Genomic DNA, 230,686 nt, shown 5'->3' with positions numbered 1-230,686 from the left:
TACCATCATCTCCTATTTCAATTTTTGCATTACTTCTTTCACACACACTGCGTATATTTTTCCCCTTAGAACCTATAGCAGCAGAAATTTTGTCTTTATCTATGTAAAATGATAACATCCTTGGTGCATGGTCTTTGACATCATCACTGTGTTCTGAAATCACTGCATTCATTTTTTCTAAAATATGTAATCTTCCAGCTTTTGCCTGTTCTAAAGATTTTTCAACAATTTCAAAGCTTATACCAGAAATTTTCATGTCCATTTGTAGCGCCGTAACCCCTTCACTAGTTCCTGCTACTTTAAAGTCCATATCACCAAGATAATCTTCATCACCAAGTATATCGGAAAGTATTACATACTCGTCTTTATCTTTGATGAGACCCATAGCAATTCCAGCAACAGGGGCCTTTATTGGCACACCCGTATCCATTAAAGCAAGAGAAGTCCCACAAACTGTTGCCATAGAAGAAGAACCATCAGACTCCAAAATTTCGGACACTACTCTTATTGTATAAGGAAATTCAGACTTATCGGGTAAAACAGGATGAATTGCTTTCCAAGCAAGTTTGCCATGACCGATTTCTCTTCTTCCTGGTGCACGCGCAGCAGAAGTTTCTCCAACAGCAAATGAGGGAAAGTTATAATGCAACATGAAATGCTCACGTCTATCCCCTTCAATATCATCCACAATTTGCTCATCTTGAGTGGTGCCAAGAGCAGTAACAACCAGTGCCTGAGTATTGCCTCTTGTAAATAGTGCAGAACCGTGAGTTTTGGACAGAATATCAACTTCAACTTCTATCTGACGTATCTCATCATGCTTACGACCGTCTATCCTTACACTTTTCTTCCTAATTATTTCACGTACTAAAGATCTTTCAAAGTTTTTTACTGCATACGTAATTAACTTTTCGTCTTTTCCGGTTTCTTTAAGAGTATTCAATATATTCTCTCTGATCGCTTCTAGAGCTTGAACTCGCTCTTGTTTTACTGTTTGCGAATATGCTTTTTCAAAATCTTTACCGTATTTTTCGAGCTCTTGTGTTATATCTGATGCATCAATAGGGGCAAAGCTCTCAGGTTTATTGCCAATTGTATCAGCAAACTCTTTTATGAGCTTAATGACAGGCTTAAGGTGTTCATGGCCAAATTTTATTGCATTAAAAACATTTTCTTCAGAGAGCTCTTTCACTTCTGATTCAACCATTAAAATTGAATTTTCATCACCAGACAAAAACAGATCCAAGCTGCTTGCTTTCATCTCTTGAACAGAAGGGTTGAGTATATAGTTATTATTTTCATCACAACCAACCATCACTCCAGCTATAGTAAAGTGAAAGGGAACACCAGAAATTGCAAGAGCTGCAACAGCACCAATCAATGCTGGCACTTCAGGAGGATTGACTGTATCATAAGTTAATAGATTGCACACCACACTAATTTCATCATGAAATCCTTCTGGGAATAGTGGTCTTATACTTCTATCTATTACTCTTGAGATTAAAGTTTCTCTATCAGATGGCTTGCCTTCTCTTTTAAAAAACCCGCCAGGGATCTTACCCATGGCATAGCTTTTTGCGATAAACTGCACATTTAAAGGTAGGAAATCAACGCTTTCTTCCTTCTTTTTACGTACAACAGTTACTAAAACATAAGTATCACCGTAATTTACAACTACTGAACCATGAGCTTGGCGTGCTATTTTTCCTGTTTCTAAAGATAAGGCACGACCACCCCACTCTATAGATTTTTTTATAATTTTAAACATATTAAATTCCTCGATTATTTTCTAATGCCTAACTTCTCTATTAATTCCTGATAGGCTTCATTACCAAATTTACGCTTTATATAATTTAAGTGCTTGCGTCTTCTACCTATCAATATAAGTAAACCACGCTTAGAGTGATGGTCATGCTTGTGCACTTTAAAATGCTCAGTTAAGTTACTGATCCTCTCGGTCAAAATTGCACATTGTACAAAAGATGAGCCTGTATCATCTTCTTTAATTGCATATATATTTATCAAACTCTTTTTCTTTTCGGATGTTATCGACATCTAAACCTCATTTTAAATATTAAAAACACGAATAGGTTTCACACAACCATAAATAAAACTGCAGATTGCAATAGGTACACTACCCACCACCGTACAACAAATATCATGATTCTTTAAATTACGCAAGTTATTTAATACAACTTCCTGACCTTTTCTGATTTTCCCCGCATCTTCTAGGGAAATTTCAACTTTGAACATCGATTTTAAAGCCGATTCAATGGGGATGACGAAACTTTTTGTATTACTCCCTGTCACTCCATCATCTTCTGTCATCCCACCCCCCTCTGTCATCCAAGTAGCTGACACTGGGATGGCTTTGTTGCATCGCTCTTCGGATAGTAGGTAACGCACAATAAATTTATGAAGCTATCTCAAATTTAGCCATACCAATATCAGTGAACTTATTGAGCAAATAGCATTTAACAAGTAGTTCCTTCTCTCTATTTGTCTCAGATTTATTCCTAAAACTAAACCCGAATGTTTGTTTCAGTTGCGAGAAAAAACTTTCTATATAAGATCTTTTTCCATAACTCATCTCTTTTTTCCACTTCTTTATACCATCTTCATCATATGACTTTATGAGCTTGACTGCAGAATTTCTCTCAGCCATATAGTCTAACTTTGGATGCTCTGCTGCGTTGTTTTTCGGAGGAATTTTCGTTTTTATACCATATTGATTACACAGCTTATAGAGCTTTTCTCTGTCATATGCCCTATCTGCATATAGTACTTTTATGACATACTGAAAATCGACTTCTTTTAGCAAATCACAAGCTCCATAGTGATCAGCCGTTACTGTATTTTACAGCTATGGCTTTTTTGTTGTTTATATTCAACATTACGTGCAATTTTCTCGTTTGCTCATAGCCACGATATTTTCTGTCAGTGCTATTTTCCTTGCTGTGTGTTGTTGTATATACTAATTCCTGTACTGTCTATAGCAATTTCGATATCTTCTATATTATTTTCTGCAATCATTTATCTTAATATTAAGTTTCTTTTGATGCTTGTGAATAGCTGCAAATCTCTTCCTATTTGTTGCAAATACCCTTTTATAAACCCGACTGTTTGTCTTAAACCAATTCTAAAGAAACTGACGATTATATGCACCAAAATCACAACTTTATCACTATAAATATAGTTGCCGCCCTGCATTTTTGGACAATTCTCGTACCAATTTTCTATGGCGTCATTGATATAACAAAAAATGCTTCCTCTTTCTTGGAGAAATTTGTTATATTCATGGCAGTTACTGACTCTCATTTTTTGTGGCATATTTTTTCTTCAACAGTTAAATGGCTATTTATAATGAATTTTGTCAGTAACTGCCAGTTCTTTTCGCTTGAGCGATGCAACAAAGCCCACTGGGATCCAGTTTCACCTTGTGATGGTGTCATGAAAGTAGCTGACACTGGTTTCCATCCAAGACGGTGTCATTCCTTACTATTACCCACAAATATAAATGGACTAAAAAGTAAAATATTACAATATTAAAGTTTGCAAATATTGAGGGTGTAAAATGGCAAGTAAAAGTAGTGAATGGGCTAAAAATGAATTTGGAGATAAAAGGTTAACTGAGCGATTAGTAAAGATTGCTGATATGTTTGACAAAATTACCTGAAAGTTAGATTAATCAAGCATGTGAAAGTTGGTCAGAAGCAAAAACAGCATAACGTTTTTTTCAAAATGAGAATGTAAAAGAAAGTGATATTTTAGCTACACATATTAATAAGACGGTTGAGAGAACAAAAGCTCACAAGAGGGTTCTTGTCATTCAAGATACCAGTTACATTGTATATAATAACCATAAAAAAACAAGCGGATTAGCAAATTTGTCCAGTTATGATACTGCAAAAGGTATTATAATGCATACAGCTCTTGCCGTTAGTATAGAAGGTTTGGTACTAGGGATACTAGATCAAAAAGTTTATTCAAGACCTGAAGAAACTGAGAACCTTAAAAAAAAGAGCGATCGCATTGAAGATAAAGAAAGCGTAAAGTGGTTGGAAACTTTAAGAAAAACAAATAATATTATTGATCCAACTCAAACTGAGACTATAACTGTATGCGATAGAGAAGCAGATATATATGACTTTTTTGAGCTTGCACATAATCTTAATTCGGCAGTGCTAGTTAGAGCATGCAGAGATAGAGCAGTAAATAGAAAATCTCGATATCCTGAAAAAGGTGAGCAGAAGTTATGGGCATTTATTAAATCCTCTCATTGTGCAGGTACGGTAGAAGTTGAAGTTCCTGTAAAAGATAATAAGCCAAAAAGAACAGCACGTTTGGAAGTTAGATTTGGAAAGTTTATGATGAATCCATCTAAGAATAATATTAGGCATAAGACGGAAGAACTACCTAAATTACCACTTTATGCAGTTTATGTTGTTGAGAAAACTCCCCTTCCCTTAAAAAAAACCGCTAGAATGGATGCTATTAACGAATCTTTCAGTTAATACTTTCGATGAAGCTGTTGAAAAAATTAGTTGGTATCAACTATGTTTTTTAAAAATTTTTTTATTTGTGTAATTTTGCAAATTATATGGGCAATAAAAACCCGTTTGTCATAGAAATAGAATTTTATATCAAACAGCTACCACAGCAATTTCTGCTTAAGCTAATGAATATGTGCTTTAAGTCTGTGTGGACGCACATATTCATTAGCCAATTTCAGTTACCGTTGTGAAGATTTTTAAGTATGCAAATTAATTGCTTCTTTAAGTCTTGTATTAGCAATTACTATAATTTTACGCATTAGGGCTGTTATAGCCACCATCTTCTTCTTACCACTTTCAACAAGCTTAGAATAAAAGGCGCCAAGTATAGATTTTGACCTTGTAGCAGCCATAGCGGCTGTAAAGAGCTTTGAACGAACGTTACTTCTACCACCTGTAATCCTTCGGTAACCAACAGCTTTACCACTTTCTTTTGGATGCGGTGCAACTCCGGCAAGACTTGCTACTTCTTTTCTATTTAAGTAACCAAGCTCTGGCATTAAACACAAAAAATCTTGTGATAACTTTTCCAGGAACTGTTTTAAGAATTTTTTGGCGTTGTTGTAATTCGCGGCTTTCATCAATAATCTTTTGTATAGTATCATTGAGTTCGTTTATTTGACTATCGAAAAACTCAATGGTCTTTTGACAGCTTTCTTTTATATGATCATTTTCCGGTGCTTCAAGTCTGCATTTTTCTTGAGTTCTCATTTGCGTAATATCATCACGACGTTGACAAAGTGCAGCCAAAGTTGATTGTTCTGTAGAGGTAGGTACAAATAGAGAGATAGTTCTATGGCGTTCAAATCCATATTGAGCAAGAGCTCTTGCATCTAGACTTTGCTAAAGTTCCGTGAGATAAAATAAAGCTTTTTACTTTACGAGTATTAGCTCGATGCACGGCAATATTTTTGTCGGTAAGAAAATGTGATAAGCCAAGCTCATATTTCCCTGTATTTTCTAAAGTCACTAAAGCATTAGGTAGAATATCTGAAAACTCTTGAAATAATTGTTGCCAACCAGAAGCATTATTATCAAATTCGACAGCATTCTTCTGTTTGTGAATTGCAACGATATTTTTAAATTTTCCGATGTCAATGCCAATAAAATTTTGATAAGATGTAACCATAATAAACCTCGATAGTTTTAGTTAATTTAAGATTGTAAACGGGTGCATATATATGTCCCAAGCAACTATTCAAACGTATCGAGAGATAGGGCTAGCGTACCTTGATACCAACGGTTGTAATACCAATTTCCTTTCGGTCGCGCACGCCCGCTATTCCTAGTGAGCAGGGTTATCTTTCTCTCTTATCTCTTTTATATCACGTTTTTAACTTACAATTGCCTTAGATGGAAAATAGAGATATTACATAAAATTTTAAATCCGGTCTCAAAGTTGAAGAATGTAGGCTTGGAATAGCAGAAAGACTAATGAGATATCTAACAGTTATGAGTATTATTGCTTGGAGGATCTTCTTTATTACATCAATTGCAAGAGCTAACCCAACATTACCATGTACTACCTTATTAGCTGAAGAAGAATGGAAAGTTTTATACGTTAAAATACACAGAAAACCATGTCCAAGTGTAGTTCCCAACATAAAAGAAGCTGTTTCATGAACTTGGAGGCCATTTAGCAAGAAAAAATGACCCAAAACCAGGACCAATTACTCTTTGGAAAGGATATAAACGTCTCTTTGATTTAGCAGAAGGATGGCGACTTGCTCACGAACTTTATATTTGTGGGTAATAGTAAGATTTGATATGCTGCCAACACTTATGTTCAAATTAAAAATGTCATTTATGATACTAGCCACTTCACGCTTTGAGTTTTTGTAAAATTCGCTGAGTGCTGCAATTATAGACTTAACCCTTGGACCAAATGTATCTGGCGTAACACCTTCTGGTAACTTGCTACTTTTTCTTTTTCTGCATCTCCAACAACGACCATGTTCCAATTACTACATAAGGCCTAATTTCCGGAAGATCAACTTTTTGGTGAACATAAGGTTTTTCCCATATTACAAGCTCTCCTCCGCATTCGCAAATATTAGGCAACTCTATTTTTACTACTTTATCCGCTTCCATTGTGGCATGAAAATTTCCTTTATGCCCAACCTGATCGCCAACATTCCTTTCGCTTTTTGGCTTGTCCTTTTTTATTTTGTATAGCTCTTTTGAGCTGGGCAGGGATGAGTTTTTTGAATTTAAACCGAGCCTTTCCTTTAATTCAGCGTTCTCTATCTTTAAAGCTTTATTTTCTGCTTTTAAGTTTTCTATCTCTGCTTTCAGTTTTTCTATTTTTTGCTGTAAATTTTTGCAAAGTTCTCAAAGGTTTACCACATTACCTCACTTTTGCTCTATGATTATCTTTATTATCTTGCTTTGTCTACCTTATTCTACCACTCCGCTGAACGGATACAATTTACTAAACAGAAAAAAAGGCAAAAGAAACCCTAGGGTAGCTAGTTATTCACTATCCATTTTTTAAGTTGGCGTTTTTTAATGTTTTAAATAGCGCATTTCAGCTTATATTAGGTAAAAACCTAGAAATTTTATAAAGAAATAAGGTGCACATAGTGCAAAAAATTAAGCATGATTTACGCCAAATACATTAAGTTTTTTGTCATTAATCCACTGCAGAGATTGCGAAGATAAATAAATAGCTTCAGTGTTATAATAAGGGGGCTGGCGAAGCTTGTCAAGGAAGTTTTTATGATTTATCTAACGAACTTTACACTTGCTAAAGTTGTACCATCTTGGTAACTTTAACTGAAAGAAGTTATTTTTTATCCAATATGAAAAAAGCCTTTATATTCACATCCTTAATAGCAATTATATTGATAGTTATTACTTATTTATACAGAAACGACGGAACTAATGACTCACAAGTGGTAAATGTTTATTCATCGCGCAAAGAAGAATTAGTACGTACTTTGTTTGATGAATTCACGAAAAATACAGGTATTAAAGTACGTTACATCATTGATGATTATTCTCAGCTACTTTCACGAATGGAAAACGGTGGTGAAGCTGACTTATTTTTGACTGCTGATGCAATCAACTTAATTCTAGCAAAAAAAAGAGGACTTTTATCTCAAGTAGATTCAGAGGTTTTAAAAAGTGTTATACCTGCAAGATTTAGAGACAGTGAAGATTATTGGTTTGGTCTTACAAAAAGAGCTAGGATATTGGTTTACAATAAAGAGTCAGTAGACCCTAAGGACTTAAGTACTTATGAAGATTTAGCAAATGAAAAATGGAAAGGAAAAATATTAGTGCGTTCTTCTACAAGTCCATATAACAGATCGTTAATTGCTTTTATGATTGCAAATAATGGTTTTGAAAAGACGAAAGAATGGGTAAGCGGAATTGTGAGCAATATGGCAAGAAAACCAAGTGGTGGTGATACTGATCAAATTTACGCCGTAGCAGCGGGTGAGGGAGATGTTGCAATAGTAAACAGCTACTACTTTGCGAGAATTCTTTCATCAGAAAATAAAAAGAATGTTGCAGACAAGCTAGGGGCTTTTTTTCCTAATCGCAACGATCACGGTGTAATGGTAAACATCAGTGGTGCAGCAGTAACAAAAAACGCAAAAAACAGGGAAAATGCTATAGTCTTATTGGAATTTTTAGTAAGCAAGCAGGCTCAAGAGTTATACGCTAAAAAAAACCAAGAATATCCTATTATTGAAGGCGTTGAAACTTCCGATATACTAAAATCTTGGGGAAATTATTCACAAAGTGATTTGCCTCTAAGTGAACTTGAGAAGCATCTTTTTGAGGCTGTTATGATAGCGGATGAGTGTAAGTGGAAGTAATCCCCAGCGCCACTAAACATTGGGATGAAAGATTTATGCTAATATACCTTACTCTTGACTCGCTGAACTTTTTCTTCCTTCTAACTTAATTTTGACTTTACTATCTTTTTCCGTTCTTTCACCAAAACAATTGCTGCACAAGAAGTCTATTGAAAAAAGGTAATAAGAAAGTAGAATAGGTTCAAGTAGTTGAAAAGGAAACTATGAACAAGAGAAGGAATTTGTTAAACATCTCAGACCTTACAGTCGATGATGTAGAAAATATAACTAAGTTGGCCAACCAGTACCTTAAAAAAGAAGTTGCAAATAGTCATATCTTGGAAAATAAGACAGTAATAAATTTATTCTTTGAAGATTCAACGCGTACACTTGCGTCTTTTGAAATAGCAGCAAAAAGCCTTGGAGCAAATGTTGTAACTTTGCCAATAAGATCTTCTTCTATTAACAAGGGAGAAGATCTAAAAGACATGATCAAAACATTAAATGCAATGAATCCTGATTACATAATAATCAGGCATAAAAGTAGTGGTATCATTAATACACTGGCAAAGTATGTTAACTGCTCGCTAATCAATGCAGGCGATGGAAGTAGTGAACATCCAACTCAAGCTCTTGCAGACTATCTTGTAATCAGCAATCACAAAAAGCAAATAAAGGACCTCAAAGTTGTGATATGTGGAGATATTCTGCACAGTAGAGTTGCAAGATCAAATATAAGATTGCTAAAAATGTTTGGAGCAGAGATAAACTTGGTCGCACCACCAACTTTGATTTGTAAGCATTTTCCTGAAGTAGATTCAGTCCATTATTCATTAATTGAAGGTATAAAGGATGCTGACGTAATTATGCTTTTGAGATTGCAGAAAGAGCGCATGAATAATAGTTCTTCAGAGAAAGAATATTTTTATTTGTATGGACTTGATTCACAAAAGCTATCATACGCAAAACCAGATGCGATTGTTATGCACCCAGGGCCAATAAACAGAGGGATTGAGATTAGCAGCGATGTAGCAGATTGTGTTATTTTACAGCAAGTAGAATTTGGATTGGCAATACGTAAGGCAGTGTTGCACTATTATAGGCCTTGCTAATATTAAAAGATGCTACACAACTAATGCAAAAAGGGGGGGCATGAAATGACAAGGCTTGTAAATGGTTTGAGAATGGCCATTAAGATGTTAAGGCCGAGGATATGGTGTGGAAGTTTTTACGAAAGCCTGAAGTCAATCAACAACCTTGCAGAACGGCAAATTAGACGGCTATCGTAAAAACAGCTTTTTCACCTGGTCGGAACATGGAGAAAGATTTGTGGAAAGAATGTTGTCGATATTTTTGACATCACGTCTCAATGGCCAAAATCCCTTCCAAAAGTTACGACTGCTTAGTTCTTTATTCATTCTCACAATCCGTGAACGGTTACAACCTAGATTCCAGTGGGCTTTGTTGCATCGCTAGCTATGATGGATTAAAGATAAAAAAGATAGCGAATATCAGTAGCTTATTATTCTGGTATTTATAACAAGAACGGTCAATGAATACCTAAATTTGAGTAAAAGAAATTTCACTACCATTTACCAATCCGGCTAAAATTCAAGAATTTCAATGCTTTAGCTATTTTCAATAGAATTAAATTTATTAATATAAATAACAAATTACTATTCTTAAATTTGATCAGATTGATTGCAAAAAAACAAGATTTTCAATAGGTTGCTTATAATCCTAACTATAGTTAGCCTTTCATAAGTAGCGATGCAACAAAGCCATTCCAGTGTCAGCTACTTTCATAACACCATATTACCTTAACAAAAGCAAATGTTCGTACAGATGTGCATCAGCTACTTTCATCTGCCACCTGCAAATTGCAATGTTCGTACAGTTATGTGTCACGCTACTTGGATGACACCGTTGAAAGAAATGAACCGCCTTTTCAAAATTGTTTTGAATAGAGGAATAACATTCACAAGTAAAATTTCATATTACCATTTTTTAATTTATGTATTATAATAAGCTTAATCTATAAGAAAAACAAAGTTGGAAAAGTTGGAAGAACTAAGCAAAAACTGGGTGATAAGAACGGGAAGATTTTTATCTTCATTGTTTTTTTTACTGTTGATTGCGCTATCAATACGTAGTTTTTTATTCGAGCCATTTCATATACCTTCTGGTTCAATGAAAAGCACCCTACTTGAAGGGGATTACATTTTTACTAGTAAATATTCATACGGTTACAGTAAACACTCCTTTCCATTTTCTCCAAACATTTTTAGCGGCAGGATTTTTTATACCCCTCCAAAGCGTGGCGACATAGTAGTTTTCAAACCCACAAGAAATGACAGCATCAGGTTTGTTAAGCGAGTAATAGGAACACCAGGTGACAAAGTGCAAATGATAGAGGGAGAATTATACCTAAATGATCAGAAAGTAGAGCGAAGGCAAATTGAAAGTTTTTTTGATTATGAGTCAAATCGTAACATACCAAGATATATAGAAACGCTTTTAAGTGTCAAGGAACATGAGATTTTGGTAGATGACATTTCTAATAAGCTATCATATAACACTCCGGTTTATTATGTACCTAACGATCAATTTTTCGTTATGGGAGACAATAGAAATAATTCTTTAGATAGTAGGTTTCCTGAAGTTGGTTTTGTACCAATGGAAAATATCATTGGGCGTGTAAGCATAGTTGGTTTATCATTTAAATTAGGAAAGGTCGATTGGTTACCATTTAATTTCAGGTTACCTGTTGCTTTGAGATTAAATAGGGTATTGCACAAGGTTGTGTAAGCTTTTTCTACCTATTTGTTAATTCACACAACTCTAAAGAAGAATTTTCTAACTCGGCGATAGTGTTGTTAATTTCATTCAAGTCATTGCCTTGTAAAGCGTTTTTTGCATTTTGTAATAGGTTTTTCAACTTTTGATCAGTGGAAAGGTTATTATTGTTTTCAACCAAGTGTATGAGTTTATTTCCATTAATTTTAGCACCTGCAAGGGAACGAGCCTTCATATCTTCGTCAAAACTGTTTATTGACTGGTTAACCATATTTTGAACATCAGCTTCACTCAAGCCAAAACTTGAATTTACTTTAACTGTCTGCTCAATTCCAGTAGTTTTTTCTCTTGCAGTAACAGTCAAGATTCCGTCAACGTTAACTGTAAATTCTATTTCAACTCTTGCAGAACCTGCAGGCAGTGGCGGTATACCTTTTAGTTCAAACTGCGCTAGAGATTTGTTATCCTCTATCATTTCACGTTCTCCCTGACAAACATGAATTTTCATTGCTGTTTGCCCATCAATATAAGTTGTAAACTCTTTTGTTTCTGAAACTGGCAGTGGCGTATTTCTTGGTATGATTTTTTCAACTATGCCTCCCATAGTTTCTATGCCAAGTGATAGAGGTAAAACATCCAGGAGAATATTCCTATCTTTTGAGCTCGAAGTTAAATCATGAGCCTGCAGAGCTGCCCCAATGGCAACTGCTTTATCTGGATCCACGTCATTTAGTACTTTATTTCCAAAGAGTTTGACTAGTGAATTTTGAACCAATGGTGTTCTAGTTGCACCACCAACTAAAATTACTCCTTTTATATCATCAATTTTAAGATCTATATCACTTATAGTACGAGTGACTATATTGATAGTCTTATTGACCAAAGAACTGATTGCCTGCTCGAATTCTTCTCTGGTAATTTCGCACTCAAATGGCTTGCCGTTAACATTAAATTCGAAGATACCTATAGTGTGATTGCTTAGGTACTCTTTCACAGAGCGTGATTCGATAAGTAAGGAATTTAGTTGCTTAGCCGTCTTTTCTCTATACTTATCAATCACAATTGAACTCAGCAAATGATCAAAATCATCACCGCCGAGTTTGGTATCACCACCAACTGCAAGAACTTGAAACACTCCTTGATGCAATTTCAATATCGAAATATCAAATGTTCCACCACCAAGGTCATAAACTGCATATATTCCACTGTTATTGTTCTTTTCAATGGAGTAAGAAAGCGCTGCAGCGGTTGGCTCGTTAACGAGGCGAAGAACTTCTATGCCAGCTAATTTTGCTGCATATTTAGTTGCGTTACGTGCTGAATCGTCAAAGTAAGCTGGCACAGTAATTACTGCTTTTTTTACTTCCAGCCCCTTAGACTTTTTTACCCTCTCACATAAAGCTTTTAATATCTCAGCAGAAATCTCAACAGGAGTAAGATACTTTTCCTCCGAACATTTTACTCTAATAACTTTTTCACTTTCGTTATCTATTTCAAAATAAACACCCATCTTGTTCAAATCTTTAACACTTTTACCCATTAAACGTTTTATTGAGTGGATTGCATTTGAGCCAACATCATAGCCAGTTTTCAATGTATTATTTTCACATGAAATGATAGAAGGTAATAGCTCTCTTCCCTGTTCATCTTTAAATATCTCCACGTTGCCAGCTTTATTTACCATAGCAATTAAAGAGTTGGTAGTGCCAAGATCTATACCAAAAACTACTTCATTTGAATTTGGTTCAGAAATTTGAATTGGTTGCATTTTTCTTCATCTCCTCAAATGACTTGTATAAATATTTCAATCTTAAGACTTGTGTAGCAGCTCTATCAAAATTCTTTACAGCAAAAGTGTTAATTAGATTTTTAATGCAACCTTTTATTTTTTCATCGATCATCCTACTTGCAAATTGTAGATCGTCGCAGTCTAGTAAGTACTCTCTTATTTCCATTGATTCACTTAATATTTCAGAATTTAAGTGGTCCTTTTGGCTTTTCACATTAAAAAAATCCAGCAAATGCTCAGCACGTTTTAGCGGTGACTTTAGTATCTGATAAGCTCTGTTAATATTTTCCATGTTTTGGGACTGTCTTTCATTTATATCAGTCCTGCTTAGCTCAATATATTTTTTCTCTAACTCATCAAAGCTGATATTGAAAGTTGGTTCAATTTCAAACAATGCAAAATAGTTGCTAGACATGAAAACTCTTTCCACAACCACATTTTCCTTTCTCATTAGGATTTTTGAAAACAAAACCCGATGAAAATTTTTCTTCTACATAATCCATTTCAGAGCCAAGAATAAACATGACGGATTTTGGGTCGATCAACACTTTAACTTTTTGGCCATCACTACAGTTTTCTTCAATTACCGACTCTAAAGGACGAGTATCATATGCATATTCAATATCATATTTTAAACCAGAACATCCTTTTTGCTTAATTAGCACTCTTATTCCTATTGCTTCTTCCGGTTTCTCAAGGTTAGTATGCTTCTTTTGGTCCAATAAATACCTTATCCTTTCTACTGCTTCCGCAGTTATAGTGATAAGTTTTTTATTCTTTTTTACAGTTTCACCTCCGCCTACTTCTTGATATTCACCCATGTTCGTAGCTTCTTAATTCTTTTGTTTACTTTGATAGTCATGAATAGCAGCCTTTATAGCATCTTCAGCAAGTACCGAACAGTGTATCTTCACTGGAGGTAAAGACAACTCTTCCACTATTTGAGTATTCTTTATCTGTGTAACGTCACTGATGGTTCTTCCCTTTATCATCTCTGTTAACAAGGAACTTGAAGCAATGGCAGAACCACAACCAAAAGTTTTAAATTTTGCATCTTCAATAACACCTTTGTCATTGACCTTTATCTGCAATTTCATTACATCACCGCACGATGGTGCACCAACTAGGCCAGTACCAACATTTGGATCATTTTTATCCAGAGAGCCAACATTCCTTGGATTTTCGTAATGATCTAAAATTTTCTCATTGTAACTCATAAAATTACCTGTGAACCGCTATTCTACATTATAACATATTTAGGTTAAAAACTAAAGTAAAATACACTCAAAAAGTGTAATTTTTGTAAGGTAAAATTGTAGTTTTTGAGTGCATTTTACTTTACAAATTCGCGTAGTGCATGTCATTCTTTATATTGTAATTAAGTTTATAATTTAAAAAGGAGTATCCCTTGAGTTTGTTTAGTAACCTTTATCAGGGCCTGTTAAAAACTTCTTCTCGCTTTAGCGACGGGGTGAAAAGTATTTTTTCTGGCAAAAAAAAATTAGATCAGTCGCTTTTAGATGAATTAGAAGAATTGCTAATTAGCATGGATATTGGTCATAAAACTTCCAAGTTGATTATCGATAGGCTCACAAGCATCAAATTTGACAAGGAAGTTGAGTATAATACCATCACACAGCAGCTAATGAGCGAAATAGAATCGATATTGAACCCTGCTGTGCAACCGCTAATTTTAAACAAAAAACCACATATAATAATGGTATGCGGAGTAAATGGTAACGGTAAAACCACGACTATAGGTAAGCTCGCATATAAATATAAGGAAATGGGAAAATCCGTTATGCTTGTTGCATGCGACACATTTAGAGCTGCTGCTAGTGAACAATTAAACATTTGGGCAGAACGTTCTGATTGCTTGATTGTTACTGGAGAGTACGGTAGCGACTCTGCAAGTGTGGCATATAGAGCTGTAAGTCAAGCTATAAAAGATAACGTTGATGTTGTTCTAATTGACACAGCAGGAAGGCTGCAAAATAATGTGAACCTTATGGAGGAGTTATCAAAAATATATAGAACGATAAAGAAATTGGATGACACTGCCCCTCATGACGTTATTTTAGTTCTTGACGCAACTACCGGCCAAAATGCTTATAGCCAATTAGAAGCATTTAGCAAAATGGTTAATGTTACCGGGCTAATCGTAACAAAGTTAGATGGCACTGCTAAGGGCGGAGTGGTAATTGGACTTGCAGAAGCTTATAAGATAAAGTTACATGCTATAGGAATTGGCGAAAATATAGAGGACTTAAGGGAGTTTACTAGCAAAGAATTTGCTGAAGCGTTATTTAATTGTAATTAAAGACTTCTCTTAATTCCCTTACGTGACCAAGCTTGATTATTTCAATATCATGAGAAGAATAGTTACCATTTTTAGGCATAATTGCTTTTTTGAATCCTAACTTTTGTGCTTCTTTTAGTCTGAGATCAGCATGCGAGATGTTCCTAATTTCTCCTGAAAGTGCAACTTCACCGCAGATTATTGAAGAAGTTGGCAGCGGTAAATTTACTATACTTGAAATAAGGGAAGCAGCAACAGCAAGATCAGCCGATGGTTCCTGTATTTTGAGTCCCCCTGCAATGTTTAGGTATACCTCTTTATCATGCAAAAACATTTTGCAACGAGCATTTAGCACCGCGATGATCATAGCCAATCTATTAATATCCCACCCAACTACTGCCCTTCTTGGGGTTGCCATATTAGTCCCTGCTATTAATGCTTGCACTTCCATTAAAATTGGTCTTGAACCTTCAATTCCTGCAAATACGGCGCTGCCAACTACTTCTCTGTCATGGGCCATCAGAAACAATGATGATGGATTATCAACAGGCACAAGTCCTGCTTCAGACATCTCAAAAACACCAATTTCATTTGCAGGGCCAAATCTATTTTTAATAGTACGCAAAATGCGATATTGATTGCTATTTTCACCTTCAAAATATAATACCGTATCCACCATATGCTCCAGAGTTTTGGGTCCAGCTATTTGTCCATCCTTAGTTATATGACCAACTATTAAAAGAGAAACACCATATTGTTTCGCAAGAATAGTTAATTCATGTGCGCAAGTACGAACCTGAGTTACAGTTCCTGGTGCCGATGTAATTCTGCTATCATACATTGTTTGTATAGAGTCAATTACTAAGAATTTAATACTTTTGTTTTCCTTTATTGTTGCTACTACATCAGTTAAAGACACTGTAGATAAAAGCTTAATTTTAGGTTCATTTATCTTAAGACGCTTTGCTCTGAGACTCACCTGCTCTAAAGACTCCTCGCCGGATACATAAAGACATTCAAAAGAGGAAAGTTGCACAACATTAGCTGCAATTCTAAGCAAAAGGGTGGATTTTCCAATACCAGGTTCGCCACCAATTAAAATGCTAGCACCTTGAACGATACCCCCACCAAAAACTCTATCTAATTCTTCTATTCCTGTTAAAAAACGACTTGGAGTGATAATTTCGCTACCCGATAACGTCTTTATTAAAATTGGTGCAGATATACTTCTTTTGCCCGTTTTTACTGCTATTTCCTCAACAATTGTATCCCAATTGTCACATGCGATGCACTTCCCTACCCACCTACCAGTGCTGTGACCACAGGATTGACATACATATACAGTTTTCATCAAAGCCAAAATTATTTTGTTGTAATTGTAATAAAAATTAGCTGAATATGCGAAGTAAATCTATAGCTAACCCAAGAAAGGGTTCCCTATGTCATACCGCGATTCATTCGCGGTATCTCTAGATCCCGCTAACAAGTAGCGGGATGACGAGCTTATCGTCACGCCGCCGCGAACCGTCATACCGCGATTCATTCGCGGTATCTCAAAGCATAGATCCCGCTAACACGTAGCGGGATGACGGTTGTCGTTTAGCTACAAACGTTAAGAAATTTACCAAATGAAAAAAAAGGCAAAAGAAGCCCTGGGGTTATTATCCGCTTTAAAATATTGGCGTTTTTTATGTTTTAAACGCTTGACAAGCAAGATTAAGCTGCTTTTAATTGCAACTAACTTACGCTGCAAATGTTTAAGAAGTTTACTAAGCAGAAAAAAAGACAAAGAATCCCCGAGTTAGCTAGTCTTTTACTATCTCTGTCGAGTATTGGCATTTTTTGATGTCTTGTAACGCTTTATAAGCGCGTTCAGCTTATTTAGATAAAAATCTAGATGTAGATGAAGTTTTGTAAAGACATACAGTATCTATGTACTGCAAAAAATTAAACATAAGACGCCGATACATTAAGTAATCCTTACCTTTTAATCTGCAGATTGGCGAAAGCAAATACAATAGCTTCACTATCATGATAAGGGCGCTGGCGAAGGGTGTCAAGTAAGTTTTTTGTTTCTATTCCCAATGTTATATGGTTATGTAAGAAGTCTAATAGCAAATTTTTAAGTTCCTCTTTAACTCTTTAACCAGCGGGCTCGCATGAGGAGAGGAGAGTAAAGGTCCTCTTCCATAGATATCTTCACACTTTTTTCTTCTTCTGTAGTTGGCGGACGAGTAAGAAAGTGAATCTTTGGTGCGCCACTAATTATTGCCATTGGTGTTTGCTCCGCCCCTTCTCCCATAACTAAAACAGCAGACGTTGCCAGCGCATCAAGAAGATTGACTTGTGTTACTTGCAGTGGTTGATCATAAAGATCTGGCTTGCCTATATAGGAATAAAATGGTTCAAATCCACACCAACCAAGAGCAACGCCCGTAACCCCAAGGCGCATAGGTGTTATGTTACTATCTGTAATCAAAATACCAAGATGTTTTATGCAGTGTTTTGTCTTGAGATAGTTCCATATTGATAGAGCTGTTTTCTGAACATCCTTTGGGTATAAAATATACATTTCATTACCATTTGATTCATCAATACCAGCAGATGGAATTAAGATATTGTCTTTGATTGTTAAATAGATGCCGTAAGAATTATGGTCTACATCAACAATTGCATCAGCTTCTCTTTTGATTAGCTCTTCTTTAGAACAAGCAGTTTTGCAAACCACTTGTTTTTGACAAATAGAAATGATTTTTGATGTGATAGCAAGAACAACTTCCTCTCTTAGCAACTCTGAAACATAGCGATCAAGAACCTGCTCTAATACTTCTCCACATTCAATGCGGTGGGTATAAATTGCTTCAACATGCATATTAACGTGTCAGCTTGCATATAGTATAATCTTTCGTTTTGGTGAGAATAGTTTTATGCCATCCATCAAGAAGTGTTAAGTTGAAATATACATCACCTTTATAGGGTTTGTAAATTTCTGTTATGATAAATTCTGAGATTAGATCATACTCCAAAAAAAGATGCGCTATTTGTGCTCCACCAATCATGAAGACTTTAGAATTACTTTGGATTGACAAAAACTCTTGCATAGAAGAAATAATAGTGCATTTTACTCCTCTGTTAAAACAAGAATTTAATTTGTCACGAGAAAAAACAACAGGGATACGATTCCCTAATATGTCTTGAGGCATAGTTTCAAATGTCTTTCTCCCCATAACAATAACTTGTTTTTCAGTCACCTGACGAAAATGATCTAACTCACTTGGATAATGCCAGGGCAATCCATTATTTATTCCAATTACCCCCTTGGGATCAACAGCCATAATTCCGATAACTATCATCCCTGTAAAGCAGCTTGAGCTACAAAAAATCGCATGTGATCACGCACATTATGCACTCGAAGGAAATCAACCTTGTTGTGTAATACAGATGATGTAGCAATTGTTTCTAAATCTCGGTTAAAGACAGGTTCTGTAGAAAAAGAAGAAATAAATGACTTTCTAGAATGGCCAACCAGAACTTTGCAGCCAAAATTTTGTAACGTTTCTATACTGCGTAAAATCTGGATATTCTGGTACATAGATTTGCCAAAACCAATACCAGGATCAATAATGATCGAGCTTTGATCAAAACCTAGAGCTAGTAATCTATTAATGTTCCTTTCTGCCCAATTATTTATGGTATCAATTGGATCAATGTCACTTGGGATAATGTTGTCACTATGTGGTGGTATGGAGAGTGAATGCATAATAACGATACTACATCCACTGCTAGCAATCGCTTTTAAGGTATTATCATCTAGATCTCCCTTCTGATCGTTTACCCAGGCAATGTTGTAGTGCTCCAAAACATTCAAAATAACATCTGGCCAGAAACTATCAATGCTGACTTTAATGTCACCAACTTTCATATACTGATTGAGATTATCAAGCACTGGTTTTAAGCGTGCATATTCTGCTTTTGGAGTTTGTATTGAGGAGCCAGGTCTTGTTGATTGAGCACCAAGTTCAACTATGCTTGCACCATCTGATAACAGCCGCAGTGCCTGCTTGGTTGCTTGATCTGCATCATAATAAAGACCACCATCTGAAAATGAATCAGGAGTAATATTGACAATACCTACAAGCTCTGGTGAAAGCGTAAAACTCCTTAAAAAGCAATCCTTAATGTTAGGGTTAACAGTACCAAACGTTTTGTTAACTACTGCCATAGGGTTCAGCATTGTCATCAAGTGAAGCAAAAATGGTCTGTTTATCAATTCTGGGTGAGGAATCTTAAGGTAGGGTGTATCAAGTGTCAGGTCATCCCATAACAAAATATCCAAATCAATAACGCGAGGTGCCCATTTTTCATAGACCTGCAGACGGCCAATGTCACATTCAATTTGTTTAAGGCCCTTTAACAGCTCTTCAGGAGAAGAAGAACAACTTCCATACACAACCATATTTAGAAATGGCCTGTCCCACCCAGGTGAAGCATCATTTGGTAAAATAGCCTTAGTTTCCAGAATAATTGAAGATTTTAAATTTTTAAAATAGCGCTCCTGCAGTAACTGAGCAGCCTTTTGTAAATGGGAAAAGCGATTTCCTATATTTGAGCCAACAGAAATGTAAATCATTCTTGCAACGCATTACGATAAGTAAAGAAAACACCTCCATGCACACTGGGGACAGGTGGTGCAACTTTGTGAATAGTTACGCCTATAGAAGAAATAATAAGCTTTTTTTGCATCACAAGGTTATTAATGGTCCTGTATATATCATGAGTTAAATGCTCGATTAAGTTGAATTGCTTGCTTTGAACGAGAGATTGAATACTCTGAACTACCTCCAAGTAGCATATAGTATCCTCAAGCCGGTCAGTTGTAAGTCCTAAAGGGGGGGATTTAAAGGTAAAATCAATATTAACACTAACTAATTGAGAATGATACTTCTCTTCTGCACTATAGCCTAAATGAACCCAAAGCCGTAAGTCAGATATAAGAAGATTACATGCAAACATTGCATTCCAACATCACTGAGTTTAAGCTACTTACAACTACTAACACACGCTAGCATTCATCATTCCATCAAGAAAACCCCACAAGAGCCTTGCTCCCTTTTGAGCACCCTGCATAACTTTATCTTGCTCTTTTTCATCTAGATCTTCAATAAGATTTGCACATTCCTCAGAATGCCATTCATCAGCATGCATATGGACCGTAAAAAATTGAAGAGAACGCTCATCACTTATTGAATAGTGTTTTTTTAAACCTTCAATTTTAGACTTGGAAACCTCTGGAGTTTGACGTTCGTAAGCGTACAAGGCTCCAAGACCTGCTGCAAAACCTGATCTTACAATGTCAAAGTAACCATCAATTAATTCTTGTGTCTCCTTAATCTGTGCACTTTCACAAAGATCAGATCGCGCAACGCCAAGCCCTTCAGCAAAACGTTTCCATAACTCTGGATGATTTTCATCACCTTGTTCCTCTTCTATTAAATTACCAAGTAAAACCTGTCGCATTTTTAGATCTGGGCACAGAAAATGTATACCACTGATGTAACGAGGAAACGCAGCAACATGGTGATAATATTCTTTAGCATAGGTTTGTAAAGCTTGCAAGCTTAAGCTTCCTGTATTCCATGATTGGTAGAATGGATGATTTAGTAAGTGCAATTCATCTAACTTGTTATTTAGAGACTTAGTAAATTCCATCATTTCCCCCATTACATTAATATATAGTTCATATACTATAGTTTTCTCATTGTTACGATCATGCTAACAATGGTGGGATTGGTAGGACTCGAACCTACGGCCAATTCGTTATGAGCGAACTGCTCTAACCGACTGAGCTACAATCCCTTTTATCAATATTTATAATACACACAAAAGCAAATTTGTCTATTAGCTTATTTCACTATCAACCCAACTTAGCAGATCATTTGTTGCACCAATTTTGCGTGCAATTTCCTTACCATCTTGAAATATAATCAAAGTAGGTATAGATTGAACCCCATACTTACTTGGCACTTCAGTCCCTTCATCTATGTCGAACTTGCAGATCTTAATCTTGCCTTTTCTGTCTTTAGCCAACTGTTCAATACGCGGCATTAGACTTTTACATGGCCCACACCATTCTGCCCAAAAATCTACCAGAACAAACCCTTTATAGTCAGTGACTTCAGATTTGAAATTTTGATCATTTACCGGTGTAATATCATCACTCATAAAATACCTAAACTTAAAACGATTGCTTGTAAAATATAGCGTATCTATTAGCAGTTAATCAACTAAATTCTTACCGCAGAGCTTGAAAAATTGCCCTAAAGTGTTTTGCACAAACAAAAAACTTCTATTACATCTGGTGGTTAAAGATATCCACGTTTTCCCAACCCATTAAGTCTAATTCAATACGAGTAGGAAGAAATTCAAAGCACTTTTGGGCCAATTCTTTTCTATTTTCACGCTCCAGCATTAAGTCTAGCTTTTCCTTTATCCTGTGGAGATACAAAACATCAGATGCAGCATAACTTTTTTGTTTGTCTGTTAAATTTTCATTTCCCCAATCAGAAGATTGCTGCTGCTTATTTAGTTTGGTATCAAGCAGCTCTAAGCACAACTCTTTTAAGCTATGATTATCTGTGTAAGTGCGAACTAAACGTGAAGCTATCTTTGTGCAATAGCACGGAAGTGCCCAAGTTTCCAAGTAATAACGTATTATGCTCACATCAAATCGCGCGAAGTGAAATATTTTAGTTATATTTTTATCCTCTAATATTTTTCTTAAATTTGGCGCTGTATAATCGTTCTTGAGTTGAACTAAGTGAGCGTTGCCATCATTAAAAGAGAGCTGCACAAGGCATAATCTATCTCTGCTATGAAGTAGCCCCATTGCCTCGGTATCAACAGCTATAGACCTTATATCATCTGGTATTGAACTAGCTGGCAAGTCGTCTTTATATAAAAATATTCCCATAAAATTAATACATTTTTTGGCACAATTGAAAACCTATGATAATCAAAAATGAGTCTTAAGTATACGAAAAGATCATAGAAGGAACCACGCAAATTTATGGGCTCTCACATTTTTCGTGTACACGGGGTTTACAAATCGCTGTATATGCCTATAATTAAGTAAATTTAGGTTAATTTAATTGCGGGAGTAGCTCAGTTGGTAGAGCGCAACCTTGCCAAGGTTGAGGTCGAGGGTTCGAACCCCTTCTCCCGCTCTTTGCTTTCAAAATCATTTCGTCAAAAATCCCTTGACAAACTCCGCCAGCGCCCTTATCATGATAGTGAAGCTATTGTATTTGCTTTCGCCAATCTGCAGATTAAAAGGTAAGGATTACTTAATGTATCGGCGTCTTATGTTCAATTTTTTGCAGTATATAGATACTGTATGTCTTTACAAAACTTCATCTACATCTAGATTTTTATCTAAATAAGCTGAACGCGCTTATAAAGCGTTACAAGACATCAAAAAATGCCAATACTCGACAGAGATAGTAAAAGACTAGCTAACTCGGGGATTCTTTGTCTTTTTTTCTGCTTAGTAAATTTCTTAAACGTTTGCAGCATAAGTTAGTTGCAATTAAAAGCAGCTGAACTTCGCTTGTCAAGCGTTTAAAACATAAAAAACGCCAATATTTTAAAGCGGATAATAACCACGGGGCTTCTTTTGCCTTTTTTTTCATTTGGTAAATTTCTTAATGTTTGTGGCTGAACGACAACCGTCATCCCGCTACTTGTTAGCGGGATCTCTTGTTAGCGGATGAGATACCGCGAATGAATCGCGGTATGACGTAGGACTGCTGTCATTCCAGCGCGTGACGCTGGAATCCAGTTCTTATTACCTGGTGTAAAGTTAAGTTTCCTGGATCCCAGTGTCTGGGCACTGGGATGACAAGAAAGGAGCACTGGGATGACAAGAAAGAGGCTACTTGGATAACAGAAGAAGGAGGCTACTTGGACAACACCCTGACAACCATCATCCCGCTACGTGTTAGCGGGATCTGGAAATACCGCGGCGGTATGACGTAGGACTGCTGTCATTCCAGTCTGGAATCCAAAAAAGGATGATGTCATCCCAGTGCTTGACACTGGGATCCAGCTTCTGTGCAACCTCATCAAAAACATTCATTTAGTATAAACTTTCCATGCTAGTTTGCTTGCTTACAAGCAAACTTTCCTGGATCCCAGTGGGCTTTGTTGCATCGCTCAAGTGAAAAGAACTGGCAGTTACTGACAAAATTCATTATAAATAGCCATTTAACTGTTGAAGAAAAAATATGCCACAAAAAATGAGAGTCAGTAACTGCCATGAATATAACAAATTTCTCCAAGAAAGAGGAAGCATTTTTTGTTATATCAATGACGCCATAGAAAATTGGTACGAGAATTGTCCAAAAATGCAGGGCGGCAACTATATTTATAGTGATAAAGTTGTGATTTTGGTGCATATAATCGTCAGTTTCTTTAGAATTGGTTTAAGACAAACAGTCGGGTTTATAAAAGGGTATTTGCAACAAATAGGAAGAGATTTGCAGCTATTCACAAGCATCAAAAGAAACTTAATATTAAGATAAATGATTGCAGAATTGATAAAAATATAGCTCTTTCCATAAAAGTCCGGATGTGATAGGATAAGGGTAGATGATGATAAGGAGGTTGAATGCCAGCAGCATATAGTTATGATTTAAGAAAAAAAGCAATGGAAGCGCTAGACGAAGGAGAAAGCAGAGAAACAGTGGCAGCAAGATTTAAGATTGGACGAACTACTTTATGGGAGTGGCAGCAAAGAAGAAAAGAAACAGGAGACTTTCAATCAAAAAAACTTGGAAATGGGGGTTACAATCACAAAATTACCGACTGGGATACCTTTGCCAAATTTGCCAGAGAACACGGAGGAAAGACTCTATCGGAAATGGCTAAACTTTGGAACAACGTTAGTATCCAAACGATCTATCGAGCCCTTAAAAAAATTGGATTTACGCGCAAAAAAAGACATATGGATACAAGGAAAGAAACGAAGAAAAACGTGCTGAATTTTTGAAAATTATAGCGACAAAAGAACCTAAAAACTTAGTGTATATAGATGAGTCTGGCATTGATAACACCGAACTACGGATATTGCCAGAAAGGACAGCGGTTTTATGCCTTAAAATCTGGAAAGAAAACTCAACGAATCAGTATGGTTGCAGCCTTAAGTGGAAGAAAGATAGTTGTTCCGTTAACCTTTGAAGGCCACTGTAATATGGATGTTTTTAATGGATGGTTTGAGCAATTTTTGACACCGATCTTGGAACCTGGACAGACTGACCTTACCCAGAAAAAGTGGAGAGAAAGAAAGGAGTTTTTTCGGGTAAAATAAAATTTTGGAGGATTAGAAATGGCAAGAGAATATACGGCAGAATTCAAATTGGAAGCTGTTAAACTGGCAAATGAACAAAGAAAGGCAGGTCAAACAATTACAAAAATAGCAAAGGATTTAGGAATAAAGGGTGGTTTATTAGGAAAATGGATAAAGAAACACAACGAAAAAAAGTCGGCAGCAGATGCATTTCCAGGTAGAGGTAACATGGCTCCTTACGACAAAGAGAGGTTTGATTTACAAAGAGAGTTAGCAAGAGTAACAAGGGAAAGAGACATTTAAAAAAAAGCCCTGGCCAGTCAAAAAGAGTAAAATATTTTTTTATATAGTAACTGCTATAAAGTACAGGAATTATGTAGGATTTTCTGCTAGTGGCTACTATAAGTGGACCACAAGAAAAATAAGCAGTAGAGAATCAGCAAATAAAGAGCTACTCGCAGCTATTCAAAAAATATATCAAGTTTCTAAATGTAGATATGGAGCTCCTAAAATTCATGCTGAATTGAAGGCTTTGGGTAAAAGTTGCAACTTAAAAACAGTGCAAAGTATTATGCAGAAAAATGGTATTCAGGCTATATTGAGAAGAAAATTTAAAATTAAGAAACAACAAACGGACAGTAGCTCCCAATATATTAGACCAAAACTTTATTGTCGATCAACCAAATAAAGTATGGGATTACTTATATAAAAACCAAAGAAGGATGGCTATATTTGGCAACAATAATCGATCTATATTCACGCATGGTAGTTAATGAGCAGTTCAATAAATAAACAATTGGTTATGGACTCTTTATTAATGGACGTTAACAAGCGTAAACCTGCCAAAAATCTACTATTACATAGTGATCAAGGTTCACAATATACTTCGCAAGGTTATCAATATCTCTTATCCATAAAAAACATAGATGAGTTATAAAGGTTGTTGTTACGACAATTCTGTTGTGGAAAGCTTCTTCAGTTCTCTAAAAAGGGAGTTACCAATAGACACCTCTCGGCACTCTAAACAGCATATCAAAACTGCTATATTTGAATATATAGAAATTTTTTATAACAAACAACGTCACTATTAACTATTGCATTCCTGAGCATTTTGATTCATCATTCTCTTTGTGAAAAACATTCCAAACTTTCTCTCCACTTTTTCTGGGTAAGGTCAGTCAGCTACTTGGATGACAGGGGAGGGAGGTGCTACCCTGACAATCGTCATCCCGCTACGTGTTAGCGGGATCTAGAGATACCGCGAATGAATCGCGGTATGACGGTCTGCAGCGGTATGACGTAGGGCTGCACTAGCTATATCATGCATTTTATTAACCGACACTATAAACAATATCCTTACAATTATGAGATTGAACCACAACTTGCTCAAGCGTTAAGCTGCTGCGTTTAGCGTCTTTACTGTGATTTTCCCCAAGAACATTTGTTCTTTCTCGTTTTATTTCCTCAATGAATTTCCCATTAACATCTTTAGGATCAATCTCTTCTTCAGAATATATAAGGTTAGTGCAATTTGTTTTTCTATAATAATGCACGCCAAGACATATAATTGATAATGCAAGTATACCAGAACCTATAAGTAATGATAATCCTATGTTATTAGTCAAAGGGTTTTGGTAAAATTTTTGTACACCATTAACACCATGTGTTGCAAGTAGCCCTAGAGGAAACGCTATATTTGCAGCAACTACACCAGTAAATAATGCAGTAAATATTGGTCTGTCGTTAATTACTGATTTTATTTTATTAGTTCTAGTAATTACTTTTTCGTCAATGTTAGTGAAGCCTTGTTTAGCTTCCCAAGCATTAAGTACAAAATTTGAATGAGTGCCATTGCTATATTCCAGTCTTACAGATTTTATAGCTTTATCTTTTGGCTGGTGCTCCAACACCTCAGCTAAAATTTTATCCGCATCTTTTTTTTGAATGGAATGTTCTTCAGTATCTATAAATTGCCTTGTTGCAAAAAATATTGGACCAATTGCAAGCAATGCAGCAAGTGCGATAACTGGTATAGTGATATATTTTGGGCTGTTTGTAAAAAATGCAATAAATTTTGCTTTATCTTGTAAATATAATAAAGCTGCAGATATACTGAGTATAATAGCACTTGCAGTAAAAATTATAAAGCCCTTCTGCTGCATGGAATACTTTGCTCTTGGCAAGAATCTGTTTGTTTTTTTATTTGTTGTGCCACCTACATCAGAATTTAGTGACAAAGATTCTTCAGAGTCATCTGTCTTATATGATGGTGGAGAAGTTGAAGGTACATTGCTAAGTTTGTTACTTGATTCTCTGCTTAACCGTGTTAATGTTTTATCAAGATCATCAGGATCATCAAATACTGTCTCTTGAGAAGGGGATCTGCTTAGAGTTGAATTTTGTGGCACGTCAACATGAGTTTCTTCACCTTTTGTTTCTTCTAGGGAAGGAGGTGATACTTGAGTCTCAAGAGTTAACGGATCTCTTGAATTAGCATTGCTGTTTTTTTTCTCTTTAAATTCTTCCTCTAACAAAGCTTCTAAAGCTGTATTTTCATCATTTTTTTTCGGAGTACTTGTCCTAAGTGCTGGTATTGGTAAAATTCCTGGTGTTATCTCGCCATCTTCACTTATTGATGTGGAAGAAATTAATGTTACTGTTTGTTCTTCATTTACTGGTCCAGGCATATTCACTCCAAAATTAATTACTATGCTGCATTGATTACGCTATAGTTATTAAGATATAGTAAATACCAATTTACGGATAATTATTAGTATAGAAATTGTCTATCAAAGATTCTTTCATTCAGAGGGTAATCTTTGTCAAAAAGCAAAGTTATTGTGTTTTCGTGGTCTTTTTGTATTTTTATCTGTGATATATTATGAAACTCCTTGTAATCTGATACTACAAGTGCTGGACGGTTTTTTGTGTCGTTAATGTCAATTTGTACGATTGTATCGTTTGATATTAACGCTCCATTCCAATGCCTTGGGTAATAGCTATTGATAGAAGTGAGTGCAAGTAAATTTGAATTTAGCGGCAAGATTGGGCCACCGGCAGAGAAGTTGTATGCAGTGCTGCCTGTGGGGGTAGATAATATTACTCCGTCCCCTCTAAATTTTTCTACTTTTAGCTTATCATTAATAGTAATATTCATCTCTACTATTTGGTTCGCTTTTCTAAAAACGTATACTTCGTTTACTGCTATGTAATGATATCTCTTGCCACTTGTGTCTGTTGCTTCCATTTTTAGCAAAGTTAACTGAGTTGAAGTTGCATGCTCTATATGATCAATTAAATCTTCACTGCAGCTAAAGCATTTATTCATCAAAAACCCAACATTGCCAGTGTTTATCCCATACACATGCATGTTTTTATTTTCTATGACGTAATTGTGCAAAGTGCGTAGCATAAAGCCATCACCGCCAACAACTATCAATAGATCGATTTCGGACTTATTTTCTTCTGTTATATTGATAAAATTAAGTTTCTTTAATAGTTTAGATACTTCCTGCGATTTTGGTGATGGAGAAGCAACATAGCCTATATTTTTGTATTTATGCATGCTTCAGTAAACTCTCTAAAACTTAAAGAGGAGGAGAATTAGAAAATGCTTCCATATTTATCGTTAAACTTAGCTAATTTGCTAGTTTTACTTGCTAAACCGCTTGTCAAACTTCCAGTCCATGCAGGGTGAGTAAGAGGATCTCTATCAAGTTTTACCCTATCTCCCTCCTTTCCATAAGTGGAACGAGTTTCAAACTCTTGACCGTCTGTCATAACTATAATAATTTTATGATAATTCATTGTTGTTTATAAACTTTTAGTCAGCTAATATTCTAGTGAACTTAATTCACTAAGTCAATCATTATTCTAAAATATTGACAAAAAATAAATAAAGTAGTATATTTAATAAGGAATAAATAATAACTATCATGATTTTTGCTTTCCCCGGTCAGGGCTCTCAGTTTGTAGGAATGGGAAAGAGCTTATATAGTGAGTTTTCTGTTGCAAGACAAGTATTTAATGAAGTAGATAGCATATTGGATGGAAAGCTGTCTCATTTAATCTTCAACGGTCCTATTGAAGAATTAACCATTACAGAAAACGCTCAGCCAGCTATAATGGCAGTATCAATTGCAATGCTACGTGTTATGGAGCATGTGTTTGGCAAATCTCTTTTCACTGATCACAATGTTAAATATGTTTGTGGGCATTCAGTTGGCGAATATACAGCGCTGTGTGCTGCAGGAGCGTTAACGCTTGAGTCTGCAATCAAGCTGCTGAAAGTTCGCAGCGAAGCAATGCATGAAGCTTCACTGAAATGTAAAGGCGGAATGGTTGCGTTGCTTGGAGCAGAGATAAATGAAGTGGAAGATATATTGAAATCAGTTCAAATTGACGGAATTTGTGAAATTGCAAACGATAACGGTGGCGGACAAGTGGTTATAAGTGGCACTAGAGAAGCTCTTGAAATGTTACCCGATTTATTCAAAAACTCGAGTGTGAGGAAACTAATTAAATTACAGGTTAGTGGGCCTTTTCATTCATCTCTTATGAAACCTGCTGATGAAAAAGTTTTGGAGTTTTTGAAGGGTATTAAAATAACCCGTCCTATAGTTCCTTTGATATCAAATGTTACAGCTAAAGAGGAGAGTGATCCCAAAGTTATAAAAACTTTACTCGCCAAGCAAGTTGTAAGCAGAGTGAAATGGAGAGAAATGGTTTTGTATATGTCAAGCCGTGGCATTAACAAATTTGTTGAAATTGGCCCTAATAAAGTTTTATCTAATTTGGTCAAAAGAATTGACCAATCTATCAGTACAAAAAATATAGATAGTATTGGTGATATTGACAGCTTCTTTAATGAATCATTAGTACTAACAGCGAAAAATTTAAAAGTTGGATTAAGTTAAAACACATCTATTTGATGTCATTCCGGTGCATAACGCTGCCTAGCTGGAATGACAGAGGGTAATGCAAGAAATCAACGAACTGCCTGTCATTTCGTTTGGTTTTTTAATTCCAAGTAGCTGTAAAATAGTAGGGGCAATGTCAGATAACCTTCCGTCTCTTAGTTTTAGATTATCGCAAGACACAATAAATGGCACTTTATTTAGAGTGTGTGCTGTATGAGGTGTATTATTTTCTTCATCGAACATACATTCCACGTTACCATGGTCTGCAGTAACAATTAATGCGGTGTTGCTTGACTTTTTAACAGCATTCAGCACTTTCGCAAGACAATCATCTACAGCTAGCACAGCTTTCTCGGCTGCTTTTATATTACCTGTATGCCCTACCATATCAGGATTAGCGTAATTTACAACTATCAGTGCGAATTCTTGGGAGTGAATTTTTTCTACAAGCTTTTCTGTGAGCTCGAAGGCTGACATTTCGGGCTGCAAATCGTAAGTTTGAACTTTTGGTGAGGGAATGAGTATTCTTTCTTCACCAGAGAAAGGTTCTTCTTTTCCACAATTGAAAAAGAAAGTCACATGAGCGTATTTCTCGGTTTCGGCGATACGTAATTGTCGTAATTTATTGTCTTCTATTGTTTGTCCTAGAGTATCAGCGAAAGAAGTAGGAGGAAAAATATAAGGAATTTTGAGATCTTCTTTATACTTCATCATACTTAAAATTGAAGAGAATTTTGCTACCTTAGCGTAATCTGTTTTGCCAAGCAAAATACTTGCTAATTGTATCATTCGATCAGCACGAAAGTTAGCCAACAGCACTCCATCTTCTGGTTTTATACCTTGATAATCACCTATTACTGCGGGCCTGATAAACTCATCAGTTATGTTATTTTGATAGTTATTCTCAATCAACGATACTGCATTATCATGACAAGGTGCCTTTGCAAATGCGATAGCCTCATAAGCTTCGATTGTTCTCTTCCACCTGTTGTCACGGTCCATAGCATAGTAACGCCCAGAAACAGTAGCAATTCTTGTGTCATTTCCCTTTATACTCTTTGTAAATTCTTGAATGCATTTTTTTCCTGAATTTGGCAATGTGTCTCTGCCATCTAAAAATGCATGTATCACCACTTTTATTCCATGCTGTGATATTTTATTTGCTAAAGTTGAAATATGCTTTTGATGCGAATGAACACCACCATCGGACACCAATCCCATTATATGGCATACTCCGTTCTTACTTTTTAGATCATTAATAAAACTTTGTAGATTTACATTGTTTTCTATTGTTCCAATCTCTTGATTAATGCGCTGAAGGCTTTGTATTACCACTCTACCACTGCCAATATTCATATGGCCAACTTCTGAGTTACCTATTTGACCACCAGGTAACCCCACATCAGCTCCACAGGCGGATAAACTGCATTTTGGATAATTAGAGCTAATATATTGCCAACAGGGTGGATTTGCGTTGCTGATAGCGTTGTATTTATTATTCTCTATTCCATTTCCCCAGCCATCTAGTATACATAAAACCACTGATTTAATGTTCATATAAAATCAACACTAGAATTTCACAGAGAAGAGCTCCCCGGGCCGGATTCGAACCAGCGACCAATTGGTTAACAGCCAACTGCTCTACCACTGAGCTACCGAGGAATAAACCGTTTTTAATTTACCATGTTGAACGTTGGTTGTAAACGTTTTTTGTGTAGACTTTAAGTCCAACTGACCCATAGAAACAAAAAAACTTACTTGACAAACTCCGCCAGCCCTCTTATCATGAGACTGAAGCTATTGTATTTGCTTTCGCCAATCTGCAGATTAAAAGGTAAGGATTACTTAATGTATCGGCGTCTTATGTTCAATTTTTTGCAGTATATAGATACTGTATGTCTTTACAAAACTTCATCTACATCTAGATTTTTATCTAAATAAGCTGAACGCGCTTATAAAGCGTTACAAGACATCAAAAAATGCCAATACTCGACAGAGATAGTAAAAGACTAGCTAACTCGGGGATTCTTTGTCTTTTTTTCTGCTTAGTAAATTTCTTAAACATTTGCAGCGTAAGTTAGTTGCAATTAAAAGCGGCTGAATCTCGCTTGTCAAGCGTTTAAAACATAAAAAACGCCAATATTTTAAAGCGGATAATAACCTCAGGGCTTCTTTTGCCTTTTTTTTCATTTAGTAAATTTCTTAAACATTTATAGCTAAACGACAACCGTCATCCAGCTGCTTGTTAGCGGCTGAGATACCGCGAATGAATCGCGGTATGACGGTTCGCAGAGGCATGACGGTTCGTGGCAGCACGATAAGCTCGTTATCCCGCTACGTGTTAGCGGGATCTCTTGTTAGCGCCGCGGCGGTATATTTGTCATCCCGCTAGCGGGATCTATGTTGAGAGATACCGTGAATGAATCGCGGTATGACGGTTTGTGGCGGTATGACGATAAGACACAAAGCCTAATGGAAAAAACTGCGAACGCCAGTGAAAAACATAGCAATTTTATTTTCATTTGCAGCTTTTATCACATCTTGATCTTTCAGCGAGCCGCCGGGCTGAATTATAGCTGTAATCTCATGTTTTGCACTTTCTACTATGCTATCTGGGAATGGAAAAAATGCATCTGAAGCAAGCACTGCACCTTTACATTTTTCACCTGCTTTTTTCACTGCAATGTTCACACTATCTATTCTGCTTGTTTGCCCTGCACCGATGCCAATAGCACAACCATCTTTTGCTATAACTATTGCGTTGGATTTCACATGCTTACATATTTTCCAGGCAAAAATAAGATCTTTTTTTTCTTTGTCTGTTGCAGTGCATTCTGTTACTTGTTCTGCTTTTATTGTGTGGTCATTATTTTCTTGCACCAAAAACCCACCAACAACATTTTTAGTTTGGTATTTCACATTTTGTTGAAAAGATTTATGAATAATCACTCTTAAATTTTTCTTTCTTTGTAAAATTTTTAGTGCCTCATTGTTTACCGATGGTGCTATCACTACTTCCAAAAATATCTCGTTTAATTTTTCTGCTAGCTTTAAATCTATCTCCCGGTTTAAGGCAACTATACCACCAAAACTGCTTACTTCATCGCACGATAGAGCTTTTTCATATGCCTCCAAAGCATTATTACCAATAGCAGCGCCACATGGGTTATTATGCTTGATTATCACTGCTGCAGGTTCTTCGAATTCAGAAGTTATGTTAAGTGCGGATTCTATATCTACTATATTATTATAACTCAACTCTTTTCCATGTAGTTTTTCCAACGGATATTCTGTAAATTGATTACTATAAAATGCAGCTTTTTGATGGGGATTTTCACCATACCTGAGTTCTTGTACTTTATGCCCGTATAGAGCAAAAAACTCTGGTAACTCATTATTTTTACTCTGGGATAAAAACCAACTGTGAATATTAGAATCGTAGTGTGCAGTGAGAGCAAATGCTTTGGTTGCTAAGTGTTTTCTATATTCCAATGTTGTTTTATTGTTATTTTCTATCATCTCAGCTTTCAGTGCTTCATAGTCTTGAATGCTAGAAATAACTGAAGTAAAACGAAAGTTTTTTGCTGCAGCTCTAATTAACGCCACTCCGCCGATATCAATTTGTTCTATAATTTGCTCTTCATTTGAGCCGCTACTTACTGTCTCCCAAAATGGGTATAGGTTAGTTATAAGCAGTTCTATTGGCTCAATACCTAGATTTTGTATTTCCGTTTTGTGTTTTTCTCTATTGCAAAGTATGCCTCCATGAATTTTAGGGTGTAAAGTTTTTACTCTACCACCCAGTATCTCTGGAAATTGTGTGTAATCTGAGACCTCTTGTGTTTTTATTCCTGCACTAGATAGCACTTTATAAGTATTGCCCGTTGAAAGAATTTCTATTTGTTGCTGCGTTAAAAACGATGCAAGATCAATTATATTCGTTTTATCGTATACTGATATTAAAGCTCTTTTTATTTTCATTTTTATATGGAAAGTTTTTTAAGATTATATCTAAGAAAAGGAAATTTAGCTATTACATTTCTACACTAATTTAAAGCAGCCTATTCTATAAATTTTTTTACCATGCTTGATTTCAAGCCACGAATAAAATCTTCAATACTGCAAGGATTTCTCCCTTCCATTTGTACAACTTTAGGAATTAAAGTGCCACCTTTTAAACTTATGTGCATATTATCGTTAACAATCTTACCTTGTTCTGAAGCGAGAGCTTCAAAGTCAGCATCAAGTATCCTGATACGTTTATTTTCTATCTTAATGAATGCTTTTGGGTAAAACGCTTTAACTTTTCTATAAGCAACTTCACAAGCATCACTTGCATAAATTTTATAGTCTTCCACTTTGTCAGCGTAACATGCATCGTTATCGTTCTGTTTTAAGGGAAGCTGTTTTTCAATTTCGTTTAGCACTTTCAGCAGTAAATCACTGCCTAGCTTAGATAATTTATCATGCAATGTCTTGTAATTATCGTTCTTTTCGATAAGAAATTTTTCCTGTTTTAAAATAGTGCCGGAATCTAATCCTTCATCCAATTGCATAATGCTAACCCCGGTTTCTTGATCTCCTGCTAAAATTGTGTGCTGTATCGGGGCTGCACCACGCCACCTTGGTAGTAATGAAGGATGAATATTAATACAACCATATTTAGGAATATTCAAAATTTCTCTTGGAAGTATCAATCCATACGCGGCAACAACCGCAACGTCTGGCTTGAAATTTCTAAATTTTTCTTGCTCTGCCGAGAACTTTAGAGAGATAGGAGTACATACCTCTATGTTACTTTCTTCAGCGATAACATGTACTGGAGATTTCGTTGGCTTCTGTCCACGCCCCGAAGGTTTTGGAGCCTTGGTGTATACTGCCACCACTTCGCTCTTTGATTTCAGTAACAAGCTCAGAGAATTAACAGCAAATCCTGGTGATCCCATGAAAATAATTCTCATGGTGTTTTTGCTTTAAGAATTCTCCGCTAATTTACCACTTACAGTTTCTACTAATTTGGCAAAATCATCCTTATAATTAACTGCCATCTCAGCAAGAATTTTTCTATTTAAATCAATGCCGGCAAGTGTAAGACCATGCATAAACCTACCATAAGTAAGCCCATGCTCTCTTGCTGCTGCATTAATACGTATTATCCATAAGCTACGGAAATCACGTTTACGGGTTCTTCTGTCTCTGTAAGCATATTGCAGTGCTTTTTCAACTCTTTGTAATGCAATTCTATAACAGCTTTTTGCACGCCCTCTATAACCCTTTGCCAGTTTCAATATTTTTTTATGACGAGCGTGAGTAGTGACTCCACGTTTTACCCGAGCCATTTTATTTTACCTCCATTTTGTTAAATACCGTAAGGCATATGAAGCTTAACTATACGCGAGTCAGATTTACCAAGAATCGTTGTACCGCGCTGATTACGAATATTAGATTTACTTCTCTTTACCATGCCATGCCTTTTGCCTGACTGAGTAGAAATAACTTTACCCTTAGCTGTAAGGTGAAAGCGCTTTTTCACAGAAGATTTGGTTTTTAATTTTATTTTCTTCATATTCCAAATAAATTTACAAGCACTACTATTGAGTTCTTTAATAGTAATTAAGCATTAGTATAAATAATTTTATTAAAGAATCAAATTAAAATTGTATATTAAAGGAGTTTAAAAGTAATTACGCCCAATATGTGTGTTATACCTTCTTTATTCCCAAGTGGCAACAATACTTGCCTCATTTTAACACTTTCACTTTCTTCCTCTTCATTGATCGGGCATTTACTCTCTATTACAGTATCAAGTTTATCAATAACTGCATCTATTTTATATAGTCGCAAAAATGGTGCATCAATTGCATACTTATTATCAATGCGCGTCTTTTTCTCAAAACCATAGAATTCAACAGCCTTTTCTCCTGCATTTTCACAAATATAACCTTGATCCTTGACTTCAATGACAAAACAATGCTGCCATGATTCCATTATTTCTGCAGTGTCTATTTCATGCCTTTCTGGCCAATCTCTGTCTGATCCTTTTATGTCATTCCAGTGTTGAGTCACCACATTTGCTATTCTTTTTTCTTTGCCTACATAAATTTCCATTCCAATTTCCACATATAAAACACAGATATGAGGTAAATTTATCGTGAATATATTGATTTTTTCTTACCACAAGGTGCATGTCACTAGAAGTTCTGAGATCTAGAGAGTGGTATTGATTTTATTTCCATTACAACTTATTATTTATAGATAACCTCAATAAAAACGATGAAGCTAAACGAAATCAGAGAAAGATTTATAAAATTTTTTGTAAATAATGACCACGAGCAGGTTTCTTCTTCTCCTTTGATTCCAGAACATGACCCAACGCTCATGTTCACAAATGCTGGTATGGTGCAGTTTAAAAATATTTTTACTGGTGCTCAAAAAACTGAAATGAAACGTGCTGTCTCAAGTCAAAAGTGCCTAAGAGCAGGCGGTAAACACAATGATCTGGAAAATGTTGGCTATACAACTCGGCATCACACATTTTTTGAAATGCTCGGAAATTTTAGCTTCGGTGATTACTTTAAGGAAACTGCGATAGAATTTGCGTGGGAATTTATCACTAAAGAGTTATCTCTTGATAAAAACAGACTATCCATAACCGTCTACCATACTGATGATGAGGCGTACGAGATTTGGCGTAAGATAAGTGGCTTTTCAAGTGATAAAATCATAAGAATTACAACGGATGATAACTTTTGGAGTATGGGAAGCACTGGTCCGTGCGGTCCATGTTCTGAAATTTTTTATGACCATGGGAGTCCTAATTTACAAGAGGGCGATAGAATTGTTGAAATCTGGAATCTGGTATTCATGGAGTTTAACAAAGATGAAGAAGGTAATTTACACAAATTGCCAAAAAAATGCATCGATACTGGAATGGGCCTTGAAAGAATAGCGGCTGTTATGCAAAACGTCCATGATAACTATGATATTGATCTATTTTCTGCTCTGATAAGTAAATCACAAGAGTACTGTGGAAGAACGGAAAATAAAATAGCGCATAAGATCATAGCAGATCATCTTCGCGCGGCTGCATTTCTCATCGCAGAAGGAGTGCTTCCTGGAAATGAGGGCAGGAATTACGTATTACGCAGATTAATTAGGAGAGCCACACGTTATATTCACCTGCTTGGATATAATGATTCCCTACTCCATCGTATTTTTCCAGTGTTGATAGATAGCACGAGTTCGGCTTATATGGGAGCTGAATTAGTCAGAGCTAAAAGCTTAATAGAAACGACGTTAAAATCAGAGGAAGAAAACTTTAAAGACACTTTGATGAAAGGTATCAATCTCCTGGAGAAATTCACTACAGATTTAAAATCGGGCGATACTTTGCCTGGAGAATCAGCGTTTAAGCTATATGACACCTACGGATTTCCTTTGGATATTACACTTGATATTTTAAAAGAGAAAAAAATAAATTTTGACCAGAAGGGTTTTGATGATGCAATGGGAGAACAAAAAGAGAGAGCACGTGCTAAATGGGCTGGATCTGGTGAAAAATCTGTTGAGCAAGTATGGTTTGATTTGATCAATAAATTTGGCAAAACAAAATTTGTTGGTTATGAGTTCAATGAAGTAAGTGATGCGAAAATACTAGCTATAGTTTCCTCTAAAAATGAAGTAATTGATTCTGCAAAGGAGGGAGAAAAGATAACCATTATACTTGATAAAACACCTTTTTATGGCGAGTCAGGTGGACAAGTGGGAGATACTGGCAGTCTGATCAAATCTGATAGAAGTATTATTATAGTCGAGAATACCAATAAGGTTAATGACCTATATTTGCACAGATGCATAGTTAAGTTCGGTTCAATTTGTAAAGGTAACACAGTTGCAGCAAGCATTGACAAGGAAAGAAGGCAAACCTTAAGAAGAAATCATTCAGCTACACATCTTCTGCACTTTACACTCAGAAAAATTCTAGGTGATCATGTCACTCAAAAAGGTTCCCTAGTTGCACCAGATAGACTGAGATTCGACTTCAGCCATAACACTCAAATGACTCAAGATCAGTTGTTTTGGGTAGAGGATATGGTAAACTCTCTAATCAGAGAAAATCTTTCCGCATCTACAAAAATTCAAAGCATGAATCAGGCAATAGACGAAGGAGCTATGGCGTTATTCGGTGAAAAATATGGCAACCAAGTAAGAGTAGTGAAGATTGGAGATTCAAGGGAACTGTGTGGTGGCACACACGTTGAACATACTGGAGAAATTGGTTTGTTTAAGATAGTAACAGAGAGTTCTGTTGCTTTTGGAGTGAGGAGAATTGAAGCTTTAACTGGTCAGGAAGCAATCAATTATGTACGTGATAATGAAATTAACTTAAAAAAAGTTGCAGAATTCGTAAAAGCGCCAGTGAGTGAAATAACAAGCAGATTAAGTATTTTAAGTCAAGAACACAAAAAATCCGAAACCAAAATAAAAAACCTATATAAAAAGCTTGTGAGTGCAGAGAATATAAAAAGCACCGAAATAAATGGAATAAATTTTATAAGCCACACTTTCACTGATATTCCAGCAAATGTAATAAGAGAGTTTGTTTTGCAGCAACAAAAACCAAAAACGGTAATAGCTTTTACGGCAACAGAAAAAGATAAAACAGTCTTGATTATTAAAGTAAGTAAAGACTTAATCAATAAGATTAGCGCAAAAGAACTAATATCCATAGCAGTTAAAAAGAACTGTGGTGGGAATGCTGAACTTGCACAAACAGGCTGTGATAGCAATAAAATAGATGATGCCATTACAGCCATTTATAGCAAAATAACAGCTTCTAAGCACTCTACGTCATACCACCACGAACCGTCATACCGCCGCGGCGCTAACAAGCAGCGGGATACTTAACCATCGTCTACACCGTCATACCGCGATTCATTCGCGGTATCTCTTAGCCGCTAACAAGAGATCCCGCTAACAAGCAGCGGGATGACGAATTACTATGCCGCCGCGAACCGTCATACCGTTGCAAACCGTCATACCGCGATTCATTCGCGGTATCTCTTAGCATAGATCCCGCTAACAGGTAGCGGGATGACGGTTGTCAGGCTAGCTGTCATCCAAGTAGCTCGACTACTTGGATCCAGGAAAAAGAATGGTGTCATGAAAGTAGCTGACACTGATTCCTTTATGATGGTGTCATCCCAGTGCCCAGACACTGGGATCCAGGAAACTTAATTGCAAGTAATGCATTGGATTTGGTGAGTATGGGTTTTGCGTTATAGAATGAAGCACTTTTGGTGAATTTATAAAGAAAGCTGGATCCCAGTGTCAAGCACTGGGATGACAAGGTATAAACCTTATCTTCATGCCGCCGCGAACCGTCATACCGCGATTCATTCGCGGTATCTCAGCCGCTAACAAGAGATCCCGCTAACAAGTAGCGGGATGACGGTTGTCGTTCAGCCACAAACATTAAGAAATTTACCAAATGAAAAAAAAGGCAAAAGAAGCCCCGTGGTTATTATCCGCTTTAAAATATTGGCGTTTTTTATGTTTTAAACGCTTGACAAGCGAAATTCAGCTGCTTTTAATTGCAACTAACTTACGCTGCAAACGTTTAAGAAATTTACCAAGCAGAAAAAAAGACAAAGAATCCCCGAGTTAGCTAGTCTTTTACTATCTCTGTCGAGTATTGGCATTTTTTGATGTCTTGTAACGCTTTATAAGCGCGTTCAGCTTATTTAGATAAAAATCTAGATGTAGATGAAGTTTTGTAAAGACATACAGTATCTATATACTGCAAAAAATTGAACATAAGACGCCGATACATTAAGTAATCCTTACCTTTTAATCTGCAGATTGGCGAAAGCAAATACAATAGCTTCAGTTTCATGATAAGGGGGCTAGCGGAGTTTGTCAAGGAATTCTTATTAAAACTAAAGAGCTCAAATGAAAGGAGGTAAACTCTAAAGTATACATTTAGTAGCGCTTTCTATGAGAGAAATCGTATTACCTATTCCGTAAAGCTTTATGAAAGATCCCATTCTTGGACCGGTTTTTTGGCCAAGTAACGTTTCATATAATAGCTGAAACCAGTCACGTAAGTTGGTGTAATCATATTTTTTTCCAATAGAAAATACCTGAGATTGAATTTCTTCAGCAGTAGCAGTTGTAGATAGAGAATGTAAAGTGTCCTTCAAATCTAGTAACGCTGCTTTTTCTTTTTCATTTGGAGTTTTATATGATTTTGTTGGCTTGATAAAATCGTGATAATACTTTACTGCAAAGTCTGAAAGTCTATCAAGCATTTTATTATTTTCTGGTGTAACGTTTGGTGCATAAGAGGATATAAAACCCCATAGGATCTCTTTGTTTTCAGCATTACAAGCTGCTGCTAGGTTTAAAAGTAGTGAGAAATTTATGCCTGAAGTTTCTATACTGGGAACATTGCCCTGGTGAATGTGCCAAGCAGGATTATTTATATCCTTTTCTTTGTTCTCATGATAACGCTTTACAAATTCTAAATATTCATCAGTTGATTTTGGTATCACATCAAAATATAAACGTTTAGCTTTTTTAGGACTCTGAAAAATGTACAATGCTAAGCTCTCTGTTGGTGCGTAAGTTAGCCACTCTTCAATTGAAATGCCATTTCCTTTTGATTTTGATATTTTCTTTCCTTCTTTATCAAGGAAAAGCTCGTAGCAAAACAGAAGTGGTGGCTTTTCTCCAAGTATTTCACATATTTGACTTGAAAGCACAGCAGATGGAGTTAAATCTTTTCCGTGAGCTTCGTAATTTACTCCAAATGCGGCCCACCTCATTCCCCAATCAGGTTTCCATTGCAGTTTACATTTTCCTTTTGTCACTGGAACTTCTATTTTTTCCCCGTTTGGGTCTTCATATGTGATTGTTCCTTTCTCTGTATTTGTTTCAATTACTGGAACTTGTAAAACTTGAGAAGTTTTTGGGCATATTGGCAAGAATGGACTATAAGTCTGCTGTCTTTCTTCCCGAAATGATGGAAGCATTACGTCCATCACTTTATCATAATTTTTCAGTAAGAGTAAAAGTTTTTCATCGTAAACGCCAGATTTATAACACTCTGTTGCACTCCTGAACTCGTATTCAAATTCAAACATATCAAGAAATTTACACAACAATGAATTCATATGATGACCATAACTCTGATGAGTGCCAAATGGATCAGGTATCATAGTCAATGGTTTATTTAAGTGCTCTCTTAGCATCTCTTGATTTGGCACATTATCTGGTATTTTTCGCAAACCATCCATATCATCTGAAACTGCAATGATTTTGGTTTTTATACCAGGAGCTATTTTTTTTAATGCATTTACAATAACTGTAGTGCGGAAAACCTCTCCAAAGGTTCCTATGTGGGGTAAACCAGAGGGTCCATAACCAGTTTCAAATATTATTTCTTTTTTATTAGGAAACTCTTGCAATATTTTTTCTGCTTCTTGAAATGGCCAATTTGTCATTATCGGGATTAAATAATGTATCTTAACTTAAAGTGCTACTAGTTTCAATGGATTTTTAATATAATGATATAGTATTAGTGTTAGAGCTATTATTAGAAGGTTAAAGATATGTCCACAGGTAGTATACAAACAGATCAATTATTTAAAGGTCTTACAAGACCTGCAATGCTCTTTGGTGTGAGTTATATGTTTGCAATATTAAACGTCCTGATTTGCATGCTAATTTTCATTAATTCAAATGATTTAAGAGTGATTCTCTTAATGTTACCAGGTATACATGGACTTGGTTATATAGCTTCTGCAAAAGAACCGTTGTTTATTGAATTATTTATGGTAAAATTGGGAAAGTGCTCGAAATGTTTAAATCGTTTTTACCATGGAGCCAATTCTTATGATATTGCTTAACGTTGTGTGATGCTGAGGTTTAGGGCTATTCAATCAAAGAATAAATCTACTCTGAACAGGGAAGTTCACGCTGCTGAATTTATTCCTTATTCTTGCTATTGGAATAGCACAACCTTGATGACAAAAGAAAATTGGTTGGTTAAGGTTATAAAATTAAGTGGTTTTGCATTTGAAACTGCCGATGACGAGGATTTAGTCATACAGAACAACATCAGGAATCAGATGCTAAGAAGCATTTCATCTCCGGCATTTAGTTTGTATTTTCATACTATCAGACGTAAGAAAAATATTTTTTCTGATGAATTTGCAAGTCAAGGTTTGCCGAATTTTTTCGCTAATCACGTAAATCTAAAATGGAGAGAAAAACACGCAACAAGGCAATCATTTATTAATGACCTATACATTACGATTATCCGTAGAGCGGACACAAAAGGAGTAGAATTTTTGTCACATCTACTAAAAAAATTCGGACATGTAACTTCAAAACATGCTTGGGAAAGTGATATACGTGCCACGTATGAAGATTTAGAGGAAACGACAAATCGTGTAGTGACAAGCCTTAGAAATTATTCGCCTAAAATTCTTGGAGTAAAAGAAACTCCAGATGGTTTGTTCTGCGAAATAATGGAGTTTCTATCTAGAATCGTAAATTGTGGATTCGTTACAAATACGCTTTTTCCGCTAAGAACTGAAATATCAAGGTACTTACCAGTACATAGGTTATTCTTTGGCCGTAAGATGATACAGGTTGTGACTCATAATGAGAGTAAATATGCTGGAATAATTAGTATCAAAGAATATGGAAATCATACTTCTGCAGGAATGCTTGATTCGTTTTTACAACTTCCTTACGAGTTTATAATTACGCAATCTTTTCAATTTATAAACAGGCAAATGGCGATTGGAAAAATGCAGATACAGCAAAATCGAATGATACAGTCTGCAGATAAAGCTATTTCTCAAATAGCAGAAATTTCTCAAGCGCTTGATGACGCAATGAGTGGTAAGATTGCGTTTGGTCAACATCACCTGACTATTTTATGTATAGAAAAAAGTCCTAAATCATTGGATAACGCTCTGTCGTTGGTAGAATCAGAGCTTTCTAATTGCGGTGTTTACCCTATACGTGAGAGAGTTAACCTTGAACCAGCATTTTGGGCGCAAATTCCTGGTAATTTCGATTATATAGTGAGAAAAGCTACAATAAGTAGTCTTAATTTGGCTGGATTTGCATCTCAACATAATTATCCTACTGGTAATAAATTCAATAACCACTGGGGAGATGCCGTTACAGTTTTTGACACGACATCTGGTACTCCATTTTTTTTCAACTTTCATATAAGGGATGTTGGACACACTATGATAATTGGCCCAACTGGTGCTGGTAAAACTGTTTTAATGAATTTCCTGTGTGCCCAAGCGATGAAGTTTTCTCCAAGGATATTCTTTTTTGATAAAGATCGCGGTGCAGAGATTTTCTTAAGAGCACTTAGTGGTATCTATACTGTAATAGAACCAAGAACTAAAACAAATTTTAATCCTTTACAACTTGATGATACCTCTGATAATAGAACATTTTTAATGGAGTGGATAAAGTCTTTAATTTCGGTATATAATGATAAATTTACTTCAGAAGATATTGCACGAATTAATGATGCAATTGAAGGAAATTTTAAATTAAGAAAAGAAGACAGATTCTTGAGAAACCTCGTACCGTTTTTAGGGCTTGCAGGTCCTGATACTCTAGCTGGGGCAATATCTATGTGGCATGATAATGGTTCTCATGCTGCAATATTTGACAATAAAGAAGATTTGCTAGATTTTTCACGAGCAAGAGTATTTGGTTTTGAGATGGCTAGCTTGCTCAAAGATCCTGTTGCTCTTGGACCGGTCTTGATTTATTTATTTCATAGGATTAGTATATCTCTTGATGGCACTCCATCTATTATCGTTCTTGATGAGGCATGGGCGTTAATAGATAATCCAGTTTTTGCACCCAAGATAAAAGACTGGTTGAAGGTACTGAGAAAACTAAATGCTTTTGTGATTTTTGCTACTCAGAGTGTTGAGGATGCAAGTAAAAGTACTATTAGCGATACGCTTGTACAACAAACAGCGACACAGATTTTTTTACCAAATCTGAAAGCTACTAGTGTCTATCGGGATGTTTTTATGTTAACTGAACGTGAATATATATTAATTAAGCACACAGATCCGAGTACTAGATTCTTTTTGGTGAAACAAGGAGTCAATGCTGTAGTAGCTAGAATAGACTTAAAAGGCCTGGATGATATAATCAACGTATTATCCGGACGTGCAGAAAGTGTTCTATTGTTACACGATATATTAAATGAAGTTGGGGACAACCCAAAAGTATGGTTGCCTATATTTTATCAGAAGGTAAAAAATGTTTAAGACTAAGCTGTCATTGCTATTAATTGCGATATTTTTACTAAATATAGACTTTTTACTCTCATATCCAGTGCTTGCAGATGGAGTAAGTGGTACTGACAAGACAGAATTTGTTAGCAGATTTAATTCCACTGGCAGTTTTAGTCGTGCCTCTAATCCTGATTGTGGAGCGTTTAAAACAGCTGCAGCACTTGCTGGAATAGCGATTGCTGTTGGCGCAATATTTACTGGCATTGTTTTGATCGTTTCTTCTGCTGGTTTGTTTACCGCTCTTGTTATTGTTGGAATGATAGCTGCAATTGTTGGAGTCTGGAAAGCGATAGGAGGGCTTGTTGTTTGTGAACATAGTTTTGTTAAACACCCAGTTGCACGTGATCATGATGGAAAATACAAAAATTTTAAATTAGAAGACACAGGTTATAGTGGCTGCACCAATGAAAATTACCAAACAGAAGAGGAATATTTTTCTTGTTTGCAAAATAAAGCTCGGGAAGACGTGAACAAAAAAGATTATGACGGGAAAAGAGCAGAAAAAGAAGCCTTAAATTCTAACGTTCAGGAGAGTACAGAGAGTTATTACTGGCCAAAAAATGGTGTGCAATACAGTGAATATATAGAAGTATGTCATCGAAACCCTTTAACTTTTGGTAATCTTTTTAATAAGGTAGACTTTAATTCCAGAGGAAAACCTGGATACATAGACTTTGATGTCAGGGAGAAAGACACTGGATACGTAGATGGGTCATGGTCCTCGAAGGTTGATGGTGGTCTGGAATGTAGAGTTCTCAAAGCAGGACAGAGCGAACCCATACATGGAGCTACATTCAAAGCAGTGAGAAAAACGGGCAGATTATGTGTGGAGTTAGCCAGTGTTAGCATGCTTGGTATCGAAATGACTCCTTGGCCGCAAGGGGTTGATATGGGGTGCACGGAATTGCCACCTGACCCACTTGCTCCTATGTGTGAAAAATCTGTGATGATATTCAAAAATAAAGATGGTACAGGAGAGGAAAAAGTTCCTATTGGTAATAATGATGACTATAAAACTATTATCAGATCTAAAGAAAAAAGACTCAACGGACAAGGGGGGAAAATTTTTGTAGGTTATGATAATGCTGGCTGTTTTAGCTCGTATGTTTCTGAAGCTTGTTATAACCAGGCAGGGAGTAAATCATTAGCTCCTATTCCCGTAACTTCTATGATAGTGCAATGCATTAAGGAATCGTTAGATAATTTAGTTGCAGGTAAAGGTGCACCAAATGGTGAGAGTTTTATATCTGTAGCACAGAAAAGGCTGAAAAACACTGTAACTGCTGTTTTAGTTTTAGCTTTAATACTGTTCTCTATAAAAGCCATGTCTGGTGGAGTTCAGAGGCCTCAAGAAATGTATATGTTGATCATAAAATTCGCTTTAGTGATTTACTTCACAACAGGCAGTACCATGTCTCATTATTATGGAGAATTAACTCGTCTCTCAAATGGTTTGTCAGAGATAGTGCTAAAAGCATCATCTGAAAGTAAAGGCATATGTAATTATAAAGCAGGTACAGATTATGAATATACTCGTGCAGGAAAGAGGGTATCTTACAGTTATCTTGCATCTTGGGATAGGCTTGATTGTAGAATTTTATTTTATTTAGGTGCCCCTTTAGATGGAATTGGTGGCAAAATTGGTACTGGAGGTGTTGCAACGTTAGCAGTCTTGCTTGGTGCTGCTCCTGTCTTATTAGTTGCAGGTTCGGTAATCGGTATTATTTTTGCTGGTGGACAAATTTTAGTAGCTCTTGTCTGTATATTTATGGCCGTTCTGATGATGATGGTTATTTTGTGGCTGTGCTATGTATTTATTTTATCTCTAGTTGCTTTAAGTGTAATCATCATTTTATCACCTTTGTTCATTCCTATGGTTTTATTCCAACACACCAAAGGATATTTTGAAGGCTGGGTGAAAGAGTTGATTACCTATAGCTTATACCCGGTTATCCTTTTTGCGTTTTTGTCCTTTATGTTCATAGCATGTGATAAAATCTATTTTAAAAATTTAAATTTTGAACTGGACGAGTCATATAAAAATGAACAACCGGACAAGTCATATGAAAAGAAACAAGCAGAAATCTCATATAGTAAGAAAAAACAGTGGTTTAAATTGAAAGATGGGGAATGTGATAAAAATGAAACTACTCTTGCATGTATGATGCAAAATTATAGCTTTAAAAAGAGCAGCATACTTGGTCTATTCGACTTTACATACATGGAGTTTGGCAGCTCTCTCATCGGAGAATTATTAAAATTGTGTTTAGTATTATTCCTCTTTTACCACTTTTTAAACATTCTTCCTGGCATGGCTGCTGAACTTGCTGGTAACCATAGAGCAGCACTTGGCTCAGGTCAGACACCTGGACAAATAGTGGGCAAAGCTTTATCTGCTGCCAAAGCTGCTGCTGGGGGTGTTGCTGGAGTTGCTGGTGCTGCTGCTAAGAAGTTGAGTGGTGGAGACAAGAGTAAATCTCGAGGTTCTGGTTCTAGTAGCTCCGAGAGTGTTAACAAAAGCACTGAATGAGTTGGATTTATGCTAAAATTTTTGCTGATAATACCGTTTTTTTTTCTGTCAGGCTGCGGGGAACATCACTGTATTAAGCCAGAAAATTTATCAGGTTTGCGTGAAAAACTAGATATAGTGTCAACAGAGCAGAAATGGGTTGATTCTGGTGTTAATATCTCAGATAGAATAAGAGTAACAGAGATTGATATAGTGCCTAGTAAGGTTAATTTTTGTCCTAAGCAGTATGCAGATTTTGCAATTGGGCCTGGGAGAAATGACGTTGCATTACCATTTGCACTTAAAAAAGGCGATACGATAAGCTTTAGTGTGATTGGAAGTAAAGTGTGTAAAGATAAAGAGAGTGAGACAAAAATCAGGTATTTGAAAATCGACGAAAAGTGTAGCGAGCAAGAAACGGAACATTTTGCACATGTTTTAAATCAAGAGAAATGCCAAGGTGGCAAGGATGGGATATGTCCTAATAAATATATAATAGGCGATGCGCAATGGTTGAGTGGAAGAGAGTACTGGTTTTCGAAGTTAGATCAAGATGAAAGAAAAAAGGAAATTGAAAATATTATTAACTCTATAAAACAAGGAGAGAATATAGATTGCAGTAAGCTTTCAGAGAGCAGTGCAAGTAAGATAGATACGCACATTTTAAATTCACTCTGTAGACGTATATGTAAATTTTCTTCTGGTCGTAGAGGCGAGGATTGCGTGTATATTGAATATAATAATATAGAAATTGAGCTATTCAATGCTTTAAATTCTAGTGGTGAATCTGTTGTTGCTGAAATTATTAGTAACGTATTAAAGGGAAAACAGGTAAAAACTGACATTACATTTCTAAAAGTTGGTATGGATAATGAAACTCTTGAACACATTCCAGGTGGTGGTTTATGTACTAGTTGTGATCATAAGATGGAGAATGACCATCAAATACCAAGTTTAACTTTTAGTCTATGTAGCAGAAATGACAAGAGCTGCTACAATACAAATGACAAAGGCGGGTTCAACATAAGAGTAACGAAGAACCATAGTCTGGAAAATAGCTTGTATATAAGTGTTTCCGATAAATTCCCTGAGCATAAGCCTGGTGAAAATCAAGCGGATATATTTGTAGATATCAGCAAAGTTCATGACATGGAAAACTTGAAAGGAAAATTAAAAGACAAAACAGGCACCATATATTACGGAATAAGAGACCATGGCTGCGATTACAAAAATGAAGGTCAATTTAGTATTAACCTAACAACTAAAGAGCCACCTACAAAAACTTTTAGTGCAATATATAATTTCTTTGATGAAAAAGTGAAAACTGCATTTTTCGGCTCTAATTATAAAGACCCTAACGCAATTCACTCTGATACTAGTCCTGTAAAGTCTCTTTACGAAAGTTTTATAAAATCAAGCAGAACAAATACCATTAGATCTACTATAATATCACTATTAGTACTATATATAATCTTATATACTCTTTATTACTTTTTTGGATTAACTCATATTTCTATATATGAGTTTTTAATTATATGCGTAAAGATAGGAATCATCGCCCAGCTATTGCAGGATAATAGCTGGGACTTTTTTTATAACAACGCATTCTCTATATTTATTAACACTCCAAAACAACTAATAGAAATAGCAAATTTTAGAGGCACTACTTCAAATGTTTTTGAGTTTCTTGATTTGCCGCTCAATAGGTTCTTGTCATCGCATTCAGTATTGTTAATAGTATCTCTTATATTTTCTGGCCCTTTGGGCATTGTATCTTTTTGCTTGGTGATTTGGGGTTTAATCACAGTGAGCTTATCTATTTTTAATGCCTTATTTTCTTTTATTACATCTATAGCAATAGTTGCGTTATTGCTTTCTTTAGCACCTATTTTTATTATTTGTCTTTTATTTGCGTATACTAGGCAGATGTTTCACAACTGGGTTAAAAATTTAGCAAGATTTGCGATTCATCCAGTAGTGCTTTTAATTTTTATATCACTGATAAGCCAGGTTATGGATTATATTGTGTATTCAGTATTTGATTTTGAGGTCTGCTCTACATGTATACTTAATATTAACTTAAAGATTTTTAACCCTTGTATTTTTTATGGTTATGCTTCCAAATATACACCTAATATTACCGCTATGATGGCTTTTGTTATTTTGGGACACGCTATGAAAGCTTTAGTTGAAGCTTCTTCGACAATATCTGACTCGTTGTTTGGTGCTTATGTAGCAAGCGAACCTGGAAGACAGTATCAACAAAGCTTAATGGGAACAGTAGGGTTAGATGAACAAAGCGTTCAAAGAAGAGAAAGAGGAGGTGCTTCTCAACAGTCAGGTACGTCAAGACCTCAAATACCACAAGGGACTCAAAGGTCAACGCCTCAGATACCACCACCAGGAAGACAGCAATGATAAGTAAAAGATCACTATTGTTGATACTGTGTCTTGCAATCACTGGTTGTAACATGGATTGTGTCGAACCTGGGTTGCAGAGCAGAAACACTAGTGTTAACGTGGATGTTCCAGTTCATAAAGCTGGTGAAGAAGTTAAAATTCATTGGGTTGATTCTGGTCAAGTAATTAGTAAGGGTGAGGAAATCAAATTCACCCTCGATGGATCAGTAAATTTTTGCCCTTTTAAAGAAGACAAAAATCCAAGGAAAGTACTTGTGCCAGCTAGCTTTTGTGCTGATGGCTCAGAACCAAATTATAGTAAAGCTGCAAATATTAACGATGTGCCTAATAATTATGGCGTTGATGAAAAAGGCGTAAATAAAAACGAATTGTGCGGTGGTAAAGGATTTGGCAGCAATAGACGTTATGTAGACACTGGAATTAAAGTAAATCCTGGTGATAAGTTAAGCTTTAGCTTAGTTCCCAGAAAAATAACAATTGATTATGACAATCCAGGAGGGAAAGGTATCAGCTTTGATGACAATTGTTATAGAGCTGAAGAAGGAGGTGAAAAAGTGTCAGAAAGTGAAATATTGAATGTTAGCAAGCAAGAGGGAGAGGAATTTTTTTGTGAGGGCAAGGATGGAAAGAGAAATAAAATAAAATTTTTACCTCTTGATAAAACAAAAGCAAAGGAAAGCAAAGTGCTAGTTGGCAATGGGTACACTCCATATGATAATAAGGTACATTTTAATAAAGGTTATGTTAAAAACAACGAACCATGGATACATGGCTCGCTGTTCGATTTACGCCGAGCTAAAATAGGATTGAATGAGTTATGTGATGGAAAAAACTGTAGTTTGGATGAGAAAAAAAAGTACAGTTCTTATGAGCTTAATTGTTACTATCAGAATATATGCTATACTAGAAAAGGTATATGGAGCTATGATTCAGGTCGAGCAGGAGAACGGAACTGTGTCTCCTCTATAAGGTATAAGAAGTACGATAAAGGAAATAAATGTGATATGTATTCTTATCTAGAAAAAATGGAAGGGAATGTTAAAGCAGGTAGTTTTACTGAAGATGATAAATCTTGGGCTGAGGCTCTTGTTGCAAAAATTGGTGATCTTGGTGATCAAGATACTGATAAAGGTATGCAATGTCTTCCAGATAATGAAGTAGGTGCAAGAAAGGATAATGTGTGTTCGCAAATTAGTGACAATTTCGAGGATTTTTCTCTGAAATTAAATAGTGACTATGCAGTAAATGACAATGTAAAATATGGTAGTAGTGTGATGCTTGCTATAGCAGATTATGGTTACTATGGAGCTAATAGGGGCGGGTACCATGTTAAAGTGACTAGATCGTGTGAATATATCAATGGTGAAAAACTGTATGTGTATTTGGGTGATAACCCGCCAGGGGATCCATCTGCTCCAAAGACTAATGATTTCAAAAAAGTAGAGCACTTAGATAAAACAAAGGATAAGGTATATTATATAATAGATGGAGGTCTTTTAACAGATGAATGCAAAGACAAAAAACCTATAACAGATGAATGCAAACCTAAGAAGATATATTTCGGCATCAATGTAAGCAACGTAGAGAAAGATGACATTACGGACAAAAATGGCAAATATTACGAAAACAATAAGTATAGTGTAACTTTATTTGTCAAAAGAAAAATTAATGATTTTATTTCATCGAATGTAAACGGGGTATTTAAATTTATAAAAGAAGAAGTAATTGGGGACAGCGTTAAAGATTCATACAAAGGATATGCAAGAGGTCTTCTTCAGGGGGTAAGAGCTTTACTTACTCTATACGTTATATTTACTGTCATTGGCTATATGCTTGGAACAATACAGCTAAGTAAATTTGATTTCATTGTAAGAATGTTCAAGATAGCATTTATAGCTTTTGCCTTTAGCGATAGAAGCTGGGAACTTTTTGGTACAACTTTATCCAGACTTTTTATAGATGGTAGCACTTATTTGGTTGATAGCTTTTCTGGCTATATAGGGGAAGGGGGGAGAAAATTTGCATTCTTAGACTTGACAGCAGGAGTATTATTCACAGCAGAAACTTGGTTAAAGTTTTTATCATTGATGCTCTCTGGTCCTTTTGGCTTTATTGCATTTTTGGCAATACTCTACGCTACTTTTATGTTCTTAAAATGCATTATTAGCGCTACGTTTAAATATGTAATATCTACTGTTCTAGTGGCGTTTTTACTGTCATTAACACCTTTATTTATCGTATTTATTCTATTTCAAAAGACTAAACCCTTGTTTGATAATTGGATAAAAACGTTGGCTCATGTTTCATTAGAACCAGTCATTTTATTTTCATTTTTATCTCTTTTAAATCAGTTGATGTATTCAGTTTTATATAACCTCACAAATTTTTCTGCATGCTATCAATGTTTAATTAGCGTAAATTTCTTATCGTATGATCTGTGCTTGATGAAATCAATACTGCCTCTTGGATACAGTCCTGGCACTAGCGTTGATGTTGCACTCAGTACCGGAGAAAGGGCTGGTGGACACTTTGCAGCATTACCTATAGACCTAATCCAGGCGTTTATATACCTCATTATTGCCGGTGCAATGGAAGCTTTTGTTTCTATATCGGAAACTATGGTACAAACACTATTTAGCTCTGGTTATGGAGTTACTGGCGGTGTTGGTACAGTTGCTAAGAGCGCATCGCAAGCTATGCTGTCAACCGTTGGCCTTGATGATAAGACCCAAAGTATGATACAGAGTATCAAGCAGAAAATGAGTAAAGATCGGGGAAAAATTGAGGCTAAATTACCTAACACGCCAAAGCAACCAGACAAAAAAGAAGATTCTAAAGGAAGTTCTGATAAAACAACGAGTGATAGACCTAAAACATTAAAACAATCAGATCAGCAAAAAAATTCTGATGAAACAATAAGAAGTGATCCTAGTGCTAAAGCTAAAAACAAGGAAGAAAATGGAGAGGAGTAAGATATAAATGATATTATGGAGTAACTAATTAAAAAGATATTTTAAGTAAAGTTTTAGAAATTTATTCTGTATTTGGAAAAAGTTTAGATATGCAATCACGTTTAGGCAAATGTTGGTTTAGGGTATTACTTCTTGCAGCTTATGTGCTGATCACAGGTTGTAGTAAAAACGATATGCCTTTTCCAAGGTGTATATCTGCTGACTATTTTGGTCCTAAACCTATTGCAGTAAGCGCTCATTTTTCAAGCGACCACGATGCGTTTATTCCAGGAGATGGAGAAGTTATTGATCCTGAAACTGGCGAAATTAATTATGGTTTTCACCATAACCAAGTGGTGAAGTGGGAGGATACCGGACTCGAAACCAATGGAGATAGTTTAAAAGTGCGAGTTAATGGTGCATGGACATCTTGGAGTAATAATAACAAGAAGGAATCTAAAAAAGGCAGTTATACCTTACAAAGCTTGGAGCAGTTAAAATATGCAACTAAATTTGAAGGTAAACAAAGTGATAATAGTTTACCTAATTTTCACTTAGTTTGTAATGATTATAAACCTAGCATACAAAAATTTTCAAGTAAGCCTAATGCAAGTTGCACTGTAAATTGCAAGTGCATTAATGAAGATGATAGTGCAAATACAGTATCACGTGGTGCTCCATGTTGGTTTACCAACGGTCATGGTGCTTATCTTTTGTTTCAAACGGGGAAAGATGATCCTAACGAAAATCTAAAGTTAATGCGCGATCCTCAATATCCTACTGTACATCTAGGTTATAACTCCACAGCAGAGGGCGACAATGGATTTTTTACTTTAGACAGAGATAACACTAAATTAAAGGACAGAAATTGTAATGAGTTGAAGTTAAAAAAGGGATGGAAAATATATGTAAAAATATTAGATAGATATTACTTAGATAATGTAGGTGGCTACTCTTTTGAGTTCTTAAGTGGAGTGCAGCAGCCAAGTAGTTTTGGGTTTTTTGATTACATTTATAACTATCTAAAATGTGTATTATTGATTAACGAAAATTGCAAAGAACATTTTAATAGCAATGATCCTGCAGTTGCACAAGCTATGTTCGAAAATATAGCTGAAAAAAGTACGAGCTTTCACAATTTTGTTCTTTCCTTGCTTGTTCTATTTGTAATGATTTCATCGCTTCTTTATCTTTTTGGCATGATACGAGAAACTAAGCATGATATGCTCATCAGAATGATGAAAATCACTCTAGTAATAGTGCTTATATCTCCTGGAAGTTTTAGATTTTTCTATGATCATTTTCTTGTTTTATTCGTTAAAGGTCTTGAACAATTGATAAGTGTAATTACTAACTTTGCTCCCAACATGAACACCGGAAGTATTGCTCAAGGAGATGAAGCTAAGTTGTTTAGCTTCATGGAGGACATGTTCAATAAATTTTTTGCTTATTCTGTTTGGAAAAAGTTTGCAGCGTTTTTACATTACCAAATGTGGGCAAGCCTTCTTATGATACCGGCAATTTTCATAGGGATTGTACTATACTTCTTGTTGTGCTTGTATGCTTACATAATATTTCTCTCTGGCTTTATGGGTATAGCTTTTCTTATAGCTATCATGCCACTGTTTCTAATTTCTATTTTATTTTCACCGCTGAAAAGTCTATTTGAAGGTTGGATAAAATTCTGCATCAGTTTTTGTTTACAATCGATTATGATATTTACTCTCTTGTCATTGTTGGCTTCAATGATAATGAACACCTTTTATAGACAACTAGGTTTTACTGTATGCTACAATAAATGGTTCGAGGTAAAGTTATGTGCTCCAAAATGGGTGTTTGGCGGTTTTTGTATCGTTGATAAGCAGTACTTTGGTTGGACCCCAGGGCAAATTTTTGTACCTTACACTCTTGGAGAAGCTTCTTCTCTTAACATAGATAAAAGTATAGAAGGTATAGAAAAGATAAGCAGAGAAGGTGGTACAATAAAATTTACTGGTGGTGCTCGATATATCCCGCTTCCACCAGATTACCCTAAAGATAAAAATGGTGAACATATAAAAGGGTTTCGTTATATAGATTATCCTTTCTTTAATCCAATTCCTGGAACTAAAGATAATCCAGCAGACCACTATATTGCAGAAAGTGATATGGTAGTTAGTAATGGCTGTAGTGAAAAAGATCTAGTGCGCTTAACAAATAGTTTATCTCATGCATCAGAGAGGGCTGACATTATATTACTGATCAACAATATAGAGAAAAGGATAGGTGATGTTAGTGAAATAATAAAACGCTACTGTCAAGATATAAATAAATGCAATAGTTATAGGGAAATAATTAATGAAATAAGATCTTTAGTGCGGAGTGCGGTAGAAAAACAAGGTTGTAGAATACTGAAACTTCATGATTTATATAAGGATCCCAACAGTGAATACTGTCAGAAATGTAAAGATTGTGAGGATTGCAAAAATTATCAAGAAAATAGCGATTACCAAAGGGTGCAAGACATACAGAGAGGTTATTTAATCAATGCAGGGGAAATCTTTATACTATTCTTGCTTTCATTTTTAATGTTCTCCTTACGCACGTTCGTACAACAAATGGGCTCAAGTATCGCTGGTGGTGGATTCAGCGTTTACAATATATCTAGTATGTATCAGGCATCGCCTTTGACTGGCATAATGGAAGGATTCAAACAGCAGTGGCAAAATTTTGCTGGTAGAGGACTTGAGTCTTTAGGCAGTTGGGCTACTCATTTACCGGATAGATTAGCCGGAGGTGCAGCTAATCTGCTGGGGAGAGTACCAAGAGTTGGAGGAGTGCTGAAATACGCTATTGATGTGCCACGTAAATTTGTAGGTGCTACTATTGAAGCAACGAAGTTTGCAACATCGCCTGAAAATGATGTTGATAAGCTCGAGGAAAAAATTTACAGGGCATTTGGAGTTGATAAGGAAGATATTACACACAGAAGGATCGGTAAATATTTAGATTATTATAAAGGATACGTAGGATCACATTTGGGCTATACAATAGAAGATGCTATGAAGTTTACTTGGGAGCATGGTCTTGACTCTATAGGAAAGCATGGCTATGATCATAACCTACTCTATAGAGCAAAAGAATATAGGCGAGATTTCTTAGAGAAGCTTCATGATTACACTATCGGCCGTAAGAGAGAACCAGAAAAAGACAATCCTGATCAATCAAATAAGGTAGAACGAGAGTTAGGCACGGAACTAGTAAGAGATAACCATGATCAGCCACTAGAAGAAGGCGACCCTCTTCGACTACGAGGGGGAGGTCAGCCAGATAAGGTAGTACGAGAACTAAGCACAGAACAAGAAGACAAGCCTAATCAACTACAGCATGATCAGCCAACAGAAGAAGATAAGCCTGATCAATCAAATGAAGTGACACGAAATTTAGGCACGGAACCAAAAGGTTCAGATGAAATTGATGATTTTGGATCTGCTTTTGAAGGTATGGAAAAACGTGCTGAAAGAGAAGGCAGAAGAAATCAAGATAAAGTTTACAACCTCTCACCACTTTTTGAAATGAACACTCCAGAAGCTGTAGAAAAACGTGCTGAAAGAGCTAGAAGAAAAGAAGAAAGAGATCGAAAAGACGAAGTTTATAATCTTAAGCCTTTATTTAAAGAACCAAAAAATCCAGAAGAGTACGTTAAGGCACTTTTTGAAATGAATACCCAGGAAGCTATAAAAAAACGTGCTGAAAGAGAGGAAAAAAGAAATCGAGAAGACAGTAAAAGGAAATTACCGGAACCAATGAGGAAACCAGATGCAAAAGGAGATGAGAAGAGGATTGAAGATGAAGACTAATAAAAATTTCAAAGGCCTTGATTATTATAAATTGCAGCAAGACAAAGATGGCAACATAAAGTTAAATGACTACGACGACATTTTAAATGCGCGTAGGGCAAGGGTAGACTTGTTGCGGGATAACACATCACTTGACAAGGATGTCAATTTTGCTAAATTGAATAAAGCTTTGAGTGAGAAATTTGTAGATAATCATAGTTTATTGTCTGAATTTGATAAGGAAGACAAAGAGATTGTACAAGAAAGGATTAAGGTGTTTAGTATTTTAGAAAGTCTTGAAGACCTTAAAAGCGTGAAAAGTGAAGATCTGTTAGAGGTTAGCTTACTGCTGTCAGATCTTAGCTTCATAGAGAGAAATGTTGTACTAAATACCGATCAGAATTCTGATCTAGCAGGATTTAAAAACCTATTTATTGAAAAAAAAGCATCTGGTGAAGAGTATAGTGAAGAAGAATGTAGAGGCTTTCTTGATAATATAGATAAAATCAATACTATAATTAAGTTAGAGTTAGAAAGCAGAATTGAAGGGCTAAATCATGATGAAAAAAATGATCATGATGATTTACAAGATGAGATTGGTCAAGCAATTAATGCAGCAGGCAAATCAGAAAAAGATAACTGATGAGTCTTGTGTTTGTGTTTTTCTTACAAGCGACTCGATAGCTTCTCTCTATTAAACTGCTAAAGCCATATTGACATTAATCATATAGTATAAATAATTAATTATTTTGGAGCTTATTTAATATGCTACGCATCATTGCAGGCAAATATCGCGGAAGAAAAATAACTACAGGTAAGCATTTAGCTGCACGACCAACTATGAGTATTGTTCGAGAAGCAATATTTAGTATACTTTCCTCAAGAAAACCTATTTATAACTTGAATGTACTTGATTTGTTCTGCGGAAGTGGCTCTTTTTCATTTGAAGCGCTTTCTCGCGGCGCTAAACATGCATTCATGGTGGATTCAGATTATTACAATTTGCAACTGCCTAAAAAAACAGCAGAAGATTTTGGAATTACGGACAATGTTACGCTAATTTGCTGCAGTGCTAACTGCTTACCAAAACCTATTTCAAAATGCGACATAGTTTTTATAGACCCACCTTACAATAGCAATCTAGTTGAATCAACGTTGAATGGACTAGCTAACTCAGGCTGGTTAAGTGATGATGCATTGATAATTCTAGAGATTAGGAAAAACGAAGGTTTTGAGTGCAATAAAGACTTTAGTATAATCTTGGAACGTATTTACGGTATAGCAAGAATAATTTTTCTTTCTCTATCAACTTAAACTTGCATATACTTTTCATTGATGAGTTCCAGTTCTATTTTCGTCAAGTTTCCGGAGAAATTACTTATTCTGTACTGCCCTAGATCAAAATTTTTATTAAATTCAGAGTCTATTAAATATTCATGTGCTTCTTCAATAAATTTATTTTCTTTTTCTTCGTAACTGGTGTATTTTGTTGTACCATTATTATCCTCACAATAAACTAAATGTTCTTTATGATCAGCATGAATATTTTTATTTTCACAAACCTTTTCAGGATCGTGCTCAAGTACTTTTCTACCAACAATCAATAGCTTATAAGAAATTTCCTATGATTCCTTTTAAGCGAGTTTTGAATTTTTGAAATGTCATGACATTGTTGATACGGTTATCAAGAAACGATAAAGTATCCACAAAATCTTCTGAATAATCATTGATAAAAAAAAGTATCGTACTTAAGTACACTCCAGCTAATATTGCTCTTTTTGTATAGTAGTTAAAATCTGTTGATTGGTCATGAATGCCATACCAAATCGCACTAATAGTTCTGTATAAAAGTTTACTAGAAAAATATGTATTTTTTGGTGATACGGAGAATGATAAAACATTTTTTAAAAGTTCTCTATAATTCGGTAGCTTAGCATAGTTTGAAAGGTGTATTTGAATAGCTAACTTTACTCGCTCTCGCACTTTCATATCTTCTAAATTAGAATTTCTTAATTCAGCTTCCATTGAGCTATTTAAGTCCTCTGCTATGTGCTCCAAAGCGCTATATATTCCATTCTGAAATTTGCAAAAGCTATTAGCTAGATTAAGGTCAGTGCACACCTTTAATAGGGTTTCATCGCTTATCCCTTCAAATGGAATAACCCTAATTAGCTTATCTATTATTAACTTTTGTTCCACGCAACATCATACTAAACAGCATGTGTGATTGTACCTGAGATTTTCAAACATTCTACAAAATGCTTCACCACGTTCCTCGAAATTTTTCCATTGATCAAAAGAAGCACACGCGGGAGAAAGTAATATTGTTACTTCTTCTGCGCTATTTAAGGCCTCTTCAAAAGCCAATCTGAATGCATCTTCTAGATTGCAACATTTAACATAATCTACTTTATTCTCCATAACATTTGCAAAAGCTTCGGTTGATTCTCCAATAAGAAAAGCTTTTCTAACCCTTGTAAAATGCTTGCTTAATGATTCTATTCCACCTTTTTTGCTTCTTCCACCAGCGATCCAATTTATGTTTTCATAAGATAAGATCGCCTTTTCGCTCGATTTTGCATTAGTTGCTTTGCTATCGTTCACGAAAAACACATTTCTTATTTTGCCAAGCAGTTCATTCCTATGCCTCAGTCCTGAAAAGGACTTGATTCCATTGATAATAGTGTTGCTATCTACTCCAAGTACCTTACATACGGCATATGTGGCTGCTATGTTTTCTGCGTTGGATATTAGGTTTATTTTCACGTCGCTTACTGATAAGCTATGATTCTCTAGTTTTAACGAGATCTTCTGGATCCCAGTGCCCCTTTTGTCATCCAAGTAGCTGACACTGGGATCCAGATAATTTCGATCTATACCAGTAATCTGTTCACTATAATCAAGCAAATTGTTACCTGCCAATGATATTAGATCTCTTGCACCACCCTCTGTCATCTGAGTAGTTGGCAATGGTTTTTCTTTTCTGGATTCCAGCGTCACGCGCTGGAATGACATCGGGGAATATGTTACTGAGATTGGAATTTTGTCTCCAGTGAATTTGTTGAATATATCAGCAGTAATCTCATTGTCACATCCTATTACGGCAACCTCACTACCGTTTATCAGTTTTAATTTAGTTGCTATGTAGTTCTCCATACTTCCATGCCTATCTATGTGATCTGGTGTAATATTGAGCAGTGCTGAAATGTCCACGTTAATTTCATTCATCAACTCCAATTGAAAAGAGGAGAGTTCGATTACATAAATTTCTGCATCTCTTTCTAGATCCAAAACAGGAACGCCTAAATTTCCACCAATAGCTACTTTTTTCCCTGCAGATTTTAATATGTGCCCTATTAGTGATGTAGTGGTTGATTTACCATTTGTTCCTGTGACGCCTATTACCTTCTGGTTCGTAGTTTTAGCTTCAAGAAATAGCTCAATGTCTGATTTTATTTTGCAATCAAATCTCCTTGCAAGTTTTACTATCCAATGTGGCTCTGTTGGCACTCCAGGGCTTAAAACCAATGCACTGATCTCATGCCAATTGTATTCCTTGGGATGAATAAAATTACATTTTTTATACATCATTTTTGCATTTGCTATTTGCTCTTCATGATCATCCCATGCATATATTCTTGCACCACTCTTTGTTAGAGCGTTAATGGCGGATAAACCAGTTTTACCAAGACCAAAAACCGCGACGTTTTGATTTTTGTATTTGTTTAGTTGCACTGCTAGATAACTTATGCGAACCATTTTATAAAGATATCGTACAAATTACAACAGACTTCTTTCGTAGGTTACAACTGTCATTCAATAGAAACAAAAAACTTACTTGACAAACTCCGCCAGCGCCCTTATCATGAAACTGAAGCTATTGTATTTGCTTTCGCCAATCTGCAGATTAAAAGGTAAGGATTACTTAATGTATCGGCGTCTTATGTTCAATTTTTTGCAGTATATAGATACTGTATGTCTTTACAAAACTTCATCTACATCTAGATTTTTATCTAAATAAGCTGAACGCGCTTATAAAGCGTTACAAGACATCAAAAAATGCCAATACTCGACAGAGATAGTAAAAGACTAGCTAACTCGGGGATTCTTTGTCTTTTTTTCTGCTTAGTAAATTTCTTAAACATTTGCAGCGTAGGTTAGTTGCAATTAAAAGCAACTGAATTTCGCTTGTCAAGCGTTTAAAACATAAAAAACGCTAATATTTTAAAGCAGATAATAACCACGGGGCTTCTTTTGCCTTTTTTTTCGCTTAGTAAATTTCTTAACGTTTGTAGCTAAACAACAACCTTCATCCCGCTACTTGTTAGCGGGATCTCTTGTTAGCGGCTGAGATACCGCGAATGAATCGCGGTATGACGGTTCGTGGCGGTATAGCAGTTCGTCATCCCGCTACGTGTTAGCGGGATCTAGAGATACCGCGGCGGTATGACGTAGAGCTCGCGTTAGCTATACTTTTATGCTTACTAACTTAATAAAATTCCTGGATCCCAGTGTCTGGGCACTGGGATGACAATAAGAAGGCACTAGGATGACAAGAAGAGGCACTGCCGTCTTGGATGGAAACCAGTGTCAGCTACTTGCATAACACCCTTTTTTCTGGAAACCAGTGTCGGCTACTTGGATAACAAAAAATAGGCACTGGAATTGTAAAGAGTTTGCAAATATTAGTTATTACCTGTAGGATATAGAGAAATTAGTAAGGATTTTAATAGGAATAATATGCCATCTGTTACTTTTATTTTACCTGATGGGAGTAAGAAAAGCTATGAAGCTGCAGAGGGAGAAACTCTGCTCAATTTAGCCCACAGAAGTGATCCAGATCTGCTTGAAGGTGCATGTGAAGGTTCTCTTGCTTGCTCTACATGCCATGTAATTGTTGATCCAAAGTTTTATAATGCTGTAGAAATACATAACCCTATATCTGATGAGGAAAATGATATGTTAGACCTAGCTTTCGGCTTAACAGAGACATCAAGACTTGGGTGCCAAATAAAAATCACAAAAGATATCGACGGCTTGTGTGTAACCATACCAAGGGGTACAAGAAATATATCATTGGATAAACAGGGGAGTGATTAGCTATGCGTAAGATTTTTATCTATATTATCATCTCTTTACTTTTGTTTATTCCTGTAGCGTATAGTGGTTTTTGGTATTTTTCTGCATGTAAGGTAAAAAATCTTTTAGCTGAAACAATACTATACATTAACGACGAAAAATTTGATATTTCACATGATTTTAGTGGATTTCCTTCTAACCTAATTTTTCGTGTGACAAACCCAAAATTTTCCAATGAGCAATTAACCATCTCATCTGATGCTTTATTGATAAAAAATAGATTGTTTGATAAATCAGTATATATCTACATACCAAGCAATGAAGTCAATATTGCTGTTCATGGTGATGAGAAAAAGAATATAAAATGCCACACAAACGATAGCAGCCACTTTGTTGTTAGACTAAACGATTTACCATCTTCATTGCGATTCAACAAAAATAGTACCGTGATAGACTATATAGATACACTTCGTTACGAAGATTATGGATTAAAATGTGATGTTTTAGAAAATCAGCAAAGTGTTATAACTGAAGTGAATGATAAAAGCAATTATATTCAATTTCACCTCGATAAAGAACTGAGTGGAAATGCTAAGCTAGGATTTGATTTGTATACTTATCGGTATAAAAATACTGCAAGTCCTGAAAGTTACCTTAGTATCGACATTAAATTTGATTATGAATTTGTAAACGACATCTCGGCTTCCAGAATTAATTTCAATATAGAGAAATTTTTGATTCAAAGTAATAATTTTTCTTTTGCTGCAGATGGTGGGGTAAACAATTACAACTTAGTTACATATTCATTTAAAGACAAAATCAACGTGGCTATATCAAATTATAAAGAATTAATCTCGTTTATGATTGGTGACTCAAAAACTTCAGATGCGTTCGAAAAATTAGTACCTTCCTTATCAGAAAAAACAACTGATAATGGCATTCAATTTTCAATAAAGTACGATGATGATGTAGGGTCAAGCTTTATTGGAAAGTTATCCATCACTGATTTTATGAACCAACTCAGTAAAATAATCCAATTAACCAAGAATGAGAATAGTAATTAGCTTACTTTTCATATTGATATTCCACTCAGGCGTAAACGCTTTTACTCTGGATAATAAACTCAGAGATAAAAGCATGGAAAAACGAGCAACCAGTTTATTTGAAATAATAAGGTGTCCAATATGTTCTGGCGAATCATTGTCTGAATCTGGATCTCAGATCGCGTATGATATGCGAGAAGCAATTCGTAAAAAAATCAATGATGGATACACTGATGAAGAGATAATCTCAGAGTTAAAAAATTCTTACGGCAATTCAATTATAATCGTACCACCTAGCACTTACATTTTGTGGTTTATTCCACTTACAACTCTGCTTATTGGGTGTTTTTTAATACAAAGATACATCAATACAACCACTTAAACCTTTTATATATAGCTAAAGTGACTTAGGTTCTCTAATTGCACATAAGTCAACAATAATTTTCACACAAATCAAAACAGCATATCTTCTCCATAATCCTTGGTAATTTTACATAAGTGAAAAGTAGCATATGGTTCTCTCCGCGGTCTGAGATGACAATAAATTTGTCAAGCCGCATTATACTTGTTAGGCGGAAGTGGACGGCAACATGTTTACCACGAAGTCTAACTAAGTTCTTGCTTGTCCCTTCCATCGGCATTGCTATCTTTATTTTCAATAAAATTATTGTCCTATGCTCTTTTGATGTTTATTGATAATAAAATTCTGTTTTATCAACCAACATCCTATGCATAATTACAGCTAATTTTCTTGCTACTGCTACAATTGCTTTTTTCATTCCTTTTTTCTTCGCAACCCCAGTTTTTTAATTTAAATGTCCTCTTGGTAACTGTAAGCATTGTTTGTGCAGCTTCATATAACATACTTCTACATTCCGCTGGTCCCATCTTTGATATGCTGCCATGCCGATCAACTTTTCCAGAAGAATATTGCCTTGGTGTCAACCCTATATACCCCAGTTGCGGATTAGCCAACGAAGTAAAGCTTAGAAATGCAGCGGCTGCATGGAATATGAAACAAGCGTAGAAAAAATGTGTACCAAAAAATTTATCGGTGATCTGTGGCGAGTATGCTCAATCTCAAATTTGTTTTTCAGAGAGCCAAAAACTGTCTCAATAATCGATCTTTTTCTTAACAAAATCTTCTCATTTAGCACCATTAATGAGTTTTTCATACCCTTTTTATACTGGTTACAAGCTTTAACCCTCTATCGAATAATTCGTGAAAAAGATCTTTTTTGATATATCCTTTATCTCTAAACAATAATCCAGTCAATTTCTGAGTTAAATTTGGCACAGGTATCAACGTTGCCTTTTGTCACCGTAACCCCTTGAATTTCGCCAGTTTCGTTGATTACTAGATGTACCGAAAAACCACCCATAAGTAGTCTTTCCAATCTTTGCCAACCCTTTGAAAACTTTGTTTCTCGAGGTCCTTTTTGGATGGCAAACAGCGATAGATTATGTACGAAATCCCTGTCACTTTTGACTGTTCGCAAAACCATTGCATTAAGAGCGCTAAATACCATAAAACCTGCGATTTTAGCCTGATAAACCTACTATAGGATGGCAATTTTGGAAACGCTGATTCGTATAATAATTTCAAATAATGCACATAGAAAATTTTAAAATTGTCGCACTTGATATAGCAATATTATGGTAAAAATCTCTGAATGCGTAATCTCTGGCGTCCTGGTTGGTTTTTTGCCACTTGGTAGAAGTTTTTCTGCAAAATTTTCATCGACTGTATTGCAAAAATCATCGACTATACAAAAGATTTCTGTTACTTTCTCTTTCATTGGTAACCTCCTATTTTAGGAATGAATATCAAATACCTCGGAGTTTACCCTATTTCCTTACCTTTTCTATTTTTTCTAATTTACAACTGGGGTTAGCAGTGCTGTGAGAATGGTTGAAAGCGCAAAAGAAAACCTCTCGGAAGTTAAAAATATACTGGTCGATGCAGGTTATACAGGAGAAAATTTTGCAACTCAAATAAAAACGATTATTGGAGCAACTGTAGAAGTAATAAAACGAAGTGAATTACATTCCTTTGCTGTATTGCCACAAAGATGGGTTGTAGAGCGATCTTTCGCTTGGTTAGAAAAATGCAGACGATTGTGGAAAAATTGCGAGCGAAAACTTAACACTAGCCTACAAATGGTCGTTCTTTCCTTCATTTCTCTTCTATTGAGAAGATTTTAAACAGGTTCTAAATCTTTATTTTAAAAATGTCATATTGACCACCGGTACCTGAAAATACTATTCCAATTGATCAGAGCTATCCATTTCCTTAATTTTTGTAACGTTGTCATAGGAGTACTATAATTTAGTATCAACTATGTTTTATTGTTTTTGCATCTAAAAAAATTTAGCTTATTCAAGCAGCATTTTGCCTTTTTTTGGATGTAGGGATTTTTTAGGAATTGTCTTCTTGAATTCTATGGTATTTTGTTTAACATTGAAACAAGATTCCAGTGTCAGCTACTTGCATGACATTGTTGGTTAATGTTTTATGGCTTTACGATAGCTATACAACTTATCTTAAAAGCAATATAGTGTTCACTATGCAATGAATCAAAGATAGTAAGTAAAGTCTATGAAATTTCAAATCACTACACATTTTCAACCTGCTGGAGATCAACCGCAGGCAATCGATAGTTTAATTGCGGGGCTAAATAGCAATAAAAGAGACCAAGTTTTGCTTGGAGTTACTGGTTCTGGGAAAACTTTTACTATGGCAAATGTTATTGCAAGGACAAACAGGCCTGCATTAATTATGGCACACAATAAAACTTTAGCAGCACAGCTTTATGAGGAAATGAAAGGATTGTTTCCCCATAATGCTGTTGAATACTTCATTTCTTATTATGATTATTATCAACCTGAAGCCTATTTACCACAAACTGATACTTATATCGAAAAAGATTCTGCAATTAACGAAAGAATTGAGATGCTGCGTTATTCCACCGTCTGCTCCCTTTTGGAGCGCAGGGATACGATCGTAGTTGCCAGTGTTTCCTGCATATACGGTCTTGGTTCGCCTGAGAGCTACCGCAGCATGATCATACCGCTTAGTGTTGGAAATAAAATTCGTATTAATGATTTCCTGAGCAACTTAACTGATCTTCAATACAAGCGCTCTGATGCCAGGTTTGAGAGAGGATATTTCAGAGTGCGCGGCGATATTGTTGATATATTTCCTTCCCATTATGAAAATAAAGCTTGGCGTTTATCGTTATTTGGCGATGAAATAGAAGAAATTTCTGAAGTTGATGCTATAACGGGCAATGTTACCAAAGGCGTAAATAAAATCACCATTTTTCCAAATAGCTATTACATAACCCCGCGTGAGGCTTTGTTGCAGGCAATTGAACTAGTCAAAAAAGAGCTGCATGAACGCTTGGATTATTACTACTCGCAAAACAAGATTGTTGAAGCAAAGCGCCTCGAGCAACGCACTAATTTTGATATCGAAATGATGAGAACAACAGGAATATGTAAAGGTATTGAAAATTATTCGCGTTATCTCTATGGAATGGAAGCTGGGGATCCACCACCTACTTTGTTTGAATATTTACCTAAAGACGTAATTTTATTTGTTGATGAGAGTCATGTCACCGTTCCTCAGGTTGGTGCGATGTACAGTGGTAATGAGGCGCGTAAAAAGAAATTGATTGACTATGGCTTCAGGCTCCCTTCCGCTTTTGATAATCGTCCATTAAAATTTGAAGAGTGGGAGGGAGTTAGGCCGCAGACTGTTTACATTTCAGCCACTCCCGGAAAGTATGAGTTGGCAAAGACCAGTAATGTATTTATAGAGCAAGTTATCCGTCCAACAGGGCTTACGGACCCAATCTGCATTGTAAAACCAATAGAGAGTCAAATTGATGATGTAATTCATGAGGCACAAGTGACAATAGGGAAGGGATTTTGTGTTTTAATCACTACATTGACGAAAAAAATGGCTGAAAATTTAGCTGAATATATGAGTGAAATGAATATGAGAGTGAGTTATTTGCATTCTGATATTGCTGCGCTGGAGAGAATAGAAATTATATACAAATTGAGATCTAAAGAAATCGATGTTTTAGTAGGTGTTAACTTGCTGAGGGAAGGTCTTGATATTCCAGAGTGTGGGTTGGTTGCAATTTTGGATGCTGATAAAGAAGGATTTTTGCGATCGGAAACTTCATTAATTCAAACGATTGGTCGTGCTGCGCGTAATGCTGAAGGTAGAGTAATTTTGTATGCAGATAAAATCACTGGTTCTCTGGACCGTGCATTAAGAGAGACCGAAAGAAGAAGAAAAAAACAAGAAGAACATAATATATTGCACAATATTGTCCCAAAGACTATAATAAAACCTATATCAAACACCTTACAGGAGAGGGCAATAGCAGAACCGAAAGTAAATACTAATAAGGATGATTTGAGAAAGCAAATGATAGAGCATGCTGAAAATTTAGAATTTGAAGAAGCAGCAAGAATAAAAAAATTATTGTAAGGTTAAATAACACATGATGTAATGTGCATAGTATAAAAATGTAAATAATTTTATTGATATCTTTATATTAATACTTTTTAAACATTTAGTACCGCGCAATATCTGCAATGGATGAGAAAAACTAACACCAGTGCCTTTAGGGTCAGGGACTTTGCCCTAACCCTAATAAAACGCTTAGGTGGCTGAGAGCGGTGGATTAGATCAATTGCTTCTAAATTTTTTTATGGGAGAGTGCTGCTCGGCCTTAGTGGCATACAGGTCTGTGGATATTGTCAATTCTTCCATTCCCATACTCAACTCTAGAGTACGTTTTGGCGATCCTCCTCTAGTATTCTCACAATCCATAGACTCATAACCACTTGTTGTTGCCTCAGCTTTAGAGCTTACGTTTTCAGCATCAGTCGCCTCCGCTGAAGAGATACCGCTGTCTTTATTATCTTCGGACTTCATCTTTTCAGCTTTTGACGTACCTTTAGCAGGCCATTGCTCTTTCCTAAACGACTCTACTTCCGAACCATCATAATCACGGTTAATCCAGTATCCACCTTTGTCTTTTGTAATTGAAATATATTCTAATACGCTTTCATCGGGATAACAGGTTTTAATTGCTTTTTTAGGGGATAACCCATGTTCTTGCACCTGAAAATTTACCCATTTGTCCTTTTCAGATTTCACTGCCTTTTCGACGATGTTAATGTCGATATCTTTTATTTCTACTTTTCCCTCATGCTCCCGACTAAAAAGTTCTTTTAAGTTAAGTAAGGCACCACGACTTATATTAGCAACAACTGTTGTTTCTTGGTTTTTCTCACAATTAGAAAGAAATTGAAATTGAAACTCATTGAGATCATAGGCTTCTTCCTTATTGACACGATACTCTTCTTTCGTTTTATCTATTATCTCCTCTAAATACTCTTTTACATCAACACTATCATCAATTAAACTAGCAATCTTCCCATTTTTTACAATAAAGTTAGTATGAGGAGGATCCAAAGCATAATTATTTAAGTTAAACCAATAAAGCAATGCTTTAAACAACTTTTCTTCTTCCTTTTCCTTAGTAACTTGCTGTTTTTTAGGTTCCTCATTAGAAACTTCAGGATTTAAGAATGTTGAATCATCCCATGCTATAGGAGAAGAAATCGATGATGATCTACTCAAAGATAGCTGTGATTGATCACCAGTGGATTGACTTGAATCTATTTCCCCCGGCACCAACTGAAACAGCCCCCCCTTTTCCTTCCTCTCTTTCTGATCCTTGCCTGGGAGGCCTCTCTAACCCTTCACCACGACTTCGCTTGGGAAACTCCTGTGTCGGTGATGACAATTCAGTTAAGCCAGAACTTGGACCACCACTTGAAGAACCAGAATCCTTAAGTTGTGGAGGTGAATCACCAAGACCACTATCTCTGTCTCCTCTAGATTCAAAAAACCTAGCTCCAGTTTGTTCAAGCGGTGTTCTTGGTGGCTCTGCATGTGTAGGAGAATTGAGTGGAGAAGTTACCGTTGAGGAGGATCGACTCGAGCTACGTCTCTTAAAATTCTCAAGATCAACTGCAAATTCAAAACGTCCGTTTATTTGATTATATGCAATTGGAGACCCCATAATTTTAGGAAGTAACTGAGCAATCTGCTTATTAGAGAAAGCATAAACTGGCTCTTTACAATTAGCAAATTGTGGATTTGCAGTTTTGCCTCTAATATCACTTATACAATGAAAACCATTAAATATTCCTCCATTAATCTTTGATGCATCCCTAGAACTTAAAGATTTCAACTGACCATTCTCTTCTATAAAAGGTATAAGAGCAAAACTATGCCCATTCTTTATTTTGTTTTTGTTTGTAAAGTCATCATAATCATACCCGTCAACAAACTTTCCTGTCGCTTTAAGAATTAGTTCACTCAAAACATTTTTACAATTTTCAACTTTAGACTCTACGCTGCCTGGAGTTCTAAAATCAAGCGCTACTCGCCCTTTAACATATTCTGTTACACTCCTGACTACCTTATCACTCACATTTTTAATGTATAACATACCATCTTTATATTCATAAAAGTCTGAACTCTTAAGACCACACGCCTCTAATCTTGAGTTAAATTCACTGATATAAAGACTCTTCAATAGCTCAAAAATCCTCGAATTATACCTTTTTTCGAGGTACTCGTTGCTAAAAGCTATACAGTATAGATAAGGACTACCTATCGCTCCTGTTCCAACAGTTCCATTGACCCATTCATATGCTTGTTCCTTCGTTATTCCTACTAATTCTTGTAGAAGTGCAGCCACTTTAGATCTCACAGCCCCCTCAAACTCATTAGCAAAATGAACCTTCAAGTTACGAATTACTCCATTATCTGTAGAATCTGCAAGCTTTACTTTCACTATGCCATTACCTAAATCCTCTTTATCAGGATTAGCATCTAGAACAAATGGAAAATAGTTTAAGTTATAATATTCACTTGCTACCTCAGTTCCATCACTGTAGTGCTGCTTTATTATCTCCTCTCCTATTCTTCGCAGATATTCTTTTGTATTAGTACCACTAGCAAATAAACCAACAATCTTTTTACCTTCTACAGTAAAATTAGTATTGACCTTATCAATACCATAATTATTTAAGTTAAATGCGTTAACTAGCTCTTTTGTAGAATTACCCATAACTCCCCATACTAAAATTGTGATGAAACAACATTACTTACTTTTACCTTTACTACTGCCAGCACTAGTAGAGCTACTACTCTCCATTTGCGAGCCAGGCTTGCTACTTTCACGTCTCTGTCTTTCACGTGCCTCAAGCATTACCGGATTAGAACCGCTATACTTTTCATACCTGCTGCTTGGAGTAAACCCTTTATCGCTATCTTTTTTATCATTATTACTATACATATTGACCCCTAAGTAAAAATATTATGTAACCAGTATACTAAAAATAAATTGTAGTGCAAGCACTTTTTTTATATTTTTTAGTATAAATTTTATTCGTCATTTTTATACTCCTGGATTCCAGCGTCACGCACTGGAATGACATGGTGAGGCGTCATCCAAGTAGCTGACGCTGGTTTCCATCCAAGAGGGTGTCATCCCAGTGCCCAGACACTGGGATCTAACTACCTTCACGATTATGTCTTTCCTACTGATTGACCTTCTACACATTTCTCAACTTTTACATCATTAGTCAATCCTCTTGGTGATTGAGCATCATTCACAGAACCTTCATTCTCAGCACCATTCCAAACACCTATTTTAAAATTGGCAAGTTCTTTTGCAAGTTCGGTGTAAAGGTTATCCGCTTCTTTCTTATTAACATTACCATTCAGACGGCTTGCTGCATAACTAGCAGACTCGTTTTTCTTCCCATTATCAAGCTTGTTTCCTTGTCCATTAGTGGGTGGCGTGGTTCCTCTTCCATTAACACTAGTATTCGCATCCCTTTCTCGGAAACCAATATTCTTTATTTTATTAAAATTAATTTTTATCCCACTTGCCACAGGCTTCTTGTCTGGAAGTTTCGGTGGACACACCTCTTTCTTCGGTTCAGGCTTCGCTTTTTTCTCTTCATTCACTTTTTCTGGTTTTTGTGAATTTTCATGATATTTTCTTTCAAGCTCAGCAAGACGCAATAGATGTTTCAAAGGATCTGACGCAATTTCAAGTTCTGGTTTGCTCAGAACAACCGGTCTTACAAATCCTGGTGAAATTTCAAAAAGGAAAACTGGCACTTTAGGTTTTTCTCTTTCATCCACTTTCATTTCTACGTTTTCGCAAACTTCTTTAGTTGCTTCTAATGATGTTTTTTCTGCTTTTTTATCTTCTTTTTCTGTAGATGCCTCTACCGCAGCCGCCAACTCAACTCCAAACATCTCTGCGAACATTGTAACAATCCATCCGAAAACGGCCATTTGTAACCTGAGTTTCAGATCTTGCAATGCAGTTAATCTTTCTAACGCCCTTGCAAACTCTTCTTCTGATAACTCACCACTGCCTAATTTTTCCTGCAATTCTTTTATCTCTTTGTCCAACTTCTGATTGAAACTTAAATCGCGTGCAAAAATCTTCTTGATTAACTCCTTAAGCTTATCACGCAAAAACTTCATTATCGCAGCAATCAGGTTTTTTTCTTTCTTCTCCTTGAGCATTTGGTAGATTTTCGGATCATCTACATCTACTTCAAAAAGGTTGAAGAGAGATTCAAAGAAATTCCAGAAATCTCCGAGTACTCTTCCTTTTTCACCAGTGAAGTAATCCTCATCATCACCTTCTCCGATATGTAGCTCTGCTTGAGATGATGTTTCATCGATACAACTAGAAGCCTGACGCTCACACTCGAGCCTCCTGAGCAAATCTTGTCTGGTAAGCTCCTCTATGGCTGCTTTTAGTTCATTTAGCTTCTGCTCTGCAGAGAAATCTTGCTCCCTGATTTTTCCTTGGAAGATTGAGCTACCGTTTCCGTTATTATCTGAAAAATTTTCCATTATTTTTGCCTCCTCAATAAAATTACTGCCTTTGTTGTTACCTGAAAAGCTTTCCACCATTTTTACTTCCTTCATAAAACTTAATAATTTAATTCTACAGTACTAAATATTTAAGAACTATTAATGTAAAGATGTCAATAAAATTATTTACATTTTTACACTATATATATATATTATATCATGTGCTATTTAACCTTTCAATAATATTTTTTATTTTTACTGCTTCTTCAAACTCTAGTATGCGCTTTTCTTAAATTATCCTTATTAATATTTGCTTTTGCCTCTATCCCACTTTTTCTTGTAAAGTATTTGATATAGATTTTATTATACTCTTTGGCATAACATTTGCAACATACTTTATCTATAAATGGAAATTATTATACTTGCAGCTAGACACAATTTGAAATAATTTACACTATAAAGTTAAGGAACGAGATCCCAGATACAAGTGTCTGGGCACTGGGATGACAGGAGGGGGGGTTGGAATGACACCAGTATGGTTATTAATTGAATAAATAACCTCCTTATTTTCAGAAATCATTGGCAAACAAATGTGATGCCATATGTTTTTTGGCTTAGATAAGAGGTGCCCAGTTAAGTCTTCCAGGTGGAGCCTATGCATCACAAGCACAATTACTCCTTTTTTTCTATCGTTGAGTCTCGTTACTAAAGTCTGATCGAACCAGTTTGTGGCACGTTTTCTAAATGTTTCACTCAAAGCTTGAGCAGGGTTAAGCGGATGATCATCCACAATAATAGAGTCACCACCTTCACCGGTTAATGTTCCTCCAACTGATGTTGCGATTCTGTATCCTCTCTGCACTGTTTGGAATTTATATTTAGTGTTCTGGTCTTTGGATAGTTCTACCTCTGGAAATAGTTCTTTATACCAATCAGATTGCATTATGCACCTGGTATCAAGCGAATGTTTTTCACTAAGCAACTTAGAATAACTTGCAACTATTATTCTTGCAGTTGCCCAGTATCCATGCGGGCCACGCAACACTCATACATATGGACTTCATTGAACGCGGAGGCATATTGAATATTATGCGCCTTACTTCGCCAGCATTCGCTGCTTCCAGCCTTTCTGCTATGACTTTTATGTACTGATAATCATTATACTCACATCCCGGCACCACTGTTTGAAAGCACAGTTCAATGAATTTTAGAAAATTTATATTATCCATATGTGTATTTTAGTGAATGGAATGTAGACTTTAATAGTTTTGATTTGTCTTGTAAGATTGAGGTGTTACAGTGACAGGCTTACAATGCTGCTAATTTAGTAAATAACCTACGAGTGCTATTTCTTCAACTTTATCGAAGTAAAGAATTGATTTCCATTGCGGTAAATGAGCAACATTATTGAATCTTTACCGTTTTTCTTTACTGCTGAATCAACTTGTTTTTGAAAATCATTAGTATTTTCTATATCGGTTCCATCTAATTGGATAATAATGTCTCCTTTTTTAATACCACGCAACGTGGCATTACTGTTACTATCTACATTGGTAACTATCACACCTTTTGTAGGTACATTATTTTTACTTTCTTTTGATTCTTTTGGCAGATTTGAAACAGTTAAACCGGTTACATAATCAGATGTTGATTTATTTTCTTCTTGATTGTTATCTTGGCCATCATTTGTAGATTCTCCGATCACAACTTTAATATTAACCTCTTTGCTCTTTCTAAGTAACTTAACTTGCACTTTTTTCTCAGGTCCAGCTCTTGAAACCATTTGAGGTAATTGTGTCATTCTATCGATTTTTTTACCGTCAAATTCTAATAATATATCACCTACTTTAATCCCACCTTTTTCTGCAGGACTATCCTTTACTATACTTGCAACCAATGCGCCTTTTATATCTTTTAAACCCAAGGACTCAGCAAATTCTTTCGTTATAGGCTGAACTTGCACACCAAGCCAACCATGTTTTATTTTTTTGCCACTTTTTAATGTGTCAATAATTGACATAGCTAAATTAGATGGTATGGCAAAACCTATACCCACGTTGCCGCCAGACTCAGATGGAGAATAGATAGCAGTATTAATACCTATAACTTTTCCATTTAAATCAAATAACGGTCCTCCAGAATTACCCCTATTAATTGCAGCATCAGTTTGAATAAATTCATTCATAGTGCCAATACTAATGTCCCTGGACCTTGCAGATATAATTCCTGTGCTTACAGAGCCACCCAAACCAAATGGGTTACCTATTGCCATAACCGTATCACCAACCCTTGCTTTATCAGAATCACCAAATGCAACAGAAGAAAGATCTTTATCAGAATTAATCTTAAGCACAGCAAGATCAGTTCTTGCATCATAGCCTAAAACTTCTGCTTTGAAATAAGTATTATCGTTCATAGTAACTGTGATATCTTTGGCGTTTTTAATAACGTGATAATTGGTTACTATAGTTCCACCTTTATCTATAATAAACCCAGAACCAAGCAACACCACCTCTTTGTTAACACTAGGGCCCCTATCCATAAAAAACTGATCAAAATGCTCAAAAAACTCTCTAAAATCATCAAAAAAATTATTTCCTGGCATAGATGGAACTCTAGTTCTGCTGTTATTTTCTTGTTTGATGATTTGTTCGCTTGAAATATTTACAACCGCAGGAATGAGTTCTTCCACTAAATCGGCAAGTCCTTGATTACAGTTGCATGCAGTAGTGCTAGCATCAACGACCTTTTTTGCATTCCAATCAAACATATTAGCATACGAAGAAAACGCAATTAGAAAATATGCAAATATAGATAAAATAAATGCCTTACTTTTCATAGACTATTTCCACCCCTTATTTAAAATATCTAAAAAGTTATTGTTTGGTGAAAGTACAAATTTAGTATTATTTTCGGCAAATGATTTACTGTAAGCGCTCATAGAGCGATAAAAGTTAAAGAACTCTTCATCGACCTTAAATGCCTCATTATAAATTCTAGTTGCTTCAGCATAACCACGGCCCCTTATTTCGTACGATTCTTTTACTGCACTGGAGATAATTTCCCTTTTTAATTTATCAGCTTTTGATCTAACTTCCTGCCCAGCTTGCTCTCCTTCTGCTCTAATTTCTTTTGCTTCTTTTTCCCTTTCAGTTTGCATACGGCGAAATATTGCAGAACTATTTTCTTCTGGTAAGTCTGCTCTCTTAATTCTTACATCTATTATTTCTATGCCAAATTTTTCAGCTTCAGAATAAACTCCACGCTGAATCAATTGCATAACCTCTGATCTTTTTTCATTCAACAAGCTAATCAACGAAAATCTGCCTATATTTTCTCTTATGTGTGCTTCTATAACCGGATATAATCTTCTAACCAGACCTGATTCATTCCTCACAGCCTGGTAAAAAGTAACAGGATTTGTTATTTTATATTTTGCATACGCATCTACTATAATACGTTTTTGATCCGCTGTTATCACTTCCCTTGGGATCTTATCAGGACTTAAATCTAAAACTCTTTTATCAAGAAACTCTACACTATTTATGAATGGCAACTTAAAATATAAGCCACTTTCCCTAACATCCCTTACAACTTTACCGAGTTGTATAACTATCGCTTGCTTTGTTTCTTGCACAACAAATATTGAATTAAATAAAACAATCAATAAAACAACAAATACAGAAACAAAAACAATTTTAATATTACTACTCATGGTTATTTTCCTAAATTTGTAAGAGGTAAATAAGAAAACATACCTTTCAGATCATCAGTTACAACAACTTTGTCTACCTTACTGAAAATATTTTCCATAGTTTCAAGATAAATACGATTCTTAACGAGAGAAGGATTCTGTCTATATTCCTCATAAAGAGATAAAAAGCGATTTGCATTACCTTTTGCTTCATTTATTATTTCATTTTCATATGCTTGTGCATCTAATTTTATCTTTATCGCTTCACCCTTTGCTCGAGGTATAATATCATTATTATAAGCATATGCTTCGTTTATAGTACGCTCTTTGTCTGCACGAGCACTTTGTACATCTCTAAACGAACTGATTACTTTTTCTGGTGGATCAATTTTTTTCATTTGAACAGATAAAATCTCTATACCCATTTGGTATCCATCAAGAATCTGCTGCAATAGAATTCTAGTATCTCTAGAAATTTCTGGTCTGCCTTGACCAAGTGCAAAAGAGATCGTATTTTTACCTATTATTTCTCTCATGGCACTTTCAGCAGCATTTTTAACACTGAAACCGGGTTTGTAATCCCGCACTTTGAATAAATAGTCCTTAGCATCTCTAACGCGCCACTGAACCTCGAAGTTAACGTTGACTATATTTTCATCTCCAGTTAGCATCACGCCTTCACCGCGATCTGTATCTCGCCCATAAGAACTACTTACCCCAATTTCTTCACGATTTACTTCCTTAACGTTCACTTTAAAAACCTTGCCAATAGGGTAGGGGAAGTGATAACGCAAACCAGGTGTTTCTGTATTAGAATATTTACCAAAGGTAAGTTCTATACTTTCTTCACTAGGATGGACAATATAAAAGCCAGTGCAAGCATAGAACAGCAAAATAATGAAAATGATGAAATAAGGTTTTTTGCCCCTGTTTCTGGTTAATCCATTAAGAAAGAACCTTATATCAGATACAGCTTTACTTAAAATATCTTCATTATTAGGAGTTTTGTTCCCTACCGGTTTCTTTCCCAGATTCCAAGGATTATTATCATCAAACATAATGATTGATTCTATAATTAATACGCTAATATTACTTCTTTAATAAGAAAATGCAAACATAAATTGCTATTTTATTTACAAATTAATCATCAGGATGGAAAACATGATCGTACACTTCCTTTTCTCTATGTAATATGGTCGACTCTATGGAATTTTCTGGCTTTTTTTTGAATTCTTTGTTGTCACTCTTTAAGTGCACTACGTCTTTGTGAAAATGGGAATTATACCTAAATAGTAAAGCTATTATTATTAAAGTTATAACAGCCAAAAAGATGAGTGTTCTTTTTCTATACTTCATAAATGCTGCAGCTTCTTGACCTAATTTTCTATGTTACCACAAAACACGTCAAGCGAAATTATTTGAAGACAAATAAATACTGGCAATCAATTTAACACTAACTTAAGAATCAAGGAATACAATTATAATATATTTAATTAATAGTGAGGTTTAAAATGTTACATAATGAAAAAAATTCAAATTCTGTTGGAACTCAACAAAACCAACCAGAAGATAGTTTTGATTTGAATAAAACGATGCAAAATCTACCAAATTCAGATATTGCTAATGATCACAAGAAGCTAAAAGAAAGAATGACTGACCTGTTAAAAGGAGATACAGAATTCTCTAAGATGAAACAAGGAGATAAGATTCTTGTAGTAAGTACAGCAAGTGGATTATTTACGGCAGTACTACCACTTTTGGCAGTTGGTGCAACACTTGCTATACCGGGTGCTATAGTTGGTCTTGCTTTATATTTCGCTGTAAAAGTCGCTGTAAAAGCAGTTCAATCTGGATATAAAGGGCTCAAGTGGTCAGCAGAAAAAACAGTTGATGGGGCGAAATATACTGCTGGGAAAGTTAAGGACGCATCAACATACGCTGCCGGAAAAGTTAGAGATGGTGCTATGCATGTTAAAGATAAGGTGAAAGAAGGTTATGAACATTCAGTAGATTCACTGAAAAAAGGCGCTAGTTTTGTAGGCGAAGGAGTGGCAAATAAGTTCCATAAGGCATCTGGTGAGACGGACTATTTAGATAAGGTAAAAAGGTTTACTCCAGATGCAATTAAGAAATCTGACGAAATAAGAAATGATATGAAAGCAATTTTTGCTGATAAAGGAAATAATTCTGGGTTAGTGAAAAATATACTTTCTGGAATATCGTCAGAAATTGATTTAAAAATGGCAGAGAAGGCAAAATCAGGGGAGATTGAACATACTTCTGGATGGCAAGTACAGAAAGAATTCATTAATAATTTAAATGAAAAAAGCTTGCATAACTTGTTAACACAAAGGTCATTACCTAAAGGTAGTTATTTCATCGACAGTGTTTTCTCTGAACATCACGATGAAATTAAGAAGGTTATTAAAGAATGTAGAGAAAATCATTTGTACTCAAGCGTAAGCAATATGTTTGACAGAGCAGAGAAAAAAGCTAACAGGCCTTCTGTCAAAAGTTTAACTAGGTCTGTGTCATCATCATTCTCTTCACTGGGAAGAAAAGGCTCTGAACAATCTAACAGCTTGTCAAAAAGCAATTCACTAAATTCTATAGGAACTGAAAGTACTGCTACTGTCTCTGATTCAGATTCTCAGAACTTTGCAACAGTCCGTAGAAGCAATTCATCTAGTAGCTTAACTCCTAAGCTTACTCCAGTTGCTCCACCAGAACTACCTAGAAGCGCCTCATTGACTAACTTAAATGGACAAAGTTCTTTCAGTGAAGATGTTCTCAGTGATCCTATTGTGGAGCAAAACCTGGATAGTTTGAGTAACAGAACTCTCACTCACAGTAATTCTACTGATAGTGGAATGGGTTCTGGTTCTTCTACGCTAACAAGAAAACAAGTTCTTCCTTTAAAAGAAGAATTTGACAGAGAACTCGAAGAAAAGTTGGCAAAACGACGCGCATCTCTAGATCAACCTAGTGCAGAACCTGTCAACTCAAGAGCTACAGCAACTCCAGGAACAGTGTAATAAGTAAAACTTCTACCTTCTCCAAAAGGATGTTACTCAATGAGTAACGTCCTTTTTTTGTTTTTAAACTATAGAAAAATCCTAGATCCCAGCGGTATGCGTACAACCGTATGAACATTGTGATTTCTCTGCTAGGAAAGGTGTCATCCGAGTAGCTGACACTGGGATCCAGGAAAGTTTGCTTGTTTACAAGCAAACTAGCATAGGAAGTGGTTACAACGTTTTCGATGAGATTATATGGAAAACTGGATTCCAGTGTCAAGCACTGGAATGACATCACAGGGGCACTGGGATGACACCTTTACGTTTGAGGCAAACTAGCTATAACACTTAACATACTACCTTTGCAAACAAATGTTCATACAGTACGCGCTGGCGTTATTTTCTCTTGATGAATAAATCTCGGTAGAGTATAGTAGCAATGCATTTATGTAGCTACTAATGAATAATTTAGTTTTGGTTTATACAACTTTTTCAAATTTTGAGGAGGCTAAAACTGTTTCTGAAGAATTGTTAAACGAGAAATTAATTGTATGTGTAAATATATTTCCCGAAGTGAATTCTCTGTATTTATGGGAAGGTAAAATTAGTAATAGTTGTGAAGTAGTGGCAATTATGAAGAGCAGGAATGATCAAGTTGATAAAATTGTAGAAAAAATCGAAGCAATGCATTCTTATGATCAGCCAGCTATTGCTGTGATGCCCATAGAAAAAGCAAATAAATCTTTTACTAATTGGGCTAATAGTGTTATTGATGTAAGTAGTATTGGGGTGTAGCCAAGTGGTAAGGCAGCGGTTTTTGATACCGCCACGCGAAGGTTCGAATCCTTCCACCCCAGCCATATTGAAGTGGGTGTGAAATGATATCACTTTTCTATAAATTAAGATTATTGAATTATATATTAGGTAGTCTAAAAGATATAATTGTGAAACTGTTTCTCTTCACAATGTATCTTTACACATTCAGCATTGTGCTCATGTTTCTCAGCAATGGTTTTTGGTATGCTGTAGAATTTTGCTCTTTCAAAAATGCGTTTTACCGTTTGTTTCAATATTGCAAGTGGTATTATGAAAATAGGGAAGATCTCGGTTACGGAATTTCTATTCGAATATTAGTGGCGTTTCTTACTCCGCATTTTCTCTATAAATTATTACTTGGCACAGGCTGGAAGTCCTTTTTAAAGGAAAAGATAATACAGATACTCAACACAAGAAGAAAAAAGGGTAGTGAGTTCAGTAACAGTAGCAAACCAAGTGGCAGTAGTTATAGTGATAAGAATAATTACAGCAATAACAGTGGTAACAATGAGCGTCAAGCTCAAGATGCAAAGCGAAAAGTAAACATGATAAAGCAGCTATTAATCAAAGATATAGAGGCAACTATAGATAGGAGATTGAATTATATTTTTTTCGGTAAAAGGAGTAAACCTCATTAAGTATATAAAAAGGCTTTATCTAGTAAGGCTTTTTAAGGTTGGCTGTATTTTATTTTTTACGTATACCGGATCACAATCAGCCAATATACATGTGTGCACAAAATCTTGACTAAAGTCTGACAACCAAGAAATTGCCTTACGTTTTTCTACCAAGCTTTCTGTTTTTTTACAGTTACTTGCTGCATCAATCATTGCCTGCGCTATTACTGATTTCCACAGCAAATAATACCTTTGTATATCATCTGACGTACTATTTGTTTCATAGTGGTTAAAAAATTCTTTAAAATTGAAGTTGTTTGACATAATGATACCTCTTTGGATTGAAATTTGAAATGATTTGAGTTTATGTCGCCACAGCAGATTCCGCTAACAAGCAGCGGGATAACGAATTACTTAACCGTCATTACACCGTCATACCGCGATTCATTCGCGGTATCTCGCTAACAAGCAGCGGACCGTCATACCGCCGCGGCGCTAACAAGCAGCGGGATGACGGTTGTCGTTTAGCCATAAACATTAAGAAATTTACCAAATGAAAAAAAAGGCAAAAGAAGCCCCGTGGTTATTATCCGCTTTAAAATATTGGCGTTTTTTATGTTTTAAACGCTTGACAAGCAAGATTAAGCTGCTTTTAATTGCAACTAACTTACGCTGCAAATGTTTAAGAAATTTACCAAGCAGAAAAAAAGACAAAGAATCCCCGAGTTAGCTAGTCTTTTACTATCTCTGTCGAGTATTGGCATTTTTTGATGTCTTGTAACGCTTTATAAGCGCGTTCAGCTTATTTAGATAAAAATCTAGATGTAGATGAAGTTTTGTAAAGACATACAGTATCTATATACTGCAAAAAATTGAACATAAGACGCCGATACATTAAGTAATCCTTACCTTTTAATCTGCAGATTGGCGAAAGCAAATACAATAGCTTCAGTTTCATGATAAGTGGGCTGGCGAAGGGTGTCAAGTAAGTTTTTTCGTTTCTGTGGGCTACCTGGTTTTCCTACTGAAATTTTGAAAAATGTAATCTACTCCTATATTCAAATATATCAAGCAGTAATTCAAAATCAGCCATTGCGCCTTTTGCGTTATTATACGCGAGATTGAGCAGCTCTTTGTCCTGATATAAATCAGCAAATTTAAATTCCATACATCCTGATTGTTTTGTGCCTAAAATATCTCCACTGCCTCTTAGCATCATATCCCTTTCAGCAATGTAAAATCCATCTTGTGACTCACACATGATCTTTAACTTTGAAGATGAGCTTTTACTTAAATTATCGTATAATAATACACAAAAAGATGGCTTGTTTCCTCGCCCTACTCTGCCTCTTAACTGATGCAATTGTGATAACCCAAATTGCTCTGCATTTTCTATAATCATGATGGTTGCATCTGGCACATCTATACCAACTTCTATCACAGTGGTTGCAACAAGCAGAGAAAATTCATTCCTTTTGAAGGAAAACATAACTTGATCTTTCTGCTCCTGAGTCAATTTTCCGTGTATTATCCCGACTTTATCAAGAAATGTTTTTTGTAATTCCTGAAAACGCATCTCTGCTGCAGCAATATTGGTCTCTTCGTTTTCTTCTATATATGGACAAATCCAATATGCTTTTTCGCCCCTGTTTATAGCACCTTTTAGCTTTTCAATAACATCTGGCACCCTACTAATGTTCATAGTTACAGTTTTTATTGGCAATCTGGATTTTGGTTTTTCTTTCAAAATTGAACATTCAACATCACCATACATAGCTTGCTGCAAGGTTCTTGGAATGGGAGTTGCAGTAACGAAAAGTATATCGGCATTTTCTCCTTTTCCTACCAAGCGATTTCTCTGCATCACTCCAAATCGCTGTTGTTCGTCTATGACTGCAAGCCCTAAATTTTTAAATGTAACGTTAGCTTGAAATAGTGCATGAGTGCCAATCACTATATTTAAAACACCACTTGCAAGTTCGTTCATGATAATCTTTCTTTCCTTGCGCGAAGTTTTACCAGTAAGCAGCGCAACTTTTATATCGGTACAGGATAAAACTTCCTCAATCCAATTATAATGTTGCTCCGCCAAGATAGTAGTCGGTGCCATTAGAGCTGCCTGCATGTTGTTTTCTACCACATTTATCATTGCAAAAAGTGCAACTACGGTTTTGCCACTACCAACATCACCTTGCAGCAAGCTTATCATACGATACTTGGATTTTTGTCTCTCTGAGATCTCATCTATTGCACGAGTTTGATCATTTGTTAATTGAAACGACAATTCATTTAAAACTTGCTCTTTGTATTTACTCAATATTATAAATTCTCTTCCCCTTTCTTTCACATGATTTTTTCTTGCAAGTTTCAGCGCTAGCTGATACGCAAACAATTCATCATAAGCAAGCCTTTTTCTACAAACCTCAGCTTCCACCAATGAGCTTGGTCTGTGCAACTTTATGATGCTTTCCCTCCAACTTAACCATTTTTTTTGCTTGATTAATGTATCATCTATCCACTCTGGTAAATCAGGCAATTCCTTTAGATTAGAGCTTATTATGTTCCCAATGCGCTTATTGGTAATGCCACGGCATAATTGGTAAACTGGCTCTATGCAAGCTATTTCTTTAAATTGGTTGATGTCAAGCGACACGTAATCTGGATGAGTAATTTGCCAATGTTCAGCAAATTTTTCGAGTTTGCCACTGATGATCACATTCGCTCCAATTGGAAATAGTTTATATAAATACTTAACTGAGTAATTAAAAAAGACTATGAATATATACTGACTCTCACTTTCAACGACTATTTTATATGGTCTACCTCTAAAAGTGGGCGACTGATGCTCATAAACTTTTGCAATGAAAGTTGTAAATTCTCCAACTCGAGCATCAGATAGTAACTTGCTTCTATCCACATAACTAAGTGGCTTATAAAACAGCAGATCCACCACCTTGTCCCCACCACAAAGTTTAGGCAATATTGCGGAATGGAACTTAGGTATATTCTCCAGCCTGCTATTTAGAAAAATCTGATTGCTCATTGAGATTCATACATGTGTAAAACTGTTATAGAGCCTTTTTAAAATCTTGTCACCTTATGGTCAGGTATGCACTATAGCTAGCACAGCTCTCTAACGTTATACCGCGATTCATTCGCGGTATCTCAGCCGCTAACACGTAACGGAATGACGAATTTGTTGTTTTTAAAATCGTCGGTAAGCCTAAGTTACCCCTAACTATATTTGCTATCATAGGGCTTATAGTAGGTATTTTATTAACTTATTAATCATTTTTATGTATTATTATACCATTAGCAGTCTATATCAAGGTATTAATGATGAACGGCTCTACACCAAAAGAAAAGGAAAATCCAATAGTTACACTAAGAGCTCAAGCAGAAAAGTTTGGTTTTAGCAGGTTGAGGGCTGGTAAAGATAATGCTGAAGCGAATTCTGGTGCAACTATGTACGTAGATCTTCCAAGAATGAAACTTGTTATTCAGAACAAAGTTATAACAAAAGAGCTTGTTGATGAATTATATAATAAACATACCAACCTCATTTCAAATGACAAAAATAAGTACCGCCAATTTGTAAAACAAGTTTTTACAGAGCTATTTGAATATGCTGAAGCAGAAGTTCCAAATGATTCTATTCTAGAAGAACTAATCACTAATTGTAACCAGGCTGCTTATGTGGGTGCATTGTATGGTAAAGGAGGACCTATCCTTCATTTAGCTGAAACATATGGGTTATTGTTTCAGTCTAATCATGTAACACATATTAATTGTAGTGATCCAAGTCATGCGGCAATCAGAATTGAAGAAAAAATTGCAGTTCGCACTTTTGCAGAACTGGAAGAAGAATTATGTAAATTGGATAGCTCGCTAGAATTCACACTTAAGTCTCAAGGTGATAAAAATGTAACATATGAAGATGGTAAATTGTCACTTACTGTTCCTAAGAGACTGAAGGACTATAATATAGGTGATAAAAACTTGTTTGACGTTATAAAAGAGTGTTTTCAGAAATTTTGCGAGAGGCTTGGATTTTTTAAAATAAAAATAGAGCATGGCTTGGATAAGCCACCAAAAGTGAACAGCCATCTGGAAAATATGGAACCGCCCATTCATAGCAATGAGTATGGAAATACACCTGGAAACTAACAATTAAAATATTTCAAGCGCTGTTAGCTCATTTGCACAATCAATGACTTCAGAACTTGGGAACTGGTTTTTAAACCAAGTGTACTGGCGTTTTGCGTAGTGTCTTGTGTTTGTTTGAGCAATCTGTATCGCTTCGTCTAAAGTAATCTCACCTTTCAAATACTTTACAATTTCTGGCACTCCATGTGCTTTCATAGCTGGCAAATTTGGAGCTAAGTTCATACTAAGTAGCTTTTTTACTTCATCAATTGCTCCATTTTCGATCATTTTGATAAAACGAGAATTTATTTTTTGGTATACATCCTCACGTTTAGGCAAAATTGTATATATCTTAAAATTATCGAATAAAGGAGGCTGTCTATTTTCTTGCCATACAAAGATTGTCTTACCAGTTTCAGTGATAACTTCAAGTGCTCTTGAAAGACGGTGCGAGTCATTAATACAGATTTTATCTTGAACTTTTGAGTCTTTGCTTAATACTAATTTATAGAACTCCTCTTTACTTAAATTTTTCCTGAGCTCACTTACGTTTTTTCTCACTTCCTGACTTATTTGTGGCATTGATGATAAGCCTTTGATGAAACTGCTGATGTAAAGCCCGCTTCCTCCAGTGATGATAGGTATTTGAGCATTTTCTAATGCGTGATTAACTTCTTTTTCTAAATCCTCTAACCATAGACCCACGGAATAATTTTCTTTTGCTGAAACATAACCATATAATTTATAAAATTCTTCTTGCTTTAGTGGTTGAGCAGTAATTATGGGAATTTCTTTGTATACCTGCTTTGAATCACAATTTATTATACTAATATTTCCATATTTTTCTCTCAGGTTATCGCATAATTCTGATTTACCTGAGGCCGTAATTCCTGTAATAATTACTATATTATTTTTCATTTATATTAATTTAATTAACATATGATAAAGTGTAGTAAAAGTTTGGATTCTACAATCTAAAGTTTGGAGATTTTTATGGCAGAAAACAACGACAATAATTCATTTACTAAGCGTTTCACAAACAGGACTCCTGGCGGTACAGGGGAAGGTTTTTCCAGTAAGTATTCGTCTCAAAATACCAAAGAACGGGCATTAGGGGAAAAAGGAAAAATTTCTGAATTAGCAGGCAAAAAAACCGAATCCAAGGAAGCTTTTTCTGAAAGTGGCGGCATAAAAAGTAAAAGCAGAACTGTCAATGAAAGATCTTTTGCTGATGCAACAAAAAGAAGTAGGTCAGATCTTATATACTTAGTCCGTGGTAAAGATCGTGGAAAATCAGCGTGGCATTATGTATTAGTTGATAAAGAGAAAAGAGAAATGTTTCTAGCAAAAAGCAGAACTGGCTCTATAGATGTTGCAGACTATGGAGAGATTTTGTATTCAGGATGGGGAGAGGATCCACCACAGGCAATAATTGATAAAGTCAATGAAGAGTTTGGGTTGTAGCAAATCTGCATAACAAATGGTAAGCTGCGTTGCATTACGTTTACAAAAACTAGCAGTTACTATATAAGATACAGTGCAACAAAACTGATCTAGTTGTTATGAATAAGTTTTTAGCTATATGGTATCTAAAATAATAAATGCAATACAGAACAATTTATTAGTGTGTTTTCCAACAGAAACAGTGTATGCTCTTGCTTGTAATGCACTAGATAATGAATCTATAGGAAAAATATATCAGATAAAGAAACGCTCTCAAAATAAACCACTGTCTATATTTGTTAGTGATATTTACAATTTGACAAAAATAGCAAAGGTAAAGGAAAGATATATTGATTTAATAAACCACTTTTCTCCTGGACCAATTACCTATATTTTACCACTTAAAAACAACAACATATTGCCAAACGAATTCTTTAAAGATAGTATAGGTATCAGAATTCCTGAGCATCCTATTGCAATTTCAATACTAAACAAACTGAAAGTTCCAATAGTTGCAACTAGTACAAATATTTCAGGAAAAGAAAGTGTATGTAAGGCAAACGATATACCACAATCCATTAAGCAACATTTATCTGTAGTGATTGAAGATGACGAACTAGTTTCTGGTATAGAATCTACTATTATTGACTTAACCGAAGATAAGATTAAGGTTTTAAGGGAAGGTGCAATTTCATTACAAACAGTAAGCAACGCATTTTCAAACTAAAATCTATAGGAGAAAGAATGAAAAAAGTAATAGGCCACAACCAAGCCAAAAAAAAAATAATGAACAACTTATCTGTTCAGTCTTGGCTGATCTGTGGTAAAAAAGGTATAGGAAAAGCAACACTTGCAAAATCCTTCTCCAATTGGTTACTCATAAAAAACTATAATGAAGTAGCATTGGACTTACACATTGTTGAAGGTGATACTATCGGAATAGAAAAAGTCAGAGAAATGAAAAACTTTCTACACTTAAGTCCCATTCAATCAGAACACAAAATAGCTATAATAGATAGCTTAGAGGCAATGACTAATAACGCTAAAAACGCAATATTGAAAATATTAGAAGAGCCGCCAAAAAATTCTAAGATATTTATAATTAGCCATAAGCCATATGATATACAAACCACTATCCGGTGTAGGTGCTTTCAGCTAAATTTACTCCCATTAACTTATGATGAAACAAAGCAAGTTGCTTCATCTCAATGTAAATTTGATAATCAAACGTTTGACGAAATGATTACTTTATTTCCTGGAATGCCAGGAATGATAATAAATACAATAAGTAGTGATGCTTATGAAGCATACAAATGCTTTTATAAATTTCTTCATGATTTAAAGAATCCCAATATGATTAATAAAGTAATTAATAGCGAAATCGAACTAGAACTAGCATCATATATAATTCAGGCCTTCATTTTAGAAAGCATAAAGAGAGAGGTAAATGGTGTTGAAATTCTGCTAAGTCAGTGGAAAAAAATAGATGAACTTTTCGTTGCCGCAAAGCAACTCCACTTAGATAAAAAGCATGTTTTAGCTAATGTAGTTAATATCATGACATAAGTTTACAAAGTATAATACTTTTAACATAAATTCATGATAAAATTCTGTTAATTTAATACTCGAAGTATATAATTTGACTGATAATAAATTAACTGTATGGCAATCAATAGAAGTTTTGACGAAAGCCATATTGAACATGCAGAAAAAATTAAGCTTAATTAAGAATATAGCTTCAGATCAAGACATAACCCTAGAAAAAGGAAAGGAGTTGTTAAGTGGCATTTATGAAGCAAATTTTAAGCTAAACAAGACAATCAATATAGCTACTTTGCCAAAAATTGGCTATCATATGCTAAATGGTGAGCTTGTTGTACGTAATCATATTACGGAAGAGGAAGTAAAGATTCCTGGAGATTTTCATTACCTTAAAGTCGTAAAATCCGATCATGATAATTATAAATTAACGTTTTGTAATTTTTTAGGTAATGAGTTTTTTGAATATAAAAAGTATGATCCACAATATTCTGGTATTTCAGATGAATATAAATTTGTGGATTTTGGTAGTGTAAAAAAGACTCATAATCTAAAATTTAAGGAATACATTGGTCATGCACCTAAATTTTTTGCTGCAGAAGGGCCTATTGAGCCTGGATCCCAAAACCATGTAATTGATCTATTTGAGCTAGTCAAAAGTGGTAAAGGTAGAAAAGTGGGAACCTTTGCTGATGAATTTGGTTATTTTGATGATCAAAATAAATTACATTATTATAATTATCACAAAAGTGTAGAAAGTAATACTTATGATCCTGAAAATTTCAGTGTAAAAATGATAAATATAGATGTGAGCAAAATCGATAAATTCTACCTCATTGCAGAACAAGGTGATATAATCATTCATCCTATTTGGGAAAATTTAGACATATTTTAAAGTTTTTTTTAGAGTATCTAAGCTTATTGTTATTATAATGATCCGATTAGGTCTGGTAGTATTGTGTTATGGAAGATAAATTGCTTGAATCAGTAAAAAACAAAAGTTATTTCAGTAAAGCAGTCGAATGGTACTGCCATAGGTATCTGTTTTGTGTAGCAGAAAGATCTTGGATGGCATTAATAGTATCGCTTCTCCTAGTATGCTTATGTTTATTAACATTAAACATATACCTGTTATTTCCTATTAAAAAAGATTTAAATTTTGTGAAGTATATGAACCACACAGAAGATGAGTTCTCTGCAATGCATAAGCTTAGTTTCAGTAAAAAGGAAGATGAATACACTTCCACAGCGAGGTACTTAATAAGTAAATACATTGAAATATACGAGTCCATTAAGATCGTTGAACCGAAGTACCAAGAAAATTTTATAAGAAACAATTCTATACATAAAATCTATCAAGGCTTTCAGGAAAAAACGAATAATGAAGCTGGTAATTTGTCTTTATCTAAAAGAAAAATCGCCAACATAAATGTAATAACATTATCTATTGATCGATCGACCAAGGACTTAGTTACATTTGCTGGAAATGCTACTGTAGTTTTTACAACCGAGCAAAATAAGGAGGATACTGTGGAGATTAGCTTCACTTTGTCGAATATAAAAGCAACTCTGGCTGGTATAATACCATTTAAATTTATTGTTAATGGTTATAAATACAGATTTTAAAATATTACTTGGTAGCTAAAAAAAATAACCAAAGTGCACATAGCAGTAATAACTGGAGGTAAAACTAGAAGAATTGGTGTTTTTTTAATAAAGTAATTCTGAGAAGGTTTTAAGAAAAAGGCGTTGTAAATTATCGGTAAAAAGTACAGAGCGTTGAGTATAGTACTAACAATTAACACTAGAGTTACAAACACAGAAAGTATTACATTGCCAGAGTTGAAAACAGCTTGAAAAATGAGAAATTTACCCCAAAAAGTCGGAGCAGGCGGCACCCCTATCATAGACAATGCACCTATAGCAAATGCTGTCATGCTAATTGGCATACTGCGTCCTATACCGTAAATCTTATCTATATATTTCTCACCTGCTCTCGTTATTATTGCTCCGGCAACGAAAAACAAAGTGATTTTTGCAAATGCGTGGCAAACTAATTGAAAAATTGCAACCCTCATGCTGAGATCACTAAAAATTGAAGCGAATAATATAATATACGACAATTGAGAGATGGTAGAGTAAGCAAGCAATTTCTTTAATTCTTTTTGCTTTAGTGCAATCAATGATGCAGTAATAATAGTAAATCCAGCAGCGTACGGAAGCCACCCTCCAGCAAACCAATTTTGCTGCACAAAACGTTGCATATTATCGACGCCGAAAGTGTATAATATAACTTTTATGATGATGAAAACTCCGGATTTCACAACAGCAACAGCGTGCAGTAGTGCACTCACAGGAGTTGGTGCAACCATTGCTTTTGGTAACCAAAAATGCATTGGCATTAATGCAGCTTTTCCTATTCCGTAAATCAGCATAGCAAAACACACTGCAATGAAAGTGATGAGTGAAGTATCAAATTTGAATATTCCACCGCTTACAAAGTCTAAAGTATGAAATTCATGATATAAAAGGCCTATTGCAGGAAAAAATAATACCAAAGAAGAGAAAAATAGCACGCCAAAGTAATAGCGTCCTGCAATCATTGATTCATTTGTTGAGTTGTAAGTAACCAGAGGGTATGTACTAATAGTTAGAAGCTCATAAAAGACAAATGTAGTGAGCAAGTCTCCAGAAAAAGTAATAAACATTGCACAGCCAATCGATATTGAAAAAAAGCATAGAAAACTTGAGTGATTGCTATCAGCATAGTTATTCTGCATATAACATATTGCATATATACTGGTCAGCACCCATAAAAACGATATTAATAAACTGAATATTACTCCGGTAGACTCTAGCTTTAAACTAATGTGCAAATTATTACCAAAATCCATGAGAATAAATTGAGAATGATCACCATATACCCAATATAAAGTGCACAGACACGTATACGTAAACAGAAGTACAGAAGAAGTGACAGTAATACTATTGTTCACTCCGGGCCATTTACCAGTAAAAAAAATAACTAACGCACTTAAAAGTGGAATCAACGCAGTAATTAATAAATAATTCTCAGTAATTGAAAATGGTAAGGAAAGAGACGTTAAAACACAGTCCATTAAATAATTCATCTTTTTGTTTAGGTAAAGCTAGAATTATACTAAAATCATAGAAAAACCGCTATGTTTTTTTGGCAAACTAGTCGTTTGTGTATGCTATAGCTATACTGCGATTCATTCCACAACTGTACGAACATTTGTTTTTGTTAAACACAACAAAGATGTCATCCCAGTGCCCTGACTACTTGGATCCAGGAAAGTTTGCTTGTGAGCAAGCAAACTAGCATAGAAAAACGTTTTCGATGAGATTGCAGAAAACCAGTGTCTGGGCACTGGGATGACAAAGGAGGACAGTGTCAAGCACTGACCATTTGCTGTGCAGTTTACCTTTAAAAATGAATGTTCATACAGTAAGCCATAAGATGACAAAAGAGTAAACTTTATCTGTGTGAGCTATAGACGCAAATTACAACAAATGCAGTAGCGTAATCTCCATCGTCACTTAAAGAAAGATGAATTTTGGAGATAAAATCCTTGCTAACGGTAAGATATGGCTTGCCTCTTACATCATTGTATATTTCTATATCTTTCATTGTAATACCCTGACCACTACCTCGTGCTTTAACAAAAGCTTCTTTTGCTGCAAAGCGTTTAGCAAAATACCTTGCTCGCATTTCTTGACTATTATACTTTCTACTTAGCTCTATTTCCTTTTCAGTGTAGATTCTATTGAGAAATTTTTCCCCGTATTTTTGTAATATTCTCAATATTCTTGGTATATATACTATGTCAGTGCCGATACCGTGTATCATTTTGCGCTAAAGTGATTTATTGCTTCCTCAATCTGCATTTCCTTTACCTCTCCAGTTGCTCTATTTTTTACTTCAACTATATTTTCACTTACTGCTTTCTTTCCGACAATTATTTGCCACGGCAAGCCTATCAGATCCATTCTAGAAAATTTTACTCCTACACTCCCTTCCGTATCATCGTAAAGCACTTCATCGCTCTTCAAAGCTTTGTATATTTTATCTGCAGTCTCCGTTACTTTCGTTTGTAAATTGATTAAACCAATTCTGAAAGGAGCTACCTCCTCCGGCCAGATAATTCCCTTATCATCATGAAAAGCTTCTATTATCGCACCAACAAGTCTTGAAACCCCAATGCCATACGAACCCATATGTATATTGACATTTTTTCCATCTTGAGAAGTAACACTTGCCTTCATAGGCTTTGAATATTTGTCGCCAAAATAAAAAATATGCCCTATTTCAATACCTTTACTAACATTTAACTGCTCTTGTGATATAGGGCAAGTCTCAGGATCATGCATATCATCTGCAACTGCGTATATACTCTTTAAACTTTCAATATCTTCACTCTCTAGTAGTTCAGAAAATTTATTGTCATAATATAAAGTGCTCTCACCAGTGTTTGCCAATATATGAAACTCGTGGCTCAAATTTCCTCCAATTGGCCCCGTATCAGCTCGAACTCCAATTGGAGTAAATCCCATGCGTTTGAAGATTTTTATGTAAGTTTTGTACATCAAATTATATGAATTCAGTGCACCTTCGTAATCTACATCAAAACTGTATGCATCCTTCATCAAAAATTCCCTGCCCCTCATAACACCATAACGTGGTCTTACCTCATCACGGAATTTCCATTGAATTTGGTATAAACAAAGTGGCAAATCTTTGTAACTTTTTACCACATCTCTAATTAAATCAGTTGCTATCTCCTCATGCGTTGGACCAAAAAGCATATCTTCCTCATGCCTATCCTTTATGCGTAGCATTTCCTTACCGTAATCATCGTAACGCCCTGATTCTCGCCAAAGACTTGCTGGTTGTACACAAGGCATTAATGCTTCAATAGCACCGGATTTGTTCATTTCATCTCTGATAATATCTTCAATATTCTTAAGCACTAAGAGACCAAGTGGTAACCACGTATAGATGCCAGATGCTATCTGCTTTATTAAACCTGCACGCAAAGAATATTGATGGGAGATAATTTTAGCATGGGCAGGCTTTTCCTTTAGAGTTGGCAGGTAATATTTGGATAAGCGCATATAATAGATCTGATTGTATTAAGTAATCTTAATACAATCAGACCTGTAGGTAAACTTATTTTGAAAAGGAAGGGAAGTGCATGGCTGACCATTTTATAGTTATCATAGTCCTTGTACAACATTTTCCTTTTGGCATCGCAACGCTTTTCCACCAAACTGTGCTATGCGATCCTCAACAGAAAGAGGAGGTGAATCTTGCACCTCATTATCCACTGAGTCAACATTATTTACTTGTGGTGAATCAACACACGAACTTGGCGGTACCGGTGACTCCTCTTCACTATCTGAGAATTGCATGACTGCTGCTCTCTCCTTAAGTCTCTTTGTCCAATCTGAATCATTATCATCCGACTTCTTTCTCTCTGCTTGCTCCCTATCTATCCTTGCAGCAAACTCTTCTGGTGTTTCTTTTTTGTCAGTGCCCCCACTACTTTCTAATTTTGCTTTCAATTCATTTGTAAAATTTTGTTGCTGCCCACTCTTTTTAACGTAGTACCTCCTCTTATCTGTTCAAACAGAGTAGAATGATTATTATTCTCAGGTTCACCAGCCTTCTTCGGTGCATCATTCTTAGGTTGCTCCGTACGCTTGGAAGCTGTAAAAAAATGCGGAGGCGGAGGTGGTAGTGCAGCATCTTGTGGCAATGGAGGAGGTGGCGGCGGTGGACTTGGATTTGGTTGTGTTCCAAACGTTACTGGAGGTGATTGAGGAGTAGGTACATTTGATTTATTCTCCAGATTAGTACAATTTTTACACACAAATTTTTGTGGTTCTTGAGATGGAGTATGGCCGAATTTCTGTCCATTAAGACCTACTTCTTTCTTATTATCATCTCTAGAAATAGCCAGTTTAACAAGATATGTCACTGAAATAAGTGCAACAACCGTAGAAACAGCAAAAATTGCTAAAGGAACTGCTGCAATAGGACCAGAACCAGAAACTGCTATAATAACATAAGGAAGATATTGACCAGATATGAAACTAAATATAGATAATAATGAAACAGCAATTAAAGGTTTCCATATAGTCTGCTTAGTTTTAGTAAGCTCCTGACTATCTTTTAGCAATGAAGAATTATTGGATATCATCATTTCTTTGCCTCACTTGTTAACGATAATTTAATAATAACCCAATTAATAATTTCTGTCAATAATTAATTATGAAAAACAAAGTTGCAATTTGAATAGATAAGCTATAAGTAATATACGACCAGCAATAGCCATACAATAGACTTCTTGTATAACCCACACTAAGTAGAAAAAAGGTGTCATCCAAGTAGCTGACACTGCTCTCCTTTGTCATTCCAGTGCTTGACACTGGAATGACACCGAAGGGGCTACTGCCGTCTTGGATGGAAACCAGTGTCAGAACTAGTTAACCATGGGGCTTCTTTTGCCTTTTTTTCCATTTGGTAAATTTCTTAAATATTTATGGCTAACATGAAGCTAAGTACGAACTTTGTTAAACATAACAAATGGTGCCATTCCAGTGCTCCTTTTTTTGTCATCCCAGTGCTTGACACTGGGATCCAGTTTTCCATATAATCTCATCGAAAATGTTGTAACCACTTTCTGTGCTAGTTTGCTTGCTTACAAGCAAACTTTCCTGGATCCCAGTGTCTGGGCACTGGGATGACATCATAGGGACACTGGGATTACACCCTGACAATCGTCATCCAGCTACTTGTTAGCGGCTAAGAGATACCGCGAATGAATCGCGGTATGACGGTTCGTGGCGGCATGACGATAACCTCGTCTCACTGCCATTAAGTTAAGGAAAAAAGATAGATTTTATGGGATAATGATGTATACCAATAAGTTTAAAGGTAGTATGAGTAAAAAAGGCAGTAATAAAATTTATTCAAAATGAATTGGCAAGTCTAGAATTTATAGAATCCCATAAATCATCTTCAAAAGATTTTATGAGAAAGAGGAAGTTATCTTTTATTGACATATTTATCTTAATTTTAAGAAAAAGTGTAAAGTCGCTGCAAGTAATACTAAACGAATTTATTTTATATAGGAAAAAAGACTATACCGTTACTGCTAGTGCTTTTAGTCAAGCAAGAAAAAAAATGAAACACAGTGCATTTTCAGAAATTAACGAAGGTGTGGTTTCCTTGTACTACCAAGACCAAAAATTTAAAACTTGTTTTGGCTTTAGAGTGTTAGCTCTTGATGCCTCCAAAATCATTTTACCAACAAGCGTTGAAATAAAAAATGAATTTGGCTCAAGAAAAATACGTAACCAAAAACCAAAAGATTTAGGTGATTATGCAAGTGCAACCTTTGCGGTTTGTTAAGATGTGCTAAATAATGTTGCCATAAGGTCAGTGTTAGATAGAGGTAACACTCATGAAATTAACTTAGCAGATGGAATGCTTAAAGTTGTAAATACTAATGACTTACTGATTTGTATATTTATCTTATAAATTTCTTTCTAGCCTTACAAAAAGAAAAATTGCTTATGTCATTCGATGTCCCAGATCATCTTTTAATGAAGTGAATGCTATGTTTGAAGAAAAAAGCCCATCTAGTGTTGAGGTTACCATATGTGCTCAGCGTAAGATAAAACAAGAAAATAGTGGAATAACGCTTCAAAGTGGTACTGCCATCTGGTGAAATTGAAGTGTTAGCTACATCATTAATGGATGAACAAAAGTTTCAAACTGGAGGATTTAAGGAGTTATATTTTTTACGCTGGGGAGTTGAGACATTTTTTGCAAAACTCAAAGGAAGACTAAGTCTAGAAAATTTTACAGGAAAAAGTGTTGAGTCTGTTAAACAGGATTTTTGGTCAGCTATCTTTATTAGCAACCTAGAAAGTGTTATGACAGAAGATGTAGAAGAAGCGTTGAATATGGACTTAACCGATGATAAGCTTAAGAGGAGCATTAACAAATCTGTCTCATTTAACGCGATCAAAAACTTGGCTTTCGACATTTTTGCTACGGAATCAGATACTGACTGCATTATGGATCAATTATCAAAGCTATTTTTGATGAACACTTTGGCGGTAAGAAAGGGAAGGAAAGTTGATCGTCATAAGGTACCTTATCTTCGTTCGTTCAATTACCAAAAAAGGGTTAGAAAACACATATTTTGACTAGAGGTAGTATTCATATCTTCTGATAATAACTGGGTAGCTTATTGCCATAGCTCCTGTAAAATGACTTCTAAACAAACTATTTCTTAAGTAATTTACACTTCAGAGTTTATCTGCTTTAAAGTTTACTCTATTCTGTTTCAGTATTTGTCATAAATCCTTAATTATTTCTGACTTTTTAGTTCAGTTTTTAACCATTCTTTCCTTAACTTAATGGCAGTGAACCTCGTCATCCCGCTACTTGTTAGCGGGATCTCTTGTTAGCGGCTGAGATACCGCGAATGAATCGCGGTATGACGGTTCGCGGCGGTATGGACGTAGGAAAACCTTTCTTGGGTTAGCTATAGAGACTCTCATCTTTAGCGAGCTTCAAGGTAATTGGTTGCTATTTGCGAAAATATTCGCATAATTTAAGTAACATTACTTAATAAAAATTAACTATGGAGCTTAATAAGATTGCAGCATCGATTTTACTTTCTGGGCTAATCATTATGATAGTTAGTAATGTAGTTGATATGCTTTACAGTCCAGAAGAATATAAGATTGAACACCAAACGATAGTAGCTGCTGGCAGCAATGAGTTCCAGCAAAAAATCGAGCAAGTGGCGCTTGATATTGGAGCGCTCATGCAGAATGCTAGCTTTGAGAAAGGTAAATCAGCAGCAAAAAAATGTATAGCCTGCCATAGTTTTGAGAAAGGTGGAATGAATAAAGTAGGACCAAACTTATGGAACATAGTTGGAAATAAAAAGGCCCATCTTGGTAACTCATTCAATTACTCAAAAGCAGTGCTTGAAAGAGGTGGAAAATGGGGGTATGAGGAGCTATTTGCCTTTTTAAAGAACCCAAAAGCCTATATAAAAGGTACACGTATGGCATTTGCAGGTATTTCCAATCCACAAGAAATTGCAGATCTAGTTAGTTATTTGCATCAATTGAGTGATAGCCCGGTTGCTTTGCCAAAGTAGTATGGATTATTGTAAATTGTTTGATGGAAATAATGGTCACATAGCATATCGAAAGCTACAAGGAAAGAAAGCTTCTGTAGTTTTTTTCGGTGGATTTGCATCCAATATGGATGGAACTAAAGCAACTGCTATTTACAAATTTTGCCAAGAAAATGACGTAGCACTTGTGCTATTTGATTATTTTGGTCACGGTCATTCAAGTGGTAATTTTATTGATTACACGATAAGTGATTGGCAAAAAAATTGTGCTAAAGTAATGAGTGAATTAACTAGCGATAAACAAATAATTATAGGTTCAAGTATGGGAGGATGGCTGATGTTGCTCACTGCCCTTCAATTTCCAGAAAAAATTGCAGCACTAATTGGTATATCGTCTGCTCCCGATTTTACTGAAGATTTGATATTCAAGCAATTGTCAGGCAAGCAAAAAGAAGAACTAGATTCTAAAGGTGTAATAGATTTTACTTCAGAGCATTGTACATACAAAATAACTAAAAATTTGATCGCAGATGGCAGAAAGAACCTTCTTTTAAACAAAAAGACAATAGATATAAACTGTCCTGTGCGCTTGCTGCATAGCATTAATGATAAAGATGTTCCTTATCAAACTTCATTGAATTTAGCTGAAAAAATTAAGTCAACCGATGTTGAAGTACACTTAATAAAATCAGCAGAGCACAATATGTCTGACAATCATTCACTGGAAGTTTTATTTAAGACCATTAGAGAATTTTGTAACCAGACTGCATTCTGTGATTTTTAGCAAAACACGATTTTTCATTTGAGCTTTCTTCAACTTAAAATAAATACAGAAAATTGCTGCCTATAGCTAAACTGACTTAGATTTACCGACAATTTGAAAAACCGTCATACCGCTACGTGTTAGCGGCTGAGATACCGCGGCGGTATGACGGTTCGCACCATCACACTTTGGAACCTTACAGATATTGAGCAAATCCAATAATATCCTTGATTTCTTTTATATTATGGGTTGCAATTTCTGCTGCTTTCTTTGTGCCTTTTTTTAATATTTCATGTAAATGGAATTGGTCTTTTAAAAGATCATTCATTTTCTCACGTATGGGTGATATAACACTGATAATTAAATCAGCTAACTCTTTTTTGAAGTGCTTCATGTCATGTTTGTTCACTTCTTCACATACTTTTTTCACATTTACATTACTAAGCACTGAATAAATGTTTATCAAATTGCTTATTTCTGGTCGGCACTCTAAAGTAGCAAAGCCTAGAATTGAATCTGTTTTTGCTTTTTCTATTTTTTTGACAATTAAGTCATCCGTATCATCAAGGTTAATGCACGAATGTTCTGAAGGATCAGATTTACTCATCTTGCTTGTACCATCTCTTAAGCTCATTATCCTTGATGTGCAATCCAAAGTTAAGATTTCAGGTACGATGAAATGATCCAGCTTATAATGATTGTTAAAAGCTGATGCAATATCACGTGCAAGCTCCAAATGCTGTTTTTGATCATCACCAACAGGAACGTATTTAGTTTGATACAACAATATATCTGCAGCCATAAGTACTGGATAACTATATAATCCAAGAGAGGCTTTTTGTTTATCGCTGCCAGCTTTATCTTTAAATTGAGTCATGCGATTAAGCCAACCAATTGGTGTATAGCACCCAAGCAGCCAGCCCAGTTCTGCATGACCACTAACTGTGGACTGATTAAAAATAATGGACTTTTCTGGATCTATTCCACATGCAATATAAGCTGCTGCTGTTTTGAAAATATTACTTTTTAATTCACTTGCGGGAAGCTTATTTGCTGTGATTGCATGTAGGTCGACAATACAAAAAAGAGATTTGTATTTATCCTGTAAGTCTATCCACTGTTTGATTGCACCAAGATAATTACCTAAATGTAGTACGCCACTTGGCTGGATACCTGAAAAGACAATACTTGTCATTATACATTTACCTCATGCTAATCGTTTCCACAATCAGCAGATTTCTTAGAAAGAATAACCATTGCAGGGCGGAGCAACCTATTTTTGATAGTATAACCAGTTTGTAGTACCTCTACAATGGTGCCAGGCTCTTTTTCATTGTCTTCTCTTTCCACAACAGCTTGGTGTAAATTACTATCAAAAAGCTCACCAAGTGGGTCTACTTCCTCTATTCCATGTTTTTTTAGATCATTTATAATTTTTTGATAAGCTACTTTAATCCCCTCATGAACAGGATCACCGTCTTTCAAAATTTCCATTACTCTTTTTAAATTGTCGCACGAGTCGATCATATCACGTGCAAGTTTTGTGACTGCGTAGTCACTTGCATCGCTAATTTGCTTTTGCATTATACGTTTGACGTTTTCATTATCTGCAACAGCACGGCGTAAATGATCTTCAAGCTGAACTGCACGTTCTTTTAATGTATTGAGATCTTCATTTAAATCATCAGTTTGCTTATGGTTATCACTTTGTTGGTCGTCACCTTTCTGCCTACTTACCATATCAGCAAACTTCTTCTTTTTCTCCTTACTGCTATCTGACATATCATTACCCTTAAGAATCTAATAAATATATAACAATTAATCTGAAAATATCAAGCGCCAGCTACATTCGTCTTTCTATGCTCGCATTTAAAAAGTTAATTAAAGTAGTTTTATAAAAAGAATCAGAAAAAGTACTAATATCATTTTGTGCCATATTAATGTAGTGTCTAGCTTTTTCCATAGAAAGCTGAATGGCATTATGGTGATTAATATAGTGTAATGCTTGGTCAAAATTGTGTCTAGCTGAAGAAAAGCATTTTTCCCAGAATTTTTGCTCTGCTGGACTGCCCTTTTCGTATGCTATAATAGCAGGTAAGGTGACTTTACCTTCGAAAAAGTCTTTTCCGACTTGCTTTCCAGAAGTGCCTTGATTAGCAGTATAATCGAGCATATCATCAACTATTTGAAATGCCATACCAAAATTAAAACCAAAATTCTTTAGCCTCTCTGTTTCGTCATTTGTTGCACCAGATACTGTTGATGCAGCTTCACAGCATGCAGAAAATAAAGATGCTGTCTTTTCTCCAATGATATCAAAATAATTTTCCCTGACTGTGTGGGGGTCAAAGCGTGCTGTCATCTGCTTTATTTCACCCTTCACAAGTAAATGCGATGCTTTAGATAAAATAGAGAGAATATTTAAATTTCCACACTCTATAAGCCATCTAAATGCTAGAGTCAACAATAGATCACCAACTAAAATGCTTGATTTATTTCCCCAAATCTTATTCGCTGTTTTAACTCCATGGCGTGCCTCACTTTCATCGAGCACATCATCATGAAGTAAAGTAGCATTGTGTATAAACTCTACCGATGCAGCAACGTTGATCCTATTCTCCCCAGAATAGTTTAGCATTTTACATATAATAAAAACTAGTTTAGGCCTTATTTTTTTTCCACCTGACCTAACAAGATGAGATATAATATCAGTAGCAAGCTTAGCATCTTCATCATTGACATTTTTGAAGACAAAGTCATTCATAGCTGACAAATCAGAAGATACAATATCGTCTAATTTATCGCTGTTTGTTAAATCAGTATTTAGCATTTTAAGAGACTTATGCCTCTTGCCCTTGTGCTTTCTCGTTCTCTACTTTCTTCTTTTCTGTTTTCTTTGGTTCTGTTTCTAAAGTTACTATGCCTTTTTTGATAAACCACAGTACTCTTTCAGTTGCCTGCGCGCCTACACTTAGCCAATGTTTTAATCTATCAGCTTTCACCACAACACGATTTTTATTGTCTTTTGGTAACATTGGATCATATTGTCCTATTTTCTCAATAAAACGCCCATCTCTTGGTGCTCGTGAATCAGCTACAACTATCCTATAAAAAGGGCGTTTCTTTGCGCCAAACCTCGCCAACCTTATTTTAACTGCCATGTTAACCTTTATTCATATATTAGCCACAATTTTATACAATGAGCCGTTTTAAGTCAAATGAATTATACAGCTTTTGCACCTTATAATATAATTACCAATAATGTAGGGCAGTGCCGGGCGCACAGCTATACGAACATTCATTTTTGAAGGTAAATTGCACAGCAAATGGTGTCATTCCAGTGCTTGACACTGGAATCCAGCCTTTTTTTAATCATTAAAACGTTGTATTTTAACATAAAACGGCTACTTTTATGCTTACCAACTTAATAAAATTCCTGGATCCCAGTGTCTGGGCACTGGGATGACATCCTTTCTAGTGAAGATTGCTCTCAAATCGCAATGTTCGTACAGTTGTGTGTCTGGGCACTGGATGCGTTTGAAGCAGCTTATAAGATTTTTGATTATATATCATCAAGTATAGCGTGATTAACTTCGACTTTATACTTTGATTCCAGATAGCTAATTAATTGCTCTTTTAGCGATATCATCACACGTTTTCCGGTGTCAAGCGTGTTTAATTTGCCATTTGATGAATGCATTTCTTTTAGAACACCTATTATAATTTCATTATTGTATTGAATAGGATCTGTCACTGAACCAGTTGTTTTCATATTGAAAATCTCTTCTACAAAAGAAAAGGGGTAGTTTTGTTGATCCACTTTATTGCGGTGCATCTGCTGACCTTTAACTAATTCCACACCTTGAATTTCTTCCAAATCTGTTTTTTCTCTTAGTTGAACTGCAACCTCTTGCCCGAATTTAAACATTCTTTCTTTTATAAACTCACTACGCCAAAGCTCTACCGCTAATGCCTTGCCTTCTTCAAAACTTTGCAATTTGGGTGGAAAGATATCGACGATTTTTACACTAACAACGGCGTCCCCAACGCCCTTAAAATAACCTTTCTGATCCTTTTCTCGCGAAAAAATGAAAGAAATCAAATCACCAGAATCTCCTACGTTATTACCGCTTTGATCTTTTCCACTCGCATCTACTGGACCAATAGTTTGTATAGGTAAATTATATTCACTCAATATTTCTTCAATTTCTGAACCATTGTATATCTTATAGTTCACTTGGTTTATGAAATCATTGACTCTTTCAAAAGACTTTTGGTTAGTTAGAACTGACTTTATGTCTTTTTTTAAATCAACTAAGTCTTCATCAGAGATTTGATGCGCACTTTCCACTTTTACTATGTGCCAACCAAAACTGCTTGCTAAAACTTCACTTACTTCACCTACTTTAAGAGCAAATACCTTCTCTCTCACGTCTTCTGGTAAAAAATCCTTAGTTATATTATTTACTCTAGTTTCCTCAAGTTTTGCTTTGCCAAACTCTTCTACTATCTGTTCAAAGCTTGTTTTACCCTCCTCAAATGCTCTTCTTGCTGTCTCAGCTTCTTCTTTGGTAGAAAATATTGCATTGAATATATCTCTTTGATTTTTAAGTTCTTGTTGTTCTATTATACCATCAACTTCTTCATCTGAGATCTTGATTTGATCTTCAAAATACTTTTGGCCTAGGGAAATATATTGCGCAGTTCGATACTCAGGATAATAAAAATGGGATTTATTTCTTTCGTACAAATCAAGTAAGGCTTGATCATCTGGTTCAGGAATGTTTGTAACTGCATCTTCAGTTATTTTAACAATATCAACTACTCTAGTTTGGTAGCGACTTTTGTATATCTGCTCATCAATTTTCTCGCCAAAAGTTACTGGATAATTATCTTTAAATAATGAAGTCATGAACATCATTGCAGGCAGGACTTTCTCTAGCTTTGCTATATACTCTTTCTCTGTCATATGCAGGTCATTTAGCGTTTCATAGAATTTATTTTTGTCAAATTCACCTTTATCATTTTGAAAGTATTTGGTGTTTTTAATATGGTTTTTTATAGATTCTTCTCCAACTGTCAACCCCAGCTCACTAGTTAGGTTAAACAATAGTTTTTGCTCTATAAGTGCGTTAAGCAAATCATATTTCAGCTTTTTTACTTGTTCTCTACTCGCATCAGATCCAGAAATTTGTTTTCCATAATTTTGATATAGCGACTTATACTCATCTGACGTTATAACTTCTTTTCCAACCCTAGCTACCTCTTCTTTTTCATCATCACCTGATAAAAGGTTGCCAATTCCCATGAAGATTAACAAGCAAGCTAAAAGGACAACGGTTACTTTAGTGAAAAAATTTTTAACATTCATTTTAAACCCAGTTAATTAATGATTAATTATAGAATAGTGATAATTTAATGCTTGTAAACCTGTTGCTTTATTAGCTAATATATATAATATTACAATATATTAACTTAAAATTTAACTCTCTAATCTTAAATAGGAACATATGTTTAACTGAGTTATACTATACCTTAGGAAGGGGAAATATTTTGTTTGAAATATGCTTAAAGGTAAGCGCATTTAATTAACTTAAGAGGTGGGAAGTGACAAACAAAAAGTTATTGAATGACAAAATTAATGCTTTTTTAGTTTTAATAGTTTATATTTTAGCTCTGTATAACAGTAAGGGATACTTTAAATGGGAGATGCTTTTTTGATGTCAATGGAATCTTCTAAGGGCAATAACGATAGAAATAAACAGTTTCTAGTGCAAATAGCTGCTTGGTTAGTAGACAACACTGGTTTAACTTTTAATCAAATAGCACAATGTTGCAGATTGGCCCTTGAAGAAGTACAAGACATAGCTGATGAGGAAATAGAAGTAGAAAAATATAACCCTATTATTTCTGGAATAATTACTGAAAAAGAAATCGATGATTGCAAAAAAAATCCAAATCGTGTACCAAATTTGATTATAAAAAATATAAAAAAAAGGAGTAAAGCGATTGGTAGCATTCTTGGCTTTGCCTCTACGGCAAGACGTAGAGATAAACCTGATGCGATTTATTATTTAGTAAAAAAATTTCCTATCTTGGACAATAACGTTATAGCTAAATTAATTAGTACAACAAATTACACAGTTGAGCAGGTAAGAGATGGATCTCATCATAACATGCAAAATATAAAACCCCAAGATCCTGTACTACTCGGCTTATGTAGTCAAGAAAATTTAGAAGCAGAAGTGGAAAAAGCAAAAGTAGAAGAGGAGAAGCAAGAAAGGTTAAAAAAATATAAAGAATAGCTATTGAAAATCCTCAAATTTTTGTGTTTTGTTAACATTAAATTAACTTGACTTGCTAGTGTTTATTAGTATAATGTAAGTAAAGTACGGGGTTTAATGATAATTAAGCTTAATACGCACTGAAACTAACTCAGCCTAATTTATTATCTTATAGTCACATTTTAGGTTAGTAAGCATCAATTAAAATTTTTGGAGGATTATGACAACAATCAATGAAGATGTTTTGGCAAAAGGAAAGGTTACAGCTCAACCTGAAAAAAGTGAGCAAATTTACAATAACGATACAGTAAAACAGATGGTCAATGAAGGTACTGAGAAAAACAGAAAAACATTAGATCTGAGCGAATTAAAAGAGAAAACAGCAGAAGAATTGTTAGAGTTAGCTGAAGAAAGAAAAATTTCAACTAACGGTAAAAGCAATGGTAGAATGCTAAAGCAGGAAATAATATTCAGCTTAATGAAAAAAATGAGTGAAGAAGGAGGCATAACCACAGGGAGTGGAATAGTGGAAATATTGCCTGATGGTTTTGGTTTCTTACGTTCAGCAAGTGCAAATTATGCCCCAAGTACCGATGATGTTTATATTTCTAACGGGCAAATAAAGAAGTTTAATTTACGTACAGGAGATATGGCATATGGAGAAATAAGGCCACCTGGTGATAAAGAGAGATATTTTACTTTAACTAAGGTTCAAAGTATAAACTCTACTGAAGTAAGTGAATTAAGAAAGTACGTCCATTTTGATAATTTGCTTCCTCTTTATCCTGAGGAAAGCATAGTACTTGAGTGTAATAATGGTGATGATAAAAAAGGCTTAAGCATGCGTGCTATAGATATAGTAGCTCCTCTTGGAAAAGGGCAAAGAGCGTTAGTAGTTGCTCCACCTCGCACAGGAAAAACTGTATTGCTTCAGCAAATGGCTAACTCTATAGCTATAAATCACCCTGAAGTAGAATTAATAGTGTTACTTATAGATGAAAGACCTGAAGAAGTAACAGATATGATACGTTCTGTAAAAGGTGAGGTAGTAAGTTCTACATTCGATGAGCCTGCTTACCGTCACGTACAGCTTGCTGAAATAGTAATAGAAAAAGCTAAAAGAATGGTTGAGCATAAAAAAGATGTGGTAATTCTACTTGACAATATTACTAGACTTGCACGTGCTTATAATGCGGTTATTCCTTCGTCTGGGAAAGTTCTAACTGGTGGTGTAGATTCAAACGCACTGCAGAGACCAAAACGCTTTTTTGGAGCAGCTCGTAATATTGAGAATGGGGGTTCTTTAACTATAATCGCCACAGCTCTTATAGAGACTGGTTCAAAAATGGATGAAGTTATTTTTGAAGAGTTTAAAGGTACAGGAAATGCTGAGATCATACTTGATAGAAAACTTTCTGATAAACGTATATTTCCAGCTATTGATATTACAAAATCCGGAACAAGGAAGGAAGAGCTATTAGTTGATAAGGCTATACTAAATAAAATATGGGTGGTGCGTAGGATACTCAATCCTATGGGACCCGTTGAAGCAATGGAATTTTTACGTGACAAACTACTTTTAACAAAGAGCAATGCTGACTTTTTTAACTCCATGAATCACTAAAAGTAAGCCAGTTATGATGGATATGCTGAGCAAAAAGTAAAACGCTCTTATAGCTAAAATAATTTGGATTTACCAAAATATATTTATAGTTAAGTTGGCAATTTACCTTAAGTTAGCGCGTGACACTGGAATGACACCCTTGGTGGCAGACAGCTAAAGGAAAATATCAACTAGGTTTATAATCTATCACTACCGTGTTTGCAATTTTGTCGTGAAAAGCTTGTTTATGTTCATCACCTACTGCACATACTAAAACTAAGATTAGTATAGCTAAGAATAAAATGGGATTACAAAGTGATATGCAATAAATTATAAAAAGAGCTATAGTCCTTTTCATTGCTTGCATTGTAGTGATTGACTCAAATGTATCTTTGTCTTTTACACGCATGCTAAATAACAAGTGTCCTGGAGTGCCGCCAAATTTTACTAGCATGAATATATGAAATATACATGGTATCATTAAAAATAAAGAAAATACAATCGTGGTGATTACAATTATTGCACCCATGATCCCTTGTATTGCGTGTGTAAGTGAGAAATCCACCGCCATTAAACCAAATGGTATTGCGATAAATAAAATACAATCAACTATAAATGCTAGAGTACGTCTTGTCATCGTTGAGTAGTTTACTTTTTTATCCATGTACTACCTATAAAGAAAAATATCAACTAGATTTATAGTCTATCACTACTGTTTTTGCAATTTTATCGTAAAAAGTCTGTTTGCGTTGATCAAATACTGCAAACAAAAATAAAATTAGCACAATTAAAAGATATAGAAAAGTATAACCATGATAATGCAGATGAAGCAAAAAGCGAAAAATAATCCAGATGCTTCCCTTAGAAATACATCTTATTGTTGCTTGCATAAGGGTAACATTTGTAAATGTATTAGCATCTTTAATATGCATACCACACAATAGTTTTCCTGGGGTACCACCAAGTTTTGTTACCATTAATATTTTGGATATTGTTAGTACTAATGTTGCGACCACTGTAGAAACTATAAATGGTATTTCTGTTGCTAGTTGTGCAAGTTCCTGAAAAGAGTCTTTATCTTGATCTTGTAATGATACGATGAATACACCATAGATAAAACCGAAGATAAAATGAGGGGAAAATATGATGAGGTCAAGTATTTCTGCTACAATACGCCTTGTAAATCCTACATAATTTACTTTAACATTTATTTCAGTATTCATAACCCCACCTATATTTCATAATATCATCATATGATATAAAAATACGTTATTAAATAACCGTAAATATACTAACTTGGGTAATATTAGCTACTTGTGCCACTCTATTATTTAAATTAATATTAAATCATTTATAACTAGGGAAGTTATGTCAACACTAATCACAGTTGCATATGGCGACGGTATCGGACCAGAAATCATGGAAGCGGTGCTGTCGATATTGTGCGAAGCAGAAGCGGAAATCTCAATAGATATTATTGAAATAGGGGAGCGTGTTTACAGTAAAGAATGGTCTCACGGAATTTCTCCAAGTGGTTGGGAATCAATTGAAAGGACAAAAATATTATTAAAATCTCCGACAACAACTCCTCAAGGTAAAGGGCACAAAAGCTTAAACGTTGCACTCAGAAAAAATCTAGGGTTGTATGCAAATATCAGACCATGCATTTCATATCATCCTGTTATAGAAAATAAATTCGATAAGTTTGATATCGTAGTGATACGTGAAAATGAAGAGGACGTTTACACCGGAATAGAGCATAGGCTCACTGGTGACTCTTACCAATGCACTAAAATTATTACTAGATCTGGCTCAGAGAAGATATGCAGGTACGCTTTTGAATATGCAAAAAAACACAACAGAAAAAAAGTAACTTGCCTGACTAAAGATAACATCATGAAAATGACTGACGGAACTTTCCATGCCGCGTTTGATCGCATTGCAAAGGAATACCCAGATATAAAGGCAGAACATTATATAGTTGATATTGGAATGGCGCGTGTTGCAACAGAACCGGAGAATTTTGATGTTATAGTAACCGAGAACTTATATGGCGACATATTATCAGATATAGTCGCACAAACCTCTGGATCTGTGGGGCTTGCCGGAAGTAGCAACATCGGGAATGAATACGCAATGTTTGAAGCAGTGCACGGTTCTGCCCCTGATATTGCAGGAAAAAACATAGCCAATCCTTCTGGTCTTTTAAATGCTGCAGTGCATATGCTAATTTACATAGGTCAAGTGGGTACTGCAAAACTAATCTACGATGCATGGCTCAAGACTTTGGAGGATGGAATACACACTGCCGATTTATATAAGGAGAAAAGAAGTAAACAGAAAGTTGGTACAAAAGAATTTGCAGAAGCTGTTATAGACAATCTAGGAAAAAAACCGAAAACATTATCTGAGCTTATAATTGGCAGTGATCCAAATAGTAAAGTGGATAAAATACAGGATAATTATGAACAGGATTATAAGATTAAAAAACTAGTGGGTAGCGATATAACGCTTGCCTGGAGTAAGCCGGCTGACTTTGACCAAATAGTGAAGTTGTTTGAAACAAGTAATCCGCAGATTATAGCAATATATTCAAAAGGCCTTGCGATTTGGCCAGGAAGTTCAAAGTCTTCAAGTGACCAAATAACCTGCAGGTTCATTGCAAATAATGAAATTACAAATAGTGATGTGAATAACTTGCTAATCAAATTTGAGGAACATAATTTTGATGTGGTGAGAATGGATAAGTTGTATTTGTATGATGGGAAAGAGGGTTTCTTCTCTTAGTGGTTGCTTGATATTTTTATGCTTGTGTGAAACATTAAATATATTATACTAATAGTATCGTGTATTTATGTGAGGTGTAGTAATGAGTCAACATTTTAAGTTAACTGGTCAGGAGTTTTATGATAATAATGATCTGTTTAACGTACTAGAGATAAAAGCTGAACAAATTGTAGGTAAGGATTATCAAGCTCTTAGCAAGTTTCTGAAAAAACAATATAATAAATTGATACTTGTAAACCATCCTGACAAAGGTGGAGACAAAAATAGATTTGATCAGATTTATAAAGCTTATCAAGAGCTAAAAAAGTACATTGAACCTTTAGAGTCAGGAAATCCTTGTGTTAAAGTCAGTGTTGGTGCTGAAAGTGATGGGCGTTTAACGGCAAGAGAGTTTCACTATAGGAGAAGTTTGTTTAATAAGCTAAAAATAAGTTTAGAGGAAGATGCTGTAGGTAAAGATTTTGATGGATTGATTTCTATACTAAAAAGAAATGACTATTCGTTTAAAAAAGATCTAGAAAAATGCATGAAACTCCAAGCTCAAATAAATAGGATTTTGCAAAATCCAAATTTAGATAATTTTAAGAAGAGTGTAGAAAGTACAAAATTAATGAAAGAGCTATATCAATATATAACAAAGCCAAGCATACAATTATTCAATTATATTACTCCTCTAGAAGAAAAGAGAAGCCTAGTTAAAGAAGATAAGAAAGCATTAGCGTTGAAATTTATAGAGCGTAAAAATGCTCTACTGCTTGTCCCAAAAATAAGTCTTCTGCCTTTAGCTCTATTAACTACAGTTACTATAGGTTGCTATTTTTCATGGTGGATCATAGGATTTAATATCATTGCTGGTAATGCCTCTCATTTATTAGTAAATTATTATATGAAAAAGTATAAAAATTCAGAAATTTCCACTGATGAATTCATGAGTAAAATAAACTATATCACGCTAGGCAATAAGCTTCTTATCAACTATCCTTTAGCTGCTTTTTCTGTTTATCTACTTACAACAAATTTCATTGCTAATAGATTAACTGTTGGTGGAACCATACTTGGTTCACTATTGTTATTGGCAGTATTAATTGAAATGTTAGCTCCTGTTTTCTCAAAAGGCTGTGAAATATATGCTGAAAAGCACACAAAAGATTTACTAGAAGAGGATCCAAGAGATAGGGTACAAAAGGAAACTGACCTGTTAGGATGGTATGATCCACGAAAACTGTTAATGCCAATTGTTATGCCTCTTATTAAAAAGTGTTTTGCGGAAGTGGTAAGCGAATTTGCTGAGAGAAATTTTGATGAAGTGAACACTAATGTGTCTGATGTTAATACTGAAGGACTATCTAAGCCTCAAGGAATTGAATTTGCACAGTAACCAGTGTAGTATAGGCTTTTAGCTCTATGCATGGACTCAAAAAAAGTAGAATTGATATTTGAAAAGTTTCAAGAATCAAATTCTGCACCAAAAATAGAGCTAAATTATATCAATCATTATACGCTTCTGGTCGCAATAGTTTTATCAGCACGGACGACCGATGTAAGCGTTAACAAAATTACAAGAGAACTTTTTAATATCGCTGATACGCCAGAAAAAATGCTGAATCTTGGGCAAAACGAGCTAAAAAAACGTGTAAATAGTATCGGTTTATATAATTCCAAAGCAAAAAATATAATCGGGCTCAGCAAAATATTGATTGAGAGGTACAATAGCAAAGTGCCTACTGATTTCGATGATTTGGTGTCTTTGCCGGGAGTGGGAAGAAAGAGCGCTAATGTGTTCTTAAATTCGGGGCTTGGCATTCCAACATTGGCAGTTGATACTCACGTTTTTAGAGTGAGCAATAGAATTGGGCTTGTGAAAGAAAAAGATGTGTTTAAAACAGAGCAATCTCTTTTAAATGTGGTTCCCAAAAAATACCTGCTTTATGCTCATCATTGGCTAGTTTTGCATGGTAGATATGTTTGCAAAGCACAGAAACCTTCGTGTGAAACGTGCATAATTCATGATTTATGTGAATTTGAGTGCAAAAGGTATAAAGTCTAGTATTTCTTCTTTTGTCATCCAAGTAGCTATAGAAACGAAAAAACTTACTTGACACATTTTGCTGGAATGACACCAGTTGTTATTCAGACAACAGTTATGCAAGAGATCTGATTACATCTAAGCTAACAATGGACCACTAGATATATTACTAACTACGTTGACCTGATTCAATATTTTATTAGTGGGATTGAAATAATTTTCTATAAATTCCTTATATATAGCTGTTAACTTGTGTATATCGTTTACTGATACGCATTCGTTTATCTGATGTGCAGTTTTGTTGATTATACCAAATTCAATCACTGGACAAACATCTTTGATAAACGCAGCGTCAGATGTGCCACCACTTGTGCTAAGTATAGCATCAATGTTGGTAACCTTACTTATTGCATCAAGCATAATATCAGTATTTCTATCGGGAGTAGAGAGGAAAACGTCCCTGCTGCTATGCATAGAAAGTTTATAATCGTTAGTTACACTGGAGCATATTTCATCAATCAGCTTATATAAGCCACCCGGTGTTTGTTCATTGTTATATCGAATGTTAAAACGTGTAGTTGCTGAGCCAGGTATTAGATTGCTAGTATTATTTCCAACATCGATAGTAGTAACTTCGCAATGTGAAGGCTGAAAATATTTATTACCATGATCAAAAGTAGTATTTTTTACCTTACTCAATATCGATATTACCTTATATATTGGATTGTCTGCTAGGTCTGGGTAGGCAACGTGCCCTTGTTTTCCATGGCAAATTAATTCAAATGTTACAGAACCTCTTCTGCCTATTTTTATGGTATCACCTAATTTCTCACTACTGGTTGGTTCGCCAACCACACAAAAATCTATCTTTTTCTGCTTATTTTTCATCCATTCCAAAACTGCCTTTGTTCCATATTCTTCCATGCTTTCTTCAGCACTGGTAATCAATGCACTTATTGAACCATTAAATTGAAACTTCTCTGCAATCAAATTTACCATAGCAGCAATAAATGCAGCTACTCCGCTTTTCATATCAGCGGCCCCTCTTCCATATAGCATTCCATCCCTCACTTCTGGTTTAAATGGACCAAATGCCCAATCTTTTAACTGACCCGGTGGTACAACATCAACGTGCCCAGCAAAGCACAAATTTGGTACTCCATTTATATATTTCGCATAAAGATTTTTAACTTTATCACCAAATTCTAAAATCTCACAATCAAAGCCGCTCTTCTTGAAGATTGTTGCTATATACTCTATTGCCCCGCTGTCTTCTGGTGTTATACTCTCAAAAGAGATCAATTTCCTAGTTAGCTCTACAGGGTCAATTTTCATGTCAATCTTAAAATACTTATACTGCTATATTGTAAACACTCTATGCACTATTTAAAACAAATATTACATCAAACCGAACAAACTTTTCTAAGGGAAGTAATAACAGATTACCACCTTGCTGATGATATCTATGAAATATGCACACAACACGGAAATGACATCTTTCTAGTTGCAGATGAAAATACAGCAAAACTTTTAAACAAAAACGTATTTAATAAAATTTCTCATTTAATTATTCCAACCCCACCTGCCATTCCAGTGTCACGCGCTGGGATGACATCAAGTAGAGAAATGACACCAAGCAGAGCTGCCTCTCTTGAAACCGTAAATCTAGTGAGAAACAAAGTAAAAGACAGTGACTTAATAGTTGCATTTGGTAGCGGCACCGTTAACGATATCTGCAAATATGCAAGCTACCTCGAGAAAAAAGATTATATATCCTTTCCAACAGCCGCTTCTATGAATGGATATACATCCGCAAATGCTTCAATATTAGTAAATGGATATAAAAAATCGTTCAAAGCACATCTTCCAAGAGCAATATATATAGATATAGACATACTTGCCAATGCGCCACTGCGCCTCACATTAAGCGGATTTGCAGATTTCATTTGTCGTTCAACAGTTCAGGCTGACTGGCTACTATCTCATTTGTTGCTTAGCACAGAATACAATGAATTACCTTTTACACTTGTTCACGATTTGGAGCAAATTTTGCTAAGAGAATATACGGCGCTTACTAAAAGAAGTGGAAAAGAGGTCCTATTACTTATGGAAGTTCTACTAATTTCAGGACTTGGAATGGTGATGTCAAAAGGCAGCTATTCTGCAAGCCAAGGAGAGCATATGATAGCTCACGCAATGGAAATGGTAACAAAAGATTATTCCTCACTACATGGTGAAAAAATTGCTGTCACAACGATTACTATGGCTAATTTACAGGAAAAGATATTATCAATACAAAACCCGATTATCAAACCGACCACTTTAGATGTAAAACATATAACTCAGTACTTTGATAATATCGAATTTGTAAGAACTTTTGAACAGAAGCAAATTATGCAGCAAAAAATCCAAGAGATTATTTGTAAAGAATGGCATAATATTTCCAGTTTAATTAAGCAAAATTTACTACCTGCAAAACACCTGCAAAAAATATTTGAAGATCTATCAATTCCACACTTACCAGAGCACCTCAGTTGGAATAAAGAACAATATTGTAAAGTGGTCGATCTTGCGTTTACAACAAGAGATAGATTCACCTTTCTTGACTTAGCTAACTGCATAGAAGAAAGTTAAGTTTTGTAGTGAAATTCTGTCATTTAAAGAGATCATAGGCCAAAAGCTAAACCCTTTTCACAATCTCTTATCCATTGTCTCCTCACCTGAGTGGATATACAACTCATTCCAAGTAACTGACACTGGGTTTCACCAATAGCACTGCTTTGCTAAACATAGTTTAGTTCGAGTGGCTGAGGAGGGACTTGAACCCCCGACCAAGAGATTATGATCCTCCTGCTCTACCAACTGAGCTACTCAGCCTAATTAAAAACCTTATTATACACACGATCTATATGTTTCGTATAATACTTCAAATCAAACAAAGATTCAAGTTTTTCCGAGTTAATAACCTTAAGTAAGGGTTTATCTTGTTTCAATTCGGCCAGAAAATCACTGTTGTTTTGTTTCACTTTCATTGCATTGCTCTGAACAATTTTATACGCCTCTTCCCTCGCCAAACCACTATTTACTAACTCAAGCAATACACGCTGTGAGAAAACTAAACCTTTTGAAGAATTTAAGTTCTTTTCAATGTTTTCCTTATTGATCACCAATTTATCTATCAAATCTGTTAATCGCACTAAAGCAAAATCCATTGTTATACAAGCATCAGGAGCAATGCATCTTTCCACAGACGAGTGTGATATATCACGTTCGTGCCACAATGCAACATTTTCTAACGCAGGAAAAACATAACTGCGTATTAAACGTGAGAGTCCAGTCAGATTTTCACTTAAAATAGGATTACATTTGTGTGGCATAGCAGAGCTTCCCTTCTGCCCAGTGGAAAAATGCTCAGAAATTTCGCCGATTTCAGTTCTTTGCAAATGACGAATTTCAACAGCAACATTTTCTATTGAACTTGCAATTACTCCCAAAACTGAAAAGAACATGGCATGTCTATCACGAGGAATGATTTGAGATGATATGGTTTCAGGTATGAGTCCCATTTCTTTCGCTACATATTCTTCAACAAACGGATCAACATTTGCAAAATTGCCTACTGCACCTGATATTTTACAAATTGAGATCTCTTTTTGCGCGCTAATTAATCTCTGATAATTGCGTTTAAATTCAGCATAAAATCTGGCAAATTTTATTCCAAGAGTTGTTGGTTCTGCATGCATTCCGTGACTGCGTCCAACACAAACAATATCTTTATAGTCCTCAGCTTTTTTTTTCAATGCTGCAAGTAAATTTTTTAGATTCTCGAGCAAAATATCACAGGACTCTTTCAGTTGCACCGCAAGGCATGTATCCAAAACATCAGAACTTGTCATTCCATAATGAAGATAACGAACATCAACTCCCGCTTTTTTAGCAATATATGTCAGAAAAGCTATAACATCATGTTTTACAATGGATTCAATTTCGTTGATACATTCAACATCAAATTCAATAGCACCAGAGAGGTTCTCAGCAATATTATTCGGAATCACTCCTAACTTTGCTTGAGCTTCACACGCTAATTTTTCTATTTTAAGCCATATATTAAATTTATTATTTTCCTCCCAAATGGAAGACATTTCTTTTCTGCTATAGCGGGGAATCATTTTTGATTTATTCCAATAATGGTGTCATTCCAGTGCGTGACACTGGAATCCAGATATAAAAGTATTTGCAAATTATTCAATGGACAACGGATTCTAGAAGCATAAAATAATGTCCATGATGAAATAAACTGGATCCCAGTGTCACGCACTGGGATGACACCAGCTTAGCCATGGCAGACATTTCTTTACGACTATAACAAGGGATCATCTTTGATCAGCTATCATCACCATCAGTAGCTTCTTTATTCGCATCTTGCTCTGCCTCTTGTTGCTCAGACTTCTGATTTTGCAATTTTACTTGCCTTAGCTCATTTGCATCTGTTTCGGATTTCACGACGTATATAGTAATTGGTACTACTACTTCACTATGTAATTCTACGTTTACTTGGTATTCACCCAAGTTTTTGATGCTTACTCCACCAAAAGATAAACTACGGTGATCTATCACATGTCCTTCTTGTAGTAAAATTTTCGCAATTTCACGTGTTGTTACAGAACCAAAAATTTTACCATCCTCTGAAGCTTGCTTTATTAATACCACAAACTTATCATGTAGTGACAACGCAAGCTCTTTTGCTACATTTAATCTTTTTATATTCTCTTCTTCCAGTAATAAACGTTGCTCCTCTAGCTTTGTTAAATTTTCCTTGGTAGCTTTCACCGCTTTTCTTTGTGGAAAAAGAAAATTACGTGCATAACCTGGTTTAACTTTGACAACTTCACCAAGCTTACCTAAAGTCCTTATATTTTCCTTTAAAATTATCAACATAAATTACCTAAACTTTTTTAGTACAGTAAGGAATAAGAGCTAAAAAACGTGCCCTTATGATCGCTAAGCGTAACTTCCTTTGTTTTTTTGCACATACGCCTGTTAATCTTCTAGGTAATATCCTACCATAGTCAGAGGTAAACTTGGATAATAAATCTATATTCTTATAATCTATGTCTTCATCTTTAGACGCAGCAAGAGGGCAAACTTTAGAACGCCTAAAGCCAGTCCTATTATTTACAGATACGTAAGAATTATTAAAACTATTTCGTCTTTTCATCATTATGCGCTTTGCTCCTCAATTTGTTTATTCATCATATGAGATTTACCTTCAAAAATTTTATCAACCTGCACAGGAAAGTGGCGAATAACGTTCTCATTAAGTTTCATTCTACGCATAAATTCATCCAGAATGCTTGCAGTAGAACTTATGCACATTATACAATAATGACCGCTCTTCATTTTATTTTTGTGATATGCAAAATCCAAAAGACCCCAATGTTCATACTTGATTAATCCTGATGCTTCAATGTTTTTCAAAAGCATTTCCAACGCTTTGCTCGATTGAGTTGGACCGTTTATTCTAAAATCTTTCAAAATATCTTGAAAAATCTTTATTAGATGTTCTGAAATATTTCTCTTCAAAGCATTTACTGCGTTATGGATAAACGCACTTTTAGTACTGCCTCCTAGAAATTTTGTAAAATCTTGCGTTATTCCTAAATCTTTTAGGTCATCTTTCAACTCTTTATCGATTTTTGACTTCACTTCTTTCAAATTTGAAAGATCTTCTTCTAATTCAACCCATAAAATTTTTGTAAGATCTTCCAAGAAATCAGAGTAAGCAACTAGACTTTCTTTAATGTCCTCAGCACGCACTTCTAACTCTTGTTTTGTAAGCTTGTCATTTCCTTTTTTCAGAATATCCCTGATTTGCTGGAACATAATATCTGCTTTAATATTTTTCAATGAAACAGCTAGCTCTTGGACCATCTCCTCTACTTCTTGCTGTAACAATCCTTGTTGTGCTATAAAAGTAAATTCATAAAGATTCACTATATTTTCCTTTAATACCGATTAAATATTTCATTATATAAAGCTTTTTTATATAAGCAAGTTATTTGTATTAATTTCTACGCCTTTAATCCAGCTTAAATTAGATATTTCATAAATTACTTGAGGAGCAATTGAGTATGCACCTGGTAATAAGATGCTCACTTTATGTTTTTCGAGAAGAAGTTTTAGCATTATTTTGGTTCTGCCTTCATCTTTCAATATTGTGTTTAATTCCATAGCGGCTTTTTGCGAATCCGTGCACTCAGTGGTGAGAACTAATTCTTTTATTGTAGAAGTGACTCTTTTTGTAAACTCAGATATATCCTTGCCTGCTAATCTTGTTGTATTTTCCGAAGCTTCAAGATCAATTATCACAAATGTTCCTGGTGAAAATAAATCTCTTTTTTCTTCTATTATTTCATTATTATAGAATGCTATTTCAGAAACGTTATGGGGATCAGAAAGTGTGAGGATAACAAACCTTCCACGCTCTGAAGTTCTCATACGTGCATTTAATATTACCCCAGCAGTTTTTGCTGTTCTATTTTCTCCGATAAACCCAATATTTAACTTTTCCAGAAGAGTTCTAAATTTTTCAAGCGGATGATTAGTTAAATAAAATCCTAGTGAAAATAACTCATGTTCTAATTTTTCCTCTTCATCAAAATCTTCCACATTCTCAAGTTTCGGTTTGAGGACATCAAGACTACCAAACAAAGCAGCTTGACTTGATTCTCTATCCTGTTTGTTTTTATTTGCAAAGTAAATCAGCGTGTCCATTGACTCATATAGCTGCTTTCTGTTCTTATGCACGCTATCGAATGCTCCGGATTTAATCAGGCTTTCTAGCGCTCTCTTATTTATTATATGACCTGAATTTTGAATGAATTCCCATATGTCCTTACAAGCGCTTGAACGTACGTTCACTATTCCTTCCGCTATAGAAAAACCAACATTCCTCAAGGCAGCAATACCATAACGTATGCGTTCATCCTCTATTGAGAATTCAGCTTGAGACTTGTTTATATCAGGTGAAAGAACGGTAACGCCACTAAACTTTGCTGCATGATAAAATAAATTCAGTTTATCTCTATCATCAATATTCAGATTCATTAGTGCTGTAAAAAATTCTAATGGATAATTAGCTTTAAGGTAAGCCGTTTGATAAGATATCACCGCATATGCTGCAGCATGAGATTTATTGAACCCATAACCAGCAAATTTTGCAACAAGGTCAAAGATATAACTTGCCCTGTCGTAATCAACGCCATTCTTCGTTGCCCCTTGGATGAAAAGTTCACGTTGTTTATCCATCTCTTCCTTGATTTTCTTACCCATAGCACGTCTCAGCAAATCTGCTTCCGCTAAGCTATACCCGGAAAGAATACGGGCTATTTCCATCACTTGTTCTTGGTAAATTATTACCCCAAATGTCTCTTTTAATACTTCCTCAAGTAACGGATGAATATAATCTGGCTTTTCAAGTCCGTGTTTTCTTGCAACATAAGTTGGAATGTTATCCATAGGTCCTGGACGATAAAGGGAAATTAAAGCGATAATATCTTCAATGCAGTCCGGTTTTAGTTTAATTAAAGCTTCTCTCATTCCCGAACTTTCAAGCTGAAACACTCCAATTGAATCACCGCTTGAGAGTATCTCATAGGTTTTTTGGTCATTTAAAGGAACTGAAGAAATATCAATCTTTTTTCCATCACGATTAATTAAACGACATACATGATCTATTAGCGTTAGCGTACCAAGCCCAAGAAAATCAAATTTTATTAGCCCAGCTTTCTCCACATATTTCATGCTGTATTGAGTGATTGGCAAAGCCGAATTTGGATCATAGTACACAGGAACAAAATTTTCCAACTTTTGATCACATATTACAATTCCAGCAGCATGAGTTGAAACGTGACGATATATTCCTTCGAGCCTTAGCGATATATCAAGAAGCTTTGCAATTACCTCATCACTATCCCGCTCTTTCTGCAGGTTTTGATCAAACTCTATCGCTTGTGATAAAGTTACAGGATTTACTGGATTAAATGGAACCATTTTAGATATTTTATCCACTTGAGAGTAAGGCATTTGCAATACTCTACCAACATCACGCAATACTGCCCTTGCCTGCAATTTACCAAAAGTGATTATTTGAGCAACATAACCGTACTTTTTCTGAACATAATCAATAACCAGGTCCCTTTTCTCTTGGCAGAAATCGATATCAAAGTCAGGCATCGATACACGATCAGGATTCAAAAATCTTTCAAATATTAGGCCAAACTTTATTGGATCAAGGTCTGTAATCTGCAAGCCCCAAGCAACAATTGATCCAGCACCAGAGCCTCTTCCTGGACCAACTGGAATGCCATTTGCTTTGCTCCAACGAATGAAATCAGAAACTATCAAAAAGTAGCCAGCGTAGTTCATCGAAGTTATCACACTCAGTTCGTAATTCAGCCGATCGTAGTATTGTTTAAGGTCTATGTCTGTCTCATTCGCAATACGGAATTCTAATCCTGCAACTGCCTGCTCCCTCAGTTCTTCATTCTCAGTTTTATTTTCTCGACAAGGAAATTTAGGCAAAATAGGCTGCCTGCTTCTTGGCATGTAAGAGCACCGCTTAGCTATCACTAAAGTGTTATGAATTGCTTCGGGAATGTCGCTGAACAGCTCCTCCATTTCTGCCACAGACTTGAAGTAATGCTCGGTAGTTAACTTCTTTCTGTTATTCTCCAGGGCATAACTCCCCTCCGATATACACGTTAATATATCATAAGCCTCATAGTCAGACCTATTTGGAAAAAACACATCGTTCGTTGCAACTAGTGGTATATTGCGCTGATAAGCAAAGTCTATCAAAGCTTCTTCAAGCTCTAGCTCTTTATTCAGCCCATGACGCTGCAATTCAACATATAAATGACCATTAAATGCTGAAAGCAGTTTTTCAACCGTTTCTTTATCTTGCCCCAACAATAGTTGAGCCAAACATCCACCGGTTAAAGCGATCAGACCCGTACTTAAATTCAATAGCTCATCAAAATCAACGTAAGGAATATCGCTGTTATTCTTGCGCTTTCTAAAAGACTCACTCACCAAAGTGACTAAATTAGTGTACCCTTGCTCATTTTTTGCAAGCAATAATATAGGTAAATTTTGTTCTGAATGTTTAACTATAATATTGCATCCTATTATTAGCTGTATTCCCCTACTTGCCGCATATTCTGCAAATTCAAGTGAGCCAAACAAGTTACCTGAATCAGTAATTGCAACCGCTGGCATTTTATTTCGCAAACAAAGGCCGATCAGCTCCTCAATTTTAACCGAGCTTTCAAGCAGCGAATAAACACTATGAACACGCAAGTGTATGAACATAAAAAACTTTAGATCAACAAAAAAGGATAACATTAATTTACTCATGAGAACATAATTTTCATGAGAACAAAAGCCTATAAAATTCTAAAATTAAAATACAAAAACTTACTTGACAAACTCCGCCAGCTCCCTTATCATGATAGTGAAGCTATTGTATTTGCTTTCGCCAATCTGCAGATTAAAAGGTAAGGATTACTTAATGTATCGGCGTCTTATGTTCAATTTTTTGCAGTATATAGATACTGTATGTCTTTACAAAACTTCATCTACATCTAGATTTTTATCTAAATAAGCTGAACGCGCTTATAAAGCGTTACAAGACATCAAAAAATGCCAATACTCGACAGAGATAGTAAAAGACTAGCTAACTCGGGGATTCTTTGTCTTTTTTTCTGCTTAGTAAATTTCTTAAACATTTGCAGCGTAAGTTAGTTGCAATTAAAAGCGGCTGAATCTCGCTTGTCAAGCGTTTAAAACATAAAAAACGCCAATATTTTAAAGCGGATAATAACCACGGGGCTTCTTTTGCCTTTTTTTTCATTTGGTAAATTTCTTAATGTTTATGGCTAAACGACAACCGTCATCCCGCTACTTGTTAGCGGGATCTCTTGTTAGCGGCTAAGAGATACCGCGAATGAATCGCGGTATGACGTAGGGATTGCATTAGCTATAATTCTTTAGTTTTCACTTTTCTTTTAACCTTGCAATGATATTTTCTTTGCCGATAAAAATTAATAGTTTAGCGAGCTCTGGTCCTGTTTCTGTTCCTGTTAAAGCTGAACGCAACTGCGTAAATAGGTTTTTTGCCTTTATATCCACTGTTTGTCGAATAGTTTTGACCCATTCTGACAACGTGTTTTCATTACAATCACCTTGGGGCAATGCATTGAACGCAATTTTTATAAGCTCCTTATCAAGAATCACAGGCTCTATATCAGATTTGCATATTTTCCACCACTTGGCCACCTCAGAAAACCTTTCTATATTGTTCCTTATAAAATACCAAAACTCTGAGGAGCCCACTCCAATTTGATTTAAACGGTCTTGCACCATTTCAAATAGCATTTGTTGCAGCACTTTGCTATTTAGCTTATACATTTCACTCAAGCTGAATTGTGCAGATGCTGAGCTAAATTTTTTAATGTCAAATGAATCAATCAAAGATTGCATACAGGCGCAAGCTTCAATTGGATTGGATGTTCCAAGCTTCACTAAATAACTAACTAGTGCCATCGGTTCAATTTCATCTTCTTTTATAGATTTGATATCCAGCCCGCCTTTCCGTTTCGATATCTTGCTATCATCAAAATGTAGCAAAGGCAGGTGAGCAAATGTAGGGATTTTCGCTTTTAATGCTTTAATCATTTGGATTTGCACTGCGGTATTAGTTACATGATCTTCCCCGCGTACAATATGAGTTACATTAAAGTCAACATCATCAGTAACAGAAGGTAACATGTATGTGTAAATTCCATCTTCTCTTTTTACCACAGGGTCGCTGACGCTACTGGTTGCAATATTTATTTCACCTTTAACTTCATCATTCCATTTTACAACTTCATTTCTATCCAATTTAAATCTAAAATGTGGTCTTCGTCCTTCTTGCTCATAACGAATTTTCTCTTGCTCAGTTAGAAGTAACGCGCTTCTGTCATATACCGGGGGAAATCCTTGTTTTAACTGCAATTTTCGTTTAATGTCTAACTCTTCTCTTGTTTCATAGCATGCATAAATATGCCCTTCTTTTATTAACTGCAAAAACACCTCATTGTAACGCTCAAAGCGCTCTGATTGCTTAAAACTTGCATCCCAATCTATGCCAATCCATTTTAGGTCTTCTATGATATCATTTATATATTTGACATCTGAACGCTGAAGGTCAGTATCATCAAAACGGAGTAAAAATTTTCCGTTTTGATTGCGTGTGTACATCCAACAAACCAAGGCAGTTCGTACGTTTCCTACGTGGAGGTAGCCAGTTGGGCTTGGAGCGAATCTTGTTAGCATTTAAATAGCAATATTGTTTACTCTAATTTATTTTAATTTTATATAAATATATGGCTAGAGCAAGCGAGATCTGCTAATACAATTGAGCAAGAGAAGAATAAGTATGGCTATAGCATTGTGGCACCTTTGATATTTGATGGATTAAGACCATATGATAAATTCAAGAAAATTCACAGCTTGACGACAAAGGCTAATGTAGCATTATATTGGTATCATGACTAACTTAGAAAAGATGAGAGAAAAACTGCAAGATCAAATAAATTATCATAATGTTTTGTATCACCAAAAAAATAAGCCAGAAATAAGTGATGCTGAATATGATGAACTGAAGAAAAAGTTAGCTGAAATAGAGCCAGAAATTTATGCAACACAAGATAGTGTTGGTGCTCCACCTGATGAGAGGTTTTCTAAGGTGGAACATCAAGAACCTATGCTTTCCCTTGAGAATGCTTATGATGAACAAGGTGTAGAGAAATTTTTGTCTAAAATAAAGAGGTTTTTAATTGAGGACAAAATAGAGATATTATGTGAACCAAAAATTGATGGGTTGTCGTTTTCTGCAATTTATGAGGATGGAAGATTTGTTAAAGCTGCAACTCGAGGTGATGGTTTTGTAGGGGAAGATGTCACTCACAATGTTGCAACAATAAAAGGCTTTCCTAAGTTTTTGCAAGGTGTGCAAGGAAGACTAGAAGTAAGAGGTGAAATATACATCAGTAACAGCGACTTTTTAAAGTTAAATGAAAACGATGAATTTGCCAATCCTCGAAATGCAGCCGCTGGTTCTCTAAAGCAATTGGATGCAAACATTACAGCAAGCAGACCTCTTAGATATTTTGCTTATTCTTTGATTGGTGGAGCAGAGAAAAGTCAAAGTGAGGTACTAAATAAGCTTGAGGCACTTGGTTTTTGCGTAAATGAGCATCAGTCCTTAACGAGTAGTTTAGATGGAATGCTGAAGTTCTATAATGAAGTCTATAACTGTCGCTATAACTTGGATTATGATATTGATGGAATAGTCTATAAAGTAAATGATTTGGTACTACAAAATCGTCTAGGGAATACTCACAAAGCACCGCGCTCAGCACTTGCATACAAGTTTTCTGCGGTTTATGCAAAAACAAAGTTAAACAAGATATTTATACAGGTGGGCAGAACAGGGGTTTTAACTCCAGTTGCAGATTTAGTGCCAGTCAATGTTGGTGGGGTGCTAGTTAGTAGAGCAAGTCTGCATAACCAAGATGAGATAAAACGTAAAGACATAAGAGAGGGAGATATTGTAACAATCAAAAGGGCAGGTGATGTAATTCCCCAGATCGTTGAAGTAAGCAGAGATTCTCGTCTTCCAAATACACCTGAATTTGTGTTTCCTGAAGTATGCCCTGAATGTGGTAGTAAAGTACGTCAGGTTGAGGGAGAGGCAGCAGTAAGATGTCCTGAGGAATTTGCCTGTAAAGCTCAAATGATAGAAAAACTAAAGCATTTTGTATCGAAAGATGCATTTGACATTGTTGGCCTTGGTGATAAGCAGATAGAGTTTTTTTACGACCTTGGTCTGATAAAACAAATCCATGATATTTTTACTTTAGAAGAAAGATTGGATGAATTTAATCTGGAAGAACAGTCTGGTTGGGGCGAGAAATCTATAGCTAATTTGTTAAATTCTATACAAAGCAGAAGGGTAATAACTCTAGATAGGTTTATATTTTCTTTAGGTATTAGATTTATTGGCCAAGTTGCAGCAGAATTGCTTGCAGATTATTATGTTTCTTATAATAACTGGTATAATTCGATGATTGAACTGTCATTAGATAATACTGAGCTAGTAGGTATAGATGGCATAGGAAAAAAAGGGGCTGAATCTTTGGAATCATTTTTTTCTAAGGAACATAACATCAAAATGTTAAATGATCTTACTGCTTGTCTTCAAATTCTTCCTGTGAGCTCCAACTCTAGTAACTCTGTTTTAAATAATAAAATTATAGTGTTTACTGGTAAGCTACTTGCTATGAGTAGAGGAGAGGCAAAAGTAAGAGCCAAAACTCTGGGAGCAAAGGTCAGCTCACATCTTTCTGCTAAAACTGACTACCTAATTGCAGGAGAAAAACCAGGATCCAAATATAAAAAGGCAGTGGAATTAGGTGTAGAAATTTTAGATGAAGACCAGTGGCATAAAGTGATAAGTTTGGGAGTGTTCAAATGAAACTTGGATTGTATATTAAATCAAAGTTGCAAGACTATTTAGAGAGTAGCCAATTCTTTCCATCCAAGAATCATTTTATTGACTTGCCTCAATTTTTCAACAGAAGGCAAGTCTTCTGTGCTGAGCGGTAGGCGGACAGTTTGATGTTCTATGAGCCCAATATCATGCAAAAGTGCTTTAGTGGGTATTGGGTTGCTGGCAATAAATAGGGCTTCGCAAGCCTGTTGCCAGATATCTGCCTGAGGGTTCCTGCCATTGAGGCACTTCTTAACATATTCATGTGCTACATATGGCCAAACATTGGAAGCAACGGAAACCAGGCCAGCCGCACCATAAGCGGCCATATCGGATATCATATTATCATCTCCACAAAAGACCTCAATATTTGGTGCAACTTTCTTATACTGAGCTAAAGTATCAACAGTGCCACTTGAATCTTTGATAGCCCAAAATTTTTCGTGGCTGGATAAGTTGCGTACAGTTTCAGCGTGAAGATTTATTCCTGCTCTTGATGGAATATTGTAAAACATAACCGGCACATGTGCTTTCTCAAGCAGCTTTTCAAACCATAAAGTCTGCCCCATAATTCCGGGCTTTGCATAAATGGGAGTTGTCATTAGATAGCCATGAATAGGCATACCCTTGCAAAAATCAAGCCATTCAAGAGTCTGATATAGATTCACTCCTGGTACGCCAATTATAATTTTCGTATTTAATTTTAGCTTACATACGAATTCAACTAATGTACGCTTTTCAGAATCAGTAAGCGATAGGCTCTCACCTGTGCTACCCAGCAACACTACGCCATTTTCAGCTTTAACTTGCATTGTCAGTAAACGCTGCAAACTGCTATAATCTATACTATCTCCATTGCAATTAAAAGGAGTAACACAAGCAGTCCATAAAAATGTAGATTTCAATTTAAATTGTTAAAATGGTATTTCATCGTCGAGTAGTTCATCTTTTATATCGTTGTCAAAACTTTCGTGTTTATCTTTTTGTTCTGTTTCACCTTGTTTGTATTCACTTGGCTTGTAATCAGAATTTGGCGCACTATTTCGTGAATCCAAGAGAGTAAGAGCGCTATTAAAATTATATAGAACCACCTCTGTTGTGTATCTTTCACCACCGTTTTGGTCAGTCCATTTTCTAGTTCTCAAAGAACCTTCAACATAAACTTTACTGCCTTTACGTGCAAAATCTTTGACGATTTTTACTAATCCTTCACTAAAAATTACGATATTATGCCACTCTGTCTTTTCAGAGCGCATACCGGAAAGTTTGTCAGTCCAACTTTCAGACGTGGCTATTGAAAAACTTGCCATTTCTTTTCCATTTTGTGTAGTCCTAATTTCAGGATCTTTTCCTAAATTACCAACTAGTATGACTTTGTTTATGGTACCACCAGACATAATTATGCTCTAAATAAATCCTTTTATTATCTTATGTGAAAATACTATTGTCAAATTTAATTAAAAGTGCGCTTGGAGGGATTCGAACCCACGGCCTTTGCCTCCGGAGGGCAACGCTCTATCCAACTGAGCTACAAGCGCATATATATTTAAGTTATTTAATAGATAAGCCATCCAAGTCAAATTTTTGTTTTGGATAAAGCGTAAACATAATACTCCCATATCCAAAATATACATTTTGAGAATCATTCGCATGCTTTTTTATTGCTTTTTGATCTACGGTCCATACAAAAGTTACATAATTTTCAGTGACTGAGTGCACTTTTAAATCCTTAGTATTTATAAACAGTTTTCCATTTACCCATATTTTCCATGTATCGGGAGAAAGATATAAAATTGAGTCTAAACTCACTACCTTACCGTTGAAATTATCTGATACCTCCTCTTTTGCAGCTCTTGAAGATCGTAAATTGAACTTTTCCATTTCATTGACCATTCTATTAACTGGCTCTTCATCAAAAAAAATGCTTTTTACGTTACTATATTGTGACAAAACGTCAAAGTCACTTTCCACTGCTTCTCTTATTATATCGTCCCGATCTGTATAGCTTAGTTTTTGATTGTTGATAAAGAAACACTCTTTTGCACGCAAATTTGCTATATCAATAAAATCGTCGATTTCTTGATTGCCAACTTTAAGAATACTTTCAAAATATCTTTTTTCTATCATCATTCCATACTGAGAATGATGACAAACCATTTCATCATTACCTTGTTTTTCTATATATACGCATAAATTTCCACTATTTAATCCTAATATTTTATGCTCAATAAAATCTTCATTGCCAATATATTGTCGGCAAGAATACTCCTTACAAATTTCTATGCTTTCTATGATATCTTCACAACTGCAATATGCATTAACATTGGAAATGAGTAGCGTAAAAATAAAAAACAGCTTTATGTTCATCACCTTATCTACTTAATATAGTATACCAATCAAAGACTATATTAGCTCTCACTATCTCTATCATATTACCATTCAAAATCTGATTCATAGTTGCAGCATCAATATTTCTCTGCTTATTTAAAATAAGAGATTTGATCATAACATAACCTGGCAGATTTGGAATAGACTGTAGAAATAAAAAAATATGCTTATCGCTGATTGAGCTTAAATTTAGGATCACTTCACTTTTTATTACTTTTGTGCGTTCACTTTTGTTGTGGAGCTCAACTTCTTCGGGTATAGAAATTGATATTTCAGGTTCTAATATATAGTACTTTTTATATAACTTGCTAAGCTCGAAATTTAAATTTGCAATGTATCTGCTACTATGTAAATTTGAAGAGGAAATTTTTTTCCATAAATCTAGGTTTTTATTTAGAACAACTTCCTTTTTTTGAATTCCAGTAATCTGTAAATTAATAGAACGTATTTTATCAATCGCAATTTGGTTTTTATTATAAATCTTTTCGTTATAGATAACAACATATGTTAATAACCCTATTAATCCAACAGATAATAACAAATACGATATAAACTGAATTGTAGCTTTTCTTTTTAATTGAGAGATAGTCATTAATCTACATTGCCTCTCCTATTTCAACATCAATAGATAGATTTTGCTCTTTAGCAGCAGGTAAGCTAGAAATATTAATGTCATAGGTACGAAAATTATCGTTTAAATTTTTTCGTAGTTTCTCGTATTGATGAGAAATATTTTTACCGGATTGAAAATTAAACTTTAAAGTTGTGGTAATATAACTTTTTGCCTCATTATAATTCCATTCAAATGATCGAAGCTCTATACCTGGTATTTTTAACTTTTCTACATACTTAACTTGTGTAAGAGGAGAGTATTCTATTTTTGATAAAATATTATTGATATTAATAAAATCATAAATTTCATCTATTTTTTTTACATTATAGCTTTGGCTAAGTTTTGTTAATTGGTTATTTAAGGTGTTCTGCTTTGCTGATAAATTATCAGCGACATTGAAATTTGAATACAAATTTAGCAAACAAAGGGTGTTTGTTATAACTAAAACCAGGGCGAAGTATAGAAAAATTCGAGGAGAGTTTAAATAAAGGTAATTGAATAGATAAAATTCTTTAGTTTCCTTTGTATTAAAAATAGCTGCTAATTTATTCTTAAAGCTATGAAACAAAATTATGGTATCGCAAAAGTTATCTTTTTCACTTATAGCTAGTTCTGCTCCTAATAGTTTGCCTAACTCATATGGAGTTAATATGTTCACACTGTTCTCTGAAAAATTTATGACTGATAAACTAGCTTTGATATCTTCTGACACTATGATACAAAGGTCGATAGGGTTATTTTTTTCAAACCCAAACTTAGTTAAGGATCGAATAGTATCTTGCACTTCCTGATATATTCCACCAGCGATAATTCCTGGTAAATTATCATTAGTAAATGATGTTAAGCGCGTAAATACCATTTTATTCTCTTTAAGAACCACTTGTCTATAGCCTCCCGTTTTAGTTGCAGCAACTATAATTTTCCAATTATTAGGATCTTTATGTAGAATCTTTTTTGTTATATTACTTATTTCTATAGGAAACATTAATATTCCCTTAAAGTTGGAGCCTATCTCAATAAACACATTCAACCAATATTCTACTAAATGCTTTGCTTTTGATGAAACAAGAAGATAGCACCAGTTTTGATTGAATTTGTTTGGCTTCTCAACCAAAAAAACTGAACTTATGTCATTATTACGAGAAAAATGCTCCATCTTTGTTTTTGCTGATAGATAGGCACTAATCTTGTTTGCCCTTGTAATAAACTGTAGCGAGTAATTTTGATCTGCATGATTAAGCACCAGGTATAAAGGTGCTTTTTTATCTGACGAAAGACATGAAATTAAATCGGAAACTGCTTTATCGTTTTTGCCCTTAACAAAATACCTTTTATTTAAAGTATTATTTTTAAAATATAGTAACATTATGCCTTCTTCTCCAATAGAAAGCATAAACTTACTTTTGGATTTTGAACTAAACATATTAACAAAGCATATACTTATCTAGAATTAAAAAGGCAATTTATTGAAATTCATTAAACGTTAGAGGGAAATATTGTTATAAATTTTCGCAGCAACATTATTTATATTATAATTTTTTTATAAAATTACCACTAATATTAAGTTATTTAGATAATAAATTAAGAAAATTCATTAAGACGAATTTGTTGTTTTTCAAATTGTAGGTAAACCTAAGCCACTTTAGCTATATCTGCCGATTGACTTTAATTAATAAGAGTTATTAATCTATTTACTATTCTTGTAATATTATTTCTAATGGTAAAGAAATATATATTTTTCTGGAACAGTTGTTATTTCAGATACAGAATTTATTGTAAGTAAACTAACCATTTGCTGAAGAGCGCTCATCTTCTGTGGTACTTGATGATGGAGCAACTAATTTGCTCAAAATCTCATCTTTTGGTCCCATAGCGTAAATGATACCATCTGACATGAGGATCACCTTATCAACTACGGACAATAACGGTAGCTTGTGAGTGATGATAACAGTAGTAGTATTTTGTTTTCTTGCAATGCCAATTGCATTAATTAAGCATGCCTCTCCATTGCTATCTAAGTTAGCGTTTGGTTCATCAAGTACTAAAAGTTTTGTGTGACCATAAAAAGCTCTGGCAAGTCCAAGAAGCTGTTTTTGGCCGCCAGAGAGCGTTACTCCTCCAGGACCTCCTATTGTTGTATCATATCCATTTGGTAAGCTTAGTATTAGTTCATGTATTCCTGCAATTTTTGCTGCTTTGATTATTTCTTCAGGATTTGGATCTGGCCTCATGCGAGCAATATTAGCTTTGACACTAGTGTTAAATAACTCAATATCCTGAGGTAAGTAGCCAACATAATTACCAAAATTTTCTCGATTCCAAGTATATACATCAGCGCCATCTAGTCTGACTACACCAGATATTGGCTTCCATACACCAACAGTTAATTTTGCGATAGTGGATTTACCAGAAGCACTTGCACCAATAACACCAACTACATCTCCAGGATCTATAATGAATGATATTCCTTTTACTGTCGGCTTATTGCTTCCATAAGGAGTAAAAAATACTCTATCAAATTCCAATTTTCCTTCAGGTTCTGGTAGAGCCATCGTTTGCTCTCTTTTTGGCGATGTTAATATAAGTCTTTGTAGCCTTCCATATGACATTCTAGCCTGATTTAAAAACTTCCAAGTATGAACCGCAGCGTCAAATGGTGCTAATACTCTACCCATTAAAATTGAAGCAGCGATGATGCTACCGGCAGTCTTATGAGCTGTGATTGCAAGTAATGCACCTGTTCCAATTACTGATATTTGCAGAGTTGAGCGCAAAAATTTAGTGATTCCAGTAATTACATTAGAGCGATTTTGTGCTTTAATTTGCATTGCTCGGTTCTGATCATTTCGTTTACACCAATCAGAGACTATGAATTCTGACATGCCCATAGCTTCAACCACTTCTGCATTTCTTGTTGCAACATCTATAGCATTGATATTCCGTATAGTTTCTTCGTTGGTTTCTTGTAATATTCGTTTAGTGGCAAGTTCATTCCATATTGCCATAGAGACTAATATAATAATTCCAGTAATAGCTATAAACCCCGTGGAGGTATGTATCATGAAAATCACAACAAGGTAAATTAACGACCATGGAGTATCAAACAGTGAGAATATACCATTTCCTGTAATGAAATTTTTTATCACTCCGAGATCTCGTATTGCTTCACCACTTGAAGTTGAGCTCTGCACTGACGTTAGCCTGATTGACCTTACTATCAGATCTGGTGTTGCAGTTTTATCGATCCAATCACCTATTTTTGCCATGGCTAAATATCGACAAGTTTCAAGCATTGCAGAACATGCAAATGCAGATAAAGTGATAATTGTCAGCATAGTTAGTGTTGATACACTTTCGCTCGATATCACCCGATCAAGCACTTGAGAGGTATAAAGTGGTAGGAATAACATTAATAAATTGATTCCCGCACTAAACCAAAAGATAAACCAAAATGCACTTTTGCATTTTTCTAGGCAAACATATAGAGTACTTTGCTTCAATTCTTTTTTTATTGATGGCGTAATTTCCACAATCTTCCTCTTAATTTGATTACATGCACCATATACAATTTTTATTACAAAAATATTAATAACGGTAGTTAGCTTACTTTAAGTGAGTAAAATATTAATATATGTGAATAGGAAATATAAACAATGGTAAAAAGAAGTATAGTTAATATTTCCTTCATTGCCTATAGCGAAGCTACGTCATACCGCGATTCATTCCATAGCTGTACGAACATTCATTTTTGAAGGTAAACTGCACAGCAAATGGTGTCATGAAAGTAGCTGACACTGGGATGGCTTTGTTGCATCGCTACTTATGAAAGGCTAACTATAATTAGGATTATAAGCAACTTATTGAAAATCTTGTTTTTTTGCAATCAATCTGATCAAATTTAAGAATAGTAATTTGTTATTTATATTAATAAATTTAATTCTATTGAAAATAGCTAAAGCATTGAAATTCTTGAATTTTAGCCAGATTAGTGAGTGGTAGTGAAATTTCTTTTACTCAAATTTAGGTATTCACTGACCGTTCTTGTTATAAATACCAGAATAATAAGCTACTGATATTCTCCACCTTTTTTATCTTTAATCCATCATAGCTAGCGATGCAACAAAGCCCACCGATTCATTCTACTGCAACGCAGAAAATTCGTACAATTGTGCATAATGTGGGGCTTCTGGCTACATTTTTCTATTGAACTCACCTTTTCTCTATGTGACAGATTTCGTATTAAATTTTAAATTTAATGCGCCTAGATATACAAGCATTCCTAGCAAAACCATAGGTATAGAAAGCAACTGCCCCATAGTTAAATCAAGCCACAAATAGCCAATTTGATAGTCTGGTTCGCGAAAAAACTCAACGAAAAAACGTGCTATTCCATACCACATAACTGCAATACCAGTTAACGCACCGTGATACAGTCTTATTCTAGTTAAGAAAAACAGTGAATTTGCAACTGCAAAAAGTAGCAGTCCTTCAAAAAGTGCCTCATAAAGCTGGCTTGGATGATGCAGCAAATTATCACCACTCTCTGGAAATACCATACCCCATGGCATAGTTGTAACTCTGCCAAATAACTCTCCGTTTATAAAATTGCCTATGCGACCTAAAAATAAACCTATGGGAACTCCGCAAGAAACTAGGTCCAGTGCATAAAATGTAGGGATATTATGTCTTTTACACGAAATTATTACTGCAAGCAAAACTCCTATAGCACCACCATGAAATGACATCCCTCCTTCCCAGGTCTTCAATATCTCAATAGGGTTGCTTATATAAAGAACTGGATCATATATCAATACGTAGCCAAGTCTACCTCCAAGGATAATACCTACAATAGTGGCTGTTAATAACGAATCGTAAAAATTCTTAGTAAATATTTTTTGGTCATCTAGCTTATGTAAATACCAATATGCAAACACTATACCCAAAACGTAGGCTAAGGAATACCAATATATAGAAACAGGACCGATGCTGAAAATTACTGGATTTAAAGACATATTTTGCTATAAATTATTCTTAGACAATCTACTTTTTTCACGATCCCACTCTCTCTGTTTTATGGTTGCTCTCTTATCGTAGAGTTTTTTTCCTTTTACAATGGCAATTTTAGTTTTTGCAAATCCTTTATCGTTAAAATAGACCGAAAGCGGCACAACAGTTATCCCAGCAGTCTTGATTTGACCAATTAGTTTATTTATCTCCTTTTTATGCAAGAGTAATTTACGTTCCCTTTTTGGTTTATGATTTTTTCGGTTCGCAGCTTTATATTCTGCAATATGCATATTGTGCAGCCATACTTCGCTATTCTTTTCAACAACGTAGGCGTCGGAAATATTTACTTTTCTTTCTCTTAGCGATTTAACTTCACTGCTTAATAAGACCATACCCGCTTCAAATTCTTCTAAGATGAAATATTCAAACCTTGCTTTCCTATTTTCTGCAATAACTTCCATATCTAAAGATATCTTTAAGCTTCAATATATTACAGAGTTTTTGACTTAATTCATAATAAAACAGTTATCCCAATAAATATAAGGTGCCAGGCTAGTCTGATAGCAACAGGATAACAAAAATCAAGTAAGTGCTTTTTCTGTCTCTCTAGGCACAGGTTCCTTTACTTCTTTCATTTCAGGTTTAGGCTTTGACATTATATATTGACCAGCACCAACTATGAGCGCAGATCCTGCAGCTAGTCCAATTATTGCTGGTACAGATAGGGCAGTAGCAAATGCAAGTGCAACACCAACTATCACTGCAGTTACAAAACACACAATAACACCTTTTACAATTGCATTTTTTGCAGATTGTTCTTTTTCTTTCACAATTGCATTTTTTCCAATTTGTTTTTCTTCCTTTTTCTCTGGAAGCTGCATTACATCTTTATTTTCAGTAAGATCCTTTGGCGTTTTTTTATTCTCATTTTTTAACGTTTGCTTTTTTTCCGCTTCCTCTAAAAGCTGAATTATACTTTGATCTTTAGTGAGGTCTCTTGGCGTTTTTCCATCAACATCTTTTAATGAAGGGTCTGCTCCAGCTTCTAGCAGAACTTTTACTATACCTTCGTGGCCATTTTTAGCAGCAAGATGTAAAGGAGTACGTCTATCACCATTTTTTGCCTTAACCTTTGCTCCTTTTGCGATTAGAGTTTTTACTACATCTTCGTGGCCATTTGCAGCAGCAACATGCAAAGGAGTCCATCTATCAGCATCCTTTATATTAACATCTGCTTTCTCAACTAGAATTTTTACTACCTCTATGTGGTTCCCTTCAGCAGCAAGATGTAAAGGTGTACATCTATCATCATCTTCTGCATTAACATTTACTTTGTTTGCAATTAGAGTTTCTACTACATCCTTATGGCCCTTTGCAGCAGCAAGATGTAAAGGAGTCTTGTCCTCAATACCTTCTGCATTAACATCTGCTTTCTCAACTAGAATTTTTACTACTTCTATGTGGTTCTTTTCAGCAGCAATATGTAAAGGAGTATATCTTTTATTATTTTGTGCATTAACCGTTGCTCCTTTTGCGATTAGAATGTCTACTACATCTTTATGGCCCCCTCTGGCTGCAAGATGTAAAGGAGTCTCGTCCACAATACCTTCTGCATTAACATTTGCTCCTTTTGCAATGAGAGTTTTTACTACATCTTCGCAGCCCTCTCTGGCAGCAAGATGTAAAGGAGTACATCCATCATCATCTTTTGCATTAACGTTTACTCCTTTATTTAATAGGTTTTTCACCTCCTCCTCATTATTATGTTTAACAGCTGAATGCAAAGCTTTGATGTTCTCTTGTGCCTTTAATAGAGCTCCTTTTACCACTTCATGGCCTTTTTGAGAAGCAAATGTTAAAGGAGTCCATTTATAATGATCTTTCGCATTAACATCTGCTCCTTTTTCAATTAGAGTTTCTACTATATCTTCGCGGCCATTTGCAGCAGCAAGATGTAAAGGAGTCCACCCATCACTATTTTTTGCATCAACGTTGATTCCTTCTGCTTTTGATAGAACTTGTACTATCTCTTTGTGGCCATTTGTAATAGCAAGATGTAAAGGAGCCCATCCTTTATCATTTTCTGCATTAACATTTGCTCCTTTTCCAATTAGAGTGTTTACTACATTTTCGTGGTTCTTTTCAACAGCAAAATGTAAAGAAGTCCATCCATCACCATTTTTTGCATCAACAATTGCTCCTTTTCCAGTTAGAATGGTTACTACATCTTCGTGGCCATAGTGAGCAGCAATATGTAAAGGAGTAATTTTATTATCATGTTCTGCATTAATATCTGCCCCGTTTTCAATCAGAGCTTTTGCTACATTTGCACAGTTCCAATAAGAAGCAAGATGTAACAATTTGACTTCCTTAGAATTTTGACCACGAGATATAGTAAATATGTAATTTATGCCAGATCCACTATCGTTGTCAGGTTTACTCTTTTCCCACTCTTGACATAAATCTGGATCTTCTTCTTGTAACTTAGCTTTTATTTTTTCAACTATATTGTCCTTGCTCAAATCTGAAAGGTCATTTATTTTTTTTAATATTTCCATAAATTTGTCATATTTCATAACTTCCTCACTTAAAATACATAACTTAGTTGTTATATCTTTTAACATAGAAGTCAAGAACCTAAATATTCGTTATTATCTTTCCTTAAAGAGTCATTTAAGTTATATTACAGACTATGAAAAACCTCAACTTTAGGAAGGAAATCAAGTTTTTTTCTCTGTCATTTATAATTTTATTTGTTCTATGGACTGTATTGTCTGGTTATTTTGAGCCGTTTTTTATTTTTTGTGGAGTGTTTTCCTCTATATTCACATCGTTTATCTTTAGAAGGTTGATAAACGCTGAAAGAGCTCTTAGCCAGATTTTAAATAGTACGAGTAGACTGTCGTTTTATAAGTTAGTAAGTTATATACCATGGTTAATGTACCAAATCATTTTATCAAGTGTTTATGTAACAAAAAAGGTGCTACAACTCAAATCTAAGCTTGAGCCAATCATTATTCTAAGAAAATGCAAAGGGCATAATGATGAAAGCATTGCGTTATTTGCCAATTCAGTCACAATCACTCCCGGAACTTTAACTATCAATGTTGAAAGTAAGCAGAAAACATATTTCTCTACCATGTATTTGATAGATAAAGATCTTGAAAGCGGCATTTCTGAAATAGAAAATAAAATCTTAAAAATACTACGTTCAGTTAAGTAATTGCTTTAAATAAGTTAACAGCATCCTTATATTCCCTTACAAGACTTTCAAGCATTTCTTTTGGAAGGCTATTGTTAACAATAGAACATAAATAATTATACAAATCTTCTAACCTTAATACGTTATTTCTCTTCTTGCTGTTGAATTTATACGGAAAAATACCTTCCATAACTTCAATAGTAGTAGCCTTGTTTAAAAATACATTTTCACTTGTCACGCTTATTCTTGCTAAAACAGTGTTAATTTCAGGTTCGTCACTCGTATAAAAATCTGATAGCTGAGTTATTCTAATAACGTACAAAGTTACTATTTTTGACAAGCAATTATCAGCATATTCACAATTTTTTATTACCTCCCACTGAGTAACCTGAGATTTACCTATTTTTGCATTGTTCGGTAATTTACTCATTGAACTTTCTCCATTTAATCCAGTGTAATAAATTATACTAATACTTTGTTAAATAAATAATAACGCGATTACAAAAATATATACTTATAGTAGTATATTATACAAAAATAGCACAATATCTAAGCATTAAAGCTAGTTTTAGCTGGGTACATGGGGCTATTCGTTATTTTGTGTTGTCCAGTGAGGTCCAAAATTAGAGGTCCACTTATATAAAGAGTTTAGTCTGCCTTCTTTGCTATAAAATAAGTTTTCCTTTTGAGCTGTTTTGTTAGTATTAACTAAATTCTAAACTAACTGTGCTATAATGAAAAAGATAAAACTCGGAATACTAATTTCAGGTAGGGGGTCGAATATGCAGGCCTTAATAGAAGCATGTCAAGATCAGAATTTTTCCGCAGAAGTTGCATGTGTTATCACAAATAATAGCGAAGCTGCTGGTCTGAAAATAGCAGAGCAAGCAGGAATCTCAGCGTTTATTGTTAAAGATAAACCGCTTGATGCTGGTAAAATTCACGAAATACTTGTTCAACATAAGGTTGATTTAATTTGCCTTGCAGGGTTTATGAGAATTCTCAAAGCTGATTTTCTGAGTAAATGGCATAACAAGGTGATAAATATTCATCCCTCTTTACTTCCGTCTTTTAAAGGCCTAAACGCTCAAGAGCAAGCTCTAAAAGCAGGTGTAAAGATTACAGGTTGTACTGTACATTATGTCACTCCTGAAGTTGATGCTGGAGCCATAATTGCTCAAGTTGTTGTACCAGTGTTACCAGCTGATGATATTCAAAGCCTCTCAGAACGCATTCTAGCTGAGGAGCATAAGTGTTATGTAGAAGCAGTAAGGTCAATAGCAGAAGATATATGACTGTAATAATTATTGACCTTGAGCGTTTTTTCCAACTTCAACAAAAAATAAATTTTCAGGTTCCAGTAAAGAACTTGCCAGTTCGTTTACTTCCTCTAATTTAACATCATTAATGATATTCGCATAATTATTTATACGGTTAACATCACGATCATTTATCTGCATATTATCTAGCAGCGTTGCTGTATTTGTGTTATTGGACAGGAAAAGGACAAGATTATTTACCAAGCCAATTTTTGCATCCTTGAACAATTGTTCGTCAATTCCTTGCTTTTTTATTCTGCTAAATGTATCTTTTACTGCTGATATAGCTTTGCCAGCAGTAGAACTATCAGTACTTATAAATCCAGATATAATATTTCCATGTTTATTGGAAATAATACTTGCATAAACACCATAAGTAATACCCAAGTTTTGCCTCAGTTCTGTCATTAATATTGAATTCAGCCTCATGCCACCAAGTGCATCAATTAAGACACCAGCGTTATAATAATTAGGATCTTCATAAGCTATACCTTTTTGAGCAAAAAGTATCACACTCTGTGGTATATCCATAAAAATATTCTTACTTTCTGCAGAACCAAAATTATTTTTTACAGGTATTTTTCTAACTTTTGATCTTTTTGACGGCAATTTAGATAAATATTTATCTAATAGCGTAATAATTTCTTCTTTTTTTGTACAACCAGCAACACTGATAACTATGTTATCTTTAGCAAAATTACGCTTTATGTATGTTAAAACATCGTCTCTAGTAATGCTCATTATAGTATCAAGAGTACCGTACACACTTTTTGAGTAAGGATGTTTTTTAAACAATAACGTATCTAATTCTTTTCCAGCAACAAAATAAGGATTTTTTTCAAGATTATTAAAATCAACTTTGGCTTTCTCGAAAACTCTATTCAACCCTTCAGGGTCAACTTTAGGACGCATTATAGTATCGCTCAGTAATGAAATTGCTTCCTCTAGATTGTCAGACAAAGTATTTAATGAAACCCTAAATGCTTCTAAATCAGCAATAAAATTTAAACTAATCCCTTTATCTTCAAGCTTTTTCGCAAAATCTTTGGCATCATTTTTTCCTGCCCCTTCTTGGATTACAAGAGAAGTAAACCAAGCAAGCCCCTGTTTTTCCTTATTCTCATACACATAACCTGCATCCTTGAACGATATATTTAGTGAAACTTTTGGCAAATCATGATTTTCTACAAATAAAAACTTAAATCCTTTACGGGTAGTGACCTCCTCTATATTTAGGTTACCACTTGCTTGTAAATTAAAGCCTAGACAGAAAAAAAATAGAAATATAATTTTACTTATTCTCATTATTATCTCCTTTTGGTAATAAACGACCAATTAACTTATTAGCAGAAAAAATAGCACGGATTTTATTATTTACATCCTCTAGATTGACATCATTAATCTTGCTATATGAAATATCTATTTCATCAAGTGGAATACCAAGTGCAAGGTGTGGCACATAGAACATCGCTATATGAGTTAAGTCAGATAGATTATCAAACTGTGCTGCCTTATACCTATATTTTGAGCTTTGTAATTCCTCGCTCGTCACCCCTTTAGATACGAAGCCATTAATAGCATTATCTAACTCTCTTTCAACAATATCTAAATTAGCGCCACTTTTTGGAATTATCATAATATCAATGTAGCCATCACTAAAAGCTAGGCTATTATAATAAGCAAACACTGATACTGCCACATCTTTATCTAAAACCAAATCTTTATACAGTTTGCTGGATTTGCCGCCACCTAAAATGTCAACCGCTAAATGAGCAGCAGAGGCTTCATTTATGTGATCAAATAAGGGAACACGATAACGAAAATATAAAACTGATTCTTTTACTTCAGTGCTCTCTAAGGTCACCGATAGACCTGCATTATGCACTGGATCCTGATTTGGGTAATTTCTCATTACAGGCTTAGCTTTAATTTCGCCATATTTTTCTTCTGCTAATTTCACTACTTCATCAAGTTCCACATCACCCACAATCAGTAATATTGCATTGCCGGAGTGATAATAGTTATCATGAAACCTCGTTATGTCATCCAAATTGTAAGTTTTGATATCGCTCTCCCAGCCGATAACAGACCTACCATAGCCAGTACGGTAAAATGCACTATCCATTTCTTCCCATAACAAGTTATGAGGTTGGTTATCAAATCTCATCTTTCTTTCTTCTAATACGATGTTTTTTTCTCTATCTATTTTGTCTTGAGTAACATTAAAGCTGCCCATTCTATCTGCTTCAACTTCCATTGCAAGTGGTAAATCTTTTTTGGGGATCAACTCAAAATAACAGGTATATTCTTTAGTGGTAAATGCGTTAAATTGAGCCCCAATGCTACTCATAGTGGCTTCTATATCTGTGAACTTCCCTGTAGTTTCAAACATTAAATGTTCAAAGTAGTGAGCCAATCCTGCTTTGCCGATTGGATCATCCATTCCCCCAACTTTGTATATTACTGCATGTAAAACGGCTGGAATCCGATGATTAGAAACAACATAAACATCTAGTCCGTTACTGAGTTTAGTATATTTTATGTTGTGCTCTATGTTTAAAGCATTCGAAGAAATTGGGTAAGTAAAAAAAAGTACAGGTAGTATAAGAAAACTAAAAAACTTATGAAGCATTATTTCGACCTAATATAAAAACAATTATTTTATTCCTCATTTTGTTTAGAAATAAGCATATCGTATATATACCACTTATATAACAATGTAAACATTCCACAAACTATAGATAAATCTGCTAAATTAAAGGCTGGCCAATACCAATCATCAATATGAAAATATATGAAATCATATACAGCTCCCCAATAGACCCTATCAACTACGTTTCCGATTGCTCCACCAATCATCAGAGAAAAACCAAGGTAAGTTGACTGATCGTCAGACTTGTATATCAAATATGCAAGTATACCAATTATTAGTATTGAAAATGCTGAAAAAAAGAAACCGCCATGTGGTAAAGCGCTACACATTCCAAAACTAATACCTGAATTCCAAACTTCAACTAGTTTTATAAAACTAGCGATCTCAATTGATTCTCCTTCATCAATCAATGAGTTTATGTACAATTTGCTCGTTTGGTCAATCAATACTATAATTAATATAACAACTAAGCATAACTTTTTCATAAATTTGCCTTTAACCTATAAACTTTAAGTATATCATAATTTATCTGTTTTGTTAACTCCTCAATACTATGGAATTTTTTTTCTGACCTTATGAATTTTAAAAGTTGTATATTGACTTTATGACTATATACGTCTTCATCAAAATCGAATATGTGCATTTCTATTATAGGCTTTTTCAGATCCTTAAAAGTAGGTCTCATACCAATATTGACTACTCCATATAACCAATTTGGATTACTATCAGGAAAAGTCACTCTAGCGTAATATGTGCCAAACTTAGGTTTTATCATGCAATCTTCTATAGGAATATTTATGGTTGGAAATCCTATTTCTCTACCTCTACATGCACCTTTTGTCACAACACCAGAAACTTGATAAGGCCTGCCGAGGAATTTATTAGCAATTTCTATTTCGCCCCTTTGTACATACTCCCTTATTGAAGAAGAAGAGCAAATTTTGCCGTCAATTGTTAATGGCTCTAATTTAGTCAAAGAGTATCCATATATTTCAGAATATTTCTCTAGAGTTAATATATTACCCAATCGTTTATGACCAAAAGTGCAATTTTCTCCGACAATTATGTGTTTAGCGCCATATTTATCTATTAAAATCTCACTGATAAAGTCATCGCAGCTAACCTCAGAAAAACCTCTATTAAAATTAATAATATATAAGTAATCTATACCATAGCTGCTGATTAGTTCCTTTTTTTGTTCTTGGTCTATTAACCTAAAATTGTTTCTACCAAATAAAACAGTTGATGGGTGAGGCTCAAAAGTTAAAACTGCAGAGGGTAATCCTCTTTCTTGTGCTACCTTCTTTAGAGTAGAAATTGCAAACTCGTGTCCTAAATGAATGCCATCGAAATTTCCGAAGGTTAGTGCTATATTATTTTCTATTCCTTGCTCACAATTATAAATAATTTTCATACAATTTGATGTTTTTACATGTTTCTTATATATAATAACTATATTTTAGTAAGCTACGGAGATAAATTGTGAAAAATGTTGTGATATATGTAAAGAAGGGCTGTCCATACTGCATAAGGGCAAAGGATTTACTAGATAAAAAAGGTGTGAAGTATGAAGAAATTGATGTGCTCAAAAACTCAGATCTATTTAACGACATAAAATCAAAGTATAACGTTAGAACAGTTCCACAGATTTTTATCAACGATAAGCACATTGGGGGGTGTGACAAATTGATGGATCTTGAAAAAGAAGGAAAGTTGGATGATATGCTAAATAATAATGACAATCACACTGATGTCACAACCTACACAAACAGCAATGATGAATGTGGAGAGTGTGTTATACCACATGATGATTTTATGTAACTTTTTATCTTGTTTTGTCGTGTAATACGTAAATGAAAACTAGTATGCTCACTTTAAACAATTCTTAATGAATTAAAAATACAATTCATTCAGTGAGTTTTTTTAGTGGGAAAAAATGACAAAAAATATTTCAATTATTAGCAGAAACTTAATTAGTATCGAATTAGTTAACAAACAAGATTTAGAGAATTTCATCAAGATTTTCACAGTGCTTGATAAACATATAGCAGCTAAAACACTTTTTACAGAAGAAGTGAGAATAGAGTATAAACAACACAACGGCATAGAAGTTGTTGAATTGCTAAAAGATACAGACTTTACATATCATGAGGTTGAAAATGTATTGAACCACCTGAGTAAACATGGAATGAAGGTGCCCAGCAGTGTTATAGCACACACCCTTTTTGCTGCATACAATCATGCACTTGAATTTAAGGATGTAGCATTTTCCTTTTCTGAAGGCTCTCCACAATTTAACATCAGAGTGAGTAAGAACACCTTCATAATAACTCCTATGAGTGAAGAGAATTTGGAATTGAATTCACAAAATAGCAGAACGCTTATAGAGTCACTAAAGAGCGAAAAAAGTATTTATGATTGTATAGTAGAAGAAAATACCATTAAAGTTATAGTGCATTCTGAAATGCATCAAGCTATAAATTTGATTATAAAATCACTGATAAAGTCTCGCCTTTTAGCAAAAGAGGAAGAAGGAAAATTCAAAGAGAAATTGAGACAACTTGCTTTTAAGGATCAAGCTTTTGTTGAGTATTCTAGCATCAGAACCATCAATAGGTATCCACATAATCATCCTCTGAGGAAGCATGAAAGTGTTACTAAGGATATAGAAAATATTTTATGTGATTTCATAACAAATGAGAACAGCGAGTTTGCTATAGAGCGACTAAATAGGCTGAGCTCAGCAGTTTCTCCGGATACTCCAAGAATCATCACTAAAACTATAGATAAACTTGTTAAGTTTCACTAAGGTATACGAGAGCCAATAGACTTCTTATATTACCTTCTGTCATCCAAGTAGCTTGGCTACTTGGTTCTTTTTTTGGGTTCCAGCTATGTACATAGCTGTATGAACATTGTAGCCGTTATTCAAGTAGCCCGCAGAAGCGAAAAACTTACTTGACAAACTCCGCCAACTCCCTTATCATAAAACTGAAGCTATTTATTTATCTTCTCTGTACAGATTAAATGACAAAAAAACTCACGTATCTGGCATCTCATGTTTAATTTTTTGCACTATGTGCACCTTATGTCTTTATAAAACTTCTAGGTTTTTACCTAATATAAGCTAAAATGCGCTTATAAAGCATTTAAAACATAAAAAAACGCCAACTTAAAAAATGGATAGTGAATAACTAGCTACCCTAGGGTTTCTTTTGCCTTTTTTTCTGTTTAGTAAATTTCTTAATGTTTATAATTTAGATTAGTTGCGGCTTAAAAGCAACTGAATCGCGGTTATTAAACGTTTAGAATAAAAAAACGCCATACTTGAAAGTATAATGTAAGTAATTAGCCAACCACGGGGCTTCTTTTGCCTTTTTTTTCGTTTGGCAAATTTTTTAACATTTATAGCTAAACGACAACCGTCATCCCGCTACTTGTTAGCGGGATCTAGAGATACCGCGAATGAATCGCGGTATGACGGTTCGTGGCGGTATGACGGTTCGCGGTGGCATGACGTAGAATTTTATACTCACCAACTCAGTATTCCAACCTGGATTGTATCTTATCGGTAAAAAAGAAGAGCTATTTTAGGAAGTTTTTATAGGACTAAAACCAAAGAAAACTTGCATATAAGTTTATCAAGATGTAAAATTAAAGTTATTTTAAAAGAATAGGTTAATTATGAATCTTGTAACAAAATCTGCTATCGATTTTACTGCTTCATCTGTTCTCTCTGACGGAGAAATTGTTGATGATTTCTGTCTGAGTAAGCGCATAAAAAATAAGTATGCTGTCCTTTTTTTCTATCCACTTGATTTTACTTTTGTTTGCCCAACTGAATTGATATCGCTCAATAATAGAATAAATGAGTTTGCAAAGCGTGGTGTTGAAGTGATAGGAATAAGTGTAGATTCAAAATTTTCACATTATAAATGGCGAAACACTCCAGTTAATGATGGTGGTATTGGAGAGATTAGCTACACTTTAGTGTCTGATATCAAAAAGTCTATATCAAGAGACTATGGGGTCTTATATGATGACTCAATTGCGCTGAGAGCAACTTTCGTTATTGATGATAAATTTATTGTACGTCATCAATCGATAAATGATTTGCCTTTAGGGCGTAATATCGATGAATTCGTTAGAATCGTTGATGCAATTAAACATAATGAGGAGCATGGTGAAGTATGTCCAGCAGGGTGGAAGAAAGGTAAGCCAGCAATGCAGGCAAGCGATGAAGGAGTAGCTGATTATCTAAACTCATACAGTGAAGAATTATAAATTTAGTACAAAAGTTCTTATTATTGGATCTGGGGCAGCGGGTTATGCTGCCGCTATATATGCAGCACGTGCAAACTTAGAGCCAATTGTAGTAACGGGAATGCAGCCTGGTGGTCAGCTTACAATTACTACAGATGTTGAAAACTATCCTGGTTTTGTTTCAATACAGGGTCCAGAACTAATGGAGCAAATGAGGTTTCATGCAGAAAAGGTTGGAGCAAAAATAATAGATGATGAGATAAAAAGCGTTGAACAACTTGAGGACTTTAATGAGTATAGATTTAGATCTTCTGGTAATATCAATGACTACTATTCAGATGCAATGATCATTGCATCTGGTGCGCAAGCGAAGTGGCTTGGTTTAGAAAGTGAAAAGAAATTTCAGGGTTATGGGGTTTCAGCTTGTGCGACTTGCGATGGTGCATTTTTTAGGAATAAAGTTGTAGCTGTGATTGGTGGTGGAAACACTGCTGTTGAAGAAGCAATATTTTTAACTCGATTTGCCAAAGAAGTGATATTAATACACAGGCGTGATAAATTAAGAGCGGAAAAAGTAATGCAAGATAGGCTCTTTAAAAATGATAAAATAAAAGTAATGTGGAACCATACCGTAGAGCAGATTCTTGGAGAAGAAAATCCAAAAAGGGTTGCTGGTATTGCGATTAAATCAGCAGAGATCGATAAAACCCAAGAATTAAAAGTGGATGGAGTGTTCATTGCAATCGGGCATGCACCAAATACGGGTATTTTTAAAGGCTTTGTTGAAATGGATGAGCAGGGTTACATCATTACAAAACCTGGAACAACTTTAACTAGTAGGGCAGGAGTGTTTGCTGCAGGTGATGTTCAAGATAAGGTATATCGTCAGGCAGTAGTTGCAGCAGGAACAGGATGCATGGCTGCGCTTGATGCAGAAAAGTTTTTAGAGTCGTAGTTAATTCTAGGATTTTGAATAAATCGCTTGCAATTTTCCTTTTCTTTTTCATAATTATATTAGTAAATTATTAGGTAGGTTTAATATGCTTTATGGAGGGGATGGGATAAATACTAATGGTTATAGATATAATCAGACAACTTCAAGACAGCTCGATGAACCAACACAAAAGTTATTTAAGGCTATTGATAACGAAAACCCGGAAGCTTTTAAACAAGCTCTGAAAGAAGGTGCGGATGTTAATGCGTTTGATAAGGAGGGCATGACACCTTTGATGTCTATTGTCAATGTCTGCGCTGTCAGCGGTGATGGACAGGCTACGTTAGAGAAAATGGCTAAATTGCTTATACAAAACAGAAGTATCAATATTAATGCTCAGAGTAAGCAATCTGTGTCTACAACACGGACGAGATATGATCCTAGTACACAAAGTGAAATATCAGAATTTATAACAACATCTAATATGCGCAAAGACACAGCTTTACATATTGCTTGTCAAGTTGGGGCTAAAGATGTGGTAAAAATATTGCTCACGCACCCAGATATAAAAACTGATATCAAAAATTATGAATATAAAAGCCCTGAAGATTGTATTGCAAGAGGATTTGAGCGCGTAATAAAATTAGAATTTAAAAAAGCACAAAAAGCAAACGAGTTGTTAGGTGCTCTTTCTAGCAGAAACATTTACCAAGCGAAAAGACCATTAAATCAAGAGTTTAACCCTAATTGCTGGAAAAGAAGCCGAAATGAAGAAATAGAAACGCCGCTTAGCTTAATTATTCAATCATGTTTACAAGGAATAACATCAGATAACAAAGAAGTATTGACAAAACTTTTAAAACATAAAGAGCTAGATTTTAGTCAAATAAAGCCAATACAAGCTATAGAGCAAAATTCGTGGGTGAAGCAAATAATTGAACAAGCCATTACAGGGCGATTAACCGCTACTATTAATAAAAAAGATTTAGATGATGTAAAAAAATTAGTAGAAGATAATTGCTTCATGAGTCATGCAATTGTTACTGCTGCATTGAGGGGTGTTAATAATCCAATCGAATCTATTACAAATTATCTAAATGAAAAATTTCCTGCAAATACATTACAACCTTTGGCAAGTACGAATGATATACCGGTAGGTTCTGAGCAAGTTATACAAGAACTTAAAGGTGAACTTGAAAGAACGAAAGCTCAACTCATAGAAAAAGAACGAGAGCTGGATAGGGTCGTACGCGAAAGAACGAGAGGCATTAACAAAATTTCACAGTTAGAAGAAGATTTAAGGCAGGAAAAATCGGCTCAAAAAACAAAAATCAATGATCTAAATAGTGAAGTAACTCGACTTAATAGAATTGTGTATGGAAGAGCAAGCGACACTGTCGAAATTTCACGATTAAAAAGAGATTTGAAACAAGTAAGGGAAGAAAGAGATAGGCTTTCATCAGAAAGTAGACTGCTCCGTAGTAATAAAAACGAAAAATCCTCGCAAGCAATTTCTTCTGGTAGAAAACTGAGCAACTACGCTTCTGCATGTTTTATATTGCTTGGAGTATATACTGTTGTTGCATGTTTAGTAATAGAAGATTATCCAGGGATAATAAGTGCTTTCTTTACAGCAGTTGCACTGGCTTTTTTTTTATTAGGATGTTGTAGTTTATATAAAGCAAACACAATACTTAGTGATGTTGAAAGCACTCAGCTTGGTGGTTTAGAACGAAGTTAAAGTTTTGATTTCTTCTCCAGGCCCTGCTGAAAATTTTTGTACATGTTAAAAACATCTTGATAATTGAGGTGAGTGTAAATTTGAGTAGTTTCCAGGCTTGAGTGACCAAGCAGTTGTTGTATTGATCTTATGTCAATATCTTCCTGAAGCAAATGAGTAGCAAAACTATGGCGAAATGCATGTGGAGATAAAATTTCTGGTAAATTTAACATTCTCCTTATTTTTTGCAAACGATTGGCCACATAAGTTCTTCCCAATTTTTTTCCTCTTACTCCCAAAAAAAGATATTGTGTTTCATTATTAGTGCCAAGATAAGGACAGGCTTTTACATATTCTTGTATACACTTTTTTACTACCGGAAGAATGAATACCTGCCTTTGTTTATCTCCCTTACCTGTTACTATTAAACTTTCATTGTTAATATCACTAACCCTAAGGTTCAACGCTTCGCTGATTCTTAAGCCTGTACTATATAGCAGGACGATAATCGCAATTTCTCTTTTTACCACCCAAGATTCGCCCAGATCGGATAGTTTCATTTCTTTCAATAAAGTTTTTATATCAGGTATTGATAATGCTTTGGGCAAAGTTCTTCTCTGAATTGGCCTTGATAAGGAAAATACAGCTTCATTGTCTATATTGTGGTTATTTTTTATGTACTTGAAGAAATTTCTGATTACTGAGAGTGCTCGAGTGTTGGATCTTGCGTTTACACCTCTTGCGTAACGAGAGGTAAGCCAACTTCTTAACTCAGGTACGCTCAATTTTTCCAAAGTGCCGACATTTACTTCTCCACCAATGTGAGTATTTAGGAAACTTATAAGATCCTTCAAGTCCCTCATGTATGACTCTAAAGTGTTTGGTGAATAAGATCTGTTGCACCTCAGCCACTCATACCATTTTGCAATGATTGAACCGAGGTCCACAATTATTTTTTAAAGAAAGCATCGATGCACGCATCTCGAAAGGCTTCATTTATATCAGGATGAGAGTGACAAATTCTGTATATATCCTCTGCTGCTGCGCTATATGCCATTGCAACTGCTGCTTCGTTGATTAGCGTATCAGCGTATGCTCCTATGATATGCACACCTAGTATTGTATCTGCTCTGCTACAAGTCAGCACTTTCACGAATCCTTCAGCATCATCAGTGATTTTTGCTCTGCCGTTTGCAGCAAATTGACATTTACCAACTTTGTACTTACGGCCAGCATTTTTGAGTTCCTCTTCGGTTTTACCAATCGAAGAAACCGCAGGGTGAGTGTAAATGACAGATGGTATGATTCCATAATCAACGTGAGGTGACTGTCCTGCTATTATCTCTGCAACTGCCACTCCTTCTTCCTCTGCTTTATGAGCAAGCATTGCTCCACCGATCACATCACCAATAGCAAATATTCCTTTCACATTAGTTTCATATCTGTTGTTAACTTGAACGAAACCGCGATTATCTTTTTCTATTTTTTCATCAATACCAAGATTCTCAGTGCATGGTTTGCGTCCTGCTGCCACCAATACCTTATCCGCCTCTATAGTGTTTGTTTGATTATCTTTTACAGAGCAAACTTTCACACTCAAAGAATTACTACTTTGTTTTATCTCCTCAACTTTAGTGCTAAGTAAAAATTTTATTCCTTGTTTTTGTAGACTAGAAAGTAGAGACTTACTTAATTCTCCATCCATTGCTGCAGCGATTCTGTCAAAAAATTCTACTACAGTGACTTCAGACCCTAGCCTCCTCCATACAGAAGACATTTCAAGCCCTATTGCCCCGGCTCCGATTACGACAAGTTTTTTTGGTACTTCAGTTAAAGATAATGCACCAGTTGATGAAATAATACTTTTCTCATCGATATTAATTCCTGGCAAAGAAATAACGTCAGAACCGGTTGCAATTACTATATTTTTTGTCTTCAGCACCTTACCTTCAACTGAAACTTCAAGATTACCTTGGTCAAAAGAAGCAAGCCCATTGATTTTAGTGATTTTGTGAAGGTTAAACAGATATTCTATACCTTTTCCAAGTTCCTGAACTCTGGCGTCCTTATAGCCTAGCATTTCTTTTAAATCGAAACTTGCATCCTTAATTTTTATGCCAAGCTTCGACAGATCATTTTTCGTGTGAGCATACTGATAGGAAGAATGAAGTAGTGCTTTGGAAGGTATGCATCCAACTCGCAAGCATGTACCACCAAAAATGCTATTTTTATCTATGCAGGCAACTTTCAATCCAAGTTTTGCAGCAGCGATAGCACACTTATAGCCTCCTGGGCCACCACCTATAACAATTAAATCATAATCAGTCATAAAAAACAAACCTATTTTCTAAAGAATAAACACCTTTTCCCTCAGTTGTTACATATATCTTATTGCGAGTAAACACTGGAGTGTGAAACACATTACCAGGTACTTTGACTACCTTTCCTGCACTTTCAGATCCCGGAAAAGCAAACATTGAACCTTTATTGCTTGTCACCCACAGTGTATGGGCATGCATAATTGGAGCAAACAATTGCGTATTTTCTATTAAATCAGATGCCCAGACTGTTTCTCCATTTTTTATATCCAGGCCAATTATTTTATCGTCTTTAGTAACTATAAAAATTCTTCCGCCTTCTTTTTGTTTCTCTGCAGGAATAAGAGGACTATAATATGACTCAATGTCTGATACACTTTTTACTTGCAGTGACTTTGACCATAAAATATTTCCTGATTTCACGTCAATGCTATAAATATAAGAATTATTTGTAGCTATTAAAGTATCGCCAAGCACTCTCGGTGTAGTAGTTACATCTGTGAGCTGTGTATCCAAAAGGTTTGTAGCCAATTTTTGGCTCCACAATTTTTTACCGTCTTCATTAAAAGCTATTAACTCACCATTTGAAAATGGTGCTATTATTTTATCATTAGAAATTGCTGGCGATATGGAATACAAACCTCGAACCTCATTGATGCCGTTTTGATAAGTCCAAACGAAGCTGCCATCTTTTATATCAAACACGTACAGATAATTATCAATAGTCAATACTACCAATTTATTGTTTATTACTGCTGCTTTCCCTCTTACTGGAGCTCTCAATTCTTTTTCCCACTGAATCTCGCCGGTTTTTGCATCTATTGTGTGTAGAACGTTATCCACTATAAAGAAAACGTTTCCTCTGTGACGCAATAGGCTCATGTTACTAATTTTTTTTCTGTGTGAGAGGTGTAATTTCCAATTCATAGCCTTTGAGTTATCAATATCAAAGGAATATAAAGCGCCGTGCTTGTCTGATAAAATAACGCTATCTTCTGTAAGCACTGGAGCTACATATCCTTGAGATAGTTTTTTATCCACTAGACTTATTCTCTCGCTTGCCATTGTGTAACTGCTACACAATAACATTATCATGACAATTATTACTTTCATTATTTATTGAAAACAAGATTCATTAATATACATCTTAAGAACCTTAATTACAACGGAAATGTTCTTGCTGCATGTTAAAAACGTTGATTTATGAACGAAATATTATATTATTATGTGAGATAATGTATACTCTTAGAGGTAGTACACCTCATCCACTATGCGGCAACGTGCATAGCTGTACGAACATTGAGATATAAAAGTAATTTATACCAAGAAGAAAGATGTCATCCAAATAGCCTCTTTTCCTGTCATCCCAGTGCTTGACACTGGGATGGCTCTGTTGCATCGCAACTGAAAAAATCTGGTGGCTACTGACAAAATTCATTATAAAATAGCCATTTAACCGCTTAAGGAAAAATATGCCACAAAAAATGAGAGTTAGTAACTGCCATGAATATAACAAATTTCTAGAAAAAAGAGGAAATATTTTTCGTTACATCGATAAAGCTATCGAAAATTGGTATGAAAATAGTCCAAAAATGCAGGGCGGCAACTATATTTATAGTGATAAAGTTGTGATTTTAGTGCATATAATCGTTAATCTTTTTAGAATTGGCTTAAGACAAACAGTCGGGTTTATAAAAGGATATTTGCAACAAATAGGAAGAGATTTAGCAGTTATCAGCTATTCGCAAGCTTCAAAAAAAACTTAATATTAAGATCAATGATTGCAGAATTGATAAAAATAATATGGAAGATATCGAAATTGCCATAGATAGCACAAGCATCAGCATTTATAACAACACACAGCAAGGAAAATAGCGCTGACAGAAAATATCGTGGTTATGAACAGACAAGAAAATTGCATGTAATGTTGAATATAAACAGCAAAAAAGCCATAGCTGCAAAATACAGTAACGGTCTGATCACTATGGAGCTTGCGATTTACTTAAAGGAGTTAATTTTCAGCATGCCATAAAAGCACTATATGCAGACAGAGCATATGACAGACATAAACTCTATAAATTGTGTGATGAATGCGGCATAAAGACAAAAATTCCTCCAAAAAAACAATGCAGCAGAGCATCCAAAGTATGGCAGAGAGAAATGCTGCAATTAGACTAATAAAGTCATACAGCGAAGATGGAATGAAGAGGTGGAAAAGGCAAACAAACTACGGAAAAAGATCTTATGTAGAAAGTTTTTTCTCGCGACTGAAACAAACATTCGGGTTTAATTTTCGGAACAAATCTGAAATTAATCGTGGGAAGGAACTGCTACTCAAGTGTTATTTGCTTAATCAATTTACTGACATTGGTATGGCTAAATTTGAAATGGCTACATGAATTTATCGTAAATTACCACCGCATAGTTGTAACATTGTACCATATTACAATGTTCGTACAGTTGTGTGCGCGACCGGGGGTTTTATACTATTCTAGAAGTAACATACGGAAAAGGGGGGATTCGAACCCCCGACATATTTTCATATGTGCACGCTTTCCAAGCGTGTGCTTTAGACCACTCAGCCACCTTTCCATGCTTATTCATAATATTGAAAATTGTACTGCTAAACAATATAAAAGCCTGGTATATAGGGTTCACCACGAAAATTCACAGTATTGTTAAACTTGCTTCTGCAAGTTGGAAATGTTTTATCGCAACCTGCGAGTATTGAATATTTATCTCCAGCAAAAATTTGGTATGGAGGCGAAGTAAACAACGTAACTACTTTATTTTTATATTCTTTTACTACACCTTCAAACGCTATTGAGCCAAAGAATTTTACTACTCCGTGCTTATAATATTCATCACTCTCAGTTAAATTCGTGTCTTCAAATCTTCTTTCGTCTATTACTTTAGTGATTGTACTTATTTTACTAAATTTTTTAGTATCGGCTTTACATTTATCATCGCAAAATTGTGCTCTGCATGCAGGAGAGTATAATTCTGCTATGCTTCTCTCAAGCTTTGCTGAAAGCCCTCTAATTTCAACAATAAATCTTCCACTACTTAATGTCACTTTACCAAAAATTCCTGAATGTAGATTCATTGTTCCCTGGGTCAAGTCTTTATAATTCACAAGAAATATTTCAATATTTGCAAAGTCGTACTTTCCTGATAAAACATCTTCTTCTTTAATATCAGCACTATTTAATATCCCTTCAATTTCTAGATTATCAGTTTTCAAATCGCTGTTTAATATTATACTACTGGCTGTAAATCCACTTGAAGATTTATAGAGTATATTATCAATATTTAAATCTTCATCATAGTCAGTGAATCCCATTACTTCTCCACCTGCGAGCTTTAATTTCCAGCACGTAGCGGTGGTAAGTAATTCTCCAGCTAAATGATTTTTTAGTGTGGTTTGCATAGGGGCCTCCTGCTTAATTGATTAAATTTGAAAGTAGCTATACGGCCAGTAGAATAAGGGCAGTGTGTTCTTTTCTCATCATCTAAGTAGCCATAAAGCGTCATTCCGGTGACCATAGGGTGTCATTCCAGTGCTTGACACTGGAATCCAGGAAATTTTGCTTGTAAGTAAGCAAACTGATTTGGTGAGCATAAAAAGTGGCTGATCTTATTCTGAATAAACGCTTTTGATGAAGTTGCATGGAAAGCTGGATCCCAGTGTCTGGGCACTGGGATGACATCCTTCTTGGTGGAGTGTCCTCAAATCACAATGTTCGTACAGTTGTGTGTCACGCACTGGGATGACAGGAGAGAGGACACCATATGTTTATTTGATCGACAAATAAACACTAACAGACAAGAATACACCACAGTTAACTGTGGTGTGTACTGGCTGGTTAGAAAGAAAACTTCACACCAGTAAGAAGGAGAATTCCTTGGTTAGAAGGTACATCAGCATCAGACTCATCTTTCAGCTTACCTGTTTCGTTAGTCATAAAATAATGGAGAGCTGCGTAAGGAACAAATTTGCTCTTACTGCATGCAGGAGACAGATCATATTGAACGCCAAGTGCACCATCATGAAGCATATCTTTGTCATTCATTCTGCTGCCAAAATACGTCAAACTTGTGTAGATATTCTCATGTTGATACCCAGCTCCTACAGTCCAATACATGGTATCTATACTATCTTTACCAAATTGAGCTTTCAGCCCTTCCACTCTTTTGCCATCAGTAGCATCTTTACTATCAATTTCCGTGTAGGTATCACCAATTAATTTTTTAATACCCTTCGGTTGACCAGATTTGCCCAAGTATGCAAAAGAGGCAGCAAACTTTACGCCTTGATCTTCATTAATCTTATAATCAGCGCTTACACCAAAATTAACACCCATCAGGTCATTATACTCCACAAATTCCTTATAAAGATGCTTATCTTTACTTGGTTGCTTTGGAAAGCCATATTCACCAACTGCAGAAGTTTTAACTTTTATGTTATGTTTATCAAAGTCATATTCATATGATGCACCAGCACTTACTATGTGCTCATAGTCTGGGCCGACATGCTTTATCGTTTCCTTATGTTCTATCTTACCGCCTTTATCTTCTGAAACTGTTTCTTTTACAGTAAACAAACCACTATCATAACGAGGTGAGTAGCTGATACCAAATCTTGCGCCCATATAATTTGGTGAGTAGTAAGCAACTCTAAATGGCAGTGTAGTCATAACGCCTTTGTTATATTTCCCTGCCATGCGGAAAGAGAATTTTTCACTTTCACTCGAAAAACTTTCAGTGTAAAGACGTGGTGTTACATAAAATGGAAAGCTAGCAGCGCTTCCTTCTAAGTTCACTTTTCTGAACCAGTCACTATCTGCAGCTCCGTTAACAGTCGCAATTCTTGTTGCATCAAGCCTCATCAGAGCCTCAGGACCAAATTGGTAACCAAGCTTCACGTCACCATATTTTGAGTTAACAAACACATGCGCACTTCTGCCTTTTGCAGCATAAACACCCTGTGAAGCTCCCTTACCTTCGGTCACTGGAACATGAAACTGCACGTTAGCACCATAAAGAAGACCTAAATCTTCATTCTTATTTTCTGCTCTGAGGTGCAATATTGCATCAGCAATCATACCCATATCGTTGCTGTAATCACCAATATTTCCTATTCCTTCATAGAATATTGGATTTGCTCCTCTTGTTATATCTGGAGTGGCATTATAATACTCTGTAGATCTGTTTGGCATAACGTTATAACGTTTATAATCTGCGCCACTTGGTCCAGCTTTGCCATAACCTTGAGCATCAACAACACCACCAAAAGTTATTCTTAAATTACTTTGCCCTTGATTGGTATCGATAATATCAACTCCACCAACTGAAACAACAGGACTTGCCTTACCTTTTTCCTCTGTATTTTTGTTAACAACTTTTATATCCTTCTTTACATCTTTAGCTTCAACTTTAGCATTCTTAGTTTTAGAACGCTTAGTTTTTGAAACTTTACCTTTTTCTATATTAGAATTCTTAGCGTTTAGAGCTTTCGCTTTTGAATCCTCTATAAGCTTTGCTTTTTTCTCATTTGCTAGCCTGATCTCCTCTTTTTTCTTCTGCTCGGCTGCTAATCTTAGCTCCTCTTTTTTCTTAAGCTCTTCAGCTTTTTTTCTTGGATCAGCATTACATATTCTGTCCATCTTTTCTTTCAGTTTTTTATTTGATGTTTTCATAACTTCCACTTTTCCAGAAGTTTTTGTGCTCTCTTGCTTTTTTATTTCCTTCATACTCTCATCAGGAAAGTCAGCTGCAAAACTGCTGAAAGAACATAAAGTTAATAAAGAAACTAGAGCAGTTCTAGTATACATAGACTTTTTCATGAAGTGCCCCCAAAAAATTTCGAAATCATATCTTAAATGTAAATAGTATAAAAATGTTGAAAATTCAACTTAAAGCAACCTTATAACGAAAATAAAAGTAAAATGCAATACCTTAAAAGCAACTTTCTTAATATGCTCAACGTGTATATTAACCAAAATTTAGTACAGAGGCTCGCTTGTTAGTGCATTATAACTCGACTATTTATTCTATGGAAGTAAAATTTTTCCACCACAAGTTATTTGCCATTCTTCTTTAAATTTCTTTAGGTATTCTTTTTTTTCGCACTCTAAAAGTAGCTCTTCCACACTTTTGTTGTAGCTTTCAGTAGTAATCCTTCCCTGATGATGCATGAACCTTAAGTAAATCAAATAAGTGTTAATTACATCTGTTTCACAATAATCTCGAATCTCTTGTATCTTGCCGCTATTGTATAAGTCCATAACTTGTGACCCATCAACTCCAATCTTACCAGGAAGATTAAATGCTGCACAAACTTCGTTCATTTTTACTCTCGCAGAAGCTCCAAAATCAGAGAGGGATTCAAGCAAATCACAATGCCAATCACTGCTATATCTCTGATTGTAACTATTCCACTTATCGCCAGCTTTATGAAAATATTCTGCTTGAATGCCATGGACCATAGCACGATACTTCAGCACTGGTATATCAAAAGTGCGTCCGTTGAACGAAACTAATCTTGGCTTTTTCTCTGATATGTAGTTAAAAAATCCTTTCACTAGCTCCTTTTCACTGGAATTTAGTGTGCCTCCAGATCTTATTTCTTGCAGTGTGAACACCTCATAACCACTCTGGTAGCTTATATTGCAAAGTAAAAAACTAATAACTACAACAAGGTGAAAAGGCTGACGCAGAAAAGAGTTTTGCCCGTTTGTTATTTCAAGATGATATTTTGTTAATGCATCCCTCTTCTCTTCTACACTACTATCATCACTAATATTGAGTAAATTTTTGCAGGAATTTACATCTGGTATAGTTTCAATATCAAATACCAATAAAGAATTAAGCATTGCCTATATACTCCTCCGGACGGTCGATCCAAGGTCGCACTTTCACAAATAAAAAGAGGTGTACCTTGCACTCAAATAATTTTTCTAGTTCAGCACGCGCTTCGATATTAATTTTTTTAATATTACTGCCATCTTTTCCTAGTACTATTTTTTTATGACTATCTTTCAACACAAATATGATCTGTTTGATGACTAAACTCTTATCTTTTTTTTCCTCAAATTGTTCAGTTATAACAGCTGTAGAGTATGGCAATTCTTCACGCAAGTTCAAGAATAATTTTTCTCTCGTAATTTCTGCTGATAAAAAATTTGTCGAGGAATCGGTTATTTGATCTTCTTCATAAAACCAGGGGCTCACCGATGCAACTTCAGACAAGTAATTCATCAAATCAGAAAGTCCATCATTCTTTAATGCTGATATCATAAAAACCTTTTCAAATTTATAAAGCAAATTCAGATGCTCATGCGCCATCTTTAATTCAGGCCTTTTTACCAAATCAGTTTTATTGATAACCAAAATGCATCTGCCTTTTGTGCGCTGCAGCCGCATAAATATAGTCTTAATTCTTTCTATATTTTTCAAATAATTGCTTACATCAACAAGCAACAAAGTGATGTCACTATCCTTAACTGCCGACCATGCAGATTTGACTAAAGCTTTTTCAAGTTTTGTTTCTGCTGAGAAAATTCCTGGGGAGTCAGTAAAGACAATTTGTGTGTTGTTGCATGTTGCAACACCCCTTATTTGCGTCCTTGTTGTTTGCACTTTAGGGGTGACAATTGCAATTTTCTTGCCTATGATGCTGTTAATTAATGTAGACTTCCCAGCATTTGGTAAGCCAGCTATGGTTACAAATAAGCATTTTTGTTCTTTCACAAAGAAAATTATAAAGAAAACTGAATGCCCGCGTCAAGCTACTTATATGACAAGAAGGATGACAGAACCCTTTTTGGTTAGCATGCAAAAAGGAAAAAAACTTATTCTACAAATTAAAAATACAATATACTCAAAAACTTTTCAGAAAATCCATAGGAGGGTTTGCTAATGAAGGCTATTGAGTTGACGCCATTGCCTGAACGACTGCTTGATTTAAGGGTAACGTTTTAACCATAAGGTCACTAACTCCTTAATATGTGTGTTCATAATTTGATTTTCCACGAAAGACATAATAGCAATAACCAGTGTAAGTTAAAATGATTGGTAAAAGCGGTATTATAACAATGAGCATTAAAGATAAACTTGGCCCAGAAGCAGCTGCATCCAGAATGGTATATTGAAAAGGTATAATCCATGGGTAGATACTAATTCCTAAACCTAAATATCCCATAAAAAAAATAGCAATACTGAGAAAGAATGGACGGTACTCCCGTTTAGTATTCTGAAGATCAAACCACAGCATGAAAAATAGCCAAGATGTGAGTAATGGAATAGAAAATAAATAATAAAAATTTGGCATGCTAAACCAAAAGTTTTTAATACGTTCATTTAAAAATGGTGTCACTACACTCACTAGTCCCATGAAAATACCTACAAAACCAAGCGTATAAGAAGCAACCTTGCGTGCCCATTCTTGTGTTATATTTTCTGTCTTCATTATGAGCCATGTAGAACCTAAAAGTGCATATCCAAATATCACAGCAATGCCTGTCATTACACTAAAAGCACTTGCCCAATCAAATTGGCCACCAGAAAAGTTGCGTCCGTTTACTTCTACACCATGTATAAATGCACCTAAAATCATGCCTTGGCAAAATGCAGCACCAAGTGACCCAAAATGAAAGGCATAATCCCATAATCGCCTGTATTTTCCTTCTGCCTTAAAACGAAACTCAAAGGATACTCCGCGCACTATAAGGCCAAGCAGCATAATAATGATTGGAATATAAAAAGCAGGCATTAATATTGAATATGCAAGAGGAAAAGCAGCAAACAACCCTCCACCACCCAATACCAACCATGTTTCGTTTCCATCCCAAAATGGTGCAATTGAGCTTATCATGTGATCACGGCATTTATCTGACGGTGCAAAAGGAAGTAAAATACCAATACCTAAATCAAACCCATCCATTAAAATATACAGTAAAACAGCTATGGCAATTAGTAATCCCCAGATTAGGGGTAAATTAATTAAGGAAGAAAAATCAAACATGATTGTTGTCCTTTCCAGATGTACCAGCATCAATCACTGAAGCTCCAATACCGTGTTTATAAAATTGCTCTTCTTCTTTAATGACAGGAATTCCTTTGTATATAAGTTTCAGAATATAGTAACTACCTGCTCCAAATATAAGGGTATACATAACGATAAATGCAATCAAAGACCATGCAACCTGAGGACCGGTAATCGCAGATGAAAATGATTCAATTGTGCGCATAATTCCATATACAGTGTAAGGTTGACGGCCAATTTCAGTAGTAAACCAACCTGCAAGTAACGCTATGAACCCAGACGGCATCATTGATATCCACCATCCATGTAAGAAACAACTTTGGAATAATTTGCCACGAAGATACTGTATAACACTTACTGACCCAATTATGATCATTAAAATTCCAACTCCAACCATTATACGGAAGGACCAGAATACCCATACTACAGGTGGCCTATCTTCTTTTTTCCATTCCTTTAATCCTTTTACTTCTCCTAAAAAATCATGTGTTAAGATCAAGCTGGCAAGATTAGGAATTTTTATCTCGTAGTGATTAATTTCATTTTGCTGATCCGGATAAGCAAATAAAAGTAAGCCAGCCCCTTTTTCGGTTTCCCATATACCTTCCATTGCAGCAATCTTAGCAGGTTGATGCTTTAGTGTATTTAATCCATGCCTATCTCCCATGAACAGCTGAAATGGTGCAGCTAAAGCTACCATAATGGTTGCCATACCAAGCATAATTCTTGCTTGAGGAGCATGTCGTTTTCTCCAAAGATAAAATGCTCCTACACCACCAACCACAAAAGCTGTTGTAAGATAGGCTGCTGTTACCATATGAATAAAGCGATAAGGGAAAGAAGGATTAAAAATAATCTCTAACCAGTTGGTTGGATATAGGAGACCATTCTCACCAATCGTGAATCCAGCGGGTGTTTGCATCCAACTGTTGGCCGCAATAATCCAAAAAGCTGAAATAAGCGTTCCCACTGCAACAATACAAGTAGAAGCAAAGTGCATACGAGAACTTACTCTATTCCATCCAAATAGCATAATACTCAAAAAAGATGCCTCCAGAAAAAAGGCTGTTAAAACCTCAAAGGAAAATAGAGGGCCGAGAACATTGGCTACGCGGTCAGAAAAAATCGACCAATTGGTACCAAGTTGATATGACATTACAACTCCAGATACCACTCCCATGCCAAAAGCAACGGCAAAAATCTTGATCCAGAATTTATAAACATCACGGAAACGTGTATCACCAGTCTTAAGCCAACACCATTCCAAAAAGGCTAGAAAACTTGCAAGCCCGATCGTGAAAGCAGGAAATATAATGTGAAAGCCTATTGTGAAGGCAAACTGAATTCGAGCTAGCAGCACAGAACTAAATTCAAACATTTTATCCAATACCCATGTATTACAAATAATAGCCAAATCTACCTATAATTCAATCCATTTTTTCACAAAATTGACCTTACCCAGAAAAAGTAGAGAGAAAGTTAAGACGTTTTTGTCATGAGAATAAATTGTGCAGGAATACAACTGTTCTCCCTTGTCATACCGTCACGGTATCTCTAGATCCCGCTAACACGTAGCGGAATGACGAATTACTTAACCATCATTACACCGTCATACCGCGATTTATTCGCGGTATCTCTTAGCCGCTAACAAGCAGCGGGATACTTAACCATCATCTACACCGTCATACCGCGATTCATTCGCGGTATCTCAAAGCATAGATCCCGCTAACACGTAGCGGGATGACGGTTGTTGTTTAGCTATAAATATTAAGAAATTTACCAAATGAAAAAAAAGGCAAAAGAAGCCCCGTGGTTATTATCCGCTTTAAAATATTGGCGTTTTTTATGTTTTAAACGCTTGACAAGCAAGATTAAGCTGCTTTTAATTGCAACTAACTTACGCTGCAAATGTTTAAGAAATTTACCAAGCAGAAAAAAAGACAAAGAATCCCCGAGTTAGCTAGTCTTTTACTATCTCTGTCGAGTATTGGCATTTTTTGATGTCTTGTAACGCTTTATAAGCGCGTTCAGCTTATTTAGATAAAAATCTAGATGTAGATGAAGTTTTGTAAAGACATACAGTATCTATATACTGCAAAAAATTGAACATAAGACGCCGATACATTAAGTAATCCTTACCTTTTAATCTGCAGATTGGCGAAAGCAAATACAATAGCTTCAGTTTCATGATAAGGGGGTTGGCGAAGGGTGTCAAGTAACTTTTGCATTTAATCCATTTCTATGGCTTATATAATAATCGTTATTGTAGTATAATTTAGAATAATGCAATAGATACCTAAATGTTTTAGCTATTAATTATATGTTGCACAAAAGCATATATTGCCCTACCATCCGAGTAGGTTAGAAATAAAGAGGTTTTTATGAGTTTTACTTTACCTGAATTACCATACGATAAAACAGCTTTGGAGCCTTATATATCTGCAAAAACCTTAGATTTTCATTATGATAAGCACCATAAAGGATATTTAAATAAACTCAATGAGCTAGTTGAAAATACGGATTATCAACATGTAAAAATTGAGGAATTAATAACAAAAGTGCATGGTAATAGCGGCAACTTGCCTATATTTAATAATGCAGCACAAGTTTGGAACCATACTTTTTATTGGAATTCAATGAAAAAAAATGGTGGTGGTAAGCCTAAAGATGGTAGTCTTCTAGCAAAAAAAATTCAAGACGATATCGGTGGCTTTGATAAATTTTATGAAGAATTTTCGAGTCATGGAGTAAGCCAGTTTGGCAGTGGATGGGTATGGTTAGTGCTCGAAAAAGGTAGGTTAGGAAAGCTCAAAATCACCAAGACTCCAAATGCAGATTTGCCAATAATTTATGGCCAAGTGCCACTACTCACTATGGATGTGTGGGAGCACGCCTATTATTTAGATTGTCAAAACCGTAGAATTGACTACATAAAAGTTTTCCTTGATCATTTGATTAATTGGGATTTTGCAGAAGAGAACTTAGAAGAATATATGAGATGAATATACCCCGGGTAACAAAATTAGATAATGGTCTGCGCATAATAACTGAGCAGGTGCGTGATATTGATTCCGTAGCTTTAAGCATACGAGTTGGTGTTGGCAGTAGAGCAGAAAGTGCAAAGCAAAATGGAATATCCCATTTTTTAGAACACATGGCTTTCAAAGGGACGAAGACAAGAACTGCCTTTGAAATTGCAAAAGCTTTTGATGACATAGGTGGAGTTTTCAACGCTAGCACCGGTAGGGAAAGCACCACCTATTATGCAAAAGTCCTCAAGAAAGACATAAAAACTGGTATTGATATATTAATAGATATATTGATGAATTCCACGTTTCCAGAAGATGAATTGGAACGTGAGAAGGGTGTTGTAATACAAGAGATTTTTCAAACTAATGATTCACCAAGTGACATTATTTTCGACAAATATTTTGAGGCAGCTTATAAAGACCAACCATTTGGTAGGTCAATCTTAGGCACGCAAAATACTGTAAAATCTTTTACTCGAGGAGATCTAGATAATTACATAAATGAGCATTACTTTGGTGAGAATATGCTATTTGCCGTTGCAGGAAATGTTGAACATGAAGAAGTTGTTGCATTAACCAAAGATTTTCTCTCAAAGATTCATTCTAAAAAGCTGAAAAAAAGCCAAAATGCGAGCTGTACTGGTGGTGAGTATTTAGAACATCGTAAATTAGATCAGGTACACTTGCTAATTGGTCTACCTAGTGTTTCTCGCCATGACGATAAATATCACACGTTTCAAGTGCTTGATTCTATATTAGGGAGCGGAATGTCATCACGTTTATTTCAGGAAGTAAGGGAAAAGCAGGGATTAGCTTACTCTGTTTATTCATTTAATTCCAGCTATACTAATACAGGAATGTTTTCCATTTTTGCTGGTACAGACAGTAGTAACTTAGATAAGCTTTTAAAATCTATAACGACAGAGTTGAAGAAGTTGTCTACAGATGATCTGAAGGAAGAAGAAGTAAATAGAGTGAAAGAGCGAGTAAAATCCCAAATTTTAATGTCACGCGAAAGTGTTAGCTCACGTGCTGAAACATTGGGACACTACTACGGTAACTATAATAGGTACATCAGTAAAAATGAATTAATAGAAAAAATTAGTGCAGTTACCACTGCTAACGTAAAAAAAGCAGCAGAAGAATTGTTATCTCAGCATGAAAAAACCACTCTAGCTGCAATTGGAGAAATTGAATCATTTCCAAGTTACGATAAAGTGGTTTCTATGCTTAAAGCTTAGTGTACTTTAATTATGTTGCTTAAGCTCACTAAAAAGTTCAATGAACGGTTGCAAAATCCTTTCTATAAAAAGTTTGCTTTCTGGTTCATCGCGTATATTACTTATCAGTTTATTCAAAGTTTTCTCGCTGTTTCGTAAAAATAAATAGCTTTCTACTGCTTGCACACCAGACAAGACAGTCAAAATTCCTCCTATCACTAGACAAGCAGCTATAGCAGGTACGGTACCCACTGCAATTGCAGTTGCGATTAATGATAACCCAGCTAAGAATGTAACGGCTGAAACGCAAAACGCTATTTGATGTTTTTCTTTATTGTTAACCATAAATACCTCACAAAAACTATATTTTTAACATACCAGTGTTGTCATGTATTGTCAAGTTTTTAAAGAAGATTAAAAAATGCAACGCACATGTGCAAAAAACGCTAACTATGGATTAGCCAAGGAAGAAAGAGTAGGAAGAGGAAGGCTTTTTCTGTTTTAGGGAATATAAAATAAGCGTAGAAAAATATGAACTAGGTGTATAATTCACAGTGTAGTGGTGTCTCACTAATCCAATTATTTTTCTCCCGATCTAGCCTATCATCTAATATAGCCTGCCTTATTGATGCCATTAACTTATTCATAAAGAAAATATTATGAATGGTAACGAGCGTGTAAGCCAGGAGCTCTTTAGCTTTCAGTAAATGGTGTATATAAGCTCTTGAATGTTTTCTGCAGGTAAAACATAAACAGTCACTTTCAATTGGGTTGTTGTCCAGCTCAAATCGTTGATTCCGCAAATTAATATGCTCTTTGCACTTTGAAGAAATAGAATTTCTGTTTTTTACTTTAACAAGTGCGCCACCATGCCTTGCTAAGCGGGTTGGATGCACGCAATCAAACGTGTCAATTCCAAGCTCTACTCCGCGAAAGATGTCCACAATTCCACCAATACCAAGCAAATGAGTAGGCCTGTCTTTTTTCAGGTGGTCCATAGTGAAAGAAACTACATCATGCATCTGCTCTTTACTTTGACCAAGTGATCCACCTATTGCTTGACCAAAAAATGGCAAATCGTTGATAAAATCACAACTTTCTCTACGTAAATCTTGATACACTCCGCCTTGACTAATTCCATACAGTGCCTGCTTGCCATTATTGTTTTTTTCAAATTCATTTAAAGAACGTTCAGCCCATCTGTGGCTCATGAGCATTGATTTTGCTGTGTATTCTTTGCTTACGTGAAATGGAGTGCATTCATCTAAAACTAGGATTAAATCTGCACCTAATTTCTGTTGAATTTGTACAGATTTTTCAGGAGTTAAGCAATAAATTTTACCATTAATGTAAGAACGGAAAATTGCCCCATCCTCATTAATTTTGATCAAAGTTTTTTGTTTTTTTCTTATTCCTTTTATCTCTTCCGAAACTGATCCGTGGCCTAAGCTAAATATCTGATATCCACCTGAGTCAGTTAGCATTGGCCCATTCCATCCTATCATCTTGCGCAAACCACCAAGTTTTGCAACAGTATTCTCTCCTGGTTGAAGCATTAGGTGATAGGTGTTGGAAAGTATGATTTGGGTACCAGCTTCACTTATTCTTTCAATATCTGCAGCTTTAATTGCAGCTTTTGTTGCGCAGAATATAAAAGCGGGGGTTTCTACGCTTCCATTTGGAGTTTTAATTGTTCCAACTCTTGCAGAACCTGATTGCTTGATTCTCTTGAATGAAAATTCTTCTTTCATCTATTTGCCTGAAAGTTCTGTTATGATGTTTTCTACTTTCTCAGGAGTAAGATTTTCATAGAAGTCATTATTGATCTGCACAACGGGAGCATTAACGCATGCACCTAGGCATTCAACTTCTTTTAAAGTGAACAAATTATCTTTAGTAGTCTCACCGATATTGATTCCAAGTTTTTTTTTAAAGGTATTTAAAACTTCTTCACTATTGCACAACCAGCAAGGAGTTGTTCTACAAATTTGTATTAGATATTTGCCTACTGGTTTTAAATTATACATGGTGTAAAAATTTGCCACTTCATATACACGAATATGTGGAATATGCAGCATATCAGCAACATAACGCATAGCAGATTCAGAAACCCATCCGCATTGCTCTTGAACCAGATATAGTAAAGGCATAACAGCACTACCTTCTCTACCTTTGGGATACATCTCTATAAACTTTCCCGCTTTCTTGAGGTTTTCTGATGTAAAACTAAACTGCTCTTCTTTTTCTATCATTCATGAGACTCGTGTAAACTTTAACAGATTATACCTGTAGAACCAATGATTGCAATTGTTGGTTTTTTGAGAAATAGCATAAAGCTTCTTAGCCCTCTTCAAGCTTATATTTACCTTTTAGTATAAAATATTATATTAATTTTTTAATTTTAGTTAAAATTTTCATTGACATTAACACACAGGAGTAATCATAATAGCATTTTATTAATATTTTAAATAAAATTATGTCTATATTAAGAAGATTGCTCGGGATCAACTCAAATACACCGGAAATTAAAGAAGCGATAGGTTTTAATCCAACAAACGTAGAATTAATTGAGGGGAATGGAGTTGCTTACGGACTCAGCTATCAAGATAATGGTAATGGGAGCAGTAAAGTAAAATTACTTATTAGTCCATTATATCAATCAAAAACATACGAATGTGGTACAAATATCAGCGTAGCAAATGAATTCAAAGATCAATTATCTCTCACATTAATAGAAGATTCAGCTGAAATAGATAAAGTTGGAGTTATCTTTCCTGAAGAAGGAATTAGCGAAGAAGGAGAAAAATGCGTTAAAGGCTTATCTTTTAACACTTACGGAATTAAACAATCAGTTAATACTCCTTCAGTTGAACATTTAGATAAAAGAAAATTACAAAAGAATATTGATAATAATAGTCTTGCAAATGTGGGCAATAGTTACTTTCAACCAAGAGCAGTGAAAGTTGGTAATGGTGACGTAATTGTAATCGCCCATAACTTAAAGGATCAAACTTTAGTTTCTTGGTACTTAAAGTCAAGCGAGAGCGGAAAATTTAAGGTATTGACTGGAGAAAAAGGTGTTACAGAAAGAAAATTGTTCAATTTTGATAATCAGGGGCAATTGGCATTAAATGGAAACACGATGCTTTATTCGCAAGTGAGCAAAAGGATTACTAAGGAAAATCAAGAGGTGAGAAAAACACGTATTTTTAAATTTGATATGGCTAAAGTGATTCAGGGTCTGAAGGATAGAGTTAATGGCTTTTTACTTGGTAATCGAAAAGGTCAAATAGATAATAAAGCACTATCTCTTTCTAGAGAACATGAAATAAGCTTTTTGCAGTATGTTGAACAAACGGAAGGAAATGATCTAGTTGCTTTTCTTGAAAATGACCAATCAGCTAATGAGCAGAGGTTACATATAGCAACTCTACTTAAAAATGGATCAGTGTCAGATTTTCCTATCTATCAATTTACAGATCCTATAGAGCAATTATATATTAAAGGCAACGGTCAGGGTGGTTTTATCGTAACTGCGGTAAGTGGAGAAAATATTGTAACTTTTAATCAAAACGGCTCTGGAAAATCTTCTGAAGCAACAATAATACCGGCAAATAGCATCAAAACTCTCAGTGATTTTGTTAATATCATTAACGGTCGATTAACGCCAGATATTATTTCTAGTAGTACCGTGGCTCCTATAACTGTTGCAGAAACGGTTGTGACTTCTAAGAAGACGCCGACTGCTGCAATTACTAGCACAGCAGAAACCGACGCTGTGAAGACTACTAAATTGACAACGGAAGCCGTTGCACCTACTTCTACAATGAATAAACCTTCAACAGAGTCAACGACTCAAACAAGTACAGTAACAGTGGAGCCAACAACAGCAACAAAAACAACTGCTACTTCACAAGCAACCACGATTACTGCAACGTCAACTAATGTGCCTTCGGAAACTGAAATAAGTACTGTAAAACCTACAGCAGCGACTGGTGCGTCGACTTCTACGATGAGTAAACCTTCAACAGAGTCAACGACTCAAACAAGTACAGTAACAGTGAAGCCAACAACAGAAGCCGTTGCACCTACTTCTACAACGAATAAACCTTCAACAGAGTCAACGACTCAAACAAGCACAGTAACAGTGGAACCAACTGCGCCAACAACAAGCTCAGAGAAAACTACACAAACAGTATTTAGTATACCAAGTACTAGAACAAAAGAGTCAACAACTCCTATATTCACCACGACTTTACTTCCTCAGTCTACTTCTTCACCACAACCTACTCAACTTGCTATAGGGTCTAATAAGGCAGGAATGATAGGGGGATCTTTGGTTGGAGCAATAGGTATTGTTGGAATTATAGGATTCATAGCATATAGATATGTTAAGGGTCGTAATGCTGCTCCTGTATTAGAACTAACTGATTTGGGTTATAGAAGGCGATCATCTTCAAGTAGCGATGAAGAAATTTTTACCACTGGTAACAGAATGCGAACTATATATCAATCTGAAACAGTGCTAAATAGTATATCAGTAGAAAGTAGTAGTCGATCAAGAAGTAGCTCATCGTCTTCAAGCGGTGGACCAGGCTCTTGACTAACTGAAGCGGAGTCTAAAAGTGAAAAAAGCTTATCTTGGGATAGTGATGATGTGCCGGAATATCACCTTTAGCTATTTGTCTAAATGTTTTTAATATGTAGACTGTTAGGAAATTGTCTTTTGCTTTTGTGATTTTCATGTTAAAGTATAATTCCTAGGTGAAATAAGTAGCTGCTGTTGTGTGATAAACATAGCAGAGGAAAGTCCGGGCTCCAAGGAAAAATAGTGACGGGTAATGCCCGCCGGAGGTAACTCCAGTTATAGGGCTACAGAAAATTACCGCCTAAAATATTTTTAGGTAAGGGTGAAAAGGTGTGGTAAGAGCACACCATGGCAATGGCAACATTGGTAGTCGAGTAACCAACACTAGGAGCAAGATTAAATAGAAGTAGATTTTATGTTTTCCTCATATCTACTCGGGTAAATCGCATGCGGTAAATGGTAACATTTACTCCAGATAAATAGCTACATAAACAGAACTCGGCTTATATTTCACCTAGGCGTTCACATGATACGTGCGATATAAGCCATGCTATATTTAAATGTGTAGGCATTTCATGCGTTGTCCTTCACTTGTTCTGCTTGATAGCCATCACTACTTTCGCCTACATTAACATTAGAATATTCATCATCATCAATATACTCTTTCAGAACATACCCTCTGCCCCAAACGGTTTCTATGTGGCTTTTTCCATCATTTGCACTTTCAAGTTTCTTACGTAATTTGCACATAAAAACATCAACTATCTTGTTATCTGAAGGTTCATCCAAGCCATTGTAAAGATGATTTAAGAACATTTCTTTTGTTAGTACTGTTCCTTTACGCAGTGCTAGCAATTCTATCATAGAATACTCTTTATTAGTAAGGTGAACCGTTTTACCTTTCACCTCAACAACCCTGTGATCAAAATTGATATTTATATTACCAATCTTTATCACCGATTCAGGATGGCCTTTAGTACGACGCACTATGGCCTTAATTCGAGCTAATAACTCGCTTTTATGAAATGGCTTGGTTAAGTAATCATCGGCACCATACCCGAGTCCTTTAGCTTTGTGATTGACAGCGGATATGCATGAAAGTATTAAGACAGGAACTTTGATTTTTGCACTTCTTAGTCTTAACAATATATCATATCCGTCAATATCACCAGGTAAGTGTATATCTAAAATAACTAGGTCATAGTAATCTCCGTTTGAGGAAACCATATTATTGTTATAATCTTGTGCAGAAGTAACAACGTCACAGAAGTGTCCATCAGAAGTTAAGGCGTTAACTACAGTCTTTGCACTTACTTGATCATCTTCAATTAATAATATACGCATATTTTACACCCCATAAATAATTTATAATTTTAGTAATATATATAACTAAGGAAAGTAATAAATCAAATTTTTATTAACAAATGATCAAAATTACACTTATTAATTAATAGTAAATATATTGTTCCAAAGTTATATAAATAGATCTAAAATATAATAGACATACCATGATAGTAATAATATTTTTAGTAAATATTGAATTAAAGTTACTATTATTAAAAGAATACTTCGGTTAATAAATATTTAACTATTCTATATGTCTGTGTTATATTTTTAATTTACTTATCCTACTATTTTAAAGTATAAGTAATATTTTCAGGAATATTGTGTGGCAATATCAATTTTAGGTGCTGGTGCATGGGGTACAGCAATCGCAATTTCATTAGGTAGTAAGAAAGATGTGATTTTGTGGACTCACAATGAAACTACATTTGAATCAATCAACGGGAAAAGAGAAAGTGACAAGCTACCCGGTTGTCGAATTTCTGATAATGTGTCAGTAAAATTGGCTATTGAAGACATAATTAATGCTTCAGTAACAATCCTCGCTGTTCCCACTCAGTCTCTGAGGAAGGTATGTCAGCAATTGCATAATTGTAATCTGAAAAAAGATGTAGCAATAATTTTAGCTTGTAAGGGAATAGAAAAGTCTACATTAAAATTACCTAGTGAAATAGTAAATGAAATTTTACCTAACAATCCTATTGCTATTTTTTCAGGTCCTAGCTTTGCTGTAGAAGTTGCAAGAAAATTACCCTATTCAATGGTTCTTGCATGCCAAAATAACACATTAGGTTCAAAGCTAGTATCAGAGCTGCAACAAGAAAATGTTAAATTGGAGTTTAGTAACGACATTATAGGAGTACAGATTTGTGCAGCGTTAAAGAACGTTTTTGCTATAGCGTGTGGGATTGTTCTAGGTAGTAAACTTGGGTTTAATGCTCATGCAGCATTGATTACGAAAAGTATGAGCGAAATTAAGGCTTTATACTCAGCAAAAATTGGTGACGGTAGTGTGGATATAAATACACTACTTGGGCCAGCATGTCTGGGTGACCTAATTATGACATGCACATCCTTGAATTCAAGAAACTTATCTTTTGGGTTTAAAATAGGTAATAGTGACAATGGCTTTAATGTTCAGCAGATTTTGTCAGAAGGCAAGTCAGTGATTGAAGGTTTTAGCACTGCTGAGTCCATATTTAATTTAGCAGGAAAGCTAAAGATAAAAATGCCTATATGTGAAGCGGTCTATAGATTATTGTATGAAAGCGCCTCTATAGAGGATACTCTTTCTGTTCTTATAAGTTAATTTTGTATTTGGATATATTGTGAAATTTTTATATAAATTAATATCAACGTGGTGGCTGTCTGGAACAGTAAAAAAAATGCCAGGTACTGTGGGTAGTTTGGCTTCTTTTCCGCTTGTTCCTGTAATCCTGAGCAACAAAATTTTAGGTGCAGCAATTATTTCTTTTTTATTCTTAATTGGATTATGGTCTACAGGTAATTATATAAAACATTACAAGACTTCATGTGATCCAAAAGAGGTAGTAATTGACGAAGTGGTTGGTCAATTGCTGACGATACTTTTAGTTTCGATATTGTTAAGCCAAGAGATGAATTGTTCTTCATTGTTGTTGTGCTTTTTTTCTTTTAGGTTTTTTGATATAATAAAAACGTGGCCTATAAATTTAATCGATAAAAATACCAAAGGTCCTTTAGGTATTATGCTAGATGACGTTATAGCTGCAATTTTAGCCTGTGTTCTTATAGGAGCCTTTTATTGTTTATTGTTGGTGTATGCAGGATAAAAAAATTTATTATTCAAGCTTAATTGTTCAAAATCTAAAGGATTATATACTGTACACAGCGAATTTATCTGAGTGGGAAGTACACGATGAATTTGATAACATCATATTTACAATAAATGGTACCAGGGAGTCATTATTTAATTTTGTGTTCTGTGGAGATCAATGTACCGAGCTTTCTATACAAAAAACTCTAGATTATCTCAGAACAAGAGATATAGAAGCAACATGGGTAATAAATTCACATATGAAAATAAGAGATATTTTAGAAAAGTGTGAAATAAAACACGTTAGCACACCAAAAAAAGCTTTACTTAATATGAAAAATTACTTTTTACCTGCTGATGTTATTCCAAACTTGAGGTTAAATGCTGTGAATGGTAGCAACCTCTTAGAACAGTTAGATCTACACACTTCTAAAATTTTTTATCATGGCGTTGGAATTGTCAGCACATTTTTTCGCGGATTATCAAATTATGATGATAAGAACTCAAGATTAAGATTTTTTCTTGTAACACTAAATAATGAAATTATTGGGACATGCGGTCTTTATGTTCAAGATAGCGTAGCTGGTTTTTATAGTGATGGAGTTTTACCAATTTACAGGAATCGTGGAATAGGTACCCAAATGGTTTTAGAAAGAATAAAGATAGCTAAACAGCTTGAATGCAAATATATAGTAGCACATTGTATGAAATCTTCTGTGAACCTTTATAAGAGATTGGGCTTTCAAATGTTAGGCAATCTTTACTTATATACCTCTTCAGCATAATTCTGAGCGGTTACAAATTTTTACATTTGTTTTAAAAGTGCTATGTTTTTTTTGTATGAAGTGGTTTTAATATTGATTCTAATATTATTCTTTCTCTCTTATTCTAAATTAAAAATTAGTAATAAGATTAAGAACTTACAGCATCAAAATGTTATCATAAATAATTTAATTGATACTGTGAATGATGGGTTTTATATTTGGGATGCAAAAAAACGTATAGAAAAGTTCTCTCCCAATTTACTAATTTTGCTTAATACTGTTTTTTACTCATTTAATGAGTTTGTGAATTTTTTTGAGCAATCAGAAAGCTTAATCAAAAATTTTGTTGAGGCAAAGGAAATAAATAAATCTTTTACTCTAGATTTAAAGTCAAAAGACAGTGAGGTTTATTGCATATGTTACGGTAGAAGCATAATAGATGATTCTAACAATGTGATAGGTGTGCTGTTATGGATAAGGAATGTCTCAGACTGTAAGATAAAGGCTAACGGACTTGAGTTAGAAAATAGTAAGCTTACACAGGAAGTGGAGAGCTATAAAAACGTTTTCAACTCTTTACCATTTCCAATACTAAGATATAACAAGAGTAGAAAGGTGGAATTTTATAACTTGTTTTATGATAAATATGTAGATGGTTCTAAGAAATTTGCTATTACCGGTAGCGCTCATAGCACAAAACCAGGAAGACATGTCATAACTTATAAGAACGAACCTAAGGTTTTCGATTTTGTTAAAATTCCAATACAAGGTTCTGGTAGCATAGTAATGTATGGGAAAGATGTTAGTGATGCAGAGAAATTATATACTGAATTAAACAGTTATTTAGCTACACAGAAAAATTTGCTTGAGAGGTTACCGGTTGCTATAGTAATATATAGTAAGAATCAAAAGCTAAAATTTTATAATAATGCTTTTATAAAAACCTTTCAATTTGACCCAAAATTTTTGGCATCTTACCCAACTTATCACGAAGTTATGCTTTACCTCTTCGAATCTAAAAAGCTTTTAGAAAAAGAGGATTTTCAAACTATTAGTAACCAAAGACATGAGTTGTTCAAAAAATTATTTGAATCGTACGATGATACGATGCACTGCACAAACGGAAAAGCGTTCAGGGTATTAACAATACCCTACGCTTCGGAAGGTTTGCTGTTCTCTTACGAAGAATGCAAAAGATAATACTTAAACTCCTTCTCTCTCTACCATGAGCTGTTTTACTTTCGCTATTGCTCTTGCTGGATTAAGTCCTTTAGGACAAGTTTTTGTGCAATTCATTATTGTATGACAACGATACAACTTGAATGGGTCGTTTAAAACATCAAGTCTTTCACCTGTCTTATTATCACGGCTGTCAGCAATCCATCTGTAAGCTTGTAATAGTATTGCTGGTCCTAAAAATTTATCACTATTCCACCAGTAGCTTGGGCAACCAGTCGAACAGCAAGCACATAATATACAGTCGGACAAGCCATCTAATTTTTTTCTATCTTCAGAAGATTGAGAGTATTCTTTATTTGGTAGGGCAGGCTTATCTGCTTGTAACCAAGGTTTAATTGATTTGTATTGCTCATAAAATTGGCTCAAATCCGAGACTAGGTCCTTTATTACATACATGTGAGGTAATGGATATATTTTTACGTCACCTTTTATATCATGTATAGATCTAGTACATGCAAGAGTATTGGTTCCGTCAATATTCATGGCACAAGATCCACATATGCCTTCTCTACAAGAACGTCTGAAAGTTAAAGTCGAATCTATTTCATCCTTTATTTTTATTAATGCATCAAGTACCATAGGGCCACAACTATCCATATCAATAAAAAATGTGTCTATTCTAGGGTTTTTCTCGTCATCAGCAGACCAACGGTAAATTTGAAATCTTCTGATGTTTTTTGCTCTAGCAGGAATAGGATAAATTTTGCCCTTTTGATTAATTTTAGAATTCTTTGGCAAAGAAAACTGAACCATATCACTTACCTTTTATTGTTTATAGCTAAAACCCTTTGTAGATAACATATTTTATTATCATCTACTATATTTTTATTAAATTCCTTTTAAATCGCACACATATTGTAGCCAAGCGAAGCTAAAATCTCTCTTTCTAGATTTTTCATTATAATTTCTTCATCTTTTTTTTGGTGATCATAACCAAGTAAATGCAGTAATCCATGCACTAACATGTGTGCAATGTGAGCAAGAATGGGTATATAATACTCATGCGATTCTCTTTTTATTGTGTCTATTGAAATTGCTATGTCTCCTAAATCGCACTCATTAGACAATTGTTCATACGGAAATGATAGTACGTTAGTTGGCTTATCCATTTCTCTAAATTTTAAATTAAGTTGATGTAGCAAGTCATCATCAGCCAGAGCTATTGATATATTTGGTTTATAGTGGTCTATTTTTAATTCTTTTAGAGAAGCATTGATGACACCTAATACAAAATTTTTAGGATTTTCTATAATGCTGCACCATTTCTTGTCAAGAATATTTACTTCTAACATGAGTGACACATCAGTAAGGGTGTCATGCAAATAGCTGACACTGGAATCCAAAAAAGAAGAGTTATAGACCCTTGTGTCATGTACACAACTGTACGAATATTGTACACTAGAAGGATGTCATCCCAGTGTCTAGGCACTGGGATCCAGGAATTTTGATTAGACATCAAGTTAGTGAATATAAAAGTAGCTAATCTTATATTAAAACACAACGGCTTTAATGTGGTTGCATTAAGGCTGGATTCCAGTGTCAAGCACTGGAATGACACCTTTGTGTTTGATGCAAAATCGGCTATAACGTTTAATGCACTGCCTTCGAGACAAATATTCATACAGCTGTGCGTTGTGTGCTGAGATGACATCATTTAGGAACTGAAATGACAGGTATTACACATCACTCATCCTTATTATTTCATTCCATTCAATTTCCGAAACTGGGGCAATTGATAAACGTGGTTGTTTTAATATAGTCATATTTTTCAAAAGTGGGTTTTGTTTTATATTATTTAACGTTACTTGGTTATTTAAAGGTTTCAAAAACTTTACATTCACTAATCCGAACTTGGGATCATTAACATGATAATACTCTTTAAATACTTCAACGATTCCAAGTATTGCTTTCTCTTTACCTGTATGATAAAAAAACGCAAGATCGCTTGCTTTCATAATTTTCATGTAATTTTGAGCTTGATAATTGCGCACACCATCCCACTCAACTACCTGCTCCTTTTCCATTTTTTGCCATGAGTATTCACTTGGCTCTGACTTAAGTAGCCAAAATTGCATTATTTTTTTCTTCTTAAGTAAGCTGGTATATCATAGATATTGCTGCCCCACTTAGCTCCTTCGCTTACCTGTTCAGCTGGTTTTGTTTCCAGTGTTTTGTCTTGTGTACTTTCACTTTGACTATATGGCCACTTAAATTTCTCTTTCTCTGAGTCTTCGCTCTGACTTATAGGTGAAGTTTCTGATTTATTATTGCGACCATCAATGCCAGTTGCAAGAACAGAAACTCTAACTCTTCCCTCCATCGCTTGATCAAAAGTAGCACCAAATATTATATTTGCATTTTCATCTACTTCTTCACGCACTCTATTGGCTGCAGCATCAACTTCAAACAGAGTCATATCTCCGCCACCAGTAATGTTAATTAATATTCCTTGCGCACCTTTCATTGATACATTATCAAGCAATGGATTAGATATTGCAGCCTCTGCAGCACTAATTGCTCTATCTTCTCCTTCTGCCTCTCCGGTGCCGATCATCGCTTTGCCCATCTCGCTCATTACTGTTTCTATATCAGCGAAGTCAAGATTGATAAGCCCTGGCATGACCATCAAGTCAGTTACTCCTCTGATGCCAATGTGCAGAACATTATCAGCAAGTTTAAATGCATCAGAAAATGTAGTTTTTTCATTTGCAATTCTAAATAAATTCTGATTTGGAATGACAATAAGTGTATCCACGTATTTTTGCAGTTCTTCAAGTCCAAGCTCTGCAATGCGCATACGGCGCACACCTTCAAAACCGAACGGTTTAGTTACAACTCCAACAGTCAATATCTTTTTTTCTTTTGGCGCTCTATCCTTAACTGCGGCTCTTGCTTCTCTGGCTGCTTTTGCAATTACCGGTGCTGCACCGGTTCCAGTACCACCGCCCATTCCTGCTGTGATGAAAAGCATATGACTATCTTTTATATGCTCCATAATCTCATCAATTGACTCTTCTGCTGCACCTTTGCCAACATCAGGCAAAGCACCAGCACCAAGCCCCTTAGTTAAATTAATGCCAAGCTGAATTTTTTTATCACATAACGACTTTTCTAGTGCTTGAGCATCGGTATTTGCGACAACAAAATTCACTCCTTGCAAATTAGATTGGATCATGTTATTCACAGCATTTCCACCAGCACCACCCACTCCCACAACGGTAATCCTTGGGTGTAATATAGGCAACTCCGGCAGACTAAGATCAATAGACATTTAAATTACTCAAATTTAGCGAATTCACTTGATAATAAGTTACCGCTTTTTTAATAATATGCAAATACTTTTCACTTCTATAGGCGTAAATAGTAAACGGGATTTACTTATTCTTAACATTTATACTAATAAGTGCCGTTAATTATAATAACTAGATTCTTAGATGACATCACTTAACCGATGCAAAAAATAGAAAACGTTTATAAAAAGGGACAGAAACCTATCCCTTTTTATTTTGTTGAAGATTATTATATTGTCTGATCTTTCCCTTTCAATGCTTCAACTGCAACATCTTTTAATTTTGAGGCAACTTGATATGTTCCATAAACAGCAGCAACTGCAGCAATTGCCATTATGGCACCCGCAACTATCTGACCAGCAACACCTGTTCCGATAAATCCAGGTAATGAAGCAGCTATTGCTTGATTTGTTCCAACAAAGTAACTGGCAGTCTTAGCAAGAAACCCAGAAGCTTCTGCTGCACTAACAAAGCCTGCTTTCATATGCATTGCTGTAAAGACAACACTTGCAACTGCAAGCGGAAATAATGCTGTTCTCCCTTTATTATGCATAGCGTACTGACCAGCTCCACCAGCAGCACCAGGAATTCCCCAGTATTTTTCAGCTTGTATATATCCTTCTGAAATAGCATGAAAAATGCCATCCTCTTTTCTATACTCATAATTTGTTAATGCCATAACTCTACTCCTTAAATAGAATGTTAAAATTTCATTAAGGAAGCATATAGTAAAAAAAATTGCCTGTCAAGTAAACTAATTTTTTAATATACCTTTATTCTGTAATTGAGCGCTTCAGCAATGTGTGCTCTTTTTACTTCTTCACTTTTTGCAAGATCTGCAATAGTTCTTGCAACTTTTAATACGCGTGTGTAGCCTCGATTGGAAATGTAATTTTCTTTCAGTACGTATTTTAGCAATTCTAACCCTGCCTGATCTGGTTCAGTAAATTTATTAAATGCTTCACCGCTTACTTCTGAATTGCAACGAATATTTAATTCACTATAGCGCTCAGTTTGAATTTTTCTTGCTGCTATCACTCTTTCTCTTATAATTTTAGTACTTTCTCCCTCCACAGAGATTTCAGGAGAGAGTATGCTAACGTTTGGCATTTCAATGCATATGTCTATTCTATCAAGCAATGGGCCTGATATTTTGTTTTTGTAATCTGTGCCACACTTTGGAGCTTTGTTGCACGATCTGCTTGCATCACCTAAATAACCGCACCTGCAAGGGTTCATTGCAGCTATCAGTTGAAAATTGGCAGGGTAGGTTATGTGAGCATTTGCCCTTGCAACGGTAACTTTTCTATCTTCAAGTGGTTGGCGCAGAGAATCAAGCACGAGTCTTGGAAATTCAGGTAGCTCATCAAGAAATAACACGCCATTGTGAGCCATGGTAATTTCTCCGGGTTTTGCATTCTTTCCTCCTCCTATCATTGCTGGCATGGAACATGAGTGATGAGGTTCACGAAAGGGGCGAGTTACTTTGAATATTTCATTACCAGTTTTTGTTATGCTGGAAATAATATTAACATCAATCATCTCCTGTTCGGTTAAATCAGGCAGCAATCCTATAAAGCGCTTAGCAAGCATTGATTTTCCAGTACCAGGAGGGCCAACAAGAAGCATATTATGCCCACCTGCTGCTGCAATTTCAGCTGCTCTTTTTGCAACAACTTGGCCTTTAATATCCTTCATATCGGGAACCAATCTTTTTTCTTTGGGTGCATCACTATATTTAAAAATTACTGGCTGAATTAATTGCTCACCCTTAAAGTGTCTGATAATATCAGTTAATTTCTCTATAGCTAGAATTGAAACATTCTTTACCCATGAAGCCTCTACTCCATTTCCCCTTGGGCAAATTACTCCTTTATTTGCCTGTTTTGCATTGATCGCTGTTGGCAGCACTCCTGAAACTGGAATAACTCTGCCATCAAGGGCAAGCTCACCCATAATGATATAAGACTGAACTTTTTCAACTGGTATCACATTCATTACAACAAGTAGTCCAATAGCAATAGCCAAGTCATAATGACTACCTTCTTTCAGTAAATCCGCAGGGGAGAGATTAACTGTAATTCTTTTTGGAGGTAGTAGTAGATTGATTGAATTTAACGCTGCTCTGATGCGTTCTTTGGATTCCGCAACAGTTTTATCTGGCAATCCAACAATATTAAAAGCTGGAATACCATTTGCCATATGAATTTGTGCATTGACATTTACTGTGCTAATTCCCTGAAGCGCAACGGTATTTATATTTGCAATCATAATATATTATATAAAATTGTTAATACAATATATTAAAGAAGCGATGAAGTAAAGGCTACAGCAATTAAAGATGGCTTAACTTAGCAAAAAAGTGTAGTATTCTATCACTTTGCTGATTACAAATGTTTATAAGGATAATCACTTTTTTCTTACTATATTCAAGTACGGCTTTTTGTAGTGATTGTAATTTTAATTTACCATACTGTGGGCTCAGTTGTAATCTAGATCTATCATATAGAAATTTAAGTAATATAAAAAAATTATTGAATAACGACGATAAGTTTGTTGCGCTTACGTTTGATGATGGACCGTCTAACAATAGAGTAAACGATATTATTAATGTTCTGGAAAGCTATGAAGCAAAAGCAACATTTTTTGTGCTTGGTGAACGTATAAATGAAAAAACGTCTGAAATAGTAAAGAAAATTCATGAATCAGGTCATGAGTTAGGCAATCACTCTTGGTCGCATAGGAAGTTGACATCACTTTCAAGTGAGGAACAATTGCAAGAATTGGAAAAGACAAATACAGCAATTAAAAATGCAATAAAACAAGATGTAAAATGGTTTCGTCCGCCATATGGATGTTATGACGATAATCTGATTGAAAATACTGATCAATTAAATATGTATTCAATATTATGGACAGTTGATTCGCTAGATTGGCAAGGTGATAAGCCAGAAACTTTAGTTGAAAGAGTTTTAAGTAATGTACATAATGGAGCAGTTATACTGTTTCATGATCACAATAACAGGTCAAACACAATTGAAGCTTTACCTCATATTATTAAAATACTAAAAAAATCAGGTTATAAGTTTGTGACCTTAAGTGAGTGGGAAAAAAGGGTTTGTAATACGGTAAAAGCCAGAAGTGTAACAATAAAAGAGGGGAAAAAAGTGTGTTTTGAAGGAATGTTATGTGGACAAAAAACAAAGTCTTTAACCGCAGAGCATTCATATTAGGTGGTATTCAGCTTACCATTTCTGCGGTTTTTAGTTGCAGGTTATATAATTTACAAATACGAAACAGACAAAAGTACGAAGCACTATCTAATAGTAATAGAATAAGAGTTGCTACTATTATGCCTAAGCGGGGCAAAATTTTAGATAGGAATAGCATTGAACTTGCGGTAAACAAAATTTCGTATGTTGTTTTGTTTGATGGTTCTGGTAAGGAAGTTGATTTGCAGACATTATCAGAAGTCGAGTCTAAAATAGCAAAATCGTCAGAAAAAATAACTGCTCTTTATAAACGTTATTACCCGTTTGGTTCAATGTGTTCTCATGTAATCGGATATACAAAAAGACAGCAAGGCATAAGCGAAGTAGGAATCAGCGGTATTGAATATACATATGATCATATATTGAAAGGCAAGTCAGGAAAATCTGAGCAGGAAATAAATTCTAAAAAACGCGTCATAAAAGAATTATCAAGCATACCACAACAAGACGGACAAGATGTACAACTGACAATTGATATTAATCTGCAAGAGAAAACCGCAGAGGTATTTAAAGATCACCAAGGCTCCGCAGTGGTAATTGATGTAAATAATGGAGAAATTTTAGCATTATATAATTCACCTTCTTACGATAATAATCTTTTTGCTAGCAGGCTATCAAATGAGACTTGGGAGAGCTTGAATGCTCCTTCATTGCCGCTCGTGAATCGTGCGTTATCATATCAAATTCCACCTGGTTCAATATTTAAAGTAATAGTTGCGCTTGCGGGTTTAAAAGACGGGATAATAACACCAGAAGAGAAATTCTCGTGCAAGGGGGGCTATATGAAAATAGGTGAGCGGAAATTTCGTTGTCTGAAAAGCAAAGTCCATGGGTATGTATCTTTAAATGAGGCAATGGCATTATCATGCAACACTTACTTTTATAATATAGGGAAAAAAATAAGTGTAGACTCTCTAGTAGAAATGGCCAGAAAATTTGGTATTGGAAGTGGGCCACTGATTGGAACGTTTAAAGAAGAAGCTCCAGGGTTGTTGCCAGATAGAGATTGGCGTACACGAAAGCTATATTCGCAGTGGTATTTAGGTGACACTATCAACTTAGTTATAGGACAAGGGTATATGCTTACAACACCACTACAGCTTGCAGTTCTTGCAGCGAGGATTGCAACAGGAAAAGAGGTAATTCCCCGCATTAAGATGAATGAAACGATACAAGATTTTCCCGATATTGATGTGGATTGTGAGCATCTTAGCATAGTTCGAAAAGCTATGTTTGACGTGGTGAATTCTAAAACTGGAACCTATAAGAAAGGGCTAAGCGGTATACAAATTGCTGGCAAAACCGGTACACCAGAAATAAACTCTAAGGGCGAAAGTCATAAGTTATTTATCGCCTATGGCCCTTACCATAACCCGCGCTATGCAATCTCTGTGTTTATAGAACACGGCAAAGCCCCACGCCAAGATGTTGCTATAGCTAATGAAATATTTCAGTATATGCTTGAAACTATGAGTATTAAACTTCTTGCATAACCATATAACAAACTTTTATTGGGAATAGAAACGAAAAAACTTACTTGACACCCTTCGCCAGCGCCCTTATCATGATAGTGAAGCTATTGTATTTGCTCTCGCCAATCTGCAGATTAAAAGGTAAGGATTACTTAATGTATCGGCGTCTTATGTTCAATTTTTTGCAGTATATAGATACTGTATGTCTTTACAAAACTTCATCTACATCTAGATTTTTATCTAAATAAGCTGAACGCGCTTATAAAGCGTTACAAGACATCAAAAAATGCCAATACTCGACAGAGATAGTAAAAGACTAGCTAACTCGGGGATTCTTTGTCTTTTTTTCTGCTTGGTAAATTTCTTAAACATTTGCAGCGTAAGTTAGTTGCAATTAAAAGCAGCTTAATCTTGCTTGTCAAGCGTTTAAAACATAAAAAACGCCAATATTTTAAAGCGGATAATAACCACGGGGCTTCTTTTGCCTTTTTTTTCATTTGGTAAATTTCTTAATATTTATAGCTAAACAACAACCGTCATCCCGCTACGTGTTAGCGGGATCTATGTTAAGAGATACCGCGAATGAATCGCGGTATGACGGTTAAGTAAGGTGTCATTCCAGTGCTCCTTTTTTTGTCATCCCAGCGTCACGCGTTGGTTTCAACATTATATCATGAACTTTCTAAAATTCATTGAACTGTGCTTTCAAACGGTAGTGCCGGGGTGTGAGTATAACGATTATCAGTATATAAAAGTCATAGCAGACAGGCTGGAAGCAGCGAGCGCTGGTGAAGTGAAACGAATAATATTCAATATGCCTCCGCGCTCGATGAAGTCCATGTGCATAAGCGTTGCGTGGCCCGCATGGATACTGGGAAACCAACCAACTGCGAGAATAATAGTTGCAAGTTATTCTCAGCGGCTCAGCGAAAAGCACTCGCTCGACACCAGGTGCGTGATGCAGTCTAGTTGGTATAGAGCGCTATTTCCAGAGATAGAACTATCCAAAGACCAGAATACCAAATATAAATTTCAAACAGTGCAGAGAGGATACAGAATCGCAACATCAGTTGGTGGAACACTAACTGGTGAAGGTGGTGATTTTATCATTGTGGACGATCCGCTCAGTTCTGCTCAAGCTTTGAGTGAAACGCTTAGAAAGCGTGCCACAAACTGGTTTGATCAGACTTTAGTAACCAGGCTGAACGATAGAAAAAAAGGAGTCATCGTTCTTGTAATGCACAGGCTACACCAGGAGGACTTAACTGGACACCTTCTCTCCAAGCCAAAAAACATATGGCATCATATTTGTTTGCCAATGATTTCTGAAAATAAGCAGGTTATTTATTCAATCAAAAAGCCAATGCCTCCCGTTCCTGTCATCCGAGTAGCTCAGCACTGTGCGACCAGGCGATTATATAATAAACCAGCGTCACCTGTAAGGATATTATATTCAAGAGAAGAAGGTCAGTTGTTATATCCCCTCGATGGAGGAAAAGAAGAAGTTGAGATAATAAAAGCTGAACTTGGGAGTTACGCTTTTGCTGCTCAATATCAACAAAACCCTCTGCCGCTTTCAAGTGGTATAATTAAATCAGAGTGGTTGAAACGCTATAAAAAATTTCCTGATAATCTCTCGCATATAACACAAAGTTGGGATACTGCGGTTTCAACAAGTAACATGAGCAACTTTAGTGTCTGCACCACCTGGGCAAAAATAGATAATAAATTCTATTTACTCGACGTATATCGCGCAAAGCTTGAGTATCCAAAGCTTAAAGAACAGGTTTTGTCACTAGCTGCAAGATGGACGCCACACGCAATTTTAATCGAAGCAAAAACAAGTGGTCAACAATTGGTGCAAGAGCTAAAGACAAACAGTGATTTACCGATTATTGAAATAGTGCCACATGATGACAAGCTCACTCGATTTCATCAAATTGTTCCGATTATAGAGTCTGGCAAGGTTTTTCTGCCACATCAAGCAGTATGGCTGAACGATTTTGAGTATGAGATTTTAATGTTTCCTGAAACGCGCCACGACGACCAAGTGGACAGTACCGTGCAATATTTGCAGTGGGTGAGAAACAGTACCTCCAGGGTTGCAGCTATACGAGCATTGTGATTTGAGTCTACCAGTACTGGGATGACAGCTAGGAGACAACCGTCATCCCGCTACTTATTAGCGGCTGAGATACCGCAGCGGTATGACGGTTCGCGGCGGCATGACGATAAGCTCGTCATCCCGCTTTGTTAGCGGCTGGGATACCGCGAATGAATCGCGGTATGACGGTTCGCGGCGGCATGACAATAAGCTCGTCATTCCGCTACTCGTTAGCGGAATCTATGCTGAGATATCGCGGCGGTATGATGTAGGGAAACCTTTCTTGGGTTAGCTATATCAATAGCATTGCTTTAAAAAGAGTGCCCATATTTTCAGTCAACCTTAAGAATTCACTAAAGATCCTATTCTTTTGTTCATCACTTGCGCTTTTCATTAAAGCCTGGGTTCTTTCTTTTATGCCAAAAAGATATAAAAATTCCCTTTGAGTTAAAATCTCACAATCTACATGCTTTAATGGATCTCTTAACGCTTGAAAGTTCACAAGTGCGGTAATATCACTATTACCAACATTCTCAAGAAAATTAGCATACTTATGTTGTTTTATCGATTGCAAAGTGCTCTTATATGCGGGGTATACATAACCGTAATCTACAATCAAAGCAGCTCCTTTATTATTATATATCTTCTTCTCAAGTTTTTTTAATATTTCAACCCCAACTGAACATATTTCCACCACTGCACCATTAAAAAATTTTCCATTTGTCATCTGAGTAGCTGACACTGGAATCCATGATTCTTTTTTTCTGGATTCCAGTGTCACGCACTGGCATGACACCAAGAGACTGCCATCATCTTGTTTTGTAACCATATTTTCATACCACCCCTCATCATGATATACAAACTGATCTATCGGAAGAGCGTCAAAGAACTCATTTGCTAAAAAAATGGTTGGTTGTTCTGGTAGGTTGTCAATATTTTTGTGCCAATTAACATCTAAGCTTTTTAATTTTTCCTTTTGTATCTTCCGTAAAGTAGGGCTTATTTCAACTAAGTGGATCAACATTGAATTAAAAAAGCTGCTGTATTTTTTAGTGACTCTTATTATATCGTGAATGAGTGTTCCTTTGCCTGGCCCAAGTTCAACTAGAGAAAATTTTGATGGCTTTCCTAATTTTTCCCATGTATGCATTATCCAAACTGCAATTACTTCACCAAATAATTGGCTGATCTCAGGTGCGGTAGTAAAATCACCATCCTTACCAAGCGGTAATTTACTTGTATAATAGCCGTATTTTTCATGGTACAAAACGGCATTCATGAAATCACTGATGGATATTGATCCTTGACTTTTGTCAATTAATTCGTGTATATAAGTGAGCATGTTATTAATAAATGTTTAACTATAGCGTGCCATAATATAAAATAGTAGAGTATTTATATATATAGTATAAACTTAAGTTTGTGAGTAATAGTGCTTCAGTTATGGACGACAAAAACACCGATTATGTTGCCCTTATACCTCAAGATGATAGTATTGAATACAAATTTGAAGAAGCTGTCAATTTTATAGAAAACAAGGTTATAAATGCTGATGGGCTAACTTTAGCGGAAGTGTTTCAAGTGCTAGTTCAAATGCTAAATGGTGATCTAGAATTGGTAAAAAAAGTACTAGCATGTGCTAATATTATGGCAAAGCATGGAATGAAGGTAGCAAAAGAGTCGCAATTAAGCAGAGCTGATGTTCGCCGAGCTTTGGAAGGTAGAGAAAGTGTTGTCAATAGACAAGATTTTATAAAGAAACCACCTCTTCCACCTGCTATAAAATCGACCAAAAAGAAAAGTAGAGGTCTTTAAATGGCCGAATCTATAAAAAAATTTACTGTACAATGTGACTTCAAAGGGCAAAGTTCACCTTTTGCAATATATATAGGAAATCCAAAAAGCGATGCTCATCCAATTCATCATCAAGATTCCTGGCTTGTAAAAGAACGTGGAGGGAATATCCCTAATAAAGTAAAAGAAAGTCTACAAAAATTATATAAACTATCTCAAGAAAATGGAGTCTCTTTCTCAGAGTTATGCGCGTATGCCATTACTGTGGTTAGTAATAATGATAAAAAAAGTGACGACAAGGAGTAAGATAGTTTAATCCCTCAATATTTCATTTATAGAGATTTTCGATCTCGTCTTTTCATCCACTTTTTTTACTATGACTGCACAATAGGTTGAAATATTATTTTTAGATGGAATAGACCCTGGTACCACTACAGAATAAGGTGGCACTTCGCCGTAAAATACCTTGCTAGTTTCTCTATCAATAATCTTTGTTGATGCCCCAATAAACACGCCTATGCCAAGGACTGATCCTTCTCTCACTACCACACCCTCGGCCACTTCGCTACGTGCTCCAATAAAGCAATTATCTTCTATAATGACAGGTGAAGCTTGAATAGGCTCAAGAACTCCACCTATTCCCACTCCACCAGAAATATGACAGTTTTTTCCTATTTGCGCACAGCTACCAATCGTTGACCAGGTATCTATCATTGTTCCTGAATCAACATATGCACCAACGTTGATAAAACTTGGCATTAGAACAACATTTGTACCTATATAAGCAGATCGGCGAACAAAACACCCAGGAACTGCTCTAATTTTTAACCGGCGAAATTTCTCCTCATTCCATTCACTAAACTTGTTACCGATCTTATCAAACCAGCAATTGGTATTATCTATTATTTTATTTTCTTCGGTGAGAAAATGTAATAATATTGCTTGCTTTATCCACTTATGTACTACCCATTCTCCACTTGATAGCTTTTCTGCTACTCTAATTTTGCCACTATCAAGGAGCTCAATTACCTCTTTAATTGCTATTCTTGCTGTTTTCTTTAGATTACAGTCATTAAATTTTTCTCTATTTTTCCAAATATCTTTTATCTCACTCTGTGTTTTTTTTAGTTGCAAACCTTCCATTTGTTATATATATATTGATATTAAATTTGTAGCTCGTATCATTTGGGCTTGTTACTACTTATATGTAAGTGCTATGAAAATACAATGTAATAGTTGTACTAAAACTTACTTAGTATCTCCTAAGCAAATTGGCGCGTCTGGAAGAAAGGTAAAATGTACGAACTGCAATCACATATGGCATGAATATCTAGAAGAAGTGTCAAACAAATCGCACTCTGCTAATATACAGGAAAAAAAAGTTAGTGGAAGGAATTTTTTACAAAATCTAGCATTTACCACTCTAGCTTTTGCAACAGCTACAGGGTTATGCGTCGTAATTGCTAACGGCATCTTTCCTAGAGAGATGAACAAAGCATACAAAACGATCAGTTTATACAAGGATTCAATAAGCTATAAATTAGGGTACAAAAAAGAACAAACAGAAAGTCCAAATGTAAAAAAACTTGCTGTAAGTAAGTTTTATCAAGACTACCTTTTTTTATCTAATTTAAGATCTAGTTAAATAGGCATACCGATATCGGTCTCTAGCTACTCAGATGGTGCTTAGGGTGACAGAGTTTTGAAAATAAGTTATTTTTTAGCAAAAAAGGCAGCTCATGAGTATTAAAATTGCACCTTCTATACTTTCAGCAGATTTTGCAAAATTAGGGGAAGAAATAAGAAAAATTAGCGATTTAGGTGTGGATTACATACACATAGACGTTATGGATGGGAATTTCGTTCCAAATATTACAATTGGTCCTAGCGTTGTTTCTGCAATACGTAAATATAGCAATCTTCCTTTTGATGTGCATTTAATGGTCAAATCTCCTGGTAACCACATTGAAAGCTTTATAAATGCTGGTGCTGATATTATCACTGTACATGTAGAAGCAGAGACACACCTTGAGAGGTTGATAAGAAAGATAAAGTCATACAAAAATGTAAACGACGAAAAAAAACCGATTCAAGTTGGAGTTTCAATTGTTCCTTCAACTTCTCCAAGTGTGCTTGAATATATAATACATGAGCTAGATATTGTGCTGATTATGACAGTCAACCCTGGCTTTGGAGGGCAGGAATTCATTCATTCACAGTTGAACAAGATATCTACTATAAAAAAAATGATACAAGAGCGTAACCTTAAAACACAAATTTCAGTAGATGGTGGAATTAACTTTTTTAACGCAGCTGATATAATAAAAGCAGGTGCAGATATTTTAGTTGCGGGATCGGCGATATTCAAGGCTGAAGATATTAAGAAGGCCATAAACTATCTTAAAAATCCATCGTAGTAATCCTATATAGCTAAAGTGGCTTAGGTTTACCTACAATTTGAAAAACAACAAATTCGTCATTCCGCTACTCGTTAGCGGAATCTATGCTGAGATACCGCGGCGGTATGACGTAGAAAAACCTTTCTTGGGTTGTATCCGTTCAGCTAAGCGGTGTGAGAGATGATAGATAAGAGGTTTTGGAAAGGATTGAGACCCCTTTGTTTCCATGTCAAGTATAATGAAATTATCCGTTCAAGTTCCCCACTTCGATTGGGTAAAATATGAATTTTTGCGATAAACGACATAATGCCGTATCTGCTGTTCAGCATGGTTGTTTGTCAGCGGAATGTTTTCTGGGTCATCTAAAAATTTCCACATCATTCTTTCAGATTTCAAAATATTCTTTGCAACTCGAGAAGCTCCAATTGCTTCAGGTAAACGGCTTCAAGTAATACCTTGTACGTTTTCGCAACTTTCTGGCACGTCTGGTAAATCTAAAAACATCTATCTCATTTTTTAGCAAGGCCTTTTTTAGTGCAAATAATTCAGTGGCTACGTTTCTTAAGTAACAGCCCAGAACTTTAACTTCAACTATGTGCTAATCTTTCAAAATCTCTTGATAAATGTGCCCAACAGATTTGCCTATTCTTATCGGCAAAGTAGTTGTATGCTGCGTACCTGTCGTAAGCTATTGCGATTGCAGAACTTACTATTTTGTAAAACCTTCATTCCTCTTGACTCTGTCAATTTTATAAAACTTGCTGTATTACTGGCAAACATCCAGCACCAACCAAGTTTACCTTTGTTATAATGGCTCGTTTCATCGATATGCAGAACTTCACTTTTACTTACTTCTTGCTCGATTTGCTCATATGCTTCTTGGCATTTTTCTGCAACTCTAGCCTCGCTATTTGACACGCTACCAACACTGATGTCCAGGTTGAAAATATTTTTTATAATATTTGCTACTTCTCTTTTCGAGTTCTTGTAAAATCCGCTCAGCGCCGCAATTGTTGACTTAACTTTTGGACCAAATGTATCCGCAGTAACACCTTCTGGTAGCCTGCTACTTTTTCTTTTTCCACACTTGCAACAGCGGCCATTGGTATTCCACAACATAAGCTGGCAAATCAACTTTTTGATGAATGTATGGCTCTTTCGATATCGCAATTTCTCCTCCGCACTCGCAAGAACTCTATTTTCACCACTTCATCTGCTTCCATTTTAGGGCGATACTTTCCTTCATGCCCAATCTGTGCCCCTATTTTCCTGTCACTTTTTTTCTTTTTCTTCTTTAGCTTGTATAACTCTTTTGAGCTCGGTATCGATGAATTTTGTGAATTCAGACCTAGTCTTTCTTTCAATTCAGCATTTTCGATTCTTAGCGCCTTATTCTCAGATCTAAAATTTTCGTTTTCTATCTCTAACCTCTTTATCTCTGCTTTTAGTTGCTCTATCTCTATTTTAAAGCTTTCACAGAGCTTGAGAAGACTAGCTAGTAGATCAGACATATTTACCACACATACTACTTGTGATATTATGTTTTTAGCACTCCTTGTCTACTTTTTATTTTACCGCTCCGCTGAACGGATACCTTTTTTTTACTGTTTGAGTATGTAAGGATTATGACGACCTATCCCAAACCTCAACTATATCCTCACTAAACTCTATTATCTTTGTTTTTTTAAACTGATAACAGTTGTTAATGAATTGAATCCCTAAATCTCCTACAAAAGGAGTGGCATCATTGCCTAAAATTTTACCACTGCGGCATATTATCAACCTGTCGATTAAATTACACTTTAATAGTTCTGTGATTAACACTCCTCCACCTTCAACTAATAATCTTGTTATACCAATTTCTGAAACAAGTTTTAATGCCATGTCCTTTAGGCAAACCTTACCTGCGTTGCTTGAATTAACTACTAAGTAGTTAATGTTTTTTATTTTTTTCTCTACTTCTTTATTTGTGATGACCCAAGTTATTACTTTGTCTGCAGTCTTTGCAATGTTATGCTCTTCCTTTAATCTCCCTTGACTATCTATAATTAGCCTTATTGGCGATCTACTTCCGAGTCCTGGTAATCTGCAACTTAAGAGTGGATCATCATTAATAAGAGTATTGCTGCCAATCATAATTGCATCATATTTCGTTCTGAGCTCATGCACCCAGTTTCTCGTATTTTCACTTGTTATCCATTTGCTATCGCCTGTAAATGTTGCGATTTTTCCGTCAAGAGTTGTTGCGACTTTGCAAGCTATAAATGGTCTATGTAATTCTTTAGTGGTGAAAAAACCGACATTCAGTTCTTTTGCCTCTTTTTGCATAATACCTTGCTCAACTTCAATTCCTGCTTCTTTCAGAGCTTTCATGCCTCTGCCTGAAACTCTACTATCTGGGTCAATAGTTGCAATTACTACTCTTTTTATGCTAGCTTTTATGATTTTTGCAGTGCAAGGCCCCGTGACTCCGTGATGACAACATGGCTCAAGAGTGATATATATAGTTGCGCCATGAGTTGAATCTTTAGCGTTTTGCAAAGCGACTACCTCCGCATGCGGACGCCCACCAATCCCTGTGTATCCCTCACTAACAATTGTACCATCCTTTACAATAATACACCCGACAGCAGGATTTGGTGCAACATTTCCAAGATTTTTTTCTGCAAGCCTTAATGCAATTGACATGAAATGATCATCAGTCATTAGAAAGAAGTCATTTCGTATGAGGTATCAAAAATTCTTCTGTGCTCGTGTATAGCAAATCTATCTGTCATACCTGAGATATAGTCACATATTATTACTGAACGCTGAGATTCACAAGCGAGTTTGCTCCACTCTGTGGGAAGTAATCCTGGGTTTTCATAAAAACATTGAAAGAGTTCCTGTATTATGCGTTTTGCTTTGTTCATCGTTCTACTCAGTTTATAGCTTCTGTATATTTTCTCCATGTTGAATCTTTTCATTTCTTTTGTAGCATTCGCAACTTCTGGTGAAAATGTGACTAGCATTTTATTTAGACTTCTTACGTCTTCTACGCTTTTTATTTTGTGATCTTCAATATTTCTTTCAGTCTGAGAAACAACATCACTTATCATAGTTCCTATAGTTCCACTCAGTGATTCATGTATGAGTTTGCTCTGAGGCAATTCTGAATATCTGCTCCTTATGTCTTTAAACATTTTTTCAATTAAAGGAACATTCAGCAAATCTTCGATGGTTACTAAATTCGCCCTGAGTGCATCATCAAGATCGTGAACACTGTAAGCAATATCATCGGCAATTGAAGCAACTTGCGCTTCAATGCTTGAAAATTCTTCAAGTTTTAGATCATATTTTTTGTTGTATTCTAATAACAGCTGATTATTTGTAGAAGACTCCGCGTTTTGACCAAGCAAGGGACCGTTATGTTTTGCAACTCCTTCAATCACCTCCCAACTTAGATTCATACCATCAAAATCAGCATGTTTTTGTTCGAGGTAAGTTAAAATCCTTATAGCTTGAACATTATGATCAAACTCATACTTCTCGTTATCAAGATTCAAATCTTGAACTGATTTCTTTAGAGCATCTTCACCTGCATGACCAAATGGAGGATGACCAAGATCATGTGCGAGCGCTATGCATTCAGTGATATCCTCATTTAAGCCAAGTCTACGCGCAATGGACCTTGCAATTTGTGCAACTTCAAGGCTATGAGTAAGCCGAGTGCGATAGTAGTCGTGCTCATAATTGATAAAAACTTGTGTTTTGTACTCCAATTTTCTAAACGCATTAGAGTGAATGATACGGTCCCTATCACGCTGAAAGCAGCTGCGATTCTCATCTTCTGGCTCTTTGAAGTATCTCCCTTTTGTTTTGCTTGGAAAACATGCATAATTTAATAGAAAGTTATTGTTTGACATGTAAAATTTCTACTATAATAAGTTATCAATAATAAACGGTGGTTACTATGTCAACAAATTACAACATCAACTTAACTGATAATGCACTAAAAAAAATCCACTCTCTTGCAGAGCAGGAAGGGGATAAGAGTTCCATTTTACGGGTTGCAGTTTCAGGTGGTGGATGTTCTGGCTTCAAATACAATTTTCTTATGGATCAAATGAATAAAAATCTATCTTTGGATGATGAAGACGATGATTACGATGATGAGTTTGATGACGAAGACGAAGATGATGACTATGAAGAAAGTGAGGACTATAGAAGCCACTCCAGTTTTAGCGAAAAAGGTAAAGATATAGTAATTAATGATGAAAATGGAAACCCTGTATTAATGGTTGATAATTGTTCAGCAAAATTTTTAAATAACTCAGTTATAGATTATACTGAGGATCTCAGTGGTTCTGGTTTTCAAATAAAGAATGCCTTTGCTAAGTCTCAATGTGGTTGTGGTAACAGTTTTTCGGTTTAATTATTACTAAAACTTAGATGCCTTCTGGATCTTTTAAACATGGGTGGTAATGTAGCACTAGAACTAACTTCCGTAGATAAAAGCTTCAAGAACAATTCTGCTGTTGTAAAGGATATCAACTTAAGTGTCACAAGAGGGCAAGTAGTAGCGCTGATTGGCGATTCAGGTGCAGGGAAAACAACTATATTGCAAATCGCAGGCTTGTTGGACAAGCCAACTTCAGGTATAGTTACGATAGATGGAATAAATTGCACACAAGCCAGTAATAAGCATAAAACTCATGTAAGAAGAAATTTTCTTAGTTTTGTTTATCAATTTCACTATTTGTTACAAGAGTTATCGGTGTTGGAAAATATTATGCTTCCTCAACTCATTGCAGGAAAAAGCAAAGCTGAAGCAAAAAAAAATTCGCAAGCAATGTTGGAAAAATTTGGTCTGGAAAACAAAGCAAGTAGCATGGTATCTGAAGTTTCGGGTGGGGAAAGGCAGAGAGTTGCAATTGCAAGAAGCATTGTAAATTCTCCAAAGCTTTTACTTGCAGATGAGCCAACAGGAAACTTAGATCCAACAAATTCTTTTAACGTGTTTTTACTGCTACATTCATACGTAAAGGAAAATAACAGCTCTATGCTTATAGTAACACACAATCATCTCCTTGCAGAAAAGGCAGACTGCATTTTCCAATTGAGAGATCGATCATTAGTGAAGTTGTGAATAGGAAAAATAGCACAATTTCTATGCCTTATACTTATCTAACCAATGATCATTAACAGAGTACAACTCGCATGAAATGCTTTCATTGCTTTTTATACACGGACTTTTTAACTTACGCTGTTTACTTAGGGAACACCCCGATAACATAAACACAGCTAAAACAAAAAATAATAGCTTTTTAAACATAACAAAACCTTTTCATTTATATTACTACACTCATTTCTCTTGTTTGTAAAGATTAGGCATATTCTTTTACCCTTACCTCTTTTTTGACCTTTTGAAAAGAAATAGTTGCACTATTCAAGCGCAGTTTTATATAATTGTCCACGATTTGAGTCACTTCCTCTTCTTTATCCTTTAGAAAGTGATTAGTATCATCTATTATATAGTATTTCATGTGATCACTTCTTACTGAATTTATCAACCTTTTTGCTAATTCTGTTACATCGCTTTCTTCTGAGATTGTATCATTACTGCTTTGTATTATAAGCCCAGAAACTGGACAGGGAGAAAGAAAAGAAAAATCGTACTTAGTTACCGGAAGAGAAAGAGCAATAAAACCCACTATCTCAGGGCGGCGCATTGTTAGCTGCATAGCCACCCATGCTCCAAAAGAAAAACCAGCGATCCAAATTGGAACATTGCTAGGATTATGTTCCTGAAGCCAATCAATGGCTACCGCAGCGTCAGTTAATTCTCCTATACCCTTATCAAAAGTTCCGGTAGATTTTCCCACACCACGAAAGTTAATTTTCAATGCAGAAAAATTGTTATCGATAAAAGACGTATATGTACTATGTACAATTTTACTATCCATATTACCACCATATTGAGGATGATGATGTAAAACCAGCACAACCGGCGCGTTGGCATCTTTGCTTTGGTGGTATTCACCTTCTATCTTTCTTGTTGCATTATTCAAAAAAACTTCAACCATGGTAACCCCTAATAAGAACCCGCTTGACAGGTATTAATGACGTGAGTTATTAATTATGTATTAATTTCGCTGTTTTTGCAATAAATTTTTTATCGTGTTAAAGCTAACGTACATAGTTATGGCTATAGTTGATGGTAAACTTATTTAAGTGACAGATGAGTCCATTCTCTTTAGAAAATAGTGGTTGCGTATATGCTGATTACAATGCAACTGCTCCAATTAGTGAAAATGTAAAAAAAAGTATATTTGAGGTCTTGTTAAAACAAACGCTCAATCCATCATCACTACATAAAAGAGGACAAGAAGCGAGGAAGATTCTTCAGGATGCAAGAGATAACGTACGTGGTGCTATTGGCGTCTCAAGTGATAAAGAAATAGTTTTTACGTCTGGTGCAACTGAAGCGAATAACCTTGTTATGAGAGGAATAGCAGGCTACCTGCATATAATTTCAGCTATAGAGCATCCTTCAATTCTTAATTCTGCATGTAATCCATATATAATACCTGTTAATCAGGAGGGCATTGTTGACTTTTTAGAGCTAGAAAAAATTCTAAGCGAACTTAAAGGAAACAAAGCAATAGTTTCAGTTATGATGGCAAATAACGAAACCGGAGTTATTCAACCTATTGAGGAAATAGCTGAAATAGCCCACAAATTTGGAGCAATTTGCCACACTGACACTGCTCAAAGTGTTGGGAAAATTAAAGTTAATATGGAAGATTTAGGAGTGGATTTACTCACTTTATCCGCCCATAAATTTGGCGGTGTAGCAGGCAGTGGAGTTTTAATATTCAATAAAGAACTTGCGATAGAACCTATTATAATAGGTGGTGGACAAGAGAAGGGATTTCGTGGTGGTACGGAAAATATTGTTGCGATTGCAGGCCTTTCTGCTGCACTGCAAAATATTCCAGACCTTCTATCAAAAATGGATGAAGTAAAGGAGCTACGTGATCAATTAGAGTGTGAATTATTAAATCTTGCCAGTGACATAAGAATCTTCGGTAAAAACTCTAAGAGGCTGCCAAACACAAGTTTTATTTATATGCCAGGAGTAAAGAGTGATGTGCAGCTTATGCATTTTGACTTGAATCATATTGCAGTTAGTAATGGCTCCGCATGTTCTTCTGGAAAAGTTGAGCCTTCCCATGTTTTGCTTGCAATGGGGGCAACAAAAGAGCAAGCAGAGTGTTCAATTAGAATCAGTATAGGTCCAGAAACTAAACCACAAGACATAAAAAAAATAGTGGATTGTTGGTATAATATCTACAAGCAGAACACCTTGGTATAGATAATACGTGGTATCATGCAGGCACTGGCCGAGCATTAGATGTAAAAAATTACTTTACAACCCCGCGGTATCTCTAGATCCCGCTAACAAGCAGCGGGATGACGGTTGTTAGGCTAGCTGTTATCCAAGTAGCTGACACTGGTTCCTTTATGACGGCAGTGCCCCTATGGTGTCATTCCAGTGTCCTGACTACTTGGATCTAGCAAGCTTTGCTTGCAAATAAGTCTAATACGTGTCGCGTTTTATGCCAAAACACAATTGGAGTTACATGCAAAATAGATCCCAGACTGGGATGACAAAAAAAGAGCACTGGAATGACACCATTTGCTGTGCAATTTACCTTCAAAAATGAATGTTCGTACAGCTATGGATTCATTCGCGGTATCTCACCATAGATCCCGCTGACAAGCAGCGGTATGACGGTTATCAGTAAACATGAATTACTTTAGCTATGCAATCAGGCTTCCTAAAAACACTTTGTAGCCAATCAATTCTTGAGTATAAAAAGAATTCCTTTAATAATAAGGTATGCTAATCAGGAATTTAATAAAACAAGCAACTCAAGTAGGAAGCAGTGAAAATGCAATACGGTATGTCGAATATCTCTATCAATTTGAGAAGTTTAGAAACACATTAAACCTCACTTTATCACTAATAAAGCAAAACAGGCTCTCATTTGAAATATACCAAGAGGGATTAGTGGATATGGAAGAGGGAGTGTGTAAGACAATCAGGTCTTCCAGTGTAAATAGATATGTTATTGTACTGAGGAAGTCAAACCCATACATTATAGTGCATGAACTTTCACACATGGTTGAAAATGAACTGAACTTAAGTTTGGAACAGGAATTTCTCCATAAAGTTTACCAGGATATTGAGCAGAACCTAAAGCAAGCAAATATTCTTGTGCAGAAAATTATCGGCCAAGTTATATTTAAGGAGATACAGGCTTATCAAACTGCAAAATCACGTGCATCTGAATTATTTGCACGCTATTTTGAGCTATTTGCTTGGGCGCAGGAGGTTTACCCTAAAGATAAAGAATACTTAATCCGCACTCAAGACTTAAACAAAGTGTTCCTTGCTACTGGCCAATGGAAAAAGAGCTACCTTGATTCACAAATGATGGAGAGAATAGATAAGGAAATCAAGGAATACAGCAATAAAACTGCCACTAAAGACGTAACCAAAGTGCAAAGCAGTTGGACTAATAAATTTTCTCCTGGGGGCAAAAAAATTAGCTCTATATTTGGAGATGATGATTAGCTTATAGTGCAGGTTTTCCTACGTCATGCCGCCGCGAACCGTCATACCGCGATTCATTCTTTTGGTGTACGAACATTGCAATTTGCAGGTAATTTGAGTAGTAGATGGTGTCATTCCAGTGCTTGACACTGGAATCCAGGAATTTGGATTGGGCACTAAGTTGGTGAGCATAAAAGTGGCTGATCTTATGTTAAAACACAACGTTCTTGATGAGATTACGGCAAGGCTGGATTCCAGTGTCAAGCACTGGAATGACACCATTTGCTGTGCAGTTTACCTTTAAGAATGAATGTTCGTACAGTTGTGCGCGGTATCTCATCAGCTAACACGTAGCGGAATGACGGTTGTCGGTAAATCTTTTAGCTATAGAAGTTAACTTTGCAGTTAACTTCTACAGCGTTTCAAAGTATAGTTTTGGTAATACAGTAACTAAATATACATGAAAACCATTTTAGCTGTTGAAACAAGCTGCGACGAAACTGCAGTAGCGATTGTAAATAGTGACAAGCAAGTCCTTGCTCACGAAATTCTCTCCCAAGCAGAACACAAAAAACGTGGTGGGGTGATCCCTGAAATAGCTTCACGTGCTCATATGGAGCATTTAAGTGGTCTAATAAAAAGCGCCGTGGAAAAATCTAACCTTAACTTTTGTGACCTCAATGCAATTGCAGCAACATCAGGACCAGGACTCATAGGTGGATTAATAGTTGGTACAATGATGGCTAAAGCAATTGCGCATGTAGCACAAAAACCATTCATTGCAGTGAATCACTTAGAAGCGCATGCATTGGTTATTAGGTTACTGCATGAGGTAAAATTTCCATTTTTAGTCCTACTAATATCAGGTGGTCACTGTCAATTTTTAATTGCACAGGATGTAGGTAAATACATTAAACTTGGAGAAACGCTCGATGATTCACTAGGAGAAGCATTTGATAAAGTTGCTAAGATGCTGGGTTTAAGCTACCCAGGAGGCCCATTAATTGAAAAGTTGGCTAAAAAAGGCAATGGCACAAGATTCAAACTGCCAAGGGCAATGATAAAACGTTCTGGATGTAACTTTTCGTTTTCTGGGATTAAAACAGCAGTAAAAAACTTAGTACAAGAACTTAAAATGAGCGAGCAAGATGTGTGTGATGTATGTGCTTCGTTTCAAGAGTGTATTAGTGACATACTGCTGGACAGGGTTAGTAATGCAATTATTATGGCCGAATCTTTAAATATCAAAATCAATGACTTTGTGATTACCGGCGGAGTTGCAGCAAATAATTTCTTGAGAGAAAAATTAAAACAACACATAAACTTAAACATATTTTTTCCCCCTAACGACCTATGTACAGACAATGCAATTATGGTTGGATGGACAGGAATTGAAAGGTTACAGAAAAATTATATAGATCCACTTAATTTTGCACCAAGACCTAAGTGGGAGTTAGAGAGTTATTAAAAGCTCTCAATTCTGAATTATAGCTAAAGTGACTTAGGTTCTCTAATTGCACATAAGTCAACAATAATTTTCACACAAATCAAAACAGCATATCTTCTCCATAATCCTTGGTAATTTTACATAAGTGAAAAGTAGCATATGGTTCTCTCCGTGGTCTGAGATGACAATAAACTTGTCAAGCCGCATTATACTTGTTAGGCGGAAGTGGACGGTAACATGTTTACCACGAAGTCTAACTAAGTTCTTGCTTGTCCCTTCCATCGGCATTGCTATCTTTATTTTCAATAAAATTATTGTCCTATGCTCTTTTGATGTTTATTGATAATAAAATTCTGTTTTATCAACCAACATCCTATGCATAATTACAGCTAATTTTCTTGCTACTGCTACAATTGCTTTTTTCATTCCTTTTTTCTTCGCAACTCCAGTTTTTTAATTTAAATGTCCTCTTGGTAACTGTAAGCATTGTTTGTGCAGCTTCATATAACATACTTCTACATTCCGCTGGTCCCATCTTTGATATGCTGCCATGCCGATCAACTTCTCCAGAAGAATATTGCCTTGGTGTCAACCCTATATATGCTCCAACTGTATCAGATTTCTCAAACCTATGTGGGTTATCAATTGCAGCTTTATACGTCATTGCTACTATAATCCCCACTCCTGGAACAGTAGTTAACAATTTACAATCATCGTCTTTTTCACCTTGTTCTGAAAGCATTTTGTCAAGCTTTCTTAATGACTTTTCTATTGCTTCCAAACTACAAACTAACGCTTCAATTGAACTCCTACTGATTTCATCCAAATTATTTATTGCCTCTTGTATTCTTAAAGCGAAAGTTTCAAATTTTGATCCTTTACCGACCATGTATCTTCAACAACCCTCTTATTGTTCCAATAACCTGCTGTTTGCTACACATTAGCTGTCTTCTGCTTCCAAGCGCTATTTTAATTTGACAACTGATTTTACTAACACTTCTCATCATCTGCGCTATACCCCTCGCATCGTTTTTATCATTCTTATTGATTCTTGCAGACAACGCTGCTGCCATATGCCTTGCATCTACACAAATTACTGGTAATCCAAAACTCCTTAACTCTTTGCACATTGATATTGACAACTATCCACTTTCTATTCCTATGGGTTCGTATTTTTTGCCTTGGCTAATCTGCTATTGCCTTACTTTCGCTTGCAACAACTTCTTCCTTAACAACTTTTCCTTTCTCATCAACGATACTTATAAAAGTTTCTTTTAATGAGATCGCTATAATATTTCATGACCTACTGTAAAAGTTTAAATTATTTTTGAAGAACCAATTCATTGAATTTGTTACTTCGTGCTAAAATAATGGAGTATGTCTCTCCATCATTCAATAGCAATTACAGTATGTTTAGCTATAATTTGAAAAACAAAAATTCGTCATTCTGCTACTAGTTAGCGGGATCTAGAGGTACCGCGGCGGCATGACGTAGGATTGCTGTCATCCCGCTGCTTGTTAGTGGCTAAGAGATACTGTGAATAAATCACGGTATGACGGTTAAGTATCCCGCTACGTGTTAGCGGCTGAGATAACGCGAATAAATCGCGGGATGACGTGTTGCTTGGGTCAGCTATAGAAGCAAAACTCATCATTTTGAAAGAGGAGGAGATTTTTCCGGACCCTCAGCAGGGATTGATTTTGGATCTGATAATTCTGTATTTACCTTGATTGGCTCTAATGGAGTTTTCTGCTCTTCCGGTTTATCATCTGGAATTGGAACAGGCCAATCCATAATGTTTTGCGGTATAACTTTTGCTTCTTTAGCTTCTTTTTGACCTGTTGAAGATGATGCATCAACTCCTGCATTTTTGGTAACTTCTTGTTTTAGTTGTTTATTTTCTTCTTGCAGTTGCTTTAAATTTTTCTTTAACTCGTCAATCTCTCTTATTTTTTGTTTTAATTGTTCAGATATAGTTAGTTTGTCTCTAGTCAATTTTTTGTTTTCTTGTCTTAACCCACTAGCTGTTCTGCTTGAGTTGTTGTTTACAGCTTGTATACCTTGGTCTTGCTGCTGCATGCTTGTTCCTCTACTTTCATATTCAACTTCAGTTTGAGTTGCCTGACCTTTTTCCTGCTGTAATATGTTCTGCAGTTGCTCTAGACTCTCTTTGACAGATGCCAGCTCTTCCTGTGTACACGTTAACATCCCTTCCTTTTCCTTAAGTTGATATTGAAGTTTTTCTATTTCCCTCTTCGTATTTTCTTCGCTTAGCTCATCTGCAAGTGATCTTCCAGGTTCAAGTTGTCGAATTTCCCTCTCTAAATCTTCCTTTTCTCTCTGTAATTCATTTAATTCTTTAGACAATTGGCTCGCCGTTTCAGCCAATGTATTGTTTTCCTTTTTTGTTTCCATTAACTGTTCTGCCAACTGCTTTTTATGATCATCCTTTAAACCTTCCACTATTTTCTTCAGGTCATTCTCCAAATTTGCATTCTTTTCCTTTAGTACAGTTAAATTAGCTTCACTTTGCTTCAATTTTCTCTGTAATTCTTTATTTGCCTCATTTGTTTCACCTTCCTTATCTTTCAACTGATCATTTAAGTTCTTTATTACATCATTTTTATCCTGTAGTTCTTCCTCTTGTTCCTTTATTCTTTGACCTCTTTCAAATATCGCTCGCTGTTGTTCATTGACTTTATCTCTCAAGGAGTCACGTTCTAATCTTAGATCCTCAAGCTGCTTTGCCTGCACTGCAAAATATTTAGCAAATGTTTCTTTTTCTTCCTCTAATTCCTCAACTTCATCTTTTAATCCTTCTTGCTCATACTCTTCTTCATCACCAGACATATCATCCTCAAATATTTCATCTTCATCACTAAATTCACTGCTGGTGGATATAGAACTTCTACGTGAAGAAGGTGTGCTAGGAGAGGAATACCCACTGCTGCTTGGTGTAGGTGACTGTGGTGATATATGTAGATCTTTTGTAAATATTTCCTCTGCTGGTACTTGCTGATCGTCTACACTCTTGGATATGCCAGTAAAAGCTTGATACAGAGTTTTTCCGTTGATAAAAACTTCTTTATTTTGTCCAACTAACTTTAATACTTCTTCTGAACTCGTTATTCCTCCAAATTTTGGCTCACCAATAACACTCTGTATACCACCAGAATCCAATTTTACGGTCATGCTACAGTCTATGCTGTTACCTTCAGAATCCTTAGCCTGCCAATTAATGGTCATTTCACATGAGCTTGAACCAGTAAAATCATAGTGCCTTTCGCTGCCTTTTTTGGTTGCAGTTATTTGACTATCTTTCCCTAAAGATATGTTATAAACCTTACCTTCACTGCTGGTCCTTAAAATATTGCTAATTTCTATTGGTTTTTCTTCATTTTCAAATCTAATTTTGAAGTCATTATCCTTTGTTGGATACACTAAGAAATTTTGACCAGGCAGAGACGACTTAAGTTCTTTATGCATTGCGTCTATTGATTGCTCAAATTTTTGGAACTCCTTTTCCCACTTTAAATTTATCTGTCCTGTAATGTCCTCATCTTTGCGTAAAGGACCAATAAAGTACCAGATTAAATTTTCTTCCTCCAGTCTTTTGATAAAATCCTGAAGATCGTTGCAAGATTCAATGACATTTAAAGTATCATTTTTCTTTTGTTCATCTACATCTAAACTTTGACTTTCAGCTATAAATACATTTTCGTTTTCCTGTGGCATAATTTTACATTTTAAAAAATATACTATAATATTAACAGATTTCTTTAAAAAATCAACTAATTGTTGGATAAATAAACTTGAGCATTTGGCCAAAATGTTATATAGTAGTCACTTCAAGAAGTACAGTATGGACAATACCATTATAAGAAAATACGATATTAGAGGTATAGTAGGCAAAGATTTGCAGATTAATGATGGGTACGAGATAGGTAGAAAGTTTGGCCAAACCGTAGCTAGTGTTTGTGTCGGCTACGACAGCAGAATAGATTCACCAGGTATAGAAAGAGAATTAATTAGGGGCTTAACTTTATCCGGTGCAAATGTTATACGCGTTGGGCTATGCTCTTCACCTATGCTTTACGCTGCAACACAAATCACACAGGCGGATCTTGGTATCATAATAACTGCCTCTCATAACCCCAGCGAATATAATGGCTTTAAATTTTTTAGTAATAAAAAAGTCTTCTCAGATCAAGAAATGAAGGAAATTATAAGCAGTCCAATTAAAAACAGCACAAGAATTGGAAGCTTAATTAACATAAATATATATAGTGAGTACATTAGCATATTGAAAAGTGCAGTGAAGAACGATACTACACAGAAATTAAAAATAGCCTGGGATTGTGGAAATAGTCCAGCAAGTGGAATTATAAGGTATATTGAAAAGATCTTGCCTGGTCATACGCACATCGTAACCAATAACTCTATAGATGGGGCATTTCCACTGCATGATCCAGATCCCATAGAGGAAAAAAATCTTGCTCAATTAATTGACATTGTGAAGGAATATGGATGTGATCTTGGCATTGCGCTAGATGGCGATAGCGATAGGGTGCGCTTAATTGATAATAAAGGCAACGTTGTTTCCAATGACCATTTATTTATAATTTTTGCACGTGAAGTGTTGGAGGAATATCCAGAAAGCAAAGTTATTGCTAACGTAAAAATGAGTATGAAAGTGCATGATTTTGTTAGCAAGTTAGGAGGGCAAGTTATCACCTGTGCTACTGGACATTCACTAGTTAAGAAGAAGATGGTAGAGGAAGAGGCAAAGTTTGCTGGTGAATTAAGCGGGCACTTCTTCTTTTCTGAGCTAAGTTTTGATGATGGGCTATATTCTGCTGTTAAAGCAGTTGACATTTTGCTTAAGAAAAACCAAAGCCTATCTCAGGTGATTGAGGATTTACCGAAGTTATATATCACTCATGAAGTGAAGATTGTAGTGAAAGATGAGAAAAAGTTTCAAATAATTGAGTCAATAAAGAAAACACTGGAGCAGCAAAATATTGTATTTTCAGATCTTGATGGTGTTAAGGTAACCGATAATAAAGGTTGGTGGCTTCTTAGGGTATCAAATACGCAAAACTGCATTACAGCAAGATGCGAAGGAGAGACTTTAGAGGGTTTTGAACTTACTAAAAAGGTTTTGTTCCATTACATTGATGAAGCAAGGTCTTTAAATTGTAGCTACTCACAGAAATAAATTTGATTTATAAAATTGACATGAAAGTATAAAGATAAATAGGCTAAATGTACTTATCACCTGGTCAGGCTGCAGCATTATTTCGTGTAACCGTTTGCGGGTCCACTTAATTCTGCAATTCTTTGATCTCACTCATGGAGAGGCCAGTAAACTTAACAATAGTGGTGACATCAACATTATTAGCTAGCATTGTTTTTGCAACTTCAATTTTTCCTTCCTTTTTAGCATCATCAAGTTTTTGTTCAAGAACAGCCCGTTCATCACGAATACGTTTTATTTCCTGTTCGTAGGCAATAAATTCTTTCTCTGACCAGTTGAATCTATTTAGTTCTTCATATGCCTTTTTAATTATTACATCACTACCTATTATCTTTTCCAATTCTTCTTCGCTAGTTTCATCTGCATATTTAAAATAATAGATCCATTTTTCAACTATACTCTCCAATTGGTCTTCTTTAGTTTTAGGAAATTTTGGTAACTCAATAAATGTAAAATAAAAATCTTTTAAATCATGTTCATAGCTATCTTTGTCTAACATTACATGATCTGACTTATACTCAGATTTATTAGGAAAGAGAATACAATCAGCAATAGCTATAAAAATGATTTCTTTAAGACCCTGATATTGATCACCTTTATCAGCTTGCCTTGAATAAGCTTTAGCAGCGTAATATTGAGCGCGTTTTTCAAAGCCTTTAGTTTTGGCAACTTGGTTAGGTAAGGAAGTAGTATTGCTACTACTCCCTCCCTTAGAAACGCAGCATGCAGGTTTCCCCACACTACGCTTGAGCCCCTTATCTAAGTCCTTCTTTTCTCGAACCGGCTTGTCCTTCATGATTCCTCAGAAAACATCATTCTTAATGGTGACACCAACAGTAGAGAACCTTCTCTTGAGAAAGAGCTTGCTAAAATTTTTGTTTGTTTCACTCTTTCATCAAAATACTTTTTCCATTTTAAGTCAAGTGGATTTGCATCCGCCCTGATTTTAACATGTCGTCTGATAGGTATATCAATCAACCTAAGCAGTCTTAAATACCTTATCTCTTTCGGTTTGTTCTTGCATATGGGTGCAGCAAAGACCCATTGGCGTTGTTTCATTACCTTGAAGTAACGATTCTTTATCCAACGTAATCCTTTACGAGGATGTCTTTTCTTTGCCCATTTCCATAGAGCACACATAATTTCATGGTCTATTTTGTTAAAAGCTCTTTTCGCACACACATGGCTGTAGTAATTTCCCCATCCCCTTAATAGGGAATTGAGCAACTTGATTAGTACGGCCTGAGTGTTCGCTATGTTTGCCTTTATCAATGTACGTGCTTTATTAAGAAGTTTCTTAATACTTTCTTTTGAAGGTTTTATAATTAACTTCTTATTATACCTGCGTACATTACAACCAAGAAAGTCAAACCCTGTTGTAATAGATGTAATTTTTGTTTTCTCTTCGGAAAGGATAAGACCTCTCTCCTGAAGAAAGGACGATACTAGAGGTTTTACTTCATTTTCCAGTACTTCGCGTGTGATTCCTGAAATGATAAAGTCATCTGCGTACCTGATTACATTTACTCCACTTCTGATTTTGCTTCTTCTTTTACTGCCAAGTTTACCAAATTGACTTTCCAATGATTTTTCAAGTCCATTTAGGGCTAGATTTGCTAGTATTGGAGAGATGATACTACCTTGTGGGGTACCTGCAGTTGTGGAATACAGAGTTTTTGATTCTAGGAAGCCAGCTTTTAACCAGCTATGAAGAATTTTCTTCTCCATAGGAATATGCTTCATGAGCCATTCATGGTTAATGTTATCAAAACACCCTTTAATATCACCTTCGAGTATCCATTGTAGTTGGTTACGGCTTGCCAGTAACAAGTGACAAGCCACAGTAGCGTCTGCGCAGGATCTTTTTGGTCTAAAACCATAAGAGTGACGATCACTGATCGTTTCAGCTATCGGTTCCAAAGCAAACAAGTATAATGCTTGCATGGCTCTATCTTTTATCGTAGGGATTCCAAGAGGTCTTCTTTTGCCATTAGACTTACTGATGTATATCCGTTTTAGCGGAGAAGGTTTGTATCCTCTTTGTTTTAATAGCTTTATTCCTTGAAATTTTGTGTTGCAAGTTGACCATATTTGACGATCTACACCTGCTGTGTTTTTTCCTTGGTTTTCAGTTACTCTCTTAACCGCCAAAGCTTTGCCGCTAAAAGAGCGTGTGAGAAGGTGTTGTAAAGTTTTCACCTTACCCCATCTGCCTTGTTGGACAGCCTTAACAATACGCCTCTGTAGCCTCATAACAACTTTTTGGCATTTCTTCCAGGGTAACTGGTTCCATGCTTCGGAGTTATTGGTAGGTGCACTTACAGTTGTACTTGTAATCATCTGCTTTCCTACCTTAAGTGGTTAACAAAGTTTCTTGTCATGAGGGACCAAATGGAAGTCTGCTCGTTTTCACGCGAATTAATGTTACAAATTCTATCCATTTCGTTACAAAATGGCATTCGCTTTCTCCATTATCCTTTACCTGCACATCCATCAGCATTCCTTGCGGGTTGCCTGCCATATAGGCGAAAATACAGGCTTATCCTGTTCCTTTTGTCATACAATAGTGGGTTAGGTGGCTTCTCTATACCGGTGGAATTATTATTTGCGTACATCCAGAAATGAAAAATGTAACTCATCCACATTACCTTTTGGTCGGAGCTTATCAGCATCTTTAGCTCTTTAATCGTTACGATACTTATGAAGCTTCACTTACGTTCACCATACCACTAAGCCTAGCCCTCCAACCACATGATGCTTGTAGTTTATGCTTTCTCTTACGATTGAGCATCTTCTTTATCAAGAGGAGGTTCATTGTCCGCGTCGCTCGGCACCAACTGGTTACCCAATTCGCACTGATGCGTAGACTCAGATGGCAAAACATCTGGTTCAATAAGCTTTAGAATCCTTTCAGTTTCTTTCTGAATGAATTCCTCTCCTTTTAAACAATATGACCGAAGGCTTTCAGGTCGCACCATTTCGACTATTACTTGCACCCCATTTTCATCCCTGCAAAGAACATCAACGATACTTTGTTTTTTAGAGGCAATTTCAGCATCTTGAATAGTGCTGAGGAATTCTATTTCTTTTATTTCATCTTTGCCAGTGAACCCCAAAATATCATTGAGAAAGTGAATGAGGATGTCTTTATTTTTTTCAGTACCAAAAATACGCCGGAACGCAACATCATTCTTGGGGTCGAGAAATTTAGAAAGAGCCATAAAAAAATTTTTAAATGTATCTTTATATTATATATTCTTATTAATAATAATTCAATAATTTGTCGTCTTTTTTGTTAACTTTACTGATGTTGTTGTAAGGAACGTTGTTGCAAAATTTTGTAAAATTTATTATCCTAAGGTTTCAAGTTCTCACAGGTTTATTGGAGCTATATGTACAATGTGTTTATCAGTGAAAATCCGGAGAAAATGATGGGGGAAAAGTTAATACATTACTTTAGCCAGGGTAAATGCGAAGGCAATGCAGAAATGAAAAATCTGCTGGGAGGAAAGGGGGCAAATTTAGCAGAAATGTGCAATGTTGGCATTCCTGTTCCACCTGGTTTCACAATTTCCACCTCTGCTTGCAAAGTCTATTATCAAGACAATAGATCTTCTGTTATCCAAGTAGCTGACTACTCGGATCCAGAAAAAAATGTGGTCACGCACTGGAATGACATATGTAGTGGAATCAAAAACTACATGGCGATGCTCGAAAATGACATCGGTTGTAAATTTGGGGATTTAAATAATCCCTTATTAGTTTCCATACGCTCTGGTAGTGTTAGTTCAATGCCGGGCATGCTTGATACTATTTTAAATGTTGGTCTAAATGATGAAACCGTTGTTGGGCTTGCAAAAAAAAGTGGCGAACGTTTTGCTTACGATAGCTACTGCCGTTTCATCATGATGTACTCCAATGTTGTACTACAGCTTGATCATCACCTATTTCAAGATGTTGTTGATAATAAGCAGCAAAAGAGTGGAGCAAAAAGCTTAGCTGATCTTGATGTTGATGTTTTAAAAGAAATTGTTAACAATTTCAAAAGGATAGTACATGAAAAAACAGGAAAACATTTTCCGCAGAACGTTGAAGAGCAATTGCTCAGCTCAGTGAATGCAGTATTTGCTTCTTGGAAAAATGATAGGGCTGTTTCCTATAGAAAAATACATAATATTCCTGAAAACCTTGGAACAGCGGTCAACGTGCAAGCAATGGTTTTTGGTAATTTAAATGATAATTCTGCAACTGGTGTGATATTTACACGAAATCCTTCAACTGGAGAAAAAAAATACTTTGGTGAATTTCTGATGAATGCTCAGGGTGAGGATGTGGTTTCTGGTGTTTATACTCCTATGCCAATTGACGGAGAGCAAAAAAACACCATGGAGAAGTTGCTGCCAAGTGTCTACCGAGAATTATGCGTGGTATGTGAAAAACTTGAAAGGCATTATAAAGACATGCAGGATATCGAATTTACTGTGCAGGACGGTAAGTTATGGATTTTGCAGACTAGGTCTGGCAAGCGCACGGCTGAAGCTGCTATTCGCATAATAGTTGATATGGTAAACGAAGGAACGATTACAAAAGAAGAAGGAATATTGAGAATTGATCCAAAAACCTTTGACAATTTATTGCATCCAGTTCTTGACGTTAAGAGTGACCAAAAAGTAATAGGGAAGGGGCTGCCGGCTTCTCCAGGGGTTGCTTCTGGATATGTAGTGTTTAGTGCAAGTGATGCTGAAAAAGCTGCAGAGCAGGGCAAAAAAGTGATTTTAGTAAGGTCAGAAACGAGTCCTGAAGATATTAATGGAATGAATGCTGCAAGTGGCATAGTAACAGCACGGGGAGGGATGACCTCGCATGCTGCTGTTGTAACCCGTGGAATGGGTAAGCCATGCATTTGCAGTGTGAGTGGACTTTATATCGATAAAGATGGAACTTTCTTTTCTGTAGGGGATACAAAAGTAAATAAAGGTGAACCAATTACCATCAACGGAGGAACAGGGGAGGTTATGCTTGGCATTCTCCCTACAATTTCACCTGAATTATCGCAAGAATTCAAAACGGTAATCAACTGGATAGATGAAATCAAAACGGTCAAAGTGAGAGCGAACGCTGATACTCCAAAAGACGCAAAAATTGCAAAAGAATTCGGTGCAGAAGGTATAGGCTTATGTCGCACAGAACATATGTTTTTCGCTAGTGATAGAATCGAATTCATTCAAAAGTTGATAATAGCTGACGATGAAAATGAAAGGGCAAATGCGCTCATTAAACTAGAAGAAATGCAAAAGTCTGATTTCAAAGAAATATTTTCTATTATGGAGGGCAGGGAAGTCACTATACGGTTGCTTGATCCACCTTTGCATGAATTTTTACCCAATGATCAGTCTACTATAGAAAAAATTGCCAAATCACTTAGTAAGTCAGTTGAGTCAGTAAAAAATAAAATAGCACAGTTATCAGAAAAGAACCCAATGCTTGGCCATCGAGGTTGTAGACTTGCTATTTCTCATCCTGAAATATATAGCATGCAGATTAGGGCAATACTTAGTGCTGCAAGTGAATTAAAGAAAGAAAAGAAGATAGAAGTGGAGCCTGAAATCATGATTCCTTTTATCATGAGCGAGAAAGAATTTATTCTGATATGCGAGCTAGCAAAGAAAGAATCCTCTGTTATCTCAGCTGGGATCCAGACGCAGATTCCAGCTTCACGCGCTGGAATGACATCAGACAAGGCTTATTCAATTGGAACGATGATAGAACTACCAAGAGCAGCACTGATTGCTGATAAGTTAGCAAAACATGCAGAGTTCTTTAGTTTTGGCACTAATGATTTAACGCAAACAACCATGGGACTTTCAAGAGATGATTCAGTTAATTTCCTCGATTCTTATAAGGAAAGCAACATATTCGAAAACGACCCATTTGAAGTGCTGGACATCGAAGGGGTAGGGGAGTTAATCAAGATGGCCATTGAAAGAGGCAAAAAAACCCGAAAAGAAATAAAACTGGGTATATGTGGAGAGCATGGAGCAGATCGAAAATCTATAGAGTTTCTCATCGAATCAGGGGTGGATTATGTTTCATGCTCACCCTATAGAGTACCGATTGCAAAGTTAGTGGCAGCACAGTTTAGTGTTAGATCTAAATTTGCTAGGTAAGTATAGTGGCAGTGTTGGCTACTCATATGGTTTGAGCCCACCAGAGGGTGTCATTCCAGCGCGTGACGCTGGATCTAGTTTTTATTATGGCTTTCTGGATCCCAGTGTCTGGGCACTGGGATGACATCCTGTTACACGTTCAACTTCATTCTCTCTCATCTCCCTATAACTTGGTAATGTAGAATTTTTTACATGCAACCCGGTGTATATTGCAACCAAAGCAGCTATGACACTGCAAACTACTGCACCAGCTACAAATGGAACCATTACAGCAGCAGTAATGAATAATCCTGTAATAACAACTCCAACAACATCTTTTGTCAATGAGGTGTAAAAATCCTTTTTGCTCTCTTTATATTTAGTTTCTTGTTCATTTGGCATAGAAAATTGAGCATCTACGAAGCCGTTAGCTTTATTATCATTATTTGGTGTGGCAGTTTGCTTAGTATTTGTTTCCTCTGGTATTACAGGCGTTTTGTTTTTGTTATTATGATTATCACCATTGGTACTGGTTAGAGGAACTGTTGCTATAGGTCTACTACCAATGTTCCCATTACTGCTGCAAGGTTTTGCTCTGTTTTCTTCATTAAGCTTACCACTATTCAAGAACGCATTAACAATTTCAGTTTTACCTACCTGTATGGCCACTTCTAAAGCCTCTTTCCTGTTTGCAGGACTCACGTAACCTAAAATTAGCTCAACTTCTTGGACATTACCTTGAACAATAGCAGAATTCAAGGCATGCAATTTTTCTTCTTCATTAAATTTGCCACTATCCAAAAGTACCTTAACAACGTCAGCTTGTTTTGTTATTGCAGCTATATCCAATATAGTCCTGGAAGCAGTATCTGTAAGATGGATTACAGCATCTAAATCTGTAAACAATTTTACAACATCTAGAAATACGCTACGATCGCCGGTAATATTGGACTCTCTTACAGCATTTGCAAACGAGTCAAAAATTGCCGAATTTGTTTTTTTTCCTTGTATTAGTTGCCCGTAAAGTACTTCAGCAGTCATACCAGGGTTTATGGAGTTACTAGAATCTACTTCATTACTGTCTGCTCTATTCTCTTCCACATTAGGTGCCTCTTCTTCCTTGTTTATCGCTGCGGTTATTTGCTCTTGTTGAAGGGGTTTACACCCATTTTGGAGGAGAAAATCCTTAACGCGTGTGTTGTTATTTTCGGTTGCATGTTTTAGAAGTAAGTCTTCTAATGAATTGTCTCCTTCACATTTATCTTGGAAATTAACTTCTTTCCACTTTGGTTCCTTTTGCAAATCTTTAAGACTAGCAATTCCCTTATCATCATATTTTACAATTGTAGCTATCTTTCGATACAACTCTCTAATATCATCATTACTATATACCATAACTAAACCTACTACTATATGTTAGTTTATTACAGCAACTTTCCCACAACCAGTCAAGACATATTGCAGTCTAAAGTTGCATGATATATATTGGATTCTTTATTTATGATTCTCGAGCAAATGATGGAAGATTTAGCTTATAAATTAGTTAAAGTGACCGAAGCTGCAGCACTTGCTGCATATAAACTAGCAGGCTTCGGCGATGAAAAAAAGGCTGATCAGGTTGCAGTTGATGCAATGCGTACAGTATTAAATTCAATGGAAATAAATGGTACTATCGTAATTGGTGAAGGTGAGAGAGATGAAGCGCCGATGCTATATATTGGCGAGAAGGTTGGCACTGGAAATGGTCATGAAATCGACATTGCCGTTGACCCACTTGAAGGCACTACGATTTGTGCTCATTACAAATCAGGGGCAATGTCCGTTCTTGCTGCAACGAAAAAAGGTAATTTTTTACATGCACCTGATGTTTATATGGAAAAGATAGCAGTAGGAAAAAATCTTCCAGAGGGTGTAGTCTCACTAAAAAATAGCATTGAAAAGAATCTAGACAATTTAGCCAAGGCAAAAAAATGCAAAGTGAATGATCTCGTGGTAACTGTACTTAAACGTGAAAGGCACAATGAATTAATAGAGAAAATCAGGAAATTAGGAGCAAAAATTAAACTAATAGATGATGGCGATGTTGCAGCCGTAGTTTCACTAGTAAATGGCAATCATGATATGTATATCGGAATAGGAGGGGCACCAGAAGGGGTGCTTGCGGCTGCAGCGCTGAGTTCAATCGGTGGGCAGATGGAGGGAAGATTAATATTTGACACGGATCAATTAAAAGAAAGAGCAAAAAATTTAAATATCCATGACCCAGAAAAAATCTACACCGTAAAAGATATGGCAAGAGGTGAATCAGTGTTTATTGCAACTGGAGTAACAAGCGGAGAACTTGTGGATGGAGTTGATAACATATGTTCAACTAGTTCTTTAATAATTCTACCTAATAAGCTGATAAAGCTGCAAACAATGCAGAACTTATGTTAGCTTTTTTAGTTTCTAATTTTAGCTTTACAACATTTAGCATTAAGATATAATCAAGTTTACTTATAACAATAGAGGTGTGAAATCTTTTCTAGTATTGTAAATCTATTGAATGGTTTTTACAAAAATTCGAGTACCAAGGAAAGTGAAGAAAAGTTGACTCTTCTATCTCCTCAAGCAAATCTTCAATTCGATGAGACTCAGGTACAAAGTGTGCTCTCAGATTTTGAGAAATTGGAGTTTAAGGATAATAAGTGTTTTGACAAAATAGCAGACGATTATGAAAAGAAGGGGAAGAGTTCCCTCTTTAATTACGTGATATTGAATAAGCGGAAAGAAATAATCGATATATTAGATAGGAATCTTCCTCTTCTCGAAGAACAGGAGGAGTTTAGAAAGAAATATAGTCAATATGTTTTTCAAATTGACAAAGGAATGAGTTATGGAAAAGAACTTCAAGATAGACTTCAGTCTTTTAAAGATAGGGCAGAAGAAGTGTTATCAGATTTTGAAAAATTGAATTTCAATTTTAAGGATAATAAATGTCAAGATTCTTCTGATTCTGTAAATTATAATAACGGCCGGCCAGCGGATCCATTTGACAAAATAGCAAACTATTATCGACGGGAGAAGGAGAGCATTTTCCTTTTTAACTATGTGGTATTAAGTAAGCAAAGAGAAATAATGGATATATTGGATAAGAAGCTTACTTCTAAAGATCAGGAGGAGTTAAAAGAAAATTTTAAAAAGAGGTTGGGTAGATATCTTCTTCGAATTGACGAAGGAATGAATGATGCAAAAGAATTTCTAAACAAAGATGATCTAATTGGTTTCTTTGATGGATGTTATTGGCCAGACAAAAAGGCAGGACATCTTGTTAATCATTATGATAATCTTAGTATCAACATTACTAAACCTGGACAGAGTTTAGAAACTAGTCGTCTTTTTAGCGAAAAGATTAAAAGGATGGAAACAATTAAAAATGAGGTACAAAGAGTAAAAATATACAGTAATGATAAAAGAATAGTAACAATTGAGAAGAATGAGAAACAACAGAGGAACTACTCCTTTACAAAATTTGCAATATGTGACATCGAAATTAGTTGGGATGCAAAAGATGAATCTGGAAAAGACCTTAACTGTACTGTTGTTCTAAATATAAATTTAGGTCAAGTTAGTATTAAAAAATCAACTATTGACGGTAAAGATGTTGAACCAAAGAAAATTTTAGAGTTAGCTAAGCAAAACGAGGCTGTGCTTATAAAAGGTAAAGCTTTACATGAAGTTTTAGCAGCACATTTCATTAAGCAAACACCATGTGAGGAAAAGAAGGATATGCAATCGCACGAGAATATCGTTGTACCTGGTTCCGGTGCACCTCGCTCTATTAATGAGGAAATAACTGTAGAGCATCCGTTCGGGAAAGCGGCAAATAAAGATAATCATAGAGAAATGTGAGTTTACAACAAATGGTGCCATGAAAGTAGCTGATACATAACTGTACGAACGTTTGTTTGCGAAGAAATGTTATAGCAGGTTTTGCCTCAAACACAAAGGTGTCATTCCAGTGCTTGACACTGGAATCCAGCCCTTTTACGCAGTCCCATTAAAAACGTTGTATTTTAACGTAGGATTAGCTACTTTTATACTCACCAATTTAATCTCTAATCAAAATTCCTGGATCCCAGTGTCTGGGCACTGGGATGACATCCTCCCTAGTGGATTCAAATCACAATATTCGTATAGTAAGCACTGACCACTTTTGCTTCAATATTTGCGATGCCCCTGAACAGATACAATTATTCTATTATCAGGAGGATGCCATTAATCGCTTTATATAATGCTACTTGTAACACTTATGCCCTGAACGGAGACAGTTTAGGCTGTTATGCCTGGCGGCTTTGTTGGAATAAGTTTTTCAACACTGCTAACAATAAAATTGATTGTATCGTCAGCTACCTTATCGAATTTATCATTTATCTCTTTTCCTATTTCTTGATTTTTAACATATTCGTGTAGAGCTAAAGCAGTTATAGCTGCACATGCTGCAATTAAGCCAGTTTGTGCTATAATGAATAGTGATAATCCTCCTACGAATATAGATGTTAATCCAATAGCCAGGTTTATAATTTTACTTTGTGTTGTTTGTTGCGTCGCTTGGCTTTGATCTGCCTGTTTATCCTCTAAAGCATTCGATATTGTTTTTAAGGCAACTTTTATCGCTATTGCTGCAACTGAAACCATAATTAGCCCTATAGCTATTTTTGCTAAAAGAAGAATCGACGGTAGCATCATTACAAATAATAGCGCGCCAATTCCTCCAGCTAACCACTTCTCATTTATTTTTTTTGATTGATTTGTACCAGTGTTCATTATTACCCTCCACTTTACTTATGATTTACCTATATCTAATACGAAATATGAAGGTAGTCAACTATATATTTTATATGAAAGATTGTATTAAAAGTTTTTCATGTTATTTTTTGCTGCTTCGTGGTTAAATTTGGAATTTTAGAAAGAGTTACGTATTATTTGAAATTCTTGTATACTGTTTTGAATCAGTTAAATAGATAATGAAGTGCAGGACGCAGTTTTAATTTTACAAGATGGCAAGTGCTTTTGGGGAAAATCAGTAGGTAAAAAAGGCAAGTGCATAGGCGAGGTTTGTTTTACCACTGGTATGACCGGTTATCAGCATACTATAACTGATCCTTCTTTTGCCGATCAAATTATAACGTTCACTTTTCCTCATATTGGTAACATTGGAATAAATCATAAAGATAATGAAGGAAAGAAAATTTTTGCAAGTGGTGTGGTTATGCGTGAACTTTCTTCTATGTCCCACCCTTCTTCATATATCAGTTTAAATGATTGGTTAGAGAAAAATAACGTGATTGGGATATCAGGAGTTGATACTAGAGCTTTAACAAGACATTTGAGAGAACATGGATCTCAAAATGGAATGATATGCTCATCGAGTAAGGCGCATGCATTAGACAAATTGAAGGAATACAAACCTGTAAATGGGATAGAAATAACTAATAAGGTTAGTTTAAATAACAGTTTTGAAAATAATAGACTAGCGGAGCACTTTGTCATCCAAGTAGCTGACTACTCGGATCCAGCAAAAAATATATGGATTCCAGTGTCACGCACTGGAATGACATCAGATAGAGCTATTGACCTTAATGCAAAATATAGGATTGTAATCGTTGATTTTGGCGTAAAAATCAGTATAGTTTCACGCTTAATAGAACTTGGTTGTACAGTTGAATTAATCAGACCAAGCACAGGTTTTGCTCAAAAAGTGTTGAGTATGAATCCAGATGGTATAGTGCTTTCAAATGGTCCTGGTGATCCGCAAGAAATAGGAGAAAGTGTAGTTTCAGAAATAGACATTATTATAAAATCTAAAATACCAATTTTTGGCATATGCATGGGCCATCAATTACTTGCGATTACTTTGGGGGCAAAGACCATCAAGATGGATATAGGTCACCGAGGGAGTAACCATCCAGTTTATGATGTAATTAGTGGAAAAGTTGAGATCACTAGCCAAAATCATGGTTTTGTTGTTGATTCAGCTTCTCTTCCAAGTAATGTTGAAATTACTCACATTTCTCTATTTGATAATAGTGTAGAGGGAATAATGATGAAAGATTACCTAGTCTTTTCTGTGCAATATCATCCAGAAGAAGCGCCAGGTACGCATGATTCGCATTATTTGTTTAGGCGTTTTATTGGCAATATTGTGTTATATAAAATGAAATCTGCATGATTTTAATCAGGGTAGGTTTTATTGCTTGATTTTTTAATTTTAGGCGTTTAGTATTAAATACAATAAGAGCTTAAGTTAAGATGCTAAAATAGTATTCTCTTAACAAATTTTTGCGGAGGAGTGACCGAGTGGTTAAAGGTAACAGACTGTAAATCTGTCCGCGTGAGCGTACGTAGGTTCGAATCCTACCTCCTCCATTGTGCGGGTATAGCTCAATGGTAGAGCTCTAGCCTTCCAAGCTAGTGACGTGGGTTCGATTCCCACTATCCGCTCTTTTTTTTGTTGTATTTTTATAAAATCAACATATTATTTATTGATGTATTTGTATTTTAGGTAGAAAAGTTTAAATTATGACAGCAATAGTGGAAGCATTTGGAAAGCCGCATGTAAATGTGGGAACAATAGGACATGTGGATCATGGGAAGACGACGTTAACAGCGGCGATAACGAAGCATTATGGAAATTTTGTAGCGTACGATCAGATAGACAAAGCGCCAGAAGAAAGGAAGAGGGGGATAACGATAGCAACAGCGCATGTTGAGTATCAGACAGAGAAAAGGCATTATGCACACGTTGATTGTCCTGGACACGCTGACTATGTAAAGAACATGATAGTAGGTGCAGCACAGATGGATGCGGCGATATTGGTAGTGTCGGGGGTTGATGGGCCAATGCCACAAACGAGAGAGCATATATTGCTGGCGAAGCAGGTAGGTGTTGGATATATCGTGGTGTATATAAATAAAGCTGATGTTGCTGATGCTGATATGATAGATTTAGTAGAAATGGAAGTGAGGGAATTACTGAGTAAATACGGATTTCCAGGGGATGAAGTGCCTGTGGTGGTTGGTTCAGCGCTCAAGGCGCTGGAGGATGACAGCAGCGAATATGGAAAGAAATCAATAGATAAATTGATGGAAAAGTTAGATGAATATGTAGCGGTTCCACCAAGGCCTGTGGATTTACCATTTTTATTGCCAATCGAAGATGTATTTTCGATATCGGGGCGAGGAACAGTGGTAACAGGAAGAATAGAGAAGGGAGAGATAAAGACGGGAGAAGAGATAGAGATAATAGGTCTGAAAGCGACGCAAAAGACGATATGCACAGGTGTTGAGATGTTTAAGAAGTTGCTGGATAAGGGAAGTGCAGGACTCAATGTAGGAATATTGTTAAGAGGAACAAAAAGAGAAGAAGTGGAGAGGGCAAGTATTAGCGAAACCGGGGACGATAACACCGCATAGAAAGTTTAAGGCGGAGGTTTATATATTAAAGAAAGAGGAAGGAGGAAGGCATACACCATTTTTTGCGAATTACCAGCCACAGTTTTATTTAAGGACAACGGATGTAACTGGGAGCATAAAATTGCTAGATGGGAAGGAGATGGTAATGCCAGGAGATAATGTGAGTGTAGAAGTAGAATTGCAAGTACCGATAGCAATGGATAAGGGATTGCGTTTTGCGATAAGAGAAGGCGGTAGAACTGTTGGTTCTGGTGTTGTTTCTGAAATTTTGGAGTGAGTGTAGTAACTAAGATGAAGCAAGATATATATATTAACATTAAGGCTTTCGATTGTTCTTTATTGGAGGAGTGTGTTCGAAAATTTGTTGATGAATTAAAGCGGTCCAGTGCAAAATTATCTGGTCCGATTGCGTTGCCAAGGAAAGATTCTAAATTTATTGTTAATAGATCTCCTCACGTTGATAAAAAATCTCGTGAACAGTTTGAAATGAGAACTTCTAGGCGTTTGATTGTTTTACATGATCTTACTCCTACTATGATGCAGATGCTTACAGGTTTATCTTTTTCTGCTGGCGTAGAAGTGGATTTAAAAGTCAAGGAAGTTAAGGTTTAGGAGAAGGAAATGAAGAGAATAAATTCGCTGAGGAGAATTGGTTTACTAATGATGAATATTGGTCATACTGCTATGTATTCTGACAATAGTCGCATGGCTGTAACTTTATTGCATCTCAGCGAAACTCATATTATTGATATAAAAGGACAAGATAAATGTGGCTATAATTCAGTCATTTTAGGCACAGGAGATTTTAAAAATATAGCAAAACCTCAGTTGGAATATTTAAAGAAAAAGGGTATAAATAATAAATGTAAGTTATACGAAAGTAGATTAAATGACCTGTCGGGAATAGAATGTGGTAAAAAAGTGGGAATCAATCATTTTGTGGTTGGTCAATATCTTGATATTACGGGTTATTCTATAGGTAAAGGATTTGCTGGTGTGATGAAGCGGCATAATTTCAGTGGGCTTAGGGCATCTCATGGTGTTTCTATTGCTCACAGATCACAAGGTTCCACTGGCCAATGTCAGGATCCTGGTAGAGTATTCAAAGGAAAGAAAATGGCTGGTCATTTAGGTAACAGCAGGATAACTGCACAAAATATGAAGATATTATCCATTGATCATGAAAATAGTATAATTGCTGTGAAGGGTAATAATGTTCCTGGGTTTAAAAATTCCTATGTTTTTGTAAGAGATGCAGTTAAAAAATCTTTACATAAAGATGTTCCTTTTCCGGTAGGTTTACTGTTAGATGTAAATGATGATGCTAGTAATTTGGTAAGTTAGTTATGGAATGTAATTTAGTTAATCTATCTAATGATAATGTAGGTACTGCTCAGCTCAATCCTTTGATATTTTCTGCTAAGCAAAAATTGAGTATTTTGCATGATATAGTGAGATGGCAATTAGCGAAGAGAAGAGCTGGTACTCATAAAACAAAAGGTATTAGTGATGTCTCTGGTACAACAGCTAAACCTTATGGTCAAAAACGTACCGGTAGGGCAAGACAAGGGAGCTTGCGATCTCCTCAATTTAGAGGTGGTGGGATTATTTTCGGCCCTGTTGTGAGGAGTCATACTTATTCTCTTAATAAGAAGGTACGCAAATTTGGTTTAAAAATTGCTTTATCTCTAAAGTATTTAAATAATCAAGTAATTATTCTGGATAATTTAAATATTGATGTGAAGAAAACGTCTGAAATGTGTAAATGTATTAAAAATTTTAAATTTTCTTCCTTTTTGATAGTTGGTGATTATGGAGATGATTTGTTGCGTGCGGCTAAAAACTTGCACTATGTAGACTTAATCAAACCTATTGGGTTAAATGTTTTTGATATATTGAATCACGAATGCGTGATGTTGACAAAGGATACTTTAAAGCATCTTGAAGGTAGATTGTTATGATCAAATATAATAATATAATAAAATCTTCTATAATTACAGAAAAGGCCTCTTTTTTGAGGGAGAAGTTTAATAAATATTCTTTGTATGTTTTTGTAAATGTAAATAAGCGTCAAATAAAGTTGGCAATAGAGTCTCTATTTGATGTTAAAATTTCTTCTATAAATGTTGTTAGAATTAAGCCTAAATATAGGCGTTTTAGGGGTGTGGTTGGTTGTGAAAAACAGAAAAAGAAAGTTTATTTTTCTTTGATGGATGGTCAAAAATTAGATATAATGAGCGTTTAGTATGGGTATGAAATTTTTTAATCCTGTTACTCCGTCTTCTCGTGGGACTGTGTTAGTAAGTAAAGTTGGTTTATCAAAAGATGAGCCAGAAAAGTCTCTTACATCCGGTAAAAAGTCCAGTGGTGGAAGAAATAATCATGGTAGAATTACAACTCGTCATAGGGGTGGTGGTCACAAAAAGAAGTATAGAGTGATAGATTTTAAGCGTAATAGAAGTGGTCAAGGTATAGTTGAAAAAATAGAGTATGACCCAAATAGAAGTGGGTTTTTGGCGTTAATATCATATAAGGAAGATGATATTAAGTCTTATATATTAGCTCCTCAAGGTATGAAGGCAGGTGATGTTGTTACAGCTGGGAATGATGCTGATATTTTGCCAGGGAATTGTTTACTACTCAAGCATATACCTGTTGGTTCTTTCGTTCATAATGTTGAGCTGAAGCCAGGTAATGGTGCTGCGATTGCTAGAGCTGCTGGTTGTTATGCACAAATCGTTGGTCGTGATGGCCAATATGTTTTATTACGACTCAGGTCTGGTCAAATTAGGTTGATTTTATCTTCTTGCAAGGCTACTATTGGTGTAGTATCTAACCCTGACCATAAGAATAGAAAGTTGGGTAAAGCTGGGAGAAGTAGGTGGCTTGGGATTAGACCTACTGTACGTGGAGTTGCAATGAATCCAGTTGACCATCCTCATGGAGGCGGGGAAGGAAAAACCTCTGGTGGTCGTCATCCTGTTACTCCTTGGGGTGTTGCAACAAAAGGAAAGAAAACTCGAAGGAGAAATAAATCTAGTGATAAGTATATAAAACAATTGAAAGGTTAGTTTATGAGTAGATCTGCATGGAAGCCTCCTTTTTGTCATCCTTCTATATTAAAGTCGGTGAATAATGCTTTAAACAAGGGGTTTGTTAACATGGCTATAAAAGTTCATTCCAGGGCTTCTGTAATTCTTCCTAATTGTTTAGGTTTAAAGTTTGCTGTTTATAATGGTAAGGATTACATTCCTGTGAATGTTAATGATCAGAATATGATAGGTCATAAGTTTGGTGAGTTTTCACCCACTCGTAAATTTACTGGGCATAGTGGTGATAAAAAGGCGACAAGAAGGTAATTGATATGAAAAACAGAGATGTAATAGTTAAAGCTGGTTCTAGGGTTTTAAAATCAACTCCTCGTAAATTGAATTTGGTTGCTGGTTTAGTACGTAATAAAAAAGTTTCTTTTGCCACTGTGCAATTAAGATTTTGTGAAAAGAAAGCTGCAGGTCTTATAAGGAAAGTATTAAATTCTGCGATTGCTAATGCTCAAAATTATGGATTGGATATCGATAATTTATATATAAAAGAAATTTTAATAGGTAAGTCTCTTACTTTGCGTAGGGTATGTCCAAAAGCTATGGGTAGAGCTAATAGAGTTAGTAAACGTTATAGTAATATAACTGTAAAATTGGGGGAAATTATATGATTCATAAAAATAGAAAATTAATAAGGAAAGTGCAAAAATATGGGAAACGTTAATCCTAAAGGATTTAGGTTAAAAATAATTAATACTTGGTCATCTATTTGGTATGCTGAGAAGGGTTATAAACAAGGGTTGCATCAAGATTTATCTATTCGCAGTTATATAAATGAATCTTTTAAGCATGCTGGTGTTTCTAAAGTAATTATAGAGCGTACGATCGATTTGGTATCTGTAATAATACATTCTTCTAGACCTGGAGTGATAATAGGTAAGAAAGGCTCGGATATTGAGAAGATAAAGCAAAAGATAGCTGAAAAAGTAAAAAATAATGTGGAAGTGAATGTAGTAGGGGTTAAAAGGTCTGAAATAGATGCAGTTTTAATATCAAACAGCATTGCACAGCAGTTAGAAAAAAGGGTTTCATTTAGAAGAGCGATGAAAAAAGCTATTCAAAGTTGTTTGAGGATGGGTGCTAGAGGTATTAAAGTAAGTTGTTCTGGGCGCCTTGGCGGAGCTGAGATAGCTCGTACTGAGTGGTATAAAGAAGGCCGTTTGCCTTTGCATACTTTACGTGCTAATATAGATTATGCTTTTGCTGAAGCAAAAACTATATATGGCATCATAGGAGTTAAGGTCTGGGTTTATATTGGTAACTAATTAGGTATATTGAAATGTTTATTCCTAAAAAAAGTAAATATAAAAAAGTATTTAAAGGACGAATTAAGGGTAACACGAAAGGTGGTAGCACATTATCTTTTGGAGATTATGGTCTAAAGGCTATGGAAGCAGGTAGGATTCAATCTAAGCATATTGAAACTGCAAGGCGTGTAATATCTAGAACATTAAAACGCTCTGGTAAAGTGTGGATAAGAATTTTTCCTGATACCCCTGTTAGTAAAAAGCCGGCGGATGTGCGTATGGGTAAAGGGAAAGGTAGTGTTGAGTTTTGGGTATTTAAAGCTAAGCCCGGTAGAATGTTGTTTGAAATTAGCAGTGATGTTCCCATGCATTTAGCAAGATTGGCGCTTGAAAAGGCAACTGCTAAGCTTCCTATGAAGTGTAAATTTGTATCTAATCATAATTAAATGGAGTTGCAATGGATATAGCTGACATTGAATCGAGGTCCTCGCAAGAATTGCATGAAATTCTTGTGAATTTGAGAAAAGAGTTTGTTAATTTGGTTTTTCAAAAGAAGCTGGGCCAGTGCAACAATATTTCGCGTTTTAGCTTAATAAGAAAGAGCATAGCTCGTATTTTAACTACATTAAATAAAAGAAGAAGAGAGGAAAAGAATGCCTAAAAAGGTTTTTTGTGGTACTGTAACTAAGGCTAAGTGTGATAAGACTGTAAAGGTTTCGGTATTACAAGTGTATAAGGATGAGCTGTATAAAAAGGTTATAAAAAAATACAAGAAGTATACAGCACATGATGAGAATAATAGTTGTAAAGAAGGGGACAAGGTTTTAATACAAGAACACAAGCCTATTTCTACTACTAAAAAATGGGTTATTGTTAATAGCTCACATTGAATAGGATATTTATATGATTCAAAAAAATACATTGTTGGAAGTAGCTGATAATTCTGGCGCGCGTGCAGTGCTTTGTATTGGTTTATTGGGTGGTAGAAAGTCTGCATCTATAGGTGACACAGTTATTGTATCTACTAAATCTATTACTCCAAGAGGGAAAGTTGAGAAGGGAAAAGTATATAGAGCAGTTGTGGTGAGGGTGAAAAGCCCTATTAGGAAATCTGATGGTTCTGTAATTCGTTTTTCTAGCAATGCTGTAGTTTTGATTAACGATCAAGGTGAACCACTTGGCACTCGGGTGTTTGGTCCGGTAAAAAAGTTATCATCTGGTTCTTTTATGAAGATAATGTCATTAGCTGTTGAGGTTTTATAATGAGTGCTAAAATAAAAAGTGGTGACGACGTTATAGTTTTAACTGGTAAAGATAAGGGAAAAATTGGTAAGGTAATCAAAGTTATAGCACGTGATGCTAAAAAGAAAGTAATTGTTTCTGGAGTGAATGTGCATAAGAGACATACTAAACCAAAAGCTGGTAGTAGTGGTGGTATATTAAATAAAGAGTTAGCTATTGATATATCCAACGTTGCAACATTGGACCCTAAATATAAAACTCCAACTAGAGTGGGGTTTAAGGTTATAGACGGTAGAAAAGTGCGTTTTGCAAAAGTTTCTGGAGAAGTGATAGATTAGGTTGATATGTTTAAAGAATTGTATAAAGATAGCATAGTAAAGTCCTTGAAGGATAAGTTTAATTACGGCAATATAATGCAAGTGCCTAAACTTGTCAAGGTGTGTATCAATATGGGCGTTGGAGATGCTGCTACAGATAGTAAAGCAATAAATGAACCACTTGATAGCCTATATTTGATTGCTGGGCAGAAGCCTTTATCAACTTTTGCAAAAAAATCTATTTCTGGCTTCAAGATCAGAAAAGGTGCTACAGTAGGTTGCAAAGTAACTTTGCGTAGAGATAAAATGTATGAGTTTTTAGAAAGATTGATATATATTGCTTTGCCAAGGGAAAAAGATTTTAGAGGATTTAGTGTGAAGCAATTTGACGGTAATGGTAATTTTTCCTTTGGTATAAAGGAACATATCTCGTTTTTAGAAATAGACTATGATAAAATAAGTAAAATTAGAGGTATGGATATTAATATTATAACAAGTGCAGTTAGTGATAAGGAAGCAAAGGAATTATTACTGACTCTTAAATTTCCTTTTTTTGATTAATTGAGAGGAGAAATATATGGCAAAAAAATCTATGATAGAAAGAAATCTTCGCAGAATAAATTTGTGCGATCAATATAAAGAAAAAAGAGAAAAATTGAAATCTATAATAAATAATAAGAATTTGTCTATTGTAGAAAGGTTTACAGCTCAAAATAAATTAATTAAAAAATTGCCTAGAAATTCTTCTAAAACCAAAATTAGAAATAGGTGTGCTTTAACTGGGAGACCAAGAGGAGTATATAGAAAATTTGGTTTATGTAGAATTGTTTTGCGTGATTTATGTTCTTTTGGGCAAATTCCAGGAGTTACAAAGTCTAGTTGGTAAATATAATATAAGGAGTATATTGTGGCGTTATCTGATAGTATTGGTGATTTTTTAACAAGGATACGTAATGCTCAATTGGCAATGCATAGGGCAACAAGGGTACTATTTTCTAAGATGAATTCTTCTATATTGGAGATTTTAAAAGAGGAAGGGTATATCCTTGATTATGAAAAGCAAGTTGTAGATAACTTACCTTCTTTCATTGTAAAATTGAAGTATTATGAGAAGTCACCTGTAATTAGTGACATAGTTAGGGTGTCAAAGCCTGGTTGTCGTCGTTATTCTAAGTATAAGGACATTTCTAAAGCATATAATGGTCTTGGTATTTTTATTATATCGACACCCAAAGGAGTGATGACTGATTATAATGCACATAAATTAAAGGTTGGTGGAGAAGTTTTGTGTCGTGTGTTTTAAATAATAGGAGAAATTCATGTCTCGTATAGGTGCTGCTCCTATCAATATTCCTGCTGGTGTTTCAGTTGAATATAATAATGGTAGTATGTTAATAAAGAGTGCTAAGGCTGAAAAGGAAGTTAGCTTGATCAGGGATGTTGTGTGTCAGATTATTGATAATCAGCTATTGCTTTCTGTTGATCAAGATAAAGATAATTATGATAAAATAAAGCCTATGTGGGGCACTTATAGGAGTAATATTAATAATATCATTAACGGCATGGTTGATGGTTTTTCTGTTAATCTTGAGATTAACGGTGTGGGATATAAGGCAGAGTGTGATGGTAAGTATTTGACTTTATATCTTGGTTATAGCCATAATGTTAAATATAAAGTGCCTAAAGATGTTGAGATTAAGTGCATAAAGCCAACTCACTTAGTAGTTAGTGGTATGGATAAGCAGAAGGTCTATATGGTGGCGTCTGATATATGCAAAATTAGAAAATATGATCCTTATAAAGGTAAGGGTGTTGTAATAAAAGGCAAATTTATGCTGCGTAAGGTTGTAAGTAAAAAGAAGTAATAAAAATGAAAAGATCGTATAATTTTTTAAGTAATTCTGAAAAAAGGAAGTTACGTAATAGAGCGAAGCTTGACAAGAGCGCTGAACGTTTACGTATATCCATATTTAAATCTAATAGGCATTTTTATGTCCAGTTAATTAATGATGTAAAAGGAATAACTCTCACTTCAGCTTCTACTTTGGATGCTAAAATTAAGGATGTATGTAAAGGGAAAGTCAACGCTGAAACTATAAAACAGGTTTCTTCTTTAATGGTTGAGCGTCTGTCTGGCATGAAATTAGAGCAGCAGCTTACGTTTGATCGTGGAGCGTATAAATACACAGGATTAGTTTCTCAATTTGCTGAGGCTTTAAGAAGTTCTGGATTTGAATTTTAGAAGGTTTTGAATATGGCTATAAAGAATTTACAAAATAATAATGATTTATCAGAGCTTTTAGTTTCGGTACGAAGAGTGACAACGGTTACCAAAGGTGGTAGAAGATTTTCATTTTCAATTTTGGTTGTTGTTGGCGATGAGAAGGGTAGGGTAGGGTGTGGAATAGGTAAGCACGCAGAAGTTGCTGAAGCAAGAGTCAAAGCTGTAAATGCTGCAAAGAAATCAATGATTAGAGTGTACTTGCGTGAAGGTAGAACTTTGCATCATGATATTAAAGCTAAATTTTGTTCTGGTGAGATAGTTTTAAGAACCGCAAGAGCCGGAACAGGTATTATTGCTGGTGGAGCGATTAGATCAGTTTTTGAGGTGTTAGGTATAAAGGATGTGGTAGCTAAATCCACTAGATCAAATAATCCTCATAACGTTATATGTGCGGTGTTTAAGGCTTTTGATAGTATGTTATCTCCTCGTCAGGTAGCAAGCAAAAGAGGCAAAAAGATTAGCGAGATAGTTGGAAACAGGTAAAGTATGAATAATGCTGTAAAATTAAACTCTATATTTACTAAATTATCTAAGAAAAAGAAGCCTAAGTTGCTGGGTAGAGGTATCGGTTGTGGTAAAGGTAAAACATCCGGTAGAGGGCATAAAGGGCAGAAGGCTAGAAGTGGAGTTTCTATAAATGGTTTTGAGGGTGGACAACAGTCTATATATACTCGTTTGCCTAAAAGAGGTTTTAAGCCTATACGTAGGAGCATATACTCTATAATTAATGTTGGCGATATACAGCGCTTAATGGAAGCTAAAAAAATAGTGAAAGACTCTGTTATAGATAAGGAGAGGCTGTATAAATTAGGTTTTATAAAGTCTATTAAGGATAAAATTAAACTTCTTAATAAAGGTAAGTTGAGCGAAAAATTTGTGTTTCATGTTGATTTTGCGTCAGAAGCTGCAAAAAAATCTGTAGCTTCAGTTGGTGGTAGTGTGGAAATACTATCGTAAGTCATGGGCAATAAATCAGCATTTAATAGCTTGGATCCTACGTTGTTATATAAAGGCGATTTATTAAAGCGTATATTTTTTACGCTAATAGCTTTAATTTGCTATCGCTTGGGTACTTATGTGCCTATTCCTGGAATTAATCTTGATGTAATTAATGATATATTTCCCAAAGATGGCTCAGGCGTTTTTGGAGTATTTAATTTATTTTCTGGTGGTGCATTGGCTAGAATGACAATTCTAGCATTGAACGTTATGCCATATATAATGGCTTCTATCATTATTCAGTTACTTTCTTCTGCGATTAAAGGAATGAAGGAAGTTAAGAATGATGGAGAGTCAGGCCGTAGAAAGATGAATTCTTATATACGCTATCTGACCATAGTAATTTGTGTATTTCAATCAATTCCAATTTTGGTTGGATTGGAAGGGATGAATAGGGAAGGGGTATTGGTTGTAATCGAACCTGGTGTTATGTTTCGTACAATAGGTGTTTTCAGCCTTTTAGGTGGAACTATGCTTTTAATATGGCTTGGTGAACGAATCAGCGCTAGCGGTATAGGCAATGGTATCTCATTAATCATTTTCACGGGTATAATATCAGAGTTACACAGCGCTTTGTCATCTTTGTTAACGTTAAATAAAAACGGTAGCGTATCGTTATTTATTATCCTTTTTGTTTTGGTATTGTTTTTTTTGCTGCTACTCTTAGTCATTTTTGTAGAGTCTTCTTATAGAAAGGTTATTGTTCAACATCCTAAAAAGCAATTTAAAAGATTACATAATGACGATTTTACTTATATTCCATTGAAGATTAATTTATCTGGTGTAGTACCAACCATTTTTGCTAATGCAATTTTATTGACACCTATTTCAATTGCAAATTTCTATAAGGGGCACGCTTTTTCTGATTTTATTTTGAATTACTTTATGGCAAATAAAGTAGTATATATTGTAGCCTATTTGGTGCTGATAGTATTTTTTAATTTTTTCTATACCAATTTTATATTTAATCCAGAGGAAAACGCAGATTTTCTTAAAAAAAATGGTGGTTTTATACCTGGTAGAAGGCCTGGGAAACATACTTCTGATTACCTTCAAGATATAGTTTTTAAGTTGACATTCGTTGGCTCTGCGTATTTGGTAGTCATATGTACTGTACCTGAAGTTATGAGATATTATTATGATATACCATTTATTTTTGGTGGGACGAGCTTACTGATTATAGTGAACGTTATTACTGATACTATTATGCAAATACAATCTTATATTTTTTCAAATAGGTACGACAACTGGATAAAGAAATATGAGTCTAAAACGAGGAAAGTAAGATGATCATTACGATTTTTGGTCCTCCAGGTTCTGGTAAAGGTACTCAGTCAAGCTTGTTAATAGCAAAATATAATTTAAAATTAATTTCAGTAGGGGATTTATTAAGGAATATTATATCTAGCAGTAGTGAGTTAGGTAAAAAAATAAAGGGTACCGTGGAATCTGGTAATTTAATTCAAGATGAAATTATATGTGGATTATTACGTGACCAGCTTGCATTAGTGGATGATAATTGCTTATTAGATGGTTTTCCGAGAAATTTAAACCAGGCTCATTTTTTGACTCAAGTTTTGCAAGAAAAATATAATAGGGATGTTGACATTGTAGTTGAGCTGCAGCTTGACGATAATATTGCAATCGATAGGTTAAAAAATCGTCTCGCGTGTTTGGACTGTAAAAGCATATATAGTGTATCTTCTTTTAAGAGTACTACTTGTGCTAAATGTAAAAGTACGAGGTTAGAGAAAAGAATTGATGATGCTGATATGTCTGCAATTAATAAGAGAATAAGTGAATATCACCTTCAAATGAAAGGTTTACGCGAGTATTATAAAGGCAAATTATTAACAATTGACGCTAATTTGAGTGTTGATGAGGTAACGCAAGAGATTGAAAGTAAAATTTCTTGTAATTTGGTTTGACTCTGAGTTGTTTTATGGTATAAATTAAGAGTTGTTATTAATAAAGTATCGAGGTACCAGTGGCACGTATTGCAGGCATAAATATTCCAGTGAGGAAATGTGTTCCTTTTGCATTAACTTATATATATGGTATAGGTATTGCTACTGCGAATGTAATTTGTCACGCTTGCGAAGTTGATAAGCGCAAACGTGTTTCAGAATTACGAGATGAAGATATAGAAAAGATCAGCGGTTTCATTAGACAAAATTATGTTATAGAAGGTGAGCTCAGAAAAGAAGTGGCTATGAACATAAAATCTTTAGTGGAAATGGGATGCTATAGAGGGGTGAGACATAGAAAAGGTTTACCTGTGAGAGGGCAAAGGACTCATACTAATGCTAAGACTCGTAAAGGTAGATCTCGGTTGCCTATTGCTGGGAAAAAATAAAATTTATTATTATTGTGAGTTTTAATGAAAAAAGTCAAAACGGTTAGTAAGAGTAAGAAGGAGTTTATTACTGGTGTTGTCCATATTCGTGCAACTTTTAATAATACTTTTGTAAATGTAACTGATGTTCATGGTAATACGCTATGTCAAACTTCTGTGGGTGCATGTGGTTTTTCAGGTTCGAGAAAATCCACACCTTATGCTGCAGGTAAGGCTGCGGAGTCTGCTGCGAAGAACGCAATGGAGAGATTTGGTATGAAGGTTGTCTCTGTAATAATTCGCGGCCCTGGCTTTGGTACCGAAGCTGCGGTTAAAGCACTTCAGAGCTGTGGGTTGACTGTGACTTCAATTGCAGATAAAACCGCAATTCCTCATAATGGGTGCAGGTTAAGAAAAAAAAGAAGAGTATAGGATATTTGAAAAGGTTGTTTTATGTATTATAATAATGATGTTTCTCTCTGTAGCAATTTAGATAAATTGATTAAACCTAGTTCAGTTAAGGTAATATCAGATGATTCAAGTGAAAAAAGTGATATAGTGCTAGAACCGTTGGAAAGTGGTTTTGCTTTAACATTAGGCAATGCATTAAGACGTGTAATGTTATCTTCTCTTAAAGGTAGTGCTGTTTATGGAATAAAAATTGAAGGTGTAACTCATGAGTTCACTTCAATTCAAGGGGTGAGAGAAGACGTAACTGATATAGTATTAAATATGGGTATGTTGAGGTGTAAATTAAATGGTGCTTCTAATAAATGCTTAAATTTAAACGCTAAAGGGCCTTGCCAGGTATTAGCTGGGATGATAGAAACTGATGATCAATGCTCTATTGTTAATAAAGATTTGTTAATATGTACGCTGGGGCAAAATGTGGAGCTTAACATGACCATATATGTGGCTAGCGGAAAAGGTTATCTTCCTGTAACTAAATATAAAGAAAATGAACTTTTGAAGCTTATGAGTGAACAGGATTTGATTGGTTTTATTCCAGTTAATGCTTTGTATAGCCCTGTCAACAGGGTTTCGTACAGGGTAGAGAACAGTCGTGTTGGCCAAGTGACTGATAAGGATAAGCTGATATTGTCAATTGAAACTGATGGTACAATTTCTCCGAGTCAAGCTGTTGACTCTGCTGCAAGAATATTACAGGAGCAACTTCAGCCCTTTATTAGTTCTGATGTAAGTTATAAAAAATCGCAGGTTTCTTCGTCTAGTGGTGCTAAAGATTTGGGTTATGACCCTGTCTTATTGCGTAAGGTAGATGAAATGGAATTATCTGTCAGGTCTCATAACTGTCTGAAAAACGAAAACATCACTTATATAGGTGATCTTGTACAAAAGACAGAAGGTGAAATGTTAAGAACTGCTAATTTTGGCAGAAAGTCTTTGAATGAGATTAAGGCAGTTTTGACTAATTTTGGCTTGTCTTTGGGTATGAATGTGCTAAACTGGCCACCTAAGGATATAGATGAGTTGGCTAAACAACATACTGATGAAGATTAGGTGATATATGAAACATGGAATAAAAAAACGTAAACTATCTCGTTGTACTGAACATAGATTATCGACGTTAAAGAATCTATCTATCTCATTAATTAACCATGAGCAGATTGTAACTACTTTACCAAAAGCTAAGGAACTTCGTCCATATGTCGAAAAGTTTATTACAATTGCTAAGAATAAGAATACTTTACATGGTAGAAGACTTTTGCTTTCACGCCTTCATAATAGTAAGTTAGCAGTTGATAAGTTATTAAACGTCTTAGCCAGCCGTTATCAAGATCGTAAAGGTGGGTATTCTAGAATAATAAAATTTAGCACTCGAAAGGGTGATTGCGCTTCAATGGCAGTGATAGAACTGGTTGATAGGGATATTGCAGCAAGAGGTAAGGTTTATAGTAAAAATAAAGAAGGAGGCAAAGTAGTTACACAAAGTTAATTGTTATCATAATTGTTCTTCTTGTGGTAAGTAGGTTACGCTACTTTGTAGGTTACTTTGGCGAGTTATTAGTTTTAGTATATTTAAAACTGAAATGGTATAATGTTATAAAACGCCGTTACCGTTGTAAGTTCGGTGAAATTGACTTAATTGTATCTAAAAAAAAGGAGCTGATTTTTATAGAAGTTAAAACAAGTTTACTTGGAAAAGAAATACCGATATCTCATCTTCAATGTCAGTCTATTATAAATTCTTCTAAGTATTTCTTAAGTAAAAACCTTAGTTTTTTAGATTATTCAGTCAGATATGATTTATATTTTCTTTCCTTAAAGAGAAGACCTGTTTATATAAAAAATGCTTGGATTGAAGAATGAAAGATTTGTAGCTGAATTAATTTAGATTTACTGGATTTAATATGAAAAAGACCCAATACAATAATTTAGTTTCATCTTACGCTAGAGTGCTATTTCATGTCTCAGGAAGCAGGTTAGGTATTATAAGGAAAGAAGTAGAATTTTTGTTGGCTTTTTTTAAGGATCAACGTGATGTTTTTGTGTACCTATCTCATCCTATGATTTCTTTTGCACACAAAAAAGAAGTGATGCTTTCTATAAATGAGCACTTGAGTGAGAATTTAGTAAAATTTATTATGGTTATATTTGCAAATAAACGCTCTAGTTTATTGATCCTTATATTAGAAAAATTCTTAAGTCTTGCAAGAGAAAATGAAAATGAATTCGAAATTACTATAAAGTCAGCAGAAACTTTAAAGGAATCTGATATAAAAATAATTACTGAATCTTTGAGCTTTCTTGGTAAAATAATAAAAGTAAGCAATGTGGTTGACCCTTCTATACTAGGTGGCTTCGTAATTAGGTATGGTTTTAATTTGATCGATGCTTCGCTAAAAAGTTACTTGGATAGGTTAGTTGACTTAAGTAAAATGGAAATATTAAAAGTAAGGAATTTTGTATGAAGAACAGTATGAATGTTTCTGAGATAGCAAGTATAATAAGAGAAAAGGTTGAGACGTTTGATAATCCTATAAAGCGGGAAAATATAGGTGAAGTAATTTCAGTAACAGATGGTATCGCATTGGTTTATGGGCTGGAAAAAGCAAAATTCGGTGAAAAGGTATTTTTTGCAAGTGGTGTAGAAGGAATAGTTCTCGATTTAGATCATAATACGGCTGGAATAGTTGTGCTTGGTAATGACCGTGATGTGAAAGAAGGGGACGTTGTAAAATGTAGTGGTGATGTTGTGCAGGTGCCTGTAGGGCATGAATTGTTAGGGAGAGTTGTAAATGCGTTGGGCCATCCTATGGACGACGGTGGGGAAATTAGAGCCAAAAACAGAATGGATATAGAATCTAAAGCGCCAGGCATTATTGATCGTAAGTCTGTGCATGAGCCACTGCAAACAGGAATTAAAATTATAGATTTGCTAATTCCAATAGGTAGAGGGCAGCGTGAATTAATTATTGGTGATAGACAAATTGGTAAAACTACTATTGCGCTTGATACTATTATCAATCAGAAGAAGATTAACGATGAGGTAAACGAAAATCAAAAAGTTTACTGTGTTTATGTTGCTATTGGGCAAAAAATTTCAACAGTAGCAAAAGTGGTAAATAAGCTGAAAGAAAGCGGAGCATTAGAGTATACAACTGTAGTTGTGGCTAGTGCATCTGACTGCGCGCCTATGCAATTTTTAGCACCTTATGCTGGTTGCACTATTGGGGAATTTTTCCGTGACAATGGAATGCATTGTTTGATTATATATGATGATTTATCTAAGCATGCTGTGGCATATAGGCAGATGTCTTTATTGCTCAGACGTCCTCCTGGTCGTGAAGCTTACCCTGGAGATATATTCTATGTACATTCTCGCTTGCTTGAAAGAGCTGCTAAAATGTCTGATAAAAAAGGGCAGGGTTCTTTAACTGCTTTGCCAATTGTCGAAACTCAAGCTGGTGATGTATCCGCATATGTGCCAACAAATGTTATTTCAATTACCGATGGGCAGATCTTTCTTGAGTCTGAATTATTTTATAAAGGATTTCGACCTGCAGTAAATATAGGTTTGTCGGTTTCACGGGTTGGTTCTGCTGCACAATTAAAGTCTGTGAAAAAAGTTGCTGGTTCTATAAAGCTAAGCTTAGCTCAGTATAGAGAATTAGAAGATTTTGCAAAATTTGGTTCTGATCTTGATGCTAGTGTTCAATTATCCTTGAATAAGGGTAAATATCTTGTTGAGTTATTAAAGCAAAAACAACATTTACCTATGTCAATAGAAGAGCAAGTAGTGCTGATGTATATTTTTTCTAACCTGTATAATCAGTTAAGTAAAATACAAATAAGTAACGTTAATAAATTTGAACATGATCTTGTTAATTATTTTCGTACTGTACACCCTGGGGTTTTAAAAAAGTTGTCAAATGACATGAATGGTGATATAAAAGGTGATATTTTTAATATTGTGAGTAATTTTGTTACTCAATTTAATTGCGTTTAGGTGGTAATTATGGCTTCATCTATTATTAATAAATTTCCTATGACGAGGGAAGGTTTTGAGAATATGCAAGCCGAACTTGAAAAATTAAAGGAAGAAAAGCCTTCTGTTATACAAGCTATTTCTGATGCTCGTGATCAAGGTGATTTGTCTGAAAACGCAGAGTATCATGCTGCACGGGAAAGGTTAGGTTTTATTGAAGGCCGTATAATGGAGATAGAAAGTAAGCTCTCACATGCGGAAGTAATAGAAGTAAAAAATTTGTCTGGTGATTCAGTAATATTTGGTGCAACTGTGACATTAAGAATGTTAAGTGATAATAACGGTGAAGTGGAATATGTTTATAAGGTTGTAGGCGAATATGAAGCTGATGTTTCAAAGCAGTTAATATCTACTAGTTCACCACTCGGGAGTGCCTTAATCGGCAAAAAAGTCGGTGAGTATGTGGAAGTGACAGTGCCAAATGGAGAGAAATTGTATAAAATAGTTAAGATTGAATTTAAGTAAATTATTATGGTACAGGCCACTTATGCTTCAATGAGTCTACCCGGTATTTCTTCTGTGGAAGATGTATTAGAGGATGCTCGTTCCGGTAAATTGTTCATTTTAGTTGATGATGAAAGTAGAGAGAATGAAGGTGATTTGGTTGTCTTAGCTGAAAAAGTAAAACCAGAACATATGGCTTTTATGGTTAGATACGGTACTGGTATTGTATTTTTAGCTATGACAAAGCTTCATATGAGTAAACTAAATCTTGAGTTTATGAGGAAGAGCAATGTAGATGAAAAGCTTACTCCTCATACTGCATTTACTACGTCAATTGATGCGCGTTATGGCATTACAACAGGTGTTTCTGCTCATGATAGAACGCATACGATACTTACTGCCATTGATGAAAAGAGTACTAAGGACGATATTATTACTCCAGGGCATGTTTTCCCTATTATTGCAAATGAAGGCGGGGTTTTAGCACGCAATGGTCACACTGAAGCAAGTGTTGAAATAGCAAAGTTGGTTGGTCTTAATCATGCAGCTGTAGGGTGTGAATTAGTGAATGATGATGGCTCTATGATGCGCTTACCTCAGTTGCTTAAATTTGCTGAACAACATAAAATTAAGTTAACTACCATCGACAAACTTATCAGTTACGTTAAAAAATTAAACTAGCGTTTATAAATTTGTATAATTTAAGTGTTAAAATATAAAATTCCTGTAAATTATACAAGCACAGAATTTTCATGTTTAGAATTGCTAAGTTTTTGACCTTATTGTTCTTTCTTGCATATTATAATAATGCTTACTCTATTAACATTATTAGAGATAGTGAGGTGGAAGCAATAGTGAAAGAGCTAGCGCAACCTTTATTTTCTGCTGCAGATATTGATCATGATCAAGTGAAAGTTTTTGTAATTAATGACAGTTCGATTAATGCTTTTGTAATTAACAATAACAGTATCTTCATTCATTTAGGGCTTTTACGATATTCGGCTAAACCTTATGTCTTGCTTGGTATATTAGCACATGAGATTGCTCACATATCTGCTGGTCATATATTGCAAATGAGTAGTGCTATGGGTTATTTTCAATCGATAGCAATGATTAGTTATATGGTAGGATTAGTTTCTAGTATTATCATTAACCCTCAGGTTGCTGGTGCAATTTTGCTTAGTGGTGTAGCACTCAGTTCAAGGCTATTTTTTAACTATTCTCAAGAGCAAGAAAGTGTAGCAGATAGCTATGCTTTAAGGTACCTTGATGAATCTGGCTATGATAATTCAGGTATGAAAGAGATTTTTGATTATTTTAAAAGTATTGAGCATGAGAATACCGAGGAATATTTCCGTACTCACCCACTTAGTGAGAAACGTATA

Annotated in this window: 214 protein-coding genes, 9 tRNA genes, 1 other RNA gene and 19 pseudogenes (2 of these 243 cut by a window edge); 118 read left to right on the top strand and 125 right to left on the bottom strand. The window is 35.4% G+C overall.

What is annotated here, in order from left to right:
- The 4 genes and pseudogenes from pnp to ACQH2O_RS07045 all read right to left on the bottom strand — a co-directional run.
- Positions 1–1,768: the 5' portion of a polyribonucleotide nucleotidyltransferase gene (gene pnp, locus ACQH2O_RS07060; protein WP_425385175.1), read on the bottom strand. 506 nt of this gene lie to the left of the window's left edge; 1,768 of the gene's 2,274 nt are visible here — the first part of the coding sequence; its start codon is at positions 1,766–1,768; its stop codon lies off the left edge, out of view.
- A gap of 14 nt (positions 1,769–1,782) precedes the next feature.
- Positions 1,783–2,055: a 30S ribosomal protein S15 gene (gene rpsO, locus ACQH2O_RS07055; RefSeq protein WP_006279944.1), complete on the bottom strand. Its 273-nt coding sequence runs from the start codon at positions 2,053–2,055 to the stop codon at positions 1,783–1,785.
- Between the two features lie 12 nt (positions 2,056–2,067).
- Entirely contained in the window at positions 2,068–2,406 is a 339-nt protein-coding gene (locus tag ACQH2O_RS07050; protein ID WP_231115842.1) for a hypothetical protein, read from the bottom strand.
- Between the two features lie 7 nt (positions 2,407–2,413).
- Positions 2,414–3,264 (bottom strand): annotated as a pseudogene (locus tag ACQH2O_RS07045) (IS5 family transposase).
- Between ACQH2O_RS07045 and ACQH2O_RS07040 the strand changes: the two are divergent.
- Both ACQH2O_RS07040 and ACQH2O_RS07035 read left to right on the top strand, forming a co-directional pair.
- Positions 3,160–3,549: a hypothetical protein gene (locus tag ACQH2O_RS07040; protein ID WP_179943772.1), complete on the top strand. Its 390-nt coding sequence runs from the start codon at positions 3,160–3,162 to the stop codon at positions 3,547–3,549. The pseudogene ACQH2O_RS07045 and the gene ACQH2O_RS07040 sit on opposite strands and share 105 nt — an antisense overlap.
- A 25-nt stretch (positions 3,550–3,574) precedes the next feature.
- Positions 3,575–4,557: pseudogene (locus tag ACQH2O_RS07035) on the top strand (IS4 family transposase); the annotation flags it as partial.
- 193 nt (positions 4,558–4,750) lie between these two features.
- Here the strand turns inward: ACQH2O_RS07035 and ACQH2O_RS07030 are convergent.
- A pseudogene (locus ACQH2O_RS07030) lies at positions 4,751–5,682 on the bottom strand (IS110 family transposase).
- A 216-nt stretch (positions 5,683–5,898) separates the two neighbouring features.
- Between ACQH2O_RS07030 and ACQH2O_RS07025 the strand changes: the two are divergent.
- Positions 5,899–6,306: pseudogene (locus ACQH2O_RS07025) on the top strand (IS4 family transposase); the annotation flags it as partial.
- A 7-nt stretch (positions 6,307–6,313) separates the two neighbouring features.
- On the opposite strand, the pseudogene ACQH2O_RS07020 reads toward ACQH2O_RS07025, so the two are convergent.
- A pseudogene (locus ACQH2O_RS07020) lies at positions 6,314–6,857 on the bottom strand (DUF6444 domain-containing protein); the annotation flags it as partial.
- Between the two features lie 497 nt (positions 6,858–7,354).
- Between ACQH2O_RS07020 and ACQH2O_RS07015 the strand changes: the two are divergent.
- The 4 genes from ACQH2O_RS07015 to lepB all read left to right on the top strand — a co-directional run bounded on the left by ACQH2O_RS07015 (position 7,355) and on the right by lepB (position 11,167).
- Positions 7,355–8,380, top strand: a complete 1,026-nt coding sequence (locus tag ACQH2O_RS07015; RefSeq protein ID WP_010082338.1) for a Fe(3+) ABC transporter substrate-binding protein — start codon at positions 7,355–7,357, stop codon at positions 8,378–8,380.
- Positions 8,381–8,583: 203 nt separating this feature from the next.
- Complete coding sequence (locus ACQH2O_RS07010) at positions 8,584–9,471, top strand: aspartate carbamoyltransferase catalytic subunit (RefSeq protein ID WP_006280416.1); 888 nt, start codon at positions 8,584–8,586, stop codon at positions 9,469–9,471.
- Positions 9,472–9,516: 45 nt separating this feature from the next.
- On the top strand, positions 9,517–9,648 hold the full coding sequence (locus ACQH2O_RS07005; RefSeq protein ID WP_255317428.1) for a hypothetical protein: 132 nt from the start codon (positions 9,517–9,519) through the stop codon (positions 9,646–9,648).
- 772 nt (positions 9,649–10,420) lie between these two features.
- Positions 10,421–11,167, top strand: a complete 747-nt coding sequence (gene lepB / locus ACQH2O_RS07000; RefSeq protein ID WP_425385174.1) for a signal peptidase I — start codon at positions 10,421–10,423, stop codon at positions 11,165–11,167.
- 7 nt (positions 11,168–11,174) lie between these two features.
- On the opposite strand, the gene hscA is transcribed toward lepB, so the two are convergent.
- Genes hscA through iscU form a run of 4 tightly spaced genes read right to left on the bottom strand, consistent with a single transcriptional unit; the run spans position 11,175 to position 14,161 of the window.
- Positions 11,175–12,923, bottom strand: coding sequence for a Fe-S protein assembly chaperone HscA (gene hscA / locus ACQH2O_RS06995; RefSeq protein ID WP_010082333.1), 1,749 nt, complete (start codon positions 12,921–12,923; stop codon positions 11,175–11,177).
- A complete protein-coding gene (locus ACQH2O_RS06990) occupies positions 12,901–13,359 on the bottom strand; it encodes an iron-sulfur cluster co-chaperone HscB C-terminal domain-containing protein (RefSeq protein WP_425385173.1) in 459 nt (152 codons plus the stop codon). Before ACQH2O_RS06990 ends, hscA begins: the two co-directional genes overlap by 23 nt.
- On the bottom strand, positions 13,352–13,765 hold the full coding sequence (locus ACQH2O_RS06985; RefSeq protein ID WP_425385172.1) for a HesB/IscA family protein: 414 nt from the start codon (positions 13,763–13,765) through the stop codon (positions 13,352–13,354). The genes ACQH2O_RS06990 and ACQH2O_RS06985 overlap by 8 nt, the downstream gene beginning before the upstream one ends.
- Before the next feature lie 12 nt (positions 13,766–13,777).
- Positions 13,778–14,161 carry a Fe-S cluster assembly scaffold IscU gene (iscU, locus tag ACQH2O_RS06980; protein WP_007548853.1) on the bottom strand — a complete coding sequence of 128 codons (384 nt, stop codon included), beginning with the start codon at positions 14,159–14,161 and terminating at the stop codon, positions 13,778–13,780.
- Between the two features lie 191 nt (positions 14,162–14,352).
- Between iscU and ftsY the strand changes: the two genes are divergently transcribed.
- Complete coding sequence (gene ftsY, locus ACQH2O_RS06975; RefSeq protein WP_010962907.1) at positions 14,353–15,264, top strand: signal recognition particle-docking protein FtsY; 912 nt, start codon at positions 14,353–14,355, stop codon at positions 15,262–15,264.
- Here ftsY and radA read toward each other — a convergent pair.
- The 9 genes from radA to ACQH2O_RS06930 all read right to left on the bottom strand — a co-directional run bounded on the left by radA (position 15,251) and on the right by ACQH2O_RS06930 (position 22,213).
- Positions 15,251–16,594: a DNA repair protein RadA gene (gene radA / locus ACQH2O_RS06970; protein WP_070356933.1), complete on the bottom strand. Its 1,344-nt coding sequence runs from the start codon at positions 16,592–16,594 to the stop codon at positions 15,251–15,253. The genes ftsY and radA overlap by 14 nt on opposite strands.
- A 783-nt stretch (positions 16,595–17,377) precedes the next feature.
- The gene (locus ACQH2O_RS06965) at positions 17,378–18,115 is read right to left on the bottom strand and encodes a putative folate metabolism gamma-glutamate ligase (protein ID WP_010081866.1); all 738 of its coding nucleotides are present in this window, start codon (positions 18,113–18,115) and stop codon (positions 17,378–17,380) included.
- A gap of 1 nt (position 18,116) precedes the next feature.
- Positions 18,117–18,596: a dihydrofolate reductase gene (locus tag ACQH2O_RS06960; RefSeq protein ID WP_425385171.1), complete on the bottom strand. Its 480-nt coding sequence runs from the start codon at positions 18,594–18,596 to the stop codon at positions 18,117–18,119.
- Entirely contained in the window at positions 18,593–19,873 is a 1,281-nt protein-coding gene (gene folP, locus ACQH2O_RS06955; RefSeq protein ID WP_138317886.1) for a dihydropteroate synthase, read from the bottom strand. Before folP ends, ACQH2O_RS06960 begins: the two co-directional genes overlap by 4 nt.
- Complete coding sequence (locus ACQH2O_RS06950; RefSeq protein WP_264722868.1) at positions 19,870–20,256, bottom strand: dihydroneopterin aldolase; 387 nt, start codon at positions 20,254–20,256, stop codon at positions 19,870–19,872. Before ACQH2O_RS06950 ends, folP begins: the two co-directional genes overlap by 4 nt.
- A 39-nt stretch (positions 20,257–20,295) precedes the next feature.
- Positions 20,296–20,952: a CADD family putative folate metabolism protein gene (locus ACQH2O_RS06945; protein WP_425385170.1), complete on the bottom strand. Its 657-nt coding sequence runs from the start codon at positions 20,950–20,952 to the stop codon at positions 20,296–20,298.
- Positions 20,953–21,022: 70 nt separating this feature from the next.
- Positions 21,023–21,099, bottom strand: a tRNA-Ile gene (locus ACQH2O_RS06940).
- Between the two features lie 42 nt (positions 21,100–21,141).
- Positions 21,142–21,465, bottom strand: a complete 324-nt coding sequence (trxA, locus tag ACQH2O_RS06935) for a thioredoxin (protein WP_010962901.1) — start codon at positions 21,463–21,465, stop codon at positions 21,142–21,144.
- A 127-nt stretch (positions 21,466–21,592) separates the two neighbouring features.
- Complete coding sequence (locus ACQH2O_RS06930) at positions 21,593–22,213, bottom strand: ribonuclease D (protein ID WP_010962900.1); 621 nt, start codon at positions 22,211–22,213, stop codon at positions 21,593–21,595.
- 180 nt (positions 22,214–22,393) lie between these two features.
- Here ACQH2O_RS06930 and ACQH2O_RS06925 point away from each other — a divergent pair.
- Positions 22,394–22,466, top strand: a tRNA-Gly gene (locus ACQH2O_RS06925).
- A gap of 930 nt (positions 22,467–23,396) precedes the next feature.
- Here the strand turns inward: ACQH2O_RS06925 and ACQH2O_RS06920 are convergent.
- Positions 23,397–23,696: a hypothetical protein gene (locus tag ACQH2O_RS06920; RefSeq protein WP_156768666.1), complete on the bottom strand. Its 300-nt coding sequence runs from the start codon at positions 23,694–23,696 to the stop codon at positions 23,397–23,399.
- Between ACQH2O_RS06920 and ACQH2O_RS06915 the strand changes: the two are divergent.
- From ACQH2O_RS06915 to ACQH2O_RS06905, 3 pseudogenes are all read left to right on the top strand, one after another.
- A pseudogene (locus tag ACQH2O_RS06915) lies at positions 23,592–23,866 on the top strand (transposase); the annotation flags it as partial. The gene ACQH2O_RS06920 and the pseudogene ACQH2O_RS06915 sit on opposite strands and share 105 nt — an antisense overlap.
- A gap of 42 nt (positions 23,867–23,908) precedes the next feature.
- Positions 23,909–24,553 (top strand): annotated as a pseudogene (locus tag ACQH2O_RS06910) (IS630 family transposase); the annotation flags it as partial.
- Positions 24,554–24,625: 72 nt separating this feature from the next.
- A pseudogene (locus ACQH2O_RS06905) lies at positions 24,626–25,720 on the top strand (IS3 family transposase).
- 197 nt (positions 25,721–25,917) lie between these two features.
- On the opposite strand, the gene ACQH2O_RS06900 reads toward ACQH2O_RS06905, so the two are convergent.
- From ACQH2O_RS06900 to rpmE, 3 genes are all read right to left on the bottom strand, one after another.
- A complete protein-coding gene (locus ACQH2O_RS06900) occupies positions 25,918–27,273 on the bottom strand; it encodes a hypothetical protein (RefSeq protein WP_070356931.1) in 1,356 nt (451 codons plus the stop codon).
- Positions 27,274–27,356: 83 nt separating this feature from the next.
- Entirely contained in the window at positions 27,357–28,151 is a 795-nt protein-coding gene (locus ACQH2O_RS06895; RefSeq protein ID WP_070356930.1) for an NAD kinase, read from the bottom strand.
- Between the two features lie 38 nt (positions 28,152–28,189).
- Positions 28,190–28,393 (bottom strand): 50S ribosomal protein L31, encoded by a 204-nt coding sequence (gene rpmE / locus ACQH2O_RS06890; protein ID WP_007548602.1) that lies wholly within the window; start codon positions 28,391–28,393, stop codon positions 28,190–28,192.
- A gap of 128 nt (positions 28,394–28,521) precedes the next feature.
- Between rpmE and fabD the strand changes: the two genes are divergently transcribed.
- The gene (fabD, locus tag ACQH2O_RS06885; RefSeq protein WP_038199165.1) at positions 28,522–29,502 is read left to right on the top strand and encodes an ACP S-malonyltransferase; all 981 of its coding nucleotides are present in this window, start codon (positions 28,522–28,524) and stop codon (positions 29,500–29,502) included.
- A 39-nt stretch (positions 29,503–29,541) separates the two neighbouring features.
- Here fabD and gpmI read toward each other — a convergent pair whose 3' ends face one another.
- The 7 genes from gpmI to ACQH2O_RS06850 all read right to left on the bottom strand — a co-directional run bounded on the left by gpmI (position 29,542) and on the right by ACQH2O_RS06850 (position 35,613).
- Positions 29,542–31,062 carry a 2,3-bisphosphoglycerate-independent phosphoglycerate mutase gene (gene gpmI, locus ACQH2O_RS06880; RefSeq protein WP_010082408.1) on the bottom strand — a complete coding sequence of 507 codons (1,521 nt, stop codon included), beginning with the start codon at positions 31,060–31,062 and terminating at the stop codon, positions 29,542–29,544.
- A gap of 33 nt (positions 31,063–31,095) precedes the next feature.
- Positions 31,096–31,167, bottom strand: a tRNA-Asn gene (locus ACQH2O_RS06875).
- An 807-nt stretch (positions 31,168–31,974) separates the two neighbouring features.
- Positions 31,975–33,486, bottom strand: a complete 1,512-nt coding sequence (gene purH, locus ACQH2O_RS06870; RefSeq protein WP_010082407.1) for a bifunctional phosphoribosylaminoimidazolecarboxamide formyltransferase/IMP cyclohydrolase — start codon at positions 33,484–33,486, stop codon at positions 31,975–31,977.
- A gap of 80 nt (positions 33,487–33,566) precedes the next feature.
- Entirely contained in the window at positions 33,567–34,466 is a 900-nt protein-coding gene (fmt, locus tag ACQH2O_RS06865) for a methionyl-tRNA formyltransferase (RefSeq protein ID WP_010962892.1), read from the bottom strand.
- Between the two features lie 12 nt (positions 34,467–34,478).
- Positions 34,479–34,844 (bottom strand): 50S ribosomal protein L20, encoded by a 366-nt coding sequence (gene rplT, locus ACQH2O_RS06860; protein WP_006279340.1) that lies wholly within the window; start codon positions 34,842–34,844, stop codon positions 34,479–34,481.
- Between the two features lie 20 nt (positions 34,845–34,864).
- On the bottom strand, positions 34,865–35,071 hold the full coding sequence (rpmI, locus tag ACQH2O_RS06855) for a 50S ribosomal protein L35 (protein WP_007548610.1): 207 nt from the start codon (positions 35,069–35,071) through the stop codon (positions 34,865–34,867).
- A 98-nt stretch (positions 35,072–35,169) separates the two neighbouring features.
- Positions 35,170–35,613: a PAS domain-containing protein gene (locus ACQH2O_RS06850; RefSeq protein ID WP_010962890.1), complete on the bottom strand. Its 444-nt coding sequence runs from the start codon at positions 35,611–35,613 to the stop codon at positions 35,170–35,172.
- 165 nt (positions 35,614–35,778) lie between these two features.
- Here ACQH2O_RS06850 and alaS point away from each other — a divergent pair, with 165 nt between their 5' ends.
- Complete coding sequence (alaS, locus tag ACQH2O_RS06845) at positions 35,779–38,412, top strand: alanine--tRNA ligase (RefSeq protein ID WP_010082404.1); 2,634 nt, start codon at positions 35,779–35,781, stop codon at positions 38,410–38,412.
- A gap of 280 nt (positions 38,413–38,692) precedes the next feature.
- Here alaS and ACQH2O_RS06840 read toward each other — a convergent pair whose 3' ends face one another.
- Positions 38,693–38,854, bottom strand: coding sequence for a hypothetical protein (locus ACQH2O_RS06840; protein WP_010962888.1), 162 nt, complete (start codon positions 38,852–38,854; stop codon positions 38,693–38,695).
- A gap of 619 nt (positions 38,855–39,473) precedes the next feature.
- Complete coding sequence (locus tag ACQH2O_RS06835) at positions 39,474–41,009, bottom strand: lysine--tRNA ligase (protein ID WP_010082403.1); 1,536 nt, start codon at positions 41,007–41,009, stop codon at positions 39,474–39,476.
- Between the two features lie 108 nt (positions 41,010–41,117).
- Between ACQH2O_RS06835 and ACQH2O_RS06830 the strand changes: the two genes are divergently transcribed.
- The 8 genes from ACQH2O_RS06830 to rsmD all read left to right on the top strand — a co-directional run bounded on the left by ACQH2O_RS06830 (position 41,118) and on the right by rsmD (position 56,869).
- Entirely contained in the window at positions 41,118–41,414 is a 297-nt protein-coding gene (locus tag ACQH2O_RS06830; RefSeq protein ID WP_007548615.1) for a type IV secretion system protein VirB3, read from the top strand.
- A 9-nt stretch (positions 41,415–41,423) separates the two neighbouring features.
- Positions 41,424–43,829 (top strand): VirB4 family type IV secretion/conjugal transfer ATPase, encoded by a 2,406-nt coding sequence (locus ACQH2O_RS06825; protein WP_010962886.1) that lies wholly within the window; start codon positions 41,424–41,426, stop codon positions 43,827–43,829.
- The gene (locus tag ACQH2O_RS06820) at positions 43,822–46,386 is read left to right on the top strand and encodes a type IV secretion system protein (protein ID WP_425385169.1); all 2,565 of its coding nucleotides are present in this window, start codon (positions 43,822–43,824) and stop codon (positions 46,384–46,386) included. The genes ACQH2O_RS06825 and ACQH2O_RS06820 overlap by 8 nt, the downstream gene beginning before the upstream one ends.
- A 9-nt stretch (positions 46,387–46,395) precedes the next feature.
- Complete coding sequence (locus ACQH2O_RS06815) at positions 46,396–48,783, top strand: type IV secretion system protein (RefSeq protein WP_425385168.1); 2,388 nt, start codon at positions 46,396–46,398, stop codon at positions 48,781–48,783.
- Positions 48,780–51,758, top strand: coding sequence for a type IV secretion system protein (locus ACQH2O_RS06810; protein WP_208571614.1), 2,979 nt, complete (start codon positions 48,780–48,782; stop codon positions 51,756–51,758). The genes ACQH2O_RS06815 and ACQH2O_RS06810 overlap by 4 nt, the downstream gene beginning before the upstream one ends.
- Positions 51,759–51,847: 89 nt before the next feature.
- Positions 51,848–55,576 (top strand): type IV secretion system protein, encoded by a 3,729-nt coding sequence (locus tag ACQH2O_RS06805; RefSeq protein ID WP_425385167.1) that lies wholly within the window; start codon positions 51,848–51,850, stop codon positions 55,574–55,576.
- Entirely contained in the window at positions 55,566–56,198 is a 633-nt protein-coding gene (locus tag ACQH2O_RS06800) for a WD_0853 family protein (RefSeq protein ID WP_010082417.1), read from the top strand. Before ACQH2O_RS06805 ends, ACQH2O_RS06800 begins: the two co-directional genes overlap by 11 nt.
- Positions 56,199–56,320: 122 nt before the next feature.
- A complete protein-coding gene (rsmD, locus tag ACQH2O_RS06795; protein ID WP_010082416.1) occupies positions 56,321–56,869 on the top strand; it encodes a 16S rRNA (guanine(966)-N(2))-methyltransferase RsmD in 549 nt (182 codons plus the stop codon).
- Here the strand turns inward: rsmD and ACQH2O_RS06790 are convergent.
- From ACQH2O_RS06790 to ACQH2O_RS06780, 3 genes and pseudogenes are all read right to left on the bottom strand, one after another.
- A pseudogene (locus tag ACQH2O_RS06790) lies at positions 56,866–57,141 on the bottom strand (hypothetical protein); the annotation flags it as partial. The gene rsmD and the pseudogene ACQH2O_RS06790 sit on opposite strands and share 4 nt — an antisense overlap.
- A 22-nt stretch (positions 57,142–57,163) precedes the next feature.
- Entirely contained in the window at positions 57,164–57,754 is a 591-nt protein-coding gene (locus tag ACQH2O_RS06785) for a COQ9 family protein (RefSeq protein WP_010082414.1), read from the bottom strand.
- Positions 57,755–57,760: 6 nt separating this feature from the next.
- The gene (locus ACQH2O_RS06780; RefSeq protein ID WP_007549232.1) at positions 57,761–59,314 is read right to left on the bottom strand and encodes a Mur ligase family protein; all 1,554 of its coding nucleotides are present in this window, start codon (positions 59,312–59,314) and stop codon (positions 57,761–57,763) included.
- A 981-nt stretch (positions 59,315–60,295) separates the two neighbouring features.
- Between ACQH2O_RS06780 and ACQH2O_RS06775 the strand changes: the two genes are divergently transcribed.
- The 3 genes from ACQH2O_RS06775 to ACQH2O_RS06765 are packed head-to-tail and all read left to right on the top strand — an operon-like array spanning position 60,296 to position 62,059.
- A complete protein-coding gene (locus ACQH2O_RS06775; RefSeq protein ID WP_010082412.1) occupies positions 60,296–60,655 on the top strand; it encodes a ferredoxin family 2Fe-2S iron-sulfur cluster binding protein in 360 nt (119 codons plus the stop codon).
- Positions 60,656–60,657: 2 nt separating this feature from the next.
- A complete protein-coding gene (locus ACQH2O_RS06770) occupies positions 60,658–61,698 on the top strand; it encodes a hypothetical protein (protein ID WP_010962877.1) in 1,041 nt (346 codons plus the stop codon).
- Entirely contained in the window at positions 61,682–62,059 is a 378-nt protein-coding gene (locus ACQH2O_RS06765; RefSeq protein ID WP_010962876.1) for a cytochrome c-type biogenesis protein, read from the top strand. The genes ACQH2O_RS06770 and ACQH2O_RS06765 overlap by 17 nt, the downstream gene beginning before the upstream one ends.
- Positions 62,060–62,403: 344 nt before the next feature.
- Here ACQH2O_RS06765 and ACQH2O_RS06760 read toward each other — a convergent pair whose 3' ends face one another.
- The 5 genes and pseudogenes from ACQH2O_RS06760 to ACQH2O_RS06740 form a co-directional block, all read right to left on the bottom strand.
- Entirely contained in the window at positions 62,404–62,622 is a 219-nt protein-coding gene (locus ACQH2O_RS06760) for a transposase (protein ID WP_182321042.1), read from the bottom strand.
- A 41-nt stretch (positions 62,623–62,663) separates the two neighbouring features.
- Positions 62,664–62,816 (bottom strand): transposase, encoded by a 153-nt coding sequence (locus tag ACQH2O_RS06755; RefSeq protein WP_369408987.1) that lies wholly within the window; start codon positions 62,814–62,816, stop codon positions 62,664–62,666.
- Positions 62,793–62,974: pseudogene (locus tag ACQH2O_RS06750) on the bottom strand (transposase); the annotation flags it as partial. The pseudogene ACQH2O_RS06750 and the gene ACQH2O_RS06755, both read right to left, overlap by 24 nt.
- The gene (locus ACQH2O_RS06745) at positions 62,934–63,206 is read right to left on the bottom strand and encodes a hypothetical protein (RefSeq protein ID WP_022626362.1); all 273 of its coding nucleotides are present in this window, start codon (positions 63,204–63,206) and stop codon (positions 62,934–62,936) included. The gene ACQH2O_RS06745 and the pseudogene ACQH2O_RS06750, both read right to left, overlap by 41 nt.
- A 96-nt stretch (positions 63,207–63,302) precedes the next feature.
- Positions 63,303–63,476, bottom strand: coding sequence for a hypothetical protein (locus tag ACQH2O_RS06740; RefSeq protein ID WP_010082315.1), 174 nt, complete (start codon positions 63,474–63,476; stop codon positions 63,303–63,305).
- Between the two features lie 133 nt (positions 63,477–63,609).
- Here ACQH2O_RS06740 and ACQH2O_RS06735 point away from each other — a divergent pair.
- Together ACQH2O_RS06735 and uvrB are read left to right on the top strand one after the other, a co-directional pair.
- Positions 63,610–63,882 (top strand): annotated as a pseudogene (locus ACQH2O_RS06735) (transposase); the annotation flags it as partial.
- A gap of 394 nt (positions 63,883–64,276) precedes the next feature.
- A complete protein-coding gene (gene uvrB, locus ACQH2O_RS06730; protein WP_070356920.1) occupies positions 64,277–66,184 on the top strand; it encodes an excinuclease ABC subunit UvrB in 1,908 nt (635 codons plus the stop codon).
- Between the two features lie 201 nt (positions 66,185–66,385).
- Here uvrB and ACQH2O_RS06725 read toward each other — a convergent pair whose 3' ends face one another.
- The 9 genes and pseudogenes from ACQH2O_RS06725 to ACQH2O_RS06685 form a co-directional block, all read right to left on the bottom strand.
- Positions 66,386–67,402, bottom strand: coding sequence for a hypothetical protein (locus ACQH2O_RS06725; RefSeq protein ID WP_425385166.1), 1,017 nt, complete (start codon positions 67,400–67,402; stop codon positions 66,386–66,388).
- Complete coding sequence (locus ACQH2O_RS06720) at positions 67,362–68,846, bottom strand: hypothetical protein (protein WP_425385165.1); 1,485 nt, start codon at positions 68,844–68,846, stop codon at positions 67,362–67,364. The genes ACQH2O_RS06725 and ACQH2O_RS06720 overlap by 41 nt, the downstream gene beginning before the upstream one ends.
- Before the next feature lie 33 nt (positions 68,847–68,879).
- Complete coding sequence (locus ACQH2O_RS06715) at positions 68,880–69,074, bottom strand: hypothetical protein (RefSeq protein WP_010962871.1); 195 nt, start codon at positions 69,072–69,074, stop codon at positions 68,880–68,882.
- 233 nt (positions 69,075–69,307) lie between these two features.
- Complete coding sequence (locus ACQH2O_RS06710; RefSeq protein WP_425385164.1) at positions 69,308–70,735, bottom strand: hypothetical protein; 1,428 nt, start codon at positions 70,733–70,735, stop codon at positions 69,308–69,310.
- 382 nt (positions 70,736–71,117) lie between these two features.
- Positions 71,118–71,850: pseudogene (locus tag ACQH2O_RS06705) on the bottom strand (hypothetical protein); the annotation flags it as partial.
- A gap of 116 nt (positions 71,851–71,966) precedes the next feature.
- On the bottom strand, positions 71,967–73,460 hold the full coding sequence (locus tag ACQH2O_RS06700; RefSeq protein WP_010962868.1) for a DegQ family serine endoprotease: 1,494 nt from the start codon (positions 73,458–73,460) through the stop codon (positions 71,967–71,969).
- A 3-nt stretch (positions 73,461–73,463) separates the two neighbouring features.
- Complete coding sequence (gene hflC / locus ACQH2O_RS06695; RefSeq protein WP_010962867.1) at positions 73,464–74,336, bottom strand: protease modulator HflC; 873 nt, start codon at positions 74,334–74,336, stop codon at positions 73,464–73,466.
- 2 nt (positions 74,337–74,338) lie between these two features.
- Positions 74,339–75,373, bottom strand: a complete 1,035-nt coding sequence (gene hflK / locus ACQH2O_RS06690; protein WP_010962866.1) for an FtsH protease activity modulator HflK — start codon at positions 75,371–75,373, stop codon at positions 74,339–74,341.
- A gap of 82 nt (positions 75,374–75,455) precedes the next feature.
- Positions 75,456–75,671, bottom strand: coding sequence for a hypothetical protein (locus ACQH2O_RS06685; protein ID WP_006279848.1), 216 nt, complete (start codon positions 75,669–75,671; stop codon positions 75,456–75,458).
- 155 nt (positions 75,672–75,826) lie between these two features.
- Between ACQH2O_RS06685 and walE1 the strand changes: the two genes are divergently transcribed.
- From walE1 to ACQH2O_RS06665, 4 genes are all read left to right on the top strand, one after another.
- Positions 75,827–77,350 (top strand): actin bundler, encoded by a 1,524-nt coding sequence (gene walE1, locus ACQH2O_RS06680; protein ID WP_010082451.1) that lies wholly within the window; start codon positions 75,827–75,829, stop codon positions 77,348–77,350.
- A gap of 441 nt (positions 77,351–77,791) precedes the next feature.
- Entirely contained in the window at positions 77,792–78,127 is a 336-nt protein-coding gene (cutA, locus tag ACQH2O_RS06675) for a divalent-cation tolerance protein CutA (protein ID WP_006279213.1), read from the top strand.
- A tRNA-Gln gene (locus tag ACQH2O_RS06670) sits at positions 78,118–78,192 on the top strand. The genes cutA and ACQH2O_RS06670 overlap by 10 nt, the downstream gene beginning before the upstream one ends.
- Before the next feature lie 135 nt (positions 78,193–78,327).
- Positions 78,328–78,786, top strand: a complete 459-nt coding sequence (locus ACQH2O_RS06665) for a hypothetical protein (protein WP_022626355.1) — start codon at positions 78,328–78,330, stop codon at positions 78,784–78,786.
- Positions 78,787–78,801: 15 nt separating this feature from the next.
- On the opposite strand, the gene ACQH2O_RS06660 is transcribed toward ACQH2O_RS06665, so the two are convergent.
- Together ACQH2O_RS06660 and recG are read right to left on the bottom strand one after the other, a co-directional pair.
- Complete coding sequence (locus tag ACQH2O_RS06660; RefSeq protein ID WP_010962862.1) at positions 78,802–79,089, bottom strand: hypothetical protein; 288 nt, start codon at positions 79,087–79,089, stop codon at positions 78,802–78,804.
- Positions 79,090–79,786: 697 nt separating this feature from the next.
- Positions 79,787–81,808 carry an ATP-dependent DNA helicase RecG gene (gene recG, locus ACQH2O_RS06655; protein WP_038199133.1) on the bottom strand — a complete coding sequence of 674 codons (2,022 nt, stop codon included), beginning with the start codon at positions 81,806–81,808 and terminating at the stop codon, positions 79,787–79,789.
- Positions 81,809–82,104: 296 nt separating this feature from the next.
- Between recG and ACQH2O_RS06650 the strand changes: the two genes are divergently transcribed.
- Positions 82,105–82,932 carry a hypothetical protein gene (locus ACQH2O_RS06650; RefSeq protein WP_038199131.1) on the top strand — a complete coding sequence of 276 codons (828 nt, stop codon included), beginning with the start codon at positions 82,105–82,107 and terminating at the stop codon, positions 82,930–82,932.
- Positions 82,933–82,935: 3 nt separating this feature from the next.
- Here ACQH2O_RS06650 and miaA read toward each other — a convergent pair whose 3' ends face one another.
- A complete protein-coding gene (gene miaA, locus ACQH2O_RS06645) occupies positions 82,936–83,829 on the bottom strand; it encodes a tRNA (adenosine(37)-N6)-dimethylallyltransferase MiaA (protein ID WP_010082478.1) in 894 nt (297 codons plus the stop codon).
- A 75-nt stretch (positions 83,830–83,904) separates the two neighbouring features.
- Here miaA and ACQH2O_RS06640 point away from each other — a divergent pair, with 75 nt between their 5' ends.
- From ACQH2O_RS06640 to ACQH2O_RS06620, 5 genes are all read left to right on the top strand, one after another.
- Positions 83,905–84,375, top strand: coding sequence for a hypothetical protein (locus ACQH2O_RS06640; RefSeq protein WP_010082479.1), 471 nt, complete (start codon positions 83,905–83,907; stop codon positions 84,373–84,375).
- A gap of 118 nt (positions 84,376–84,493) precedes the next feature.
- Entirely contained in the window at positions 84,494–85,081 is a 588-nt protein-coding gene (locus ACQH2O_RS06635) for an L-threonylcarbamoyladenylate synthase (RefSeq protein ID WP_425385163.1), read from the top strand.
- Positions 85,082–85,098: 17 nt separating this feature from the next.
- The gene (locus ACQH2O_RS06630) at positions 85,099–85,920 is read left to right on the top strand and encodes an AAA family ATPase (RefSeq protein ID WP_038199127.1); all 822 of its coding nucleotides are present in this window, start codon (positions 85,099–85,101) and stop codon (positions 85,918–85,920) included.
- Positions 85,921–85,993: 73 nt separating this feature from the next.
- Complete coding sequence (locus ACQH2O_RS06625) at positions 85,994–86,788, top strand: hypothetical protein (protein ID WP_022626354.1); 795 nt, start codon at positions 85,994–85,996, stop codon at positions 86,786–86,788.
- A 68-nt stretch (positions 86,789–86,856) separates the two neighbouring features.
- Entirely contained in the window at positions 86,857–87,519 is a 663-nt protein-coding gene (locus tag ACQH2O_RS06620) for a hypothetical protein (protein ID WP_010082435.1), read from the top strand.
- Here ACQH2O_RS06620 and ACQH2O_RS06615 read toward each other — a convergent pair.
- From ACQH2O_RS06615 to ACQH2O_RS06585, 7 genes are all read right to left on the bottom strand, one after another.
- Positions 87,516–89,012: a proton-conducting transporter membrane subunit gene (locus ACQH2O_RS06615; protein ID WP_425385394.1), complete on the bottom strand. Its 1,497-nt coding sequence runs from the start codon at positions 89,010–89,012 to the stop codon at positions 87,516–87,518. The genes ACQH2O_RS06620 and ACQH2O_RS06615 overlap by 4 nt on opposite strands.
- A gap of 114 nt (positions 89,013–89,126) precedes the next feature.
- Positions 89,127–89,381, bottom strand: a complete 255-nt coding sequence (locus ACQH2O_RS06610) for a hypothetical protein (RefSeq protein ID WP_010962852.1) — start codon at positions 89,379–89,381, stop codon at positions 89,127–89,129.
- Between the two features lie 11 nt (positions 89,382–89,392).
- A complete protein-coding gene (locus ACQH2O_RS06605) occupies positions 89,393–89,764 on the bottom strand; it encodes a holo-[acyl-carrier-protein] synthase (RefSeq protein ID WP_010082456.1) in 372 nt (123 codons plus the stop codon).
- A complete protein-coding gene (gene proS / locus ACQH2O_RS06600; protein ID WP_425385162.1) occupies positions 89,761–91,029 on the bottom strand; it encodes a proline--tRNA ligase in 1,269 nt (422 codons plus the stop codon). Before proS ends, ACQH2O_RS06605 begins: the two co-directional genes overlap by 4 nt.
- Positions 91,030–91,131: 102 nt before the next feature.
- On the bottom strand, positions 91,132–91,479 hold the full coding sequence (locus ACQH2O_RS06595) for a hypothetical protein (RefSeq protein ID WP_010962849.1): 348 nt from the start codon (positions 91,477–91,479) through the stop codon (positions 91,132–91,134).
- The gene (locus tag ACQH2O_RS06590; protein ID WP_010962848.1) at positions 91,476–92,120 is read right to left on the bottom strand and encodes a hypothetical protein; all 645 of its coding nucleotides are present in this window, start codon (positions 92,118–92,120) and stop codon (positions 91,476–91,478) included. The genes ACQH2O_RS06595 and ACQH2O_RS06590 overlap by 4 nt, the downstream gene beginning before the upstream one ends.
- Before the next feature lie 412 nt (positions 92,121–92,532).
- Complete coding sequence (locus ACQH2O_RS06585) at positions 92,533–92,697, bottom strand: hypothetical protein (RefSeq protein ID WP_162829040.1); 165 nt, start codon at positions 92,695–92,697, stop codon at positions 92,533–92,535.
- A 181-nt stretch (positions 92,698–92,878) separates the two neighbouring features.
- Between ACQH2O_RS06585 and ACQH2O_RS06580 the strand changes: the two are divergent.
- The 4 genes and pseudogenes from ACQH2O_RS06580 to ACQH2O_RS06565 all read left to right on the top strand — a co-directional run.
- Positions 92,879–93,576 (top strand): annotated as a pseudogene (locus tag ACQH2O_RS06580) (IS4-like element ISWpi18 family transposase); the annotation flags it as partial.
- Between the two features lie 51 nt (positions 93,577–93,627).
- Positions 93,628–94,134, top strand: a pseudogene (locus ACQH2O_RS06575) (transposase); the annotation flags it as partial.
- Between the two features lie 440 nt (positions 94,135–94,574).
- Entirely contained in the window at positions 94,575–95,102 is a 528-nt protein-coding gene (locus ACQH2O_RS06570) for a c-type cytochrome (RefSeq protein ID WP_010082469.1), read from the top strand.
- Between the two features lies 1 nt (position 95,103).
- Complete coding sequence (locus tag ACQH2O_RS06565; RefSeq protein ID WP_010082470.1) at positions 95,104–95,865, top strand: alpha/beta hydrolase; 762 nt, start codon at positions 95,104–95,106, stop codon at positions 95,863–95,865.
- A 175-nt stretch (positions 95,866–96,040) separates the two neighbouring features.
- On the opposite strand, the gene trpS is transcribed toward ACQH2O_RS06565, so the two are convergent.
- The 5 genes from trpS to ACQH2O_RS06540 all read right to left on the bottom strand — a co-directional run bounded on the left by trpS (position 96,041) and on the right by ACQH2O_RS06540 (position 101,215).
- Positions 96,041–97,039, bottom strand: a complete 999-nt coding sequence (trpS, locus tag ACQH2O_RS06560; protein ID WP_070356910.1) for a tryptophan--tRNA ligase — start codon at positions 97,037–97,039, stop codon at positions 96,041–96,043.
- A 17-nt stretch (positions 97,040–97,056) separates the two neighbouring features.
- On the bottom strand, positions 97,057–97,626 hold the full coding sequence (locus ACQH2O_RS06555; RefSeq protein WP_182282656.1) for a nucleotide exchange factor GrpE: 570 nt from the start codon (positions 97,624–97,626) through the stop codon (positions 97,057–97,059).
- A 61-nt stretch (positions 97,627–97,687) separates the two neighbouring features.
- Positions 97,688–98,674 (bottom strand): polyprenyl synthetase family protein, encoded by a 987-nt coding sequence (locus ACQH2O_RS06550; protein WP_010962840.1) that lies wholly within the window; start codon positions 98,672–98,674, stop codon positions 97,688–97,690.
- 10 nt (positions 98,675–98,684) lie between these two features.
- Positions 98,685–99,005 (bottom strand): 30S ribosomal protein S16, encoded by a 321-nt coding sequence (gene rpsP, locus ACQH2O_RS06545; protein WP_006279266.1) that lies wholly within the window; start codon positions 99,003–99,005, stop codon positions 98,685–98,687.
- 401 nt (positions 99,006–99,406) lie between these two features.
- Positions 99,407–101,215 (bottom strand): peptidylprolyl isomerase, encoded by a 1,809-nt coding sequence (locus tag ACQH2O_RS06540; RefSeq protein ID WP_095742751.1) that lies wholly within the window; start codon positions 101,213–101,215, stop codon positions 99,407–99,409.
- Between the two features lie 331 nt (positions 101,216–101,546).
- Between ACQH2O_RS06540 and ACQH2O_RS06535 the strand changes: the two genes are divergently transcribed.
- Together ACQH2O_RS06535 and rho are read left to right on the top strand one after the other, a co-directional pair.
- Positions 101,547–102,149 (top strand): cell cycle transcriptional regulator TrcR, encoded by a 603-nt coding sequence (locus ACQH2O_RS06535; protein ID WP_010082495.1) that lies wholly within the window; start codon positions 101,547–101,549, stop codon positions 102,147–102,149.
- A gap of 199 nt (positions 102,150–102,348) precedes the next feature.
- The gene (gene rho / locus ACQH2O_RS06530) at positions 102,349–103,752 is read left to right on the top strand and encodes a transcription termination factor Rho (protein ID WP_007549497.1); all 1,404 of its coding nucleotides are present in this window, start codon (positions 102,349–102,351) and stop codon (positions 103,750–103,752) included.
- A 166-nt stretch (positions 103,753–103,918) separates the two neighbouring features.
- Here rho and ACQH2O_RS06525 read toward each other — a convergent pair whose 3' ends face one another.
- Together ACQH2O_RS06525 and ACQH2O_RS06520 are read right to left on the bottom strand one after the other, a co-directional pair.
- Positions 103,919–104,395, bottom strand: a complete 477-nt coding sequence (locus ACQH2O_RS06525; RefSeq protein ID WP_010082496.1) for an RDD family protein — start codon at positions 104,393–104,395, stop codon at positions 103,919–103,921.
- 22 nt (positions 104,396–104,417) lie between these two features.
- Positions 104,418–104,954, bottom strand: coding sequence for an RDD family protein (locus tag ACQH2O_RS06520; protein WP_006279799.1), 537 nt, complete (start codon positions 104,952–104,954; stop codon positions 104,418–104,420).
- Positions 104,955–105,099: 145 nt separating this feature from the next.
- On the opposite strand from ACQH2O_RS06520, the gene icd reads away from it, so the two are divergent.
- The 3 genes from icd to nth all read left to right on the top strand — a co-directional run bounded on the left by icd (position 105,100) and on the right by nth (position 108,565).
- Positions 105,100–106,518: an isocitrate dehydrogenase gene (gene icd / locus ACQH2O_RS06515; protein ID WP_425385161.1), complete on the top strand. Its 1,419-nt coding sequence runs from the start codon at positions 105,100–105,102 to the stop codon at positions 106,516–106,518.
- Between the two features lie 82 nt (positions 106,519–106,600).
- A complete protein-coding gene (locus ACQH2O_RS06510) occupies positions 106,601–107,896 on the top strand; it encodes a molecular chaperone DnaJ (protein WP_208571620.1) in 1,296 nt (431 codons plus the stop codon).
- A gap of 30 nt (positions 107,897–107,926) precedes the next feature.
- Positions 107,927–108,565: an endonuclease III gene (gene nth / locus ACQH2O_RS06505; RefSeq protein ID WP_010082499.1), complete on the top strand. Its 639-nt coding sequence runs from the start codon at positions 107,927–107,929 to the stop codon at positions 108,563–108,565.
- A 117-nt stretch (positions 108,566–108,682) separates the two neighbouring features.
- Here nth and dapE read toward each other — a convergent pair whose 3' ends face one another.
- A complete protein-coding gene (gene dapE / locus ACQH2O_RS06500) occupies positions 108,683–109,879 on the bottom strand; it encodes a succinyl-diaminopimelate desuccinylase (protein WP_010082500.1) in 1,197 nt (398 codons plus the stop codon).
- 42 nt (positions 109,880–109,921) lie between these two features.
- Here dapE and ACQH2O_RS06495 point away from each other — a divergent pair, with 42 nt between their 5' ends.
- Positions 109,922–111,178: an iron-containing alcohol dehydrogenase gene (locus tag ACQH2O_RS06495; RefSeq protein ID WP_010082501.1), complete on the top strand. Its 1,257-nt coding sequence runs from the start codon at positions 109,922–109,924 to the stop codon at positions 111,176–111,178.
- Positions 111,179–111,348: 170 nt separating this feature from the next.
- On the opposite strand, the gene ACQH2O_RS06490 is transcribed toward ACQH2O_RS06495, so the two are convergent.
- The 7 genes from ACQH2O_RS06490 to gltX form a co-directional block, all read right to left on the bottom strand.
- Positions 111,349–111,421, bottom strand: a tRNA-Met gene (locus ACQH2O_RS06490).
- Positions 111,421–112,713, bottom strand: coding sequence for an adenylosuccinate lyase (gene purB / locus ACQH2O_RS06485; RefSeq protein ID WP_010962833.1), 1,293 nt, complete (start codon positions 112,711–112,713; stop codon positions 111,421–111,423). The genes ACQH2O_RS06490 and purB overlap by 1 nt, the downstream gene beginning before the upstream one ends.
- A gap of 214 nt (positions 112,714–112,927) precedes the next feature.
- Complete coding sequence (gene rplI / locus ACQH2O_RS06480; protein ID WP_006279792.1) at positions 112,928–113,482, bottom strand: 50S ribosomal protein L9; 555 nt, start codon at positions 113,480–113,482, stop codon at positions 112,928–112,930.
- Between the two features lie 7 nt (positions 113,483–113,489).
- A complete protein-coding gene (gene rpsR / locus ACQH2O_RS06475) occupies positions 113,490–113,765 on the bottom strand; it encodes a 30S ribosomal protein S18 (protein WP_007548890.1) in 276 nt (91 codons plus the stop codon).
- On the bottom strand, positions 113,765–114,538 hold the full coding sequence (locus ACQH2O_RS06470; RefSeq protein ID WP_010082465.1) for a 30S ribosomal protein S6: 774 nt from the start codon (positions 114,536–114,538) through the stop codon (positions 113,765–113,767). Before ACQH2O_RS06470 ends, rpsR begins: the two co-directional genes overlap by 1 nt.
- 48 nt (positions 114,539–114,586) lie before the next feature.
- On the bottom strand, positions 114,587–117,916 hold the full coding sequence (gene dnaE / locus ACQH2O_RS06465; protein ID WP_182282684.1) for a DNA polymerase III subunit alpha: 3,330 nt from the start codon (positions 117,914–117,916) through the stop codon (positions 114,587–114,589).
- Between the two features lie 684 nt (positions 117,917–118,600).
- Positions 118,601–119,923, bottom strand: a complete 1,323-nt coding sequence (gene gltX / locus ACQH2O_RS06460) for a glutamate--tRNA ligase (protein WP_010962828.1) — start codon at positions 119,921–119,923, stop codon at positions 118,601–118,603.
- Positions 119,924–120,137: 214 nt separating this feature from the next.
- On the opposite strand from gltX, the gene ligA reads away from it, so the two are divergent.
- Entirely contained in the window at positions 120,138–122,126 is a 1,989-nt protein-coding gene (gene ligA, locus ACQH2O_RS06455; RefSeq protein ID WP_010962827.1) for an NAD-dependent DNA ligase LigA, read from the top strand.
- A 38-nt stretch (positions 122,127–122,164) separates the two neighbouring features.
- On the opposite strand, the gene dapA is transcribed toward ligA, so the two are convergent.
- The 10 genes from dapA to ACQH2O_RS06405 form a co-directional block, all read right to left on the bottom strand.
- Entirely contained in the window at positions 122,165–123,046 is an 882-nt protein-coding gene (dapA, locus tag ACQH2O_RS06450; protein ID WP_038199100.1) for a 4-hydroxy-tetrahydrodipicolinate synthase, read from the bottom strand.
- A gap of 9 nt (positions 123,047–123,055) precedes the next feature.
- Complete coding sequence (gene ssb, locus ACQH2O_RS06445) at positions 123,056–123,538, bottom strand: single-stranded DNA-binding protein (protein ID WP_010082448.1); 483 nt, start codon at positions 123,536–123,538, stop codon at positions 123,056–123,058.
- 67 nt (positions 123,539–123,605) lie between these two features.
- Positions 123,606–123,679: transfer RNA gene (locus ACQH2O_RS06440), tRNA-Arg, on the bottom strand.
- 13 nt (positions 123,680–123,692) lie between these two features.
- Positions 123,693–124,508 carry a hypothetical protein gene (locus ACQH2O_RS06435; RefSeq protein WP_010082449.1) on the bottom strand — a complete coding sequence of 272 codons (816 nt, stop codon included), beginning with the start codon at positions 124,506–124,508 and terminating at the stop codon, positions 123,693–123,695.
- A gap of 4 nt (positions 124,509–124,512) precedes the next feature.
- Positions 124,513–125,121: a hypothetical protein gene (locus ACQH2O_RS06430; protein WP_010082450.1), complete on the bottom strand. Its 609-nt coding sequence runs from the start codon at positions 125,119–125,121 to the stop codon at positions 124,513–124,515.
- A 4-nt stretch (positions 125,122–125,125) separates the two neighbouring features.
- Positions 125,126–126,565, bottom strand: a complete 1,440-nt coding sequence (locus ACQH2O_RS06425; RefSeq protein ID WP_015589193.1) for a hypothetical protein — start codon at positions 126,563–126,565, stop codon at positions 125,126–125,128.
- A gap of 361 nt (positions 126,566–126,926) precedes the next feature.
- The gene (locus tag ACQH2O_RS06420) at positions 126,927–128,672 is read right to left on the bottom strand and encodes a type I secretion system permease/ATPase (RefSeq protein WP_010962824.1); all 1,746 of its coding nucleotides are present in this window, start codon (positions 128,670–128,672) and stop codon (positions 126,927–126,929) included.
- Positions 128,673–129,362: 690 nt separating this feature from the next.
- Positions 129,363–130,154 carry a prolipoprotein diacylglyceryl transferase gene (gene lgt / locus ACQH2O_RS06415; RefSeq protein WP_010962823.1) on the bottom strand — a complete coding sequence of 264 codons (792 nt, stop codon included), beginning with the start codon at positions 130,152–130,154 and terminating at the stop codon, positions 129,363–129,365.
- A 6-nt stretch (positions 130,155–130,160) separates the two neighbouring features.
- Positions 130,161–130,610, bottom strand: a complete 450-nt coding sequence (gene smpB / locus ACQH2O_RS06410; protein ID WP_007548863.1) for an SsrA-binding protein SmpB — start codon at positions 130,608–130,610, stop codon at positions 130,161–130,163.
- Positions 130,611–130,730: 120 nt separating this feature from the next.
- Complete coding sequence (locus ACQH2O_RS06405; protein WP_425385160.1) at positions 130,731–132,773, bottom strand: ankyrin repeat domain-containing protein; 2,043 nt, start codon at positions 132,771–132,773, stop codon at positions 130,731–130,733.
- A 68-nt stretch (positions 132,774–132,841) separates the two neighbouring features.
- On the opposite strand from ACQH2O_RS06405, the gene ACQH2O_RS06400 reads away from it, so the two are divergent.
- Complete coding sequence (locus ACQH2O_RS06400) at positions 132,842–133,372, top strand: Na+/H+ antiporter subunit E (RefSeq protein ID WP_010962821.1); 531 nt, start codon at positions 132,842–132,844, stop codon at positions 133,370–133,372.
- Here ACQH2O_RS06400 and ACQH2O_RS06395 read toward each other — a convergent pair.
- A complete protein-coding gene (locus tag ACQH2O_RS06395; RefSeq protein WP_010082489.1) occupies positions 133,365–133,781 on the bottom strand; it encodes a hypothetical protein in 417 nt (138 codons plus the stop codon). The two genes, ACQH2O_RS06400 and ACQH2O_RS06395, sit on opposite strands and share 8 nt — an antisense overlap.
- Positions 133,782–134,085: 304 nt before the next feature.
- On the opposite strand from ACQH2O_RS06395, the gene purN reads away from it, so the two are divergent.
- On the top strand, positions 134,086–134,646 hold the full coding sequence (gene purN / locus ACQH2O_RS06390) for a phosphoribosylglycinamide formyltransferase (RefSeq protein ID WP_010082490.1): 561 nt from the start codon (positions 134,086–134,088) through the stop codon (positions 134,644–134,646).
- Positions 134,647–134,655: 9 nt separating this feature from the next.
- Here the strand turns inward: purN and ACQH2O_RS06385 are convergent, their stop codons facing one another.
- Genes ACQH2O_RS06385 through ribF form a run of 4 tightly spaced genes read right to left on the bottom strand, consistent with a single transcriptional unit; the run spans position 134,656 to position 138,737 of the window.
- On the bottom strand, positions 134,656–135,975 hold the full coding sequence (locus ACQH2O_RS06385; RefSeq protein ID WP_010962819.1) for a M16 family metallopeptidase: 1,320 nt from the start codon (positions 135,973–135,975) through the stop codon (positions 134,656–134,658).
- A complete protein-coding gene (locus ACQH2O_RS06380; RefSeq protein ID WP_010082492.1) occupies positions 135,962–137,302 on the bottom strand; it encodes a M16 family metallopeptidase in 1,341 nt (446 codons plus the stop codon). The genes ACQH2O_RS06385 and ACQH2O_RS06380 overlap by 14 nt, the downstream gene beginning before the upstream one ends.
- Before the next feature lie 29 nt (positions 137,303–137,331).
- On the bottom strand, positions 137,332–137,808 hold the full coding sequence (gene lspA, locus ACQH2O_RS06375) for a signal peptidase II (RefSeq protein WP_425385159.1): 477 nt from the start codon (positions 137,806–137,808) through the stop codon (positions 137,332–137,334).
- Positions 137,805–138,737 (bottom strand): riboflavin biosynthesis protein RibF, encoded by a 933-nt coding sequence (ribF, locus tag ACQH2O_RS06370; RefSeq protein WP_425385158.1) that lies wholly within the window; start codon positions 138,735–138,737, stop codon positions 137,805–137,807. The genes lspA and ribF overlap by 4 nt, the downstream gene beginning before the upstream one ends.
- Positions 138,738–138,805: 68 nt before the next feature.
- Here ribF and grxC point away from each other — a divergent pair, with 68 nt between their 5' ends.
- From grxC to ACQH2O_RS06345, 5 genes are all read left to right on the top strand, one after another.
- The gene (gene grxC, locus ACQH2O_RS06365) at positions 138,806–139,144 is read left to right on the top strand and encodes a glutaredoxin 3 (protein WP_007550037.1); all 339 of its coding nucleotides are present in this window, start codon (positions 138,806–138,808) and stop codon (positions 139,142–139,144) included.
- 115 nt (positions 139,145–139,259) lie between these two features.
- Positions 139,260–140,132 carry a hypothetical protein gene (locus ACQH2O_RS06360; protein WP_070356897.1) on the top strand — a complete coding sequence of 291 codons (873 nt, stop codon included), beginning with the start codon at positions 139,260–139,262 and terminating at the stop codon, positions 140,130–140,132.
- 875 nt (positions 140,133–141,007) lie between these two features.
- Positions 141,008–141,607, top strand: a complete 600-nt coding sequence (locus ACQH2O_RS06355; protein WP_012673206.1) for a peroxiredoxin — start codon at positions 141,008–141,010, stop codon at positions 141,605–141,607.
- Positions 141,594–142,541 carry a thioredoxin-disulfide reductase gene (trxB, locus tag ACQH2O_RS06350; RefSeq protein ID WP_038199041.1) on the top strand — a complete coding sequence of 316 codons (948 nt, stop codon included), beginning with the start codon at positions 141,594–141,596 and terminating at the stop codon, positions 142,539–142,541. Before ACQH2O_RS06355 ends, trxB begins: the two co-directional genes overlap by 14 nt.
- Positions 142,542–142,626: 85 nt before the next feature.
- Positions 142,627–144,261 (top strand): ankyrin repeat domain-containing protein, encoded by a 1,635-nt coding sequence (locus ACQH2O_RS06345; protein ID WP_425385157.1) that lies wholly within the window; start codon positions 142,627–142,629, stop codon positions 144,259–144,261.
- On the opposite strand, the gene ACQH2O_RS06340 is transcribed toward ACQH2O_RS06345, so the two are convergent.
- The 3 genes from ACQH2O_RS06340 to ACQH2O_RS06330 are packed head-to-tail and all read right to left on the bottom strand — an operon-like array spanning position 144,258 to position 147,671.
- Complete coding sequence (locus ACQH2O_RS06340; protein ID WP_425385156.1) at positions 144,258–145,187, bottom strand: tyrosine recombinase XerC; 930 nt, start codon at positions 145,185–145,187, stop codon at positions 144,258–144,260. The genes ACQH2O_RS06345 and ACQH2O_RS06340 overlap by 4 nt on opposite strands.
- A gap of 2 nt (positions 145,188–145,189) precedes the next feature.
- Positions 145,190–146,569: a dihydrolipoyl dehydrogenase gene (gene lpdA / locus ACQH2O_RS06335; RefSeq protein WP_010082459.1), complete on the bottom strand. Its 1,380-nt coding sequence runs from the start codon at positions 146,567–146,569 to the stop codon at positions 145,190–145,192.
- Positions 146,562–147,671 carry a PQQ-binding-like beta-propeller repeat protein gene (locus tag ACQH2O_RS06330; RefSeq protein ID WP_038228167.1) on the bottom strand — a complete coding sequence of 370 codons (1,110 nt, stop codon included), beginning with the start codon at positions 147,669–147,671 and terminating at the stop codon, positions 146,562–146,564. Before ACQH2O_RS06330 ends, lpdA begins: the two co-directional genes overlap by 8 nt.
- Before the next feature lie 359 nt (positions 147,672–148,030).
- On the opposite strand from ACQH2O_RS06330, the pseudogene ACQH2O_RS06325 reads away from it, so the two are divergent.
- Positions 148,031–148,957: pseudogene (locus ACQH2O_RS06325) on the top strand (IS5 family transposase).
- 106 nt (positions 148,958–149,063) lie between these two features.
- Here the strand turns inward: ACQH2O_RS06325 and ACQH2O_RS06320 are convergent.
- The 7 genes from ACQH2O_RS06320 to ACQH2O_RS06290 form a co-directional block, all read right to left on the bottom strand.
- Positions 149,064–149,150, bottom strand: a tRNA-Ser gene (locus tag ACQH2O_RS06320).
- Between the two features lie 31 nt (positions 149,151–149,181).
- Positions 149,182–149,988 (bottom strand): DUF2163 domain-containing protein, encoded by an 807-nt coding sequence (locus ACQH2O_RS06315; RefSeq protein ID WP_010962809.1) that lies wholly within the window; start codon positions 149,986–149,988, stop codon positions 149,182–149,184.
- Positions 149,989–150,424: 436 nt separating this feature from the next.
- Entirely contained in the window at positions 150,425–152,404 is a 1,980-nt protein-coding gene (locus ACQH2O_RS06310; protein ID WP_425385155.1) for a WD0745 family porin, read from the bottom strand.
- Positions 152,405–152,611: 207 nt separating this feature from the next.
- Positions 152,612–153,433 (bottom strand): 3'-5' exonuclease, encoded by an 822-nt coding sequence (locus ACQH2O_RS06305; RefSeq protein ID WP_138264949.1) that lies wholly within the window; start codon positions 153,431–153,433, stop codon positions 152,612–152,614.
- Positions 153,426–154,310 (bottom strand): GTPase Era, encoded by an 885-nt coding sequence (gene era, locus ACQH2O_RS06300; protein ID WP_010082484.1) that lies wholly within the window; start codon positions 154,308–154,310, stop codon positions 153,426–153,428. The genes ACQH2O_RS06305 and era overlap by 8 nt, the downstream gene beginning before the upstream one ends.
- 250 nt (positions 154,311–154,560) lie before the next feature.
- Positions 154,561–155,583: a cytochrome d ubiquinol oxidase subunit II gene (gene cydB, locus ACQH2O_RS06295; RefSeq protein ID WP_010962802.1), complete on the bottom strand. Its 1,023-nt coding sequence runs from the start codon at positions 155,581–155,583 to the stop codon at positions 154,561–154,563.
- Entirely contained in the window at positions 155,576–156,982 is a 1,407-nt protein-coding gene (locus tag ACQH2O_RS06290) for a cytochrome ubiquinol oxidase subunit I (RefSeq protein WP_425385393.1), read from the bottom strand. Before ACQH2O_RS06290 ends, cydB begins: the two co-directional genes overlap by 8 nt.
- A gap of 1,003 nt (positions 156,983–157,985) precedes the next feature.
- Here ACQH2O_RS06290 and ACQH2O_RS06285 point away from each other — a divergent pair.
- Both ACQH2O_RS06285 and ACQH2O_RS06280 read left to right on the top strand, forming a co-directional pair.
- The gene (locus ACQH2O_RS06285) at positions 157,986–158,606 is read left to right on the top strand and encodes a superoxide dismutase (RefSeq protein ID WP_010082437.1); all 621 of its coding nucleotides are present in this window, start codon (positions 157,986–157,988) and stop codon (positions 158,604–158,606) included.
- The gene (locus ACQH2O_RS06280; protein WP_425385154.1) at positions 158,603–159,874 is read left to right on the top strand and encodes a M16 family metallopeptidase; all 1,272 of its coding nucleotides are present in this window, start codon (positions 158,603–158,605) and stop codon (positions 159,872–159,874) included. The genes ACQH2O_RS06285 and ACQH2O_RS06280 overlap by 4 nt, the downstream gene beginning before the upstream one ends.
- 6 nt (positions 159,875–159,880) lie before the next feature.
- Here ACQH2O_RS06280 and ACQH2O_RS06275 read toward each other — a convergent pair whose 3' ends face one another.
- The 3 genes from ACQH2O_RS06275 to nuoE form a co-directional block, all read right to left on the bottom strand.
- Complete coding sequence (locus ACQH2O_RS06275) at positions 159,881–160,198, bottom strand: WD_0736 family protein (protein WP_010082444.1); 318 nt, start codon at positions 160,196–160,198, stop codon at positions 159,881–159,883.
- A gap of 191 nt (positions 160,199–160,389) precedes the next feature.
- Positions 160,390–161,604 carry a tRNA guanosine(34) transglycosylase Tgt gene (gene tgt / locus ACQH2O_RS06270; protein WP_010082445.1) on the bottom strand — a complete coding sequence of 405 codons (1,215 nt, stop codon included), beginning with the start codon at positions 161,602–161,604 and terminating at the stop codon, positions 160,390–160,392.
- Positions 161,605–162,105 (bottom strand): NADH-quinone oxidoreductase subunit NuoE, encoded by a 501-nt coding sequence (nuoE, locus tag ACQH2O_RS06265; RefSeq protein WP_010962799.1) that lies wholly within the window; start codon positions 162,103–162,105, stop codon positions 161,605–161,607.
- A 224-nt stretch (positions 162,106–162,329) separates the two neighbouring features.
- Between nuoE and ACQH2O_RS06260 the strand changes: the two genes are divergently transcribed.
- Positions 162,330–164,456, top strand: coding sequence for a hypothetical protein (locus ACQH2O_RS06260; RefSeq protein WP_095742742.1), 2,127 nt, complete (start codon positions 162,330–162,332; stop codon positions 164,454–164,456).
- Positions 164,457–164,613: 157 nt separating this feature from the next.
- Positions 164,614–164,963: RNase P RNA component class A (rnpB, locus tag ACQH2O_RS06255), an RNA gene on the top strand.
- Positions 164,964–165,014: 51 nt separating this feature from the next.
- Here rnpB and ACQH2O_RS06250 read toward each other — a convergent pair.
- Positions 165,015–165,785, bottom strand: coding sequence for a response regulator transcription factor (locus ACQH2O_RS06250; protein ID WP_010962797.1), 771 nt, complete (start codon positions 165,783–165,785; stop codon positions 165,015–165,017).
- A gap of 325 nt (positions 165,786–166,110) precedes the next feature.
- Here ACQH2O_RS06250 and ACQH2O_RS06245 point away from each other — a divergent pair, with 325 nt between their 5' ends.
- From ACQH2O_RS06245 to ACQH2O_RS06230, 4 genes are read left to right on the top strand one after another with little or no spacing between them, the layout of a single operon-like run.
- A complete protein-coding gene (locus ACQH2O_RS06245) occupies positions 166,111–167,094 on the top strand; it encodes an NAD(P)H-dependent glycerol-3-phosphate dehydrogenase (RefSeq protein ID WP_010962796.1) in 984 nt (327 codons plus the stop codon).
- A 19-nt stretch (positions 167,095–167,113) separates the two neighbouring features.
- Positions 167,114–167,596, top strand: a complete 483-nt coding sequence (locus ACQH2O_RS06240; protein ID WP_006279290.1) for a phosphatidylglycerophosphatase A family protein — start codon at positions 167,114–167,116, stop codon at positions 167,594–167,596.
- Positions 167,586–168,365, top strand: a complete 780-nt coding sequence (locus ACQH2O_RS06235) for a GNAT family N-acetyltransferase (protein WP_006280097.1) — start codon at positions 167,586–167,588, stop codon at positions 168,363–168,365. Before ACQH2O_RS06240 ends, ACQH2O_RS06235 begins: the two co-directional genes overlap by 11 nt.
- Positions 168,366–168,407: 42 nt before the next feature.
- The gene (locus tag ACQH2O_RS06230) at positions 168,408–169,544 is read left to right on the top strand and encodes a hypothetical protein (protein ID WP_425385153.1); all 1,137 of its coding nucleotides are present in this window, start codon (positions 168,408–168,410) and stop codon (positions 169,542–169,544) included.
- Between the two features lie 3 nt (positions 169,545–169,547).
- Here ACQH2O_RS06230 and ACQH2O_RS06225 read toward each other — a convergent pair whose 3' ends face one another.
- Both ACQH2O_RS06225 and ybeY read right to left on the bottom strand, forming a co-directional pair.
- Positions 169,548–170,336 carry a succinate dehydrogenase iron-sulfur subunit gene (locus ACQH2O_RS06225; protein ID WP_010082472.1) on the bottom strand — a complete coding sequence of 263 codons (789 nt, stop codon included), beginning with the start codon at positions 170,334–170,336 and terminating at the stop codon, positions 169,548–169,550.
- An 86-nt stretch (positions 170,337–170,422) separates the two neighbouring features.
- Positions 170,423–170,875, bottom strand: a complete 453-nt coding sequence (gene ybeY, locus ACQH2O_RS06220) for an rRNA maturation RNase YbeY (protein ID WP_010082473.1) — start codon at positions 170,873–170,875, stop codon at positions 170,423–170,425.
- A gap of 24 nt (positions 170,876–170,899) precedes the next feature.
- Here ybeY and ACQH2O_RS06215 point away from each other — a divergent pair, with 24 nt between their 5' ends.
- A complete protein-coding gene (locus ACQH2O_RS06215) occupies positions 170,900–171,031 on the top strand; it encodes a hypothetical protein (RefSeq protein WP_255322244.1) in 132 nt (43 codons plus the stop codon).
- 228 nt (positions 171,032–171,259) lie between these two features.
- On the opposite strand, the gene ACQH2O_RS06210 is transcribed toward ACQH2O_RS06215, so the two are convergent.
- The 4 genes from ACQH2O_RS06210 to ACQH2O_RS06195 all read right to left on the bottom strand — a co-directional run bounded on the left by ACQH2O_RS06210 (position 171,260) and on the right by ACQH2O_RS06195 (position 175,144).
- Complete coding sequence (locus tag ACQH2O_RS06210; protein WP_007549395.1) at positions 171,260–171,658, bottom strand: EVE domain-containing protein; 399 nt, start codon at positions 171,656–171,658, stop codon at positions 171,260–171,262.
- Positions 171,658–172,854, bottom strand: coding sequence for a cell division protein FtsZ (gene ftsZ, locus ACQH2O_RS06205; protein ID WP_010962790.1), 1,197 nt, complete (start codon positions 172,852–172,854; stop codon positions 171,658–171,660). Before ftsZ ends, ACQH2O_RS06210 begins: the two co-directional genes overlap by 1 nt.
- A 248-nt stretch (positions 172,855–173,102) precedes the next feature.
- Positions 173,103–173,552 (bottom strand): hypothetical protein, encoded by a 450-nt coding sequence (locus tag ACQH2O_RS06200; protein WP_264329516.1) that lies wholly within the window; start codon positions 173,550–173,552, stop codon positions 173,103–173,105.
- Between the two features lie 83 nt (positions 173,553–173,635).
- On the bottom strand, positions 173,636–175,144 hold the full coding sequence (locus ACQH2O_RS06195) for a YifB family Mg chelatase-like AAA ATPase (RefSeq protein WP_425385152.1): 1,509 nt from the start codon (positions 175,142–175,144) through the stop codon (positions 173,636–173,638).
- Positions 175,145–175,266: 122 nt separating this feature from the next.
- Here ACQH2O_RS06195 and ACQH2O_RS06190 point away from each other — a divergent pair, with 122 nt between their 5' ends.
- From ACQH2O_RS06190 to terL, 3 genes are all read left to right on the top strand, one after another.
- The gene (locus ACQH2O_RS06190) at positions 175,267–176,106 is read left to right on the top strand and encodes a polysaccharide deacetylase family protein (RefSeq protein WP_010962787.1); all 840 of its coding nucleotides are present in this window, start codon (positions 175,267–175,269) and stop codon (positions 176,104–176,106) included.
- Positions 176,061–177,638, top strand: coding sequence for a penicillin-binding transpeptidase domain-containing protein (locus ACQH2O_RS06185; protein WP_425385151.1), 1,578 nt, complete (start codon positions 176,061–176,063; stop codon positions 177,636–177,638). The genes ACQH2O_RS06190 and ACQH2O_RS06185 overlap by 46 nt, the downstream gene beginning before the upstream one ends.
- A 652-nt stretch (positions 177,639–178,290) precedes the next feature.
- Positions 178,291–179,742, top strand: a complete 1,452-nt coding sequence (gene terL, locus ACQH2O_RS06180) for a phage terminase large subunit (protein WP_425385150.1) — start codon at positions 178,291–178,293, stop codon at positions 179,740–179,742.
- A gap of 271 nt (positions 179,743–180,013) precedes the next feature.
- Here the strand turns inward: terL and ACQH2O_RS06175 are convergent, their stop codons facing one another.
- A complete protein-coding gene (locus ACQH2O_RS06175) occupies positions 180,014–181,063 on the bottom strand; it encodes a class I SAM-dependent methyltransferase (protein ID WP_010962785.1) in 1,050 nt (349 codons plus the stop codon).
- A gap of 101 nt (positions 181,064–181,164) precedes the next feature.
- On the opposite strand from ACQH2O_RS06175, the gene ACQH2O_RS06170 reads away from it, so the two are divergent.
- Both ACQH2O_RS06170 and ACQH2O_RS06165 read left to right on the top strand, forming a co-directional pair.
- The gene (locus ACQH2O_RS06170; RefSeq protein ID WP_022626336.1) at positions 181,165–181,536 is read left to right on the top strand and encodes a hypothetical protein; all 372 of its coding nucleotides are present in this window, start codon (positions 181,165–181,167) and stop codon (positions 181,534–181,536) included.
- On the top strand, positions 181,537–181,821 hold the full coding sequence (locus tag ACQH2O_RS06165) for a DUF2610 domain-containing protein (RefSeq protein ID WP_010962783.1): 285 nt from the start codon (positions 181,537–181,539) through the stop codon (positions 181,819–181,821). It begins immediately after the preceding gene.
- Positions 181,822–181,827: 6 nt separating this feature from the next.
- Here ACQH2O_RS06165 and dapD read toward each other — a convergent pair whose 3' ends face one another.
- Positions 181,828–182,658, bottom strand: a complete 831-nt coding sequence (gene dapD, locus ACQH2O_RS06160; protein WP_010962782.1) for a 2,3,4,5-tetrahydropyridine-2,6-dicarboxylate N-succinyltransferase — start codon at positions 182,656–182,658, stop codon at positions 181,828–181,830.
- Between the two features lie 73 nt (positions 182,659–182,731).
- On the opposite strand from dapD, the gene ACQH2O_RS06155 reads away from it, so the two are divergent.
- Both ACQH2O_RS06155 and rpe read left to right on the top strand, forming a co-directional pair.
- Positions 182,732–183,160, top strand: a complete 429-nt coding sequence (locus ACQH2O_RS06155) for a zinc-ribbon domain-containing protein (protein ID WP_425385149.1) — start codon at positions 182,732–182,734, stop codon at positions 183,158–183,160.
- A 94-nt stretch (positions 183,161–183,254) separates the two neighbouring features.
- On the top strand, positions 183,255–183,932 hold the full coding sequence (gene rpe, locus ACQH2O_RS06150; protein WP_425385148.1) for a ribulose-phosphate 3-epimerase: 678 nt from the start codon (positions 183,255–183,257) through the stop codon (positions 183,930–183,932).
- Positions 183,933–184,078: 146 nt separating this feature from the next.
- On the opposite strand, the pseudogene tnpC reads toward rpe, so the two are convergent.
- The 3 genes and pseudogenes from tnpC to ACQH2O_RS06135 form a co-directional block, all read right to left on the bottom strand.
- Positions 184,079–185,425 (bottom strand): annotated as a pseudogene (gene tnpC / locus ACQH2O_RS06145) (IS66 family transposase).
- 112 nt (positions 185,426–185,537) lie between these two features.
- Positions 185,538–186,620: a bifunctional diaminohydroxyphosphoribosylaminopyrimidine deaminase/5-amino-6-(5-phosphoribosylamino)uracil reductase RibD gene (gene ribD, locus ACQH2O_RS06140; protein WP_425385147.1), complete on the bottom strand. Its 1,083-nt coding sequence runs from the start codon at positions 186,618–186,620 to the stop codon at positions 185,538–185,540.
- A complete protein-coding gene (locus tag ACQH2O_RS06135) occupies positions 186,620–187,819 on the bottom strand; it encodes a deoxyguanosinetriphosphate triphosphohydrolase (protein ID WP_070356885.1) in 1,200 nt (399 codons plus the stop codon). The genes ribD and ACQH2O_RS06135 overlap by 1 nt, the downstream gene beginning before the upstream one ends.
- Positions 187,820–187,866: 47 nt before the next feature.
- Between ACQH2O_RS06135 and ACQH2O_RS06130 the strand changes: the two genes are divergently transcribed.
- Entirely contained in the window at positions 187,867–188,328 is a 462-nt protein-coding gene (locus tag ACQH2O_RS06130; protein ID WP_010081891.1) for a HesB/IscA family protein, read from the top strand.
- 39 nt (positions 188,329–188,367) lie between these two features.
- A complete protein-coding gene (locus ACQH2O_RS06125) occupies positions 188,368–189,042 on the top strand; it encodes an ABC transporter ATP-binding protein (protein ID WP_010962776.1) in 675 nt (224 codons plus the stop codon).
- Between the two features lie 238 nt (positions 189,043–189,280).
- Here the strand turns inward: ACQH2O_RS06125 and ACQH2O_RS06120 are convergent, their stop codons facing one another.
- Positions 189,281–189,979, bottom strand: coding sequence for an alpha/beta hydrolase (locus tag ACQH2O_RS06120; protein WP_010081989.1), 699 nt, complete (start codon positions 189,977–189,979; stop codon positions 189,281–189,283).
- Between the two features lie 155 nt (positions 189,980–190,134).
- Here ACQH2O_RS06120 and ACQH2O_RS06115 point away from each other — a divergent pair, with 155 nt between their 5' ends.
- On the top strand, positions 190,135–191,271 hold the full coding sequence (locus ACQH2O_RS06115) for a cysteine desulfurase family protein (RefSeq protein WP_010081988.1): 1,137 nt from the start codon (positions 190,135–190,137) through the stop codon (positions 191,269–191,271).
- Between the two features lie 528 nt (positions 191,272–191,799).
- Positions 191,800–192,537: a WD_0702 family putative metalloprotease gene (locus ACQH2O_RS06110; RefSeq protein WP_010081987.1), complete on the top strand. Its 738-nt coding sequence runs from the start codon at positions 191,800–191,802 to the stop codon at positions 192,535–192,537.
- 39 nt (positions 192,538–192,576) lie between these two features.
- Here the strand turns inward: ACQH2O_RS06110 and ACQH2O_RS06105 are convergent.
- Positions 192,577–192,678: pseudogene (locus ACQH2O_RS06105) on the bottom strand (WPE palindromic element domain-containing protein); the annotation flags it as partial.
- Between ACQH2O_RS06105 and ACQH2O_RS06100 the strand changes: the two are divergent.
- On the top strand, positions 192,656–192,820 hold the full coding sequence (locus ACQH2O_RS06100; RefSeq protein ID WP_022626335.1) for a hypothetical protein: 165 nt from the start codon (positions 192,656–192,658) through the stop codon (positions 192,818–192,820). The pseudogene ACQH2O_RS06105 and the gene ACQH2O_RS06100 sit on opposite strands and share 23 nt — an antisense overlap.
- Positions 192,821–192,976: 156 nt before the next feature.
- Positions 192,977–193,984, top strand: a complete 1,008-nt coding sequence (gene tsaD, locus ACQH2O_RS06095) for a tRNA (adenosine(37)-N6)-threonylcarbamoyltransferase complex transferase subunit TsaD (RefSeq protein WP_010962772.1) — start codon at positions 192,977–192,979, stop codon at positions 193,982–193,984.
- 352 nt (positions 193,985–194,336) lie between these two features.
- Here tsaD and ACQH2O_RS06090 read toward each other — a convergent pair whose 3' ends face one another.
- From ACQH2O_RS06090 to ACQH2O_RS06080, 3 genes are all read right to left on the bottom strand, one after another.
- On the bottom strand, positions 194,337–194,852 hold the full coding sequence (locus tag ACQH2O_RS06090) for an IS110 family transposase (RefSeq protein ID WP_022626334.1): 516 nt from the start codon (positions 194,850–194,852) through the stop codon (positions 194,337–194,339).
- Positions 194,842–195,093: a hypothetical protein gene (locus ACQH2O_RS06085; protein ID WP_010081945.1), complete on the bottom strand. Its 252-nt coding sequence runs from the start codon at positions 195,091–195,093 to the stop codon at positions 194,842–194,844. The genes ACQH2O_RS06090 and ACQH2O_RS06085 overlap by 11 nt, the downstream gene beginning before the upstream one ends.
- 521 nt (positions 195,094–195,614) lie before the next feature.
- On the bottom strand, positions 195,615–197,699 hold the full coding sequence (locus ACQH2O_RS06080) for a hypothetical protein (RefSeq protein WP_265017975.1): 2,085 nt from the start codon (positions 197,697–197,699) through the stop codon (positions 195,615–195,617).
- Between the two features lie 127 nt (positions 197,700–197,826).
- Here ACQH2O_RS06080 and ACQH2O_RS06075 point away from each other — a divergent pair, with 127 nt between their 5' ends.
- Positions 197,827–199,182 (top strand): phosphomannomutase/phosphoglucomutase, encoded by a 1,356-nt coding sequence (locus tag ACQH2O_RS06075; protein ID WP_022626332.1) that lies wholly within the window; start codon positions 197,827–197,829, stop codon positions 199,180–199,182.
- Positions 199,183–199,288: 106 nt separating this feature from the next.
- Here ACQH2O_RS06075 and ACQH2O_RS06070 read toward each other — a convergent pair whose 3' ends face one another.
- From ACQH2O_RS06070 to ACQH2O_RS06055, 4 genes and pseudogenes are all read right to left on the bottom strand, one after another.
- Positions 199,289–200,017, bottom strand: coding sequence for an Rpn family recombination-promoting nuclease/putative transposase (locus ACQH2O_RS06070; RefSeq protein WP_007550709.1), 729 nt, complete (start codon positions 200,015–200,017; stop codon positions 199,289–199,291).
- Positions 200,014–201,561, bottom strand: coding sequence for a group II intron reverse transcriptase/maturase (gene ltrA / locus ACQH2O_RS06065; protein WP_425385084.1), 1,548 nt, complete (start codon positions 201,559–201,561; stop codon positions 200,014–200,016). The genes ACQH2O_RS06070 and ltrA overlap by 4 nt, the downstream gene beginning before the upstream one ends.
- 37 nt (positions 201,562–201,598) lie before the next feature.
- The gene (locus ACQH2O_RS06060) at positions 201,599–201,742 is read right to left on the bottom strand and encodes a hypothetical protein (RefSeq protein WP_173862902.1); all 144 of its coding nucleotides are present in this window, start codon (positions 201,740–201,742) and stop codon (positions 201,599–201,601) included.
- Positions 201,743–202,196: 454 nt separating this feature from the next.
- A pseudogene (locus ACQH2O_RS06055) lies at positions 202,197–202,442 on the bottom strand (PD-(D/E)XK nuclease family transposase); the annotation flags it as partial.
- 210 nt (positions 202,443–202,652) lie between these two features.
- Between ACQH2O_RS06055 and ppdK the strand changes: the two are divergent.
- Positions 202,653–205,388, top strand: a complete 2,736-nt coding sequence (ppdK, locus tag ACQH2O_RS06050; RefSeq protein ID WP_425385392.1) for a pyruvate, phosphate dikinase — start codon at positions 202,653–202,655, stop codon at positions 205,386–205,388.
- A gap of 84 nt (positions 205,389–205,472) precedes the next feature.
- On the opposite strand, the gene ACQH2O_RS06045 is transcribed toward ppdK, so the two are convergent.
- A complete protein-coding gene (locus ACQH2O_RS06045; protein ID WP_208571573.1) occupies positions 205,473–206,762 on the bottom strand; it encodes an ankyrin repeat domain-containing protein in 1,290 nt (429 codons plus the stop codon).
- A 123-nt stretch (positions 206,763–206,885) separates the two neighbouring features.
- Between ACQH2O_RS06045 and glpX the strand changes: the two genes are divergently transcribed.
- A complete protein-coding gene (glpX, locus tag ACQH2O_RS06040; protein WP_425385391.1) occupies positions 206,886–207,803 on the top strand; it encodes a class II fructose-bisphosphatase in 918 nt (305 codons plus the stop codon).
- Between the two features lie 105 nt (positions 207,804–207,908).
- Entirely contained in the window at positions 207,909–209,258 is a 1,350-nt protein-coding gene (locus ACQH2O_RS06035; protein WP_425385146.1) for a hypothetical protein, read from the top strand.
- Between the two features lie 420 nt (positions 209,259–209,678).
- Here ACQH2O_RS06035 and ACQH2O_RS06030 read toward each other — a convergent pair whose 3' ends face one another.
- Positions 209,679–210,173: a hypothetical protein gene (locus ACQH2O_RS06030; RefSeq protein ID WP_010962761.1), complete on the bottom strand. Its 495-nt coding sequence runs from the start codon at positions 210,171–210,173 to the stop codon at positions 209,679–209,681.
- 205 nt (positions 210,174–210,378) lie between these two features.
- Between ACQH2O_RS06030 and carA the strand changes: the two genes are divergently transcribed.
- The 36 genes and pseudogenes from carA to ACQH2O_RS05850 all read left to right on the top strand — a co-directional run.
- Positions 210,379–211,578, top strand: coding sequence for a glutamine-hydrolyzing carbamoyl-phosphate synthase small subunit (gene carA, locus ACQH2O_RS06025; RefSeq protein WP_010962760.1), 1,200 nt, complete (start codon positions 210,379–210,381; stop codon positions 211,576–211,578).
- A 114-nt stretch (positions 211,579–211,692) separates the two neighbouring features.
- Positions 211,693–211,775: transfer RNA gene (locus tag ACQH2O_RS06020), tRNA-Tyr, on the top strand.
- Between the two features lie 4 nt (positions 211,776–211,779).
- Positions 211,780–211,850 (top strand) — tRNA-Gly (locus ACQH2O_RS06015).
- 78 nt (positions 211,851–211,928) lie between these two features.
- Positions 211,929–213,099: pseudogene (gene tuf, locus ACQH2O_RS06010) on the top strand (elongation factor Tu).
- 14 nt (positions 213,100–213,113) lie between these two features.
- Positions 213,114–213,434 (top strand): 30S ribosomal protein S10, encoded by a 321-nt coding sequence (gene rpsJ, locus ACQH2O_RS06005; protein ID WP_012673184.1) that lies wholly within the window; start codon positions 213,114–213,116, stop codon positions 213,432–213,434.
- A 9-nt stretch (positions 213,435–213,443) separates the two neighbouring features.
- Positions 213,444–214,166, top strand: a complete 723-nt coding sequence (rplC, locus tag ACQH2O_RS06000; protein WP_010962757.1) for a 50S ribosomal protein L3 — start codon at positions 213,444–213,446, stop codon at positions 214,164–214,166.
- 2 nt (positions 214,167–214,168) lie between these two features.
- A complete protein-coding gene (gene rplD / locus ACQH2O_RS05995) occupies positions 214,169–214,783 on the top strand; it encodes a 50S ribosomal protein L4 (protein WP_012673183.1) in 615 nt (204 codons plus the stop codon).
- Positions 214,780–215,067 carry a 50S ribosomal protein L23 gene (locus ACQH2O_RS05990; RefSeq protein ID WP_010962755.1) on the top strand — a complete coding sequence of 96 codons (288 nt, stop codon included), beginning with the start codon at positions 214,780–214,782 and terminating at the stop codon, positions 215,065–215,067. The genes rplD and ACQH2O_RS05990 overlap by 4 nt, the downstream gene beginning before the upstream one ends.
- A 1-nt stretch (position 215,068) precedes the next feature.
- A complete protein-coding gene (gene rplB, locus ACQH2O_RS05985) occupies positions 215,069–215,893 on the top strand; it encodes a 50S ribosomal protein L2 (RefSeq protein WP_425385145.1) in 825 nt (274 codons plus the stop codon).
- A gap of 3 nt (positions 215,894–215,896) precedes the next feature.
- Positions 215,897–216,181, top strand: a complete 285-nt coding sequence (gene rpsS, locus ACQH2O_RS05980; RefSeq protein ID WP_006279181.1) for a 30S ribosomal protein S19 — start codon at positions 215,897–215,899, stop codon at positions 216,179–216,181.
- Positions 216,182–216,186: 5 nt separating this feature from the next.
- The gene (gene rplV / locus ACQH2O_RS05975; protein WP_007549821.1) at positions 216,187–216,534 is read left to right on the top strand and encodes a 50S ribosomal protein L22; all 348 of its coding nucleotides are present in this window, start codon (positions 216,187–216,189) and stop codon (positions 216,532–216,534) included.
- A 39-nt stretch (positions 216,535–216,573) separates the two neighbouring features.
- Positions 216,574–217,188 (top strand): 30S ribosomal protein S3, encoded by a 615-nt coding sequence (rpsC, locus tag ACQH2O_RS05970; RefSeq protein ID WP_010962753.1) that lies wholly within the window; start codon positions 216,574–216,576, stop codon positions 217,186–217,188.
- 14 nt (positions 217,189–217,202) lie between these two features.
- A complete protein-coding gene (rplP, locus tag ACQH2O_RS05965) occupies positions 217,203–217,616 on the top strand; it encodes a 50S ribosomal protein L16 (RefSeq protein ID WP_010962752.1) in 414 nt (137 codons plus the stop codon).
- Positions 217,617–217,627: 11 nt separating this feature from the next.
- Positions 217,628–217,831: a 50S ribosomal protein L29 gene (gene rpmC / locus ACQH2O_RS05960; RefSeq protein ID WP_006279350.1), complete on the top strand. Its 204-nt coding sequence runs from the start codon at positions 217,628–217,630 to the stop codon at positions 217,829–217,831.
- Positions 217,824–218,060, top strand: a complete 237-nt coding sequence (gene rpsQ / locus ACQH2O_RS05955) for a 30S ribosomal protein S17 (RefSeq protein ID WP_007549925.1) — start codon at positions 217,824–217,826, stop codon at positions 218,058–218,060. The genes rpmC and rpsQ overlap by 8 nt, the downstream gene beginning before the upstream one ends.
- 13 nt (positions 218,061–218,073) lie before the next feature.
- A complete protein-coding gene (gene rplN / locus ACQH2O_RS05950; protein ID WP_006279348.1) occupies positions 218,074–218,433 on the top strand; it encodes a 50S ribosomal protein L14 in 360 nt (119 codons plus the stop codon).
- A complete protein-coding gene (rplX, locus tag ACQH2O_RS05945) occupies positions 218,433–218,750 on the top strand; it encodes a 50S ribosomal protein L24 (RefSeq protein WP_006279347.1) in 318 nt (105 codons plus the stop codon). The genes rplN and rplX overlap by 1 nt, the downstream gene beginning before the upstream one ends.
- A gap of 6 nt (positions 218,751–218,756) precedes the next feature.
- Complete coding sequence (gene rplE / locus ACQH2O_RS05940; RefSeq protein WP_425385144.1) at positions 218,757–219,290, top strand: 50S ribosomal protein L5; 534 nt, start codon at positions 218,757–218,759, stop codon at positions 219,288–219,290.
- Positions 219,291–219,306: 16 nt separating this feature from the next.
- The gene (gene rpsN / locus ACQH2O_RS05935) at positions 219,307–219,615 is read left to right on the top strand and encodes a 30S ribosomal protein S14 (protein WP_425385143.1); all 309 of its coding nucleotides are present in this window, start codon (positions 219,307–219,309) and stop codon (positions 219,613–219,615) included.
- Between the two features lie 21 nt (positions 219,616–219,636).
- Positions 219,637–220,032, top strand: a complete 396-nt coding sequence (rpsH, locus tag ACQH2O_RS05930; protein WP_007551150.1) for a 30S ribosomal protein S8 — start codon at positions 219,637–219,639, stop codon at positions 220,030–220,032.
- Between the two features lie 16 nt (positions 220,033–220,048).
- Complete coding sequence (gene rplF / locus ACQH2O_RS05925; protein ID WP_007551152.1) at positions 220,049–220,594, top strand: 50S ribosomal protein L6; 546 nt, start codon at positions 220,049–220,051, stop codon at positions 220,592–220,594.
- Positions 220,595–220,599: 5 nt separating this feature from the next.
- A complete protein-coding gene (rplR, locus tag ACQH2O_RS05920) occupies positions 220,600–220,971 on the top strand; it encodes a 50S ribosomal protein L18 (protein ID WP_006279867.1) in 372 nt (123 codons plus the stop codon).
- A 12-nt stretch (positions 220,972–220,983) separates the two neighbouring features.
- The gene (gene rpsE, locus ACQH2O_RS05915) at positions 220,984–221,496 is read left to right on the top strand and encodes a 30S ribosomal protein S5 (RefSeq protein ID WP_010962748.1); all 513 of its coding nucleotides are present in this window, start codon (positions 220,984–220,986) and stop codon (positions 221,494–221,496) included.
- Between the two features lie 3 nt (positions 221,497–221,499).
- Positions 221,500–221,970, top strand: coding sequence for a 50S ribosomal protein L15 (gene rplO / locus ACQH2O_RS05910; protein WP_006279863.1), 471 nt, complete (start codon positions 221,500–221,502; stop codon positions 221,968–221,970).
- Between the two features lie 3 nt (positions 221,971–221,973).
- Positions 221,974–223,302 carry a preprotein translocase subunit SecY gene (secY, locus tag ACQH2O_RS05905; protein WP_425385142.1) on the top strand — a complete coding sequence of 443 codons (1,329 nt, stop codon included), beginning with the start codon at positions 221,974–221,976 and terminating at the stop codon, positions 223,300–223,302.
- Positions 223,299–223,940, top strand: a complete 642-nt coding sequence (locus tag ACQH2O_RS05900; protein ID WP_007550178.1) for an adenylate kinase family protein — start codon at positions 223,299–223,301, stop codon at positions 223,938–223,940. The genes secY and ACQH2O_RS05900 overlap by 4 nt, the downstream gene beginning before the upstream one ends.
- A gap of 59 nt (positions 223,941–223,999) precedes the next feature.
- Positions 224,000–224,368, top strand: coding sequence for a 30S ribosomal protein S13 (gene rpsM / locus ACQH2O_RS05895; RefSeq protein ID WP_010962745.1), 369 nt, complete (start codon positions 224,000–224,002; stop codon positions 224,366–224,368).
- A 24-nt stretch (positions 224,369–224,392) separates the two neighbouring features.
- The gene (gene rpsK, locus ACQH2O_RS05890) at positions 224,393–224,779 is read left to right on the top strand and encodes a 30S ribosomal protein S11 (protein WP_015589137.1); all 387 of its coding nucleotides are present in this window, start codon (positions 224,393–224,395) and stop codon (positions 224,777–224,779) included.
- Positions 224,780–224,800: 21 nt separating this feature from the next.
- Complete coding sequence (locus tag ACQH2O_RS05885; protein ID WP_012673178.1) at positions 224,801–225,868, top strand: DNA-directed RNA polymerase subunit alpha; 1,068 nt, start codon at positions 224,801–224,803, stop codon at positions 225,866–225,868.
- A gap of 7 nt (positions 225,869–225,875) precedes the next feature.
- Positions 225,876–226,304: a 50S ribosomal protein L17 gene (rplQ, locus tag ACQH2O_RS05880; protein ID WP_007550873.1), complete on the top strand. Its 429-nt coding sequence runs from the start codon at positions 225,876–225,878 to the stop codon at positions 226,302–226,304.
- 23 nt (positions 226,305–226,327) lie between these two features.
- On the top strand, positions 226,328–226,678 hold the full coding sequence (locus ACQH2O_RS05875) for a YraN family protein (RefSeq protein WP_012673177.1): 351 nt from the start codon (positions 226,328–226,330) through the stop codon (positions 226,676–226,678).
- 41 nt (positions 226,679–226,719) lie between these two features.
- Positions 226,720–227,280: an ATP synthase F1 subunit delta gene (gene atpH / locus ACQH2O_RS05870; protein ID WP_425385141.1), complete on the top strand. Its 561-nt coding sequence runs from the start codon at positions 226,720–226,722 to the stop codon at positions 227,278–227,280.
- On the top strand, positions 227,277–228,818 hold the full coding sequence (atpA, locus tag ACQH2O_RS05865) for a F0F1 ATP synthase subunit alpha (RefSeq protein ID WP_038198926.1): 1,542 nt from the start codon (positions 227,277–227,279) through the stop codon (positions 228,816–228,818). Before atpH ends, atpA begins: the two co-directional genes overlap by 4 nt.
- 9 nt (positions 228,819–228,827) lie before the next feature.
- Positions 228,828–229,322, top strand: a complete 495-nt coding sequence (gene greA / locus ACQH2O_RS05860; RefSeq protein ID WP_010962740.1) for a transcription elongation factor GreA — start codon at positions 228,828–228,830, stop codon at positions 229,320–229,322.
- Between the two features lie 6 nt (positions 229,323–229,328).
- Entirely contained in the window at positions 229,329–229,982 is a 654-nt protein-coding gene (ribB, locus tag ACQH2O_RS05855) for a 3,4-dihydroxy-2-butanone-4-phosphate synthase (RefSeq protein ID WP_038198925.1), read from the top strand.
- Between the two features lie 71 nt (positions 229,983–230,053).
- On the top strand, positions 230,054–230,686 hold the 5' end (the start) of the coding sequence (locus ACQH2O_RS05850; protein ID WP_425385140.1) for a M48 family metalloprotease. It continues 648 nt past the right edge of the window; only the first 633 of its 1,281 coding nucleotides appear in the window; its start codon is at positions 230,054–230,056; its stop codon lies off the right edge, out of view.

The organism is Wolbachia endosymbiont (group B) of Schoenobius gigantella, from assembly GCF_964031005.1.
GTDB lineage: Bacteria > Pseudomonadota > Alphaproteobacteria > Rickettsiales > Anaplasmataceae > Wolbachia > Wolbachia pipientis.
This window is presented reverse-complemented; position numbering and strand designations above follow the sequence as displayed.

Excerpts from the sequence above, each read along its gene's own strand:
- ACQH2O_RS06685 (WP_006279848.1), bottom strand. The coding sequence starts at position 75,671 with ATGAAGTATAGAAAAAGAACACTCATCTTTTTGGCTGTTATAACTTTA.
- purN (WP_010082490.1), top strand. The coding sequence starts at position 134,086 with ATGAAAAAGATAAAACTCGGAATACTAATTTCAGGTAGGGGGTCGAAT.
- lgt (WP_010962823.1), bottom strand. The coding sequence starts at position 130,154 with ATGTCTTTAAATCCAGTAATTTTCAGCATCGGTCCTGTTTCTATATAT.
- ACQH2O_RS06315 (WP_010962809.1), bottom strand. The coding sequence starts at position 149,988 with ATGCAAACCACACTAAAAAATCATTTAGCTGGAGAATTACTTACCACC.
- smpB (WP_007548863.1), bottom strand. The coding sequence starts at position 130,610 with ATGGAAGTTATTGCAGAAAATAGGAAAGCAAGGTTTGAATATTTCATC.
- ACQH2O_RS06660 (WP_010962862.1), bottom strand. The coding sequence starts at position 79,089 with ATGTCAAACAACTTCAATTTTAAAGAATTTTTTAACCACTATGAAACA.
- ACQH2O_RS06535 (WP_010082495.1), top strand. The coding sequence starts at position 101,547 with ATGGGAGATGCTTTTTTGATGTCAATGGAATCTTCTAAGGGCAATAAC.
- ftsZ (WP_010962790.1), bottom strand. The coding sequence starts at position 172,854 with ATGTCTATTGATCTTAGTCTGCCGGAGTTGCCTATATTACACCCAAGG.
- ppdK (WP_425385392.1), top strand. The coding sequence starts at position 202,653 with ATGGGGGAAAAGTTAATACATTACTTTAGCCAGGGTAAATGCGAAGGC.
- tsaD (WP_010962772.1), top strand. The coding sequence starts at position 192,977 with ATGAAAACCATTTTAGCTGTTGAAACAAGCTGCGACGAAACTGCAGTA.
- rpmI (WP_007548610.1), bottom strand. The coding sequence starts at position 35,071 with ATGAAGAAAATAAAATTAAAAACCAAATCTTCTGTGAAAAAGCGCTTT.
- ACQH2O_RS06260 (WP_095742742.1), top strand. The coding sequence starts at position 162,330 with ATGTCTATATTAAGAAGATTGCTCGGGATCAACTCAAATACACCGGAA.
- rplV (WP_007549821.1), top strand. The coding sequence starts at position 216,187 with ATGAAAAACAGAGATGTAATAGTTAAAGCTGGTTCTAGGGTTTTAAAA.
- trxA (WP_010962901.1), bottom strand. The coding sequence starts at position 21,465 with ATGAGTGATGATATTACACCGGTAAATGATCAAAATTTCAAATCTGAA.
- ACQH2O_RS06045 (WP_208571573.1), bottom strand. The coding sequence starts at position 206,762 with ATGGTATATAGTAATGATGATATTAGAGAGTTGTATCGAAAGATAGCT.
- ACQH2O_RS06385 (WP_010962819.1), bottom strand. The coding sequence starts at position 135,975 with ATGAGAATAAGTAAAATTATATTTCTATTTTTTTTCTGTCTAGGCTTT.
- ACQH2O_RS06550 (WP_010962840.1), bottom strand. The coding sequence starts at position 98,674 with ATGCTAAATACTGATTTAACAAACAGCGATAAATTAGACGATATTGTA.
- ACQH2O_RS06155 (WP_425385149.1), top strand. The coding sequence starts at position 182,732 with ATGAAAATACAATGTAATAGTTGTACTAAAACTTACTTAGTATCTCCT.
- cydB (WP_010962802.1), bottom strand. The coding sequence starts at position 155,583 with ATGTTTGATTTTTCTTCCTTAATTAATTTACCCCTAATCTGGGGATTA.
- gpmI (WP_010082408.1), bottom strand. The coding sequence starts at position 31,062 with ATGAACATTAAATCAGTGGTTTTATGTATACTAGATGGCTGGGGAAAT.
- icd (WP_425385161.1), top strand. The coding sequence starts at position 105,100 with ATGTCAACACTAATCACAGTTGCATATGGCGACGGTATCGGACCAGAA.
- rpe (WP_425385148.1), top strand. The coding sequence starts at position 183,255 with ATGAGTATTAAAATTGCACCTTCTATACTTTCAGCAGATTTTGCAAAA.
- ACQH2O_RS06405 (WP_425385160.1), bottom strand. The coding sequence starts at position 132,773 with ATGTTAAAAGATATAACAACTAAGTTATGTATTTTAAGTGAGGAAGTT.
- ACQH2O_RS06570 (WP_010082469.1), top strand. The coding sequence starts at position 94,575 with ATGGAGCTTAATAAGATTGCAGCATCGATTTTACTTTCTGGGCTAATC.
- ACQH2O_RS06780 (WP_007549232.1), bottom strand. The coding sequence starts at position 59,314 with ATGGTTCGCATAAGTTATCTAGCAGTGCAACTAAACAAATACAAAAAT.
- miaA (WP_010082478.1), bottom strand. The coding sequence starts at position 83,829 with ATGAAAAATAATATAGTAATTATTACAGGAATTACGGCCTCAGGTAAA.
- purB (WP_010962833.1), bottom strand. The coding sequence starts at position 112,713 with ATGATTCCCCGCTATAGCAGAAAAGAAATGTCTTCCATTTGGGAGGAA.
- ACQH2O_RS06810 (WP_208571614.1), top strand. The coding sequence starts at position 48,780 with ATGATAAGTAAAAGATCACTATTGTTGATACTGTGTCTTGCAATCACT.
- ribF (WP_425385158.1), bottom strand. The coding sequence starts at position 138,737 with ATGAAAATTATTTATAATTGTGAGCAAGGAATAGAAAATAATATAGCA.
- ACQH2O_RS07005 (WP_255317428.1), top strand. The coding sequence starts at position 9,517 with ATGACAAGGCTTGTAAATGGTTTGAGAATGGCCATTAAGATGTTAAGG.
- ACQH2O_RS06310 (WP_425385155.1), bottom strand. The coding sequence starts at position 152,404 with ATGAAAAAGTCTATGTATACTAGAACTGCTCTAGTTTCTTTATTAACT.
- walE1 (WP_010082451.1), top strand. The coding sequence starts at position 75,827 with ATGTTACATAATGAAAAAAATTCAAATTCTGTTGGAACTCAACAAAAC.
- ACQH2O_RS06650 (WP_038199131.1), top strand. The coding sequence starts at position 82,105 with ATGAACGGCTCTACACCAAAAGAAAAGGAAAATCCAATAGTTACACTA.
- nuoE (WP_010962799.1), bottom strand. The coding sequence starts at position 162,105 with ATGATAGAAAAAGAAGAGCAGTTTAGTTTTACATCAGAAAACCTCAAG.
- ACQH2O_RS06900 (WP_070356931.1), bottom strand. The coding sequence starts at position 27,273 with ATGCCTGGACCAGTAAATGAAGAACAAACAGTAACATTAATTTCTTCC.
- dapE (WP_010082500.1), bottom strand. The coding sequence starts at position 109,879 with ATGAAAATTGACCCTGTAGAGCTAACTAGGAAATTGATCTCTTTTGAG.
- ACQH2O_RS06635 (WP_425385163.1), top strand. The coding sequence starts at position 84,494 with ATGGTATCTAAAATAATAAATGCAATACAGAACAATTTATTAGTGTGT.
- ACQH2O_RS06830 (WP_007548615.1), top strand. The coding sequence starts at position 41,118 with ATGTCCACAGGTAGTATACAAACAGATCAATTATTTAAAGGTCTTACA.
- ACQH2O_RS06030 (WP_010962761.1), bottom strand. The coding sequence starts at position 210,173 with ATGAACACTGGTACAAATCAATCAAAAAAAATAAATGAGAAGTGGTTA.
- rpmE (WP_007548602.1), bottom strand. The coding sequence starts at position 28,393 with ATGAATTATCATAAAATTATTATAGTTATGACAGACGGTCAAGAGTTT.
- rplC (WP_010962757.1), top strand. The coding sequence starts at position 213,444 with ATGAAGAGAATAAATTCGCTGAGGAGAATTGGTTTACTAATGATGAAT.
- greA (WP_010962740.1), top strand. The coding sequence starts at position 228,828 with ATGGCTTCATCTATTATTAATAAATTTCCTATGACGAGGGAAGGTTTT.
- rplX (WP_006279347.1), top strand. The coding sequence starts at position 218,433 with ATGAGTGCTAAAATAAAAAGTGGTGACGACGTTATAGTTTTAACTGGT.
- ACQH2O_RS06430 (WP_010082450.1), bottom strand. The coding sequence starts at position 125,121 with ATGACTATCTCTCAATTAAAAAGAAAAGCTACAATTCAGTTTATATCG.
- rpsR (WP_007548890.1), bottom strand. The coding sequence starts at position 113,765 with ATGATGAAAAGACGAAATAGTTTTAATAATTCTTACGTATCTGTAAAT.
- ACQH2O_RS06280 (WP_425385154.1), top strand. The coding sequence starts at position 158,603 with ATGAATATACCCCGGGTAACAAAATTAGATAATGGTCTGCGCATAATA.
- ACQH2O_RS05900 (WP_007550178.1), top strand. The coding sequence starts at position 223,299 with ATGATCATTACGATTTTTGGTCCTCCAGGTTCTGGTAAAGGTACTCAG.
- folP (WP_138317886.1), bottom strand. The coding sequence starts at position 19,873 with ATGATTTACATTTCTGTTGGCTCAAATATAGGAAATCGCTTTTCCCAT.
- rpsE (WP_010962748.1), top strand. The coding sequence starts at position 220,984 with ATGGCTATAAAGAATTTACAAAATAATAATGATTTATCAGAGCTTTTA.
- rplE (WP_425385144.1), top strand. The coding sequence starts at position 218,757 with ATGTTTAAAGAATTGTATAAAGATAGCATAGTAAAGTCCTTGAAGGAT.
- ACQH2O_RS06110 (WP_010081987.1), top strand. The coding sequence starts at position 191,800 with ATGCTAATCAGGAATTTAATAAAACAAGCAACTCAAGTAGGAAGCAGT.
- ACQH2O_RS06225 (WP_010082472.1), bottom strand. The coding sequence starts at position 170,336 with ATGGTTCAGTTTTCTTTGCCAAAGAATTCTAAAATTAATCAAAAGGGC.
- atpA (WP_038198926.1), top strand. The coding sequence starts at position 227,277 with ATGAAGAACAGTATGAATGTTTCTGAGATAGCAAGTATAATAAGAGAA.
- ACQH2O_RS05885 (WP_012673178.1), top strand. The coding sequence starts at position 224,801 with ATGTATTATAATAATGATGTTTCTCTCTGTAGCAATTTAGATAAATTG.
- nth (WP_010082499.1), top strand. The coding sequence starts at position 107,927 with ATGGACTCAAAAAAAGTAGAATTGATATTTGAAAAGTTTCAAGAATCA.
- ACQH2O_RS06380 (WP_010082492.1), bottom strand. The coding sequence starts at position 137,302 with ATGCTTCATAAGTTTTTTAGTTTTCTTATACTACCTGTACTTTTTTTT.
- ACQH2O_RS06130 (WP_010081891.1), top strand. The coding sequence starts at position 187,867 with ATGTCAACAAATTACAACATCAACTTAACTGATAATGCACTAAAAAAA.
- ACQH2O_RS06195 (WP_425385152.1), bottom strand. The coding sequence starts at position 175,144 with ATGATTGCAAATATAAATACCGTTGCGCTTCAGGGAATTAGCACAGTA.
- ACQH2O_RS06525 (WP_010082496.1), bottom strand. The coding sequence starts at position 104,395 with ATGGATAAAAAAGTAAACTACTCAACGATGACAAGACGTACTCTAGCA.
- lspA (WP_425385159.1), bottom strand. The coding sequence starts at position 137,808 with ATGAAAAAGTTATGCTTAGTTGTTATATTAATTATAGTATTGATTGAC.
- ACQH2O_RS06590 (WP_010962848.1), bottom strand. The coding sequence starts at position 92,120 with ATGATGATATCCAATAATTCTTCATTGCTAAAAGATAGTCAGGAGCTT.
- purH (WP_010082407.1), bottom strand. The coding sequence starts at position 33,486 with ATGAAAATAAAAAGAGCTTTAATATCAGTATACGATAAAACGAATATA.
- rpsO (WP_006279944.1), bottom strand. The coding sequence starts at position 2,055 with ATGTCGATAACATCCGAAAAGAAAAAGAGTTTGATAAATATATATGCA.
- ACQH2O_RS06540 (WP_095742751.1), bottom strand. The coding sequence starts at position 101,215 with ATGAATGTTAAAAATTTTTTCACTAAAGTAACCGTTGTCCTTTTAGCT.
- ACQH2O_RS06700 (WP_010962868.1), bottom strand. The coding sequence starts at position 73,460 with ATGAAAAGTAAGGCATTTATTTTATCTATATTTGCATATTTTCTAATT.
- ACQH2O_RS06930 (WP_010962900.1), bottom strand. The coding sequence starts at position 22,213 with ATGGGAATATTTTTATATAAAGACGACTTGCCAGCTAGTTCAATACCA.
- rplT (WP_006279340.1), bottom strand. The coding sequence starts at position 34,844 with ATGGCTCGGGTAAAACGTGGAGTCACTACTCACGCTCGTCATAAAAAA.
- ACQH2O_RS06235 (WP_006280097.1), top strand. The coding sequence starts at position 167,586 with ATGCAGGATAAAAAAATTTATTATTCAAGCTTAATTGTTCAAAATCTA.
- hflC (WP_010962867.1), bottom strand. The coding sequence starts at position 74,336 with ATGAGTAGTAATATTAAAATTGTTTTTGTTTCTGTATTTGTTGTTTTA.
- rho (WP_007549497.1), top strand. The coding sequence starts at position 102,349 with ATGACAACAATCAATGAAGATGTTTTGGCAAAAGGAAAGGTTACAGCT.
- ACQH2O_RS06495 (WP_010082501.1), top strand. The coding sequence starts at position 109,922 with ATGCACTATTTAAAACAAATATTACATCAAACCGAACAAACTTTTCTA.
- ACQH2O_RS06710 (WP_425385164.1), bottom strand. The coding sequence starts at position 70,735 with ATGAAGGAAGTAAAAATGGTGGAAAGCTTTTCAGGTAACAACAAAGGC.
- ACQH2O_RS05990 (WP_010962755.1), top strand. The coding sequence starts at position 214,780 with ATGATCAAATATAATAATATAATAAAATCTTCTATAATTACAGAAAAG.
- rpsQ (WP_007549925.1), top strand. The coding sequence starts at position 217,824 with ATGCCTAAAAAGGTTTTTTGTGGTACTGTAACTAAGGCTAAGTGTGAT.
- ACQH2O_RS06200 (WP_264329516.1), bottom strand. The coding sequence starts at position 173,552 with ATGGCATTAACAAATTATGAGTATAGAAAAGAGGATGGCATTTTTCAT.
- ssb (WP_010082448.1), bottom strand. The coding sequence starts at position 123,538 with ATGTCTGGTGGTACCATAAACAAAGTCATACTAGTTGGTAATTTAGGA.
- ACQH2O_RS06085 (WP_010081945.1), bottom strand. The coding sequence starts at position 195,093 with ATGTGCAAAGAGTTAAGGAGTTTTGGATTACCAGTAATTTGTGTAGAT.
- cutA (WP_006279213.1), top strand. The coding sequence starts at position 77,792 with ATGAATAATTTAGTTTTGGTTTATACAACTTTTTCAAATTTTGAGGAG.
- hscA (WP_010082333.1), bottom strand. The coding sequence starts at position 12,923 with ATGCAACCAATTCAAATTTCTGAACCAAATTCAAATGAAGTAGTTTTT.
- ACQH2O_RS06395 (WP_010082489.1), bottom strand. The coding sequence starts at position 133,781 with ATGAGTAAATTACCGAACAATGCAAAAATAGGTAAATCTCAGGTTACT.
- trpS (WP_070356910.1), bottom strand. The coding sequence starts at position 97,039 with ATGACAAGTATTGTCTTTTCAGGTATCCAGCCAAGTGGCGTACTACAT.
- radA (WP_070356933.1), bottom strand. The coding sequence starts at position 16,594 with ATGAAAACTGTATATGTATGTCAATCCTGTGGTCACAGCACTGGTAGG.
- ACQH2O_RS07010 (WP_006280416.1), top strand. The coding sequence starts at position 8,584 with ATGAACAAGAGAAGGAATTTGTTAAACATCTCAGACCTTACAGTCGAT.
- ACQH2O_RS06945 (WP_425385170.1), bottom strand. The coding sequence starts at position 20,952 with ATGGAATTTACTAAGTCTCTAAATAACAAGTTAGATGAATTGCACTTA.
- ACQH2O_RS06815 (WP_425385168.1), top strand. The coding sequence starts at position 46,396 with ATGCTAAAATTTTTGCTGATAATACCGTTTTTTTTTCTGTCAGGCTGC.
- tgt (WP_010082445.1), bottom strand. The coding sequence starts at position 161,604 with ATGAAAGAAGAATTTTCATTCAAGAGAATCAAGCAATCAGGTTCTGCA.
- ACQH2O_RS06125 (WP_010962776.1), top strand. The coding sequence starts at position 188,368 with ATGGGTGGTAATGTAGCACTAGAACTAACTTCCGTAGATAAAAGCTTC.
- ACQH2O_RS06290 (WP_425385393.1), bottom strand. The coding sequence starts at position 156,982 with ATGTTTGAATTTAGTTCTGTGCTGCTAGCTCGAATTCAGTTTGCCTTC.
- ACQH2O_RS06775 (WP_010082412.1), top strand. The coding sequence starts at position 60,296 with ATGCCATCTGTTACTTTTATTTTACCTGATGGGAGTAAGAAAAGCTAT.
- rsmD (WP_010082416.1), top strand. The coding sequence starts at position 56,321 with ATGCTACGCATCATTGCAGGCAAATATCGCGGAAGAAAAATAACTACA.
- ACQH2O_RS06895 (WP_070356930.1), bottom strand. The coding sequence starts at position 28,151 with ATGCATAAATACAAAAATATAGGCTATGTTGCTTCTCCATCACCAAAA.
- rpsJ (WP_012673184.1), top strand. The coding sequence starts at position 213,114 with ATGAAGCAAGATATATATATTAACATTAAGGCTTTCGATTGTTCTTTA.
- rplO (WP_006279863.1), top strand. The coding sequence starts at position 221,500 with ATGAATAATGCTGTAAAATTAAACTCTATATTTACTAAATTATCTAAG.
- lpdA (WP_010082459.1), bottom strand. The coding sequence starts at position 146,569 with ATGACTGATTATGATTTAATTGTTATAGGTGGTGGCCCAGGAGGCTAT.
- ACQH2O_RS06305 (WP_138264949.1), bottom strand. The coding sequence starts at position 153,433 with ATGCTTAATTCTTTATTGGTATTTGATATTGAAACTATACCAGATGTA.
- ACQH2O_RS06820 (WP_425385169.1), top strand. The coding sequence starts at position 43,822 with ATGTTTAAGACTAAGCTGTCATTGCTATTAATTGCGATATTTTTACTA.
- ACQH2O_RS06230 (WP_425385153.1), top strand. The coding sequence starts at position 168,408 with ATGTTTTTTTTGTATGAAGTGGTTTTAATATTGATTCTAATATTATTC.
- ACQH2O_RS06800 (WP_010082417.1), top strand. The coding sequence starts at position 55,566 with ATGAAGACTAATAAAAATTTCAAAGGCCTTGATTATTATAAATTGCAG.
- ACQH2O_RS06720 (WP_425385165.1), bottom strand. The coding sequence starts at position 68,846 with ATGGGTAATTCTACAAAAGAGCTAGTTAACGCATTTAACTTAAATAAT.
- ligA (WP_010962827.1), top strand. The coding sequence starts at position 120,138 with ATGACTAACTTAGAAAAGATGAGAGAAAAACTGCAAGATCAAATAAAT.
- ACQH2O_RS06770 (WP_010962877.1), top strand. The coding sequence starts at position 60,658 with ATGCGTAAGATTTTTATCTATATTATCATCTCTTTACTTTTGTTTATT.
- ACQH2O_RS06950 (WP_264722868.1), bottom strand. The coding sequence starts at position 20,256 with ATGTTTGCATGTAATCTTCTTATATCTGACTTACGGCTTTGGGTTCAT.
- atpH (WP_425385141.1), top strand. The coding sequence starts at position 226,720 with ATGAAAAAGACCCAATACAATAATTTAGTTTCATCTTACGCTAGAGTG.
- ACQH2O_RS06330 (WP_038228167.1), bottom strand. The coding sequence starts at position 147,671 with ATGAAAGTAATAATTGTCATGATAATGTTATTGTGTAGCAGTTACACA.
- glpX (WP_425385391.1), top strand. The coding sequence starts at position 206,886 with ATGGAAGATTTAGCTTATAAATTAGTTAAAGTGACCGAAGCTGCAGCA.
- dapD (WP_010962782.1), bottom strand. The coding sequence starts at position 182,658 with ATGGAAGGTTTGCAACTAAAAAAAACACAGAGTGAGATAAAAGATATT.
- ACQH2O_RS06740 (WP_010082315.1), bottom strand. The coding sequence starts at position 63,476 with ATGAAAGAGAAAGTAACAGAAATCTTTTGTATAGTCGATGATTTTTGC.
- ACQH2O_RS06715 (WP_010962871.1), bottom strand. The coding sequence starts at position 69,074 with ATGTATAGTAATAATGATAAAAAAGATAGCGATAAAGGGTTTACTCCA.
- rplN (WP_006279348.1), top strand. The coding sequence starts at position 218,074 with ATGATTCAAAAAAATACATTGTTGGAAGTAGCTGATAATTCTGGCGCG.
- iscU (WP_007548853.1), bottom strand. The coding sequence starts at position 14,161 with ATGAGTTACAATGAGAAAATTTTAGATCATTACGAAAATCCAAGGAAT.
- ACQH2O_RS06520 (WP_006279799.1), bottom strand. The coding sequence starts at position 104,954 with ATGAATACTGAAATAAATGTTAAAGTAAATTATGTAGGATTTACAAGG.
- ACQH2O_RS06135 (WP_070356885.1), bottom strand. The coding sequence starts at position 187,819 with ATGTCAAACAATAACTTTCTATTAAATTATGCATGTTTTCCAAGCAAA.
- rpsK (WP_015589137.1), top strand. The coding sequence starts at position 224,393 with ATGAAAAAAGTCAAAACGGTTAGTAAGAGTAAGAAGGAGTTTATTACT.
- ACQH2O_RS06435 (WP_010082449.1), bottom strand. The coding sequence starts at position 124,508 with ATGAACATAAAGCTGTTTTTTATTTTTACGCTACTCATTTCCAATGTT.
- secY (WP_425385142.1), top strand. The coding sequence starts at position 221,974 with ATGGGCAATAAATCAGCATTTAATAGCTTGGATCCTACGTTGTTATAT.
- rplB (WP_425385145.1), top strand. The coding sequence starts at position 215,069 with ATGGGTATGAAATTTTTTAATCCTGTTACTCCGTCTTCTCGTGGGACT.
- ACQH2O_RS06605 (WP_010082456.1), bottom strand. The coding sequence starts at position 89,764 with ATGATACACGGTATCGGCACTGACATAGTATATATACCAAGAATATTG.
- rplF (WP_007551152.1), top strand. The coding sequence starts at position 220,049 with ATGTCTCGTATAGGTGCTGCTCCTATCAATATTCCTGCTGGTGTTTCA.
- ACQH2O_RS06965 (WP_010081866.1), bottom strand. The coding sequence starts at position 18,115 with ATGCATGTTGAAGCAATTTATACCCACCGCATTGAATGTGGAGAAGTA.
- ACQH2O_RS06425 (WP_015589193.1), bottom strand. The coding sequence starts at position 126,565 with ATGTTTAGTTCAAAATCCAAAAGTAAGTTTATGCTTTCTATTGGAGAA.
- ACQH2O_RS06070 (WP_007550709.1), bottom strand. The coding sequence starts at position 200,017 with ATGAAGGACAAGCCGGTTCGAGAAAAGAAGGACTTAGATAAGGGGCTC.
- fmt (WP_010962892.1), bottom strand. The coding sequence starts at position 34,466 with ATGAGAATTATTTTCATGGGATCACCAGGATTTGCTGTTAATTCTCTG.
- rplQ (WP_007550873.1), top strand. The coding sequence starts at position 225,876 with ATGAAACATGGAATAAAAAAACGTAAACTATCTCGTTGTACTGAACAT.
- ACQH2O_RS06640 (WP_010082479.1), top strand. The coding sequence starts at position 83,905 with ATGGCAGAAAACAACGACAATAATTCATTTACTAAGCGTTTCACAAAC.
- ACQH2O_RS06400 (WP_010962821.1), top strand. The coding sequence starts at position 132,842 with ATGAAAAACCTCAACTTTAGGAAGGAAATCAAGTTTTTTTCTCTGTCA.
- rplD (WP_012673183.1), top strand. The coding sequence starts at position 214,169 with ATGGAATGTAATTTAGTTAATCTATCTAATGATAATGTAGGTACTGCT.
- ACQH2O_RS06835 (WP_010082403.1), bottom strand. The coding sequence starts at position 41,009 with ATGACAAATTGGCCATTTCAAGAAGCAGAAAAAATATTGCAAGAGTTT.
- ribB (WP_038198925.1), top strand. The coding sequence starts at position 229,329 with ATGGTACAGGCCACTTATGCTTCAATGAGTCTACCCGGTATTTCTTCT.
- ACQH2O_RS06080 (WP_265017975.1), bottom strand. The coding sequence starts at position 197,699 with ATGCCACAGGAAAACGAAAATGTATTTATAGCTGAAAGTCAAAGTTTA.
- rplR (WP_006279867.1), top strand. The coding sequence starts at position 220,600 with ATGAAAAGATCGTATAATTTTTTAAGTAATTCTGAAAAAAGGAAGTTA.
- ACQH2O_RS06555 (WP_182282656.1), bottom strand. The coding sequence starts at position 97,626 with ATGTCAGATAGCAGTAAGGAGAAAAAGAAGAAGTTTGCTGATATGGTA.
- dnaE (WP_182282684.1), bottom strand. The coding sequence starts at position 117,916 with ATGTTCATACACTTGCGTGTTCATAGTGTTTATTCGCTGCTTGAAAGC.
- ACQH2O_RS06510 (WP_208571620.1), top strand. The coding sequence starts at position 106,601 with ATGAGTCAACATTTTAAGTTAACTGGTCAGGAGTTTTATGATAATAAT.
- rpsS (WP_006279181.1), top strand. The coding sequence starts at position 215,897 with ATGAGTAGATCTGCATGGAAGCCTCCTTTTTGTCATCCTTCTATATTA.
- ACQH2O_RS06825 (WP_010962886.1), top strand. The coding sequence starts at position 41,424 with ATGCTGAGGTTTAGGGCTATTCAATCAAAGAATAAATCTACTCTGAAC.
- ACQH2O_RS06275 (WP_010082444.1), bottom strand. The coding sequence starts at position 160,198 with ATGGTTAACAATAAAGAAAAACATCAAATAGCGTTTTGCGTTTCAGCC.
- gltX (WP_010962828.1), bottom strand. The coding sequence starts at position 119,923 with ATGCTAACAAGATTCGCTCCAAGCCCAACTGGCTACCTCCACGTAGGA.
- ACQH2O_RS06175 (WP_010962785.1), bottom strand. The coding sequence starts at position 181,063 with ATGCTCACTTATATACACGAATTAATTGACAAAAGTCAAGGATCAATA.
- ACQH2O_RS06210 (WP_007549395.1), bottom strand. The coding sequence starts at position 171,658 with ATGCAATTTTGGCTACTTAAGTCAGAGCCAAGTGAATACTCATGGCAA.
- ACQH2O_RS06215 (WP_255322244.1), top strand. The coding sequence starts at position 170,900 with ATGCAAATAGCTGACACTGGAATCCAAAAAAGAAGAGTTATAGACCCT.
- rpsP (WP_006279266.1), bottom strand. The coding sequence starts at position 99,005 with ATGGCAGTTAAAATAAGGTTGGCGAGGTTTGGCGCAAAGAAACGCCCT.
- ACQH2O_RS06115 (WP_010081988.1), top strand. The coding sequence starts at position 190,135 with ATGAGTCCATTCTCTTTAGAAAATAGTGGTTGCGTATATGCTGATTAC.
- ACQH2O_RS06630 (WP_038199127.1), top strand. The coding sequence starts at position 85,099 with ATGAAAAAAGTAATAGGCCACAACCAAGCCAAAAAAAAAATAATGAAC.
- ACQH2O_RS06565 (WP_010082470.1), top strand. The coding sequence starts at position 95,104 with ATGGATTATTGTAAATTGTTTGATGGAAATAATGGTCACATAGCATAT.
- ACQH2O_RS06960 (WP_425385171.1), bottom strand. The coding sequence starts at position 18,596 with ATGATAGTTATCGGAATTATGGCTGTTGATCCCAAGGGGGTAATTGGA.
- ACQH2O_RS06285 (WP_010082437.1), top strand. The coding sequence starts at position 157,986 with ATGAGTTTTACTTTACCTGAATTACCATACGATAAAACAGCTTTGGAG.
- rpmC (WP_006279350.1), top strand. The coding sequence starts at position 217,628 with ATGGATATAGCTGACATTGAATCGAGGTCCTCGCAAGAATTGCATGAA.
- fabD (WP_038199165.1), top strand. The coding sequence starts at position 28,522 with ATGATTTTTGCTTTCCCCGGTCAGGGCTCTCAGTTTGTAGGAATGGGA.
- ACQH2O_RS06850 (WP_010962890.1), bottom strand. The coding sequence starts at position 35,613 with ATGGAAATTTATGTAGGCAAAGAAAAAAGAATAGCAAATGTGGTGACT.
- ACQH2O_RS06745 (WP_022626362.1), bottom strand. The coding sequence starts at position 63,206 with ATGGTATTTAGCGCTCTTAATGCAATGGTTTTGCGAACAGTCAAAAGT.
- ACQH2O_RS06120 (WP_010081989.1), bottom strand. The coding sequence starts at position 189,979 with ATGGTTGAAGTTTTTTTGAATAATGCAACAAGAAAGATAGAAGGTGAA.
- alaS (WP_010082404.1), top strand. The coding sequence starts at position 35,779 with ATGAAGCTAAACGAAATCAGAGAAAGATTTATAAAATTTTTTGTAAAT.
- ACQH2O_RS06355 (WP_012673206.1), top strand. The coding sequence starts at position 141,008 with ATGAATCTTGTAACAAAATCTGCTATCGATTTTACTGCTTCATCTGTT.
- ACQH2O_RS06345 (WP_425385157.1), top strand. The coding sequence starts at position 142,627 with ATGCTTTATGGAGGGGATGGGATAAATACTAATGGTTATAGATATAAT.
- rpsC (WP_010962753.1), top strand. The coding sequence starts at position 216,574 with ATGGGAAACGTTAATCCTAAAGGATTTAGGTTAAAAATAATTAATACT.
- ACQH2O_RS06090 (WP_022626334.1), bottom strand. The coding sequence starts at position 194,852 with ATGGTCGGTAAAGGATCAAAATTTGAAACTTTCGCTTTAAGAATACAA.
- ACQH2O_RS06985 (WP_425385172.1), bottom strand. The coding sequence starts at position 13,765 with ATGGGTGAATATCAAGAAGTAGGCGGAGGTGAAACTGTAAAAAAGAAT.
- ACQH2O_RS06620 (WP_010082435.1), top strand. The coding sequence starts at position 86,857 with ATGGAAGATAAATTGCTTGAATCAGTAAAAAACAAAAGTTATTTCAGT.
- ACQH2O_RS06165 (WP_010962783.1), top strand. The coding sequence starts at position 181,537 with ATGGCCGAATCTATAAAAAAATTTACTGTACAATGTGACTTCAAAGGG.
- rpsN (WP_425385143.1), top strand. The coding sequence starts at position 219,307 with ATGGCAAAAAAATCTATGATAGAAAGAAATCTTCGCAGAATAAATTTG.
- ACQH2O_RS07040 (WP_179943772.1), top strand. The coding sequence starts at position 3,160 with ATGCACCAAAATCACAACTTTATCACTATAAATATAGTTGCCGCCCTG.
- ybeY (WP_010082473.1), bottom strand. The coding sequence starts at position 170,875 with ATGTTAGAAGTAAATATTCTTGACAAGAAATGGTGCAGCATTATAGAA.
- hflK (WP_010962866.1), bottom strand. The coding sequence starts at position 75,373 with ATGTTTGATGATAATAATCCTTGGAATCTGGGAAAGAAACCGGTAGGG.
- ACQH2O_RS06920 (WP_156768666.1), bottom strand. The coding sequence starts at position 23,696 with ATGCACCAAAATCACAACTTTATCACTATAAATATAGTTGCCGCCCTG.
- ACQH2O_RS06805 (WP_425385167.1), top strand. The coding sequence starts at position 51,848 with ATGCAATCACGTTTAGGCAAATGTTGGTTTAGGGTATTACTTCTTGCA.
- recG (WP_038199133.1), bottom strand. The coding sequence starts at position 81,808 with ATGAGCAATCAGATTTTTCTAAATAGCAGGCTGGAGAATATACCTAAG.
- ribD (WP_425385147.1), bottom strand. The coding sequence starts at position 186,620 with ATGACTGATGATCATTTCATGTCAATTGCATTAAGGCTTGCAGAAAAA.
- ACQH2O_RS07015 (WP_010082338.1), top strand. The coding sequence starts at position 7,355 with ATGAAAAAAGCCTTTATATTCACATCCTTAATAGCAATTATATTGATA.
- ACQH2O_RS06765 (WP_010962876.1), top strand. The coding sequence starts at position 61,682 with ATGAGAATAGTAATTAGCTTACTTTTCATATTGATATTCCACTCAGGC.
- rplI (WP_006279792.1), bottom strand. The coding sequence starts at position 113,482 with ATGTTGATAATTTTAAAGGAAAATATAAGGACTTTAGGTAAGCTTGGT.
- ACQH2O_RS06665 (WP_022626355.1), top strand. The coding sequence starts at position 78,328 with ATGTTTCTCAGCAATGGTTTTTGGTATGCTGTAGAATTTTGCTCTTTC.
- uvrB (WP_070356920.1), top strand. The coding sequence starts at position 64,277 with ATGAAATTTCAAATCACTACACATTTTCAACCTGCTGGAGATCAACCG.
- proS (WP_425385162.1), bottom strand. The coding sequence starts at position 91,029 with ATGCGCTTATCCAAATATTACCTGCCAACTCTAAAGGAAAAGCCTGCC.
- ltrA (WP_425385084.1), bottom strand. The coding sequence starts at position 201,561 with ATGATTACAAGTACAACTGTAAGTGCACCTACCAATAACTCCGAAGCA.
- ACQH2O_RS06075 (WP_022626332.1), top strand. The coding sequence starts at position 197,827 with ATGGACAATACCATTATAAGAAAATACGATATTAGAGGTATAGTAGGC.
- ACQH2O_RS06360 (WP_070356897.1), top strand. The coding sequence starts at position 139,260 with ATGACAAAAAATATTTCAATTATTAGCAGAAACTTAATTAGTATCGAA.
- ACQH2O_RS06615 (WP_425385394.1), bottom strand. The coding sequence starts at position 89,012 with ATGGACTGTGTTTTAACGTCTCTTTCCTTACCATTTTCAATTACTGAG.
- ACQH2O_RS06250 (WP_010962797.1), bottom strand. The coding sequence starts at position 165,785 with ATGCGTATATTATTAATTGAAGATGATCAAGTAAGTGCAAAGACTGTA.
- ACQH2O_RS06190 (WP_010962787.1), top strand. The coding sequence starts at position 175,267 with ATGTTTATAAGGATAATCACTTTTTTCTTACTATATTCAAGTACGGCT.
- ACQH2O_RS06185 (WP_425385151.1), top strand. The coding sequence starts at position 176,061 with ATGTGGACAAAAAACAAAGTCTTTAACCGCAGAGCATTCATATTAGGT.
- terL (WP_425385150.1), top strand. The coding sequence starts at position 178,291 with ATGAACTTTCTAAAATTCATTGAACTGTGCTTTCAAACGGTAGTGCCG.
- ACQH2O_RS06990 (WP_425385173.1), bottom strand. The coding sequence starts at position 13,359 with ATGTCTAGCAACTATTTTGCATTGTTTGAAATTGAACCAACTTTCAAT.
- ACQH2O_RS06170 (WP_022626336.1), top strand. The coding sequence starts at position 181,165 with ATGGACGACAAAAACACCGATTATGTTGCCCTTATACCTCAAGATGAT.
- rplP (WP_010962752.1), top strand. The coding sequence starts at position 217,203 with ATGTTTATTCCTAAAAAAAGTAAATATAAAAAAGTATTTAAAGGACGA.
- ACQH2O_RS06060 (WP_173862902.1), bottom strand. The coding sequence starts at position 201,742 with ATGGCAGGCAACCCGCAAGGAATGCTGATGGATGTGCAGGTAAAGGAT.